The organism is Herpetosiphon geysericola (assembly GCF_001306135.1).
Lineage (GTDB): Bacteria > Chloroflexota > Chloroflexia > Chloroflexales > Herpetosiphonaceae > Herpetosiphon > Herpetosiphon geysericola.
In genome coordinates, this window is record NZ_LGKP01000025.1 from 1 (window position 1) to 230,686 (window position 230,686).

Annotated in this window: 198 protein-coding genes, 3 tRNA genes, 1 other RNA gene and 1 pseudogene (1 of these 203 cut by a window edge); 108 read left to right on the top strand and 95 right to left on the bottom strand. The window is 50.7% G+C overall.

Going from position 1 to position 230,686, the window contains the following annotated elements; genetic code table 11:
• Window positions 1–670: 670 nt before the first annotated feature.
• Both SE18_RS15655 and SE18_RS15660 read right to left on the bottom strand, forming a co-directional pair.
• Entirely contained in the window at window positions 671–1,069 is a 399-nt protein-coding gene (locus tag SE18_RS15655) for a LysM peptidoglycan-binding domain-containing protein (protein WP_054535411.1), read from the bottom strand.
• Window positions 1,070–1,078: 9 nt separating this feature from the next.
• Complete coding sequence (locus tag SE18_RS15660) at window positions 1,079–2,086, bottom strand: stage II sporulation protein M (RefSeq protein WP_054535412.1); 1,008 nt, start codon at window positions 2,084–2,086, stop codon at window positions 1,079–1,081.
• A gap of 40 nt (window positions 2,087–2,126) precedes the next feature.
• Between SE18_RS15660 and SE18_RS15665 the strand changes: the two genes are divergently transcribed.
• Window positions 2,127–2,942 (top strand): RDD family protein, encoded by an 816-nt coding sequence (locus tag SE18_RS15665; RefSeq protein WP_054535413.1) that lies wholly within the window; start codon window positions 2,127–2,129, stop codon window positions 2,940–2,942.
• Here the strand turns inward: SE18_RS15665 and miaA are convergent.
• On the bottom strand, window positions 2,869–3,819 hold the full coding sequence (gene miaA / locus SE18_RS15670) for a tRNA (adenosine(37)-N6)-dimethylallyltransferase MiaA (RefSeq protein ID WP_054535414.1): 951 nt from the start codon (window positions 3,817–3,819) through the stop codon (window positions 2,869–2,871). The genes SE18_RS15665 and miaA overlap by 74 nt on opposite strands.
• Window positions 3,820–3,934: 115 nt before the next feature.
• On the opposite strand from miaA, the gene SE18_RS15675 reads away from it, so the two are divergent.
• Window positions 3,935–4,144: a hypothetical protein gene (locus SE18_RS15675; protein WP_054535415.1), complete on the top strand. Its 210-nt coding sequence runs from the start codon at window positions 3,935–3,937 to the stop codon at window positions 4,142–4,144.
• Window positions 4,145–4,146: 2 nt separating this feature from the next.
• Window positions 4,147–5,337, top strand: coding sequence for a cysteine--tRNA ligase (gene cysS / locus SE18_RS15680; protein WP_054535416.1), 1,191 nt, complete (start codon window positions 4,147–4,149; stop codon window positions 5,335–5,337).
• 56 nt (window positions 5,338–5,393) lie between these two features.
• On the opposite strand, the gene SE18_RS15685 is transcribed toward cysS, so the two are convergent.
• Window positions 5,394–5,969, bottom strand: coding sequence for a DUF1499 domain-containing protein (locus tag SE18_RS15685; protein ID WP_054535417.1), 576 nt, complete (start codon window positions 5,967–5,969; stop codon window positions 5,394–5,396).
• A gap of 223 nt (window positions 5,970–6,192) precedes the next feature.
• Here SE18_RS15685 and SE18_RS15690 point away from each other — a divergent pair, with 223 nt between their 5' ends.
• The 5 genes from SE18_RS15690 to SE18_RS15705 all read left to right on the top strand — a co-directional run bounded on the left by SE18_RS15690 (window position 6,193) and on the right by SE18_RS15705 (window position 14,692).
• Entirely contained in the window at window positions 6,193–7,221 is a 1,029-nt protein-coding gene (locus tag SE18_RS15690) for a helix-turn-helix transcriptional regulator (RefSeq protein WP_083469940.1), read from the top strand.
• A gap of 63 nt (window positions 7,222–7,284) precedes the next feature.
• Window positions 7,285–7,452: non-coding RNA, 6S RNA (gene ssrS / locus SE18_RS26815), on the top strand.
• A gap of 6 nt (window positions 7,453–7,458) precedes the next feature.
• Window positions 7,459–8,430 carry a DNA polymerase III subunit delta gene (holA, locus tag SE18_RS15695; RefSeq protein WP_054535419.1) on the top strand — a complete coding sequence of 324 codons (972 nt, stop codon included), beginning with the start codon at window positions 7,459–7,461 and terminating at the stop codon, window positions 8,428–8,430.
• 117 nt (window positions 8,431–8,547) lie between these two features.
• Window positions 8,548–10,962, top strand: coding sequence for a hybrid sensor histidine kinase/response regulator (locus SE18_RS15700; protein ID WP_054535420.1), 2,415 nt, complete (start codon window positions 8,548–8,550; stop codon window positions 10,960–10,962).
• Between the two features lie 511 nt (window positions 10,963–11,473).
• A complete protein-coding gene (locus SE18_RS15705) occupies window positions 11,474–14,692 on the top strand; it encodes an N-acetylmuramoyl-L-alanine amidase (RefSeq protein WP_054535421.1) in 3,219 nt (1,072 codons plus the stop codon).
• Between the two features lie 42 nt (window positions 14,693–14,734).
• Here SE18_RS15705 and SE18_RS15710 read toward each other — a convergent pair whose 3' ends face one another.
• The 3 genes from SE18_RS15710 to carA all read right to left on the bottom strand — a co-directional run bounded on the left by SE18_RS15710 (window position 14,735) and on the right by carA (window position 18,073).
• On the bottom strand, window positions 14,735–16,282 hold the full coding sequence (locus SE18_RS15710; RefSeq protein ID WP_054535422.1) for a hypothetical protein: 1,548 nt from the start codon (window positions 16,280–16,282) through the stop codon (window positions 14,735–14,737).
• Window positions 16,279–16,806, bottom strand: coding sequence for an RNA polymerase sigma factor (locus tag SE18_RS15715; RefSeq protein WP_054535423.1), 528 nt, complete (start codon window positions 16,804–16,806; stop codon window positions 16,279–16,281). Before SE18_RS15715 ends, SE18_RS15710 begins: the two co-directional genes overlap by 4 nt.
• A 136-nt stretch (window positions 16,807–16,942) precedes the next feature.
• Complete coding sequence (gene carA, locus SE18_RS15720) at window positions 16,943–18,073, bottom strand: glutamine-hydrolyzing carbamoyl-phosphate synthase small subunit (RefSeq protein WP_054535424.1); 1,131 nt, start codon at window positions 18,071–18,073, stop codon at window positions 16,943–16,945.
• A 190-nt stretch (window positions 18,074–18,263) separates the two neighbouring features.
• On the opposite strand from carA, the gene SE18_RS15725 reads away from it, so the two are divergent.
• From SE18_RS15725 to aroF, 29 genes are all read left to right on the top strand, one after another.
• Window positions 18,264–19,049: an enoyl-CoA hydratase/isomerase family protein gene (locus SE18_RS15725; protein ID WP_054535425.1), complete on the top strand. Its 786-nt coding sequence runs from the start codon at window positions 18,264–18,266 to the stop codon at window positions 19,047–19,049.
• Window positions 19,050–19,052: 3 nt separating this feature from the next.
• The gene (locus SE18_RS15730; RefSeq protein WP_054535426.1) at window positions 19,053–22,247 is read left to right on the top strand and encodes a response regulator; all 3,195 of its coding nucleotides are present in this window, start codon (window positions 19,053–19,055) and stop codon (window positions 22,245–22,247) included.
• On the top strand, window positions 22,244–22,624 hold the full coding sequence (locus tag SE18_RS15735; protein WP_054535427.1) for a response regulator: 381 nt from the start codon (window positions 22,244–22,246) through the stop codon (window positions 22,622–22,624). Before SE18_RS15730 ends, SE18_RS15735 begins: the two co-directional genes overlap by 4 nt.
• 54 nt (window positions 22,625–22,678) lie before the next feature.
• A complete protein-coding gene (locus tag SE18_RS15740; RefSeq protein ID WP_054535428.1) occupies window positions 22,679–24,262 on the top strand; it encodes a long-chain-fatty-acid--CoA ligase in 1,584 nt (527 codons plus the stop codon).
• A gap of 449 nt (window positions 24,263–24,711) precedes the next feature.
• Entirely contained in the window at window positions 24,712–25,140 is a 429-nt protein-coding gene (locus SE18_RS15745; RefSeq protein ID WP_054535429.1) for a PEP/pyruvate-binding domain-containing protein, read from the top strand.
• Between the two features lie 139 nt (window positions 25,141–25,279).
• Window positions 25,280–25,753, top strand: a complete 474-nt coding sequence (locus SE18_RS15750) for a hypothetical protein (protein WP_054535430.1) — start codon at window positions 25,280–25,282, stop codon at window positions 25,751–25,753.
• Window positions 25,754–25,756: 3 nt separating this feature from the next.
• On the top strand, window positions 25,757–27,046 hold the full coding sequence (locus tag SE18_RS15755) for a cytochrome P450 (protein ID WP_083469941.1): 1,290 nt from the start codon (window positions 25,757–25,759) through the stop codon (window positions 27,044–27,046).
• A gap of 11 nt (window positions 27,047–27,057) precedes the next feature.
• On the top strand, window positions 27,058–29,916 hold the full coding sequence (gene uvrA / locus SE18_RS15760; RefSeq protein WP_083469942.1) for an excinuclease ABC subunit UvrA: 2,859 nt from the start codon (window positions 27,058–27,060) through the stop codon (window positions 29,914–29,916).
• A gap of 170 nt (window positions 29,917–30,086) precedes the next feature.
• A complete protein-coding gene (locus tag SE18_RS15765) occupies window positions 30,087–30,737 on the top strand; it encodes a hypothetical protein (protein ID WP_012191641.1) in 651 nt (216 codons plus the stop codon).
• 164 nt (window positions 30,738–30,901) lie between these two features.
• Window positions 30,902–32,200, top strand: a complete 1,299-nt coding sequence (locus SE18_RS15770) for a DapH/DapD/GlmU-related protein (protein WP_054535432.1) — start codon at window positions 30,902–30,904, stop codon at window positions 32,198–32,200.
• A gap of 38 nt (window positions 32,201–32,238) precedes the next feature.
• The gene (locus SE18_RS15775) at window positions 32,239–33,174 is read left to right on the top strand and encodes a response regulator (RefSeq protein ID WP_054535433.1); all 936 of its coding nucleotides are present in this window, start codon (window positions 32,239–32,241) and stop codon (window positions 33,172–33,174) included.
• A gap of 40 nt (window positions 33,175–33,214) precedes the next feature.
• A complete protein-coding gene (locus tag SE18_RS15780) occupies window positions 33,215–43,663 on the top strand; it encodes a GAF domain-containing protein (protein WP_054535434.1) in 10,449 nt (3,482 codons plus the stop codon).
• 24 nt (window positions 43,664–43,687) lie between these two features.
• On the top strand, window positions 43,688–44,068 hold the full coding sequence (locus SE18_RS15785) for a response regulator transcription factor (protein WP_054535435.1): 381 nt from the start codon (window positions 43,688–43,690) through the stop codon (window positions 44,066–44,068).
• Window positions 44,065–44,898 carry an alpha/beta fold hydrolase gene (locus tag SE18_RS15790; protein ID WP_054535436.1) on the top strand — a complete coding sequence of 278 codons (834 nt, stop codon included), beginning with the start codon at window positions 44,065–44,067 and terminating at the stop codon, window positions 44,896–44,898. The genes SE18_RS15785 and SE18_RS15790 overlap by 4 nt, the downstream gene beginning before the upstream one ends.
• Window positions 44,899–45,323: 425 nt before the next feature.
• The gene (locus tag SE18_RS15795) at window positions 45,324–46,583 is read left to right on the top strand and encodes an ArsB/NhaD family transporter (protein ID WP_054535437.1); all 1,260 of its coding nucleotides are present in this window, start codon (window positions 45,324–45,326) and stop codon (window positions 46,581–46,583) included.
• Window positions 46,580–47,089: a hypothetical protein gene (locus SE18_RS15800; protein WP_054535438.1), complete on the top strand. Its 510-nt coding sequence runs from the start codon at window positions 46,580–46,582 to the stop codon at window positions 47,087–47,089. The genes SE18_RS15795 and SE18_RS15800 overlap by 4 nt, the downstream gene beginning before the upstream one ends.
• A gap of 14 nt (window positions 47,090–47,103) precedes the next feature.
• Window positions 47,104–47,937, top strand: a complete 834-nt coding sequence (locus SE18_RS15805) for an alpha/beta hydrolase (protein ID WP_054535439.1) — start codon at window positions 47,104–47,106, stop codon at window positions 47,935–47,937.
• Entirely contained in the window at window positions 47,934–49,199 is a 1,266-nt protein-coding gene (locus SE18_RS15810; protein WP_054535440.1) for a glycosyltransferase, read from the top strand. Before SE18_RS15805 ends, SE18_RS15810 begins: the two co-directional genes overlap by 4 nt.
• Window positions 49,200–49,243: 44 nt before the next feature.
• Window positions 49,244–49,969, top strand: coding sequence for a pentapeptide repeat-containing protein (locus tag SE18_RS15815; RefSeq protein ID WP_054535441.1), 726 nt, complete (start codon window positions 49,244–49,246; stop codon window positions 49,967–49,969).
• Window positions 49,970–50,062: 93 nt separating this feature from the next.
• The gene (locus SE18_RS15820) at window positions 50,063–51,229 is read left to right on the top strand and encodes a WXG100 family type VII secretion target (RefSeq protein WP_054535442.1); all 1,167 of its coding nucleotides are present in this window, start codon (window positions 50,063–50,065) and stop codon (window positions 51,227–51,229) included.
• A gap of 38 nt (window positions 51,230–51,267) precedes the next feature.
• On the top strand, window positions 51,268–51,639 hold the full coding sequence (locus SE18_RS15825; RefSeq protein ID WP_054535443.1) for a hypothetical protein: 372 nt from the start codon (window positions 51,268–51,270) through the stop codon (window positions 51,637–51,639).
• A gap of 311 nt (window positions 51,640–51,950) precedes the next feature.
• Window positions 51,951–53,225 carry a WXG100 family type VII secretion target gene (locus tag SE18_RS15830; RefSeq protein ID WP_054535444.1) on the top strand — a complete coding sequence of 425 codons (1,275 nt, stop codon included), beginning with the start codon at window positions 51,951–51,953 and terminating at the stop codon, window positions 53,223–53,225.
• 42 nt (window positions 53,226–53,267) lie between these two features.
• The gene (locus SE18_RS15835) at window positions 53,268–53,873 is read left to right on the top strand and encodes a hypothetical protein (RefSeq protein WP_054535445.1); all 606 of its coding nucleotides are present in this window, start codon (window positions 53,268–53,270) and stop codon (window positions 53,871–53,873) included.
• A gap of 11 nt (window positions 53,874–53,884) precedes the next feature.
• Complete coding sequence (locus tag SE18_RS15840) at window positions 53,885–54,670, top strand: hypothetical protein (RefSeq protein WP_054535446.1); 786 nt, start codon at window positions 53,885–53,887, stop codon at window positions 54,668–54,670.
• 165 nt (window positions 54,671–54,835) lie between these two features.
• Entirely contained in the window at window positions 54,836–55,225 is a 390-nt protein-coding gene (locus tag SE18_RS15845) for a DUF2721 domain-containing protein (RefSeq protein ID WP_054535447.1), read from the top strand.
• A gap of 11 nt (window positions 55,226–55,236) precedes the next feature.
• Complete coding sequence (locus tag SE18_RS15850; RefSeq protein WP_054535448.1) at window positions 55,237–56,397, top strand: sensor histidine kinase; 1,161 nt, start codon at window positions 55,237–55,239, stop codon at window positions 56,395–56,397.
• A gap of 559 nt (window positions 56,398–56,956) precedes the next feature.
• Entirely contained in the window at window positions 56,957–58,561 is a 1,605-nt protein-coding gene (locus SE18_RS15855; RefSeq protein WP_201783505.1) for a type III PLP-dependent enzyme domain-containing protein, read from the top strand.
• A 421-nt stretch (window positions 58,562–58,982) separates the two neighbouring features.
• Complete coding sequence (gene aroH, locus SE18_RS15860) at window positions 58,983–59,387, top strand: chorismate mutase (RefSeq protein ID WP_054535450.1); 405 nt, start codon at window positions 58,983–58,985, stop codon at window positions 59,385–59,387.
• A gap of 72 nt (window positions 59,388–59,459) precedes the next feature.
• Complete coding sequence (aroF, locus tag SE18_RS15865) at window positions 59,460–60,485, top strand: 3-deoxy-7-phosphoheptulonate synthase (protein ID WP_054535451.1); 1,026 nt, start codon at window positions 59,460–59,462, stop codon at window positions 60,483–60,485.
• Between the two features lie 139 nt (window positions 60,486–60,624).
• Here aroF and SE18_RS15870 read toward each other — a convergent pair whose 3' ends face one another.
• The gene (locus tag SE18_RS15870) at window positions 60,625–62,640 is read right to left on the bottom strand and encodes an RICIN domain-containing protein (protein WP_054535452.1); all 2,016 of its coding nucleotides are present in this window, start codon (window positions 62,638–62,640) and stop codon (window positions 60,625–60,627) included.
• Between the two features lie 717 nt (window positions 62,641–63,357).
• Between SE18_RS15870 and SE18_RS15875 the strand changes: the two genes are divergently transcribed.
• Together SE18_RS15875 and SE18_RS15880 are read left to right on the top strand one after the other, a co-directional pair.
• The gene (locus SE18_RS15875) at window positions 63,358–63,978 is read left to right on the top strand and encodes an RNA polymerase sigma factor (protein WP_054535453.1); all 621 of its coding nucleotides are present in this window, start codon (window positions 63,358–63,360) and stop codon (window positions 63,976–63,978) included.
• On the top strand, window positions 63,971–64,750 hold the full coding sequence (locus SE18_RS15880) for an anti-sigma factor (protein ID WP_054535454.1): 780 nt from the start codon (window positions 63,971–63,973) through the stop codon (window positions 64,748–64,750). Before SE18_RS15875 ends, SE18_RS15880 begins: the two co-directional genes overlap by 8 nt.
• 48 nt (window positions 64,751–64,798) lie before the next feature.
• Here the strand turns inward: SE18_RS15880 and purF are convergent, their stop codons facing one another.
• On the bottom strand, window positions 64,799–66,205 hold the full coding sequence (gene purF, locus SE18_RS15885; protein ID WP_054535455.1) for an amidophosphoribosyltransferase: 1,407 nt from the start codon (window positions 66,203–66,205) through the stop codon (window positions 64,799–64,801).
• 136 nt (window positions 66,206–66,341) lie between these two features.
• Here purF and SE18_RS15890 point away from each other — a divergent pair, with 136 nt between their 5' ends.
• From SE18_RS15890 to rnhA, 5 genes are all read left to right on the top strand, one after another.
• Window positions 66,342–66,968, top strand: coding sequence for a YqiA/YcfP family alpha/beta fold hydrolase (locus SE18_RS15890; RefSeq protein ID WP_054535456.1), 627 nt, complete (start codon window positions 66,342–66,344; stop codon window positions 66,966–66,968).
• Window positions 66,969–67,291: 323 nt separating this feature from the next.
• Entirely contained in the window at window positions 67,292–67,756 is a 465-nt protein-coding gene (gene bcp / locus SE18_RS15895; protein WP_054535457.1) for a thioredoxin-dependent thiol peroxidase, read from the top strand.
• A gap of 295 nt (window positions 67,757–68,051) precedes the next feature.
• On the top strand, window positions 68,052–70,196 hold the full coding sequence (locus SE18_RS15900; protein WP_054535458.1) for a tetratricopeptide repeat protein: 2,145 nt from the start codon (window positions 68,052–68,054) through the stop codon (window positions 70,194–70,196).
• Between the two features lie 20 nt (window positions 70,197–70,216).
• The gene (locus SE18_RS15905) at window positions 70,217–71,029 is read left to right on the top strand and encodes an ATP-grasp domain-containing protein (protein ID WP_054535459.1); all 813 of its coding nucleotides are present in this window, start codon (window positions 70,217–70,219) and stop codon (window positions 71,027–71,029) included.
• Window positions 71,030–71,036: 7 nt separating this feature from the next.
• On the top strand, window positions 71,037–71,747 hold the full coding sequence (gene rnhA / locus SE18_RS15910) for a ribonuclease HI (protein WP_083469946.1): 711 nt from the start codon (window positions 71,037–71,039) through the stop codon (window positions 71,745–71,747).
• On the opposite strand, the gene SE18_RS15915 is transcribed toward rnhA, so the two are convergent.
• The 3 genes from SE18_RS15915 to SE18_RS15925 all read right to left on the bottom strand — a co-directional run bounded on the left by SE18_RS15915 (window position 71,744) and on the right by SE18_RS15925 (window position 75,458).
• Complete coding sequence (locus SE18_RS15915; RefSeq protein WP_054535944.1) at window positions 71,744–73,315, bottom strand: ATP-binding cassette domain-containing protein; 1,572 nt, start codon at window positions 73,313–73,315, stop codon at window positions 71,744–71,746. The two genes, rnhA and SE18_RS15915, sit on opposite strands and share 4 nt — an antisense overlap.
• A gap of 71 nt (window positions 73,316–73,386) precedes the next feature.
• Window positions 73,387–74,574 carry a cyclic dehypoxanthinyl futalosine synthase gene (gene mqnC / locus SE18_RS15920; protein ID WP_201783506.1) on the bottom strand — a complete coding sequence of 396 codons (1,188 nt, stop codon included), beginning with the start codon at window positions 74,572–74,574 and terminating at the stop codon, window positions 73,387–73,389.
• A gap of 179 nt (window positions 74,575–74,753) precedes the next feature.
• Complete coding sequence (locus tag SE18_RS15925) at window positions 74,754–75,458, bottom strand: class I SAM-dependent methyltransferase (protein ID WP_054535460.1); 705 nt, start codon at window positions 75,456–75,458, stop codon at window positions 74,754–74,756.
• A 149-nt stretch (window positions 75,459–75,607) separates the two neighbouring features.
• Here SE18_RS15925 and SE18_RS15930 point away from each other — a divergent pair, with 149 nt between their 5' ends.
• Window positions 75,608–76,522 (top strand): ABC transporter ATP-binding protein, encoded by a 915-nt coding sequence (locus tag SE18_RS15930; RefSeq protein WP_054535461.1) that lies wholly within the window; start codon window positions 75,608–75,610, stop codon window positions 76,520–76,522.
• A gap of 19 nt (window positions 76,523–76,541) precedes the next feature.
• Window positions 76,542–77,669: an ABC transporter permease gene (locus tag SE18_RS15935; protein WP_054535462.1), complete on the top strand. Its 1,128-nt coding sequence runs from the start codon at window positions 76,542–76,544 to the stop codon at window positions 77,667–77,669.
• A gap of 153 nt (window positions 77,670–77,822) precedes the next feature.
• On the opposite strand, the gene SE18_RS15940 is transcribed toward SE18_RS15935, so the two are convergent.
• The 5 genes from SE18_RS15940 to SE18_RS15960 all read right to left on the bottom strand — a co-directional run bounded on the left by SE18_RS15940 (window position 77,823) and on the right by SE18_RS15960 (window position 84,109).
• A complete protein-coding gene (locus SE18_RS15940) occupies window positions 77,823–79,076 on the bottom strand; it encodes a phospholipase D-like domain-containing protein (protein ID WP_054535463.1) in 1,254 nt (417 codons plus the stop codon).
• Window positions 79,077–79,246: 170 nt separating this feature from the next.
• Entirely contained in the window at window positions 79,247–80,749 is a 1,503-nt protein-coding gene (locus tag SE18_RS15945) for a sugar transferase (RefSeq protein WP_083469948.1), read from the bottom strand.
• Window positions 80,725–82,038, bottom strand: a complete 1,314-nt coding sequence (gene obgE / locus SE18_RS15950; RefSeq protein WP_054535465.1) for a GTPase ObgE — start codon at window positions 82,036–82,038, stop codon at window positions 80,725–80,727. Before obgE ends, SE18_RS15945 begins: the two co-directional genes overlap by 25 nt.
• Before the next feature lie 146 nt (window positions 82,039–82,184).
• Complete coding sequence (locus SE18_RS15955) at window positions 82,185–82,370, bottom strand: hypothetical protein (protein ID WP_054535466.1); 186 nt, start codon at window positions 82,368–82,370, stop codon at window positions 82,185–82,187.
• Between the two features lie 227 nt (window positions 82,371–82,597).
• On the bottom strand, window positions 82,598–84,109 hold the full coding sequence (locus SE18_RS15960; RefSeq protein ID WP_054535467.1) for an integrin alpha: 1,512 nt from the start codon (window positions 84,107–84,109) through the stop codon (window positions 82,598–82,600).
• A 164-nt stretch (window positions 84,110–84,273) separates the two neighbouring features.
• Between SE18_RS15960 and SE18_RS15965 the strand changes: the two genes are divergently transcribed.
• On the top strand, window positions 84,274–84,744 hold the full coding sequence (locus SE18_RS15965) for a low molecular weight protein-tyrosine-phosphatase (protein ID WP_054535468.1): 471 nt from the start codon (window positions 84,274–84,276) through the stop codon (window positions 84,742–84,744).
• Between the two features lie 58 nt (window positions 84,745–84,802).
• On the opposite strand, the gene uvrA (SE18_RS15970) is transcribed toward SE18_RS15965, so the two are convergent.
• On the bottom strand, window positions 84,803–87,838 hold the full coding sequence (gene uvrA / locus SE18_RS15970; protein WP_054535469.1) for an excinuclease ABC subunit UvrA: 3,036 nt from the start codon (window positions 87,836–87,838) through the stop codon (window positions 84,803–84,805).
• Between the two features lie 431 nt (window positions 87,839–88,269).
• Between uvrA (SE18_RS15970) and SE18_RS15975 the strand changes: the two genes are divergently transcribed.
• Together SE18_RS15975 and SE18_RS15980 are read left to right on the top strand one after the other, a co-directional pair.
• Window positions 88,270–90,756, top strand: coding sequence for a VWA domain-containing protein (locus SE18_RS15975; protein ID WP_054535470.1), 2,487 nt, complete (start codon window positions 88,270–88,272; stop codon window positions 90,754–90,756).
• Between the two features lie 62 nt (window positions 90,757–90,818).
• Window positions 90,819–91,826, top strand: a complete 1,008-nt coding sequence (locus SE18_RS15980; RefSeq protein WP_054535471.1) for a hypothetical protein — start codon at window positions 90,819–90,821, stop codon at window positions 91,824–91,826.
• Here the strand turns inward: SE18_RS15980 and SE18_RS15985 are convergent.
• Both SE18_RS15985 and SE18_RS15990 read right to left on the bottom strand, forming a co-directional pair.
• Window positions 91,823–92,089: a hypothetical protein gene (locus tag SE18_RS15985; protein ID WP_054535472.1), complete on the bottom strand. Its 267-nt coding sequence runs from the start codon at window positions 92,087–92,089 to the stop codon at window positions 91,823–91,825. The two genes, SE18_RS15980 and SE18_RS15985, sit on opposite strands and share 4 nt — an antisense overlap.
• Window positions 92,090–92,130: 41 nt before the next feature.
• Window positions 92,131–92,967: a ComEC/Rec2 family competence protein gene (locus SE18_RS15990; RefSeq protein WP_054535473.1), complete on the bottom strand. Its 837-nt coding sequence runs from the start codon at window positions 92,965–92,967 to the stop codon at window positions 92,131–92,133.
• A gap of 119 nt (window positions 92,968–93,086) precedes the next feature.
• Here SE18_RS15990 and SE18_RS15995 point away from each other — a divergent pair, with 119 nt between their 5' ends.
• The 4 genes from SE18_RS15995 (at window position 93,087) to SE18_RS16010 (ending at window position 100,009) form a co-directional block, all read left to right on the top strand.
• On the top strand, window positions 93,087–96,815 hold the full coding sequence (locus SE18_RS15995) for a CHAT domain-containing protein (protein ID WP_054535474.1): 3,729 nt from the start codon (window positions 93,087–93,089) through the stop codon (window positions 96,813–96,815).
• An 11-nt stretch (window positions 96,816–96,826) separates the two neighbouring features.
• Window positions 96,827–97,624, top strand: a complete 798-nt coding sequence (locus tag SE18_RS16000; RefSeq protein WP_054535475.1) for a caspase family protein — start codon at window positions 96,827–96,829, stop codon at window positions 97,622–97,624.
• Window positions 97,625–97,732: 108 nt separating this feature from the next.
• Window positions 97,733–98,851: an STAS domain-containing protein gene (locus SE18_RS16005; RefSeq protein ID WP_054535476.1), complete on the top strand. Its 1,119-nt coding sequence runs from the start codon at window positions 97,733–97,735 to the stop codon at window positions 98,849–98,851.
• A 15-nt stretch (window positions 98,852–98,866) separates the two neighbouring features.
• On the top strand, window positions 98,867–100,009 hold the full coding sequence (locus SE18_RS16010) for an STAS domain-containing protein (RefSeq protein WP_054535477.1): 1,143 nt from the start codon (window positions 98,867–98,869) through the stop codon (window positions 100,007–100,009).
• Here SE18_RS16010 and SE18_RS16015 read toward each other — a convergent pair.
• Entirely contained in the window at window positions 100,006–100,677 is a 672-nt protein-coding gene (locus tag SE18_RS16015) for a RecX family transcriptional regulator (RefSeq protein WP_054535478.1), read from the bottom strand. The genes SE18_RS16010 and SE18_RS16015 overlap by 4 nt on opposite strands.
• Window positions 100,678–100,747: 70 nt before the next feature.
• Window positions 100,748–101,827 carry a recombinase RecA gene (recA, locus tag SE18_RS16020; protein WP_054535479.1) on the bottom strand — a complete coding sequence of 360 codons (1,080 nt, stop codon included), beginning with the start codon at window positions 101,825–101,827 and terminating at the stop codon, window positions 100,748–100,750.
• A gap of 324 nt (window positions 101,828–102,151) precedes the next feature.
• Here recA and SE18_RS16025 point away from each other — a divergent pair, with 324 nt between their 5' ends.
• Window positions 102,152–102,934 (top strand): tyrosine-protein phosphatase, encoded by a 783-nt coding sequence (locus tag SE18_RS16025; RefSeq protein WP_054535480.1) that lies wholly within the window; start codon window positions 102,152–102,154, stop codon window positions 102,932–102,934.
• 250 nt (window positions 102,935–103,184) lie between these two features.
• A complete protein-coding gene (locus tag SE18_RS16030) occupies window positions 103,185–103,385 on the top strand; it encodes a hypothetical protein (RefSeq protein WP_054535481.1) in 201 nt (66 codons plus the stop codon).
• A gap of 49 nt (window positions 103,386–103,434) precedes the next feature.
• Here the strand turns inward: SE18_RS16030 and asd are convergent, their stop codons facing one another.
• Window positions 103,435–104,490 carry an aspartate-semialdehyde dehydrogenase gene (asd, locus tag SE18_RS16035; protein WP_054535482.1) on the bottom strand — a complete coding sequence of 352 codons (1,056 nt, stop codon included), beginning with the start codon at window positions 104,488–104,490 and terminating at the stop codon, window positions 103,435–103,437.
• A 134-nt stretch (window positions 104,491–104,624) separates the two neighbouring features.
• Here asd and SE18_RS16040 point away from each other — a divergent pair, with 134 nt between their 5' ends.
• Entirely contained in the window at window positions 104,625–105,062 is a 438-nt protein-coding gene (locus SE18_RS16040; RefSeq protein WP_054535483.1) for a hypothetical protein, read from the top strand.
• On the opposite strand, the gene SE18_RS16045 is transcribed toward SE18_RS16040, so the two are convergent.
• From SE18_RS16045 to SE18_RS16065, 5 genes are all read right to left on the bottom strand, one after another.
• On the bottom strand, window positions 105,059–105,634 hold the full coding sequence (locus tag SE18_RS16045; RefSeq protein WP_054535484.1) for a TetR/AcrR family transcriptional regulator: 576 nt from the start codon (window positions 105,632–105,634) through the stop codon (window positions 105,059–105,061). The two genes, SE18_RS16040 and SE18_RS16045, sit on opposite strands and share 4 nt — an antisense overlap.
• Before the next feature lie 11 nt (window positions 105,635–105,645).
• Window positions 105,646–106,008: a DUF4260 domain-containing protein gene (locus tag SE18_RS16050; protein ID WP_054535485.1), complete on the bottom strand. Its 363-nt coding sequence runs from the start codon at window positions 106,006–106,008 to the stop codon at window positions 105,646–105,648.
• A gap of 90 nt (window positions 106,009–106,098) precedes the next feature.
• The gene (locus SE18_RS16055; RefSeq protein WP_054535486.1) at window positions 106,099–107,115 is read right to left on the bottom strand and encodes a CobW family GTP-binding protein; all 1,017 of its coding nucleotides are present in this window, start codon (window positions 107,113–107,115) and stop codon (window positions 106,099–106,101) included.
• 140 nt (window positions 107,116–107,255) lie between these two features.
• Window positions 107,256–107,702: a peptidylprolyl isomerase gene (locus SE18_RS16060; protein WP_269083557.1), complete on the bottom strand. Its 447-nt coding sequence runs from the start codon at window positions 107,700–107,702 to the stop codon at window positions 107,256–107,258.
• A gap of 149 nt (window positions 107,703–107,851) precedes the next feature.
• Window positions 107,852–108,139: an HU family DNA-binding protein gene (locus SE18_RS16065; protein WP_054535488.1), complete on the bottom strand. Its 288-nt coding sequence runs from the start codon at window positions 108,137–108,139 to the stop codon at window positions 107,852–107,854.
• Between the two features lie 198 nt (window positions 108,140–108,337).
• Here SE18_RS16065 and SE18_RS16070 point away from each other — a divergent pair, with 198 nt between their 5' ends.
• The 4 genes from SE18_RS16070 (at window position 108,338) to SE18_RS16085 (ending at window position 112,249) form a co-directional block, all read left to right on the top strand.
• The gene (locus SE18_RS16070; RefSeq protein WP_012191727.1) at window positions 108,338–108,925 is read left to right on the top strand and encodes an ANTAR domain-containing response regulator; all 588 of its coding nucleotides are present in this window, start codon (window positions 108,338–108,340) and stop codon (window positions 108,923–108,925) included.
• A gap of 3 nt (window positions 108,926–108,928) precedes the next feature.
• Entirely contained in the window at window positions 108,929–109,507 is a 579-nt protein-coding gene (locus tag SE18_RS16075) for a hypothetical protein (protein ID WP_054535489.1), read from the top strand.
• 161 nt (window positions 109,508–109,668) lie between these two features.
• Window positions 109,669–111,561 carry a peptidoglycan DD-metalloendopeptidase family protein gene (locus SE18_RS16080; RefSeq protein ID WP_054535490.1) on the top strand — a complete coding sequence of 631 codons (1,893 nt, stop codon included), beginning with the start codon at window positions 109,669–109,671 and terminating at the stop codon, window positions 111,559–111,561.
• 106 nt (window positions 111,562–111,667) lie between these two features.
• A complete protein-coding gene (locus SE18_RS16085) occupies window positions 111,668–112,249 on the top strand; it encodes a hypothetical protein (protein ID WP_054535491.1) in 582 nt (193 codons plus the stop codon).
• On the opposite strand, the gene SE18_RS16090 is transcribed toward SE18_RS16085, so the two are convergent.
• From SE18_RS16090 to mltG, 5 genes are all read right to left on the bottom strand, one after another.
• On the bottom strand, window positions 112,246–113,106 hold the full coding sequence (locus tag SE18_RS16090) for a bifunctional 5,10-methylenetetrahydrofolate dehydrogenase/5,10-methenyltetrahydrofolate cyclohydrolase (protein WP_054535492.1): 861 nt from the start codon (window positions 113,104–113,106) through the stop codon (window positions 112,246–112,248). The two genes, SE18_RS16085 and SE18_RS16090, sit on opposite strands and share 4 nt — an antisense overlap.
• Window positions 113,107–113,163: 57 nt before the next feature.
• Window positions 113,164–113,796 carry a cyclodeaminase/cyclohydrolase family protein gene (locus SE18_RS16095; RefSeq protein WP_054535493.1) on the bottom strand — a complete coding sequence of 211 codons (633 nt, stop codon included), beginning with the start codon at window positions 113,794–113,796 and terminating at the stop codon, window positions 113,164–113,166.
• A gap of 89 nt (window positions 113,797–113,885) precedes the next feature.
• Window positions 113,886–114,557 (bottom strand): A24 family peptidase, encoded by a 672-nt coding sequence (locus SE18_RS16100; RefSeq protein WP_054535494.1) that lies wholly within the window; start codon window positions 114,555–114,557, stop codon window positions 113,886–113,888.
• A gap of 7 nt (window positions 114,558–114,564) precedes the next feature.
• Window positions 114,565–115,386 (bottom strand): shikimate dehydrogenase, encoded by an 822-nt coding sequence (aroE, locus tag SE18_RS16105; RefSeq protein WP_201783507.1) that lies wholly within the window; start codon window positions 115,384–115,386, stop codon window positions 114,565–114,567.
• On the bottom strand, window positions 115,374–116,447 hold the full coding sequence (mltG, locus tag SE18_RS16110; RefSeq protein ID WP_054535496.1) for an endolytic transglycosylase MltG: 1,074 nt from the start codon (window positions 116,445–116,447) through the stop codon (window positions 115,374–115,376). The genes aroE and mltG overlap by 13 nt, the downstream gene beginning before the upstream one ends.
• Before the next feature lie 507 nt (window positions 116,448–116,954).
• On the opposite strand from mltG, the gene SE18_RS16115 reads away from it, so the two are divergent.
• Complete coding sequence (locus SE18_RS16115; RefSeq protein WP_054535497.1) at window positions 116,955–118,193, top strand: DUF11 domain-containing protein; 1,239 nt, start codon at window positions 116,955–116,957, stop codon at window positions 118,191–118,193.
• Window positions 118,194–118,542: 349 nt separating this feature from the next.
• Here SE18_RS16115 and SE18_RS16120 read toward each other — a convergent pair whose 3' ends face one another.
• From SE18_RS16120 to SE18_RS16130, 3 genes are all read right to left on the bottom strand, one after another.
• Window positions 118,543–119,976 carry an O-antigen ligase family protein gene (locus tag SE18_RS16120; protein WP_054535498.1) on the bottom strand — a complete coding sequence of 478 codons (1,434 nt, stop codon included), beginning with the start codon at window positions 119,974–119,976 and terminating at the stop codon, window positions 118,543–118,545.
• Between the two features lie 455 nt (window positions 119,977–120,431).
• Window positions 120,432–120,800: a roadblock/LC7 domain-containing protein gene (locus tag SE18_RS16125; protein WP_054535499.1), complete on the bottom strand. Its 369-nt coding sequence runs from the start codon at window positions 120,798–120,800 to the stop codon at window positions 120,432–120,434.
• Between the two features lie 193 nt (window positions 120,801–120,993).
• Complete coding sequence (locus SE18_RS16130; RefSeq protein WP_054535500.1) at window positions 120,994–122,226, bottom strand: sugar ABC transporter substrate-binding protein; 1,233 nt, start codon at window positions 122,224–122,226, stop codon at window positions 120,994–120,996.
• Window positions 122,227–122,434: 208 nt separating this feature from the next.
• Here SE18_RS16130 and SE18_RS16135 point away from each other — a divergent pair, with 208 nt between their 5' ends.
• The 6 genes from SE18_RS16135 (at window position 122,435) to SE18_RS16160 (ending at window position 129,085) form a co-directional block, all read left to right on the top strand.
• Window positions 122,435–123,388: an aldo/keto reductase gene (locus tag SE18_RS16135; RefSeq protein WP_054535501.1), complete on the top strand. Its 954-nt coding sequence runs from the start codon at window positions 122,435–122,437 to the stop codon at window positions 123,386–123,388.
• Between the two features lie 187 nt (window positions 123,389–123,575).
• Entirely contained in the window at window positions 123,576–125,546 is a 1,971-nt protein-coding gene (locus tag SE18_RS16140) for a 1,4-alpha-glucan branching protein domain-containing protein (protein WP_054535502.1), read from the top strand.
• A 107-nt stretch (window positions 125,547–125,653) separates the two neighbouring features.
• Window positions 125,654–127,015 (top strand): phosphoribosylamine--glycine ligase, encoded by a 1,362-nt coding sequence (locus SE18_RS16145; protein WP_160319518.1) that lies wholly within the window; start codon window positions 125,654–125,656, stop codon window positions 127,013–127,015.
• Between the two features lie 79 nt (window positions 127,016–127,094).
• Window positions 127,095–127,736 carry a hypothetical protein gene (locus tag SE18_RS16150; RefSeq protein ID WP_054535504.1) on the top strand — a complete coding sequence of 214 codons (642 nt, stop codon included), beginning with the start codon at window positions 127,095–127,097 and terminating at the stop codon, window positions 127,734–127,736.
• Between the two features lie 30 nt (window positions 127,737–127,766).
• Complete coding sequence (locus tag SE18_RS16155; protein ID WP_054535505.1) at window positions 127,767–128,417, top strand: hypothetical protein; 651 nt, start codon at window positions 127,767–127,769, stop codon at window positions 128,415–128,417.
• Between the two features lie 17 nt (window positions 128,418–128,434).
• A complete protein-coding gene (locus tag SE18_RS16160; RefSeq protein ID WP_054535506.1) occupies window positions 128,435–129,085 on the top strand; it encodes a hypothetical protein in 651 nt (216 codons plus the stop codon).
• 55 nt (window positions 129,086–129,140) lie between these two features.
• Here the strand turns inward: SE18_RS16160 and SE18_RS16165 are convergent, their stop codons facing one another.
• The gene (locus SE18_RS16165; protein ID WP_054535507.1) at window positions 129,141–131,399 is read right to left on the bottom strand and encodes a (Fe-S)-binding protein; all 2,259 of its coding nucleotides are present in this window, start codon (window positions 131,397–131,399) and stop codon (window positions 129,141–129,143) included.
• A 285-nt stretch (window positions 131,400–131,684) separates the two neighbouring features.
• Here SE18_RS16165 and SE18_RS16170 point away from each other — a divergent pair, with 285 nt between their 5' ends.
• The 5 genes from SE18_RS16170 to acnA all read left to right on the top strand — a co-directional run bounded on the left by SE18_RS16170 (window position 131,685) and on the right by acnA (window position 140,005).
• Window positions 131,685–132,653: an ABC transporter permease subunit gene (locus SE18_RS16170; protein WP_054535508.1), complete on the top strand. Its 969-nt coding sequence runs from the start codon at window positions 131,685–131,687 to the stop codon at window positions 132,651–132,653.
• Window positions 132,654–133,679 (top strand): ABC transporter permease, encoded by a 1,026-nt coding sequence (locus SE18_RS16175; RefSeq protein WP_054535509.1) that lies wholly within the window; start codon window positions 132,654–132,656, stop codon window positions 133,677–133,679.
• Between the two features lie 128 nt (window positions 133,680–133,807).
• Window positions 133,808–136,084 (top strand): ATP-dependent helicase, encoded by a 2,277-nt coding sequence (locus SE18_RS16180; RefSeq protein WP_054535510.1) that lies wholly within the window; start codon window positions 133,808–133,810, stop codon window positions 136,082–136,084.
• Window positions 136,085–136,092: 8 nt separating this feature from the next.
• Window positions 136,093–136,764, top strand: a complete 672-nt coding sequence (locus SE18_RS16185) for an O-methyltransferase (protein ID WP_054535511.1) — start codon at window positions 136,093–136,095, stop codon at window positions 136,762–136,764.
• Between the two features lie 523 nt (window positions 136,765–137,287).
• Window positions 137,288–140,005: an aconitate hydratase AcnA gene (acnA, locus tag SE18_RS16190; RefSeq protein WP_054535512.1), complete on the top strand. Its 2,718-nt coding sequence runs from the start codon at window positions 137,288–137,290 to the stop codon at window positions 140,003–140,005.
• 234 nt (window positions 140,006–140,239) lie between these two features.
• Here acnA and ppc read toward each other — a convergent pair whose 3' ends face one another.
• On the bottom strand, window positions 140,240–143,029 hold the full coding sequence (gene ppc, locus SE18_RS16195; RefSeq protein WP_054535513.1) for a phosphoenolpyruvate carboxylase: 2,790 nt from the start codon (window positions 143,027–143,029) through the stop codon (window positions 140,240–140,242).
• Between the two features lie 38 nt (window positions 143,030–143,067).
• Entirely contained in the window at window positions 143,068–143,445 is a 378-nt protein-coding gene (locus SE18_RS16200; RefSeq protein WP_054535514.1) for a response regulator, read from the bottom strand.
• Between the two features lie 306 nt (window positions 143,446–143,751).
• Between SE18_RS16200 and SE18_RS16205 the strand changes: the two genes are divergently transcribed.
• Window positions 143,752–145,362 carry a YifB family Mg chelatase-like AAA ATPase gene (locus tag SE18_RS16205; protein ID WP_054535515.1) on the top strand — a complete coding sequence of 537 codons (1,611 nt, stop codon included), beginning with the start codon at window positions 143,752–143,754 and terminating at the stop codon, window positions 145,360–145,362.
• A gap of 259 nt (window positions 145,363–145,621) precedes the next feature.
• Complete coding sequence (locus tag SE18_RS16210; RefSeq protein WP_054535516.1) at window positions 145,622–147,787, top strand: hypothetical protein; 2,166 nt, start codon at window positions 145,622–145,624, stop codon at window positions 147,785–147,787.
• 58 nt (window positions 147,788–147,845) lie between these two features.
• Here SE18_RS16210 and SE18_RS16215 read toward each other — a convergent pair whose 3' ends face one another.
• The 3 genes from SE18_RS16215 to SE18_RS16225 form a co-directional block, all read right to left on the bottom strand.
• Entirely contained in the window at window positions 147,846–148,391 is a 546-nt protein-coding gene (locus SE18_RS16215) for a PadR family transcriptional regulator (protein WP_054535517.1), read from the bottom strand.
• Window positions 148,392–148,725: 334 nt separating this feature from the next.
• A complete protein-coding gene (locus SE18_RS16220) occupies window positions 148,726–149,202 on the bottom strand; it encodes an aldo/keto reductase (RefSeq protein ID WP_236706887.1) in 477 nt (158 codons plus the stop codon).
• Window positions 149,193–150,350: an RNA-guided endonuclease InsQ/TnpB family protein gene (locus SE18_RS16225; RefSeq protein WP_054535518.1), complete on the bottom strand. Its 1,158-nt coding sequence runs from the start codon at window positions 150,348–150,350 to the stop codon at window positions 149,193–149,195. The genes SE18_RS16220 and SE18_RS16225 overlap by 10 nt, the downstream gene beginning before the upstream one ends.
• A gap of 343 nt (window positions 150,351–150,693) precedes the next feature.
• On the opposite strand from SE18_RS16225, the gene SE18_RS16230 reads away from it, so the two are divergent.
• A complete protein-coding gene (locus tag SE18_RS16230) occupies window positions 150,694–150,939 on the top strand; it encodes a helix-turn-helix domain-containing protein (protein WP_054535519.1) in 246 nt (81 codons plus the stop codon).
• A gap of 277 nt (window positions 150,940–151,216) precedes the next feature.
• Here SE18_RS16230 and SE18_RS16235 read toward each other — a convergent pair whose 3' ends face one another.
• The 3 genes from SE18_RS16235 to SE18_RS16245 form a co-directional block, all read right to left on the bottom strand.
• Window positions 151,217–151,792 carry an aldo/keto reductase gene (locus SE18_RS16235; RefSeq protein WP_236706889.1) on the bottom strand — a complete coding sequence of 192 codons (576 nt, stop codon included), beginning with the start codon at window positions 151,790–151,792 and terminating at the stop codon, window positions 151,217–151,219.
• A 146-nt stretch (window positions 151,793–151,938) separates the two neighbouring features.
• Window positions 151,939–152,346, bottom strand: coding sequence for a cytidine deaminase (gene cdd / locus SE18_RS16240; RefSeq protein WP_083469954.1), 408 nt, complete (start codon window positions 152,344–152,346; stop codon window positions 151,939–151,941).
• Window positions 152,336–153,619, bottom strand: a complete 1,284-nt coding sequence (locus SE18_RS16245) for a hemolysin family protein (RefSeq protein ID WP_083469955.1) — start codon at window positions 153,617–153,619, stop codon at window positions 152,336–152,338. Before SE18_RS16245 ends, cdd begins: the two co-directional genes overlap by 11 nt.
• A gap of 637 nt (window positions 153,620–154,256) precedes the next feature.
• On the opposite strand from SE18_RS16245, the gene SE18_RS16250 reads away from it, so the two are divergent.
• From SE18_RS16250 to SE18_RS16275, 6 genes are all read left to right on the top strand, one after another.
• Window positions 154,257–154,676, top strand: coding sequence for a hypothetical protein (locus tag SE18_RS16250; RefSeq protein WP_054535521.1), 420 nt, complete (start codon window positions 154,257–154,259; stop codon window positions 154,674–154,676).
• 273 nt (window positions 154,677–154,949) lie between these two features.
• Window positions 154,950–155,948: a hypothetical protein gene (locus SE18_RS16255; protein ID WP_054535522.1), complete on the top strand. Its 999-nt coding sequence runs from the start codon at window positions 154,950–154,952 to the stop codon at window positions 155,946–155,948.
• 126 nt (window positions 155,949–156,074) lie between these two features.
• The gene (locus SE18_RS16260) at window positions 156,075–157,235 is read left to right on the top strand and encodes an aminotransferase class I/II-fold pyridoxal phosphate-dependent enzyme (protein WP_054535523.1); all 1,161 of its coding nucleotides are present in this window, start codon (window positions 156,075–156,077) and stop codon (window positions 157,233–157,235) included.
• Between the two features lie 17 nt (window positions 157,236–157,252).
• Window positions 157,253–157,528, top strand: coding sequence for a hypothetical protein (locus tag SE18_RS16265; RefSeq protein WP_054535524.1), 276 nt, complete (start codon window positions 157,253–157,255; stop codon window positions 157,526–157,528).
• Between the two features lie 32 nt (window positions 157,529–157,560).
• On the top strand, window positions 157,561–158,253 hold the full coding sequence (locus tag SE18_RS16270; RefSeq protein WP_083469956.1) for a glycosyltransferase family 2 protein: 693 nt from the start codon (window positions 157,561–157,563) through the stop codon (window positions 158,251–158,253).
• Between the two features lie 38 nt (window positions 158,254–158,291).
• Window positions 158,292–159,578 (top strand): adenylosuccinate synthase, encoded by a 1,287-nt coding sequence (locus SE18_RS16275; protein ID WP_054535526.1) that lies wholly within the window; start codon window positions 158,292–158,294, stop codon window positions 159,576–159,578.
• 48 nt (window positions 159,579–159,626) lie between these two features.
• Here SE18_RS16275 and SE18_RS16280 read toward each other — a convergent pair whose 3' ends face one another.
• The 3 genes from SE18_RS16280 to SE18_RS16290 form a co-directional block, all read right to left on the bottom strand.
• Complete coding sequence (locus SE18_RS16280; protein ID WP_054535527.1) at window positions 159,627–160,841, bottom strand: aspartate aminotransferase family protein; 1,215 nt, start codon at window positions 160,839–160,841, stop codon at window positions 159,627–159,629.
• 211 nt (window positions 160,842–161,052) lie between these two features.
• Window positions 161,053–161,625: a hypothetical protein gene (locus SE18_RS16285; RefSeq protein ID WP_054535528.1), complete on the bottom strand. Its 573-nt coding sequence runs from the start codon at window positions 161,623–161,625 to the stop codon at window positions 161,053–161,055.
• 15 nt (window positions 161,626–161,640) lie between these two features.
• Window positions 161,641–162,222: a hypothetical protein gene (locus SE18_RS16290; protein ID WP_054535529.1), complete on the bottom strand. Its 582-nt coding sequence runs from the start codon at window positions 162,220–162,222 to the stop codon at window positions 161,641–161,643.
• Window positions 162,223–162,402: 180 nt separating this feature from the next.
• On the opposite strand from SE18_RS16290, the gene SE18_RS16295 reads away from it, so the two are divergent.
• From SE18_RS16295 to SE18_RS16305, 3 genes are read left to right on the top strand one after another with little or no spacing between them, the layout of a single operon-like run.
• Window positions 162,403–163,350 (top strand): alpha/beta hydrolase, encoded by a 948-nt coding sequence (locus tag SE18_RS16295; RefSeq protein WP_054535530.1) that lies wholly within the window; start codon window positions 162,403–162,405, stop codon window positions 163,348–163,350.
• The gene (locus tag SE18_RS16300) at window positions 163,350–164,015 is read left to right on the top strand and encodes a metallophosphoesterase family protein (RefSeq protein ID WP_054535531.1); all 666 of its coding nucleotides are present in this window, start codon (window positions 163,350–163,352) and stop codon (window positions 164,013–164,015) included. The genes SE18_RS16295 and SE18_RS16300 overlap by 1 nt, the downstream gene beginning before the upstream one ends.
• 33 nt (window positions 164,016–164,048) lie before the next feature.
• The gene (locus SE18_RS16305) at window positions 164,049–164,357 is read left to right on the top strand and encodes a hypothetical protein (protein ID WP_054535532.1); all 309 of its coding nucleotides are present in this window, start codon (window positions 164,049–164,051) and stop codon (window positions 164,355–164,357) included.
• Window positions 164,358–164,421: 64 nt separating this feature from the next.
• Here the strand turns inward: SE18_RS16305 and SE18_RS16310 are convergent, their stop codons facing one another.
• Window positions 164,422–165,315: an alpha/beta hydrolase gene (locus SE18_RS16310; RefSeq protein ID WP_054535533.1), complete on the bottom strand. Its 894-nt coding sequence runs from the start codon at window positions 165,313–165,315 to the stop codon at window positions 164,422–164,424.
• Window positions 165,316–165,466: 151 nt separating this feature from the next.
• On the opposite strand from SE18_RS16310, the gene SE18_RS16315 reads away from it, so the two are divergent.
• Window positions 165,467–165,542: transfer RNA gene (locus SE18_RS16315), tRNA-Arg, on the top strand.
• A gap of 50 nt (window positions 165,543–165,592) precedes the next feature.
• On the opposite strand, the gene SE18_RS16320 is transcribed toward SE18_RS16315, so the two are convergent.
• The 7 genes from SE18_RS16320 to SE18_RS16350 all read right to left on the bottom strand — a co-directional run bounded on the left by SE18_RS16320 (window position 165,593) and on the right by SE18_RS16350 (window position 173,032).
• The gene (locus SE18_RS16320) at window positions 165,593–166,243 is read right to left on the bottom strand and encodes a CDP-alcohol phosphatidyltransferase family protein (RefSeq protein ID WP_083469957.1); all 651 of its coding nucleotides are present in this window, start codon (window positions 166,241–166,243) and stop codon (window positions 165,593–165,595) included.
• Window positions 166,244–166,261: 18 nt separating this feature from the next.
• Window positions 166,262–167,380 (bottom strand): glycosyltransferase family 4 protein, encoded by a 1,119-nt coding sequence (locus SE18_RS16325; RefSeq protein ID WP_160319519.1) that lies wholly within the window; start codon window positions 167,378–167,380, stop codon window positions 166,262–166,264.
• Between the two features lie 10 nt (window positions 167,381–167,390).
• Window positions 167,391–168,359, bottom strand: a complete 969-nt coding sequence (locus SE18_RS16330) for a ParB/RepB/Spo0J family partition protein (protein WP_054535534.1) — start codon at window positions 168,357–168,359, stop codon at window positions 167,391–167,393.
• The gene (locus SE18_RS16335; RefSeq protein ID WP_054535535.1) at window positions 168,356–169,129 is read right to left on the bottom strand and encodes a ParA family protein; all 774 of its coding nucleotides are present in this window, start codon (window positions 169,127–169,129) and stop codon (window positions 168,356–168,358) included. The genes SE18_RS16330 and SE18_RS16335 overlap by 4 nt, the downstream gene beginning before the upstream one ends.
• 161 nt (window positions 169,130–169,290) lie before the next feature.
• The gene (locus SE18_RS16340) at window positions 169,291–170,244 is read right to left on the bottom strand and encodes a PfkB family carbohydrate kinase (RefSeq protein ID WP_054535536.1); all 954 of its coding nucleotides are present in this window, start codon (window positions 170,242–170,244) and stop codon (window positions 169,291–169,293) included.
• Between the two features lie 11 nt (window positions 170,245–170,255).
• Window positions 170,256–171,266, bottom strand: coding sequence for a LacI family DNA-binding transcriptional regulator (locus SE18_RS16345; RefSeq protein WP_054535537.1), 1,011 nt, complete (start codon window positions 171,264–171,266; stop codon window positions 170,256–170,258).
• 107 nt (window positions 171,267–171,373) lie between these two features.
• Complete coding sequence (locus SE18_RS16350) at window positions 171,374–173,032, bottom strand: protein kinase domain-containing protein (RefSeq protein WP_054535538.1); 1,659 nt, start codon at window positions 173,030–173,032, stop codon at window positions 171,374–171,376.
• Between the two features lie 186 nt (window positions 173,033–173,218).
• On the opposite strand from SE18_RS16350, the gene SE18_RS16355 reads away from it, so the two are divergent.
• Entirely contained in the window at window positions 173,219–173,515 is a 297-nt protein-coding gene (locus SE18_RS16355) for a hypothetical protein (RefSeq protein WP_054535539.1), read from the top strand.
• A gap of 94 nt (window positions 173,516–173,609) precedes the next feature.
• Here SE18_RS16355 and SE18_RS28010 read toward each other — a convergent pair whose 3' ends face one another.
• The 13 genes from SE18_RS28010 to SE18_RS16420 all read right to left on the bottom strand — a co-directional run bounded on the left by SE18_RS28010 (window position 173,610) and on the right by SE18_RS16420 (window position 186,103).
• Window positions 173,610–173,960: a stage V sporulation protein S gene (locus SE18_RS28010; protein ID WP_012192314.1), complete on the bottom strand. Its 351-nt coding sequence runs from the start codon at window positions 173,958–173,960 to the stop codon at window positions 173,610–173,612.
• Between the two features lie 159 nt (window positions 173,961–174,119).
• A complete protein-coding gene (gene rny, locus SE18_RS16365; RefSeq protein WP_152976672.1) occupies window positions 174,120–175,649 on the bottom strand; it encodes a ribonuclease Y in 1,530 nt (509 codons plus the stop codon).
• A 1,075-nt stretch (window positions 175,650–176,724) separates the two neighbouring features.
• Entirely contained in the window at window positions 176,725–177,171 is a 447-nt protein-coding gene (locus SE18_RS16375; protein ID WP_054535542.1) for a hypothetical protein, read from the bottom strand.
• Window positions 177,172–177,439: 268 nt separating this feature from the next.
• A complete protein-coding gene (locus SE18_RS27540; protein WP_160319520.1) occupies window positions 177,440–177,616 on the bottom strand; it encodes a hypothetical protein in 177 nt (58 codons plus the stop codon).
• A 247-nt stretch (window positions 177,617–177,863) separates the two neighbouring features.
• A complete protein-coding gene (locus tag SE18_RS16380; RefSeq protein WP_054535543.1) occupies window positions 177,864–179,075 on the bottom strand; it encodes a hypothetical protein in 1,212 nt (403 codons plus the stop codon).
• Window positions 179,076–179,126: 51 nt separating this feature from the next.
• A complete protein-coding gene (locus SE18_RS16385; protein ID WP_054535544.1) occupies window positions 179,127–180,164 on the bottom strand; it encodes a phosphotransferase enzyme family protein in 1,038 nt (345 codons plus the stop codon).
• Between the two features lie 29 nt (window positions 180,165–180,193).
• Window positions 180,194–180,526 carry a hypothetical protein gene (locus SE18_RS16390; RefSeq protein ID WP_054535545.1) on the bottom strand — a complete coding sequence of 111 codons (333 nt, stop codon included), beginning with the start codon at window positions 180,524–180,526 and terminating at the stop codon, window positions 180,194–180,196.
• Complete coding sequence (locus SE18_RS16395) at window positions 180,510–181,316, bottom strand: hypothetical protein (RefSeq protein WP_054535546.1); 807 nt, start codon at window positions 181,314–181,316, stop codon at window positions 180,510–180,512. The genes SE18_RS16390 and SE18_RS16395 overlap by 17 nt, the downstream gene beginning before the upstream one ends.
• Before the next feature lie 84 nt (window positions 181,317–181,400).
• Window positions 181,401–181,931, bottom strand: coding sequence for a barstar family protein (locus SE18_RS16400; RefSeq protein ID WP_054535547.1), 531 nt, complete (start codon window positions 181,929–181,931; stop codon window positions 181,401–181,403).
• A gap of 47 nt (window positions 181,932–181,978) precedes the next feature.
• The gene (locus SE18_RS16405; RefSeq protein ID WP_152976673.1) at window positions 181,979–182,644 is read right to left on the bottom strand and encodes a HEAT repeat domain-containing protein; all 666 of its coding nucleotides are present in this window, start codon (window positions 182,642–182,644) and stop codon (window positions 181,979–181,981) included.
• Between the two features lie 18 nt (window positions 182,645–182,662).
• The gene (locus SE18_RS16410) at window positions 182,663–183,097 is read right to left on the bottom strand and encodes a hypothetical protein (protein WP_054535549.1); all 435 of its coding nucleotides are present in this window, start codon (window positions 183,095–183,097) and stop codon (window positions 182,663–182,665) included.
• A 516-nt stretch (window positions 183,098–183,613) separates the two neighbouring features.
• Entirely contained in the window at window positions 183,614–184,837 is a 1,224-nt protein-coding gene (locus SE18_RS16415; protein WP_054535550.1) for a glucose-1-phosphate adenylyltransferase family protein, read from the bottom strand.
• An 18-nt stretch (window positions 184,838–184,855) separates the two neighbouring features.
• Window positions 184,856–186,103, bottom strand: a complete 1,248-nt coding sequence (locus SE18_RS16420) for a glucose-1-phosphate adenylyltransferase (RefSeq protein ID WP_054535551.1) — start codon at window positions 186,101–186,103, stop codon at window positions 184,856–184,858.
• Window positions 186,104–186,265: 162 nt separating this feature from the next.
• Between SE18_RS16420 and SE18_RS16425 the strand changes: the two genes are divergently transcribed.
• Window positions 186,266–186,763 carry a DinB family protein gene (locus SE18_RS16425; RefSeq protein ID WP_054535552.1) on the top strand — a complete coding sequence of 166 codons (498 nt, stop codon included), beginning with the start codon at window positions 186,266–186,268 and terminating at the stop codon, window positions 186,761–186,763.
• 2 nt (window positions 186,764–186,765) lie between these two features.
• Window positions 186,766–187,257 (top strand): DinB family protein, encoded by a 492-nt coding sequence (locus SE18_RS16430; protein WP_054535553.1) that lies wholly within the window; start codon window positions 186,766–186,768, stop codon window positions 187,255–187,257.
• Between the two features lie 271 nt (window positions 187,258–187,528).
• Here SE18_RS16430 and SE18_RS16435 read toward each other — a convergent pair whose 3' ends face one another.
• The 3 genes from SE18_RS16435 to murJ all read right to left on the bottom strand — a co-directional run bounded on the left by SE18_RS16435 (window position 187,529) and on the right by murJ (window position 190,767).
• The gene (locus SE18_RS16435) at window positions 187,529–188,704 is read right to left on the bottom strand and encodes an ArsA family ATPase (protein ID WP_054535554.1); all 1,176 of its coding nucleotides are present in this window, start codon (window positions 188,702–188,704) and stop codon (window positions 187,529–187,531) included.
• A 144-nt stretch (window positions 188,705–188,848) separates the two neighbouring features.
• Complete coding sequence (locus SE18_RS16440; protein ID WP_054535555.1) at window positions 188,849–189,271, bottom strand: YqaA family protein; 423 nt, start codon at window positions 189,269–189,271, stop codon at window positions 188,849–188,851.
• Window positions 189,271–190,767, bottom strand: coding sequence for a murein biosynthesis integral membrane protein MurJ (gene murJ, locus SE18_RS16445; RefSeq protein ID WP_054535556.1), 1,497 nt, complete (start codon window positions 190,765–190,767; stop codon window positions 189,271–189,273). The genes SE18_RS16440 and murJ overlap by 1 nt, the downstream gene beginning before the upstream one ends.
• 39 nt (window positions 190,768–190,806) lie before the next feature.
• On the opposite strand from murJ, the gene SE18_RS16450 reads away from it, so the two are divergent.
• The 6 genes from SE18_RS16450 to SE18_RS16475 all read left to right on the top strand — a co-directional run bounded on the left by SE18_RS16450 (window position 190,807) and on the right by SE18_RS16475 (window position 195,045).
• Window positions 190,807–191,304 carry a pyridoxamine 5'-phosphate oxidase family protein gene (locus SE18_RS16450; protein WP_054535557.1) on the top strand — a complete coding sequence of 166 codons (498 nt, stop codon included), beginning with the start codon at window positions 190,807–190,809 and terminating at the stop codon, window positions 191,302–191,304.
• Entirely contained in the window at window positions 191,301–191,708 is a 408-nt protein-coding gene (locus tag SE18_RS16455; RefSeq protein WP_054535558.1) for a pyridoxamine 5'-phosphate oxidase family protein, read from the top strand. Before SE18_RS16450 ends, SE18_RS16455 begins: the two co-directional genes overlap by 4 nt.
• Before the next feature lie 9 nt (window positions 191,709–191,717).
• Window positions 191,718–192,158 carry an SRPBCC family protein gene (locus SE18_RS16460; RefSeq protein WP_054535559.1) on the top strand — a complete coding sequence of 147 codons (441 nt, stop codon included), beginning with the start codon at window positions 191,718–191,720 and terminating at the stop codon, window positions 192,156–192,158.
• A gap of 9 nt (window positions 192,159–192,167) precedes the next feature.
• The gene (locus tag SE18_RS16465; protein WP_054535560.1) at window positions 192,168–192,776 is read left to right on the top strand and encodes a sugar transferase; all 609 of its coding nucleotides are present in this window, start codon (window positions 192,168–192,170) and stop codon (window positions 192,774–192,776) included.
• 8 nt (window positions 192,777–192,784) lie between these two features.
• Window positions 192,785–193,417, top strand: coding sequence for an acetyltransferase (locus SE18_RS16470; RefSeq protein WP_083469960.1), 633 nt, complete (start codon window positions 192,785–192,787; stop codon window positions 193,415–193,417).
• A 494-nt stretch (window positions 193,418–193,911) separates the two neighbouring features.
• Window positions 193,912–195,045, top strand: a complete 1,134-nt coding sequence (locus SE18_RS16475; RefSeq protein ID WP_152976674.1) for a hypothetical protein — start codon at window positions 193,912–193,914, stop codon at window positions 195,043–195,045.
• A 12-nt stretch (window positions 195,046–195,057) separates the two neighbouring features.
• Here SE18_RS16475 and SE18_RS16480 read toward each other — a convergent pair whose 3' ends face one another.
• From SE18_RS16480 to SE18_RS16490, 3 genes are all read right to left on the bottom strand, one after another.
• A complete protein-coding gene (locus SE18_RS16480; protein WP_054535562.1) occupies window positions 195,058–196,509 on the bottom strand; it encodes a PepSY-associated TM helix domain-containing protein in 1,452 nt (483 codons plus the stop codon).
• Window positions 196,510–196,622: 113 nt separating this feature from the next.
• Window positions 196,623–197,090 carry a c-type cytochrome gene (locus SE18_RS16485; protein WP_054535563.1) on the bottom strand — a complete coding sequence of 156 codons (468 nt, stop codon included), beginning with the start codon at window positions 197,088–197,090 and terminating at the stop codon, window positions 196,623–196,625.
• An 82-nt stretch (window positions 197,091–197,172) separates the two neighbouring features.
• Window positions 197,173–197,562 (bottom strand): hypothetical protein, encoded by a 390-nt coding sequence (locus tag SE18_RS16490; protein ID WP_054535564.1) that lies wholly within the window; start codon window positions 197,560–197,562, stop codon window positions 197,173–197,175.
• A 167-nt stretch (window positions 197,563–197,729) separates the two neighbouring features.
• On the opposite strand from SE18_RS16490, the gene SE18_RS16495 reads away from it, so the two are divergent.
• Together SE18_RS16495 and fmt are read left to right on the top strand one after the other, a co-directional pair.
• Window positions 197,730–198,188: a GNAT family N-acetyltransferase gene (locus SE18_RS16495; protein ID WP_054535948.1), complete on the top strand. Its 459-nt coding sequence runs from the start codon at window positions 197,730–197,732 to the stop codon at window positions 198,186–198,188.
• 70 nt (window positions 198,189–198,258) lie between these two features.
• A complete protein-coding gene (gene fmt, locus SE18_RS16500) occupies window positions 198,259–199,179 on the top strand; it encodes a methionyl-tRNA formyltransferase (protein ID WP_054535565.1) in 921 nt (306 codons plus the stop codon).
• A gap of 159 nt (window positions 199,180–199,338) precedes the next feature.
• On the opposite strand, the gene hutH is transcribed toward fmt, so the two are convergent.
• From hutH to gyrA, 4 genes are all read right to left on the bottom strand, one after another.
• Window positions 199,339–200,925, bottom strand: a complete 1,587-nt coding sequence (gene hutH, locus SE18_RS16505; RefSeq protein ID WP_054535566.1) for a histidine ammonia-lyase — start codon at window positions 200,923–200,925, stop codon at window positions 199,339–199,341.
• 128 nt (window positions 200,926–201,053) lie between these two features.
• Entirely contained in the window at window positions 201,054–201,590 is a 537-nt protein-coding gene (locus tag SE18_RS16510) for a hypothetical protein (RefSeq protein ID WP_054535567.1), read from the bottom strand.
• A 406-nt stretch (window positions 201,591–201,996) separates the two neighbouring features.
• On the bottom strand, window positions 201,997–202,374 hold the full coding sequence (locus tag SE18_RS16515; RefSeq protein WP_054535568.1) for a hypothetical protein: 378 nt from the start codon (window positions 202,372–202,374) through the stop codon (window positions 201,997–201,999).
• 350 nt (window positions 202,375–202,724) lie between these two features.
• Window positions 202,725–205,208: a DNA gyrase subunit A gene (gene gyrA / locus SE18_RS16520; RefSeq protein WP_054535569.1), complete on the bottom strand. Its 2,484-nt coding sequence runs from the start codon at window positions 205,206–205,208 to the stop codon at window positions 202,725–202,727.
• Between the two features lie 191 nt (window positions 205,209–205,399).
• Here gyrA and SE18_RS16525 point away from each other — a divergent pair, with 191 nt between their 5' ends.
• Both SE18_RS16525 and SE18_RS16530 read left to right on the top strand, forming a co-directional pair.
• Entirely contained in the window at window positions 205,400–206,224 is an 825-nt protein-coding gene (locus tag SE18_RS16525; protein ID WP_152976675.1) for a hypothetical protein, read from the top strand.
• Complete coding sequence (locus SE18_RS16530; RefSeq protein WP_054535571.1) at window positions 206,214–207,101, top strand: hypothetical protein; 888 nt, start codon at window positions 206,214–206,216, stop codon at window positions 207,099–207,101. The genes SE18_RS16525 and SE18_RS16530 overlap by 11 nt, the downstream gene beginning before the upstream one ends.
• A 1-nt stretch (window position 207,102) precedes the next feature.
• On the opposite strand, the gene SE18_RS16535 is transcribed toward SE18_RS16530, so the two are convergent.
• Window positions 207,103–207,678: a metal-binding protein gene (locus SE18_RS16535; protein WP_054535572.1), complete on the bottom strand. Its 576-nt coding sequence runs from the start codon at window positions 207,676–207,678 to the stop codon at window positions 207,103–207,105.
• 80 nt (window positions 207,679–207,758) lie between these two features.
• Complete coding sequence (locus tag SE18_RS16540) at window positions 207,759–208,178, bottom strand: DoxX family protein (RefSeq protein ID WP_054535573.1); 420 nt, start codon at window positions 208,176–208,178, stop codon at window positions 207,759–207,761.
• 223 nt (window positions 208,179–208,401) lie between these two features.
• On the opposite strand from SE18_RS16540, the gene ffh reads away from it, so the two are divergent.
• The 7 genes and pseudogenes from ffh (at window position 208,402) to SE18_RS16570 (ending at window position 214,012) form a co-directional block, all read left to right on the top strand.
• Window positions 208,402–209,751, top strand: a complete 1,350-nt coding sequence (ffh, locus tag SE18_RS16545) for a signal recognition particle protein (protein ID WP_054535574.1) — start codon at window positions 208,402–208,404, stop codon at window positions 209,749–209,751.
• Between the two features lie 100 nt (window positions 209,752–209,851).
• A pseudogene (gene rpsP, locus SE18_RS28360) lies at window positions 209,852–210,118 on the top strand (30S ribosomal protein S16); the annotation flags it as partial.
• Window positions 210,119–210,244: 126 nt separating this feature from the next.
• A complete protein-coding gene (locus SE18_RS28425; protein WP_456237438.1) occupies window positions 210,245–210,430 on the top strand; it encodes a sunset domain-containing protein in 186 nt (61 codons plus the stop codon).
• A 61-nt stretch (window positions 210,431–210,491) separates the two neighbouring features.
• Window positions 210,492–210,719 (top strand): KH domain-containing protein, encoded by a 228-nt coding sequence (locus SE18_RS16555; RefSeq protein WP_054535575.1) that lies wholly within the window; start codon window positions 210,492–210,494, stop codon window positions 210,717–210,719.
• Window positions 210,716–211,240 carry a ribosome maturation factor RimM gene (rimM, locus tag SE18_RS16560; protein WP_054535576.1) on the top strand — a complete coding sequence of 175 codons (525 nt, stop codon included), beginning with the start codon at window positions 210,716–210,718 and terminating at the stop codon, window positions 211,238–211,240. The genes SE18_RS16555 and rimM overlap by 4 nt, the downstream gene beginning before the upstream one ends.
• 106 nt (window positions 211,241–211,346) lie before the next feature.
• Window positions 211,347–212,459: a L,D-transpeptidase family protein gene (locus tag SE18_RS16565; RefSeq protein WP_054535577.1), complete on the top strand. Its 1,113-nt coding sequence runs from the start codon at window positions 211,347–211,349 to the stop codon at window positions 212,457–212,459.
• A 44-nt stretch (window positions 212,460–212,503) separates the two neighbouring features.
• A complete protein-coding gene (locus SE18_RS16570; RefSeq protein WP_054535578.1) occupies window positions 212,504–214,012 on the top strand; it encodes a Ppx/GppA phosphatase family protein in 1,509 nt (502 codons plus the stop codon).
• 35 nt (window positions 214,013–214,047) lie between these two features.
• Here SE18_RS16570 and SE18_RS16575 read toward each other — a convergent pair whose 3' ends face one another.
• The 13 genes from SE18_RS16575 to SE18_RS16635 form a co-directional block, all read right to left on the bottom strand.
• Window positions 214,048–214,410 (bottom strand): DUF192 domain-containing protein, encoded by a 363-nt coding sequence (locus SE18_RS16575; RefSeq protein ID WP_054535579.1) that lies wholly within the window; start codon window positions 214,408–214,410, stop codon window positions 214,048–214,050.
• Window positions 214,410–215,315 (bottom strand): type II secretion system F family protein, encoded by a 906-nt coding sequence (locus SE18_RS16580; RefSeq protein ID WP_054535580.1) that lies wholly within the window; start codon window positions 215,313–215,315, stop codon window positions 214,410–214,412. Before SE18_RS16580 ends, SE18_RS16575 begins: the two co-directional genes overlap by 1 nt.
• Window positions 215,316–215,329: 14 nt before the next feature.
• Entirely contained in the window at window positions 215,330–216,319 is a 990-nt protein-coding gene (locus SE18_RS16585) for a type II secretion system F family protein (RefSeq protein WP_054535581.1), read from the bottom strand.
• 32 nt (window positions 216,320–216,351) lie between these two features.
• Window positions 216,352–217,755 carry a CpaF family protein gene (locus SE18_RS16590; RefSeq protein ID WP_054535582.1) on the bottom strand — a complete coding sequence of 468 codons (1,404 nt, stop codon included), beginning with the start codon at window positions 217,753–217,755 and terminating at the stop codon, window positions 216,352–216,354.
• 18 nt (window positions 217,756–217,773) lie between these two features.
• Window positions 217,774–219,027 (bottom strand): AAA family ATPase, encoded by a 1,254-nt coding sequence (locus SE18_RS16595; protein WP_054535583.1) that lies wholly within the window; start codon window positions 219,025–219,027, stop codon window positions 217,774–217,776.
• Between the two features lie 19 nt (window positions 219,028–219,046).
• The gene (locus SE18_RS16600) at window positions 219,047–220,126 is read right to left on the bottom strand and encodes a CpaB family protein (protein ID WP_054535584.1); all 1,080 of its coding nucleotides are present in this window, start codon (window positions 220,124–220,126) and stop codon (window positions 219,047–219,049) included.
• A gap of 195 nt (window positions 220,127–220,321) precedes the next feature.
• Complete coding sequence (locus SE18_RS16605) at window positions 220,322–221,461, bottom strand: acyl-CoA dehydrogenase (RefSeq protein ID WP_054535585.1); 1,140 nt, start codon at window positions 221,459–221,461, stop codon at window positions 220,322–220,324.
• A gap of 35 nt (window positions 221,462–221,496) precedes the next feature.
• Window positions 221,497–222,891, bottom strand: coding sequence for an acyl-CoA reductase (locus tag SE18_RS16610; RefSeq protein WP_054535586.1), 1,395 nt, complete (start codon window positions 222,889–222,891; stop codon window positions 221,497–221,499).
• On the bottom strand, window positions 222,881–223,447 hold the full coding sequence (locus SE18_RS16615; RefSeq protein ID WP_054535587.1) for a hypothetical protein: 567 nt from the start codon (window positions 223,445–223,447) through the stop codon (window positions 222,881–222,883). The genes SE18_RS16610 and SE18_RS16615 overlap by 11 nt, the downstream gene beginning before the upstream one ends.
• The gene (locus SE18_RS16620) at window positions 223,444–223,980 is read right to left on the bottom strand and encodes a methylated-DNA--[protein]-cysteine S-methyltransferase (RefSeq protein ID WP_054535588.1); all 537 of its coding nucleotides are present in this window, start codon (window positions 223,978–223,980) and stop codon (window positions 223,444–223,446) included. Before SE18_RS16620 ends, SE18_RS16615 begins: the two co-directional genes overlap by 4 nt.
• A gap of 5 nt (window positions 223,981–223,985) precedes the next feature.
• Window positions 223,986–225,761 (bottom strand): BACON domain-containing protein, encoded by a 1,776-nt coding sequence (locus SE18_RS16625; protein ID WP_054535589.1) that lies wholly within the window; start codon window positions 225,759–225,761, stop codon window positions 223,986–223,988.
• A 41-nt stretch (window positions 225,762–225,802) separates the two neighbouring features.
• Window positions 225,803–225,888, bottom strand: a tRNA-Leu gene (locus SE18_RS16630).
• Window positions 225,889–225,905: 17 nt separating this feature from the next.
• A tRNA-Pro gene (locus tag SE18_RS16635) sits at window positions 225,906–225,982 on the bottom strand.
• Between the two features lie 1,278 nt (window positions 225,983–227,260).
• Between SE18_RS16635 and queD the strand changes: the two genes are divergently transcribed.
• From queD to SE18_RS16650, 3 genes are read left to right on the top strand one after another with little or no spacing between them, the layout of a single operon-like run.
• Window positions 227,261–227,662 carry a 6-carboxytetrahydropterin synthase QueD gene (queD, locus tag SE18_RS16640; RefSeq protein WP_054535590.1) on the top strand — a complete coding sequence of 134 codons (402 nt, stop codon included), beginning with the start codon at window positions 227,261–227,263 and terminating at the stop codon, window positions 227,660–227,662.
• Window positions 227,659–228,351, top strand: coding sequence for a 7-carboxy-7-deazaguanine synthase QueE (locus SE18_RS16645; protein ID WP_054535591.1), 693 nt, complete (start codon window positions 227,659–227,661; stop codon window positions 228,349–228,351). Before queD ends, SE18_RS16645 begins: the two co-directional genes overlap by 4 nt.
• A 21-nt stretch (window positions 228,352–228,372) precedes the next feature.
• The gene (locus SE18_RS16650) at window positions 228,373–230,001 is read left to right on the top strand and encodes a flippase (RefSeq protein WP_054535592.1); all 1,629 of its coding nucleotides are present in this window, start codon (window positions 228,373–228,375) and stop codon (window positions 229,999–230,001) included.
• 150 nt (window positions 230,002–230,151) lie between these two features.
• On the opposite strand, the gene SE18_RS16655 is transcribed toward SE18_RS16650, so the two are convergent.
• Window positions 230,152–230,686 carry the 3' end of a peptidase MA family metallohydrolase gene (locus SE18_RS16655; protein WP_054535593.1) on the bottom strand. 836 nt of this gene lie beyond the right edge of the window, so the window shows 535 of its 1,371 coding nt (coding positions 837–1,371); its start codon lies beyond the right edge, outside the window — the gene reads right to left on this strand; the stop codon is at window positions 230,152–230,154.

The following is a 230,686-nucleotide window of genomic DNA, read 5'->3' on the forward strand; positions in this document are numbered from 1 at the left end:
GTGTACAGGAATGTATGAGAGGCACCGTCGAGACGAGGCGGACAACTGGGGTGCTGTGGAGGCCGTGTGAACGGTAGAGCAGACACCCGCAGAAAGCCAAGCGATCATCGGTTGCCGCGCGTCGGCAAGAATGAAATCTGTAATTTATAAACTGCAATTTTCAAAACTATAGTTGTCAAGCTTATCTGTTGTTAGGTTTACCATTGGTACGTGTCGAGGTGGTTGTGCCCCACGCTGCTCCATCCCGAACCAGGCCGTGAACGCGACACACACCGAGGCTACTGCAGCACCCGCTGTGGGAACGTAGGGGGATGCGTACCATCCAAACAAATGCGCTAGCTGTTTCAAACAGCTAGCGCATTTTTGTGTCTCTATATTTTTTCGCTTGGATCAAATCGACTTGTTACCTCATGAATGCTTTGCCCGCACTGCGCTTAATCCAGACAACTATTAATTGTAATCGTGCTAATAGGCAAGCAGCCTAAAATGCAAAACCACCAGTTCATCGAACTGGTGGTTTGCTTTCGTCTTTTTGCTTCACGATAGGACTAGAGAAGTCCCCCCGTGATGCTACAATGACTACTATCACTCATTAGCATCACCTCCTTTATCCCTTGCGGTAGGTATCAATAAAGGTTATGTACGAAGTATAGCACGCAGAAAATGATTGTCAAGGTGTTGGAGTTAGGTCTTTAGACTGATTTAATGGCATCGTGATTGTCAGATTATTGGTGCCGCTAATCAGCGATGGAATAATCAACGCTTGGCCAATTGAAATAACATTAATATCTTCGAGCTTATTAGTTGCTGAAATTTCTTCTACGCTGGTGTTGAACGCTAAGGCTATCGATTCGAGCGTATCGCCGTCGCGCACAATATATAAGCCCAATGGTTGGGCAGTTGGCTGTAATTCATTTTTATAGGCTTCACGGGTTGCATCTAAATCGATAGTTGGAGCTGCGGTTAGATTAACAATTGGTTTTGGCGTTGGGCGACTCGCAACAGGCGTGCCACAGCCAACTAAAGCTGCCAATATCAAACCAACTGCTACTTGATCTCGTCGTTTCATCATGATCCTCTAGAGTGCTGGGATTTCAAGCTTCAAGGCGCTTGTTTCAGCAGATTCTTGTTTTTGGACGTTGCGTCCAGCTAATAAAAGATAGGCATACATGCTACCAGCACTGATAATACCAACTGCAATCTTAAACCACAATGGGAGATATTGGGGTGAGATAAACCCTTCAATCAAGCCCGCTAGAATGAGAAACATCACGATTGCGCCAGAAACTCTGAAGGCCCGTTGGGCAGCCATTGCTAAAGCAGCCCGCCGCGAAACCATACCTGGCCGTAAGATTGCCCAAGCAAGTTGTAAGCCAGCACCCCCAGCCAGAAAAATGATGCTTAATTCGACTGGCCCATGGGCGGAAATAAAGCCCCAAAGGTTTTCTGAAAAGCCCATATTTTGCGCTGCACCAGAAATAATGCCAAGCATTAAGCCATTGTAGTACATGGCATAGAGGGTCAAAATTCCTAGTGATAAGCCACCAACAAAGGCTTGAAATGCAACAAAAATATTATTTGAGAGAATCATGGCTGCACCTTGAGCGTTATTATTGTTTAAGTTGCGCCACCATTCAGTCTTGGCTTGAATATCTTCAATGACTGGCTGAAATTCTGGGGCAAGCGCTACACCCCGCGCTGGATCTTGATAGCTGATGATCCAGGCAACAAGCGCTGGTAGAAAAAACGCCAGAAATGCGATCCCAGTAAACGGCAGTAGCTCGCGAAACGCTTGCGGTAGTTGATATAAAAAGTAGTTTTTTATCCCAGTTATTGGCGAACTGCGCTCACGATAAATGCTACTATGGCCCCGCGCAACCAGATCGTTTAAATAGATTGTCAGCGGATGGCCAGGAAAATCGCGCCGTGCTTGGGCCAAGTCGGAAGTTGCTTGGCGATATAAGCGGCCTAGCTCTTGCAATTCGCTAGCATTCATGGCAATAATATTACTCTGAGCACGGCTGGTTAGCTGGGTTAATCGCTCCCAAGCATGATGTTTGGCATTGATAAAATCTTCTGCTACCATAAAGCAACTCCTCTACTGATTATATTGTTTGGAGATAGAGATGATTGATAATCGGATGAACGATCGCTATATTATTGATACGCCGGAAAGTATTGAATTTGGGTATGATGTGGCTGGAATCGGGGTGCGCTTCGTGGCTGCATTAATCGATACTGCCCTCTTCTCAATTATTCTCTTTATTGCCTTTCGTTTATATATCGGCGATCTGAGTATGATCATGTTCGTTAATCCGATAGCCATCCAAATTTTCTTTCTGTTCTCTATCTTTACGGTCGTGATTTATTATATCGCCTTTGAACGCTTTTGGAATGGTCAAACCCCAGGCAAGCGGCTTTTGGGTATTCGGGTGGTGCAAGATGCTGGTAAGCCACTTACTTTCAATGGTAGCTTGATTCGTAATTTGCTCCGTTTGATTGATTTTGTGCCAGCCTATTACGCAATTGGCGTATTGTCCATGTTGATCGATAAACGCACGCGCCGTTTGGGCGACTTAGCTGCAAGTACCTTTGTGGTGCGCGATCGCCAACGAGTTACGCTTGAGATGCTGTTGCAATCGACGCGCGACGATAAAGTTGCGAGTGCATTAAAAGATAGTGGCGCAACGCTGCCAAATATTACAGCCTTGCGCCCAGTCGATATGGATTTGGTTCAAAATTTTTTGCTGCGCCGCGGCACCTTAGCGCCTGATCGACGCTTACGGATTGCAACCCAATTGGCGTATGCGCTCTTTGGGCGGCTTGGTTATAGCGTGCCTGGCGATCCTGAGCAGTTTTTGCAACAGGCTAATGATCAATATGTATTGCTTCGGGCGCAGGCATTGCAGCAAGCAACATCTGCACCTGTTGCAATAGATTAGGATGCCGAGCGTCGAGGCTAACCCGATTGGGCAAGCGCCGAAACCATGCGCCTTGTTTGCGCGCAAAGCGATGGGTATTGAATTTGAGTTGGCTGATGCAGGCAGTGGCACTCTGTTGGCCCTGCCACAATGGCCGAAATTCTGCATAGCCCAACCCCGACATCGCTGGCAGTTCCCAGCCATACCCTTGACGAATTAAACCCCAAACCTCAGCAATCAGCCCTTGCTGAACCATGATCTCAACTCGTTGATCGATCCGTGCATAGAGTTCGTCGCGGGGTCGCTCCAAATCGAGCGTGAGGATGCGATAAGCTGGCGGCTGGCGACGTTGCAGCTGGCTAATTTGCTGCCCTGTTACTGCGAAAACTTCGAGCGCCCGAATAACCCGCCGCACATTGGTGGCATCAATCGTCGCCGCAGCCTCGGGATCAATCGCTTGTAGTTGTTGATGCAGCGCTGCATGGCCTTCGAGCGCTGCCTGTTGCTCATAGCGTGCGCGCAATTCGTAATTGGGTGCAACCTCAGGAATGCTCCAGCCCTCTAATAAGGCTGCCATATATTGGCCAGTGCCGCCAACCAGAATTGGCAGTTTGGCCCGCTGAACAATGCTCGCAATCGCTGCATAGGCGGCTGCTTGGTAGGTCGCTAAGCTATAATCCTGATCTGGTTTGACCACATCGATTAAATGATGTTTGACTAGCGCTTGTTCTGCAGGCGTTGGTTTGGCTGTGCCCAAATCCATACCACGATAGACTAAGCGCGAATCGACTGAGACGATTTCGCCGTTCAAGGCTTGGGCTAAATCAAGTGAAAAAGCGGTTTTGCCAACCGCAGTTGCGCCAACAATGGCGATAATTAAAGGTTGTGATGCTTGCATGGGCGCTATGATACAAGTCTCAATCGATTGTTGCAATATTAATTAGGCTCTGATGCTATTTTAGCCATTTTTGAGGTACAGTACTACAGAACTCTTTTGTGTTAGAGGATCAATCATGACTGAACAACCACCCAAACGTGATGATGATCAAGGCTTTGAAGGCCAGGCTGGCTACGATAGTGGCTTCCAAGATGGCAAATATACCAATCCTGAAATTGCTGAATCGGGCGATGTAGAGGATCGGGCTGGCTCATATGAAGATGGGTTACGGATTGAGCGTGATGATGCCATCGATCAAACCCTCGACGAGCAAGGGGAGGCCTAGGCGTGTTGCTTTATGATACCCTGCGCCAAACCCCGGTTGCCATGGAGCCAATCGATGGCTTTGTGCGCATGTATGTGTGTGGCGTGACTCCCTACGATACTACACATATGGGTCATGCTCGCACCTATGTGGTTTATGATACAATTCGGCGCTATTTGGAATGGCAAGGCTTGCCAGTGATCTATGTGCAAAATGTGACTGATATTGATGACGATATTTTGCGCAAAAGTGCCGAACTTGGCCTGACATGGGATGAGCTGGGCCGCCAAGAAACAGAGCGTTTCTTACGTGATATGGATTCGCTGAATGTGCGTATGCCCAATCACTATGTCAAAGCTACCGATGCAATCGCTAAAATTATCGAAGTGACCAGCGGCTTGATTGAGCGGGGCGTGGCCTACGAAAATCAAGGCAATGTTTATTTCAATGTGCATGCCGACCCTGATTTTGGCAGTTTGGCGCATAGCGATTATGCCACTATGCTGGAGATTGCCAACCAGCGCGGCAATTTTCCCGATGATCCCCACAAGCGTGACCCATTGGATTTTGTTTTGTGGCAAGCAACCAAGCCTGGCGAGCCATGGTGGGATAGCCCATGGGGTCGCGGTCGGCCAGGTTGGCATATTGAATGCACTGCTATGGTGCTGGAGTACCTTGGGCCACACATTAATATTCATGGTGGCGGCAGCGATTTGCAATTTCCGCATCATGCCTGTGAATTAGCCCAAGCAGAGAATTTTACTGGCCAAAGCCCGCATGTTGAAGCTTGGTCGCATATTGGTATGGTTTTTTACGAAGGCGAGAAGATGAGTAAATCGCTGGGCAATTTGGTGTTGGCCAGCAAAACCCTCGAACACTACAGCGCCGATGCGATTCGGCTGGGCTTGCTCAAATATTATTATCGCGATCAATTTGAGTATAGCGATGACGATGTAGCCTGGGGCGAGCGCACCGTTGAGCGCTTTAAGCTGGCGGTTAATAGTGGCGTAGCTGGTGGCGCACTTCATGCTGAAGAGTTGCGCAATGAGGCAATCGCAGCACTTGATGCCGATTTTCAAACACCAGCATGTTTGCAAGCATTGATAACGTTGGCCGAAGCCAGCATCAATGGTGAAATTGACGACGCTGATCTCGCCGCCAGCACCCTGCGTGAGTTGGGCGCTGTGCTTGGTTTACGCAGCGAATTGTGGTAATTGCGCTAAATTCAACAAGGGTAGCCTCTACGACTACCCTTGTTGGCTCGAAATGCTTACTGACTTGGTGTGCCTAAATCTTCCTCAAGTGCATGCACCAATTGGCGAATATGCCGCCGATTTGCCCCAAGATCTGCACCGCCAACCTTGGATGCCGATTGGATATCCACGCGAGTTTGCCCGCCTTCATCGTTAAAGGCCACAGTTAACTCATCGGTGAAGATTCCAAACATCACATCAATATCGACTTTGAGCGACATTTGGCTATCGGAACGATTCGTAATTGTCCAACCACGTTGGGCTTGAATCGCCCGAATTCCTGCTTCATAGAGCGTCTTTTGATCTTGGCTGAAGCGTGGAGTCATGAGTTCAGGAATAAGCGGGGTATCGCTGGTTGCAGCGCGATTGGTGGTTAGCCCACGTTCAAATTTATCGCGAAAGTTTGGCACAAAACGGAAGGCATAAAACACCAAGCCAAGACAAACCACAAACAGGACGATCCGTTTGCCTGGGAACATTTTAGGTTGTGGCCGAAAAATCCAACGAACTGTTGAGAAGAGTGCCATCGAAGCTAAAAGAATCGAGCTTGCGACCACTACTTCCCATGGGAACACATCCTGATAGTAATTCATGCATCCTCCTAGGCAAAAAGAACGAATGGTACAAACATTGCCTTGGTCTTTGGTCGATACGTGCTATGCTACCACATTCAGTGCAAGCTGTTGACGAGCCGCAATCGTTGCATCCACGAGTGGCTATCGTTGCGCTTACCTAGGTTGTTTGTAGTCCCATATGTGCCCCATATTCCACCCTACATTGTGTTAAAAGGGCCTCTTTTGGAATAGTGAGGAAACCGTGAATACAAAACGACAAGCACGCGGGATCAAGCGTTCATCGGTGATGAAGGTTCAGCGCCAGATGTTATTGCTGCGTTGTTTGGGGAGTGGCCCTAAAACGAGCGATGCTTTGATCGATGAAGTTAATAGCCAGATGCTCGAAGCCTATCCTAAGGCTGCTCGCGAAGCACTGCGCCACGATTTGCGGGCCTTGCGCGAGGTTTTCGGCTGTGTGATCGAGTATACCGCTTCGGTGGGCTATCGCTTGGTCAGCGTTGGCGATTTGGCCTTGCTCAATTTATCAAATGATGAAATTGCCGCCTTGCGCTTTCTCGATGCCAGTTATCCTGCCAATAGCAGCTTGCCCGACCATCAACAGGTGCGGCGTTTGGTCGAGCGGATTATCGATTTTTTGCCGATCGAGCGGCGCGGGGCCTTGAATGCTGGTGAGCCAATTTTATACCAAGCTGGCCCCGTTGCTCCCTACGACCACGATGCCCAAATTATGCGTAGTTTGCGTAAAGCGCTGGCCCAACGCCGCGAAATTCGCTTTCGCTATAGCTCAAGTCAGCGTGAAGGCGAGGAGAATCATCGGGTTGGGCCAGTTAATATTTTTACTCGTGATGGCCATGCCTATTTGTTGGGCTATTGCTTCGAAGGCCCACAACAGATGGCCGAGCGCATTGGCCGCTATGTTGATTATCGGATTGACTATATCAGCAAAAATAGCTTGACGATTTTGCCGCGTGTGTTGCCGCCAGCCTTGCCCAAACGCCCAACATGGACGGTAAAATATGAGCTGCGCGATGTTGTGGCTCGCAATAAAAAGGTCGCTCACTGGTTCGATAATACCGAGATTGACTATCGGCCTGATGGCTCGGCGTTGGTAACAGCCACGGTGCATAATCTTTGGCAAACCCGCCAAATTCTCTTGCGCTACTTAGACAATTGCCGTGTGCTAGAGCCGCCAGAGCTCATTGATATGATGCGGGCAACTGCCCAAGGCTTGCGCGATTTGTACCCGCCGAGTAGCAACGAAATTGGCTAAGCATAGGTTAGGGTTAGAGTACAGCTATTTTTGCAGATCTCAGTAGGCTATAGTACAATAAGGCGCACCCTTCGCTGTACGTGCGGTGGGAATTAGTTTTGAGCCAACACTTTATGAAGGGGAGCTGGGTTCCGCGACTAGTGCGGCTGGTGTTGCACGACTCAAGGGCTGGCACCCACCTGCGAAAGCAGGTTCAAAACTACCCCGCTCACGGCTGATTGAAGGGTGTTTTCTTTTATGTTATATCTCTTTTTTGGCCCCGACGATTATACCCGCCAAGCGACGATTAACGCGCTGAAGGCGGCCTTCCCACCTGATGCCGCTGCATTCAATGTGGTGGTTCTCCATGGCAAATCTGCCAAACTCAACGATGTGCGTACTGCCTGCGAAGCCTATCCCGTGTTCCATGATCGCCGCTTGGTGATTGTGCATGATCTGCTGAAGAACGCTAAATCTGCTGACGTGCGTGATGGCCTTAAAGCCTTGGTCCAACGTTTGCCTAATACAACCGACTTGGTGCTGAACGAAAGCGATGCGCCTGATAGTCGTTTGAGCGTGGTCAAGGATATTCAGAACTTGGCCAAAAGCAAACAAGCAGAGCTACGTGAATTTAAATTACGTGAAGGCAATGCGCTGATTGGCTGGATGCAGCAAGAAGCTCAAGCCAATGGCGTGCAACTGCGCCCAGATGCAGCCCAACATTTGGTTGATTATGTGGGCAGCGACGGCTGGATGCTGCACAACGAAATTGCTAAACTCGCTGCCTATGTTGGCGAACCAGGCACTATTGGCGTGCACGAAGTTGATTTGCTGGTGGCCGACGAAACCGAAACCAATTTATTTAACTTTATCGATGCGCTGTGTGCGCGCCGTGGTGCGGCGGCGGTGCAAGGCCTGAATGGCTTATTGGCCGATGATGCTGCGCCGCTGTATATTTTGACCATGATCGCCCGTCAGGCGCGCTTGATGTTGGCCGCCCAGAGTGCAGGCAAGGTTGCGCCCGATGAGTTGGCCAAGCTCTTGGGCCAAAAGCCGTTTGTTGCGCGCAAAGCAGCAGAACAAGCGCGCAACTTTAGCCCAACCGAGCTGCGGTTGCTCCACGAACGCGTGGTGCAGATTGACCACAGCATTAAAACAGGTAAAATCGACGCAGAAGGCGCACTAGCAAGCCTCGTTGGCGATTTTGGCTTTGCGCCAAGCAGAAAATAACGATTAAGGCCTTAGATTGCGGTTAACCCTATTGCGTAGAGCGATGCGACTCGTTAGAATAGCTATGAGTCCATCAATCTGCCCATGCAACACGCAACCACACGCGAAGGATGTCCCATGGAAGAAATCCTCATCATCGACGATAGCCGTCAGATAGCCGATTTTTTGGCTGAGACGGTGCTGCCATACTATGGCTATCGTTCGCGCGTCGTACCCACAGGCTGGGAAGGTCTGGCTTTTTTGAAACAACGCCAGCCCGACCTGATTTTGCTTGATCTCCAACTTCCTGATACGTCGGGGCTTGATGTGCTTCGCCAAATGGGCGAACTTGGCTACGATATTCCGGTGATTTTGATGACCGCCCATGGTACCGAGCAAACCGCTGTCGAGGCCTTTCGACTTGGTGCCAAAAATTATTTGATCAAGCCGTTTGAGGCTTCAGAAGCAGGCGCAGCAATTGAGCGCGCCTTGCGCGAACGCCGTTTGCAGCGCGAAAAAGAGGTGCTAACCCGCACTTTACAACAACGCTTGCAGGAGTTAACGATTCTCTCAAGCGTCGGCAAATCGGTCACTTCGCTGCTCGATCTTGAAGAATTGCTCGAACGAATCGTCGATGCTGGGGTCTATCTGACGCACGCCGAAGAGGGCTATTTGCTACTGCGCGATGGCGACGAGTTGTATCTGCGGGCGGCCAAAAATCTTGGCGAGGAGCGCGTGCAGCGCTTTCGGGTCAAGATGGATGATAATGTGGCGGGCCAGGTTATTCGCACCGTCAAGCCAATTCGCCTCGATCGCTCGCAGCACCAAGATTTAAAGATGCGCACTGGCCTTTTAGTGCAGGCCATGCTGCAAGTGCCACTCATTGTTGGCCGCCACGCAATTGGCGTGTTGGCGGTTGATAATCGGGTGCAGCAACGCACATTTAGCGAAAATGACCAATATTTGCTTTCAGCAATTGCCGATTATGCAGCGATTGCGATTGAAAATTCACGCCTGTTTAAATCTACCCGCGATTCTGAGCAACGCTACCGCGAATTGTTCGATAACGCCAACGATATGATCTTTACGCTTGATCCACAGCTACGAATTGCCTCGATCAATCGGCAAGGGGTGAAATTATTGGGCATGGCCTTGCCCGAATTGATGCGACGCACGCTGATTTCGCTCTGCGTGCCCGACGATCAAGCAGCGATTGAACATCAATTGCAACGTCAATTGGCCAAAGCTGCTGGTGATGGTGGGGCGTTTCCATTAACCTTGCGCCGCGCCAATGGCGAAGATTTGCATATTGAAGTTAGCGCCCAACTGATGCAGCGTGGCGATCAGGTGATTGGCTTACACTGTATTGCGCGGGATGTAACCGACCGCCGCCGCTTGGAATTGCAACTATTACAGGCCGAAAAGCTCTCAGCGATTGGCCAATTGGTGGCTGGGGTTGCCCACGAGTTGAACAATCCGATGACTAGCATCAAAGGTTTTGCTGAACTACTGCTGCGCCGCAAAGATTTGGATGATGATGCGCGGACTGACCTCAATTACATCAATAACCAAGCTGAGCGCGCAGCGCGAATTGTGACCAACCTATTGACCTTTGCACGTGAGCACCAGCCGCAGCGAGTTGCCGTTGATGTGAATAAGGTTATCGACGACACGCTGAGCTTGCATAGCTATCACTTGCGGGTTGATAACATCAAAGTGCAACGTCAGTTCGAGCCAAATCTCCCGAATACGGTGGCCGACCCATACCAATTGCAACAGGTTTTTCTCAACCTGATTGGCAATGCCCACCAAGCGATGGCCGAAAAAGGTAGCGGCGGCTTCCTAACCGTCAAAACCGAGCGGGTTGACGATGAAATTCGGATCAACATTGGCGATACAGGGCCTGGCATTCCTCAGCACTTGGTTGGCCGGATCTTCGATCCATTTTTTACCACCAAGCCAGTTGGCAAGGGTACAGGGCTTGGGTTATCGATCTGCTACAACATTTTGCATGATCATGGTGGCAATATTTGGGTCGATAGCGTAGCCAACGAAGGCACAACCTTCCATTTGGCCTTGCCAGTGGTCGAGGGCGAGAATCCTGAATTGCTGAACGATGATGATCGTGAAACCACCGTCAAGCCCGACCAAGCCTACAAGATTTTGGTCGTTGACGATGAAGAAGGCGTAGCGCAGGTCATTCAACGCTTGGTGCGCGATTTGGGCCATCAGCCGATGGTTGTGGCTAGCGGCGAGGCCGCCTTGCAAGCAGTCGATCAAGCTCAGTTCGATTTGATTCTGAGCGATGTCAAAATGCCTGGCATGAACGGCTTCCAGCTGTATCGAGCCTTGCAGCAAAAATCGCCAGATTTGGCCAAGCATTTTATCTTCATCACAGGCGATACGATGAGTCCGGCGACGCTGACCGCAATGCGTCAAATTGGCACGCCGATGATTGCCAAGCCTTTCTCGGCCAAGAAGCTCGAACGCACGATTAATGAGTTTATGGCCCGTGAAGCAGCGGTTGAACGCGAGGCTGAAATTCAGCAATAGCGAAATTGGAGGGATTGAGGATTGGTTGTTGGGGATTGGGCTGTCATGGCCTGATCCTCTTTTTTGATCCACGAAGCACACGAAGGGGCTGAAACCGCGAAGAGAGCGAAGAGCACGAAGAATTTTTTAAAGCCACAGATTATTGAGATTATGTTTTTTCAGCCGATAGCCGATAGCCCATAGCTATGATTCCTCTGCGCCTCTGCGTTAAATGCTGATCCACGAAGCACACGAAGGGGCTGAAACCGCGAAGAGCGCGAAGAACACGAAGGTTGAGGCGATAGGCTATGGGCTATCGGCTCATTTGCTGATCGCTGGCCCTGACCTCGCTTCTACCTTTTGATTTCTGATTTCTGACTTTCATTCTTCATAATTCCCCTATGTTCTATGTTCGATGCTCTTTGTTCTACGGTCTGTCATCCGATTGTCATTTAAAAGCCTGCTTTTGCTGTCAGGCTCGTGCTACTGTGTGTAGCAACGGCTACGATTTAACCTAGTTCTGGGGGTTGCGATGAAACAAGTAGCATTTTGGTTGGTTGCGCAAGTGCGAAGCATTCGTCAGCCATTGCGGTGGTTGGCTTGGCCTGTGGCCATTATTGCGGCCTTGTTTGTGGTGGCGGCTTCGGCTCAAACTGGCGAACGCCGTTCGAGTTCATTCGAGCCAGTTGAAGTTGTGCTTGATACAAGTGCCTTAGGTCGCGGTAATGGTCAGCGCACGCGGGTCACGCCCGAGGGTATTCAGCCAGAGCCTGCTGGCGGTATGTTGATTACGGTGCCGCAAGAGGTCAATCAATTTAGCGATTTGCTGGCTTCATGGCGCGCCGATGAGCCGCTTTCTTCGACCTTGCAGATTTCCATGCGGGTTTCGAGCGATGGCAGCAATTGGTCGCGCTGGGCGCTGATTGAAGAATCGCATGATTTTTTGGATGAACGCGATGCAGCCGATATGCATTGGGGTTCGCCGATGTTTGTTGGCTTGGCAACATGGTGGCAAGCTAAAATTGAATTTGGGCCTGCGCCCGATGGCAGTTTGCCAATCCTGCGTGAACTGCGGGTGAGCACGGTTGATGTTGGCGCACTAACCCCAACTGAGCCACAGGCCAATGCCGAACGCTCAACCGATGTCGCTAAGCCGCCTGTGGTAAGCCGCACTGGTTGGGGCAGCCCCGACGGTCAAGGCAGCCGCGTGGCTCCAGCCTACTATCCAGTAACCCATTTGGTTGTGCACCATACCGCCGATGCCAATAGCTTGGGCGGCAGCGAAGGCTGGTGGGGCGATCGGATTCGCGCAATTTGGTCGTTTCATACCTTTACCCGTGGTTGGGGCGATATTGGCTACAACTACCTGATTGCGCCAGATGGCACGATTTTCGAAGGCCGCGCTGGCGGCGATAATGCAGTCGCCTTTCACGATACTGGCAATTATGGTTCGATGGGCGTTTCAATGGTTGGCACCTATGCCAGCGTGCCGCCAACCAGCAACGCCCAAAATAGCTTGGTTGAGTTATTGGCTTGGAAAGCTGAACAACGCGGCATTGATCCGCTTGGTCGAGCCTATTATTATGGGTGCGATATTTCCCGCTATTGTGGAAATCCTGGCTCGATTACCCCGAATATTGGAGGCCATCGCGATGTGGCCAATAATCCAGTGGGCTATACGTCCTGTCCTGGCGATAATTTGTTTGGTTTATTGCCAACCATTCGTTCGCGGGTGCAATCGCGCTTGAGCAGTACGCCCGATAACGGCGATATGACGATCGATGATTTGGAATCGAGCTTTACGCGCTCGGCTGCTCAATGGTACGAAGCTGCTTGTGGCGATGGTGGGCATATTTTCTACACCTATTCGACGAACGACCCGCTGGAAAGCAGCAATAGAGGGCGCTGGCGCAATCAGAATATTGTTGCTGGCAATTATCGAATTTTTGCCCATGTGCCGCAAAATTGTGGTGCGCTGAATGCGACCCAAAGCGCGCGCTACACGGTTTGGCAAAATGGGGTCCAAATTGGCGAACGGGTGTTGAGCCAAGATACCACCACCGAGTGGATTGAAATTACGACGAGTCCATTGGCACTTTCTGGAGTGCCTGTCGAAGTCCACTTAACCGATTTGACCAACGAGCCGTTGAGCGCTGAGCGCAAGGTCATTTTCGATACTGTGCGCTGGGTCAAGCAAGATACCCAAGTCGATGTTGCGCTTGAATCAGTCAATTATGATCGCACAACCTTGGCTGGCGGCGAGTTACTCAAAGTCACCTTTCGGGTGCGCAACACTGGCAATGTGACGCTGGAAACCCAAGCGCCCGACGCTGGCAGCCCTAGCGATAGCACAACTGGCTACACCTACGATGAGGGCGAATGTTTCCTTGGCAATGGCAACAACGGCTACCCAAGCTATCCCAAAGAATCTGGTCGTTTTCGGCTGGTGCTGGGCGGCGATGGCCTGACCTTGGCCTGTGCCGGCGATACTGGCGGCTATCCATGGCGCTGGAGCATTGGCGGCGATCTTGCGCCAGGCGAGGCTCGCGATTTGGTTGGCTATGTCCGTTTTCGCAATCACACCACTAGCCCGCGCCAAGTAACCTTGCGTGCTGGGTTGGTGCAAGAATATGTGCGTTACTTTAGCCAAAACCAAGCCAGCCAAACCATCACGATCAATCCTGAAAATGACGCACCACAATCGTTGATTTATAACGATTGGCAACCGCAGGCCTTGGTCTATGAGTTGGGCGCGATTCCCGATGATTTTCTGGCCCGCACCGCCAACCCACTTTCGATTCCTGAAGGCGCTTTGTTGGGCAGTTTTGGTTGGAGCGGCACGCGTTTAGATTTAGGCGATGGTGGCTTGTTTGGCCAAAATGATCGCTTTATCGTGCGCCAAACTAGGAGTTTTGTTGCTCCGGTTACTGGCAACTATCGCTTTCGCCTAACCTCGGATGATGGCGCTTGGCTCTGGATTGATGAGGAATTGGTCGCCGAGGCTCATGGCTTACACCCTGAGCGCGAGGTGATTGGCGAGCGTTGGCTGAGCGCTGGCGAGCATCAGCTAGGCTTCAAATATTTTGAGCGTACCTCGCAAGCAGTGCTGAGTTACGATTGGCAAACGCCTGGGAGTAACGATTTCAGCCCAATTCCGGTTAATATCGGAGCTGGAGCCACTCGCTATGGCAACTATTTTGCCCCAAATGCCCAAATGACCATCGTTGCTGATGATCATGGTGGTTCGGGCGTTGCTAGCATTCGTTGGCGCTGGAATGGCAGCGCTTGGGAAGAAGATGCAGGCAGTATGCTGACCTTTACGCCTGGCGGTGGCAACTTCACCTTGGAATATGCCGCCCGTGATGCTGCTGGCAATTTGGAAGCCACCCGCAGCCTGAGTTGGCAAGTTGATGCTAGCCCGCCTAGCTCAACCGTAAGTAGTGCCACCGTTGAGCCAACGGGCGTAATTCGGCTAAATTTAAATAGCAATGACGTTGGCAGCGGTGTGCGCCAAATTGAAATAAGCGTGCGCGAGCAAGCTGATGGCGAATGGACTATTTGGACTGTTGTGCCAGCCAATAGCTCGCCAGTTTTTATTGGCCAGCCCGATCATCGCTACGATTTTCGCAGCCGCGCCATCGATAACGTTAACAATCGCGAAGCTGAGCATAATGGGGTTGATGCTAGCGCCACTGTGCCAAGTGACGCTAGTTTCTACTACGTTCATACGCCGCTGGTGATGAAAAACTAAGCAACGATGCAAGACCCGCTGCTCATATCAAGCAGCGGGTCTTCAAAAATCGTAGATCATGTGAATTTCCTCTAGCTGTTGCTGTTCATAGTTGGTCAATTTTATATCGGTTGCGTTGATTGTATAAAGTGTGCTATGGCCTTGGAATCGACTTTGGCTGGCAGCGATTGCATACACCGTTGAGCCATCCCAATTGGTGGTAAAGCTATTAATTGGCTTCAAGAGCGAGTTTTGCCATAGTTGCTTGCCGCTCTGGCGATCGAAGGCATAGAAGGTTGTGCTATATACATCGCTATCACGAATGATGATTGTTTGTTGATTGCCACTTATCTGAACATCGGTCATTGTGACAAGGCTTGGTTTAGCCGAACTACCGAGACCAAGCATCCCAAATTGCATTGAGCGGTACAGATTTTGGTTGAGTTGTTGCTCCACTTCCAGCTTGGTTGAATTGAGGGTTGTGCGCTGCTCAAGGTCATAGGTCAGCACCTGTTGATCAGCAGTTAAAAGCGTGAGCAGATTGGGGTTGGTTGGGGAGATTGCGTAATCGAGATACTCGCTAAACGGTAATTCTTGATCGTAACGATACAAGCTGCGATTGCTCTCAAGATAACGACATGGGCATTCAGGAGTTGCTGGTTTTATCGCGCCGCTGCTGGCGTCAATAACGAGGTATTGTTTACTCATTGGGGCTATATCTGGGCTTTGGCCCGCCGCTGGTTGCGGATTTTCGATTTGGCGTAAATCGACTGTACCAGTTATTGGACTGATGATTATTGCACCACTGGCGCCTGCGACCGAATTTGGTAAGATCGGATCGGGATTGCTTTCGATGGGGACAGCATAGGCTAATGGTTCCTGCTCTGAGCTAAGTTGCTGTTTTGGAATGATATTGAAACTTTGATCGCTACTGCTTGGTTGATCTGGTTGGCTTGGAGCATAGGCGGTGAGATATAGTTCAGCGTGATCGGGACTAGCATACAAGCCAAGAATTGTGCTTGAATCTGGTGCATATGGCAGCGATTGTTGCCAAATTGGTTGTTCGTCGCTGCTTTTACGGCTAAGCAGATAGTGTGATTGCTGCCTGCTCAGCTCAACGCGATCGCCATTCTCGGCGATAATTAATGCCTCGACATTATTTGCTTGCCACATTTGCTGATCAGCATGCATGGCGCGCACAAAATGATTTTGCTCGTGATCTACGCCTTTAATCAACAGTAATTGCTGCTCTGGCGTATCTGGTGCGTGATCGGCCATAGCTAAAGCAAGCACATCGTGATTGAGCGGTGGAGAAACGTTGGTACGTTTGGCCAAATACATGCCGCCCAATAACACGACGACAATCAACAAGGCGTTGAGCGTATGTTTGTAGGTGCTTAATGTAGTTAGACGCTTGATGTTATGGCTTGGCGTAGCCAAACGCTCGCTCTGGCCAAAGATCGAGCGGAGATTACGTTGCATGGTTTTGGTTTTTTCAAGTAATTCGCGCAGTTGTGGCTCTTGATCAAGGCGTTGTTCAAAGGCTTGGCGATCGCTTGTGCCAAACCGCTGATCAAGATAATCAAGCACTGCCGCTAGATCATGGTTCATACATCCTCCAAGTGGTTGCGTAGTTGGGTATGGGCAGTGTGTAAACGCGACCGCACTGTGCCAATTGGGCATTCTAAAATGGCTGCAATTTGTTCGTAACTTAGGTCGTGAAAGTAGCGCAACACAATGACGCTGCGCAATTTCAAGGATAAGTTGCTAATGGCGTTCCAGATAACTTGCTCCTCCTCGCTGCGTAACAAATTATCAAGGGTCGTCGCTTGCGGTTGTTCTGTCTCAGGTCGCAATTGTTCGCCCAGCCAGCGGCTTAGCCGTTTGCGGGTGCTTAAACAACAATTTACCGTGATATGGTGCAGCCAGGTTGACCATGCTCCTCGTTCAGGGTCAAAGCGCACCAAAGCCCGATTAACCCGCATCCAGACCTCTTGGGCGACATCTTCAGCATGACCCCAATCTGCCAAAATTAAATAGGCAGTTCGGAGCACCATTGCGTGATAACGACTATGCAATGATTCGAGTGTTTCGCTGTGCAATTGCTGAAATTCTGTCATAACAGATGAATTCATCGGAGCTTTCCCTCATGCATGCTTGCTCAACTATACTGAGGGCTGGGCCAAAAGGTTCAGTTTCAAGCACGAATTAAAAATAAACCGCGCTGATCAGCTACAATCAGCGCGAGGTTGGCGTTAAGCTGATAGTTTTTTAGTTACGTTGTTGATCAACAAGCGCGATAAAGCGCCGGAAGTGCTCATCGCCATCGTGCGGGCCAGGCCCAGCTTCAGGGTGATATTGCACGCTAAAAACAGGCAAGCTCTGGTGTTGCAAGCCTTCGCAGGTTTGATCATTGCCGCTGACTTCGGTCACCTGAACATCATTGGGTAAGCTGGCAGGATCGAGCGCAAAGCCATGATTTTGGGCCGTGATGCGTACCTTGCCTGTGCTCGTATCGAACACTGGGTGATTGCCTGCGTGATGCCCAAATGGCAGCTTGAAGGTTGTGCCACCAAGCGCTTGACCAATCAATTGGTGGCCCAAGCAAATGCCAAACACGGGCACTTGGCCAATCAGACTGCGAATCGTATCCACTGCATAATCCAAGGTGGCTGGGTCGCCTGGGCCATTGGAAATCAACACGCCATCGGGCTTTAATGCTAAGCTTTCTTCTGCAGAGGTACGATTTGGCACAACCGTCACTTTACAGCCAAAGTCGACCAAGCGGCGCAGGGTGTTGCGTTTGACACCAAAATCGTAAACCACGACATGGCGGTTATGGATTTCTTCAGGCAGCGCCAGTTGCAAGGTGGTGAAATCGGTTGGCGTGCCTTCGTGCCACTCGTAGCTTGTTTGGGTGCCAACATCGCTGGCCAAATCGCGGCCTTCCATTACTGGGATAGCTTGCGCTTTGGCGACCAAACTTGCTGGATCAAGGTCTTCGGTTGAGAGCACAGCGCGCATTGCGCCTGCCGCCCGAATATGCCGCGTCAAAGCCCGCGTATCGAGATCAGCCACAGCCATAACACCGCGCCGTGCTAGCAGCTCGCTGAGCGATTCGCTGGAACGCCAATTGGAAGGACGCTCGGTAAAAGACCGCACGATCAGCGCTTCAGCCCAAGGCGTGGCTGCCTCAAGATCAAGCTGATCAATGCCATAATTGCCAATATGCGAGGCCGTTAAGGTTACTAACTGACCGCGATACGACGGATCGGTTAAAATTTCAGCGTAGCCAGTCATGCTGGTATTGAACACAACTTCACCTGCACGTTCGCCGCGTGCGCCGACAGCCCGCCCCCAGAAGGTGCGTCCATCTTCCAATGCCAGTAATGCGCGTGTCATGGCAACTCCAAGCTAGAAGCAATCGGGTGGTTCAGCCAAAACTGAGTACCAACCGAGTATTATAACGGAATCGCCATTTTTTGTGGTGGCTGGTTGCGTTGACGCTCTGCGTAAGATGGCCTATGATTAGGCCAAACTACAGCCGTCCCTCGCTGGCACCACCGTTCTTTAGCACAAAGGAAGATCGTCAATGACTGACACGCTTCTGATTAGCAAAGCCGATAATGTAACGACCCTCACGCTGAATCGCCCAGCAGTCCGCAATGCTGTCGACCAACCAACCATGGACGCGCTGCGGGCAGCGATTGAGGCTTGCGAACATGATGGCACTCGTTGTATTGTGATTGCTGGCGCTGGTGGCGCATTTTCATCAGGGGCCGATATTATGGCGGCCTTACAATCTGGTGGCACGCCAAATGATGTATATCGGGTGTTGACCGAATCGTATGGCCCAACCTTGTTGAGCATTCGCCAATCGTCGTGGCCAGTCATTGCCGCTGTCGATGGGGTTGCCGCAGGCATTGGCTCGGATTTGGCCTTGGCCTGCGATTTGCGCTTGGTATCAAGTCGTGGCCGCTTCTCAGAAATCTTTATCAAAGTTGGCTTAATTCCCGATGGTGGCGGAACCTATAGTTTGCCACGGTTAATTGGGCTTGGTCGCGCCATGGAACTCATGTTGACTGGGGCGATGGTTGAGGCCGAACGGGCCTTGGCTTGGGGTATGGCCAATGCGGTCTTTGATGAAGCAAATTTTGCCAACGATGTGCAAGCTTATGCTGCAACGATTGCAGCACAAGCTCCTTTGGCGTTAACCAGAGGCAAACAGGCGATGCTGGCGGCCCAAAATGATCAAAGCTTTGCCGATGCGCTACGCCGTGAAGCTGAATTCCAGCGAGAAATTTTTAATAGCGAGGATGGCTTTGAAGGCTTTCAGGCCTTTTTGCAAAAACGCCCACCTGTGTGGAAAGGACGATAACTCGTGATTGCAACCCCGTATAGCTCAGCTCAACAGCGCTCACGCTTTGTGTGGTTAATGAGTATCCAAGCGGTCTTGGTCGTTGTATTGCTGATTGCATCAACGCTTTTGACGTTTGGCATGAACCGTCTGAGCGCTCGTGATGCAGCTTTGCTGAGCTATCGGGTGCGTTTAAACGATGTCCATATCGCCTTGTTGGCGCTCCATAACAACTTGCGCGGTTATACCACTACCGGCTCGGCTATTTTCTACGACGAGATTCAAAAACAGCACGCGATTGTGGCCGAGGGTTTAGACGTTCTAGCGCTCAACCCGCCCGATCCCAGTTTGCCGCAGGTTGTGCAGCAAATTCGCGAATGGCTGAACAATACCTATCAACCAGTGCTTGATTCGGTAGCCAAGCAAGACCTGCTTTTGGCCGAATTGACTCTTGAGCAAGGCCGCCCACAAATCGAAGCGGTAATTGATACAACCAATACGTTACGCACCCAGTTGCGCGAACGCTCCGATGGCTATCGCGCCCAAATCGATACCTACAACTGGATCAAATTCGCCTCGATTGGCTTGCTTTCGGCTTTGATTGTGGTCTCGATGCTTGTGACGCTGCGGTTTTGGCGTACCCAACAGCACTTAATTCATGAGATTGAGGATAAAGGCAGCCAATTGCTGCAAAGTAATCATGAGTTGAGTTTCAATACCAATCAATTATCAATTATTAACAGTATTTTGGGCGTGCGGATCAACGAGTCGCGGGTGTTGCGCGAAATTAGCGATTATTTGGTGACTAATCCGACTCCCGCTGAAGCTTATACATTTGTGGCCCAAACGGTGGGTAATGTTTTGAATACGTGGTGTAGCATTGCCCTGCGTTTTCAGCCGCCACGCGAAGAGTTTCTTGATGTCATGGCCTCGTATCATTCATTGCCAAGTCGCCAAGCCTACATCGACCAAATGGTACAAAGCGTTCAGTTTCGAATTGATAATGGCCTCTACTCGCCACTCTTTATGCAACGTGCCCAGGTGGTCGAGCTTTTCAATGTGCCAGTTGAGCAACGCCATCCCAACTATCTCACCAGCGAAGTGCGCGAACATTTAGAGCCGTTTACGCTGTATTCGTATCTTGCAGTGCCGATTAAAATTCAAGATGAAGTCGTTGGCATGATTTCGGCGGCCTCTGATTCGCCCGAACGCTTGCTCGACCACGACCAAACCTTGTTTGTGCGTCAAGTGGCTGATCGCTTAGCAGCATGGCTCGAAAATATTCAACTGTTTTATTTGCTCAAGCAACAAGCTAATGAGTTACAAACCAGTTTCGACAGCATCGACGATATTGTGGTTGCCTACGATAGCCATGGTCATCAAACTAGGATTAACGAGGCTGGCTTGCAATTCTTTGCTGGTCGTCACTTCGATTTTCTTTCGACGAACTTGGTTTGGCGCACCGCCAAGGGCAATGTGCTTGGCTTCGATGAACATCCGGTGCAGCAAGCCTTGGCTGGCACAACTGTACGCGATATTGAGGTTGCCTTGGCGCGCGCCGATGGCGTGCCGATTATTCACGAGGTCAGCGTCTCGCCATTGCGTTCTGGCGATGGCATCATCGAGGGGATTGTGCTGGTCGCCCGCGATTTGACCGCCCGCAAAGAGCTTGATCGGCTTAAAGAGGAATTGGTCGCCAACATGAGCCACGAGTTGCGCACGCCGCTGACCGCAATCTTGGGCTATAGCGAGCTGTTGCTCAAACGCCGCACCGAAGTGCTCACGCCATGGCATACCACCAAAATTGATGGCATTCGCACCGGCGGCCAGCGTTTGCTGAGTTTGGTCAATGACCTGTTGGATATTGCCAAACTTGATGCTGGCCGAATTGAGTTGCAACGCCAAACGACGCTCATCAATAGCCTGTTGGAAGAGCAAGTGTCCATGTTGCAAACGATGATTCGTGAGAAAAATCAAACTCTGATTTTGCAATTGAGCGATGATTTGCCCTTGCTGATGATCGATCCTGAGCGGATTGGTCAAGCAGTGACCAACCTTTTGAGCAATGCAATTAAATTTACGCCGGAGCACGGCACAATTACCTTGGCTTCAGCGGCCTTGAATATCAACGAACAAGGCCAAGTTGAATGGTTGACCCAAGCCTTAGATACCGAAGTGCCGCCGATGTTGGCTGGCCAATATGTGCTGATTCAGGTCAACGATAACGGGGTTGGCGTGCCTACCGAAGCCCTGCTCAAACTGTGGGATCGTTTTTATCAAGTCGAAGGTGGCTCGACGCGCCGCTTTGGTGGCACAGGCTTAGGTTTATCCATTGTTCAGCAATTGGTCGAGTTGCATGGTGGTCGCACATGGGCCTCCAGCGCTGGCGAAAATCAAGGCAGCAGCTTTACAATTATGCTGCCAGCCAGCCGTGGCACGCAGCTGGCGCGGCTCAACCAAGGCGTGCGGCGCACAATTTTGGTCATCGAAAACGATCAACATTTAGCACTGCAACTTGAAGAACAATTAAATTCTGCTGGTTTCGAGGTGATTGTTGCTGCCGATCGCCATAGTGCTTTGGCCTGGGCCAAACAGCATTCACCAGCGGCAATTACCCTCGATTTGGTGATGCCCAATAGCGACAGCTGGGAAACGCTGGCAGCGTTGCGCGAAATTGACCATTTAGCCCAAGTTCCCGTCTTGATCGCAAGTGACGCTTCGTTATACAATGAACTACCAGGGGTTGGGGTTTCTACCTATGTTGTCAAGCCAATCGATAGCAACATTCTGATTCGGATTATTCGTCAGTTGCTTGGGGTGCAAACCCAATCGGGCTTTATTCTGGTTGTTGATGATGATTATGATATGGCCGAATTGCTGTGTGCAACTTTGCAGGAGCATGGCTATCTGACCCAAGCTTCGTATGATGGCGCTGCGGCGCTTGATCTGATTCAACAGGGCAATTATCCCCAACTGATTTTGCTTGATCTGATGATGCCTGTGGTTGATGGTTTTCAACTACTCGAACGACTGCGTGCCAATCCTGAAACGCGCAATATTCCGGTGATTATTGTGACAGCACGCGACTTAACCAACGATGAAATTCGCCAATTGCGCCAAGCTGCGCAAGCCATTCAGACGAAACATACCCTCAGTATGCGTAAGCTGGTTGCTGAAGTCCAACGGTTTGCCCCGTTGAAGGAATCGGATACTCCATGAACAAACCAGTTTTTCTGCTGGTCGAAGACGATCCATACAACCGCGATATTTTGCGCGAAATTCTCGAGGATTATGCCGATTGCGAGATTGTGGAAACCACCAATGGGCGGGAAGCGCTTAATTGGCTTTTAGATCAATCCAAACTTCCAAACCTCATTTTGCTCGATATGATGATGCCCGAGATGGATGGCTTTGAATTTTTGCGCCACTTGGGTAAGCATCCTCAGCATAACCAACTGCGGGTAGCTGGCGTGAGCGCCCGGGCACATAACCACGACCGCGATCGGGCGCTCCAAGCGGGCTGCTGGCGCTATCTCACCAAACCCTTTGATATTCACGAAATTGAATCAACAATTGCTGCGGCTCTGACAAACTAAGGTTTCGGCAGTGCGGTGGTAGATTTTTCTATGGCTTTTTAGGAGGTTTCATTGATGATTCCCCAGACGGCTACGACGCTCAATTTGGCCACAATGCTCGATGATCACGCCCGCAAGCGCCCCAACCGCACTGCCCTCATTTTCAACGATATGCGTTTCAATTATGCCCAGCTGAATGCCATGACCAACCAAATTGCCAATGGCATGCTGGCACTCGGCATCAAGCCAGGCGATCATGTGGCGCTGTCGTGCCCCAACTTGCCCTATTTTCCAATGGTCTACTACGCTGCGCTCAAAGTTGGCGCAGTGATCGTCTGTTTGAATATTATGTTGAAACCACGCGAAATCGCCTATCACCTCAACGATTGCGATGCGAAGGCCTTCTTCTGTTTCGAGGGCACTGCCGAATTGCCATTGGGTCAAATGGGCAAAGCTGGCTTTGATCAAGCTGAAAACTGCGAGCACATGATCGTGCTGACCGTCAATCCTGCTGCACCATCGCCCATCGAAGAGGTCAAAACCTTGGGCCAATTGATGTACAATCAAGCCCCAACATTTACGACCCACCCCACCAAGGCCGACGATACGGCGGTAATTTTCTATACTTCGGGCACGACTGGCCAGCCCAAAGGCGCAGAACTCAGCCACGCCAATATGTTTTTCAATGCTATGGTTGCCCGCGATTTGGCATGGCCAATTCTTGATAATAGCCTCGATGGCTCGAATGTGGTGTTGATTACGCTGCCGCTCTTCCACTCAACGGGCCAAACCGCGCAGATGAATGCCAATATTTTTGCTGGCGCAACCCTGACTTTGCTGCCCCGTTTCGAGCCAGCTACAGTTCTGGCTGTGATGGAGCGCGATAAAGTCAATCTCTGGACGGGCGTGCCAACCATGTTTTGGGCGCTCTTGCAATATATCGCCGCCAATAAGATCGATCCCACACCGATTGCTGCCAACTTGCGCCTGACCTCATCGGGCGGTGCGCCGATGCCCGTTGAAGTTATGCGCCAATTCGAAGAAGTGTTCGGGGTGCGGGTGCTCGAAGGCTATGGGCTTTCTGAATGTTCGCCGATTGCCACCTTCAATCATATCGATCTGCCCTCGAAGCCAGGCACGGTTGGCCAACCAGTCTGGGGCGTTGAAGTGCGCTGCGTCGATGACGCTGGCAATCCAGTTGCCGCAGGCGAAAAAGGCGAAATTCTGATTCGCGGCCATAACGTGATGAAGGGCTACTACAAACGCCCCGATGCAACTGCCGCCGCCATTCAAGATGGCTGGCTCTATACTGGCGACGTTGGCACGATTGACGAAGATGGCTATCTCTCAATCGTCGATCGCAAGAAAGATATGATTTTGCGTGGTGGCTACAATGTCTATCCCCGTGAGATCGAAGAAGTGCTGATGACCCACCCAGCGGTTTCGTTGGTGGCCGTGCTCGGCGTGCCCGACGAAAAACTGGGCGAAGAAGTCAAGGCCTTTATCGTCAAAAAACCTGGCGCTGAAGCCAGCGAAGAAGAAATTGTGGCTTGGTGTCGCGATCAATTTGCCGCCTACAAATACCCACGCATCGTCGAATTCCACGACCAATTGCCAATTAGCGCCACTGGCAAGATTCTCAAACGCGAATTGCGCTAGGCGTTTGTAAAGGATGAAGGATGAAGGACGAGGAATGAATGCCGAAAGGCAAAAGCCCACAGCCTATAGCCCAATCCCAAGAATCTGTGCCAATCTGTGGCGAAAGAGGGATTAGGCTATAGGCTGTGAGCTATCGGCGATTGATTGAAACCCAAAGCCCATAGCCATTTCCCCTTCGTGATCTTCGCGTTCTTCGTGGTTAAACGTGGATCACGATTTTAACGCAGAGCCGCAGAGGAATTATGTTGTGGGCTGTGGGCTATTTGGAAACCTAATCAAGAAAATCTGGGCCAAGCTGTGGCGAAAAAATGTGCTTCGTGTCCTTCGCGTTCTTCGCGGTTTCAACGCTTCGCGCGCTTCGTGACCTTCATGCATCATAACTCCTGAGTCCAACGATTGTTATAATACTGAATAACTATCGTTGTTTTATCCGCTGATGGAGGCGTGTTGTGAAGTTTCTGATTGCTCTTGATCAAGCTGGGGCTGCCGATCCAGCGTTGGTTGGTTTAACCGCGCTCAATTTAGCCGGGACAACTCCTGGTTTTGTCTTGAATACAACGGTCTATCATACAGCGCCGCATGGTGAAATTACCCCCGATGTTGAGGCCGAAATTGCCCAAGCTTACGCCGAGTTGGGCGTAGAAGCAGTTGATGTGCTTGCTTCACCAGCGATCGTTGGTGGTGCACCGAGCAATGCTCCAATGGCCTTTGCTAGCTTTACCGCAGTTCAAGGAGTCGATAAAATTGTCTTAGCAACCGAACGCTGCTGGCAATCGGCAACTAGCGAGACAGCCCGTAAATTCTATAGCGAGCAGGCAATTAATCCCGACGATGTCCAACTGGCAGTGGTGATTATTCCAAGTAGTAGCCAAGCCTAGTGCAAGAATTCGCCGTGGCTAGGCTCTTTGCAAAACAGCCCAATTAAGCTTGATGGTTTTCGGCATGCTGCTATAATGGGGCTATGCCCGCCGAAACGTTCAATTGAATCATCAAATCAGTTTTGTCGAGAGGTTGCTTATGTTTCGTCGTTTCTCTGGCTTGCTTGCTGTCGTTATGCTCGGAGTGCTCAGTTTGGTCTTGCTCCAGCCAGTAGCTGCAAGTAGCTTGGCTCAACCACCTCGTCCAACCTTAACGCCTACGCCGCTGCCGACAGAAACACCCGTACCCACGGCAACTCGTTTACCTGCAACCGCAGTTCCGGTGGTTACTGCTGAACCAACCGCAATTGCGCCAACGCTTGAGCCAACTGCAACGCTTGAACCAACCGCGATTGCGCCAACTGCAACCGCCTTGCCAAGCGCAACACTCGTTCCGGCTACCACCACCCCAATGCCGCCAGTAACCTTACCTGATACCGGTGTAGTGAAACCCGCTCCGGTTGCTTTGCCGGTCACCAGCAGCCCATCAACCTCGACTGGGTGGTTATGGCTCGCTGTGGCCTTGATTGGCTTGGGTTTGGTTGGGCGCTTTGGGTTGAAGTTTATGCGCTAAACTGTGAAACGACACATAGCTCCTCCTGCTGGCTGTCCGCCTGGTTCGTTTGGGTTGCCGCTTATTGGCGAGATTCGTGAATGGGCCGCTGACCCATTGCAATTTGCCCAAGAACGTGCTCAACGCTATGGCCCGATTTGGTCGACCCATCTTTTGGGTCGGCCTTGTGTTGTTTTATTGGAGCCTGCGGGCAATCGTTTTATGCTCAGCCAAGCAACCCAGCATTTTTCGTGGCGCGCTGGTTGGGGTCGCGCCATGCTGCGCCTAATTGGCGGCGGCTTATCACTCACTGATGGCCAACAGCACGATCAGCAACGCCATATTCTCAAGCCTGCTTTTGCTCATGCAGCGCTGCAACAGTTGCAACCGCAGATTCAGCAGTTGATTCAAGCGCAAATTCAAACATGGCTCGCTACCGATCAGGTCTGTTTATTGCAGCGTTTGCAGGCCTTGGCCTTTGATGTGGCCTTGTTGGTGGTTTGTGGACGCACGCCAGCCCCGATTGCCGAGGCTTTGCACCACGATTTTGCGGCTTTTACCGCTGGTTTGTTTACCCCAGTGCCCTACCCAATTCCGGCCACGCCCTATTATCGGGCGCAACAGGCTGGGCGTCGCTTGCGCCAAAATTTGGGCTATCTCATCGAGTTGCGGCGTTTGAGCTTGCAACCTGATGCGCTGGATAGTTTAAGCTTGCTCTTGCACGCCGACCCGCATCAAACTGACGATCAATTAATTAGTGAATTATTGCTCTTGCTGTGGGCTGGCCACGATACAGTTGCTTCGTTGCTAACTTGGATTTGTATTGAATTGGCGCAGCAGCCTGAAATTCTGCAACGTTTGCGCCAAGAAATGAATACTAATCACCATAGTTTGCTTGATCATGTGTTGCGTGAGGCCGAGCGTTTACACCCGCCCGCGCCTGGTGGTTTTCGCGGTGTGGTTGAAGCCTTTGAGTATGCTGGCTATCATGTGCCGCAGGGCTGGCTGGCAATGTACTCATCGGTTTATACTCATCAGATGCCAAGTTTGTGGCATAATCCAACCCAATTCAACCCCGATCGCTTTGCAGCACCAAGCAACGAGGGCAAACAAGCCTATAGTTTGGTTGGTTTTGGTGGCGGGCCACGAATTTGTATTGGTTTGGCGTTGGCCCAAATCGAAATGCGCTTGGTCATCCGCGAATTGCTCGCCAATTACGATTGGCAACTTGTGCCCAATCAAGATTTGCGGCCAGTTTGGTTGCCAACCAACCAACCCCGTTCAGGCGGTCTAATCACAATCCAGCGGATTTAGAGGAAGCGGTTATGGCTGAAATTGACCAAATTCAGATTGTTGGCGCACGCCAGCATAATCTTAAAAATATCGATTTAGCCATTCCCAAAGGCAAATTGGTGGTTTTTACCGGGCCATCGGGCGCTGGCAAATCGAGCTTGGCGTTTGATACGATTTATGCTGAAGGCCAGCGCCGCTATGTTGAATCGCTTTCGAGCTATGCCCGCCAATTTTTGGGCCAATTGCCAAGACCCGAAGTCGATAGCATTCGCGGTTTAGCGCCAGCGATTGCGGTTGCTCAGCAGACGATCAATCGTTCGCCGCGCTCAACTGTTGGCACAATCACCGAAATTTATGATCATTTGCGCTTACTGTATGCGCGGATTGGCAAGCCACATTGCCCAATTTGTGGCCGCTCGATTGAGCAGCAAACCGCCAGCCAAATTGTCGATCAGATTTTGAGCTATCCCGATGGCACGCGCTTGATGATTTTAGCGCCGTTGGTCAACGAGGAAATTGGCTCGCATGCGACAGTTTTGGAGCAAACACGGCGGGCGGGTTTTGTGCGGGTGCGAGTCGATGGGGCAATTCTGGATCTTGATGATCAGATCGATTTGGATCATCATGTGGCGCATAGCATCGAGGTGGTGATTGATCGTTTGATTATTCGCCACAGTGAAGCCAGCAGCTTGAACGATCATCCTGATCGGGTGCGAGTGAGCGATTCGGTTGAAACTGCGCTCAAAACAGGCGTTGGCGTCTTGCTCGTTCAGCCGATCGACGGCCAGCAGATGCGTTATAGCGAGCATGCTGCTTGCCCAGAACACGGGCCATTGGCCAGCGGGGCCTTGGAGCCACGCATTTTTTCATTTAACAGCCCGCATGGGGCTTGCCCTGTTTGCGATGGTTTAGGCACAGTTGATGATTTTGACCGGAACCTGTTACAATCTTACGCAGCGCAAACTCTTGGCGAGTTGCTTTTGAACCCACTGCGCACAAGCGCATCGACCAACCAACAATATTGGGAAGAAACAATTCAGGCTGTAGCTGATGCTTTGGCCGTCGATCTCGAACAGCCTGTTGACACAATGGCAAGCTGGGCCTTAGATTTATGGCTCGAAGGCAGGCTGCCAAGCGCTGAGCAATTGCCTTTAAGCAAAACCTTGCGCCGCCAATTGGAGGCTTGGCCTGGCTTGCTTGGTTGGTTACGCCAACATTGGCAGCAGGCAAGCGAACAAGAGCGCGAAGGCCTAAGCCACTATCGCCAAGGGACTGTTTGCTCTGCATGCGAAGGTTCGCGTTTGCGACCAGAGGCGCGGGCAGTTACACTACAAGGGCTGGCAATTGATCAAATTACTGGGTTATCGATTGAGGCTTGTTTTGCTTGGCTCAGTGCGTTGCCCAACAAATTGCGCCGCGAGCGTGATCAGCAGATTGCAGCGCCGATTGTACGTGAAATGGTTTTGCGTTTACAGTTCTTGCGTGATGTTGGTTTAGAATATTTGAGTTTGGCGCGCACTGCTGATAGCTTATCTGGTGGTGAAGCGCAACGGATTCAGTTAGCCACCCATATTGGAGCAGGCTTATCAGGGGTCTTGTATGTGCTGGATGAGCCGTCGATTGGCTTGCATCCACGCGATACAGCGCGGTTATTACAAACATTGTTGCAACTCCGCGACCTTGGTAACTCAGTTTTGGTGGTTGAGCATGATTCAGCGATTATTGCGGCGGCAGATTGGGTCGTTGAAGTTGGGCCGACGGCGGGTGTACAAGGTGGGCATATTATTGCGAGTGGGACAGTTGAACAACTGATGGCTCAGCCCAATTCGCAAACTGGTCACTATTTGGTTGGCCAACGCCAGCTTAGTTTGCCTCAAACCCGACGAAAGCCAACCCATGCTACACTACTGCTACGGGGAGCCAAGCAGCACAATCTCAAAGATCTTGATATAACAATACCTTTAGGCTGTTTGGTGGCGATTACTGGCGTTTCTGGCTCGGGAAAATCGACCTTTATCCATGAGATTCTCTACCCACGGCTGGCCAACGAATTGCATGGTAGCCGGCTAGCAGTGGGTCGGCATCGCAGCCTTGAAGGCTATGAGCAACTTGATAAAGTAATTGCGGTTGATCAAACGCCGCTTGGGCGTTCAGCGCGTTCCAATCCTGCGACCTACACTGGTATTTTCGACGCATTGCGTCAATTGTTTGCTGGGACAGCTGAAGCCAAAGTGCGGGGCTATGGAGCCAGTCGATTTTCGTTTAATGTTAAGGGCGGGCGCTGCGAGCAATGTCGCGGTGAAGGTGTGGTAACGATTGCTATGCAATTTTTACCAGATTTAGCGGTGACCTGCGACGCATGCGCTGGGTTGCGTTATAATCGGGAAACCCTTGATATTCGCTATCGTGGGTATACCATTGCTGATGTACTCGCCATGACAGTTGGCCAAGCCTTAAGCGTTTTCGAACGCATTCCGGCCTTGGCGCGGAAACTTGAGAGTTTGGTTGAGGTTGGGTTAAGCTATTTGACCCTAGGCCAGCCAGCGGCGACTCTTTCGGGGGGCGAAGCGCAGCGGGTAAAACTAGCGGCAGAGCTAGCACGTCGCGGGACAGGCCGAACCCTGTATATTCTTGATGAACCAACAACAGGGCTCTATTGGACAGATGTTGAACGGTTAATTGCGATCGTGCAACGCTTGGTTGATACAGGAAACAGCGTTGTGGTGATTGAACATCACCTTGACGTGATCAAGACCGCCGATTGGGTGATCGATTTAGGGCCTGAAGGTGGAGACACTGGTGGCCAGCTGGTTGTGGCTGGGCCGCCGGAAGTAGTCGCTATGAATCAAGCTTCATGGACTGGCCGTTTCCTTCAAACCGTGTTAGCTTGACGGTATGCCCAAAGCGTGAACAGCAACTGTGAATTTGGGGCATTATAAAGGCACATTGTGTTGACGAAGGTATAGCCTTAATGTACAATGTGCGTGCTGGCCGGGCCACGTTCCGAACCACGCCGTGTTGCCCCACTGCGAAGCTCACAGCATAGTGCAAGGAGTTACTCATGGCAGAAGAGCGCACCAATACGTCTGACGAGCTTGAGCGCCTGTTCTACCCCAATAAAATCGCACGATTGTATCTTCTCAGTTTGGAAGATGTTATGGGCCGCACGGGGGTCAATGCGCTGCTAAATATGGCAGGGATGAAACACCTCGTCAATAACTATCCGCCCAACGACTTAAAACGCGAATTTTCGTTCTTTGATCTCGCAACGATCAGCGAAGCCACCGAAACAATGTTCGGTCCACGGGGTGCGCGTGGGATGGAACTGCGGGCCGGACGGTATGCGTTTAGTCTTGGGTTGAAAGAATTTGGCCCACTATTGGGGATGGCCGACCTTGCGCTCAAACTGATGCCCATGACCATGAAAATGAAGATCGTCTTGAATGCGGTAGCACAAACGTTTGACCGCTTCAGCGATCAGCCGAGTCGGGTAGAAGACCAAAAGGGTCGTTTCCTTTATTACATTGATAAATCACCAGTGTTCTGGGGACGCGGCAATAGCACCCCGATCTTCTATTTGGCGCAAGGGATTATCGAAGAAGCCTTGACGTGGGTGACCGGCGGTCATAACTTCAAGGTCGAACAAGTTGCAAGTCCACGCAATGGCGACCCATATTGTGCGTTTGCCATTGACAAGGAGCCAATAGATTAGGACGATGTAAGTCTGCCAATCTGTGCGCTGGCGACGAGCAGGACGCTCACAGACATCCAACTGTAATCTGCTAGATTCCCATATTCGTGTAAATGCGAGTATAGTACATGGTAGATACCAGTTGGTTTCGGTGGTCGAAACGTCTTGAGCTGCAGGGACTCGTTATGAAACGGATTGTTCTCCGCGATCCTACGCTTATCGCTCCCTTTGGAGAACCAGCGCGTGATTTGCGGATTCTCAATAAGCCGCTGTGGCTGCTACACCGTGATCTGCTTGCACGCCACTGCCAAAGTGTTGCGGAAGTAGACGATTGGTCTGAAATTTCACCAAGTAGTGATGAGCTCTTGGTGCATAAAGATAATCTCTATTTCAACCGCGATTTCATTGAGACGTTTATCGCTGAGGCACGCGCCACTGGGCAACCTTGCCAAGTGGCTTTTGCTGCTGATGATGCGATGATTACGGCCCATGCTTTGCGATTACAAGAGGGTATTCGCAAGCATGGCAACCATTATATTGCCGACCTCTACTATTTCCCTCGCGGCGTTGTCCCGAATCCACAACCGCTGGTAATCGATACCAATGCCATGGAGATGGGCTACTACCATATTCCAAGCTATATGGCGCCCAACCAAGGGGATTTGGTATTCCAGGTGCCAATTCGTGCGTTTTGTTCAATCGAAAGCTGGGTTCATATTTTCATGACAAACTCTCCGCTCGGGGTGTTTGCATGGGGTCGGAAGCTGGAGCAAGAGGTTGCCAACAGTTGGCGTTTGAAGTTGAAAATTGGCTTTCGCTCGTTTATAGAACGTAAGCACTTTCTTTCATCATCACCTGTGGTCAAGATTGGCAAGAACTGCTCAATCGACCCATCGGCGATTATTCAAGGGCCAACTGAGATCGGTAACAACGTGAATATTGGCGCTGGAGTGGTGATTACGAATAGCTTGATCGGTAATAACGTGACGATTATGCAAGGCTCCCAAGTGATGCTAAGCGTGGTCAGTGACCGTTGTTATTTACCATTCCGGGCCGCCTTGTTCATGACTGTCTTGATGGAAAATTCGATGGTGGCGCAAAATACCTGTTTGCAGTTATGCGTCGTTGGCCGTAATACCTTTATCGGGGCTGGCAATACCTGTACCGATTTCGATTTGCTGGGCAAGCCAATCAAGACGCTCCATCGCGGGCGCTTGGAAGAAGTTGGCCTGCCAGTCATCGGCTCGGCAATTGGCCATAATTGTAAAATTGGCTCAGGCTTTGTCATTTATCCAGCCCGCAACATTGAATCAGGCACAGTCTTGATTTATGGCGATGATCATTCTGTCATTCCTAAAAATGTTTCGAGTGGTATTTACACCCGCCCACCAGTTTTCTATCCCGACCGCGATCCCCGCGTTCAACGCATTCCTGTGGGCGATCGCGTCGCCGATGAGTACCCAGCAGAACAATTCCGTGATTAACGCTGCATCGCACGCGGCGTGCGATGATGGAGGATACTGTGAGCAAAGAACGCATCTTAGTCGTCGAAGACCAAGCCGATATCTCTGGCTTGCTCAAAATTTACTTCACCTCGCAAGGTTATGAAGTGATGACCGCGATGCGCGGGCAGGTAGCGCTCGATCTTGTGAAACGCACGCCGCCGCATTTGGCCTTGCTTGATGTGAATTTGCCCGATATGACCGGGTATGATATTGGAAAAGCACTGCGCGCCAATGCCCGTACAAAGCATATTCCAATCATTTTCTTGACTGCCCGGGGCGAACGCGGCGATAAAGCAGAAGGGCTTGGGGTCGTCCAAGCCAATGATTATATTGTCAAGCCGTTCGATATTGAAGAAGTCCATATGCGGGTGCGCAACAACTTGGCCTTGGCCCGCGAAAAAAGTCGCACCCACCCAGTCACTGGCTTGCCAACCGCCGAATTGATTAATGAAGAGCTGCGGCGCTTGCTCTCCGCCGAAGTCTGGACGCTCGCAACTGTCCATATCAATGGCTTCGATACGTTCACCCAAGTCTATGGCTCGGTCGTCGGCGAAGATGTGCTCAAATTTGGCGCATTGTTGATCAACGAAGTCGTCAGCGAGTTGGGTGGCCAAGAGGAATTTATCGGCCAGTTAGTCACTGGGCCGGATTTCTTGATTACCTCGATGCCTGAGCGGGCTAAAGCAATTATGGAGCGGATTGCCGAACGCTTTGACCAAGAAATTGGCTTGCACTACAGCTATCCCGACCGCAAACGTGGCTATATTTTGGCCAAAAACGCCGATGGTACTGAACGCCAAGAGCCACTCATGACGGTTTCAATTGGGGTGCTCGATAGCAACGATGGGCCATTCTACGATATTCGTGAACTCAGCGAAACTGCTGAAAGTGTGCGCCCATTGCCCAACCTGCAAGAAGGTTCAGTTCGTAGCGCTGTGAAATTTGGCCGCTAAGCCAGGAGTTACTGCCTGTGCCTAAAGAACACAAACGCCCATGAAAATCTCTCCTCCTTCCACCGCAATTTGGCACGTGTTAACAGGCATTGCTCACCTCGCCCGTGAGCAATTGCCTGATTTGCCAACGTTCGCGCAGCGCTGTGCCGATTTGCTCAAACAAAGCGGCTTGTTTGCTCAAGGGGCGATCCTCCGCTTAGGCCAGCAACGTTCGTTGTTGACCGCATGGGGCATGAATAAACGCGCAACCAATCGGTTGTTGCCTGCTCGGGTTTTAAATGGTGGAAGTGAGGTTCGGCTGCCAGAAGGGTGGCAGATGTTTGCAATCGGCACCGCCGAAGTGCCAGGCGTTTTGGTCGCACCCGTCACGCTTGATCCAGAGCCATTAACCGTTCTGTTGGCCCAATTAACGACCTTGTGGCAGGGCGTGGCCTTACAAGAGGAGTTTGCCCGCCGCGAGCGTACCGTTGCCGCAATGACTGAATCGTTGCAGGGTTTGGCGCAACAGCTGAATGCAGACGAATTTTTGCAAACCTTGGTTACTCAAGCCACTGAATTGCTGGGCGCTGCTGGTGGCGGGGTCTACATGATCGATTCCAACCAGCAATACCTGGAGCTACGCCAAGTTGTGCAGTTTCCCGCCAATTGGAATGGTGCCCGAATTCAGGTTGGCAAAGGCGTGGCTGGCATGGTGGCCCAAAGTGGCAAGCCTATGCTGGTCAATAATTATGGCCAAGCCAAAGAACAATACGATAATCTGCCCGAAGGGATTAACTTCTCTGCGGTGATGGCCGCGCCATTACGTGCCGACGAGGCGATTATTGGGGTTTTGGTGCTGGTGCATATCGAGCCTGATCGCGGCTTTCAAAATGCCGATTTGGCCTTGCTTGAATCGTTTGCGGCCCAAGCATCGCTGGCAATGCGCACCGCCAAGCTCTTCGATGCCCAACGTCAACGCCAACGCGAATTGTATTTGCTGTATGAAAATAGCTTAACCGTTGGCTCCTCGCTCGATCTGACCCATATTCTCAATCGCTTGACTGAAAATGTATTGCTGGCCCTTGGGGTCGAGCAATGTTTGTTATTGCTCTGGGACGATCGGCGCAAAATCTGTGAATTGGTGGCCCAAGCGACTGATGATGATGCAGCAAACTCGCTTGATTTGTCGATTGGGGCAACCTACGAGTTGCGGCCAGAATCGATTTTGAAAATTGCCTTCGATACCCAACAACCAGTCGCGGTTGTTGATGTTGGCACCGATCCACGGATTAATGCCCAACGTTCATGGCTCAAAGCGCGGGGAATTCGTAGCGCCTTGGGGTTGCCAATGCTGCTCAAGGAGCGGGTAATTGGCGTTCTCTTGTGTACGACCACCAGCCGCGTGCGTAGCTTCAACCCCGGCGAAATTACTTTGGCCCAAACCTTGGCCGCCCAAGCAGCTACGGCAATTGGCAATACCCGCTTGTTAAATGATGAGCGGCGCCGCAACTCCGAACTTTCAGTGCTGCAATCTTTGAGCGCCAAATTGACCTCCGGCGTAAGCCTGCAAGTTGCCCTCGAAAGCATCGGCGACAGCGTTGCCCAGCTTTTCGATAATATCGATCTTGAAATTTGCGTCTACGATCCGCAAACCCAAGTGCTCAATAGCCAATACGCCACGCCCCGCACGCGTCAGCATTACGCCAGCGAAGGTGGCTCATATGGCATCGATCAGGGCTTGACTGGCTGGTTGGCCCGTCATCGCTCAACCTTGCGCATCGACGATTTGCAACGCCAAAAGATTGTTAAGCCAATTCGACCACACGAAACCGCAAGTGGTTTGGCTTTCCGCTCATTCTTGGGCGTACCAATGCTGATCGGCGATCAGTTGATCGGTACGTTAGAGCTTGGTTCTGGCACGATCGGGCGTTTTGATGCTGAAGATGAGCGTTTGCTGAATATTATTGCTTCTCAAGCAGCCCAAGCCTTGCGCAATGTTCAACGCTACGAGGCGACCGACGAAGTGCTGCGCGAACGGGTGCGCGAACTTTTGGCGCTGCAACGGATTAGCCGCGAGCTAACCTCGACCTTGCAGCTTGAGCAATTGTTGCCAGCAATGTTGACCGAAATTAGCCAAGCAACTGGTTGTGGCTATGGGATTGTCGTGCTCTACAACGACGATGAATCGCTGCATGTGATTGCCCAAAATGGCTATGGCTCTGCTGAAGAAGCTGGCTTTTTGGCCTTGCCATTGCTGAATAATGGCTTGCTGAGCGACCCAATGCAACGCGCCGAGGCCTTAATTTATGACGATGTGACCGCGCTTGACGATACTGTCGAGTGGGGCGAAGTTCGTTCGTTGCTCATGGCGCCAATTTTGTATGAAAATCGGGTAGCTGGGGCAATTATCGCTGGCGATACCAAAGGCTATGCCTTTGATCACGCGGCCCTCGATTTTGTCCGCGCTGTTTCCGACCAAGCTGCCTTGGCCATTGGCAATGCCCAACACTACGAAGAGCAAGTCAAGCAACGTGAATTGTTGCAACAACGGGCTAGCCTTTTGAATGAAGTGTTGGAGATTGGCAACGCGCTGCGAGCAGATATGGAGCTTGGCAATCTGCTTGAGCAAATTGCATTTAGCGTTACCGAAGCCGCTGGCTATCGCATGGTCTTGTTCAATCTGATTGATCAAGCTCATCCAACGATTATGCGCACGGTAGCTGGCGCCGGGATTGCGCTCTCCGATTTGGAGCAGTTGCGCAATGAAGATATTGCGATTGAAACTCTTCACCCATTGCTCGACTCGCAATATCGGATTGGGCGCGCCTACTACATTACTCGGGGCAACGATTCGAATGCTTGGCACGATGGCGACCAACTGTTGGTACCATTGTACTCAACCGAGCGCGAATTAATTGGGATTATGACGGTCGATGATCCGTTTACCCATGAAGCGCCAACCCGCCGTACCGTCGAAACGCTGGAAATTTTTGCTAACCAAGCGGCAATTGCAATTGAAAACGCGCGCTTGTTTGATCAGCGTTCGCGCCAAATTGCTGAGCTAGCAATTATCAACCGCATTAGCCGTGCTGCCACCACCAGCCTCAAATTCAATGATCTGGCGCGTGAAGTCTATAACGTGCTACGGGAAAATCTGCCAATTCGGGCCTATTATTTGGCAGTATTCGACACCAAACGCAATAGTGTGGTCGAATCGTTGGCGATTGATGACGAACACTTTATGCCCGATGTCGTCAATGGGCCAATTAATGAAAACTCGTTGATGGCCAGAATTATCAAGCAACGCGAAACCTTGTTCTTCAACGACATGACCGCCGAGTTGCTCTCCAACGATGGCAATAGCCCACCGCGCAACGATGACGGCAATAAAACCGACGTGCCACGTTCGTGGATTGGCGTGCCGCTCCTCTTGGGCGATGGCACGGTGCGCGGGGTGCTTTCACTCCAACATAACGAAGCTGGGCGCTATGGCGAACGCGATGCAGCCTTGCTTGATACAATTGCCAATCAATTGGCGGTGGCGATTGAAAATTCGCGCTTGTATGGCGATAGTCAATCGCGCTTGGCTGAATTGGCGCTGATCAATAAAATCGGTAGCCTAACCAACTCAACCCTCGACTTTGTGGAAATTCTCAAGGGTGTCTACGAGTCGTTGCGCTCAATCTTAGATTTAAACGTTTTCTATAGCTTCGTCTATGATCCAATCCTGGGCGATATTGTGCTGCGGGTGAATGTTGAAGAAGGTAAGTTCTTTATTGAAGAACAACGCGAAAAGCTCTTGCCGAATTCGCCTTCTGCCCACGTTGTCAATACCCTTGAGCCTTTGGTCTTCCGTGATATGCCCCAAGAAATTCAGGGCAAATATACGATCAAGCGCTTTGGCAACCCCGATAAATGGGTGCGTTCGTGGATTGGCGTGCCGCTAAAAATTCGTGATGATACTGCTGTGGGGATGCTCTCAGTTCAGCATTACGAGCCAAACGTCTATAGCGAGCGCGAAGCTGAGTTGCTGCAAACGATCGCGAGCCAAGTAGCCTTGGCCGTGCAAAACGCGCGCCTGTTCGGCGACCGCGAACGCCAAATTCGCGAGTTGGATGCAATTAGCCAAATTGGTCAGTTGATGAGCGCCTCGCTTGATCTGAATGAAATGCTGGGCCTGACTGCTGAATACTTGCAAGAAGTTACTTCAGCTCCAGTTTTTTATACGATGATCTACGATGCAGAGCACGACCAAATTACCGATGGCTATGCAGTGCAAGAAGGTGTGCCAGCAGAACGCACGCCGCGCGGCAAGCCCCGGGTTGGCAGCCCGAGCGCCTGGGTGGTGCAACATCGTGCGCCATTAATTTTGGCCGATGTAACCAATAAGGCTGAGTTGGAGCAAAAGGGCGTTCAGCCCATGGCCAACCCAATTCAGGGCAAGAACAAATCGCCGCGTTCGTGGGTTGGCGTGCCGATTATTGCTCGCGACGGCGCACCGATTGGGATGCTCTCGTTGCAGGATTATCAGCCAAACGCTTTTGATCAACGCACAGTGGCCTTCTTGACCAACGTGGTTTCGCACATTAGCTTGGGTATTCAAAAGGTTCAGCTGTTCAACGAACGCGATCGCCAAATCAAAGAGCTTGATGTGATTCGACGGGTTGGCCAAGTAACTAGCTCGACCTTGAACGCCGATGAATTGATGCAGGGCGTGTATAACGTGCTGCGCGAATTCTTGCCGATTGATATTTTCAATCTCAGCGTTTTCGATAGCGAGCTGACGGTACGGATTCATAGCTTTGTGATTGATCGTGGCATGATTATCAATTATCCCAAAGCTACGCCGATTACGCCGCACTCGCTGACCGCGTGGATTCTGGAGCATCGCCAGCCGTTGCTGTTCAAGTCGGTTGACGAGGAAATGAAAGCCTACCCGGATATTCATCCACGGGTCGCCTCAGCAGACACGGTGCTTTCGCAATCGTTGATGGGCGTGCCATTGCTCACCAACAACGACGAACCGCTTGGGATTTTGTTGCTTCAACACTACAAGCAAGCAATGTTCGACGAACGCGATTTGCAATTGCTGATCAACGTGGCCTATCAGGTGACTTTGGGGATGCAAAACGTGCTGTTGTATAGCCAAACCCAAGATGGTTTGGATCAACTAGCAACTGAAGCTGAGCGTTTGGCGCTGATCAATCACGTTTCTGATTTGACTGCCTCAACCCTTGATACCCAAGTCCTCTACGATTTGGCCGTCGAAGAAATGGCCCAAGTGACCGATGCTTCGCAAGCGCGCTTGGTAATTTTCGATTACGAGGCGCAAGTTGGCTACACGCGAGCTGAGTTTCCCAAAGGCGATCTAAGCATCGAAGTTCCGGTTGCTAACAACGGCACGATTCCTTGGATGCAGCGCCATCGCCGCCCATTGGTGATCAACAACCCGCTTGAGCATGAAATGACCGAATCGTTCCGCGAAACGACGAAGCAACTAGGCATTCAATCGTTGATGTTGGTGCCGTTGATCGTCAAGGGCGAAGTGGTTGGCTCGATTGGGCTTGATCATATGGTCGAAGGTCGCAACTTCAGCCAACGCGATGCTGAAACCTGCCAAACGATCGCCAATCAAATTTCGCAAGGTTTGGAAAACGCTCGTCTGTTTGCTGAAACTGAGCGCCAAGCCCAAGTGCTGAGCCGCAAAGTTGGCGAATTGTCGGTGCTTTTGGAAGCAGGTCAAGCACTTAGCTCGATTCACGAGCCAACCCAAGTGTTGGATACCTTGGTGCGCTTGGTGGCTCGCCAACTCAAAATCGAAACCGTGATTCTGTTTACTGGCGATGAAGAGCTTCAGCCAGCAGCATCGTTGGGCTTGCCAACCGATTTTGTTCAAAGCCTGCGGGTCAAACGCGGCGAGGGCTTGGTTGGAACGGTCGCCGAATTGCGCAAGCCACTGACGACCAGCGCAACCGATGGCCAATCGCCAATCATCTCGCAACATGTCGAATTCAATCGCGACCATGGCCTCTCGGTCTTTATGGGTGTGCCAATTGTCTATCGTAATGAATTGTTGGGTGTGCTCAGCGTGATGTCTGGCGAGGGCGCTGCCTTCAACGAGGACGATACCGCGCTCTTGAGCGCTTTGGCCGACCAAGCGGCAATTGCGATTGAAAATACCCGCCTGTTTGTTGAGCGCGAACGCCAAATTACGGTGCTGCAAGCATTAAATGATGTGACCCAAGCGATCACCTCGACGCTTGATCCACAAACCTTGCTACGCCAATTGCACCTGCGCTTGAGCAGCGTGGTCGATACCCGCCACTCATTCATTGTGCTCTACGACAGCGATCATAACATCTTGACCTTCCCAGTGGTGATGAATGGTGGCCGCGAGGAACGGCTCGAACCTCAGGCCTTGGCCGAAGGTGTGCTGAGTCGGGTTATTCGTGGGCGCCGCACGATTGTGTTGAACTCGATTGAAGAAACCGCCAACGCCTCGCGCTTCTTGCTGGGCCACGATACGCCGATGGCTTCGTGGGTCGGGATTCCGATTATGCTTGGCGATATGGTTTTGGGTGTTATCACCATTCAAAGCCCACTGCCACGGGCATTCAGCACCGAAACCATTCAATTCTTGCAGGCAGTTGCCAGCCAAACCGCCATCGCCTTGGAAAATGCACGCTTGTTTGCTGAGCGCGAACGCCAAGTAACCGAAGCGGCAATTTTGTCATCGATCAGCCAATCGATGACGGCAACGCTCTCGCCAGAAGAATTGGCTAGCTCGATTCTGAAGGGCTTGACCGAAATCTACAATACTGATAACGCCTATATCGTGTTCTACGATGCGCCAACCAATATGATCTCGACCACGGTTGGGTTTAGCAATGGCCAACAGTATTCGTTGATTTCGCATGTGCTAAGCAACAGCTTCCTCAAAACGATGTTGTTTGAGCAACGCCCATTGATGTTCAACAGCAAGCACGATTTGCAGAACGAACGCTATTCGCCTCGGCTGGAAGGCATTCCTGAGGCAATCGAGCCAGAATCGGTGATTGCAGCGTCGATCACGATGGGCAGCCAAACCTATGGCATGAATATCAATCAGCCATTGGGTGTGATTGTGATTCAAAGCCCGCAGGCCAACGCATTTAGTCGTGGTCAGCTTCAATTCCTTGAATCATTGGCCAACCAATCGTCGGCAGCAGTCCAAAAAGCAATGCTGTTTACCGAACGCGAACGCCGGATTCGTGAGCTGGATACGCTCAACCGCATCAGCCAAGGGATTACATCAACCATTAGTTTGGATGAAATCTTAGAGCGCTTGTATGCTGGCTTGGGCGAAATTGTCGATGTCAGCACGGCCTTTATTGGCTTGTACGATCCGCAAACCCACTCGATGGAGTTCCGCGAGGCCCACGACCGTGGCGAGCCAGTCACGATCGGCACGCGCCGCTTGTCGGTTGGGGTGCCAGCCTGGGTAATTGAACATCGCCAGCCGCTGTTGCTGAACACATCGGAAGAAGCCAACGAATATCGCGATGCCCAAACCCAATTAACGACTGAAGCAAGCGCCATGCGGATTGGCGACCGCGGCGAACTTGAACAATCGTATTTGGTTGTGCCAATTGTGGTTGGGGTCGATGTGATTGGGATTATCAATATTCAGAGCTACGAGGAATATGCCTTCTCTGAATATGATATGAGCTTTGTGACCACAGTTGCGGCCCAAGCTGGCGCGGCGATTGCCAATGCCCGCTTGTTCTCCGAGCGCGAACAATCGATTCAACGCTTGAACACCTTGAACAACATCGGTCAAGCCTTGAGTTCGACGGTGCGCTTTGACGACTTGCTGCGCGTGATTTACGAACAAACTGGCAAGTTGGTCAATACTGAAAACTTCTACTTGGCGCTATACGACGAGCGCAATAAAGAAGTGACCTTCCCGCTTTACTACGAGCATGGCACTTCGGGCAACGTCTTGCCTCAGCGCGGCATGAACGGCCTCACCGAATATGTAATTCGCAAACGTCAACCGCTGTTGCTGCAAGGCCCACACATCGCCGAACGGATGGCCGAAATGAAGGTCGATCAAGTTGGCGATATGGCACGCTCGTGGTTGGGTATTCCGCTGATTGCAGCAGATAAAGTCGTGGGGGTTATGACGGTTCAGAGCTATGAGCAAGATAATGCTTATAGCGACGAATTGGTGCAATTGTTGCTAACGATTGCCTCGCAAGCAGCCCAAGCCTTGGAAAATGCCCGCCTGTTCTCGGAATCACGCCAAAGCGTGCGCGAACTCTCGACGCTTTCAGAAACCAGCGTTTCCTTGGCTAGCACCTTGGAAATCGACGAATTGATGGCAATTAGCTCGTCAAGCGCAATCGAAATGTCGCGGGCCGATTTCGGCGGGATTATCGTGGTTTCGGGCGATGGCTACACCATCACCAACTCGTTGGCGCTCAACCGCGACCATATGGAGTTGGAGTTGCCAAACGCCAACGAGCTTGATGTTGGCAGCATGGAAATTTTGCGCCCATTACGTTCAGGTCATCCGTTGGCGTTGTTTGATGCCAGCACCGATGCAACTTTAGCGCCATTTGTCAATAGCATTGGCATGCGTGGCTCGATCTTCTTGCCAATGTTGCGTGAAGGCTTGCGTGGCGTGGTCTTTGTGGGGATGGACGAACCATTTACCTTCAACGAACGCACCATTTCGAGCTTGATGATTTTGGCAACCCAAATTGGCCAAGCGATCAACAATGCTCAATTGTTCGATCAAATTCGCCGCTTCAACCTTGAGCTTGAAGAAATCGTTGATCAACGTACCTTGGAACTCAAGGGCGAAAAAGAACGGGTCGAAGCGCTCTACAACATTGCGACCGAGCTTGGTACGACTCTCGACCGCGATGAACTGTTGCTGCGAACCCTCGATTTGGCGGCTTCGGCCTTGATGGTTCGGCGTGGAGCAGTCTTCTTGCTCGACCGCGAATCCAAAGATTTGGTCTGTCATGCGGTGCTCAACGAAGAATTGGGCTTGAAATCGATTGAAACGCGGGTACGCTTCCAGCACCCTGGCCTCGCCAACTGGATCATCGAGCACAACGAAGGCGTGGTAATCTCCGATGTGTGGCTGGATGATCGCTGGACGAATGCCCAAAGCGGGCGCGGCGACGATGTGCGCTCGGTAATTGCCGTGCCATTGCTTTCGAGCGACGCACCTCAAGGGGTGCTGATGCTCTATAGCAACGAAATTGGCTTCTTTACCCAAGACCACTTGCGCTTCCTCTCGACGATTGGTGGCGAAGTTTCTTCGGCCTTGCACAACGCCGACCTTTACACCTTGGTTTATGATTCTGCTGACCGGCTCTCCGACGCGATGTGGCAACAACGCGAAGAAGCTAGCAAGACCGCTGCTATTCTCCAGAGTGTTTCGGAAGGGGTTATGGTGCTCGACCACCAAACCGAGAAGATCATTCTGTATAATCCAGCTGCCGAAGATGTGCTACGGATTCCGCGCTCGGAAGTGATGCATAACAGCTTGCAAGTGATTGCCGCGCCGCGCAACGAAGAAGAATTGCACGAAGAAGGTCGGGCCTTGCTGCTCTATACTGGTTTGCACGAAGGCATTCAAATTGTGCAACGCTCAGAGGGCGTGCATCGCAGCATGATCGAATTGCCTGGCCAATCGATTGCAGCCAACTTCGCGCCAGTGGTTGGCGAAGAAAGCTCGCGCTTCGGGGTTGTGGTGGTTTTGCGCGATATTACCCGTGAAGTTGAAGCCGACCGCGCCAAACGCGACTTTATCGCGACCGTTTCGCACGAGTTGCGCACGCCGCTGACGCCAATTCGCGGCTTCGTCGATTTGCTCTTGCTTGGTGCAGTTGGCCAAATGTCCGACCCGCAGCGCGAAATGCTCACTACCGTCAAGACCAACGCCATGCGCATGGTCGGCTTGGTCGAAGACTTGCTCGAAATTGGGCGCTTGGAAGCAGGCAAGATTGTCTTGAACACTGCGCCAAGCAATATCAACCAATTAGTCCGCGATATTGTGGCAACCTGGGACCTTGAACTCAAGAAGAAGAACATGACCTTACAGCTTGAACTTGACGACACATTGCCATTAATCGAGTATGATAGTAAGCGGATTGGACAGGTCTTAACGAACATGGTTTCGAATGCGATCAAGTATACCTACGCTGATGGCGATGTGATTATCCGTACCTTCATCAACGAGGACAACATGATCCAGCTTGATGTCAAAGATACCGGGGTCGGTTTGACACCAGAGCAACAAAAGAGCCTGTTCAAACGATTCTATCGAGCCGATAGTCCCCTACGTGATGAGGTTGGCGGCACAGGCTTAGGGCTTTCAATCGCTAAGTCGTTTATCGAATTGCATAATGGCGATATGTGGGTGCAAAGCGTTTATGGCGAAGGCAGTACATTTAGCTTCTCGCTGCCAGAAATGCAGCCCCGCCCCGACTTAGGCGAACGTGATGAGGTCTAGCATCGGCAGAACACAGGAGCTTCGATGGGCATGATCAAAATTCTCGTTGCAGACGATGAGCCAGATGTGCTGTTTATGACCAGCTTCAGCCTGCGGAGCCTTGGCGGGTTTGAGGTGATCGAAGCACATAATGGAGCTGAAGCGGTTGAGCTAGCCCTTCAGGTTGAGCCAGAGTTGCTGGTTCTTGATATTAAAATGCCAAAGATGACTGGCTATGAAGCATGTCGCGAGTTGCGCACGTATCCGCAATTTGCTTCTACGCCGATTATTTTGCTGTCGGCCAAAGGGCAAAAAACCGAAATTGATGAAGGCTGGGAATCAGGCGCAACCGAGTATATGCTCAAGCCCTATGCTCCAGCAACCCTCATTGGTCGGGTACGCGAATTGTTGAGTACGCAGGCATGAGTGCAATTTTTATCGAAAATCGGGTTGTGCATTATGAAGTTTTTGGCCGTGGTCAGCCAATTATCTTCTTGCATAGCTGGCTTGGCTCGTGGCGCTATTGGGTTCCATCCATGGAGATGGTCTCGGATCGCTTTCGAACCTACGCGCTCGATTTTTGGGGGTTTGGCGATTCGGATCGCGCGATTGGTACCTACAATATTGATGCCTATGTTGAGCAATTGTTGGCCTTTATGCGCGAATTGGGGATGGTTCGCACCAACCTCGTTGGCCATGGCCTTGGCGGCATGGTCGCAATTCGGGCAGCAGCGCAGGCTCCGAATAGTTTTATCAAAGTCATCACATCGAATATGCCGGTGTATGGCGAGCCATTGAGCGGCTTGGTTAAGCCGAGCACGCTTTCGCGCTTGATGGGCAAGGCCAACCCAACTGAAACTTGGAACAAGCTGCTCAAAAACATCAAAATCGATGATGATACCTATCGCGAAGTGCTCGAAGATACCAACGCCACCGCTGGCGAGGTGATTCAGCGAGTTTTTGATTCGGTGCTGGCTGCTGATTTGCGTTCAACCCTGGAAACGCTCAAAACGCCAACCTTGGGTATTTATAGCGGCAACGACCAAATTGTGGCCCGCGATCATGCCCAATTGTTTGAAACTGCGGCGATTGAGCACCAAGTCTTGACCTTGGAAAACAGTACCCACTTTCCATTTTTGGAAACTAATTCGCAGTTCAATCGCTTAATTCTCGATTTCTTCACCAGTCGCGGCGCAAACACTGTCCAAATTAAGGAAGAGTGGCGGCGCCGGATGAGCCAATTCGAGTATTTGTAGGCACTTAAAAACGATCATTCGTAGCAACCGTCACCACGCTGTGGTTGGCGGTTTTTCTCTGTTTAAAGGCTGGGAAAAGAACATAGAGCATAGAACATAGAACATATGGCGTTGGGGATCGGTTGTTGGGGATTGGGGATCGGAAATTCAACGCTGCGCCTCTGCGTTAAATATCTGTTCGTTTAACGCAGAGGCGCAGAGAAAACGTGGCTGTGGGCTATTGGCTTTCGGGCAGCAGAAACCTAATCATAGAAATCGGTGCCAATCTGTGGCTAAAAACCTGCTTCATACGCTTCGTGTCCTTCGTTGATCAACAATCAATCTGGGCTAAAACGGCCTTCGAGTTTGGTGTGCTTAAAAACTCTGCGCCTCTGCGTTTAAAGAGTGCGCTTGATGCTTAAACCCTCGTTTAATGTAGGAAGATCATGCAACTGCTGCTTGGTGGAACAATTTTTGGGGCCACGCTCTTGGGCGTGATGGTTCGTCCGCGTCAGATTTCGGAAGCATGGGTGGCTTTACTTGGCGCATTGGCCATGCTTTTGGTAGGCATTTTGCCGCTCAACGAGCTTGTACCAACCTTAGCTCGCGAATGGAATGTCTATGGTTTTTTTGTGGGCTTAATGTTGATTGCCTTTTTTGCCGAGCAAGCAGGGGTGTTTCAAGCGTTGGCCTTGTATGCTGCGCGTTGGGCCAATGGCTCAGCCCAGCGTTTATACGTGGCGGTCTTTCTGGTTGGTACATTAATCACAGCGGTGCTTTCCAACGATGCAACGGCCTTGATTCTTACGCCAGTGGTTTGGACGCTGACCAGCCGTTTGCGTTTGCGGGCCTTGCCATTTATGTTTGCTTGTACCTTTATCGCTGATACTGCTTCGGCCTTATTGCCAGTTTCCAATCCAATCAATATTCTGGTGCTGACCCGCTTTAATCGCGAGTTGTTGGAATATTGGGCCTATTTGTTGGTGCCTTCGCTGCTGTGTATTGGCTGGAACATTGGGCTATTTGCTTGGTTGTTTCGGCGCGATTTGCAGGGTAGCTATGATTTAGCGCTGCTTGATGATTTCACGATCGCCAACCCCAAACTCTATCGTGCAACATTGATTGGTCTAGGGTTAATTGCGCTTGCTTATGTTGGTGGTTCGCTTTGGCAAGTGCCATTGGCATTTGTGGCCTTGGCGGGCGCGGCGCTTTTGGCTGTGCTAAGTTGGTGGGCTGGTAGCTTCAAGCCCAAGCAAGCCTTGCACGAACTCTCGCCAGCCTTGTTTGGCTTTATTAGCGGCATGTTTTTGGTGGTGCGGGCAATCGAACACCTGGGTTGGACTGAGCGCTTTGGCGCAAGTTTGTTACAGGGTAGCAGCGCTAGCTTGGGCAACATTGCGCGGGTGATTTTTGGTAGTGCGCTTGGCTCGAATATGATCAACAACGTGCCTATGACCTTGGTGATGACCTCGACGCTTGAGCATTTGCCCAATCAGCCTGCGCCAGCGTTGATCTATGCCACAATTTTCGGCGCCGACCTTGGCCCGAATTTAACGATTGTTGGCTCGTTGGCAACCATGCTCTGGCTCGTGATTCTACGGCGCAAAGGCATAGAAATCAATCCTAAACAATACTTAAAATTAGGCTTGATCTTTGTGCTACCATCATTATTAATTGGTACGCTTTGGATGTGGCTTATTGCATGAATTATTATTTCTTTGACCAATTAGGCAGGTGGTTGGCGCAGCATGGTTATGAATACAGCTGCCCAATTCAGCGCAACCCTCAAGCAGCCGATGTGCATGTGTGTTGGGTTGAAGCCCTGCCATTGATTGGCAAAGTGACCAGCGATCTCGCATTTTGGGATTTTGATCGGCTGGCGGTTCCGCTGGAACAGCAGGCGTATGTTTTAGAGCAAGCAAATCTTGCTCAATTAAACGTCGTCGAGGCCAATTTTCCGCGTAAGCGCTGGCTGCGGCTGCATATTCCCAATGCAATGACGATTGCAGTTAGTGCCCGTCCATTTAGCGCCGAGTGCATGAAGTTGGTTCAATTGCCGTTTTCTACGCCGAGCAATGGCTATTATCGCTCGCTGGTTTTGCTCAATCCACGGAGCTATAGCAGCATCCAACAAGTAGTTTGGCCTGGTTGGAGGCTGCCATCAAAGCCAGCAATTAAGTTTATCAAAACAATGCTCAAGAGTTTCGATTAGTTAATGAGGTATCTATGCAAACGATTGAATTATCTGATGCAACTGGATTTTTAGAACGCTATGCTGATGTAGCGATTACTGGCCTCTTGCCGCGCCACGTTGATGTTTGGTTGCCAGCCAACTACCATAGCTCCGCCGAAAGCTTTCCCGTAGTTTATATGCACGACGGTCAGAACTTGTTTGACCCAGCGCTAGCCTACATCGGGATTGATATGGGCGTTGATGAGGCGATTGAAAACCTGATTGCCAGCCAAACGATTAATGGCGCGATTGTGGTTGGCATTTGGAATAGCGAGCAGCGCATTCGCGATTATCTGCCAGCGAAGCCGTTTTACAGCAGCAGCCAAGCAATGCAAGCCCAATTTATGGCTGCGGTTGGCGGCGAGCCACTTTCCGACCAATATTTGGCTTGGATTGTGAACGAACTCAAGCCACAAATCGATGCAACCTATCGCACTGACCCTGAGCCTGAGCACACCAGCATTATGGGGGCAAGCATGGGCGGCTTGATCTCGCTCTATGCCTTGGTAGAGTATCCTGAGGTTTTTGGTAATGCTGGCTGTCTTTCGACCCACTGGCCAATTGGCGGTAGTCCATTGGTTGAGTGGTTTAGCAAGCGCTTACCAGAGCCTGGCGAGCATCGGATCTATTTTGATTTTGGCACCGAGGATCTCGATGCAGAATACGAGCCATTTCAACGCGAGATGGATGGCTTTATGCACGCGGCGGGCTATCGTCAAGGCGACGATTGGCTGACCAAAAAATTTATTGGGGCTGGTCACTCCGAGCAAGCTTGGCGCGAACGAATCGATTTACCATTGGCCTTTGCCTTAGGAGCCAGCGTGTGAGAATCTTAATCATCGCGTTGGGCACGCGCGGCGATGTGCAGCCGATGCTTGCCTTGGGCCTAGCCTTGCAACAGCGCGGGCATCCGGTGACGCTCTTGGTCAGCAGTAATTTTCAGGCTTGGGTCGAATCGTTTGGCTTACAGGTGGCAATTGCTCGGGTCGATATTCAGCAACTTATGCTGAGCGACCAAGGCAACGATTGGGTCAAACATGGTGCGAATCCAGCCAAACAAATGCAAGCAATGCGCCGCTTGTTGGAGCACCATGCGCTAACCATGATCGAGGATGCCTGGCAGGCTGCCCAACATTGCGATGTATTAATCAGCAGCTTTACATCGGATACCTTTGCGGTGACCTTGGCCGAGGTTTTGGGCTTGGTGCATATCAGTGCGCCGTTACAACCAGCAATGTTAGCCACTCGTTCTGGGCCTTCGAGCGTTGCGCCGCTGCTCGAAAACCGCGATACTTGGCTTAACTATTGGTTTGGGCGCTTGGTAATCGAGCCGTTTCCTTGGCTCATTGGCGGCAAATTTCTGAATCAATTTCGGCAGCAGCAGCTCAAATTGCCAGCCCAAACCAGGGCCGAATATTTGCAACGCTTGCGCCAAACCACAATTATTCAAGGTTTTAGCCCTGCACTTATTCCGCATCCCCACGATTGGCCCGCCAATATTCAAACCGTAGGCTTTTGGCGCTTGCCGCCTGATGAAACGTGGCAAATGCCAGCTGAGCTTGAGCAGTTTTTGGCCGCTGGGCCAACCCCAATCTACATTGGCTTTGGCAGCATGACCGGAGCCAATCCTGATGCATTTAGCGAACTATTGCTCAAGGCTGTGGCCCATAGCGGACAGCGCGCCATTATCCAAACTGGTTGGGCAGGCTTGGGCCAAATCGAGCTGCCAAAAACCGTCTTGCGCATTGGCGCTGCGCCGCATGAAATGCTCTTTCGCCATGTCAAAGCGGCTGTGCATCATGGTGGGGCAGGCACAACTGGCGCCAGCCTCGCAGCCGGCTTGCCAACAGTAATCGTTCCGCATTTGGGCGATCAACTGCGTTGGGGCCAGCGCGTAGCAGCCTTAGGCTTAGGGCCAAAAGCTATTCCACGCAACAAATTGACCGTGGAGCGCTTAGCGTGGGCGATTGCCCAAGCAGCAAATACGCCGAGCATGCAACACAAGGCCCAAGCCATGGTCAACATCCTCCAAGCAGAGCAAGGGATTAGCCGCGCAGTCGAGATTATCGAACAGCGCATGCAAACCTGAAATATATAGTTGTGGAGTCTTAGATAGGCAGTGAGGGATTGGTGATGCGCTATTTTTCGCAACAAAAACTTGATCAACTGCTCGCAGCCCATACCGAATGGTTACATGAGCAGCTTGGCGAAGCCATAACTTTACGCAATTGTGATTTGCGCAGCATGGATTTGCATGGCCGTTCGTTGATGCGCATGCAGTTGGAAAATGTGGTTTTGGCAGGCTGCGATTTGCGCGGTTGTAATTTTTTTGGGGCAACGCTGCAACAGGTTGATTTGTACGCTGCTGACTTACGCAAAGCCTGCTTTGCATCGAGCTTTTGCAAGCAGGTTGATGCGCGCCACAGTAATTGGCAGCAGGCTGATTTGAGCAGTGCGATTATTAAAATGAGCGATTTTAGCCAAGCCAACCTTGCTTATGCCGACCTCAACAAAACAGATTTTGAAACCAGTATTTTAGATCAAGCAACTCTTAGCTATACCACTGCGATTCGACTGAATATTAGCCGCAGTTCACTGCGGCGAGTGCAGCTTGATCATGCCATCCTTGATTTCGCGACGCTTTATAACAGCGACTTGCGGGGCGCAAACTTGAACGCAGCAAGTTTGCGCAAGCTCAAAAACTTTGAAAATTTAGCGGTAGCTGGTTTACAGGCCAACGCTGTGGTGCTTGAAGCTGGGCGGTTTAATGGCTGGTTTGATGCTAGCCCCGAAGCCGATGGCAGCCAACGCCACGATGCAGATTGGATGCGTGCACAATTGGTTGAAGCTTATTTGTGACCTATTTTTCATAAAAAATCATCCTCTCAATGGTATAATCCGCAAGATCTTTTTTTATGCCTTATAGGTATAGCAATCTTGAGGGAATAACTGATGGCTTCAGAATTTATCCAGATTGAGTACGAGACGATTGCCAATGTAGCGCAACGTTTTGGCAAGCTGGTAGCGAACGTGCAACAGTTGCAACAACAATTGCAAAAAACTGCTGCTCTGTTGGCAACCAATTGGCAGGGCGACGCTGCAACGGCCTTTGCCCAAGAGATGCAAGCAAGCATTGTACCAACCCTGAAACGGTTATCAGTGGCCTTTGAAACCGCCCAACAAGTTACGCTCAATGTGAGCAAGATTTTTGCCCAAGCAGAACAAGAGGCTGCTGGCTTGATCAAATTCGATAACAATCCCAATGCTGCCAAACCTGCAACCAACGCCGATGGGCCAACGGTTATGGGTGTGGTTCACGAGGTACTTGATTGGGCTGGCTTTATTCCAGGTTTGGGGGCTGTGCCCGACGCAATCAATGCAGGCCTGTATGCGATCGAAGGCGATTGGGGCAATGCAGCGTTATCGGGTGCTGCGGCGATTCCAATTGTTGGGGATATTGCCAAAGGGGTTGATAAGGCGGCTGATATTGCCAAAGTTGTCGATAAAGTCAGTGATGCTAGCCGAGCTATTGATAAAGCCGACGATGCTGCTGATGCAGCCAAAGGCATTGATAAGGCTACCGATGCAACCAAAGCTGCCGATGAAGCTGCTGCTGCGGCCAAAGCGGCAGAGGATGCCGCGAAAGCCCGTGCATTGGCCTTGGAATCAGCCGATGGTGGCCATAGTATTGCCCGTCATGGTCCAGAGGTCAGTGATCAACAATTAAAGGATCGTTTGACGACCGGCTATGCGCCTGATGGCAAACTTAGCCCAACTTCGGCCTCAACCAAGTTTAATAGCTATCAAGATTGGGAGCGCACGCGCCAATCGGCGCTTGATGATATTGCCCAACGTGATGGCGTTGATTTTAGTAAGCCGCCAGCAGCTGGCGAACCAACCCGCTATATGACTACCGTCGATCATGGGCATCCGCCGATTGGCAATGGCTTTGAAGGCGTTGATGCTAAGCGCATCCCTCGTCCCAATGCAGATTCTGGGACTATTCGAGTCTACGATAATACCCGACCACTTGGCGATATTAGTCAAACCAAAACCACGGTTGAGTGGAACCCAGCAACCAACAATTGGGATGTGGTTCAACACTTTCCCACAAAATAATTAAACTATTGAGGCCTATCACTTTTCAAGGAAGTATTATGCAATTCAGTCAACAGGTTTTTGATTACTATCTGCAATATGTAACCGCTGCATGGTTTGGTCGCAACGATCTACCACCAGAAGACTTAAGCGGCTATAAAGCCTATGTCGAAGAACTTAAACTGCACCTAGCCAAACATCACGATGAGCAGATCTTTAAGGCTGCCTTAGAATCAGCTTTGACGAGTGCTGAGCTTGATTATGAGCGCTATAGCGGTGGTGCCTATCCATTTGAGCCTGAGGAAGTGCAAGCGATTATGCACTATATTTACCAATCCTTGTGGCCTGAAGCCGAGTTGCCTGCGGTTGCGCCAGCAATCGAATGGCTTGATTTGAACGTTAATCAATGGTTTGCCCGTAAAAAAGCCTAGCAGCGCATCCGCCAGCTAGCACAAATACCAAGCCCCATGATCATGTGATCACGGGGCTTTTGGTTGTTGCATGGTCTTGTTCTTGCAACGCTTTTGGCAGCCTAATTTAGGCAAATTGTACGAAGCTACCAATAAAAATTAACAATAACTAACTAGCTAGGTGCTAGATTCAGACTTTTTATTAAGAAAGATCTTGACGTAAGTCTGTTTTTATACGATGATACTGCTACATTTCGGTTTTTTACCCCACATTCGGTCAACGAGAGTAAGAATATTCCAGGGGTTGAAGCGCACTTTTAAGGAGTATTGGCATGGGAGCTGAAATCGTTCAAGCTCAGTATGACCAACTCACTCAAGTTGCAAGTCGGTTTGGCAAGCAATCGGAGGTAGTTGATCAGATCAACAGCCAGATTCGCCAGAGCTATGATAGCTTAGCAAATGGCGGATGGATGGGTGATGCGGCCAAGGCATTTTTTAACGAAATGCAGTCGGAAATTTTTCCCGTTATGCAACGTCTAACCAGTGTATTGCGGGAAGCTCAAACGGTGACCCAACAAATTAGCAGCGTGTTTCAGCAAGCTGAACAAGAAGCTTCGAAGGTCATGACGTTTGGCGATGGTGGCGCGAGTGCAGGCAATGGGTCAACGTCGTTTAGTGCTGCGGCGCAAGGCTTTGCAGCAGGGGCGGCGGCTGGCAACCAATTGCCACCACCACGGATGTACATTGTCAATGGGATTAATGCTAAAGATGGAGATGGCGTACCCCACACCGATAGTGCAGCATTTCGGCAATTTTTGGCTGACCGTGGCTATGACCCAAATCAAATTGTCGCGATGCCAGCAATTTACAATACCAACTATGTGACCGATCTGAAAGGAACCGACCTCAAAGGAACCAATCACGGTGGCTGGTTATCGCCAGTCGATTGGCTGACTGGTGCTGGTGCTGGGATTGTCAACAAGGTTACTGGTGCTGGTGCTGGAATTGTCAATGGTGGTTCGCAACTGTTCAATACGGTTGTGGGGGTTAGCGAAGTTGTGCAAGAGTATACAATGCAAGATCAAGGCAAGTATACGCGCGAAACCTATGCCAATATTGTCAATGACCTTAAGCAAAACCCACTTTTACCTGGCCAAACAGTTATGATGATTGGCCATAGTGGCGGCGGTGCGGTTGTTAGCAATCTTGCGCCAATGCTTGAGAACAACTTAGGTGTTGATGTCTCTGGGGTGGTCACAATGGGGTCGCCAGTCGCGAACGCTGATAGGGCAATGCAATATGCCAAGTTCCTCAGCATTAGCGATAAGGGCGATTACATTGGCCAGCCATGGATTCGCTCCGACGAAGGTCGCAATTTTATCACGCCTGGGTTGATGACTGGGATTCTTGCGCCCAAGTCATTGCCATTCGTTGTGCCTGGCGTGCTTGGTGCTGATCAAGCATCACGTGATGCTGGGATTAACTACTTTACGACCAATGCGAATGCAGGTAATCCAATTAGCAATCATAACTCCTATTGGTCAAGCAATGAGGTGGTTAGCATCCTTAAAAATAGCTATCCCCAAGTTGCACCATACTTAAAATAATCCATGAATGTTGTGTGTAGAGTATGGTGGAGGGTGCTTGCAATGGGTTTGTTGGCATCGCTCTTTGGATGTGGATCAAGTGCTGTTCCCGAGGCCGTGCGTAGCGGCCTCGACGAACAGTCGATTCAAACAATTGGCACATTGGATATCAGCCCGTGGTTGGGTGACAACCCACGGTATCGGCGTTTAAGCTTGATTCAAGCGCAAACCTTGGCTGGTCAACCTACAATATTGGCGTATCTTGAGCCAAACGAAGGCGCGGCGGTTTTTTCGCTTGCGTTGAGCCAGCAGTTTCCCGAAGCACCGTTGCAAACGGCTTTATTCGACATTGATGGCTATCGGCTGATTGTAGGTTTAGTCGATGCCGATGTTCAAGGCGAACTTACCACAATCGAATTTGAACGGGAAGAACCAAATCGCGCCCGTTGGTTAGATGCATTAAAAGTAAGCAACTTAAAAAAACGAACCTTTGTGATTCCCATCGCCCCGAATGAACAAGCGCAATGGTCAACGATCCAACGGATTGCGGTGAACACGAGCCAATCACGTCAACGGATAGTCGATGATCGCAATGCTTCAGGTCACGAATGGGAACAGCAATATTCCAATCCTATTGCAATTGACAGTACCTTTGCGGTTGTACCGTAGGAGATTAGGGCATGACAACCCCCCAACCCTTGGTCGCAGTGACACTTTCACGGAGTGAACTGCTGTTAATTAGTGCACTCCTAAAAGCTCCAGCTTTGATGGGTGTCGAAGCGACCACCGCCGATGAGAATCAACGCGCTTTGGAGTTGTTGCAGGCTGAACATTCGCTCCGTGCTCGCAACGCTGCGGCGGTCGATGAAAATGGTCAACTATTAATTGTCCGAGATTTACTTGGAGTTGTGGCAAGTTGCGCGTATCCACAACGCTCACTGGTGGTTTATCATACTCGTGCAGATGGGGTGGTGCTTCAAGGTTTTGGCCATGTACGCGATGAATTTTTGGTCGTGCATACGGTGATTAACCCCGAAGTTCACAATCTCGCGCAGATGCCCAATCTTGACCGCTTGATCGAAACGGTGTTTCAATTGAGCGATTATGCAGCCAATACTGCAGCAGTTAATTTACACGTTGATATTAGCCGCGAAAAACTGGTGCTGGCTCGCCAATTGGCCGAACAAGGCCAAACTGCCCAATCAGCAGATACCTTGGTGCGCAGCGGTGTAACCCCAACCGAAGCCGAGTTGTTGGTGCGCATGTTTAGCTTGCCCTCGACAACCACGGTTTTTGTGACAATTCAGTATAGTGGCAGCCATGCTATGGCTCGTGAATATACCTTGTTCAAAAATGAACTTGGCTCGTTCTTAATGACCCAAACCGACCTTGAGGTTGAACGCTATCAACTTAAAGGTATCGATTATATGGGGCTTGGCGGCCTCTTATATGAGTCACTTTCATAAGCTCGCTCGCCTGTACCAAGCCGCTCATTCGCCCGAATGGGCGGTTTTGGCGTTAATTGTAATTAAGCGCGCGCCCTAAGGTGTACTGCTTTTTCCAATTGCTTACGCTAAAAGTGCTAAACTGACTGGTTATGAGGTTCGATTTAGCATCAAAGCAGGCTCATTATGGAATTAACCTTCACCACTCCGGCGCTGTTGTTTCCAGCAATCTCGTTGCTGTTTTTGGCCTATACCAATCGCTTTCTTTCAATTGCATCGTTAATGCGCGAACTCAAAGGCCGCTATAAAATCGATCGCGACCCACGGATTCGTGGCCAACTGGAAAATTTGCGCTATCGAATTGGGATTATTCGTAGCATGCAAATTTGTGGGGTGGCAGCATTTTTCTTCTGTGTGCTGTGTATGTTTGTGTTGTTTGCAGGCCAAGCCTTTTTGGGCAAATTAACTTTTGGCGGCAGTTTATTGCTGCTCTTGACCTCGCTAGGCTTGTCGTTACGCGAAATTCAGGTTTCGATCGATGCGCTAAGCCTTGAAATTGCCGATCTTGATGAGTAATTGGATTTGTTATGCCCAAACAAGCGCTTGAACAATCAATCCAGCAGTTACGCCAGATTATGCTGATCGCCCTCGCCTTCGTTGGCTACAGCCTAGGGTTTATGTTGTTCTACGATCAGATGGGGGCCGTGATTGGCTCGTTATTACTGCTCCCCGTTGGTTTAGCTGCCTGGTTTTTGGGTTGGCGTGGTGGTTTGATCGCGGCTTTGATTGGGATTTGCCTTAACATCGGCTTATTTTTGTTGAATAGGGCATCCTTTGTTGAGATTCTAGCGCTTGGGCCTGGCTTGATGATGGCATTTGTGGTCGGCGGCGCCATTGGCTGGTTGCGTTCGTTGCTCGATAAAATTCAGGCTCAAACGAGCCAGCTGGAGCGCGAGCGCGAATTATTGGCCAACGAAATTAGCCAACGCAAGCAAATCGAGCAATCGTTGCTGGCTGCCAAAGAAGATGCAGAGTTGGCAAACCACTCGAAAAGCCAATTTTTGGCCATGATGAGCCATGAGTTGCGCACGCCGCTGAACGCGATTATTGGCTATAGCGAGTTGCTGCAAGAAGATGCAGCCGCTGAGCAATTAACGACTTTTGAGCAAGACCTGAAGATCATTCACAATGCTGGCGTGCATTTGTTGGGCTTGATCAATAGCGTGCTTGATTTGGCGAAGATTGAGGCCGGACGCATGGAATTATTTGGCCAAGATTTCCAGGTACACGAGTTAATTGATGATTTGGTGTTATATTGCCAGCCGCAAATTGCCAAAAATAGCAATCGTTTGGTGTTGGATATTGCTGAGAACGTGGGTTTGATGCATAGCGATGTGCAAAAGCTGCGCCAAATCTTGCTTAACTTACTGAGCAATGCAGCCAAATTTACCCAACAAGGCACAATTACCTTGCGGGCGAAGCGCGATGGCGATTGGTTGCATTTTGAGGTTGCTGATAGCGGCATCGGCATGAGCAGCGAACAACTTGCTAACCTATTCCAGCCGTTTGTGCAGGCCGAGCAATCGACGGCGGCACGCTTTGGCGGCACTGGTTTGGGGTTGGCAATTAGTCGTTCGTTAGCTAAACTTTTAGGTGGCGATGTTATGGTTGAAAGTATTCAAGGTCAGGGGTCGTCTTTCCAATTAATTGTGCCAGCCTTTCAGTTGGCTCCGGTTACGGCAATGTAGGCAATGTTGGGTCATGGTTCTATCCCACATTTGGCGCAACGCATTCATACACATTGCTTATTTGACAAGCACCAAAAGTACGCTAAAATATGCAACGGTGATCAAAATTCACCAAACGGTTTCCGTGCCTTCTCGGCGCTCATCGGCAGCAGGTCGCTGCATCAATTGGAACGATGAGTGATGGTTGTTTTCTGGGGCGCATCACATTGTTTTGAGCGCTGGTTTTTGACTTCCGAGCGGGCTTTCAACGAGGCTATATGAACGGTAGACAGAATTTTTGCACGCTGCGACAGATTGCGCGGCGCTGTGCTGAACCTCCCTCAATTTAGGTTGGTGAGTGTTGAAATCATGCTAGCAGACTAGCAATGGTTCTCTGTCTATCTCCTCACCTGCCACAAATTGGGCAGGTTTTTTATGCCCAGTGCTTAAGCCAAATGTCGCCCTGACACGTGGTTTTTTTATGCCCAAAAAAGGGCAACGCACTTGGGAGTCTCCGTCAATAAACACACAAACGAACAGCGCTAATTTTGATTGTACTTTGTTCTCTCAGCACCATGTTGTGGCTGAGCACTATCGTCGTGGCTATCACGGCTTGGAGGGACACGTCCAGTTGATCGAGCAAACCTATGCTGGCTACCTGAATGATTCATTTGGCTTTTCGGGGGCTGGGGCTTTGACCGATTTTCTAACGCGCCGCAACGAGCGCTTGCTCTTAGGCGATACGGTCGATCTGGGTGCACTAGTTGAGCAATTTGGTGCGCCCCTTGAGGTTTCGTTCTGCCCGCAAATTACCACGCAGGTGCAGAATATGCTTGATTATGCGATGGCTGCACAGGTATCAGCAGGCTATACAGGCTCGTTCTTGTATGCCTATGCTACCAAGGCCAACTTTTCGGAAGAAGTGGTGCGTACAGCCTTGAATGCTGGTGCTCACTACGAAACCTCGGCTGCTGCCGATGTGGTGATTGCGCACCATCTCTGGCGCCAAGGCGTGCTTTCCGAAGATCGCTATATCTTCTGTAATGGCTCGAAAGAGCCGATGTATCTCGATGGGATCTTGGCGTTGCGCCACGCTGGCTACGAACGCGTCGTGGCAGTGCTCGACGATCTCGATGAGCTTGATTATATTTTGACGCACAGCCGTGAACCAATGTTGTTTGGTGTTCGTGAGCGCCACGCCCCTGAAGTCGTGGATCGCAATCATGCTGGAGCAGAACGCTTCGGCTTAACGCCCGCAGAAATGCAGCTTGTTGCTCAACGTTTGGCTGGGACTGCCCATGAATTGGTGGTCTATCACGCTATGGTTGGCTCGCAAATTGAGGATGCTGCTGCATGGGAAGCCCGTTTGGCACGTTCAGCCAACGCCTATGCTGCTTTGGCTAGCACCAGCCCAAGCTTGACGATGTTCAATTTTGGCGGCGGCATGCCAACCTCGGGCTACGATTTGAATTTCCAATTCGATTATGTTGGCTTTTTGACCAACTTGATGGCTAATACCCAGGCAATTTGTGCTGAGCATGGCGTGGCAGCGCCCATGATCATCGCCGAATGTGGCCGCTACACCGTTGCTAACCATAATGTGTATTTGATTGAAGTTGGCCGCGTGAAGGAAGCTGGCGCAATTGAGCCTTGGTATTTGTTGAATGGCTCGTTGATGGTTTCGGCCCCAGATACCTTGATTGTTGATCAAGAATTTGTGGTTGTGCCCTTGGATGGCTGGGATACCGCAGTGCAAGCAGTGCGCTTGGGTGGCCGCCGCACCTGCGATTCCGACGATCTGTATCCACGTTCGCATCGCCCAGCCTTGATGTTGCCTGAATTCCAAACTGGCATGGTGTTGGCAGTCTGTGGCGTTGGCGCATACCAAGCCATGATTGGCGGCAAAGGTGGCGCACATCACTGTTTGAACCCAGAAATGCGCCGCATTATCATCGAGCAAGATGGCGATCAATTGGTGATGCGCGAGATTGCCCCACAAAACTTGATGGCTCAAATGAGTGCTTTGGGCTATAGCATTGCCACGATCGAGCAACCAGCCCGCAAGCCTCTGCCAGTGCGCACTGCTGTGGTGAGCGAGCAATTGCCAGTGCGGCCATTACGCGCTGCCCGTCGGCGTCAAGCGCCCTCAACCTTGCGCACCAGCCGTTTTGCTGCAAGTGCCTAATTGTTGGGGGCTGGGGATTGGGGACTGGGGATCGGTAGGTTGGCCTGAAATCTCGAACAATACGAAAGGCACGAAGAATAATTTTCGTGCCTTTCGTGGTTAAATTTCATCCTTCATCCCTCATCCTTCATCCTTCACAAGATTGTTAAGTTTGTTGCTCAAAATTGATACTTGACGAAATGGCAAGCCATGTGGTATGCTCGCGCCAATCGTAATTGACACAAGGTTTGTCAGCCATGCAATCTTTCAACAGCTATAACTCATATGCATTCTTTAGCAGCTATTTTTATTACTTTAGCTGCCATATTGAGTTGTCGCTGCCTACGAAGGATTAGACACACCTTTACTGATTTTTGGAAGAACCCTTCGGCGCGGAGCGACAAGCTCCGCGCTTTTTGTTGTGCTTCAATTGGAGGATGCTATGCTCGTTTGTCGTGGAGTTCGCGGTGCGACGGTGGCAGTGGAAAATACGTCAGAGGCTGTGCTCGCCGCAACCAGTGAGTTGTTGTTGGCCATGGTTCAAGCCAACGAGATCGATCTTGACGATGTTGCATGTGTCTTTTTTACCACATCCTCCAATCTTAACGCGCAATTCCCTGCCTTGGCCGCTCGCCAACTTGGTTGGACCGATTTGGCGATGCTCTGCGCCCACGAAATGGATGTGCCTGGCAGTTTATCGATGTGTATTCGGGTGCTGATGTTGTGGAATACCAGCCGCAAACCCAGCGAAATTATTCATTGTTATCTTGGCGATGCCGCCAAATTGCGCCCTGAGCGCGCGCAATCAACAGCGTTGTTGAACATGCCCACCTGGCAACCAGCCTAAATTTGGCTGCCAGCCGTCCACCTTGGTACTTGGTATTGGTATTTGGGTTTGTCAATTTGGAGGCATTTGACCATGATCGTTGTAATGAAATCGCACGCTGATCTGACCGACCGTGACGCTGTTTTGACCCGCTTAGCTGAAAATAATCTTAAAGGCCATTTATCTGAAGGCGAAGAGCGGATTGTAATTGGGGTGGTTGGCGCAAAAATCCCAGCTGGCTTGGAAGAACAATTGCAATCAATGAGCGGCGTGCAAACCACGTTGCGCATCACCCGCCCCTACAAACTGGCTGGCCGCGAGTTCCAACAACACAACACGGTGATTCGGGTTGGCGATTTGGAAATTGGCGGCGGTACGCCAGTCGTGATGGCTGGCCCTTGTTCAGTTGAAAGCGCCGAGCAATTGTTGAGCACGGCCCACGCGGTCAAAGCAGCAGGAGCCAACATCCTACGCGGTGGCGCATTCAAACCACGCACCTCGCCGTACGCCTTCCGTGGTTTGGGCGAAGAAGGCTTGAAGATTTTGGCTCAAGCCCGCGAAGAAACAGGCCTGCCAATTATCACCGAAGCCCTGAATACTCGTGATGTTGAATTGGTTGCTCGCTACACCGATATCATTCAGCTTGGCGCTCGCAATATGCAAAATTTCGCCCTCTTGGAAGAAGCAGGCCAAACTGGCAAGCCCATCATGGTCAAGCGCGGACCTTCAGCTACGGTCGAAGAATGGTTGTTGGCTGCTGAATACATCCTCGCAACTGGCAATCGCAACGTAATTCTCTGCGAACGTGGCATTCGCACCTATGAAACCGCCACCCGCAACACCCTCGATTTGAATGCTGTGGCGGTTGCCAAGCGCCGCACCCACCTGCCAGTAATTGCCGACCCCAGCCATGGCACTGGCAAATGGTACTTGGTTGCGCCCATGGCCTTGGCTGGCTTGGCCGCTGGTGCAGATGGCTTGATGATCGAAGTGCACCACGACCCCGACCGCGCCTCATCTGACGGCCCTCAATCACTCAACCACCTCAACTTTGCCCAATTGATGCAGCAAGTTCGCCGCTTGATCGCCGCCTTGGAGCCAGAATTAGCGGTTGCATAACGAAGGGAGAAATTTAACCGCGAAGAGCACGAAGAGCACGAATGTTGGGTTCGTTGAATACTTTGGGTTTTGTAAAAGCACAATAATCCAATTAATCGATCTTCGTGTTCTTCGCGGCCTTCGTGGTTAAAAAAGCTCATTAATTCGTCAGTTTGAAGCGTTGGGCGGCGCTGCTGTTCCATATCCATTGCTGGATATTGGCATTATCGGCGCTGCTGCCATCAGCCACATCAACTACTTTGCCAGTTGCTCGATTAACAAAACGCAGAAAACCATCGTCGAGCAGTTCAAGCCGCCATTGTTGGCTTTGGTTGCTGACCGCCGCCCATAGATGAATATTGGCTCCATCGGCGCTCGAATCGCCAGCAACTGAGAGCATTTTACCGCTGCTCTGGTGACGCAATTTGTAGTAGCCATTATCGGTGTGCTGAAATTGCCATTGTTGGGCAGCCCCAGCATAACACGGCCATTGCAAAATGTTCGTGCCATCGGCGCTATTGTTATTGGCAACATCAATACATTTATTGCTATGTTTGTTGGCAATTTGCAGCGTGCCAACTGGCTGAAGCCGCCATTGTTGGTCTGGGTTGCCCAGCCACGGCCATTGATGGGTTGCCGCACCAGGCTCGACCGAACCATAGACGATTGAGAGATATTTGCTACTGTTGCGATTGGCAATTCGCACCCAGCCATCGCTGACCGTTTGCAGATTCCACTGCTGATTGGCTTGATTGCTGCCACAGGCCCATTGATGGGCGCTGCCACCATCGGCAGTGCTCCACGCAGCCAGATCCAAACATTTGCCAGTTGCCCGCGAAACCATTTGATAATAGCCGCTTTCTGCAAGCCGTAGTTGCCATTGCTGAGCATTCGAGTTGTTGCACGTCCATTGCTGCACTTTGGCTCCATCAGCGCTATTCGCATTGTCAACATCCAAACACAGCCTGCTACTGCGATTGATCAGGTTGAAATAGGCGGTGTTGCTTGGTGGCGGCGGTGGCGGGGTTGGAGTTGGCGGATTATCGCCGCCAGGCAAGGCGCGATAGACCAGCAAGATCCGTTCGTTGCGGTTGCGATAGGCAGTTGCCACCAAGCCAAACGTGCCATTGCCCCAATTAGTCACGTGGCTGCCATCACCAAACGCGCGCCATTTGCCATCAGCGCCTTGCTGATAACTCAGGCCGCCCCAATATTCCATGCCCGTTGGCCGTTGAATCCAAAGCTCAACTTTGTAGAGTTGTTGGGCGCTGACGCTGGGCTGCAAATTGAGATCGACAAATTCGTTGCCATGCGAAATGCCAGCCCAAACTTGGCCGTTATCGCTTTCGTCGATTTTGAAGCCGCCAGTGTAGATTTTGCGTTTGCTGCCGCCAGGTGCATCTGCTTCCCAATCTTCTACGTCGCGCACATGCTGGCCCTTCAAGCCCCAATAAATGTGTGTATTGCGATTGTCATAATGTTTGTATTTGGCAGTTAGGACGCCTGCTGATCGGGGCAAATAGGTGTTGCCAGCGTAATAATCCTCATCACCTGGAAATAGCACATCGGTGACGGCAATACTTTCGTTGGTGGTATTGATTGCGGTCAGGCTTTGGTTGGCATCCCAGGTTTGTTGGGCGGCGGCTGGAGTTTTGGGCACGCGCACCTTGCCATCTGCTTGGATATAAAAACCAGTTGTATTGCGCTGCAATGTCCAGCCACAGCAGGGCGTGCTGGCATTCCAAGGCCCCAACTGATAGCCAGGCATGGTCTGATATGGCGCGTATAAACCACCATTGGCTTGCACTAAAGCCCGAATATCGTACTCGCTATTGATTGCCCAGCCACGGTTTTTGTTGCCTGTCGACCACAATATGCCAGTTGTGATATTGGGCACGTTGGGCAAGCTGTAATCGCTACTGACCAAATAATAGCTACCCAGATCGCTGTACGAATGGATGGTGCTGGGAATATATTCGTTGGCGACATTGCTTTGGACGGGATAGCTGATGCCTTCAAAACTGACGTTGCCATAGCTGCGAGTGGTGTAGCCCTCGGCGTTGAGCGCAAGTGGCTCGGCGGCGGATACTACTTGGCTCAGCAAGCTCGCCAACAACATGCTTCCAAGGCAACTGATCAGCAGACCCAAGTGCCAATGCCGATACTTCAGATCCATCAGCATAACTCCTAAATTAATTAAATAATTTTAATTAATCATAGCGATGCTAAGCAACTTATTTCAATGACTAAAAGAAGCTAGATTTTGCGAAGTTAGCAAAAGAAGTATTGGAATGCTGAAAGTGTGCCAAGCGTTGGCCGAAAGTGGCACTTGCAGAATTTGCGAGGAATCGCTAGAATTGCGGCGGATAGATTGGAAATTCATCAAGCCTTAGTGGGCAATCACGCCTGATCACTCCTTGCAACGCCCACCAATTATATCCTTCCTGGTAGCAACATCCGAGTTCAACCAGATTAATGTAGATCCTTGCATATTTGTGGATTTGGTGGCGTAGCTTTTGCTTAACGACCAGCATTCTACAAGCCTATTAATCTGCTCGATCATTAAGCATTATTACTTATTGTTTGCGATGAATCATCAATAGTTGCTATGATTAAACTACTGTTGATTAATTGTTGCATACGAGCGTTCTCATTTGTAAAAAGATTCATTTAATCACAAATGTTAACGCTAAATAATTAAACTAGGCTAATGATTAACAAAATTAGAACTTATTTAATTATTGAAGGCAGCTAAAAAGGTTGTGCAAGCACAAATGGTTTGGATGATCGCTATACGTCAGAATCAATTAGTCTGGATGCATACTGATTATCTTTATGACCCATCGCATCCATTGTTTGTTGGATGACGAACATAAGATAAGAAAGGATTTCAGTGGCAAATCAACCAGCTTCTCAGACGGCACGGGCCGTGGCATCAGGTGATCAGGCTGATTTAGTGTTGGCTGCGCAGCTAGCCGCAGGCAACACGCAAGCCTTAGAAACATTGTATGAGCGTTATGCACGACCAATTTTTTCGTTGGCACTCCGGATTTTAGGCAATGAAGCCGATGCCGAAGAAGTAATGCAAGATGTTCTCGAACGAGTTTGGCGCTATTCAGGGAGCTTCGACGCACAACGAGGCCGTTTTGGCTCATGGGTTTTAGGGATGACCCATCACGTCGCAATTGATGCAGTTCGCAAACGCAGCCGACGGCCTCAAGCTGTCGATGCTGAAGCCAGCGAACTCATGCTCGGCCTCATTTCCGACCCAAACCAACCTGATATGACCGATCAAGCCATCCAGCATGAACAAGCTGGACAGGTTCGTGATGCCTTGCGTAGTTTGCCCGAATCCCAACAACAAGCAATTGAATTGGCATTTTTTCGTGGTTTGAGCCACTTGGAGATTGCCGCAACAACAGGTGAACCTTTAGGGACGGTCAAAACCCGCATTCGTCGGGGCATGGAGCGGCTACGCGCCGTTCTCTCCAAAACAGGGGTATTCAATGACTGACCATCGTGATGAACTTATCGAATTGTATGCACTTGGTGCTCTGCCTGCTGATGAAGCAGCAGAGGTTGAGGATTATTTGGCCTCAGATAGCCAAGCGCAACAACGTTATTATGAATATCAACAAGTTGCCCAGGCCTTGCGCTGGAGCGTCGAGCAGCACGAGCCGCCTGAAGGGGCGTATGAGCGTTTTCGCGAGCGTTTAGCCAAGCCCTCAAATGTGGTGGCAAGCAAGCCAACAGCCAAGCCTGTCAAGCGTCAATCGTGGTTGGCTAGCCTCTTTGGCCGCCGCTACTATTTAATTGCAACCGCGCTTACTATTTTTCTTGTACTGTTAGCCGGGTTGGGTGGGCGCATCTGGCAATTGCAAAATGAAGTTGCCAGCTTGCAGCCATTGATTGCCCAAAATCAACAATTAACTGAGCTGCTTGCCAAATCGGGCACGCAATTGGTGCCCTTGGCCGATACTGGCACGGGCATGGCTGGCGGCTCAATCAATATTATCGTTAATCCCCAAACTGGCCAAAGCTATCTCAGCGCCAGCCATCTGCCGCCCTTGGCTGCCAACCAAAGCTACCAACTTTGGCTGATTGCTGATGGCACGCCGCAAAGTATGGAGGTGTTTGATGTCAATACCAGTGGCGATGCCTTGATTTGGATTGAGCGTTTGCCTTCGACTGGCGCCGAAAACTTGCTGGGGATTACGGTCGAGCCAGCTGGCGGCAGTCAGCAACCAACCTCAAATCCGCTCGCGGTTGGCACTATCGATGCCTAAAATAGCGAGCAGCCAGCCATTAACTATGGCTGGCTGCTTTTGTTTAAGCTAAACGCTGGTCAGTTCGAAAATTTCCTTGCCTGCTTCGAGAATTGGGAAGGGATACTTGCCAGTGAAGCATGCACCGCAAAAGCCGTTGGCATCGCGGCTGGTGGCGCGAATCAAGCCTTCCATTGAAAGGTAGGCCAACGAATCAGCACCGATGCTTTCGCAAATTTCGGCCTCGGTTTTGTTGAAGGCAATCAATTCTGGCTGAGTCGCCATATCAACGCCCATAAAACATGGGTGGCGAATTGGCGGCGCTGAGACTCGCATATGGACTTCGGTGGCGCCAGCTTTGCGCAACAGCTTGATAATTGGCCCGCTGGTTGTGCCACGTACAATCGTATCATCAATTAAAATCACGCGCTTGCCCGCCAGTACATTGGGCAATGGATTGAGCTTGAGCGCAACCCCTTGCTGGCGCAACCGTTGGTCGGGTTGAATAAAGGTGCGGCCAATATAGCGATTTTTGATCAAGCCATCGCCATAGGGAATGCCGCTCGCTTGCGAAAAGCCTAGCGCAGCGGGTAAGGCCGAGTCGGGCACACCGATAACGACATCTGCATCGGCTGGAGCTTCGCGGGCCAACTCGTGGCCCAAACGCATGCGCACTTCGTGAATCAATTGGCCTTGCAAAAAGCTATCTGGACGCGAGAAATAAATATATTCAAACAAACAAAACGCTTGTTGCGGCGCAGGATGTTTGGCAATTGTACGTGGGCCATCGCGATCGATTTGCACAACTTCGCCTGGATCGATCTCGCGGATAAATTCAGCGCCAATCGTATCGAAGGCGCACGACTCAGAGGCAACGACCCAGCCAGCATCGCCAAAACGGCCAAGGCACAAAGGCCGCAAGCCCCAAGGGTCGCGCACGGCGTAGAGCGCATCGCGGGTTAAGACGGTCAGACAATACGCACCTTCAACACAATTAGTAAAGGCATCGATGCGTTGCGACCAGGTATTGCCTTCAAGGCCAGCAAGTAGCATCGTTGCAACTTCACTATCGGAAGATGTCATAAGCCCGACCCCACGTTCCATCAGTTGACGGCGCAGCGAACCGGCATTGGTCAGGTTGCCGTTGTGGCCAACTGCCAGTGGGCCAAGCAACGTATGCATCGTAAATGGTTGGGCATTAATTACTTGTGATGAACCAGTGGTTGAGTAACGGGTATGGCCAATCGCAATGTGACCTTTGAGGTGGCGCAGTGAACGCTCATCGAAAATCTGCGATACCAAGCCCATTTCTTTGTGGGTATTGATGGTCTTGCCATCGGAAACCGCAATCCCTGCGCTTTCCTGACCACGGTGCTGCAAAGCGTATAAACTGAAAAATGTGATACGTGCTACATCTTCGTTGGGAGCGTAAATCCCAAAAACGCCGCATTCCTCGTGGGGCGAATCACTGAACATGGTTAGCCCTTCCTTGATTCCAAGCTACGGTTGTCGCCGCGTCGTGCGACGGATCGTGTAAGCATTATACAACTGTTCGGCGCTATTCCTCACATGATTTACAATGCCAACGAGCTGAAGCTTCAAAGGATTGAGCATGCGCTATTTGTATTGTCATGGCTTTGCGTCGGGGCCGAATTCGCAAAAAGCCCGTTGGTTTGCCCAGCAATTTGCCGCCCAAGGCCACGAATTAGTGGTTCCCGATTTGAACCGACCTTCGTTTGAACGCTTAACCATTAGTGCCCAAATTGAGTATTTACAGCAAATAATTGGCACTTATACTGAGCCATGGTGCTTGCTTGGCTCAAGTTTAGGTGGCTTGGTAGCTTTGCATTCCGCCGCGCGCATGCCCCAAATCGAACGCTTGATATTGCTGGCTCCAGCGCTCTATTTTGCCCAAAATCGGCGTTTGATGCTCGGCGAGGCAACGATCGAACAATGGCAAACGAGTGGCTGGCTTGAATATTACAATTATCGTGATCAGGCTATGCGCTCTGTGCATTATGGCTTGTTGGAAGATGCTGCGGCCTACAACAGCGATAATTTTGAGCGCAGTATGCCGATTTTGATTGTGCATGGTACGCAGGACGAAAGCGTAAGCCACGAACAAAGCCAGCGCTTTGCTCAAGCGCGCAGCTATGTAACCCTCCACACGCCAGCGTGGGATCACGGCATGCTTGGGCATTTGGCCGAGTTGTGGGCTTTGATAGAACAGAGAGCATAGAGCATAGAACATAGAGCTTTTTTAACCACGAAGCGCACGAAGATAAGGCTATTGGCTATGGGCTGGCAGAACATAATCAAATCAATCTGTGCAATCTGTGGCAAAAAATAATCATCATTCGTGCAATTCGTGGAATTCGTGGCTAAAAAATAAGCCAAAAGCCTATAGCCATACTTCCCTCTGCGCCTCTGCGTTAAATTCCAATCCTGTTTTACCTTTTACTTTCATCCATCATAATTCATCCATCATAATTCATCCCTCATCCTTGCTTAAAACAGGCTACAATAATCTTAATCGACTCTTTTTGTGTGAGGCTTTAGCTGATGACAACCTTGAACGTTGGTGATCTTGCGCCCGAATTTGAACTGCCCGCCGATAATGGCGAAACCATTCGTTTGAGCGATTTTCGCGGTAAGCGGGTGGTGCTCTATTTTTATCCCAAAGATGATACTCCAGGCTGCACAACCCAAGCCTGTGGTTTTCGCGATGCCTATCCCCAAATCGAAGAGCGGAATGCGGTGGTGATTGGGGTCAGCCCTGATTCGGTGGCCTCGCACCAAAAATTCAAAACCAAGTTTGATCTGCCGTTTTTATTGGTTGCCGACGAAAACCATAGCTTGGCCGAAGCCTATGGCGTTTGGGGCGAAAAATCGATGTATGGCAAAAAATATATGGGCGTAACGCGTTCGCACTTTATCATCGACGAAAACGGCTATTTACTCGATGTGCAAGGCAAAATCAGCCCCGCCGATAGCGTCAGCGGCGCGTTAAAGTTGCTCAATAAATAGGTTGTGATGGTGGTTTTTTTGCTCCTAACCACAGCATGGTAGGCTCATCAAATGCTGTTTGACTGCCACCAAATGTCATTTAGGGGGGGCAGGGGGCTGAAAACCCCCTGCGTTTCCCGCCTTGAGGCGGGACGGAAGGGTAGTGACTACTACTAGATTCCGAGCTTCAACCCATTGTTGAAAACCCACCTTGAGAAGTAATGGGTTCATTGCAGCATCACTTAGTCATCATTGTTAAGGCGCTTCTGGCCTGCTAGAGTACAATCTGAGACCTCAGCAACTACGAGGAGATTGGATGCTACTGATTGTTCGGCTGAGCCTATGTGTATGCTTGATTCTAGGATTAACCGCTTGCACTGCAACCAACTCAAACCCAACTCCACCAATTTTAGCCCCTAGTGCCACCCCAACTCCGCTAACAACCGCTGAATTACTGCTGAGCGCTGAGCCAAGCGATTTTTGTCCTAAGCCAGCAACTCGTGGTTGTGGCAAGCCCTTGGCTGTATTGATCGCCGATTATCTCCAGCGTAATCCAACCGATCCTCAAGCATTGGCACTTTGGCGCCGCATTATCAGCTTGGGCCAGCCCACCATGGAGCTTGGCGCCGACGATCCGCAGGCTTTCGACGTTACGTGGGCCTTTGATGGCTGGGCACAAGCAGAATTTTTGGCCCTCGATCTACCTCATGAGCTTGCACCAACCCCGCCAGCAGCTTTGGAAATTGGCAAACTCATGATTATATCCACCAATTTGGATGGTGATTCAAACCAAGATTATCTGCTTAGCGGATCAATTTCTGGTTCGCCAAACTCTATCGGTCAACTCCGCTGGGTGCACTGGCAGCAAGATTCATGGCTCGGCGAACATGTGCTGAGCTACGCCAATGATTACGGCGCGCAAATTCAGCTTGGCGATGTAACTGGCGATGCTGAGCCAGAGTTATTCGTTCGCTCAAGCCATTGTGGCTCGGCTTGTTCAGGTCAGTTGTACGGCTGGACATGGCAAGCTGGCAGGCCACAAGCCTTATTTCCAGTTGGGGCCAATACCAGTGATCTGAGCATCACGCCCATTGATGGCAAACTAAGCATCAGCAGCGCGGATGTACGCTATGCGTTTGATGGGCAATATTTGGCGCCTACTGAGCTTGCTGCACCATCCGGCCCTTTTTCAAACACAATTGGCGCCCAGCTACGCTATGCTCACGGCTTGACCTTGCTTGGGCGCTTTGATCAAGCAATCGCGCAGCTTGAACAGGCAGCAGCCCTATCCGATGGCAGCGCTGAGTATGGTCATAATCAAACCTTGAAGGATGCACGGCCAATTGTGCTATTTCGAATTGGGATTATTCAGCTGCTCAAGCACGATCACGTGGCGGCGCAAGCAGCTTGGCATAGACTTTTAGCGCGTTTTCCTCAATCCTTCGCGGCAACGGTGGTGCAGGATTTTAAGCTTACGCGCTTCAACGGCTCGATCAGCCAATGGTGCGAATTGCTGGCCGCCGAACGCCCATCGATTATGCAAGGCTATCAACGCGAAATGCTTGATCGCTCTCCTTTCAACGAATTCGATTGGCTGCCACTTTGCCACCCACGGACGTTGCTACCGCTCCAAATCTGGAATCATGCCGTGCCGTTGGCCGAGCAGTTTACGGCGCTCGGCTTACCATGGCAATCACTCAGTGAAAACTACGATTTAAATGGCGATGGCCGCAACGATCCACTGGGAGTTGTTGATTGGCTTGGGATCTATACGCCGTGGGTTTTTATGACGACTGAGGCTGGCTATCAGCCGTTGTATGCCAACCAACCGTGGCCCAATGCCAAAGCTCTGTCCAGTTTGAGCGATCCTGATTATTTTTTCAGCCGCCCAAATACGGTATCGATCACCGATTTGGATGCTGATGGTGCACCAGAATGGCTGTTTGAGTATCGTGATCATTTTTCATTGCTCGCATGGTCTCATGGACGTTTTTGGCAGAACAAAGTTGCACTGTATCAAGGAACGAGCTTCTACACAGCTACATTGAGGTTAGCCCCACAACCTGATGGAACGCAGCGACTCAGCGCTGAGTATTTGCCGAATGCTGCTGGTCAGCAGCCAGAACTCAACCACGTTGAATATGATTTGCGCGCTGGAACGCTGATTCAGCAGGTTCCAGTACCAATCAATCTCAATAATGGTTTTAGTTATGAGCGCTACGATCCATCGATCTCCACATTGTATGCGGCTTTGTTTGGCAACAATGATCCAGCACTTGCACTCGAAATAGTGGTGTTGCTTGAGCCACAAAACATCTGGTCACAGCACGAACAACTGGTTTTACACGCGTTGGCGTTGGAGTACAATGGTCAAGCTGCCGAAGCCCAGCGCTTGCTGCAGAGCGTTGCCAACGCCAGTGAAACGACTGGCTGGTCGCGCTTTGCTCAGCAACGCCGCTAAACAAGTTCAGGAGCATTGCTGTGTCGATTGTGGTGATTCACGGCGAAAGCGATTGGTCAGATTATTTGACTGGCTACGACGTTGTTCAATGTCGCTTAAACCAAACTAAATGGCTAGTTCAGGATAATCAGGTTTGGGCATTTAGCGAAAAGCGGCGAATTCAGGTTGAGGCTGTATTGTGGCGTTTAGGTGCAGTTCGCCCAGAACCACACCAGCAAAGGCTTTTGGCGCTGCTCGATTTTGCTGCGATTCCATGCGTCAATCCAACCAATGTTCTGCTAGCGTGTTATGATCGTTTGGCGATGCTCGCCATGCTCAAACGCTTGGGCTTGCCAGTCTTGCCCCAAACCATTAGCTTAGGCGATGGCTTGATTGAGCGAATTCAGCCAGCTTTGCCTGTTGTCGCCAAGATTGGCAGTTATCATGCTGGCTACGGCAAAATGCGGATTCAAACTGCTGAACAATGGGCCGAATTTTGTGATTTAAGTTTTGTTAGCCCCGATTATTGCAGCACCGAGCCGTATATTGAATATGTGCGTGATATTCGCTGTTTGTTGATTGGTGACCAATATTGGGTTATGCAACGGCGGAGCAGTGGTTGGCGGGCCAATGTCGCAACCAATGCCTACCAATTGATCGAGCCGCCAGCCGAAATTTTGGAATATAGTCAACGGGTGATGCTGCAACTCAAGGCTGACATTCTTGGCATTGATTTCATTAAAGATCAACAGGGCAAGTTTTGGGTGTTAGAATGCAATGAAATCCCCGGCTTGGCTGGATTTCCCGAGGCTGCCCGTGCATTGTTGGCAGCTCGTTTGCTCAATAAATTATGAGGATTGTGTGGCAAAACGTAAATTTTATGCAGTCGTAAAGGGTCGCCAACCAGGCATTTATACTGAATGGTTTGGCAATGCTGGGGCCGAAGCCCAAGTTAAAGGTATCGATCAGGCAGTGTTTAAGGGTTTTGCCAGCTTTGCTGATGCAGAAGCGTGGTATCGTGAGCGGGCTGGCCGCGCGCCGCAACACATTCCCCAAAACGTCGATCTCACGCCCGTGAGCTTGGCGATCGATCCGCAAACGGCCTTGGCTGATGGCAAGGTTGTGATCTTCAGCGATGGCGGCAGCAATGGTAATCCTGGGCCTGGTGGCTATGGCGTGGTGCTGCGTTCTGGCGTGACAGTCCGCGAATTAACAGGCGGTTTTGCTCGCACAACCAACAATCGCATGGAGTTGATGGGCGTAATTACTGGCTTGCAAGCAGTGCCCAAGCCTAGCAAGATCGTGGTTTTTAGCGATTCGTCGTATGTAATAAATGGCATGCAAAAGGGTTGGGCCGAGCGCTGGAGCAAAAATGGCTGGCGCACAACCACTGGCGCGGTCAAAAATCCTGATCTGTGGCAAACCTTGCTTGAGCTAGCCCAAGGCCATGCAATTGAATGGGTGCAAGTGCCAGGTCACGCAGGCATCAAGGATAACGAGCGCTGCGATCGTTTGGCGGTGCAGGCTTCGCGCCAGCCCAATTTGCCAATTGATGAAGGCTACAAGGATTAAAGCGGCTGATAGGGAATTTCAATTTCGAGGATGAGGCCGCCGCCAGCCCGATTATGCACCCGAAACCGCCCTCCAACCAGTGCCACCCGTTCGCTCATGCCCAATAAACCATAGTGCCCTGCATTGGCAAGCGCCGCCAAATTGATTTCTGCTTGCAAGCCGCGCCCGTTGTCGGCAATTGTCAGCAAAAGGGTGCGGCGAGCGGTTGCGCGCAGGCTAATGCCAACTTTGCTGGCTTGGGCATGCTTGCGTACATTGCTCAAGCCCTCTTGAATCATGCGAAAAGCCGAAATTTCGAGCATTTCTGGCAAGCGCTCCAATTCATCGTCAAGGTCAAGCTGTACTTCGATGCCGCTGCGGCTGCTCCAATCGCGCACAAACGATTGAATCGCGGCGTTCACTCCAAGGCTATCGATGGTTGGTGGGCGCAAGTTGCCACAAATTGCCCGCACTGTGCTGACCAGTTGGCGAATGTTATCGCGCAAATCATCAAGCCCAAGGCTAGCTTGCTCAGGGTCGTCAATTTGGCTGCGCAAATTATCAATATCATAATTCAGGCTCACCAAATCTTGAATCACTTGGTCGTGTAGTTCGCGGGCCAGCACTTTGCGCTCGCCTTCGCGCTCGGAAAGCAAACGCCGTTGGGCTTCTTGCAAGGCTGCATTGGCGCGGTCGAGGTTGCTCACTTGTTGATCAAGCTGGCCAATCAATTGGCGATTAAGCTGATTCTGGCTGGCTAAATCGTGCTCTAGGCTGGATTGGCTTTGGCGCAAGGCCTCTGCTTGTTGGCTGGCGCGATGGTAATTTTCTAAAGCCCAAATAATTGGCGTAAGATGCTGCTGATCGCGCGCGCCAATCTGGGCGCGCACAACTTCCTCGCGGCTGGTTTTTTCGGTTGCGGCCTCAAACACAAAGCGCCCACGCCGCAACACCAAAATGCGATTACTGACCGCAAACAGATGATCGAGGTTTTGGCTGCTAAACAGCACCGCCACGCCTTGCGCCTGCCATTCGCGAATCAATTCGAGTAATTTTTGTTGATATTCGTAGCGTAGCAGCGCGGTTGGCTCATCGATAATCACCACTTGCGGTTTGCGAATCAGCACTTGGGCGATTGCCACCATTTGGCGTTGCTCGCTGGATAAATTGCCAACATGGGTGCGCAACGATGGCAATTCCATGCCAAGTTGGGCGAGAATTTGGCGCGCCATGTGGGTGTGTTGGCGTTGATTGGGCAATGATAACCAGCCGAGCCAACTGCGGCCAACCTCGTGGCCCAAAAAAATTGCACTTGCCACATCCAAATGATCAACCAACACCGGCTGTTGATGGATCACAGCAAGGCCAGCGCGAAAGGCAGTTTGGGTTGAGTTGATTAAGTGACCACGAGTGGAAATCACGCCAGTATCGGGTTTTTCCAAGCCTGCCAACAAGCGTACCAGCACCGATTTGCCAGCGCCGCTTTGGCCAGTTAGGCCCACCACTTCGCCGGGCGCAAGATCAAAGCTCACCTCATCGATGACGGGCAGCGTACCAAATTGCTTGGAAACATGGCGACAGGTAAGCATACGATTCAGCCAATCAGTGCTTAAATACAAACGCCATGGATGCCCAAGCATCCATGGCGTTGGCTTAAAGGTTATTTCACCGCTAAGGGAATTTCGACCTGCTTGGCTTGACGTGGCTGTTTGATGCCCATTGATGGCACGCTTTCGCTATCTTTGGGGTCTTCATAGGCTTTAATCAAGTTGTAGTGGGTATCGCGTTTGGCAGGAATAAAGCCAGCATCGCGAATAAAGCCATGGATTTCGCGCTCGCCCATACATTGGTAGGTGTCGTGAGCGGCGTTTGAAACCACATTTTCTTCGAGCATGGTCGAGCCAAAATCGTCGATGCCAAATTTCAGCGACACTTGGCCAATCTTCGGCCCTTGGGTGACCCACGAAGCCTGAATGTGCTTGAAGTTGTCGAGCATAATTCGCGCCATAGCGGTGTGGCGCAAATATTCGGCAGCGGTTGCCCCGTAGTCATCCGAGAACTTCGAGCGACCAAGCGAGGTCAACTCCGATTTCTGGACAGTCCACGAGATAAAGGCAATAAAGCCATTGTTGTATTCGCGCAACGAAACATCCTGCAAATCGCGCAATTTCATAAAGTGATTCATGCGTTGTTCGAGGGTTTCGCCAAAGCCAATCACCATCGTGGCGGTTGTGGCCATGCCAAGTGATTGGGCAGTGCCTTCGACCTCGAGCCAGCCAGCAGCGCTTTGCTTGAGCGGGCTAACCCGTTGGCGCACTTCATCATCGAGAATTTCGGCGCCACCGCCAGGAACCCCGGCCAAACCGGCTTCCTTGAGCGTAATCAGCACATCGCGAATGCTCATGTTTTCAACTTGGGCCAGATTATCGATCTCTGAAGGCGAGAAACAATCAAGCTCGATGCTGGGATAGTGCTCGCGCAAATAGCGCAGCAGGCCGGTATACCACGAAAGCCGTAACTCAGGATGGTGGCCACCCTGCATCAAAACCCGTGTACCGCCATATTCGACAAGCTCGGCTAAGCGAGCACCAATTTGTTCGTAGGTTTGCACATACGCTTCTGGGTGGCCCAATGGGCGATAAAAACCACAGAATTGGCAATTGGTCGTACAAACATTACTATAATTTACGTTGCGATCAACGAGATACGTAACTAAATTGCCGGGCACAAGCCGTTGGCGAATCGCATCAGCAGCCATGCCTAAATCCAGCAGGTCAGCTTCACGATACAAAAACAGGCCTTCCTCAGCCGAAAGACGCTCACCATTGACTGCTTTTTCAAGAAGCACGTGTACATTCATAATTAAAAAAGCCCCCCGTTGGTTTTGCTGGCGGGCTGACTCACGCAGTCCGTCACGTCAATTGTATCATATTTCACACGGCGATTTCAGGCCCGTTCGCGATTGTACTTTTTGAACTATCCCAGCCCTCACTGCGCTTCATCCTTCATCCCTCATCCTTCATCCTTTCAACGGCGTACCCCAGTAATTGTGCCAGCCCAAAACCACTGCTGCACATCATCAAGGCTGAAGCCATGCTGGCGGAGCGCGCTGTTGAGAATCGTTTGGCGCTCAGCTGGTAGCGTGTCGAGCCACATCTCTTCTTTATCGAGCCGCAGGCGGCTTAAGCCACATTCGCGCAGCAACTCGGTTAAATTGCGTTCGCTATAAAAGCGAATTGAATAGTTGATCCATTGGCGGACGACCTGCTCGACAAACGAGCGCCCAGGCTCTTCCTCGGGCAACAAAACGCTGCGCAACAGCAATTGGCCATCGAGGGCTAGCGCATCGGCCAAATATTCCACGAAGGCATGTTCATCGGGCATAAATTGAATAACTTGAGTCGCCAAAATAATATCGATGCCGCTGCGTGGCAAATCGAAATCGCGCCAATTGGCTACGCCAAACTGAATCGAGTTGATGCCTGCTTGGGCTGCGGCCTGGCGCGCTTTGGCAATTTGCTCAGGCGAAATATCAATCGCAATAATTTCTGCATCAGGCCAGGCTTGGGCTAAGGCAATAACTAATTGACCTTGGCCACAACCAACGTCAAAAACACGCGGCTTGGCAGCAATCGGCTGGCTTTGCAGCAAGTGTAATACATCAACGGGGCGCACAAAACTAGTTCCAACCGGAATCGTGGCATAATGGCGAACGAGATCCTGTTCATGCATTGCTGCTGCTCCTTCTAATGCTTAAGGGCGATGTGCAACGAACTGTTATCATATATCGTATTAGCACCTAGAATTATCACATGAAGATGGCGAATGCAATGCCAACTTGCAAAGAGTTGGCTAACTAGGTGTGTGTGGAGCGACTGTTTATGACCGCAATTCAGGTTGAGAACCTCGTTAAAATCTATGGCCCGTTACGAGCCGTCGATGGAATTAGCTTCGACGTAGCGAAGGGCGAGGTCTTTGGGATGCTTGGGCCAAACGGCGCGGGCAAAAGTACAACGACCGAGATGATCGAAGGCCTACGCAAGCCCGATGGTGGCAGCATTCATGTTTTGGGCCACGATGTTTTAAAGAATGTCGAGCCAATCAAGCAACGAATTGGGATTCAACTGCAAACAACCTCGTTGTTTCAAAAACTTACAACCCGCGAATTGGTTAAATTGTTTGCCTCGTTTTATAAAAATACCTTGCCTGTTGACGAAGTGATTGGCTTGGTGAACTTAGAAGAAAAAGTTAACACCGCCTCGAAAGATCTCTCTGGTGGTCAACGCCAGCGCTTGGCAGTGGCAATTGCCTTGATCAACGACCCCGATATTATTTTCCTTGATGAGCCAACAACTGGGCTTGACCCGCAGGCGCGGCGCTCGATGTGGGATGTTGTATCCAACTTACAAAAACGCGGCAAAACCGTCTTTTTGACCACCCACTATATGGAAGAAGCTGAGCGGTTGTGCGATCGGGTGGCGGTGGTTGATCACGGCAAAATTATCGCCTTGGGCAAACCGCAAGCGCTCATCCACGATAACTTCGATGAAACTGCCTTGGAATTTTCCAATGACGAGCAATTGCCCGAAAGCTTGCTGGCAACTTTGCCAGGCGTGGAGCGGGTGCAAAACGAAAATGGCATCACCACGATTTATTCAAAGGGTGTTGCGCGCACGACCAACGCCTTGATGGCCTTGGTTGAGCAACAGCAAACCGAGTTGCGCGGCTTTACGATTCGCGCCGCAACCTTAGAAGATGTGTTTTTGAAATTGACTGGTCGACGGATTCGCGACTAAGTGTGGGAGCAACCAACTCATGTTTGTGCAATTATATCTATCACAATGGCGCGAATTTGCCCGCGACCGTATGGCGCTGTTCTTCACCATCTTGTTTCCGCTGATTTTTATTAGCATTTTCGGCTTGCTCTATGGTGGCGGCAGCAAATTTGACGAAAAAGTCGGGATTGTCTTGGAAGATCAAGGCCCAATCGGCCCGCAACTTGCCAGCGCAATCGAAGGCTTGACCCAAACCCCAGAAGGCCAAGACGCTGATAAAAACGTCTTTTCGGATATGAAGTTCAGCCGTGGTAATGCCAGCGATTTGGAAAGCCAATTGCAAAAAGGCGATCTCCAAGCCTTGGTGATTATTCCAGCTGGGCTGAGCGAGAGCATCACCAGTGGCCAACCAGCCAGCGTCACGGTGAAGGTTGATCAATCGAGCCAAGTGTTTGCGCCCTTCTTCCAAGGCGTGGTTGATAGTATCGTTCAAAAGGTTGATCAAGGCATTACCCAATCCAAGCCAATGTTGACGATGCAAGTGCAATCGGTGCTTTCAAGCCAAATCCGTGGGATTGATCTCTTGATTCCTGGGATTTTGGCCATGTCGATTATGCAACTTGGCTTGTTTGCCACCGCCCAACCAATGATCGCTATGCGTACTCAAGGCGTGTTGAAGCGCTTCAACGCAACGCCATTGCCACGCTGGATGCTCTTAGTGAGCTATGTGGCCATGCGTTTGACGATTGGTTTGCTGCAAACAATCATCATCATCGCAGTTGGCAAGCTGATGTTTGATGTGGCAATTTTGGGTAGTATCGTGGCCTTGCTGGGCTGGCTATTGCTGAGCATTTTGATGTTTATTGCAATTGGCTTCTTCGTGGCGGCGATTGCCAAAACCGAAGAAAGCGGCAATGCCATCACCCAATTAATCAACTTCCCAATGCTGTTTCTCTCAGGGGTTTTCTTCCCTGTGACGGGCTTGCCCGATTGGCTGCAAGTGGTGGTTAAGGCCTTCCCATTGACCTACACGGTCGATTCGCTGAAGCAAGTGATGATCAACGCCCCGCCAATTAATACGCCGATGATTAACTTCGTTGTGCAACTTGGTTGGCTGGTGGTGATGACCGTGCTCTCAATCCGCTTCTTCAAGTGGGAAGCACGCTAGCAAGTCAAAGGGCAGAAGTCAAAAGTCAAAATGATTGCTGCTTCGCCCATTTGATGTTTGATAGTCCCAAAAAATAACACCCTGTAGCAAAGGGGAAATCCTTCGCGACAGGGTGTTTTGACCTTTGACCTTTGACTTTTGACTTCTGACTTGCTAAAACAGTCCTCGTGCTGGTTGGAGCACTTGCTCGCCGATATGGATGAAGATTGAGCGACTGCGCCAAGCTTGATAATTGATTTCGCGTGATTGGGCGCGATCGTTCAAAAACATAGCTTCCATTTGGCGCGCAAAGGCTGGATGTTTGATCGTGGCGTTGATTTCGTAATTGGCTGCTAAGCTCCGCGTATCTAAGTTGGCACTGCCGACGGTTGACCACAGGCCATCGACGGTCATGGTTTTGGCGTGAATCATCGTGCCACGATAGAGCAACACGCGGGCGCCATGCTCCATCAATTCGCCCAATAAGCCGCGACAAATCCAATCGACCACGATATTATCCGAAATTTCGGGCACCATAATTTGAATGTCGATCCCGCGTTTGGCTGCATCAATCAAGGTTGCGCGAATCAGCGGATCGGGCAAGAAATAGGCGTTCGAAATATAAATATGATGCTTAGCATCATTAATCGCATCAAGATAGGTTTGGCGAATTGGTAATTGATATTCGATTGGATCGTTCGCACATATCCCAACATGCTCATTGCTAGTAGTTGGATAGCTTAATTTAATTTTGTGCTTCTTATTATATTTATTCCAAAGTGCGATAAATTCTTCTGCAATGTTGGCGGCCATTGGGCCTTCGATTTTTAAATGGGTATCACGCCAAGTGCGAGCATAGTTGCGGCCAATATTCATACCGCCCAAATAGCCAATTTTGCCATCGATGACCAAAATCTTGCGATGGGTACGAATCCACATATTGGTATCGACGAATGAGCGAATCGATTTGAGCCGCCCAAATTCAAAAACCCGAATGTTGCGGCGTTTGCCAAACAGCTTAAAGCGCTCGGGAACGTGCAACGTGCCAATCCCATCGAAGGTGACGTAAATTTTAACCCCTTCGCGAGCTTTGCGAATTAAGGCCCGTTTGAAGGCAAAACCAACCTCATCGCGCTCGAAAATATAGCTTTCAAGCAAGATTGATTCTTTGGCTAGGGAAATATCAAATAGCATTTGGCGAAAGACTGAGCCACCATCATCAAACAGTTGCACGGTATGCTCGCCCAAATCAATTGGTGGCAAATCAAGCTGTGGAAAGGTATTTTCAACACTTCGATTGCGCAACTTGGCATAGGCCATCAGCGCTCCCATCAAGCCCAATTGAGCCACAATGCTGGCAAGCAGCAAGCGTGGCAGCGAAACTACCCACTCGGTCAGAAACCACAACCCAGCCTTAAGCCAACGCATAGCGATCCTTTCGCAGCTTCGACCTCGTATCGATGAGGCCAAGCCTGCTTGTCGCAATTCCAATGCCACCACTATAGCACGGCCACGCTTAACCAAAACAGGCCATCACTTACTGATAGCCTGTGATTGCTGTTTTCTAGACCCCGATCCCCAACAACCAAGCCCCAGCTTTAGTATGCGCCGCGCCCGAAGAGCACCGCCGGAATTGTCATGATCATAATGCGCACATCGAGCCAAAGCGACCAGTGCTCGGTGTAGTAAATATCCAAGCGCACCATATCGTCGAAGGTGGTGTTAGAGCGGCCAGAGGCTTGCCACAAACCAGTCAAACCGGGCGTAACTTCTAAGCGCCGGTAGTGCCACTCTTGATATTGGGCTACTTCATCGGGCACTTGTGGGCGTGGGCCGACCAAGCTCATCTCGCCACGCAGCACATTATAGAGTTGCGGCAATTCATCGATGCTCAGTTTGCGCAAGACACGGCCAATTTTGGTAACGCGTGGATCGTCTTTGATTTTGAAGAGCGCGCCTTCGGCCTCGTTTTGCGCCATCAAGGTCTTTTTGAGCGCTTCTGCATTGGGAACCATCGTGCGCAGCTTGTAGACCATAAACGGCTTGCCATGCTTGCCGATGCGTGGTTGGCGAAACACAACTGGCGCTTGGGGCGCAGAAAGCTTAATCATCAAGGCGGCTATGCCCCAAATTGTGGCCCAAATTGGCGCGGTTAGGCCGATGAGCAACAGATCAGTAGTACGCTTGAACACATAATTCCAGCCGCGAATAACATTTTTCTTCAAGCGCAACAAGGGAATTGTGCTCAAACGCTGAATGCTGACCCGATCAAAACTGAGTTCATATAAATCGGGAGCAACCCGAAATTCAACATTGAACTTGCGACAGATGCGCACAACTTCGGGCAGGCTGGTATGCGCCCAAAATGGTAGGGCAATAATCACCTGATCAACGTGGCGCTGACGCATAATTTGTTCAAATTGGCTGAGTGCACCAAGCCAACGAAATTGCTCACCTGGGGCAGCGACATCATCGCGATCATCGGGCGGGCCTTCGACGTAGCCCAACAAATGATGGCCATGATCGAGCGTATATTGCAGCTCTTCCATCACCTGTTTGGCGAGGCCGCGATTGCCAACGACCACCACTTGCTCTAAACCAACGCCGCGGCGCCAAGCCCAACGCCGCAGCATGCGCAAGCCAATTCGGCCAATCGTCAGGGCTACAATCACACAAAACCACACAAAGACCATAATCAAGCGCGACCATAAATCGGCACGATTGATAAATAGCCACATGACGGTGAGGGCGAGCGCAATCGTAGTGCTGGTAACGATAATGCTGAATGAATCGAAGGCCGAAGCAGAGCGGGGTAAGCGATAGAACCCGCGCCAGTGAAGGGTTGTGCTGAGGGTCAGCATAAACACCAGCATCATCGGGTAGAAGGCCGATAACTGGCGATACGAAGCAGGGTCGTAAATATCGCGGCCTAAGCGGACATCATAGCGCAGCCAGTGCGCAAGGGCAAAGGCTGCGAGAATCAAACATCCATCGAGCATGGTCAGAGCCAGCCGCGATGTGGTTTGACGCACATCGCGACGCGAAAAGATCGGTTGGCTGGTAGACCAATCGCTCATCATCCAATCGACTCGTCTTGCCATAACAACTCAGCTTTTTCAATCCGCACAGGATCGCCATGGCGTACACCAGCGGCAAACAAGGCTGCTGAAACGCCCATCGCTTCCAACACTCGTTGGAGCCGATCAAGCGATTCGCTTTGGGCAAAGTTCGTCATTGAAACAAGCCGTTCAATTTTCTCGCCGTGGACACGCAACACGCCATCTTCTTCAGTTTCGAGCCAGAAGTCATTCGGGTCGATATTGCTGAAGCGGAAGGTCAGAATTTCCTCACTGTACGGGAGGCGGGTGATCCGTTCGGGCATTTCGAGCAGAATATCGACAATTCGGCGTTGCAACGGCTGAAGGCCTTGATTGGTTGCTGCCGAAATCGGGAAGATATTCTCAGGCTCAATGCCCCAAGCGATAATTTGTGGACGCATCAATTCGTCAAAAGCTTGGGCATCGGGTAAGTCGGTTTTGTTCAAGGCCACAATTTGTGGGCGCTGGGCCAATTCGCTCGAATAGGCTTTGAGTTCGGCGTTGATCGTTTGAAAATCTTCAAATGGATCACGGCCTTCGGTGCCAGCTGCATCGACCACGTGCACCAGAATGCGCGTGCGCTCGATGTGGCGCAAGAAATCGTGACCCAAGCCAACCCCACGGCTCGCACCTTCGATCAAGCCAGGAATATCGGCGACAACGAAGGTGAAATCGTTGTATTCGGCTACGCCTAAGTTTGGCGAAAGGGTCGTAAACGGATAGTTAGCAATTTTCGGGCGCGCAGCACTGACCATTGAAAGCAACGTCGATTTGCCAGCATTTGGAAACCCAACCAAGCCAACGTCAGCAATTACTTTTAATTCAAGCTGAAGCTCGCGCTCTTCGCCTGGCTGGCCAAGCTCGGCAATCCGCGGCACTTGATTCGAGGCGGTGGCAAAGTGGGTATTGCCCAAGCCGCCCTTGCCGCCTCGGGCCACCAACAACTTTTGGCCAGGAAACAACAAATCGACCGTTTGCAGCTCGCCTTCGATTTCGGCGCTGACGGTTGTGCCCGGGGGAACTCGAATAAACATATCTTCGCCAGTGCGACCCCGTTTGCGTTGCCGCCCAGCATTCAAGCCCTTATCGGCTTCATAATGGGTTTCAAAGCGAAATGGCAATAACGTATTTAAGTGAGGGCTTACTTCAAGATAAATACTGCCGCCACGGCCACCATCGCCACCATCGGGGCCGCCACGCGGAACATATTTTTCACGGCGAAAGGTAGCCATCCCATCGCCACCATCACCAGCTTTTACTGTAATTAGCGCACGATCTATAAAATCTGACATATACATTCACCCATTTCGTGTGGTTAATTATTCAATTGCTATCGTCACGCAGGATACATGAAGAATCGCATGCTGTCCAATGCGTTTAGACACAAAAACGACGCTCTTGCGAGCGCCGAATAGCTATAACTATACCATAATTTGGCCTAGCCTGGGGTGATTTCGTCTGCTGGTTCGATCCCCATCTCATCAGTTCCATCGCTTGAATTCGGGTCTGACATTGGGCCATCGACTGGCACATATTGCTCTTCGGTTGCGCCATGGGTGCTATCAACAGCATTTTCATCTGGGCGAATCGTGTTATCTTCACCAGTAACTTGTGGGTCGGTCATTGCAATCACTCCAACTAATCAAAAGAATATCTGCCTAAGCTTAATTGCAACCTCTATGCCACGAAAGCAAAAGTCAGAAGTCAGAAGTCAAGAATCAAAAGCCCATAGCCCATAGCCAAGTTTGTGCTCTTCGTGTCCTTCGTGGATCAAAAACGTATTCTAAAACACCAACAGCAGCGACACCGGAGAACCAGTGATGCCGCTGCTGTTGCTGAAACAACCGCCGACTACTTCGTGATCATCGGCAGATAAACTGTTGTTGGCAGGCGACCAACGATATAGGCTTGGCCTTCGGTCTGGCTGCCAGCAAGGTCGGCCCCCAGAAGCAAATCGCCATGCCCATCGCCAGTAGCATCGCCTAAGCCCGCTACCGCCCGCCCAAGGCGGCCACCGCCAACAACGCCATCAAGGCTATAGCCCTGTTCAGCTGTCAATTGAGCCAAGTTAATCGTGTTGCTGACTGGTGGTGTATTGATCACATACACTCGACCAGTATCGTTGCCAAGGCTGCTATCAACCCCATAGGCCCCGATAATCAGCTGTTGATCTCTGTAGCCCACCGAGAACCCTGCCTCGTCAGCTGGTTGCTCTCCCACAAAGCGCACCGTGTTGCTCAATGGCTGAGCCAAATCGAGCGTGCCGCTCAAGGCTGCACCATAAACCAAATCGACGCGGCCAGCACCACCAGCAGGAAATTGGTCGCTGCCAACTGCCAAATCGCCACGTTGGTCGCCGTTGACATCGTCAGTGCCAACCACGCTAATCCCAGCGCGATTGCTTGCGCCAGCGCCTGCAATGACAAATCCATTGTGGGCTAATGCGCCAATGTGGAATGCGCTATTGGTATTTGCGCCCCAAACTACGGCCACGCTGCCAGCAGCGCTACGACCCAAGGGATCGGCAACATACGAGCCAACCAAAATCTCAGGCTTGCCATCGCCATTCATGTCGCTGGTACTACCCACGGCGCTACCAGCGCGATCGGCAGCGGTTGCGCCGTCGATGCGATAGCCATAGTTCGTGGCGGTTGCCAAATCGATGGTGCTGGTGGTGGCTTTGCCCCAAACCACATAGGCCGCGCCAGCATTATCGGCGCTGCCATCAACGCCAATCGCGCCGATTACAACTTCGTTCAAGCCATCGCCGTTGAGATCGTCCACCCCAGCCAGCGAGTAGCCTACGCGATCGCCGCCAACTGCGCCATCGATGCGATAGCCATGATTGCCAAGCGCCGCCAAGTCGAGAGTTGTGGTTAGCGAGCCGCCCCAAACCACAAATACGCTGCCAGCGGTCGAGCGATCATTGGGCGATTCGCCCCACGCTCCAATTGCAAAGTCGTCGATTTGGTCGCCGTTGACATCGCCAAGGCCAGTCACGCTCCAGCCAGATGAAGCACCCTGACTGGCCCCATAAATTGCTACGCCCCGCTCTGCCAGATCAGGAGCTTGCAAGGTTGCAGTCATAGCCTGACCCCAAATTAAGTAGGTGGTGCCAGCACTTGGTCGGCCTAAAGGTGCAGCGACCCACGCGCCGACCAAGCTATCGCTCAGGCCATCATTATTAATATCCCCAGCGTCGGCAACCGCATAGCCAGCATGCTCGCTTGCGCCGCCAGTAAACGCCATAATCGTTTCTTGATTCAGATTTGCAGTGATGTGCTGGGATTCAGCATATGCCCAGCCACTAAAACCTAGGGCAATGCCACAGCCGCATAACCCCACCATTTGGCGTAATTTCAAAACCAGACCCTCCAAGAATGTGTGCTACGATGTTTACTTTAGACAGTTATTTCCGACTAAATTGTTTTTATCTCGCGAGACTATACTCGATCTTCAAATTCACGTCAAACTGGTATACTAGAGGCTGTTTTTGGCTTGCTTAGCGGTATTTTGAAGGAGTGCGCATGGTTAGGGTCTTATTCGTTTGTTTAGGCAATATCTGTCGTTCGCCGATGGCCGAGGGGATTATGCGTCACTTGGTCGAGCAACGAAAGCTAAGTCATGCGATTGAAGTCGATTCGGCTGGTACCAGTCACTATCATATTGGCGATGAGCCACATCATGGCACTATGCGCATTCTGCGCCACAATGGGATTAGCCTTAGCCACCGTGGCCGCCAATTTGGCAAAATCGATCAACAGAACTTTGATTATTTAATTGCCATGGATAGCCAAAATCGCCGCGATATGCAAGCGGTTTTGGGTGCAAACGAGGCCGAAGTGCGCTTAATGCTCGATTATATTCCCAACGGATTTAAAGGCCGCGACGTGCCCGACCCCTGGTACACTGGCAATTTCGAAGAGGTCTATGCAATGTTGTATGCTGCTTGCAATGCCTTGCTCGATGAAATTGTGGCAACCAAACTTTCTGCTTAAAGCCAAATGCCCGCTAGCTATTCGGTTTGAACAGCTAGCGGGCATTTTTTAGTTAATTTTAGCCAACGTTCAGCAAATCGCGCAAGAAGACCGCAGTATGCGAGGTTGGGTGCTGGGCAACCTCTTCGGGCGTGCCTTGGGCAATAATATAGCCGCCGCCAGTGCCACCCTCAGGTCCAAGGTCGATGATCCAGTCGGCAGTTTTGATCACATCAAGACTATGTTCAATCACCAACACGGTGTTACCAGCATTGACCAAGCGCTGAATCACCCGCAAGAGATTTTGCACGTCGGCAAAGTGCAAGCCAGTGGTCGGCTCATCGAGAATATAGATCGTGCGGCCTGTGGCCACCCGCGCTAATTCTTTGGCCAATTTGACCCGTTGAGCCTCGCCACCAGAGAGCGTCGTCGCCGATTGACCAAGCTTGATGTAATCCAAGCCGACATCGTGCAAGGTTTGCAGCACCCGCTTGAGCTTGGGATGGTTCTCGAAGAACTCAAGCGCGGTATGCACATCCATATCTAGCACATCCGAGATCGTTTTGCCTTTGTAGCGCACTTGCAAGGTTTCGCGATTGTAGCGCTTGCCTTTACACTCGTCGCAGCGCACCCAAACATCGGCCAAGAAGTGCATTTCGATCTTTTGCTCGCCGTTGCCTTGGCAGGCTTCACAGCGCCCACCTTTGACATTGAACGAGAAACGACCTGGCTCATAGCCACGCAACTTGGCATCAGGGGTGTTCGAAAACACCTCACGAATTTGATCAAACAACTTAACATAGGTTGCTGGATTCGAGCGTGGTGTGCGGCCAATCGGCTGCTGATCGATGTCGATCACTTTATCAAGTTGCTCTAAACCCTCGAGCGTATCGTATTTGCCAACCCGCAGTTGAGCGCGATTGAGCAAATTGGCCAGCGCTGGATAGAGCGTTTCAGTGATGAGCGATGACTTGCCTGATCCAGAAACCCCAGTTACCGCAATCAACGTGCCCAACGGAATCGTGATGTCGAGGTTGTTGAGGTTATTGTGGGTCGCGCCGCGCAAGCTGATGTGGCCTTTGGCTGGGCGACGGGTTGGCGGCACTTCAATTTTCAAACGCCCAGACAAATAGCTGCCAGTCAACGAACCATTGCTGCTGATATATTCTGGCTTACCTTCGGCTACGACTTTACCACCATTGACCCCAGCCCCAGGCCCGAAGTCAACCAGCCAATCGGCGGCTTTCATGGTATCTTCGTCGTGCTCAACCACAATCACGGTGTTGCCTAGGTCACGCAGTTTGGTCAAGGTGTCGATCAACTTGCGATTATCACGTTGGTGCAAGCCAATCGATGGCTCGTCGAGAATATACATCACGCCCATCAAACCTGCGCCAATTTGTGAAGCCAAGCGAATGCGTTGGGCCTCGCCACCAGAGAGCGATGGCGCCGAGCGATCAAGGGTCAGATAGTGCAAGCCTACGTTGAGCAAAAAGCCCAAGCGCTCGCGAATTTCTTTGAGCACTTCGCCAGCAATTTCCAGCTGTCGACCATCAAGCTTGGTTGGGGTTGGCGCTGAAGCCAGCAATGGCAGCACCGTGGTATCGAGGCCATCGCGGCTGACCCAGTGAGCATCGCTGCCAGTTAGGCCACAAGCCCATGCATAGCCTTGAGCCACGGTTTTGGCACAAATTTGCTGAATATTTTCATCGCCAACCGTCACTGCCAAACTTTCTGGCCGTAACTTCGCGCCATGACAAGCATGACATGGCTGATCGCTCATCCATTGTTGATAATGCTCGCGCATATTTTCCACGCCAGTTTGCTGGAAGCGGCGCATAATCTCGGCCCCCAAGCCCTCCCAGCGGCGATAATATTCGCCCTTGGATTGACCTTCGCTCCAAACATGCTTAACTTTTTCGCTGCCTGAGCCTTGAGTCAAAACCTCGCGCACCCGTGGCGAGAGATCTTTCCACGGTGTATCAAGGTCAAATTTATAGTGAGCGGCGATTGCTTGCAGAGCGCGATAGCCCCAGCTGCCAACTTTTTTGCGCAACTCGCCCCAATAAGTCACCGCACCATCGTGCAATGATAAATTAGAATTTGGCACTAGCAGTTCTGGGTCAACTTCCAAGCGCGTGCCTAAACCAGCGCAGGAAGGGCAAGCACCTTGGGGCGCATTGAAGGAGAACATTTGCGGGTTGAGTTCAAGGAACGAAATGCCACAATCAACACAGGCATAATCTTCGCTCATCACAATATCGCCAGCGGCGTTCAAGCCAGTAATGCTAGTTTCTTCTTCTGGCAACAGTTCTTCTTCAACCTCGGCTACCGCTTTGGCCTTGGCTTTTTTGGTTTTTGATTTTTCAGTTTGTTGCGCAAACTCTGGTAGGGCAATGATGATCGTGCCATTGGCGGTACGCAGCGCGGTTTCAACGCTATCGTTGAGTCGCGAACTGAAGGTTTCATCATCTTCGGTGGGCACAACCAAGCGATCAACCACAATATCAATGGTATGTTTAACTTTTTTGTTGAGTTTAATGTCGTCTTGCAGATCGCGAATTTCGCCATCGACCCGTACCCGCGAAAACCCTTGAGCGCGAGCATCGTCGAAAATATCTTTGTATTCGCCTTTGCGAGCGGCAACCATCGGCGCTAAAATCATAAAGCGCGTACCTTTGGGCAACTCGTTGACCCGATTGACCATCTGTTCGGCAGTTTGTGAGCCGATTGGTTTGCCACAATTATGGCAATGCGGCACGCCAATCCGCGCAAACAATACCCGCAGATAATCATAAACTTCGGTGACTGTGCCCACGGTTGAGCGCGGGTTTTTCGAGGCAGATTTTTGTTCGATTGCGATTGCTGGCGATAGCCCGCCGATAAAATCGACCTTGGGCTTTTCGAGTTGGCCCAAAAACTGGCGCGCATACGATGAGAGCGATTCAACATAGCGGCGCTGGCCTTCAGCATACAACGTATCAAAGGCTAACGATGATTTGCCAGAACCAGAAACACCGGTCAACACAACCAATTGATCGCGTGGAAGTTCGATGTCGATGTTTTTAAGATTGTGCTCACGAGCGCCCTTGATGACAATTTTATCCTGCGCCATACACCCGCCTTTATCGTAAAATCTATGTGTTTAAGCACTTTTTTGGTGCTTGAACAGGAAAAAGCCCCTCGCGTTACTCCTGCGGCAGCGCTTGGGGAGCTGAATAATCGAACAGACGTGTTCATTATAACAGAGTTTGCCCGCCACGATCCGCGACTTTTGAATGAAATTCGTTAATGGTAAGGATGAAGTTTTAGTTGAATGCAATAAGGCTCTCTGCTGAAGGCTATGAGCTATGGAAATCCACAGTGAAGGGTCAAAAACCATATTTCGTGGTCTTCGCGTTCTTTGTGGTTAAATTTCATAATTCATCCCTCATAATTCATCCTTTCTGAAACAGTGCTTCATAATTCATCCCTCATAATTCATCCTTCTATTTATGGTATGCTTCAAACGATGATTTGTTGTGACAACCTCATGATGGCGCTTGCATGATATTTTTGGGCTTATTCCTGATTATAGTTTTGGTTGGCTGGTGGATTGCGCGGCGATCAACGCTCGATTGGCGCATAATTGGGCTGCGCTTGGCGATCCTCTGCTGTATTGTGCTAGCACTGGCCTTGCCCCGCAGTCAAGCCAATCAACAAGCTAGCCCATTAATTTTGCTTGTCGATCAATCGGCCAATTTGCCAAACGATGTGCGTGATGCCGCTTGGAACGAGGCCATTGCTTTTTACGAGCAACAAATTGAGCAACGCCCAGTGCGCTTGTTGGCCTTTGGGGCCGATGTGCAGGTGAGCCAAACCAACCAACGCCCAGCAATTGACCCAAATGGCAGCGATTTGGCTGGAGCATTGCAATTTGCTAGTGGTTTGTTGCCGCAAGGTGGCGATATTATTTTGCTTAGCGATGGAGCCAGCACAACAAGCAGCGGGCAGAATCAAGTTAGCAGTTTTGTCCAGCGCTCAATTCGTTTGCATAGCGTGCCAATGAGCTATCCAGAAACCGATATTCGAGTTGAATCGCTGATTGTGCCGCCTGCCTTGCGTGAAGGCGAACGATTTAGCGCCGATGTTGTGCTCTATTCGAGCGTTAGCGGCCAAGTGCGACTTGAATTAAGTAGCGATGGCGTTGGGCTGGCTGCTCGAACGATCGACATTAGCGAAGGTCGTAATCTGGTTTCGTTTCAATCAACTGCTGGCGCACGTGGCTTTCATCGTTTTCAAGCCAGCTTGCTTGCCACCAACGATCAACAACCAGCTAACAATCAACTTGCCGCATGGACAGTCGTTGGCCCGCCGCCACGGGTGCTGATTATTGAGCGTTCGCCAGATAGCTCGGCCAATTTGCGCGATGCCTTAGAAGATGCCAATTTGGTGACTGAAGCCTTACGGCCAGCGGCCTTGCCCACTAACTTAAGCCAACTGCGGGTGTATGATTCAATTGTGTTGCAAGATATTTCGGCCAATGATTTAAGCCTTGATCAGCAATTGTCGTTGCGCGAATTTGTGCGCAGCCTTGGCCATGGTGTGGTCGTGCTTGGCGGGACAAATAGCTACAACTTGGGCAGCTACGCGGGAACCCCGCTCGAAGAATTATTGCCAGTTTCGATGGAGCCGCCGCCACGCCGTGAGCGCCCAACCGTCACGTTGCTGCTAATTCTCGATCGCTCGGCCAGTATGCTCGGCGAGTATGGTAAAGATAAATTTAGCCTTGCCAAGGCCGCCGCGATTGCTGCCACCGATTCTTTGGGCGCCGATGATACGATTGGCGTGTTGGCCTTTGACGATACCAATGATTGGACAGTCAATTTCACCAAGGTTGGCCAAGGCTTGCAGCTCAGCGAAATTCAAAATAGCATTGCTGGCTTGAGTGCTGGTGGTGGCACCAATATTTATGCAGCCCTAGATGTTGGTTTAGGCGGTTTAGCCCAGCAAACTGGCAAAGTTCGTCATGCTGTGCTGTTGACCGACGGTCGTTCTGGCGGCGAAAGCTCGTATGAATCGTTAATTGCGCCATTGCGCGCGCAAGGCATCACGCTTTCGACGATTGCGATTGGTGGCGATGCAGATACCGTTTTGCTCGAATCATTGGCTAAGCTTGGCGCTGGGCGGTATCACTTTGCCTCAAGGCCCGATGATATTCCACGCTTAACCTTGCAAGAAGCAGAAATTGCCCGCGAAAATCCCTTGACTGAAGGTCAGTTTCAGCCAAATCTGGTTACGCCGCACCCAGCAATTCGCGGCCTTAACCTTGGCGAAATTCCACCATTTGGCGGCTATGTGGCGGTTACGCCGAAACCAGAGGCTGAGCAATTGCTCACCACCAGCGAGGGCGATATTCTGCTCGCAACGTGGCAATATGGGCTTGGGCGAGCGAGCGCCTTTACCTCCGATGGCGGCGAACGCTGGACTTCACCATGGCGGCTGTGGCCAAATTGGGGCAATACGATGGCCCAAATTATTGCTGCTACCTACCCCAATCCCGCCCGTGGCGATTTGCGCATCAGCAGCGAGCTACAACAAAACCAAGCAATTATTAGCCTCGATGCTCAAGCAGAAACTGGCGAACTCTACGATTTAGCCGATGTGGGCTTACGCGTGTTGGCTCCCGATGGCAGCGAACAAGTTTTGCGTGCTCCGCAGATTGCTCCAGGCCGCTATCAAGCTGTGGCCGAGGTTCCTCAAACGGGGGCATACCATATTTTGGCGGCCTTAGAGCAAAGCCAAAATCGGCTTGAAAGCCAAGCAGGCGTGATTCAGCCCTACAATCGCGAATGGGCGGTTTCGGCCAATCCAGCATTGTTGCAACAATTGACGAGCCTTGGTCGCGGTCAGCTTGGCACGTTGCAGCAAATTGCCCCAAGTATTCAAGTAGCCAGCCAAGCAAGCAGCATTCAATGGTGGCCGTGGCTCATCGTGTTGGCTTTAGGCTTGTGGTTGGTTGAAATTGCAATCCGGCGCGGTGTGATTCGTTAATTATTTAAACCGTGGTACTCTTGGACAAGCTTTTGGCTTGATTGAATATCCAAGGAGTGACCATGGCGCAGCCCATCGCTACTGCTCGCCCGCGCAACCATAGCATCGATGTGATGAAGGGCTTGCTCGTTTGGGGCATGATTCTGGCCCATGTGATTAAATTTAGTGCTGATCGCCAATGGAAACAAGTTCAATTAGGCGAATTTATTGGCGATGCTAGCTCGTTTGCTGGCTTTGTCTTTTGTTTTGGCTACGCTGCACGCTTTGCCTACCTCAACGATCAACCACGGTATCGCCAAATGATCAGCACGATTATTAAGTTAGTCGTTGCCTATTATGTTTCTGGTTTGATGTCGATGTTGTTGATTGAAAACCAACCGCTTACTTGGCCCCGCCTCGTTGATCTGATTACATTTCAAAAATTGCCAATGTATTGCGAGTTTTTGATTAGCTTTGCGATTTTGCTTAGCGTGGCAATGCTGGCGCGCACGCCATTACGTTGGCTGCTTCAACGCCCATGGCTGATGTTGGGCTTGATTGGGCTTTTAGTTGGTACAACGTTTTTTCCCTATGCCAAGGTCACTTCGGTGCCATTAAGTTTATTGGTTGGCACAAATCCACCGCTAGCTTATCCTTTTCCAGCCTTGCAATATAGCCCAATTTTCTTCTTAGGCATGCTCTTCGCTCAGCAACAATGGCGTGGCTCATGGCCAACGTGGCTCTTAGGCGGGCTTGGCTTTGCTTGGCTGGTGTGGCGTTCGCTTGAGCAACAACCGTTTACGCGCTTTCCGCCAAGTTGGCATTGGATTGTTGGCGGGTTGGCGGCGGCCTTGCTCTGGTTTAGCCTTGCTAGTTTGCTAGCGCGTAGCTCATGGTTTGTGCGTTTTTTGCAACCAATTGGGGCCAATACCTTAGTCTATTTACTGCTCAGCAATTTAATTATTTTCAAATCGATTCCCTTTGCTGAACCGTTGGGCTTGGTCTATTCAATTGCCTACACCGCAATTATTATTGGCGTGATTTGGTTTGTACTGAGCATAAGTCGGCCAACGCCCTCAGCTCAACGCTAGAGCGGCAGAATCTCATCATCACGAATTTGGGTCAAAATTCCGTTGATATAAGTGGGATCAAGCCCAAAGCGATGGCCGCAGAGAATGCCAAGCCCTTTGCTGCCGCGCCGATACTCGCAGCCTAAACATTGCTCGAATTTGGCGGGAGCATCATACAAACTACATTGATCGCTTTGGGTGCTACCAAAACGAATCAACTTGGGTGGGCTTGCTGGCTCATCCTGCTGATCGTTGAATAATGCACGGGCAACTTTTTTGCGCATACTGCCTCCTTGGGTGTGGCGATGGGACTTATTTTAGCATGTTAAGGTTGGGCATGGGTTTGCAACCACATCCGTTGGCCATCGCTGCGAATGTGAACTGAGCCATCGAGTTTTTCATGCAGCAAGCGCCGCTCTTGGCTGCCACGAGCAAAATAGCTGCGAGGATCTTGTTGTTCTGGCTGGCCTTGGCTATAAATCAGGGCTTGCGCGCCACAGCTATTGGCCAGCGAACGATCATCACCCCGCGACCATGGCCAGATCAATAATTGACATTGAAGCTGGGCGACAGGCAATTGCTTGGCAACCCGATCACTTGGATTGAGGCCAATGAGACTGTGCCATGAGCCAAAACTGAGTTTGATAATTGCCTGCGATTGGGCTTGGGGCGCAGCCAAAACTGTTACCTGCACATGGTCGATCGTTAATGTTTGGCCCGATTCGATAAAGATCACACGACTCCGTTGTTGCTTCAAGGCTTGGGCCAGCTCAGCAGCCACAGGATCGTGCTCAAACGCTGGGGCCAGCAAGATGCCAATTTGATAACTGCGCGCTAGGGCCAAAGCACCACTTAATTGCTCTGGCTCGCTGCTGGTCAAAACTAAAAGATCGATCTGGCGTTGCCAAAAAGGCAAGCGTTCGCCCATAAGCGCCATAATTACAACAGGATCGGTGCTACCATCGATCACAATTTGCTTGGCGTTGGGCGTTTGAACCAACACGCTATTGCCTGCAATGGCGGGCACAAACAGGTGCAAATTGCCATCGCCACGATAGAGCCATGCTTGCCAAGCCACGACGATGCCACTAAGGCCAATGATTCGCGCCAACCAGTGCTGCCAGCTTGCCAATTGCTGCCAACGTTGCCACAACTGTTTCATAGATTGCTCCTTGGAACATTGAACAGCTAGAGCCACAAAAATCCAAAAATTGGCATGGTTGCTCGTATTTTGCGTAGCAATTTGCTAAAATGCTGCCAACATCGCGCTTGGAGGCTGGGATGACGACAGTCTGGTTGAACGAATGGCTGGCAAAACAACGCTTAACCGCCCAATACCAACAAGGCGAAGCTCTGTATCAAGCGTTGCAACTGGTGGTATTCGATTGGATTCCGGCGGTATTTGCTGGGCTGCAGCAGCAAGCTGAGGTCAATTGTTGGCCTGATCAAGGGTTTAACCAACACATTAATGTCAGCGCCAAACAGCTCGCGTTGTGGCATGGCAATGTTCAGCTGTATTGCGAATTGAATCAGCAGCAAACCAACCTGCCCCTTCAATTGCCCAGCCTTTGGCAAGCCAACCACCCAATCCTCAGCGCCAAACAAATCCAAGCAATTCGCTCGTTTTGTAGCAGCGTTAGCAACGATTCGCGCTCTGCAAGCTGGACGATTTGCGTGGCTGATGAGGCCGAATTGTATAGTTGCGAGCTGCATGCGCACGCGCTTTTTGGTGCTATCGCAGCGCTCTGGCAGCCGATTATCCAAGCCTTAGCAAGCAATAACGAGCTTGAAGCGGCTATTAGCTTAATCTTGCTGCAACGCCAATTAGCCGATTACGCTGGGATAATTGAAACCTTCAATCGGGCGCGGGCAGCCCATCCTCAAGCTGGTCACGAGCTTGTGCCATGGCTCGACAATCAATTAAAACCAGCATTAATTGATGATTTACGTGCAATGCTTGAAGCTGTTTTGCTAGCCTACCAACTGCAAAACACTCCTGATCGTGCCTTACTCCAAGCGCTGCAACAGGCAATTATGGCTCTAACTCCTGCCGAATTTGAGCCTGATGATAGCGACATAGCGCCCAGCCCGCAGCGCGGCCTGCCCTTGCCAGCAGTCAATTTGCCAATGCCGAATATCTTGCGCTTTGCTACCTCCCCAACTCAGACCCTGAATGAACTTAAACTGGTTTGGCAAGCCTTGTTGGCAGGCCTTGTGGTTGATGCCGAGGTTGGTAAGCGCCAGCAAGCGGTGCTGCAATATTGGCTGGCCTGGACAGAACAGCAATTATTTCTGCCAACTCAAGCCCAACAGCTCTTGAGCCAAATTCCCGATTGCCCTGCCCCGTTGGGCTTGTTGCTTGAAGCGTTGCGCGGCGAATTAGCCTTTGGGCTGGGCCAGCCAGAATTTGCCCAACACTGCTTTAGTTCAAGCATTGCCGCTAGCCAAGCCTTGCTCGACAAGCAATTCTTTGCCAGCCATATGAGCCAAAATCGGGCTTTTGTTGGTTTGTTGGCGCAATGGCAAGGTAATAGTTTGATGATGCTTGGCGATTATGCTGCTGCCGAGCGTTGCTATGCGAGCATTGCCAATCTTTTGGCAGCCGACGACCACGAAGGCCAATGTTTGGCGGCAATCAATCGCGGCAATATTGCTTTTGTGCGTAATAATTTGCTCGATCATCGCGGCTACATCAGCTACGATAAAACTGAGCAAGTGCTGTTGCGCGGCGATCAACCGCCAGAAGCATGGTTGGGGCTGAAATATAGCAAGCATCGCCACGCCTTGGCCCAAGCAGAACAAGCCTATGCAGAAGCCTTGGCCTTGGCTGAGCAAGCACCAAATTTGGCTTCCTATCGCAGTTTGATTCTTGCCAATCAGGCTAATATCGCGTGGTTGCAAGCCAATTTAGTGCGTGAGGCTGGCTGGTTCTCGCCAGATTTAGCGGGAAGTTTGCACGATTTGGGCACAGCAGATCAGCTTTATCAACAAGCTCTGCAATTATTTCAAAAGGCGCTGGCGACGCTCAACCAAACAACTGCTGATCGGATGTTGCAAGCAGTATTATTTGCGAACATTAGCGAGGTGCAATTGTTGCTGGGCCAGCCCGCCGTTGCCTTGAGCACAGCCCAAAACTGCTTGCAAGCGCTCGGCCTTAGCGAGCTTAAGCCGCAAGCAGCGCTCAAACAAGCCCAAATGCGCGGGATCTTGATTCCTGAGGCTGGTTGGCGAGTTTGGTTGACGCTTGCCCGTGCTCACGAAGCGCTCAAAGACCTGCCCAAAGCCCAGCAAGCCTATGCCAATGCTTGCGAATTGGTGCAACTGCTGCGCGACAATGTGCAGCAAAGCGATTGGCAAATGGCAGCATTGCAAGATAAATTTCAGGTCTTCGAATGTGCTATGCATTTTCACTTCAAGCATTCAACCGACCGCAGCCTATTGCTGCACTTGAGCGAAAGCTTGCGCGCCCATGGTTTTGAACAATTGCTTGAGGCAAACCAGATTGAGCGTGAGCGTGAACTTAGCTCCGAGTTGAAACAACAACGAGCTGCCCTCGCCGCAGCGATTGCCGCCCGTAGCATGGCAATTCGCTTAGCGCTGCAACAGCCAGCCAACGCTGATCTTGTGGCATTATTGGCCGACCAACAAGCTGCTTTTGGCGCTTGGCAAGCCTTGCAAAGCAGCATTGCTCAAGCCTTGCATAACCAAGATAAATCACTTAATCCCCAATTGGTAACTTGGTCAAGTTTGCAATTCGCCTTGGCCCAACGCCCAAACACGGTCATTCTGAGCTTTACGATTGGCAGCGAATGGAGCTATCTGTTGTATGCAGATAGTCAGCAATTGCAGGCGTTTGAGCTAGCCTGCCGCGCCAAAATTGAATATGCTGTAGCCCGATTAATCTGGTATGTGCAGCGTGGCGCGGCTCGTTGGCCGGAGTTTGTGCGCGCCAATCGTGAGGTGGTTCAATTGTTGTTTGCGCCACTGTGGGCAGCGGGGTTGAAGGAGCAATTGCGGGGCAAGCAGTTAATTATCATTCCCGATGGGATTTTATATTACTTGCCCTTTGATCTGCTGTTTTTCGACGATCCACTTGATGCCAATCAGCAACCACTTGAGCCTGCGACCTATCGCCAAACTGCGCCTGATCAGGCCACGCCAGAGCAAATTTGCCACGATTTGCTGCCATTTTATTGGCTGAATCATGCCAGCATCTCCAGCGCTCAATCGATCAGCCTTTGGCTACAACTTCAGCAACAAACAACGCAGCAGGCGGAACATGTAGCCTTGGGAATTTACAACATCAACTATCAAACCAACGTGCCAAGCGTCTATCCTGGCCATGTGTATGCCCAAGAATTGATGCTGAGTTATAGCGATTTGAGCCAAACCAGCGTACTAAGCAATGTTTTGGCAGAATTAGCGCAGCATGGCCCCATCATGTACCTTACTGCGTGGCAAGCAGATCACACTCCAGCACAGGCCGAATTTCAATCAAACGAAGCTAATTTCAAACGTATTTTAAATGAGCAGGCCATCCGCTACATTATTTTTGCTGGCCATGGCGTCTTCAACGATAAATATCCGCAATTTTCGGGCTTGGTCTTTAATTTGGCTGCCCCTGATGGCAGCAGCGATCACAGCGGCCAAGACGGCTTTTTGGCGATTCATGATCTGTTTGAGTTAGAGTTGCCACAGACCGAATTGATTTTTTTGGCGGCATGCCAAGCTGGCTTGGGCTTAATTTCGCGTGGCGAGGGCATCAATAGCCTAACTCGGGCGCTAATGTATCGTGGCAGTCCCACGATTATCGCGAGCTTGTGGTCAGTCGATGTTTTGGCAACGATGGATTTGGTTACAGCCTATTTTGGCTTGCTCAGCCAGCAACCAAACGCTGATAAAGCCGCAATTTTGACTAAGGCTAAGCAACAAGTGATTGCCCAACCGAAGAAGCCGCATTTGGCCCATCCATTTTATTGGGCAGCTTTTATTCCAATTGGAAAACGTTGAAGGAGCAAATTATGCCAAAGCGTTTGCTAGTGGTGGCGGTTGGGATCAGTGTCTATGCCAATCCGGCGATTCCACCCTTGCCAACCTGTCGTGATGATGCCCAAGCGTTTTTGAATGCGCTGCGTCCCTTGAGCAATCAGCCGCTGCTTGAGCGAGTGCTGTTTGATCAGCAGGCAACCAAAGTCCAGCTTCAGACTGCGTTGGAATGGTTAGCAGCAACAGTAACAGCTGATGATCTGGCGATTTTTTATTATTCAGGCCATGGTGCGAGCTTCGACGACGATAGTGGTGATGAGCATGATGGCAAAGAAGAATTTTTGTGCCCCTATGAATGTGGCTTGGAGCAAGGCCGAAGCAGCTTCGTGCGCGATGATGAGTTGCGGGCATGGCTCACGCCAATTCGCGAAAAAGCCCCCTTGCTGGTGGTGCTTGATGCTTGTCATAGCGGCTCGGCGGCAATGGCTCCTGCTGGCTTGATCGCCAAAGAGTTGCCAAATGGCTTGGTGAAGCAGATTATTGGCGCGGCTGCGCTTCCGGTTCGCACTGCTCACGATCCAATTCCCAGCAATCAAATGCTTTTGGCTGGCTGTCATGATAGCGAGCAATCCTACATTTTGCCTGGCGAAGCCAATTCGTTGTTCACTGCCAAATTGGTCGAACAGCTTGCTGCTGGCCAAAGCGATGATGTTCAAACTATGTTTGAAGCTACCTATCGGGCGGTGCTTGATGCCTGCGATCTAGCTGGAATTCAGCAAAGCCCCAAGCTGACGAATGGCATGAATTCCTCACTACTGTTGCGAGTTGATTAACCAGAATATCCCCTCAACGGGGTAGGTTAAAACAGGACGATCAACAAGGCAAATAGTTGACATTGGGGGGATAATAAAGCGAATCTAGATAGCTAAGGAATCCCCCTTATGGTTATGCGATTGCGGGCATGGCTTGAGCGCTTGCCACAACAGCATGTGGTCGAACGTCGCCAAGCGCTGTTGCTTCAACATATGGTGCTGACGCTCATCCTCGTTTCAGCGATTGGGGTTGTGACTGCACCGCTGACCAGTGGCTCCACAAACCAATTGCTGTTAGCAGTTGTTTGTTATAGCGTGTTAGGCTTGAGTTCATTGTTGGTACTTTGGCGCATTCGTTGCGATGCCTTGCAACAAGCTATTTTGATTTTATTAAGCAATTTCCTCATTCAATTATTGATTTCGTTTTGGGCAATTGGGGTCTATACCCAAGCGGTGGGCTTTACGCTGGTTTCATTTTCGATGCCGATCGTTTTAGCTGGCCTGTTGAGTACTCGGCGGGTGGTTTTTGCCATGACTGGCCTCGTGCTGGCGATTTTTGGCCTGATTGGCTGGGCAGAATCACAGGGCTGGGCTGGCAAATTGCTGTTGCCAATCAATCTGCAAGCAATTATTGGGACATTTACCTTGCTCACGATTTTGCAATCAGTGATTGTTGATCGCTTTGGCAGCAACCTCCGCACGACCTTGCACGAAGCCTTAGATCGCGAAGCCAGCCTCAGTCAATTGCGCGATTCGCTTGAAACAACGGTCAACGAGCGCACCACCAGCCTGCGCCTAGCTTTGAGCGAGCTTGAACAGCGCGAACTCGCTTTACAGCATACCCTCGATACACTTCAGCATAGCAAACAGATTTTTACCCAACTTAGTGCACCAGCCTTGCCAATCTTGCCACGCATTTTGGTTATACCCTTAGTTGGCGAGGTTTCTGGCGAACGGGCTGAGGCCTTTGCCGAGAACATTTTTAATGCAATTGAAGCCAACAAAGCCCACACGATTATTCTTGATGTTACGGGCGTGACAACGATTGATACCTTTATAGGCAAAGCGCTGTTGCATATTGCTAGCACTGTGCGCTTTCTTGAGGTGCGGACAATTTTGGTTGGTTTGCGGCCTGAGGTGGCCGAAACCCTGATTGCATTGCACATTAAATTCCCATCAATTCAGACCTTCGCCAACCTCGAACAAGCAGTTTTATCGTTAATTAATCAACGACTTGTATTGAATTAGCAGAGGGGATGGCTTATGCTCAAGCGTTGGCGTGTATGGCTTGATCAATTACCGCAACAGAACCTGATAGAACGTCGTCAAGCCCGCGCGTTCCAAGCGATTGTGCTTGGCTTGTTTGTGATTGCGGTCTTTGGTGTGATCAGTTCAGCGCTTATTTTCGTTATTTTTCCTGCAACCGCTGATACTTTCAAGCAACTGTTAATGGCGATGGGTGCCTATTCAATTATGGGCATTGGCTCGGCGATTGCCCTGCACCAAGTGCGCCATGATGCGTTGCAACGGGCAGCAATTATTGTGAGTGGCAGCATTCAATTAATGTTGTTGCTTGGCTATGCAGTGGTTGGGATTTTACGTGAAAATAGCACCTATGGCTTTGTTTTCTTTACAATTCCGTTAATTATCAGTGCCTTATTGAATAATCGTAGAGTTTTGATTATTAATGCAGCAATTTCAATTGTAATTGTTATGTTAGTTGGCATACTTGAATATACTGATATATTAAAACCAATTGATATGCTGGAAAGTTTCTGGGTTGTTTTTGTAACGATTATTATTGGAATTAGCAGTCAAGCCTTATTAGTTGAGCGTTTTGGTAGCAGCTTGCATATGGAGATTTATACATTATTGCAACGCGAGGATGAAGCGCAACAACTGCATAATTTATTAGAACAAAAGGTTGCCAAGCGCAATCAGAGCTTACAAACAGCCCTCGATGAGCTTGCTCAACGTGAACATGGATTGCAACAAGCCCTCGAAGAATTACAAATTAGCCAAACAATTGTCGCTCAACTCAATATTCCGGTTATTCCCGTGCTACCACGAGTATTAATTGCTCCATTAATTGGCGAAATGGCTGCTGATCATGCCCAAAGCTTAAAAAACGATATTTTTGCTGCGATTGAGCGTGTGCATGCCCATACCATTATTTTGGATATTACTGGAGTTTCATTAATTGATCAGGTTGTTGCTGAAACAATTATCCAAATTGCTCAAGCTTCGCGTTTGCTAGGTACACAAACCATTTTGGTTGGTTTGCGCCCAGAAGTCGCAACTGCATTGGTCAACTTGAATCTGCAAGTCAACATGGTTAAGAATTATCTGACCCTCGAAAAAGCCATGCAACCGCTGCTCCAACCGCATATTCGGCGCGCAGCTTAATCAAATTCATCTGGTTCAGCATTGGTTTGAAGCTCTTGCCACAGCTGGTCTAGCACTGGCTTGATTGTATCGAAGCCAAAGCCACGGCGTTGCAACATGCCTGCCATTTTGCGGCTAAACGCCATTTTGCTTGGTTCGTTGGCATAGCGGCGTAATGCAGCGCGGGCGACGCTAAACGCTCGTTCTTGCTCTTCATCTTGGTCGGTTAGCTCGTTCAGCACTTCGCTAATTAAATCGCGCTTGACGCCTTTTTGGCTTAGCTCAGCTTGAATTGCCCGCGCGCCGCGAGGCCGATGTTGTTGGCGATTTTCAACCCAAAAACGTGCAAATGCCTCATCATTGACGAGGCCAATTTGGGCCAGTTTTTCAATTGCCAGCTCAATATGTTCATCGGGAAACTCGCGTTTACGCAAGCGAGTACGAATTTCTTGGCTTGAGCGTGGGCGTGCCGCAAGAAACACCAAGGCTGCATTATAGGCTTTATCGACCTCTTCTGCTTGGGCAATTGCTTGCCAATCGCTCTCGCTCAGCACTTTGCCTTTGTATAGCCCTTGTTGTTCGAGCGTGCGCAGGCTAATGCCCAAGGCAAAAACCGAATCAATATAGAGATTAATCCGTTCGCGATCGTGCTGTTGCAGTTCTAGTTGGGTAATTGTTCCGGTTGGCATGGCAATTCCTCAAATAAAAAGGCGTAGCAAACCAATGCTACGCCCCCTTAGTATTAATTGGCTAAGCCGATTATTCGTCGTCGAAAATGCCATCGCCATCGTCGGCTGGGGCAGCACCGCCATTGGCAGCAGCAGCACCGACAATTACTTTCGCGGTTGGCGCGCCTGGAGAGGCGGCCCGAATCATCTTTTCAACTTCATCGGCTAAGGCTGGATTATCTTTGAGAAACTGTTTGGCATTTTCGCGGCCTTGGCCCAAGCGATCGTCGCCAAGGTAGAACCAAGCCCCGCTTTTGCGCAGAATTTCCATAGTTACGCCAACGTCGACAATATTGCCTTCGCGCGAGATGCCTTCGTTGTACATAATATCGAATTCAGCTTGGCGGAATGGTGGAGCAACTTTATTTTTGACCACTTTGACCCGCGCGCGCGCGCCAATCACATCCTGGCCTTGCTTGATGCTCTCAATTTTACGAATATCTAAACGCACTGAGGCATAGAATTTCAAGGCATTCCCGCCAGTTGTCGTTTCGGGATTGCCAAACATCACCCCAATTTTCATCCGCAATTGGTTGATAAAGATCAAGGCTGTGCGTGATTTGGCAACTGCGCCAGAGAGCTTACGCAACGCTTGCGACATCAAACGGGCTTGCAAACCAACGTGTGAATCGCCCATATCGCCTTCAATTTCGGCGCGTGGCACGAGCGCTGCTACTGAGTCAACCACAATCACGTCGATCGCGCCTGAGCGCACCAAGGTTTCACAAATTTCGAGTGCTTGTTCGCCAGTGTCAGGTTGTGAGACCAACAGATCTTCAACATTGACACCACAATTGGCTGCATAAACGGGGTCAAAGGCGTGTTCTGCATCGATAAAGGCTGCAACGCCACCCATTTTTTGGGTTTCGGCAACAATATGTTGGGTCAGGGTTGTTTTACCTGAGCTTTCTGGGCCATAAATTTCAATCACCCGACCCCGTGGAATCCCGCCAACCCCAAGTGCTAAGTCGAGGGCGATCGACCCAGTTGGAATGGCTTCGATCGACAAGCGTTGATCGCTCATGCGCATAATTGCGCCTTTACCAAATTGACGGTCGATCTGACTGAGGGCGGCGGCGAGGGCCTTTTCTTTTTCGGGTGAAATTGCCATTACTCTGACTCCTTGTAGATACTCTTGCTTACGAAAAAGTGCGGCAGACTTCGCGTCGCCACTGCAAGGCAGTATAGCACACTTGTTCGTCATGTACAAGGCTTTTTTTCCTGGCTTGGCTAGTACTTTGTGTTAATCTGGGCGTAGGAAGCACGCATAATCCGTTGACTTTTAGGTCTATGGCGGTATAATCCATCACCTATAGAGATTAGTTAAATTTGTTAATTACTACTCCGTATCGTCCCCCCTAATTCACTCGTATGGGGCGATGGCATAGTGGTATACTTGCTTGGTCTAGTTTGAAACTAAAACAAGGCGCACTCTATGTACGATTTACACTGTCATATTCTGCCTGGAATTGATGATGGCCCTACCGATTGGAGTGGTTCGTTAGCAATTGCCCGCGCCTTAGTTGCCGAAGGTGTGACATGTGTGGCTGCTACGCCACACGGCCCTGGCTCGACCCAATCGCGGCTCTATTTGCCTTCGCGCTTACGCGATTTGGTGGTGCAGTTGCGCGAATATTTGCAACGCGCAAAATTAGGCTTGCAAGTTGTTTTAGGCACGGAAATTGTGGTTGCTAGCGATTTGAGCGAGCGTTTGCGCCAAGGCGATTTATTGGGCTATGGCACCAGTCGCGCTGTTTTGTTGGAAACGCCAGCCCATATTGTGATTGAACATTTGCAGCGCTCAATTTTTGATTTACAACTGGCAGGCCATCGGGTGATTTTAGCCCACCCTGAGCGCACCCGTGTCTTCCAAGATAATCCTAATCTCTTGATTCCATTAATTGAGCGTGGTGTTGTGGTGCAAATTACCGCTGCCAGCTTGGTTGGTTGGCATGGCCAACGCTTGCAAGATATTACAACCCAAATGGTTTATCATAATTTGGCCCAAATTATTGCCAGCGATGCCCATGCTCCAACTGGTGCACGCGCTCCCGCAATGCACGAGGCATTTACCGTTGCCAGCAAGTTAATTGGCGAGCAACGTGCCCGCCGCATGGTCGAAGAATTACCGCATTTGTTGCTTTCTGATGCGCAAATTCCCCAAGCTGAGCCATATTTTATTCAGCCGCAAAAGCAAAGTTGGTGGCGCCGACGTTAACTTAATCGCTAAACGGTTCTTGCTGGTTAAGGTCACCTACGGGTGGCTTTTTTGTATTTTAGGCTCTTGGAACACATGCTGCTAGGCTGCTATCCTAAGTAAGCTGTAGCCATGGTACTAGCGGCTTGATGACTAATGAGCTATAGATATTAATCAAATTCTTATCTTTTTAGCCTAAATACGTCAATGATTAACCAAGCTTGATATGATACGATACAGCTAGATATCCAGTTTTATGAGGGGTGTGTTGATGGTTCTCTTTGCACTGTTATTAATGCTCTTTGGTGGGATTTTATTGGTTTCGCGCCAATTTCGCGAGCAATGGTTTTATAGCGATGCGCGGCGTGGCACCGATCTGGTATTTACCCAGCGGTTACACCAGACTTTTCGCTCCGTTGGGGGCGTATTTATGCTGATTGGGCTGATCATTGTGGTGATCAATACTATTTAATTAAATCGCGCCCAGCATCGCTCACCTTCGATGCTGGGCGCGGTTTATTTTAGGCTTTGATTAGGCCTTTGGCGACCATTAATTCTGCATTCAGCAACGAACCCCCAGCGGCTCCGCGCAAGGTGTTGTGCCCCAACAAAACTAATTTATAATCGAGAATTGGGCAGCGGCGAACGCGGCCAACGGTTGTCGCCATGCCTCGTTCTGCATCGCGATCGCGGCGAGGTTGTGGGCCATCGGCCAATTCGGTGACCAAAATGGGGTGGGTGGGAGCACTCGGCAAATTGAGGGTTTGTGGCTCGGCCTTGAATTCACGCAAGGCAGCAATCAATTCTGCTTCGTCTGCTGGTGGGCGTTCGAAGGCCAATGATAAACATTCGGTATGGCCATCGATAACGGCCACCCGATTACAGTGGGCGCTGATGGTGATTTGGGCTTCTTCGATGCCCTGAGCGCCAAGCGTGCCCAGCAATTTGCGTGGCTCCCACTCGACTTTCTCTTCTTCACCTTTGATCAGCGGCACAACATTATCAATAATATCGAGGCTTGGTACGCCTGGGTAGCCAGCGCCTGAGATTGCTTGCATACTAACCAACAAGACTTTGGTTAGGCCAAAGGCATCGTGCAAAGCCCGCATTGGCAACACAGCGTGAGTGGTTGTGCAATTGGGGTTGGTCAAAATGCCGCCACTCCAGCCATAGTGTTGGCGTTGCAGCTCCAACAAATTAACATGGTCGGGGTTGACTTCGGGGACTAACAGCGGCACCAGCGGATCGCGGCGATGAGCGCCAGCGTTTGAGAAGACCAACGCCCCAGCCTTGGCCCAAGCAATTTCGGTCGGGCCAGCAGCATCACTAGGCAAGGCACTGAACACTAAGCCAACATCACCAACCTGATCAACTGGCTGGACGGTCATCTTGGCAAATTGGCTAGGCATTTCGCCACCGATCATCCAGCGGCCAGCTTCGGCCAAGGTCTTACCAGCCGAACGCTCCGAAGCTGCAACGACCGTTACTTCAAAATAGGGGTGATCGATCAACAAGCTCAAAAAGCGTTGTCCAACCATCCCTGTTGCGCCTAGCACACCAACAGGAATCTTCTTCATACCAAAAGCCTCCGCAGTGGGAATGTTAAATAGCATCATTGCTCATCAGCTTCGTTGCTGCGCGCATTATAGCAACTCCACGCCGCCATGCAACGTACCGTGGTCTGATGGTATTAGATAGAAAGGTTTTTTGTATGTTAGATGTTGAAGCCCGTAATCAAATTGTCCGTCTAGAAAAAGAAGTTCAGGCTTTACGCAGTGAAATTCGTTCGTTGCGCGCTGATTTGCATCCAATGATTAATCCACGCTCAAAGCCCACCCGTCACCCAACATTTGAGCGCAATTTAGCGCCTGAGCGTGAGCCAGAAGCGTTGGCCGATGTCGCCCAACAGCTTTCTGAGCAGGTTTCGATGGATGAAATCGGAGCCTATTTGAACCGTGATCGGATCAAGGCCAGCGATATTCAATTAACCGAGCAAGATATTAAACGCAATCGGCCTCGCAACCACTTGGCCCATGAGGGCTATCCCAACAGGGAGGCTAGGCTAGAGTTTTTATGGAACAACAGCTCATTATTTATTCTTTTATTTTTTTTGATTGGCATGTTGATCTTCTTTTTGGTTATTCTTTAGGAGCTTGCCACCGTGGCTACACCAGCCAAATAGCTGCGCACTGCCAAATCAAAGGCTGTGCTTAAATCGCCACCACGCTGGAGTTGTTGATTGAGTTCGAGCAAGACAAAGCCATGAATCAGCCCCAGCATGCCACGCAAAGCGGCCAACGAATGTTCTTGGCCACTAATTTGGGCCATGATCGCCTGTACTGGCAGTACCATTTCGACCAAGCTTGCCGAATCAGCTCGTTGTTCGGCGCTGGCAGCGGTAAAGGCCAAGGCATAATTTTTGGGCTGATCATGTGCAAATTGGCGATGGGCATGACAAATTGCTAGCATTTGGTTTTGTGGATCGCCTGCACTTGTATTCAAGGCCTCGCTATAGGTCGCAAACAATTGCTGAATTGTGATCGTCACAACACCTTTGAGCAACGCAGTTTTATTGGCAACATAGCGATATAACGATGGGGCTTTGATGCCCAACTCGCTTGCCAAGCTGGCTAATGCCAATTGCTCAACCCCATCGCGTTCAATCAACTGCTGCGCAATGCGAATAATTGTTGGATAATCGGTTTGGGCAGGATAGGCCATACAATTTCCTCTTAAACGCGCCCCAAATGGGTATCTTTAAACTGAGTTGGGTATTTTAGCCCATAGCCGAGCATACGATCAAGCCCAATATGCGCGAGCCAGATTAAGCCAATTTGCAGCCCCACGCGCCAATTGTTGACCACCCCAAGCGCCAAAAAGCTCAATGGCACAAGCGTAACATGAGCAAGATTGTAGCAAATGCTGCCGACCTTTGGCCCCCACAGATAGCCCAGCATCGCCAGATCGGGCGCAAATAAGGCTAAGGCAAATTGCCACCAAGCAAAGCCCTGCCACGCATAGCCCAATACCGCAATCAATAATAAACCCAAGCCTTCAGCATGTAATAATTGCTTTGCCAAACTTGCTGTTTTCATAACCCACCTCAAGACTAATTCAATTAGTTTATAAGCCTAATATTATTAGTTTTTGGTGCGATTGTCAAGACTAAATTGATTAGTTTTGAATTATTGGTTTTGATATTTGCGTCGCCATTCGGCCACAGTCAAAATTTCTTCGCGCAGTTCGTGGGTGGGCTGAGCCAAACAGGCATCGAATTGGGCGGTTAATTGAGCTGGATCAAAGCTCTGGCTGCGGCCAATAACCACAATTTTGCTGTGCGGCGGAGTTGCGCCCCATGGCTCGCCGAGCTGCAAACTAGCGCGTTTACCTGCTAATTGGACAATCGCTTGGCGCTCAGGTGCTTCGGCCAAATAGACGATGCCTTTGGCACGAAAAATTGAGTTTGGCAGCTGTTGAAAGGCATGTTGTAGGCTGCTCATGGTAAAGGGTTTGGCGGTTTGGTAATGCCAGGTTTGCCAATCTTCGTCGTGCTGCTGCGGGGCAAATTCATGGCGATCAACGAGTAAATCAATCTGATATTGGCCAATGCCAAGCAGCAGATCGATTGGCACACCGCCATATTCAGCAGTCAAGATGCGGGCGCGCGGTACGATTGCTTGAATCCAATTGATTACTCGTTGCTGTTGAGTAGGATCAACCAAATCGATTTTATTGACTACCACAATATCAGCGGCGGCAATTTGATCGCCGACTTGGACGATTTGCTGGCGCTGTTCCTGAATGCGTTCAGCATCGACAACCGCCACAATTGCAGCAAGGTTAATTAATGAGCGCAAGGCTGGCAAGCGGAAGGTTAAGGCAACTGAAACTGGGTCGGAAACCCCGCTCGCCTCGACGATAATATACTCTGGGCGATCTGGGCGTTCGAGCAATTCGAGGGTAGTGCTCAGCAAGTCCTCGCGAATTGTGCAACAAATACAGCCATTGGCCAAATTGACAATTTCGTTAGCTTCAACTCCAACGACCAACTGGGCATCGATGTTGATTGCGCCAAAATCGTTGACCAGCACCGCGATTTTGAGACCATGCTGGGCAGTGAGCAAACGGTTGAGCACGGTCGTTTTACCTGCGCCCAAAAAGCCAGTCAAAATCATCATCGGAATAGGTGTTGCTTCACTCATCAGGCACTCCTAATTGCTTGTTAACCGCGAAGATCGCAAAGAATCGCTAAATTGATCTTCGTGGTGCTTCGTGTTATTCGTGGTTAAAAAACAAAAACCCCTCGTTCTGCTGAGAACAAGGGGCTGAGCTAAAACGCATTTTAGCTGACAGTTACTTTGGTCATGCTATCGCCTTGGCGAATGGCGTTGACCACATCTTGACCTTCGGTGACCTTGCCAAACACGGTATGGCGTCCATCGAGGTGAGGTTGTGGGCCATGGGTGATGAAGAATTGTGAGCCATTGGTGCCTGGGCCTGCATTGGCCATTGAAAGCACGCCGGTTTCGTGCTTGAGCGGGTTGCCTTTGAACTCATCTTCGAAGCGATAGCCTGGGCCACCGGTGCCGGTGCCAGTTGGATCGCCACCTTGAACCATAAAGTTTGAGATCACGCGGTGAAAGACCACGCCATCATAGAACCCTTCGTTGATCAAAAACACAAAGTTATTGACCGTTTTGGGTGCATATTCTGGATACAACTCGATAGTGATAGTACCTTTGGTTGTTTCCATAGTGACGACATAGTGTTTCGTGGTGTCAATCGACATCGCTGGCGCTGACTTCCATTGTTTTGCGGCCACGTGAGACCCCTTTCGACTAAAGAATCGTGAAAACATTATCACCCTAGGGTTATAACACAAGAAAGCGACCGCAAGCAATTGGCGGTCGCTCAAAGCAACATCGGCTACGCTGTGAGCTACTCAGACTTGCCTTGGCGAACCAATAGTTTCAAGCTATTACTGGCCGAGAAACCAGGGGTTTTCGTAGCTTCGATTGTCATCCGTTCGCGCGTTTTTGGGTTGACCCCTTGGCGAGCTTGGCGCTCGCGAACTTCAAAGGTACCAAACCCAGTCAGGACAACTTTTTCGCCAGCTTGCAAGCGCTCGCTGACCACATCCAACATAGCATCGACAACGCGGCGTGCCTCTTTTTTAGAAATGCCGGTGCGTTCAGCGACCTCAGCAATGAACTCGATTTTTTGCATTGCACGCTCCTTAATCCTAGCGAAGCTACAATCGTTACCCCCGATTATACCATAAGCAGTATGCGCTGTGGAACATTTTAGCCCATTAGATAGGCCAATTTACTCATTATGGTTGCTTGCCCTGAATACCGCAGCATGCTATACTTGCGTACATTCATCGACGCTACGATGACCGATTATGCACCCGGAGGAAACCGTATGCCACAGACACGCATTGTCATCGCCGATGACGAATCGCTGATTCGCATGAATCTGCGTGAAACGTTAGTTGGCCTCGGCTATCTTGTCGTTGGGGAAGCTGGTGATGGCGTGAGCGTTATCAACCTTGCCCGCGAACTACGCCCAGACGTAGTGGTGATGGACATCAAAATGCCCAAACTGGATGGTATCCAGGCAGCCAAAGTGCTGACTGAAGAGAAAATTGCCCCGGTCTTGCTCTTGACCGCCCACAGCGACAAAGAGTTGGTCGAGCGCGCCCGCGACGCTGGTGTTGTGGGGTATCTCAGCAAGCCCTTTCGCGATAGCGATTTGATGCCAGCACTCGAAATTGCCCGCGCCCGTTTTGAAGAGTTCCTGACCCTCGAACAACAAGTCGGCGACCTGAAGGAAACGCTCGAAACTCGCAAGATTATCGAACGTGCCAAGGGCATGTTGATGGATTCTCAAGGGCTGAAAGAATCTGAGGCTTTCCGCAAGATTCAGCAATTGAGCATGAATACCCGCAAGTCGATGCGCGAAGTTGCCTCGGCCTTGCTGTTGGCCAACCAGATGGAGCAACAAAAGTAAGTTATGCTACGTCGCCCCTCTCAGCAACAACTTGTCGCTGTGTTGCGGGCGACGTTGCCTTTGCTACTGGCCGCCTTCCTAGGTGGTTTAGTTGCCCTCGCCCTGCAACCAGACCCTCCTGCCCAACAACCTGTCATCCAAGTTGTTACTCCAACGGTGCTCAAGGCCGCTGCTACCGAGGTGCTGCCCGCCCCCGCGCCTACTCCCATGCCTGCCACGCCAACGATTATCATTTTTCCCGAGGATACGATTTCTTTGGAGTTGGTAACGCTGCGCCGCGATTTGGAGTTTACTGCTGGGAGTTTGCATTTGCTGCGTGCCACTATCCGCATTCAAAATGCCCGCATCGCTCATAGCAACCTGCAAACTGGCAATGTCGAAGCGCAACTCGATTTGGCCCAAGCCGATTTGGATGCAGCCTTTCCGCTGGTTAGCGATGAAGTTCGCGCCGCCATCCAAGGCCTCAACGATCAAATTAATTATCTGCGCGACGATCTCAGCATTCGCCCAGAAACGATCGACTCGCGCCTTGCAGATTTGACCGAGCAGGTGTTGGTGTTGGCGAATCGCGATTTACCCTGAACATAGAACATAGAGCATTGGGGCTTTGCTTTTACTCAGCAACATACGAAGAACCACAAGCTTACCAGCCCCAACAACCAACCCCCGATCCCAGCGACCGCAGTTGCACCCCAATCATTCCACATCTGCTATACTGACAAGGCGAATGCTTGGTGAGGATTATGCAACGCTTTAACCCCAAACGCTATTTTGATTTACGCAATCGCCTGCAAAGCGATCAGCAACGCCTCTGGGCTTTGTTTAGCACATTAATTGTCAGTTTGTGCCTAACCACGCTGGTGCTGCGGATTGCTCCGTCGCCCACGAAAACCGGCCAGCTGATTTTTCGGCCTGTTGATTCGGTCTCCGAGGACGACCTAAACCAAGCAGAACAACCGCCACCAACCTTGCCTCCAGCGGTCGAGCCGCAAAATGCAGTCGAAGCTAGCTCGATTTTGCCGCGCGCCGCCGAGCCGCCAACATTAATCGATGATATTCGCTTTACATCCGAGCAAAATCTGACGGTTGAGAATATTCAGACCCTCTTAGATGCGCAGCCAGGCACGCTCAAAGCGGCCCTGCTGACGGTTGGCGATCGCAATTTATCCTTGGCTGAGGTTGTAGTTGGCCAAGCGTATCTGTACAGTTTGAATCCTAAATTGTTGTTGGCACTGCTCGAGTTTCAACAAGGCTTGTTGACCAACCCGACGCCCAATCCCGATCAACTCGATTGGGCCATGAAATATCAGGGCGAAGAAGAAAAGTGGCGTGGCTTGCATGGCCAAATTCGCTGGGCTGCGCGTGAGTTACGCCGTGGGGTGCGCGATTTTGCTTATGTGACCGAGTTGCAATATCGCGATAAAGATGTCAAAGGCCCAATTCCCGCTGGCTTAAACCCTAGTTCGTATGCAGTTGTGCGCTTGCTTGCCCAAACCATGACTCCTGAAGAATTGGCTAAAGTGCTTAGTGATGGCAGTTTTGTTGCAACCTACAGCAAGTTTTTTGAAGATCCACGCCAAACTTTAGGCCAAGTGCCTGCTCCAGCCACGCCATTTTTGCGCTGGCCATTGCGCAACGTCACCTACATCACCTCGTTTTTCGATCACGAGTATCCCTTTTTAACACCCAACCAATCGTTGGTTAGTTGGTGGGGTCGGCGTGAAACCCAAATTTCCTACGATGGTCATGATGGCTGGGATTATGGCGCTCGACCGCCAGAGGCTGTGGTTGCTGCCGCCGATGGCACAATTGTCTGGGCCAGCAACTCCGATGATGGCTGTGGCGTGCCCGCCAAAGGCGTGGTCATCGATCATGGCAATGGCTATCGCACGCTCTACTGGCATCTAAGCGAAATTTCGGTCGAAGTTGGGCAAGCAATTAAAAGTGGCGAACAATTGGGCATCGTTGGCTCAACAGGCTGTGCAATTGGCCCGCACTTGCACTTTCAAACCCAATATCTTGGCCGCAATACCGACCCGTATGGTTGGTGCTCAAACGAACCTGACCCATGGAGCAGCTATCCAGTTGGCACAGCTTCGCGCTGGCTGTGGGCCGATCGCCCGAATCCCTGCGATTTGGGCCAAACGATTGCGGTCAGGCCAACCGACCAAGGTTTTAGCCGCACTGAAGGCAATTGGCAAACTGCGCCAATTGGTGCTGGCGCTGAAACACTCTGGATTACCTCGCAGATTCCGGTGATCGAGACCGACACTTTGACCGACACGATTTCGGATTTAACTGGCGTTGCAACCCCGCAGCCCACGCCGAACCAGCCACCAAGCACCGCAACTTGGCAAACCAGCCTGCCGAGCGCTGGCCGCTACCGCGTGCTAACCTACATTCCCTACTACTACAACGGTCACGACGATGCAGTCACTGCGCGTTATGTGGTCGAGCATGCAGAGGGCCGCAGCGATGTGGTGATCAATCAGTATGTTTTTGCCAACGAATGGGCTGATCTTGGCACCTATACATTTGACCCAAGCAAGCCAGCCAAAGTCGAGCTGAGCAACGAAACCACTATGGCCGACCAAGGCATCTGGGTTGGCACGACGGTTTGGTTGCCAGCTGATTGACATTGCAATCAATTAATGATACTGTATATCAATAAATGGTCGTGCCTAGCGCGACCACTTTTTTGCTCATTTTATAATGATATATAGTATCAATATGCAAACAATAATGCCAAATTATGCTTTACCAAAGGCTGTTCAGCAGGCAGGCCGACCATTATTCGAGCAACAATGTTGGTGTTGGGGCCACGATGTGCGGCGCGGTGCAGGTAATTTGCTGCTGGAATATGGCGCTGAGCGCAGCCGCGTGCCTGCTGAGCAACGAGGGAGCAGCAATTATCGCTTTCAGCTTGGTAATGGGGCGACGCTCGATTTGTGGGGTTGGGGCTTGTGGTATGGCGATGGCTATCCCGCAAGTTTGTTTTTGCGCCGCGACAAGCTGCAAATTGGCTTGATCGATCGGGCTGCGCCGCTGTGCAATGTTTGGTCGCTGAGTGCGGTGCCGCCAGTCCGCATGCCTGGCAATTTGAACGAATGGTTGCGCATGACCAGTCTACTTTGTCATTGTTGTACGTGGATTGCAAGCTACGAGCAATGGGTTTTGAGCCATGCTGGATTAACGTATCGCCAAAATTGCCTTGCAGATTGGAACAAACGCGCCCTGCCAGCCCACGAGATGGCTGAGCGCTGGCAACAACTCCACGAGTTAATTGTTGCCAGCCAATTAACCTCAAACCTTGTGCTTGCTTAGGCTTGTTCGGCCAACCATTGGGCTGCTTGTAAGGTATTTTGCAGCAGCATCATATTGGTGACTGGGCCAGTACCGCCTGGCACTGGGGTGATTGCGCTGGCAACCTTGCTGGCGCTTTCCCAATCGACATCGCCAACCACTTGACCTTCAGCTACTTCGTTGATACCAAAATCGAGCACGACCGCACCTGGCTTGAGCATTGCGCCAGTTACCAAGCCAGCCTTGCCAACTGCTGCCGCCACAATATCGCCTTGGCCAATCACTTCGGCCAAATTGGCAGTGCGCGAGTGGCAAATTGTTAAGGTGGCATGGCGGGCCAGCAACAATTGGGCGAGCGGTTTGCCCACCACATTCGAGCGCCCCACCACGACGGCATGCTTGCCAGCCAAACTAATTTGATAGCGATCGAGCAAGGCCATGCCGCCAGCAGGTGTATTTGGTACCAAAGCAGGCAAGCCTTGGGCTAAGCGGCCAGCGTTGGTTGGGTGCAAGCCATCAACATCCTTTTGCGGATTCAGCGCGGCAACCGCTCCATCAGCAGAGAGCTGGCTGGGCAAGGGCATTTGAATAATGATGCCATGGATGCTGGGATCGTTGCTGGCTTGCTGAATTGCCGCTTCTAAGGTCGTTTGATCGCAGGTTTCGGGCAGAAGGTGTAGCGCAAAACCAAAGCCAACTCCTTCACACGAGCGGCGAATTGAACGCACATACCAATCGGAGGCAGCATTACCCGCCACTTGAACCACGACCAATTGGGGAACATAGCCAGTGCGAGCCTTGAATTCAGCTGCTTGTTGGCTGATCTGAGCCTTCAATTCCTTCGCTAATACGCGACCATCAAGCAAAAGCGCTGTCATAACATCCTTTACATAAAAAAGCGGAGCTTGTGCTCCGCCAGCGTTGGAAACCAATTTTTAGGCTTGTAGTTGTTGATTGACCAAGGCCATTATTGCCTCGGTATCGTCGTGCAGAGTAGCGGTGAGTTTAGCAACCTCGGCCCGCGTTTCGCGCACATAAAACTGATCTTCAAGCGAATTCAGGTTGATTTCGACATTGAGCAAGGCGCTACGTACAGCAGCTTGCGCTAAAAGTACTGCCACGCCAACATCGCTGACCGCAGCCGAATTACCTTTTTGGGCAGCTGGGCTACAGAGCGGCAAAATCGCAGCGGCAGCTTGGGCCGTGCGCAATGGCACATCGGTGGCAATTCTGGTTGCTGCTTGAATTGCATCGCGGCGAATTGCAATATCGGCGCTGGTTTCGCGCGGCAATTTATAGGCCACACTCAAGCGCCGAAATGCCTCAACATCAGCCTCGGCCAGCTCTTGCAACTCGCGACGCAACGATTCTGAGCGATCCATCAAGGCCCGTATTTCATCCTCGACCTCGGCGTATTTCTTCTTGCCAAGCGTCAGTGAACAAACCATTGAAATCAAGCCTGCGGCCATTGCCCCAGACACGGCTGCAACGCTCCCGCCGCCTGGTACTGGCTCTTTAGTTGCAAGCTGATCCAAAAATTCGGTGATTGGCACCTGTAATAGGGTCATAACGACCTCCTTGGTGTTGAATCAAGTTCATGCTGATCGTACCACATCTCGGCAGCTGTGCGGTTGTTTGCTAGGCCATGCGTAGCCGCCTAAAGTGGGCCAGACTTGATCATATACAACAAGACACCAAGGCATAAATAGGTGCCATAGGCGATATAGAGCGTGCCTTCGCCTCGAATTTGGCGAACCACTAAAATTCCAAGTGAGGCGATTCCTGCCAAGCCCATGCCATACATAAGCACAGCGCCAAGATGGCCCCAACCAACCGTTGCGCCCATCAAAAAGGCCAAATATACATCACCCAAACCAAACGGCGCATCGGTATCGGGGTAAAGCAGAATTGAACCAGCAAAAAAGAGCAAAAACAAAAGCCCTGCAATCAAGGCCCCAATCAGCGAAGCTTTGAAACTAATGGTTAAAAAAGCCGAGCCAATTAATGCGACAATCGTTGCAATCAGCACCAACAGCACATCAATCAGGCGCACTTTCCAATCGACGGCGCCAATCACAATAAAAACCAAGCTCATTGCATACCAATAAATGCCCCGCAGCGAAAGCCCATAATCGCGATAACAAATCCATGCCATCAACCCACTCGTGGCTGCAATCAGTAACCCAACCCATGTTGGCCCGCCAAGCAATGGGTGACGTGGCGTTGGCAAAGGGTTCGCAGCTTTCGGATCGGTGGCGATTTGGGTAATCCACGGGTTTAACCCAAAGCCAATCGCGATCCCAACTACAATCACAAGTGCTGACAACATAGGCTGATTATCCTTGTAGGGCCGCTAAAGCAGCGGTACGCATGACTGATAGCGGTGCAGGCTGATCAAACCAGAGGCTAAATGCTAAGCCAGCTTGGCGGACTAACATATCAAGCCCATCGGAATAGGCTGCGCCACAGGCCGCCGCCGCTTTAAGCAATGGCGTTTGGCGATAGACTGTATCGTACACCATAAGCTTGGCATGGAGTAGGCCTAAATCAAGCGGCGCAGGATCAGTATCCTTCCAACCAAGCGAGGTTACATTGATCAACAGGCTTGCATTGGCTAAACAATCAGCAACGTGAGAATCGGTGGCTACTAGCGCTTGTTCGTGGGGCAAAACCAAAGCTTGAGCACTGCTGAGCGTGCGGTTGATTAGGCTAATCTGCTGGCAACCAGCGTTGCGCAAGGCCCAAAGTGCTGCCCGTGCTGCGCCACCAGCTCCCAAAATCACCGCTCGTTGGCTGGCTAAATCGATTCCAGCTGCTTGGAGCGAGGCTTGGAGCGCGGGTGCATCGGTGTTGTGGCCAGTCAAACTACCATCGATTTCGCGCACGATGGTATTGACAGCTCCAAGCTCTTGGGCGATAGCTACCGTGCGATCAAGCAAGGGCGCGATTGCAACTTTATGCGGCAAGGTTACATTTGCGCCTAACACGCCCGCGGTGCGCAGACTTTGCACGCGGGCGGGCAACTCGGCGGCTAGTGTATGCCAACGTGCATAGTGCTGATTAATAGCAAGCGCCTGCAATGCAGCATTGTGCATTGCAGGCGAAAGGCTATGAGCGACCGGATCGCCAATGATGCCAAGGGCAGCTATTTGGGACACGCCAAAAACTCTTCTTGAAATTGCAAAAATTCGCTATAGTCATTAGTGAAATTGTGGGTTGGCCGTTCGCCAGCAGGCACACATTTGGTCACAAAATAGGTCACATCCTCATCTGCTGGCGCTGCGGCTGCTTGCAAAGCAAACAAGCCAGGCGTGCTGATTGGGCCTGGTGGTAGGCCAGGATTGACCCGCGTATTGTAAGGGCCTTCTGCGCTATTAATTTGCTGCACTGTTAGTTCGTCGAGCTTTGGCCACCAGTTGCCTGGCTCTCCCAAGATATATTGAACCGTTGGATCTGCGCCAAGTTGGTTGCCTGCAAACTCTGGCTTTAGGCGATTCCAGAAGGCAGCGGCAATGCGTGGCATTTCTTCGTTATTGCTTGCTTCGCGCTGTATAATTGAAGCCATTGTGACCACTTCGTGGACAGAGCGTCCGCTGGTGGCACTGCTCAACGGCGAATCGGCCCAGCGAAGTGCGAAGGTATCGAGCATTTTGCGCACAATATCTTCGCTACTAGCATCGGAGAAAATGTCATAGGTATCGGGGAAGAGATAGCCTTCTAAGCTGGCGCTATCGGGCAAACTGGCCAAAAAGCTATAGTCGGCCTTGAACTGCGAGCCATTGCGTGCAACGCTCAAGAAATCATCGGCGCTGACCACGCCAGTCGATTCAATAACGTTGGCAATTTCTTCGATTCGCAAGCCTTCGGGCACGGTAAAGCGCACAGCGGTGCGCACTTCAGGCGCAACCCGAAACATTTCCAAAATTTGATTGATGGTCATGTTGGGGCTGATTTTGTAGGTGCCCGGGTACAATTCTGTTTCAGCGTTGCGTATATCGGCAAAAACGCGGAAGACAATTGCACGGCGAACCAAGCCTTCAGATTCTAGATTGCTGCTAATGACAGCCAAACTTTCGTTTTGGGCAATCGTAAAATTTTTGGCGACATCGCTATCGCCAGCAGGCGTGGTTAACTCACGCAGAAACAATGTTGCAACACAAGCGACCACGAGTGCGCCAATGGTGGCAACAATCAACAAAGCTCGAATTAAACGTCTCACAAGCATCCCTTATTATCTATGGTAGCGTTGGCATATACCAACAATCGGTCGATCGCAAACGGCAAAACCTTGGCTATTATAGCCTTGCGTTATCTATTTGACAACAACTCCTCCTTTCTTAACAATTGTTTATCCTATCCTCATGAGCTAAAACCCTAGGCAAGCAATCTGCAATAATCTCACCTCTAGGGGTGAGATAGAAGTCGTCTTAACGAACGGGACTGACGCTCGTTTATAAGACTGCACAACAACTCTAAGTGTTGCTATACTAGCTAGTATTCTTTTTGGATTCGTTGCTGGCTTGTTGCCAGTTAGGTTGCGTTTGGCTGGTTGGTATGCCTTATCAAGATATATTCCATGATTGAGTTTAGGCTCAGATTAATGCTTGCTAGTGATTCGATCAGCTTGTGAGTTGCTTAAATAGCTAGCTACACATTGACATGACTTAAGGCCTGAGTCATAATAGTTCTACCGACATACCAACCAATCATCGCAGGATGGTGTTTTATGCAATGGAGCATGCGGCTACGTTCGCTCTGCATTCCTGCTCTATTGACGTTCATGATCGCTGGTTTATTTGCGCTCATGGCTCGTCAACCGCACGCTAGCTTCGCTCAGGATAGCGAAGGTTCGCCCCCCGATTGCCCTGGCTTGGGCGATCTTGGTGCTTGGTTCAGCGCCGACAACGAAGTTGTTATTATTAATCGTTCGAGTGTTTGTACCTATGAAGTTGGCACGGCTGTGTATCAAAAATTCGATGCCGTTACCGATCATCAGGTGCTATTTGCCTCGCAAAGCGATCAATTGCCCCCCAATACCCAACGCACGTATCGCCAAACTTTAACCACATGTGCTGGCCAAATGAGCGCCTTCTTCGGCCCAGTTTTGCCAAACTTGATGAACCAGCGTTACCAAGAGCGTTTGTTGGCGGCCAATCATTATGGCGGCACCAATTATTGTTTGCGCAACTGCGATTCGGGCCATTTGCTTGGTTGGGTTGGCGTGAGCCAAAACGCAGTCTTACAACATTCAGCCAGAATCGGCATGAAAATCACTGGCGCTCCACCATGGCAAATTGAATTTCGCCTGACTGGCCCCATGACCAAAACCCATATCGAGCAGATCGATCCGTATCTGTTTACTGGCAATACTTGGAATTTAAGCACGGTGCCTGCTGGCGATTACACGCTTAAAGCCTCGTATATTGCCAACCAAGGTATCCGCTGCGATAGCAAAACAATTCAATTTAAGGTCGCGAGCGCGCCGCTGCCAACGCCTACGCCATCACCAACACCTACGCCAGTGCCAGTCTATCGGGCGCGAATTGTGTTGAATTCATTGGTTATTTGGGATGTTAATCGTGGCGATCAGCTGAATAATTTTGATGGTTTTGTGCGGCCTGGTGATACAATTTCGTATACCCTCGCCATCCAAAATACTGGCAACATGCCCTTGAGCAATGTTCAAATCGTCGATCCCTTCTCAGCTGCGACGAGTTTTAATGGACTAAGTTGGCCAGCGCCACAAATTCAGCCAAGCCCCAATGGCTCTGGCCCGATTGGCTGGCAAATTCCGCTCTTGCAACCAAATCAACGGATTAATGTGACCTTCCAAGTGATCGTCAAAGAATCAATTCGCGGAACCTATACCCAAATTATCAATAATGCTAGCTTCTCAAGCAACGAAACTGGCCAGCAGTGGAGCAATACGACTGAACATATTTACAATCCAGATTTTGATCGATAAGTTGGGGATTGGGGATCGGAGATCGGAAACTGTAACCATGAAGGACGCAACACGAAGGTTGAAATAGCAGCATAACAACCCCTCTCCCATACTCAAGGTGGGAGAGGGGCTTTTTAATCGTGCGTTTTGCTTGTCAACGAACGCGGAAAGGTGATAGTTTGGCTATGATGAGGGCAAGCTTTGGGTCTGAGGAAATACAACAATCCACAAAATAAATATTTGGGGGTGCTGGGGGCTGAAAACCCCCGGCGTTTCCCGCCTGGGGAGGGACGGAAGGGTGGCGATCTCTGTATATAGTGTGATTCAAGCGCAAGCCAAAAAGCAAATCATTGATTCTTGCTGCTTTATATTAACGATCAAATGCCGGATCAGCTTTTGCCTCGCGCATAAAGACCATTGCCAAGCCTACCACACCCCAAAACAGCGTGCCCATATGTGGAAACTCGATATTGAAGAAATAGTGATCGAGCACGCCAACTGCGAGGGCTGCCAAAATTGCTGCCTGCAAGCCAATAATTGCATCGCCAACCGAGCGCTCGCTGCGGCGGATAGCTTGGGTTGTGAGCACCATAAAGGCGATTGCGGTCAAAATGTATAAGCCTAAACCAACCAAGCCCATGCGCGAGCCAAGCGCCAAATACACGCTGCTCACGCCAGTCGTCAGGTCGATATTCGGGGCACGGCCAAAGCCCACCCCAAACACCGGATACTCACGCATAATCGCGATTGCATTGCGAAACTCGGCCAAGCGCATTTGGTTGGCTTGATCTTTGAATTGAATGCCTTCAACAATTCGCTCGACAAAATCACCGCCTTTACCCAAGCCCAAAATCGCGATTGCCCCAGCGATGCCGCCAGCGCCAATCAGCCACCATAATTGGCGATAGCGCACAGTTGCCAGAAACAGCCCAGCAATGGCAAAACCGCCGAGTGCTGCTCGTGACGAGGTCAAAAAGACTGCCAAAGCAAAGCTTGCGGTGATGAGCCATAACCATTTGCGACCCAAAACAGGGCGCTGAGCCAAAGCTTGGCCCAAGGCAATCGCCCCCAGCAAGGCCATCATGCCGCCAAAACCGTTAGGGTCAATCGAGGTGCTAATCGCGCGCTCAAACCCATTCGGATCGTCTTCGACATAGCGCAAAACGCGGCCACTTGCAGGATAGCCAATTGGTGCGAGCGCGGTCAAAAAGCGCAGTGCTAGGCCATCGGGGGCGAAGCGCAGGCCAATCCCGAGCAGTGCCGCCGCCCAACCAGTCAGAATTAGCAAGCGCAGCCACCAACGAGCTTGTTCTAATGAATCGAGGGCATTTTGCACCCCCCAGAACAAACAAATGCCGAGCAGCAATTTGAAATAATTATGCAGCAGCAGGCTATCGGGCGCAGCATTCGAGCCAATGATAAACGAGAAAAACGAGCTTCCAAGGAGCAGAATAACCCATGGGGCGAGGCTACCCCAGCGCCAGCTACGTTCGGGATCAACTAAATTGCGCACGACCAGCATTGCATAGAGCGCCAATAAACCTAGCTCAAGCAAGGCTGGAGTTAGGCCAACTTTGAAGGGCAAGGTACCAAAGGGCAAAAGCGTGGCAACCAAAACAGTGGCCGTCAGAATCGAATGCACTGAACGGGCAAACCATGCGCCGACCAGCAAGCCCAGCACGCCTGCGACTACCAAAAAGCCTGGCACAAACGCGGCAATCGCGCCTAAGCCAACGCCAAGCAGCGTGCCGCCAAAAATCAAACCAAGCTCACGTCGTCGATGCTGATCGAATGCTGCAAACATGCCAATCTACCTTTTATAACTGGGGTACGTTTTGATCCACGAAGGACACGAAGAGCACGAAGGACGGAAACCGCAAAGAACATGAAGAACACAAAGAGCGCGAAGAACGAAAACCGCGAAGGACGCGAAGAGCACGAATGCTCACTATTCATCCCTCATAATTCATCCTTCATCCTTTCTTTCTCTGTGCCTCTGCGTTAATAGTTGCCCTTTGCCTTCATCCCTCATAATTCATCCTTCATCCTTTTCTATGCTCTTCTAGCCTAGCATAAACTGGCCTAGCCAGACAAGCCTCATGGCCAATTATTGCACAATTGTAACAGAGCGACAGGTGGCTAAAATAAAAAAAGCGCCAGCAGGCCATCTGGATATGGCACACTAGCGTTACCCAAGAGCAAAAAAAGGGGGCCAGAACCGATTCTGGCCCGCGAACGGTCGTTCGGAGGTCGGCAGCCTTATACGAAATGGGCCAACTCGTTAGCGGTACGCTTCATGTCTAAGAAGATCAGGCCAAGCTTTGCCCGGCTTTGCGCCAAGGCGGTTAGCACTGCATCTTCACCGATTGAAATCAGAATAACGTAGCCTTCTTCACCTTGTACGAAGACGAGGTTAAGTGCGCCACGCCGAAGCTCGCCAGCGATTCGTTCGCCCAGAGACAACATCGCGGCACTCATAGCAGACACACGATCTTCTTCCACATCGTTCGGAAGATTCGAGGCCATGATGAGACCATCAACGCTGACGACCGCCGAGGCTTCGATGTCAGGCGTATTCATCTGCAGTGCCTTGAGATGCCGCACCATCTCTTCGGTTCTGGTTGCCATGCAACTCCTCCTTAGGCCGTAGGCCGGCGTGGAATCTATAATGAATGACTTGCTTGGAACGATCAGCCTTCAGCGGGTTGGCCGTCTGCGCCATTCTACTACATCTTTTGCCAAATATCAACTACAGATCCCACTATAACGGGCTAATTTAGCCCTTGCTTGTCAAGCGGTTCGCTGTAATATGCTGGGTTGGCTACTCGCTCCGTAGCAGGCGATCGGCGTTCGCGATACTTTCTTCCAAGGGTGCGCCATTTAAGCTATTACGCACCAAAGCGATCAGGATGTCCCATCCGTTGTTGAAGCGGAGGGTGGTGGGCCAAGCGCTCGCCCGACTAACTGCCAGCTGAAGTTGTGGGTAGAGTGGGTCGCTACTGGCTAAGTCGTTACGCACACTTGGTATATCAGCGGCTTGAAAAGCCGTTTGCGCTTTCATCTCCACAAGAAACCGCATCACGTCAAGCGCGGCGTTTTGCTGTTGCTCGGTGCTGCGTGGGCTGATCACAAGCACACTGCTCCGAACAAAGGGTTGCGGTTCTTGGCCGGTTTGGCTCAGGCGTGGCAATGGTTGCACGCCAACGTTCTCCCCCCACAATTGACGATAGGTGCTGATTTGATCGGCCCAGTCAATCGTCATAATCGCACTGTTTTGGCTCACACTGCGAGCTATCAGTCGATGATCATCACGGGCTAACAAGCTTGGATCTTGGGCTAATGCGTCGACCCAGGTTAGCCACTGTAATGTTGGGGTATAGCTTTGAGTCCCCAGAACCACCGCACCAGTTTCATCGAAGATTGTGCCTCCGAAGGCTGGTAGGTAGGGTTGGGTAAAGTATAGCGATAAATTATACGCTAATCCGTACTGTCCTTGATCATCGCTAAACCCGCGAGCGATTTCAAGCCATTCAGCAGTGCTTTGTGGCGGTGTGCTTACAAAGTTTGCCCGATTATAGTACAGCACAGGTAGATTAAGCGTCAATGGCAAGCCATATAATTTGTCGCCATAACGGGCACCATCAAGCGCCGCTGGCACGATTGGCTCAAGGTTAACCTTACGCAGCCGTTCCGTCAGATCAATAATCAGTTGTTGATCTGCTAGCTCGCCTACCCAACGATTTTCATTAAGCCAGATTAGGTCTGGTGGTGTGCCTTCAAGCAGTGCCGCCCGATAATCGTGCAGCAGGTTTGGCCCACGATTGACAATTTGAATTACAACGTTTGGATGTGCACGTTGGTATTCTAACAGCAATCGCGTGAAAAGTTCACTGCGTTGGGCATCGGCTCCATGCCAAATTACCAGTTGCGTGCGGGTCAGAGGATTAGCGGTAGCCCCTGGGGTTAACAACGTGTTATCATAGCTTGTTGCGCTACAACCAACAATGAAAATCCCAATCATCAAAAGGCTAAAATACCGCCATACTGCCCTCATGGGTGTATCCCGTTCTTTCGTTAACTGCGTTTTATCTGATTATAAAGGCATAAAACGCCAACGAATCATCAAAAGTATACCATGCTCAGGCGTTACTGACAAGCTGAGGTAGCTGGCTAGGTTTGAGCACATTCCGCCACTTGACTTTGAGTGCACTCAAAGGTGTAGACTGCCTACATTGGTTTATGATCCATTGCTGGAGGCAGGAATGAAACAACGGTCATTAGGCAGCCAAGGGCTGACAGTTAATCCAATTGGCTTAGGCTGTATGGGCATGTCGGAGTTTTATGGCCCAACCGATGAGGCCGAATCGCTGGCAACCATCGATCGGGCCTTGGAATTAGGCGTCAATTTCTTCGATACCGCCGATATGTATGGGCCTTTTACCAATGAGCAATTGGTTGGCAAAGCGTTCAAAGGCCGCCGCGATCAGGTTATGCTCGCAACCAAATTTGGCATTCAACGCGGCCCCAATAATCAACGCTCAATCAATGGCCGCCCTGAATACGTTAAAGCTGCCTGCGATGCCTCGCTGCAACGCTTAGGCGTTGATCATATCGATCTGTATTATCAGCATCGGGTTGATGCGAATGTGCCAATTGAGGAAACAGTTGGGGCAATGGCCGAGTTGGTGCAGGCTGGCAAAGTGCGCTACCTCGGTCTATCCGAAGCCGATGCCCCAACAATTCGGCGCGCGCATCAAGTTCACCCCATTAGCGCCTTGCAAACCGAATATTCGCTCTGGTCGCGCGAGCCAGAAATTGAAATTTTGGCGACAACGCGCGAGTTGGGCATTGGCTTTGTGGCCTATAGCCCGCTTGGGCGTGGCTTTTTGACTGGCCAATTTCGCAGCGTCGATGATTTTGCCGCCGATGATTATCGTCGCTACTCACCACGCTTCCAAGGCGAAAATTTCCAGCACAACTTGACGTTGGTCAAGCATATTGAGCAACTGGCCAGCCAAAAAGGCATCACGCCAGCTCAATTGGCCTTGGCTTGGGTCTTGGCCAAAGGCGATGATATTGTGCCGATTCCAGGCACCAAGCGTCGCCGCTACCTCGAAGAAAACATGGCTGCCTTGAGTGTTGAACTTAGCGCCGCCGAGCTGGCCGCAATTGATGCAGTCTTGCCAATTGATGCTGCGGTTGGCACGCGCTACTAGGCCGCAAGATGTTCTCGCTCCCTCGCCCGCGTTCAGTGGCCGAGGGAGCATCCTCGTGGAATACGCGCCTATCCTTCAAAACCGCTCCAAACAAGCCTCGCGGCACACTTCTGGCTTGCGAACACCTGCTATAATGGGAACCGACCTCTGCAACATGTCCCGCATGTTCCGCTCAGAAGGAGCATCTATGCCAAAACAAGGTGCATTTACGTTTGTCTTACATAGCCACTTGCCCTATTGTCGCAAAGCTGGCCGCTGGCCTCACGGTGAAGAATGGCTTCACGAGGCCGCTTCCGAGACGTATATTCCACTGCTCAATGCGCTGACTGATCTGATCAACGATGGGGTTACTCCTCGCTTAACGATTGGGATTACGCCAATTCTGACCGAACAATTGGCCGACCCAACGATTTTGCACAATTTCGAAGAGTATCTCGACGAAAAGATTGTTGCAGCTCAAGCTGATATTGATCGGCTGGCTGATGTACAGGCTGTTTGGGAAGCCGCCCAACGTGCTGAAGCAGAGCCAGAGCCAGAGCCAACACCACTGCTTTCGAGTGAAGAGCTTGAAAGCTTAATTACCAAAAACGATGCCCTGCTTTCTTCAACTGCTGGTGATTCGCCAGCCCCGCTCCATGCAGGCTTGTTGAGCGCCACCACTGTTGCTAGCGCCGACGTTGCGGAAATTGATGAAGTTGTTGATGCTGCTGCCGAAGAAGAACTTGAGGTTGAGCCAGAGCTGGAAGAACCTGCTCCCCTAGAGCAACCAGATCCCCACAAAGCTTATTTGGCTCAGTGGTATCGCGATTGGTATAGCATGATCAAGCGCTCGTTTATCGAACGCTATAACCGCGATATTATCGGAGCTTTCCGCCAATTGCAGGATGCTGGCTATATCGAAATTATCACTTGTGGCGCAACCCATGGCTACTTGCCGTTGGTGAGCCGCGATTCAACGATTTATGCCCAAATTGCGGTGGCAGTGCAAAGCTACGAACGGCACTATGGCCGCAAGCCCAAAGCAATTTGGCTGCCAGAGTGCGCCTATCGCCCAGCCTACTACCCAGAAGATCGCAGCGAAACCGAGCGTAAACCAGGGGTCGAAGAATTTCTCGAAGCCCAAGGCATCGAGTGTTTCTTTGTCGAAACAACCACCATCGAAGGTGGTGCACCCTTGGATAAAGCCGAAGGCAAGATTCTTGGCCCCTATGGCGATACGCTGCGCAAATATGTTGTGCCAGTTACCCGCGAAGTTCCGCCAACTGGCAATAGCACGCTTCAGCCCTATTTGGTTGGCTTGAGCGATAAAGTTGCCGCAATTGGCCGCCACCACAAAACTGGCTTGCAGGTCTGGTCGGCAGAATGGGGCTACCCAGGCGATGCCAACTATCGCGAGTTCCATCGTAAAGATAGCGAAAGCGGCATGCAATATTGGCGCATCACTGGGCCAAAAGTCGATCTTGGCTTTAAAGATTACTATCATCCCGATTGGATTAACGACAAAATTCATGCCCACGCCGATCACTTCACCAATTTGGTGCATCAAGTCATCAGCGAATATCGCGGCCAAACTGGGCGCTATGGCCTGATTTCATCAAACTACGACACCGAATTGTTCGGCCACTGGTGGTTTGAAGGGGTCGATTGGATGCGCGAAGTGCTCCGGCGCTTGGCTGCCAATCCCGATATTGACCTGACGACGGCTTCAGAATATATTGCCAATAATCCACCGCGTGAATCGTTGAACCTGCCCGAAAGCTCGTGGGGTTCGAATGGCACGCACCAAACCTGGCTCAACCCTGAAACCGAGTGGATGTGGCCAATTATTCATGGGGCAGAAAAACGCATGGAGGGTTTAGTCGCAGCCTATCCCCAAACTGATGGCGATTTGGCTGAGGCTTTGGCCCAAACAGCCCGCGAATTGCTGCTGTTGCAATCGAGCGATTGGCCCTTCTTGGTAACGACAGGTCAAGCCCAAGATTATGCCACCAAGCGCTTTAATGAGCATGTCGAGCGGTTTAGCCAGTTGGCTGATGCAATCGAGGCCAATGACCTTGGCTTGATGCGCGAACTAACCGCCAGCTTCAACGACCTTGATAATCCATTCCCAACGATTGATTATCATGTGTTTGCTGCTCGCGAGGGTTTGGTCGCCTAAATACGCGAACCCATGGCGGGGTTTAATCGCTACGCCATGGGTTTTTCAACTCTTTAAGAATCGCTGAATCAACATTGATTTGGCGATTCTATTAGTAACTAATGCTTATGAAAGTACTTGTGCTTGGCAACAATGGCGCAGCCCATGCCTACGTTTGGAAGTTGTTTAATAGCCAGCGAATTGATAGCTTAGCCACCGTGCCTGGCAATGGTGGCACAAGTTTGCTTGTGCCAAATGCAGAGCCATTTGAAAGCATGGCCGAGCTAGCGAAGTGGGCCTACGATGAGCATTTTCAGGTGATTGTGCCAGCAGAGGGCAGTTATCTGAGCAATGGCTTGGCCGATGCTGCGCTCATGTATAAAATTCCGGTCTGTGGGCCGCCCAAACAAGCGGCAGTGCTTGAACGCTCGCGTTTGTGGCTCAAAGAATTTCTCAATCGGCACCAAATTCCAACCTCAACTGGTCGCGCTTTGGGTGATTTGGCAACTGCTGAGCGTTACGTTGCCTCGCAGCCACTGCCAATTATGCTCTGGGGCGATTATCCTTCAGAATACGATGGCGCATATACTGATCGCGCTGAAGCACTGGCTGCCTTGGCTGGGATTTTTGCCTTACCGCCACGCCCAGGTCATTATCGCGGCGTGGTGATTGAGCAACCTGCACTTGGCCCAACCGTCGCGCTTTCAGCCCTTACCGATGGCACAACCTTGATTCCAATGCAAGCTGTGCGAATGTACGATCGGCTTGAGGATAACGATCAAGGCTGGGCTGCTGAAGGCATGGGCGCGCATACCACCCCAAGCGGTCTTCTCAAGCAAATAGGCGATTATCTGAGTGCAACCATTTTGGAGCCAATTCGGGCGGCCCTGCTGCGTGATAAACTGCCGTGGTGGGGCATTCTGGGCGTTGATTGTGCAATTACTGCGCGCGGGCCGCAAGTCTTGCGCATTCGCACAACGCTCAGCGATCCTGAGGCCCAGGTGATCTTGCCTTTGCTCGAAGATGATTTATTTCCGCTACTGGTTGCGGCCAACAATCGCAGCTTGCTCAATGTGCCAGCTCTGCGTTGGCGAGCAGAAGCCAGCGTAGGCGTGACCATGGTGGCAACTGGCTATCCGCATAGTTTTAGCACTGGCATGGCAATCGATGGCATCGCCGAGCTGGAGCCTGGGGTTGTGGCGTTTCAAAATGAGACCTCTAATCCCAATGGCTTGCGCTATGTTTCCGAAGAAATGCATATGCCCGAAAAGCGCAGCTTATTTAGCGGGGTCAGTAGTGCGCTCAGCGATGCAATTTTAGTTCGTTCAATGGGTAGCAATCACCTCGCTTCACAGGCTGGCCGAATTGTGACTGTGACGGCGCAAGCGGCTACGTTGGCTGAGGCGCATGCAAAAGCCTATCGCAATCTCAAACGCCTGCGAATTGGATCATCAACCTATCGCAACGATATTGGCCTGCGCGAACTTTAGAAGATCGGTCTTTGGTCGCTAGGCGCGGCTCAACAGCTCGCGTATGCTGCATTTAATCTACAGTTGAGGGAAGTTGAATATGGATCTGCTACGCACCATTGGGCTTGGGCTATTATTGATCGTGCTTACTGGCTGTTCGCTAAAGGCCGAACCATTGTCAATTCAAGAAGCCTCTGATCAAGGCTTAATCGATTTAGAATTTAAAACCGCTGGGACTGCTGGTGGCGTGCTGACAATGATCGTCACTGGCAAAACTGAGCGCTCGATTCAAATCACCATTCCTGCTGGCCAAATTTTGGATAATCAAACCGATTATCACGAAGATATGGTCTTGATTCGTTATGAAGGTCTGGTGGAAAGCCTCGAGGCTGACGTTATTCAATCAAACTTGCCGCTGATTACCAAACAAGCCACCGCTCGTTACGGCGTTATTGAAGCCTACAGCCTTGAATTGTATGCAGAGCCAGGCGCTGAAGCTGATGCGTATGCGTTTGATGGCTTTGTTGACCCAGAATTGCAACGCCTCGTTGACCATTTGGCCCTGCAAAGCAGCGAAGAATTTGTGGGCAAACAATTGGCAATTTGGGCTTTGACCGATAACCCTGATTATGATACTACTTCAGAGATTATCGAATTTAGTGAGCATGATTTGGCTCAGGCCCGCACATTTTTGCTCGCTGCAAAATTAGATCCTGCCGATTATCTCATGTTTGAACAATAAGCAAAACCACCACATTGAGAGAAGATCACTATGCAAAAACTCACTAAAAGTTGGCTTGGTTTGAGCCTCTGTTTGCTGCTTACCGGTTGTATGCTTAGCTACGAAAAACTTACGCTGCAAGAAACGATTGCCCAAGAACGAATTGACGTGCGCTTTCTTGCTAAAGGATTCACTGGCGATTCAATGATCGTTACTATGCGCGGAAAAGTTAATAAACCAACCAATGTAACAATTCCGCACGGTATCTTATTAAGTAATCGTAATAAGCGTCAAGATTTGGTAGCGGTTCGCTATAAAGGGAAAACACAATCAATTGATGCAGCGAAATATAGAGCCGTTGAAGAACAATTTCTAAACGCTGAAAAGAAACAAACTGTCCATTTTGTTTTAGAAGTTTATAGCATAAACTTTGACCGAGATTATATTCAAGCTCATGATCAATTTGTGATCAATGGGATGGCAGAAGGCGATTTGAAACAATTTGTTGATTTTTTAGCCGCGCAAAAAGATGGCAATGATACTGCAAAACAGTTAGCAATTTGGGCTATCACCTATAATCCCACTCAGGAAGAGGTCTTAGAATATTATTCAAATATTCGTTCTGAGCATTTTACAATAGCAGAAGAATTAATGATCGATTCGGGCTTGAATGCAGAAGATTATTTGCTGTTTGACGAATAATAGCTAAGGATTTTTTTATGATTAGTGGGATTAAATATCGATTAGCACAGTTGCTGTTTGTAACAACGTTGCTTGGCGGATGTTCCTTTACTAATAACCCTAAACCATTAAATCAAGCACTTGATCAAGGTTTGGTTGATGTTGAATTGACGAATGTTGGGACATTTGGCGATGTCATGATCGCCACAATTTATGGCAAAGCACCCGATTCGGTTGAGTTGGCAATTCCTAGCGGATTAATCGTTAAGAACGAACAATCAGATGAGGATTTTGTCTTGGTGCGCTATCAAGGTATGCTTAGCGCCCTCGATGCAATCGATCCGCAGCTTGAAGAGCCACTAACTGCCCACAAGGATCAGCCGAGCTATGGCTTGATCGAGGCCTATAGTATTGAGGCCTATACCAATTCGCCAACAATCAGCGATACATTTCGGCTTGATGGCTTTGCTGAAGCAGATTTGAAAACGCTGATCGATCTGTTTGCGCAAAAACCGCACGATCAATTTACGGCCAAACAAATTGCAATTTGGGCAATTACCGATGATGCTGATCGCGAGGTTGTCTATTGGGCGAGTTCACTGTTTAAAGAAGCAGATTTTGAACAAGCTAAAGCCTTATTAATCGAAGCCAAATTAGATCCAACTAACTATTTGATGTTTCAAGAGTAAACAAAACCCCCGCCATTGTTACGCTGGCGGGGGTTTTTGGTTATGTTAGCGACATTTAGGCAGTTGGTGGTTGCTCGCCCACCGATTGCAAGAGAATTTCGGCTACGTCTTTGCGGCCAAGGGTTTCTGATTGGTTGGTGTTCTTGGCAGCATCCTCGAACATCACCATACAGAATGGACAGCCCATTGCAACGGTATCTGGCTTTTCGGTTTGCAATTGTTCAAGCCGAATCACATTGACATGTTTATCGCCCCACCCTTCGAGCCAAGCGTTACCGCCGCCACCACCACAGCACATAGCTTTTTCACGATTACGTGGCCCAGCTTCGACCAACTCCAAGCCAGGAATGCTGCTAAGCACATTGCGTGGCTCTTCGTAAATATCGTTGTAGCGGCCAATGTAACATGGGTCGTGATAGACGACTTTTTCGTTGACTGGCACAGTTGGATTGAGCTTGCCAGCTTCGACCAAATCGTTCAAGAATTCGGTATGGTGCACCACTTCGTAATCCACGCCAGCTTTGCCGCCAAATTGAGGATACTCATTTTTGACGGTGTTGTAGCAGTGGGCGCAGGTTGTGACGATCTTCTTGAATTTGTATTGGCCCATGGTTTCGATGTTGGTATTGGCTTGTTGTTCGTACAACAATTCCTCGCCCATGCGGCGGGCTGGGTCGCCAGTACAAGTTTCTTCGTCGCCAAGGATGGCAAAATCAACGCCTGCTTTTTGCATCAACTGCACCATTGCACGGGCGGTTTTCTTCGAGCGATCATCATACGATGGCGCACAACCGACCCAATACAGCACCTCGGCTTCTTCTTTTTCGGCCAAGGTTGGCACGTCGAGGCCATCGGCCCAGGCGGTACGCTGGCGTTGTGGCAACTTCCATGGGTTGCCGTTGCGCTCGATGCCTTGCAACACCGTCTTGACCCCTGATGGAATTTCGCCCATCACCATGGTCAAGTTGCGGCGGAAATCGATAATGTCATCGACATGTTCAATCGTCGCAGGACACTCGGTCATACACGCGCGGCAGGTGGTACAAGCCCATAACTCGTTTTCGGTAACGATGCCTTGCTCATATAAATGCAAGGTTTCGGGGGTGCCTTCGAGCAATTCGATTTTTGCCCCGTTGCTGACGGTTGTTGGGGCAGCGGTTGCGCCAGCAGGCTGGAGCATCATCACGGTGCCATCGCGCTTGAGCACAGGGCCGCCGTGCATCAAATCGCTCATCTTGGTAATCAGCCATTTGGGCGAAAGATCAGAGCCAGAGGCAAAGGCCGGACAATTATCTTGGCAGCGGCCACAACGCATACAGGCATCGAAGTCCATGCGGCGCTTCCATGAGAAATCGCTGAGGCTGGTAACGCCCAATTTTGGCTCATCTTTTTCCAGTTCCTCTTCCATATTTGGAATGCGGTCGAGCGCACCTTTGGGGTCGCGATCACGGAACAAGGTGTTGAGCGGAGTATAGAAAATGTGGCGGAATTTGGTAAAGGGAATCGAGCCAACGAAGGCAAAGACTACCGCCATATGGCTCAGCCAGAGCACGCGGTGAATCCACAAGGCAACTTGGCTATGAATGATCGTGCCATCGGCAGCGCGTTCGACCCCAAGTCCGATAGCGCGGGCAACTGATGCGCCAGGATAGCCGAAGATCGCCCATTTGGCCCAACCTTGCTCGTAAACAATTGCGGTAACGGCGTTTGCACCCTCGCCAACGGTCATGGTTTGGTTGGCCAAGCGCAAAATTTCAATCAAGTAGCCACCAACCACAATGAAAATCATCGACCAAAGCACCCATGCATCGGTACCGCGATTATCCAAGCGGGTTGGTTTGGTTTTATAGCGGCGCCACAACGCCCAGAGCAAACCAGCGAAAAAGACCACACCCATAACATCAAGAATCAGCTCGTAATACTGATAAAAGCCACCAGTTAAAATCTTGCCTTGCTCTTCACCAGCAATCGGAATGGTGAAGTCGGCTTCAGCGGCAATAATATCGGTGCCGATAAACAGCGCCAAAAAGCCGTAGAAGATAAAGGTGTGCATAATGCCTGGCGTGCGATCGCGTAAGACGCGCTTCTGCCCAAAAACCTCGGTTGTCGTTGACCACAAGCGACTGGCAAAATTGGTCGAGCGCACTGTTGCATGGCCGCGGCGCCACAACAGAATGTCTTGATACATCTTGTAGAACATCGTGCCAATGGCAGCGATGGCAAACAAGTACAACACATACTCAACCGCATGCGGTAAGTTCCAGTAAATCTCGCGAACGGCGATAACTTGGCTGTTAAATAAAATTTCGTGCATGGGCGTTCCTCATCGAACTGGTTGAACACGGTGTGGGTCTATTGTATTACAAAAGAGGATATGCCGAGTTTAGCACGCATGACATCATGCGTCAAACGTTTTAGTGGGGATCGGTGGTTGAGGATCGGGGATCGGGAATGCAGTTTTTAGGCGTATCAATGAGCTAGCTAGATTATTGGTTAATTGCGGCCAATTTGGTCAGAAGGCTGAACCTTTTGTTAAGTGGATGAGTAATATACATAATACCTCAACGCTCATCCTCAGGGCCAATTGGAGACTAGACCTATGAGCCGACTTATCCTACGCAAACTTGGGTTGTTGATCGTGTTAGTGCCGTTATTGCATTTGTTCGGGGCATGGTATGTCTATAAGTATAATGGCTATTTTTACCCACCTAAACCAATTGTTATCATGACTGAGAATGGTAGAACTGACGGTGTACAGTTTGATACGCAACCATTTATGACCAGTTATCGCGAAACTATTAGCGCGATGGCCAATGGCGACCTTGGCCGAATTAATGAAGATCGCACGAAAGTCAACGAATACATTGATGATTTTATCATTCGTTCGGCCAAATTGTTGGGTGTAGCGTTTCTGACGACGATTGTTTTGGGCTTGGGGATGTGTTTGCTAGCAATTTCGCCACGCACTGGGCGTATCTCACCGGTTATGGTCAGCATGTTTACACTGGGCAATGCAATTCCTGGTTTTTTCTTAGGCTCGCTCTTGATTCTAGCCTTGTTGTATGCCAAACGTATGGGCTGGACGAATCAATTATTGCTGCCAGTGCAGGGCTACAGCACAGCGAAACATATGATTTTACCAGCGCTCATTTTGGCGTTGCGGCCTGCCTTTTATATTGCCTCAATTGGTGCTGGCTTGCTCGAAAACGAATTTCAACAAGATTATGTGCGCTTTGCCAAAAGCAAAGGCCTGCGTTGGCGCACAATTGTCCGTCGCCATGCGATTCCAAATGTGGCGCCTGCGGTTTTTGCGAGTTTAGGCCGGGGCTTGCAAATGGTGGTCGGCAGTTTGGTATTGGTCGAAGCCTTGTTCGATTGGCGTGGTGTTGGCTGGATGTTGTTCAATACGCTGACCAATGAAAAAGCAATAACCTTCTTTAATCCGCTGATTTTGAGCTTGTTATTGGCGTTGCTGGGCGCTGTATTAATTGCAGTTGATTTGTTGGCCTCGGTGTTGAGCCTTTGGATCAATCCGCTTGGGCGGCATGCTAGCGCGGGGAGAGGCTAAATGAAAAATCTGCCATTAACCTTGGGTTTGTTAATTACTGGATTTATGCTGTTGATTGCGATTTTTGGCCCCAGCCTTGCGCCGCATGATCCGCTGGTCGAAAATCGTTCGTTTCGCTATCAAGGCAAGTTTTATGGTGGCCCGCCACGCGAAACCTTGCCGCCGTTTGTGCACCCTGAACACCCCTTAGGCTTCGATGATATTAGCCGCGATTTGCTGAGCCGCTTATTGTGGGCGGTGCGGCCAACCTTGATTTTATGTGTGATTATTGCGACTGTGCGCTTGGTGCTGGGGATGGCAATTGGCGGCATTACAGGGTTATTGGGCCAACGGGTCGCATGGTTGCTCGATACGCTTATGAGCATTACCAGCGCCATTCCAATTTTGATTATTGCCTTGGGCTATTTGATTTGGACAAACGGCACGGCGCTGGTGATTTATCAAGGTACTACGCCAATGGTTGCCAATAAAGCTGGCATGAGCGCCTTTCTGATCGCCTTATGTTTAACTGGTTGGGTCAATAGCGCAAGCGTGATTCAAGGGCAAGTCCAGAAGGTGTTGCAGGCCCAGTATTTAGAAAGCGCCCATGCAATTGGCCTCAACCGCTGGCAAATTGCCTATCGCTATATTCTGCCTCAAATGCTGCCACTGTTGCCAATGTTGCTAGCCAGCGAATTAACCGCCGTTACCTTGATTGTGGCCGAGCTTGGCTATTTAGGCTATTTTATTGGCGGCAGCTATGTCTATAGCGATTTTACCAAAGATGTTCCCTTGCCCGATATTGTCAAACAAAAAGCCAGCCAGCCGGAGCTAGGCCAGATGCTTTCGGATTTCTTTGGTCAATATAGCCGCTCGCCATGGGTCTCGGTGTTTGCTGGCATCTTGATGGTGTTGCTCTTAATTGGTTTTACGCTCACCAGCGAAGGCCTACGCCGCCAGTTAGATATTACGCGGCCTCGGCGTTGGAATTGGCGCGGCCTGTTTCAGCGCCAAGCTAGCAAAACCAAGCTGAAGCAAACAGCCTAGGGCTTTGCTATCGCCAATCATTTTTTGCTGTCGCTCACCTGTTCCAACACAGCGCCGGAACGGGTACAATAGAACCAGCAAGATTGACATAGATCACGGTTTTTGACCGTCATGTAAGGACTAGATCAATGACTCACCCGCTGCTGATTGGGCTGAATGCTCAACAACAACGCGCAGTCCAAGCGATTCATGGGCCAGTGTTGGTGCTGGCTGGCCCAGGCTCAGGCAAGACCCGCGTGCTCACTCATCGTATTGCCTATTTGATTAATGAAGTTGGCGTGCGCCCTTATAACATTTTGGCGGTGACCTTTACCAACAAGGCTGCCCGCGAAATGCGCGAACGGCTTAGCAATTTAATTGGCGAAAGCCGCGCCCACGATGTGATGATGGGCACCTTCCACTCGATTTGTGCCCGTTGGCTGCGGCGCGATATTCAGCACTTGCAACGCGCCAATGATTTCGTGGTCTACGATGCAGACGATCAGCAGCGGGTAATGAAGCAAATTTTGCGCGAATTGGATTTAAGCGAGAAGCAATATAACCCGCGTTCGATCCACGCCCGCATTTCTGCCGCCAAAAACGAATTAATTGGGGTAGCCGAATTTGCCCGTAGCGTCAGTAGCTATTTCGATGAAATTGTGTTGCGCTGTTATGAGCGCTACGAGAAGCAATTATTTGCCAATAACGCGCTTGATTTTGATGATTTGCTGCTCAAAACTGTTAATTTGTTTGAATATCATTCCGAGGTGTTGGCCCGTTATGCTGAGCGCTACGTCCATGTGATGGTCGATGAAGTGCAAGATACCAATCGGGTACAATTTTCATTGGTCAATCATGTTGGCGCTGGCCACAACAACTACTTTTTAATTGGCGATATTCAGCAATCAATTTATGCTTGGCGCGGCGCGCGCTTGGCCAATGTGCGCGAATTTGAAGAAGCGCATCCCGATGTGCAAATTATTCCCCTCGAACAAAATTACCGCTCAACCCAACCAATTCTCGATGTGGCCCAATCGATCATCGATGCAGCCCACGATCGCCGCCATACCACCAAAATCTGGACTGATCAGCAGGATGGTGATTTGGTTTCGCTGGTCGAAGCCTACGATCACAACGAGGAAGCCCGCTGGGTTGCCGACGAAATTATGCGCATTCGCGGGCGTGATGGTCGTTCGCTCGACGATTTTGCCGTGATGTATCGCACCAACGCCCAATCGCGGGCCTTTGAAGAAGCGATGATTAGCCGCGGCCTACGCTACAAATTGGTCGGCGGCACGCGCTTCTACGAGCGCAAAGAAATTAAAGATATTGTGGCCTATCTGCGCATAATTCATAATCCACACGACGAAGTTAGTTTGTTGCGGGTGATCAACGTGCCAGGCCGGAGCATTGGCGATCGCACTCAGCAAGAGTTGCTGCAATGGGCTCGCAATCTTGATATTTCAATTTGGGATGCGTTAGAACTGTTAGTTACCAACGAGGCCCAAAATCCCCCAATCGGTGGCCGGGCGCGCAACGCCGTCGAGCAATTTCAAAAGTTGGTGGCTGGGCTACGCGATCTGCGCCACGATTTAATGCTTGGCGAATTAATTCAACGCTTGCTTGAGCGCGTGCCATTCCAAGAGCTGTTGGTGGCCGAGTATGGCGAGGAAGAAGGCGCTGAGCGCTGGGAAAATATTCTCGAATTGCAAAACGTCAGTATGGAATATTTGGCCTTGCCAACCGAAGATCAACTGCCGCGCTTTTTAGAAGAAGTGGCCTTGGTCAGCGATGTTGATAGCCTTGACACCACCAAAGCTCGCGAACCAGGCGTAACTTTAATTACCTTGCACCAAGCCAAAGGCCTTGAGTATCCGGTGGTCTTTTTGGCTGGGCTAGAAGAAGGCTTGTTGCCCCACGGGCGCTCGATTGACGACCCTGAGAGCATCGAAGAAGAACGGCGCTTGTTGTATGTTGGCACGACTCGCGCCAAACAACGGCTGTATATGCTCTATGCCTTCAAACGCGCCACGTGGGGCCGCACCGATCTGACCATTCCTTCGCGCTTTTTGGGCGATATTCCCAAAGATTTGCTGCAACGTACGCCAACCCGTGAAGTTAAACAAATGCCAGTGCATGCGGCAACTCAATGGCAAAGCAGCACGCCGCAACGCACTCGTGGAGCGCAACCAAGCAGCAGCAGCATGTGGAGTGGCGCAAGTGGGTCAGCCCGCCCCAAACGCCCAGAACGCGAGCCAAGCGCCGCCAGTTATAGCGCAGGCGATAAAGTGCGCCATGCCAATTTTGGCGAGGGCGTGGTTGTGAGCAGTAAAATGGTTGGCGACGACGAAGAAGTGACGGTAGCGTTTCCTGGCAAAGGCGTGAAAAAACTGCTCGCTGCCTTTGCCAAACTCGAACGAGTTTAGGAGGAGCGATGAATCAAGCAACGTGGGATGCAGTTGATCACTATATTTCCGATTCATTAGTTCAGGCTGATCCGGTTTTGGAATCAGCCTTGCAATCAAGTGCGGATGCAGGCTTGCCGCCAATTAATGTCGCACCCAATCAAGGCAAGTTGCTACACATGTTTGCCCTGATGTGTGGGGCGAAACGCATTTTAGAAATTGGCACTTTGGGTGGCTATAGCTCTATTTGGTTGGCACGGGCATTGCCTGCAGATGGCACATTGATCACGCTGGAATATGAGCCACATCATGCCGAGGTTGCCAAGGCCAATCTGGCCAAGGCTGGCTTGAGCGATAAGGTCGAGGTGCGGGTTGGCGCGGCCTTAGCTAGCTTGGCCCAATTGGCCGATGAAGCTATTGAGCCATTCGATCTGATTTTTATTGATGCAGACAAGCCGAATAATCCCCATTATTTGGCTTGGGCGCTCAAATTTGCCCGCGTTGGCACGGTGATTATTGGCGATAACGTGGTGCGTGGTGGAGCCGTGACTGATGCCAACAACCCTGATCCAGCGATTCAAGGCACACGCCAATTGTTTGCTGATTTGGCCGCGAACCCCAAGCTCACTGCTACTGCACTGCAAACCGTTGGTAGCAAAGGCTACGATGGTTTTGCAATTGCGATTGTGCAGCAGCTCTAAGCAAATTTTTGATCAATTGCTGAATGCAAAAGCAGTAGAGCTTCGCTAGCTCAATCATAGCTCTACACTTAGAACCTCGCCCAGATAGGGCGATTGGTAGACAAATACAATCCAACTAATACCATTTTGGGGGTGCAGGGGGATGAAAAACCCCTGCGTCTCCCGCCTGGAGGCGGGACGGAAGGGTGGTGATCACAGAAGTAGCCACTATTACTTTGAATAATGCTCCGTTAAAAGCTATGAGTAATCATTAACCCTAGCTCTTTTCTACCTCATCAAAACCTACCTTTATAAGCGTGCCAAAGACAAGAAATATCTTCTCAATACTTAAAAGCTACAAGAAATATCTATCACAAGCTTGAGTAAGCATAGGCAAAGCCTATGTTAAGCCAAGGGTCTCTCTAGTTGCAGGAACGGCAGGCGGCGAGTACCATAGTAGGTAGAGCTAGAAACGAGAAATTGTTCTAGACCCAGCATGTTCTGATGCTTGGGAAGTAACGAATTAGTGCCTAGAGAGGTTGCGATGACGCACAAACGCCAAGATGATTTCGGAGCCAAAGCCACATTGACCGTCGGTGATCGGTCGTTGGTCTACTATCGGCTCGACAAACTCGAAGAAGATGGAATTGCCGCCGTCTCCAAACTGCCATTCTCAATTAAAGTGTTGTTGGAAGCTATGCTGCGCAACAACGATGGTTTTGCCGTAACCAAACAAGATGTTGAGAATATGGCGCGCTGGAATGCCGCCAGCCCTGAAAAAATTGAAGTTCCGTTTAAGCCAGCGCGCGTAATTTTGCAAGACTTCACTGGCGTTCCTGCCGTGGTCGATTTGGCTGCAATGCGCGCTGCAATGGCGCAACAAGGTGGCGATCCGCAACGGATTAATCCACTGGTGCCAGTCGATTTAGTCATCGACCACTCAGTGCAAATCGATCAATTCGGCTCAAAAATGGCCTTGTTCTTCAATGCAGAGCGCGAATTTGAACGTAACGCCGAACGCTATGAGTTTTTGAAATGGGGCCAACAAGCCTTCGATAACTTCAGCGTCGTGCCACCAGAAACTGGAATTGTCCACCAAGTGAACCTTGAATATTTGGCAAAAGTTGTGCAAGTCTTCACCGAAGAAGGCGAATTGGTCGCCTTGCCCGATTCATTGGTCGGGACTGACTCGCACACCACGATGATCAACGGCCTTGGCGTAGTTGGTTGGGGTGTTGGTGGGATCGAAGCTGAAGCAGTTATGCTTGGCCAGCCAATCTACATGTTGTTGCCTGAAGTAATTGGCTTCAAAGTAACTGGCCAATTGCCCGAAGGCGCTACCGCCACCGACTTGGCCTTGACCGTGACTGAATTGCTGCGCAAAAAAGGCGTGGTTGGCAAATTCGTTGAATTCTACGGCCCTGGCGTGGCAAATATGGCCTTGTCAGACCGCGCAACGATTGCCAACATGGCTCCAGAATATGGCGCAACCATGGGCTTCTTCCCAGTTGACCAAGAAACAATTCACTTCTTGCGCAACACTGGCCGCTCTGATGAATTGGCCGATTTGGTCGAAGCCTACAGCAAAGCCCAAGGCTTGTTCCTTGATGCCAACTCGCCAGAAGCAGAATATACCGACACCGTGCATTTAGATCTTTCGACGATTGTGCCAAGCGTTGCTGGCCCCAAGCGCCCGCAAGATCGGGTCGAATTGCCAAATACCAAGGCTTCGTTCCAAAAATCGTTGACCGCGCCGATTGCCGAGCGTGGTTTTGCCTTATCAACTGAAAAGGCCGAAAGCACCGCTACCGTGCAAAACAACGGCCACTCAGCAACAATTGGTCACGGCGCAGTCGTGATTGCTTCGATTACTAGCTGTACCAACACCTCGAACCCATCGGTGATGTTGGGTGCTGGCTTGTTGGCAAAAAAAGCTGTTGAAAAAGGCTTGACCGTTGCCCCATACGTCAAAACCAGTTTGGCTCCTGGCTCACGCGTAGTTTCAAGCTACCTCGAACAAGCAGAATTGATCGAGCCGCTTGAAGCACTTGGTTTCCACATTGTTGGCTACGGCTGTACAACCTGTATCGGGAACAGCGGGCCGCTGCCAGAGCCAGTTGCCGCCGCCGTCCAAGAAGGCGAATTAGTTGCAGCCGCCGTGTTGAGCGGTAACCGCAACTTCGAAGGCCGGATCAATCCATTGGTCAAGGCTGCCTACTTGGCCTCGCCACCATTGGTTGTCGCCTATGCCTTGGCTGGCACAATGAACCTCGATTTAGCCACCGAGCCATTGGGCAACGACAAAGAAGGCAATCCGGTCTACTTGCGAGATATTTGGCCAAGCCAAAGCGAAATTCAAGAAACTGTGCGCAAAGCAATCAAGCCAGAAATGTTTACCCAACAATATGGCAATGTGTTTGCTGGCAGCGATGCTTGGAAACGGGTGCAAGCGCCAACCGGCAACATCTATGCTTGGAACAACGACTCGACCTATATCCAACATCCACCATTCTTCCAAGATTTGCAGCCTGAGCCAGCCCCAATCGGCGACATCAAGGGCGCACGGGTTTTGGCCTTGTTGGGCGATTCGGTAACTACCGACCACATCTCGCCAGCAGGTTCAATTGCCAAAAATAGCCCAGCTGCTAAATATTTGATTGATAATGGCGTTGATCCCCAAGATTTCAACTCGTATGGCGCACGCCGTGGCAACCACGAAGTGATGATGCGGGGCACATTTGCCAACATCCGCCTGAAAAACTTGTTGTTGAATGGAGTTGAAGGCGGCTATACGCTCTACTTCCCAACCGGCGAACAACAATCAATCTACGATGCCTCGATGGCCTATCAAGCCAGCGGCACGCCGTTGGTGATTTTGGCTGGCAAGGAATATGGCACTGGTAGCTCACGCGACTGGGCTGCTAAAGGCACGTATTTGTTGGGCGTGAAAGTCGTTATCGCCGAAAGCTACGAACGGATTCACCGCTCGAACTTGGTGGGCATGGGCGTGTTGCCATTGCAATATCGCGCTGGCGAATCGGCTGCGAGCCTTGGCTTGAAGGGCGATGAAACCTTCTCCGTCGAAGGTATCAACGACGATTTGCAAGCTCGCTCAGAGTTGACCGTGCGCGCCGTTCGCCCAGATGGCAGCGAGTTTAGCTTCCAAGCGGTCGTGCGGATCGACACGCCAGTTGAAGTTGAATACTACAAGAATGGTGGGATTCTCCACACCGTTCTGCGCCAATTGGCCAAAACTGCCTAATAGCTAAAATCAACAATCCCCATGCTGTTTTCGGGCGGCATGGGGATTGTTGTATCGAATTGGCTATAGGCTTTTGATCCACGAAGGACACGAAGCGCACGAAGGCTTGGAACCGCGAAGAACGTTTTAGCCACAGATTGCCACAGATTGGCTCAGATTATTAATTTCTCAAAGCCCAAACTCCGATCCCCAACCTCTGATCCCTACTCCTATGCTCTATGTTCTATGTTCTTCCTAGCCCGTATTTTTCAAGCCCGCCGCAATCCCATTGATGCTGAGCAAAATTGCATCCTCAAGGTCGCCATGTTCAAGCCCATCGGGATCGGTGCGCAAACGCCGCAGCAGTTCAATTTGCACAAAACTTAATGGATCAACATACGGGTTGCGCTGCTTAATCGAGTGTTGCAAGATGGGGTTGGTATCCAGCAGTTCGTTAATCTGGGCAACCTCGCAAATCCACTTAACCGTGCGATCATACTCGGCTTTGATCAGCCCAAAGATTTCGTTGGCTAGGGCTTGGTCGGGCACAAGCAAGGCATATTGGGCTGCAATATCCATATCTGCCTTGGATAAAATCATTTGGGCATTATCAAGCATCGTGCGAAAAAATGGCCAATCGTTGTACATGCCTTGTAATGTGGTTAAGCCGTTGCTATCAGCTTGAATTAAATGCTCTAAGGCACTGCCCAAGCCGTACCAACCAGGCAAGGTATGCCGACTTTGCATCCAACTGAAAACCCACGGAATCGCCCGCAAATCTTCAATTCGGTCGCTGGCTTTGCGGCTGGCTGGCCGTGAGCCAATATTCAAGCGGCTAATTTCGGTAATCGGCGTAGCATTACGAAAATATTCCAAGAAATGCGGATGATCGTAAACCAAGCCGCGATAGACTTTGCGCGATACTTGGGCCAAGCTGCTCATTGCCGCCTGCCATTCTGGGCTGATATGAGCAATGCTCACGCCCAGCGACGAGCGCAAAACGGCGTTGATAATCTGCTCCTGATGGCGATAGGCGGTTTCTGGCTCGGCGTAGCGGTCGCTAATGACCTCACCTTGTTCAGTGATTTTGATCCGCCCGCCGACGGTGCCTGGTGGTTGGCCCAAAATTGCCCGATTGGCTGGGCCGCCGCCGCGCCCAACCGCGCCGCCTCGACCATGGAACAGGCGCATCGCTACCCGATGGCGGAAACAGGTTTCGGCCAAGGCAACTTGGGCTAAATACAACGCCCAGTGCGCATCGGCAAAGCCGCCATCTTTGTTGGAATCGCTGTAGCCCAACATGATTTCTTGCACATCGTTGCGCAACACCAAATGTTGGCGATAGGCTTCGCTCGAAAGCAGTGTATGCATAATCTCCGGCGCGGCGATCAAATCGGCTCCGGTTTCAAATAAGGGCACGATATTCAACCAACTATGCTCGCCTGGCTGATAAATGCCAGCTTCGCGGGCCAGCAACAGCACTGCCAAAATATCGCTTGGGCCTTCAGTCATCGAAATAATGTAGGTTTCGATCGCCTCTGCATTCAAATCGGAGAGCACAGCCCGAATTGTGCGGAAGGTTTCGATAATTTCCACCGTTTCGGGGCTGTAATACAAGTGCGTTGGAATCAAAGGCCGATTATTGGCTAGCTCACGTTCCAAAATGGCAGTGCGTTCAGCTTGGCTGAGGCTGGCGTAATCGTCGCAGATGCCTGCATATTCAAAAATTTCGCTCAAGGCGCTGGTGTGGCGGCTGCTGTGTTGGCGAATATCGAGGGTTGCAGTGTGTAAACCAAATACTTTGGCCGAGCATTGCACATCGCGCAAGAAGCCTTCGGCCACCGAGGCTGCGCCATTAGTGCGCAAACTATATTCCATGGTCGCCAAATCGCTCAGATATTCGTTGGCGTTTGCATACCACGTGCCTGCTGCTGGGCGATGGCCGCCGCGCGCCCAATCTGGCTCGTAGCGCTCAACATAGGCCAGCGTTGCGTGCAGTTTGGCGTGAATATAGGAGCATTTTTGGCGATATGGCTCGTGCGGATTGCGCCGCTCCAGCACTTGGGCCAATTCGGGAAACAACGGCGCATCGTGAACTAACGATTGAGCCAGTTCTTCGCTAATTGGCACTTGGCGCGACGATTGGCTTAAACGATGGCTCAAGCGCTCGACCGCGTGAATATGCTCGCGCAACGAACGGCCCATCAACAACTTGAGCGTTTCAACCGTAACCGATGGAATCACAAACGGGTTGCCATCGCGATCGCCGCCAACCCACGAGCCAAAACGCAAGAAGGCTGGTAAATGCCAATCGTGCTCAGGGTAGATGCGGCGTAACGATGCTTCGGTGTCACGGTAGAGCTGCGGAATCATGTCGAACAATGATTCTTCAAAGTAATAGAGATTATTCTTCACTTCGTCAATTACAGTTGGCTTGATAATTCGCACTTCATCGCTTTGCCACAGCGCCACAATCTCCTCGCGAATCGATTCGAGCAAGCGTTCGCGTTGGCGTTGAAACGTAGTTTCAGCAGTTAATTGGCGCGCTGCTTCGGCGATGCGATGATGCTTTTTCAGCGTCGTGCGGCGTTTGGCTTCGGTTGGGTGCGCCGTAAAGACTGGCCGAATCTCGGCATGATCAAGCAAATCTTGGACTTGCTGAGCGGTAATGCCACGATCACGCAGCTCTTGCAAAGCCAATTCGACCGATTCTGAGCGCGGCATATCGCCGTTTTGGCGGTCGCGTTCAGCCAGCACGCGCAAGCGTTCGACACTTTCGGCCAAGTTTACTAAGCCAAAATAATGGGTAAAGGCTTTGATTAGCCCCATGAGTTGGGCGACTGGCAATTGGCCAACCAACTCGGTGAGCGCATGAGTCTCCTGCAGTTTGCCATCGCTTCGGCGTTGCTTGGTGCGTTGGCGCACATCTTCTTCAAGCTCAAACGCTGAGACCCCATCTTGGGCCACAATCACATCGCCAAGCACATTCCCCAAGGAATGGATTAGCATAGAAAGCGGCGTGCGGTCGGTTTCAGGTGTATACATCGCCACACTCCAAACCATAGCGGCACGCTGGCCGCAGCCTAATCACAATAGCGCCGCACCACCTGCATCAAATCGTCGATGGCGATTGGCTTTTCGAGATAGCCAACCGTATAGGGGAGCGGCGCAACTTCGTCGTATAAATAGGTCGAAATCACCACCACCGGAATTGCGCTGAGGCTTGGCTCTGCTTGCAATGCTTGCAGAAATTCATCTGACGACATATAGGGCAACACACGATCAAGCAATATCAGGCGCGGCGCTGGGCTGGACTGTAGGTATTTTAACCCATCCACGGCAGTTGTATAGGTTGCCACATGGTAGCCTTCATCGCGAATGATATGCGCAAGCATATCGCGCACCGTCGCACTATCTTCAATGATTACGATTTGGGCGCTCTGAGGCGTTGCTTTTAACATATTGGCGCTCCTTGCCATCCTACCCGAGTTTGCATCAACTCAGAATTTCTACTTAATACGATATGATGTAGTAGTACAATATTGGCTATACGATAGCATATTGCGGCGAGCGGATTGTTGGCGGGAATAGCTGATGCGATTGGTATCAGCCATAGTAGGCAGCTTAGAGGGGATTAAGGTACGTTAACCATTTCCCCCCAAAGTCGTGCTTGCATGGGGTGATTTTTGACCCCTATAATTAACCTAGCTAATTTTGCGAATTGAGCAATGCTTGTTGCAACGGCAATCTACGAAGGGATGTGAGGCATGCGATTTTTACTGGATGCGCGTTCATATGACGAAATGAAAGCTCGCAATGATCATACACCCGACTGCTACGTGCGTCCGGGCGAATATTTGCATCATATGTATGTCGATGGGATTAAGTATGCCGTCGCGCGAGCACTCTACGATTGCTTGAAGGAAGCGCGCGAGCAAAACGATTACGAAGCAACCCGCCACTTAAATATGCACAAACAACAGCTCGATGCCTTGGTTGCCGAAGCCCAAGCCAATGGCAAATTGAGCGGCGCGCGCGTTTTAGGGGGGGATGTGCCTAGCGATGATGGCTCAGCCCCATCGGGGAATAGCTATCACCCCAAAGTACCAACCACGATCGAAGAAACTGGCCTCAATCGAACCCAAATTCAGGACCAATTGCTGCGGGTGATTTATAATCGCTCACGGGTAACTGGCATGGAGTTGGCGCAAGAAGTGCGCTTATTCTATAGCGTGCTCGATCCGGTCATTACCCAAATGCGCAACTCGGAATATATCGATATTGCTGGCCAACGCGGCTTTGGCGATACCAACTATGAATATATTTTGACTCCGCGTGGCTCGCAGGCTGCTGAAGATGCCATGAAGAAAAGCAATTATAGCGGCCCTGCCCCCGTGCCATTTGATCAGTTTCTCGAATCGGTCAAAGCTCAAACGATCAAAAATATGATTATCACGCGGCGCAACATTCGTAAAGCCTTCAGCGATTTGATTATCACCGACCAAGTGTTGAATGAAGTTGGGCCTGCGGTCAACTCTGGCGCGTCGATCTTCTTGTTTGGCTACCCTGGCAATGGCAAAACCAGTATCGCCGAGCGCATTACGCGCCTGATGGGCGATGATATTTTTGTGCCCTATGCGATTGATGCAGATGGCCAAATTATCAAGGTTTACGATAGCATTGTGCATACCTTGGTCGATAAAGAGGTCAACGTTGGCACATCCGATTATGATTTACGCTGGGCCAAAATTAAACGCCCGGTGGTGGTGGTCGGGGGCGAATTGACCCTCGAAGCGCTCGATTTGACTTTCAACGAAACTGGGCGCTTTTATGAAGCACCATTCCAAATGAAGGCCAATGGCGGCATTTTCTTGATCGACGACTTTGGCCGCCAACAATGTCGCCCGATGGACTTGCTGAACCGCTGGATTGTGCCACTCGAAAAACGCTATGATTATTTGACCACGATCACAGGCCAAAAAATTGAAGTTCCATTTGATCAGTTGCTGATCTTCTCGACCAACCTCGACCCTAGCCAAGTTGCTGACGAAGCCTTCTTGCGCCGGATTAAATTCAAAATCGAGGTCCGCGACCCCGATGAATCACAATGGCGCCAAATTTGGTCGTTGGTTTGTAAAGGCCGTAAAATCAACCTTGATCCCAAGGGCTTAGATTATTTGGTCGAAAAATGGTACAAACCTGAAGAACGACCGTTCCGTATGTGCCAACCGCGCGATATCCTCGATCAGATGATTAGCATCGCCAAATATAATATGGAACAAGTGACCTTCAATCCCGATTTGATCGATGCTGCCTGTGGAACCTACTTTGTGAGCAAAGAAGCCAAAAACTTCGGTGCCAAAGTACGGCTCGATTAATTATCTTCAGCGAAGCATATACAAACAGCCTGTTCGTGCAACAGGCTGTTTGTATTTAAATCAACCAAACATAATCAATTTAGGCGCGAGCTATTTTATTCGGAATTATGTCAAAAAAATTGAGCGCCTTTAATAAATTCATTGACAAGCTTTTTATACTGGTTTACGAGGCGAGGTAGTAGTAGTAGTTTATGTTATAGCCCGCTACACCTGGCTAGCAATAGCTAGTGGCATTGATTAATGCCTATTGGAGTTCACAATGGTACGCAAACGGATCGTCAGCAGAAGAATCGGGTTTTGCTTAATCTTAATTGGGTTGTTACTCAATCTTACAACCGCGCAAGCCCAACGCCCACACCAAGCAAGCAGCAGATTGAGTTCCACCAATCTTCCACTCAAGCATCATGGAGCCACGTTGGATACAGCCCCATTAACTCCCAGCAGCGTCATCACTGGCACATGGAATCCGACGCTCCAGAACAATCTTGAGATTCCAGGGACGATCAGCAAATTATACGTCGATGAACATGATCGGCTGTATGTGACTGGTGGTTTCAAGTATCTGAATGGCCAGCAATTCAATGGCCTAGCCTCGTGGAATGGTACGGCATGGCAAGGCTATGGCTTACAGCCAAATGATGCTGGGGTCATTCGTGCCATGACGACCTACCACGATCAATTAATTGTTGGTGGTGGATTTCGCCAATTTAGCGGCCAGACCATGAATGGCATTGCGCGCTGGAATGGTAGTGCCTTTGAAGCGTTTGGCACTGGTTTTAGTGGCACTAGCGATTTCTATGATTATTCGAATATCGCCAAAGTGCATGATCTTGATGTAGTCAGCGATACGTTGTATGTTAGCGGCAATTTTTCAGGCTTTAACGATTTAGTAGTTAATTCGTTGCTGGCATGGCAACCAACTGGCTATCGCAACGTTGCCAATATCGATAGCTCGCTCTATCAATTTGCGGCGACTGATGAGGCAGTTGTGGTTTCTGGCGAAGTGCTATCGATTGATAACACGGCAATTGATTATTTTGCCCGCTGGCAACAAGGGGTTTGGCACAATCTCCCAATGCCTCAGTATATTTATCCCGGCCAAGAAACCCATGTTTTGAGCAATACCTTCTATATTCGCCAACCAATTTATGATCAAGGCCTCAAAACCAAAATCTACCACTGGGCAGCCAACAATTGGCTTGCTGATCCATCATTGATCACTGGTTCGGCGATTGATTTAGTGGAATGGAATAGCCAAGCCTATGCAGCAACTAATAGCCAACTTTGGCAACGCAGCAATGCTGGCTGGAACAGTATCAATCTGCCAATGGAAATTGCCGCTATTAATGCGATTGAAGCCAGCAGCAACGGCCTATACCTTGCTGGCGATTTCACGCTCAACGGCCAACCAAGCCAATTGGTCTTTTGGGATGGCACGAATCTCACCAATTTAGCCACCACCACGAGCCATCGCTGGGTTTATGATCTTGGCAATCTTCAAGGCTCGCCGTTGGTGGGTTTTGGGCAAATAACCAAAACCAATCTGCAATTCTGGAATGGAAGTGCTTGGCAAGACTTGGGCAATGCCCCCTATGATGCCCGCTTGTTAACCACCGATGCCCAACATACCTACTTGGTTGGCAGCAGTCCATTTACCACGACTTCTAGCATTGCCAGTGCGATTTGGCAATATGCCCCAAATGGCAGCCTAAGTGCGCCCGTTATCCTCAACCCGCAATCAGTTACCTGGTCGATCTCAGGCACGCAAGTTTTGGCCAGCATGTACTCAGGCACGATCAATAGCCAACCAATTACTGGCGCGATTGCGATTGATGGCAACCATTGGCAGCAACTTACCGATCAGTATAATTTTGGCCCAATCTATCCTGCCAATCAAAAATTGTATACTGTACGCTCTGAAGCAGATCGCGGCTCGTGGCTGGTATCTATTTCCGAGTGGAATGGTACGAATTGGCAAGAAGTGACTACCTGGCAGCAATTCGATAATCGCCCTAGCTTTGAAATTGTGGCTTGGCGTGATGGTCTGTATTTGCTCTACAAAAACGAATTGCGTCGCTTCGATTTTGCCAGCCAAGAGCTGGTTACGCTGGCAACCTTCAATGATGTACCCAGAGTTTTGCGCAGCGTTGATGACGATTATCTGTATGTTGCTGGTGAATTTAGCCAGGTCAATGCGCAAACGGTCGGCCCGATTGCCCGCTGGGATGGCACCAACTGGCAAGGCTTTGAGCATGTACCGAATGGCTCAATCTATGAACTAGCGGCAACCGCTGAGCGTGTGCATATTGCAGGCAGCTTTACCCATGTTGGCTCAACGCCATCATTGGGCATCGCCAGCTTCGCAATTAATCAGCTTCCTGCTGGCCCAAGCTATCGCCAATTTATTCCCCAAGCAAGCAGATAAGCCCTGTTAACTGCAATCCACGCCCGTTTAATCACAAATGGGCGTGGAATAGCTTCGATCAAGCCTCGTTAAGCTGTTGGCGAATGTGCAGCAGATACTTGGTGAGCCAATCGTGTTCAGCCCGAATCATGGTTTCACTATAATCAAACAGGCCTTGGATATGCCAAACTTCGGTTGGCGCTTCGGCGCGGCGTTGCTGCACCAGCTCAATTTGGGCCCGTAATTCAGCGCAATAGTGCTCTAAGGCTTTGATAATATCGTTGAGATCAAGCAATGGAAAATTGGCCATGGCTAAGAGCAACGATGAATAGCGTTGTTGGGGCACACTCAACATTGCTTGCAAACTCTCTTGCAATGCAGCCCTGCCACTTGGTAGAATGTTATAGACCATCCGTGAAGGCCGCCCATCGCCTTGCGAGGTTTCGCCCGCCACCAATTGGGCTTGCTCAAGCTTTTTGAGCAAATAATAAATCGACGAAAACGCTATTTCCGTCCATAAGCGCATCCCCCGCGCCTGAATAATTTGTTCGAGCTCATAGCCATAGCGTGGCTGCTCTGCCAACAAGCTTAAAATTGCCGCTTCAGCCTGAGTCAACTTTTTCATAGCACATATATCCTAGTGGTAGAATAATCTACTTCTAGAGTATTAAACTATCATGGTCTTGTCAAGGTGAATTCATGGGGGAAGCTTTGGAAGGATGCAGGATGAGCGATGAAATCAAAAGTCAGAAGGCAAAAATCAAAATGAGAGCAAGGATGCAGGATGAGGGATGAAGTAAAATCAGAAGTCAAAAGGCAAAAATCAAAAAAGGATCAGGCTCTGGGCTAGTGGCTATCGGAACAATTGGCGGTATGTCAATAATTCCGATAGCCAAGAGTAGCCTACTCCCATCGCTGATCCCTGACCCCTCATACCTTCGTGCTCTTGTGGATCGGAGTTAGCGTTGCACAATGCTATCGATTTGCTGCATTTGGCTGGCGGTTAATGGGCCAAATTGCAATGCTTTGGCGTTTTCGCTCGCTTGGGCTACGGTGCGGAAGCCTGGAATTGGCAAGGTTTGGCTGCTACGACCCCATAACCATGCCAACGCGCCTTGGGTTAGGCTGCGGCCTTCGCTGGTGAGCACTTCGCGCAAGGCTTCGAGCTTTTTGAGCCATTCTGGGTTAGGTTTGCCGGCCTGAAAACCTTCGAACCACTCAACTTTGCTGCGCACATCGTCGCTGCTAAAGCTGGTGCTTGGGGTAAATTTGCCAGTCAACAAGCCCATGGCCAATGGTGCACGATTGATGCTGGCCAAATTGTGGGCTTCGCAAAAAGCAATAATCGCATCGCTCTCGCCAGTGCTATGGCCATGTAGTGAACTACCACGCCCACGAGGGGCGTGGCTTCTGCCTTCAACGACGGTTACCAGCATTTCGCTGGGTTTACACCATCTCCAGCAGCGTTTTGGCTTTCCGTCGTCCCAACGGCAAGCAGGCGTATTCCTTCATGCACGATGTTAATCGCAGCATTGACATCGCGATCATGAGTCATGCCACAGGTGGGACATGTCCACACCCGATCCGCCAGCGTCAAGGTCGTTTTGGTTTTGCAGTGATGGCAGGTCTTTGATGAGGCGTAGAACCGCCCAACCTTAACAACCCGTCGTCCATGCCATTCTGTCTTATCCATTAAAATCTGCATGAAGGTACTGAGGGCGGCATCGCTGAATGATTTGGCCAGCTTGGTTTTCGCAAGGCCTTTGATATTCAGATCTTCGATGCACACCACATCGAATTGTCGAACGATCCCTAACACATGCTTATGCAGCCAATCGGCGCGTTGGTTACTGATTTTCTTATGAAGTCGGGCAACGCGCTTCTTTGCTTTCAGGCGGTTGTTACTACCCTTTTGGGCGCGTGAGAGTTTCCGCTGAGCGCGGGCAAGGTTCTTCTGGCTGCGGCGGTAGAACTTCGGTGGTGCGGTCTTCTCCCCCGTTGACAGCGTGGTGAAGGATTCAAGCCCCACATCAATGCCCACAGGCCGATCAGCCGTTGGTTGCACATCAGGGCGGTCAATGTGGCAGACAAACACCACCCACCATGCGCCTGTGGCATCCTGTTTGATCGTTGTGCTTTTGGTCACACCCATCACTGGTCGATGAATGATCGCTCGCATCAGCCCGATTTTCGGCACGCTGATCGTGCATTCATCGATTACCGTCGCGCCTTGCGGGAAGCGGAGGCTGTGTGGCGTGATTTTGCGTGCTTTGAAGCGCGGGTATTTGGCGCGTTTGGCGAAAAAGTTGCTGAAAGCGGTTTCCAAATCCATCAGCGCTTGTTGCAAGGGTTGCGAATGGCAATCACGCAAAAAGGCCATTTTGGGTTGACGTTTCAGATCAACCAACATCGCCGCAAGCCGTTGATAGCTCAGCCGTTGACCCGTTGCTTGATAGTGCGATTGCTTGCAATGCAACGCCCAATTCCAGACAAAGCGTCGGCTGCCAGCCCACTGGACCAAGGTTTCGACTTGGGCAGGCGTGGGTTGCAGACGATATTTGTAACAACGGGTCAGCGTTCGCATGATCAGGCTTCCTTTTGATAGGCGCTATCCATGGCAATGGTTTGGGCGGAAACCGTTCCCGCCGAACCGACAACGGGTATCCGTCACCCATCTGTCCAAAGCCCACGACCCCAAAAATGGCGGTGCAGAGAGAAACACATGAACATGAATGATTGGACATCACTTCTTTTGGGAGTTATTGAAAGCTCGTAACAATTAATAACAAATCAACTTTTATATGCTTATTATATATCTTTTGTATCTTTATATCAATACTATATAACCTATATTTCAATACAATATTAACTATAATCCCAAAGACTGCTATAGTAGCGTCGGTATTGACTTAAGCGAGGATCTTGTTATGGCTGTTCGCAGTCGATTAAAAGTGCTTATTGCACAGTACAATGTGAAGAGGTTAAAAGCCAACCAGCCAACCCTAACCCTACGTCGGCTTGCAGAAGAAACAGGTTTGGCATTATCAACCATAAATGGGCTTACTACGCCGAGGGCGAGTCGAGTGGACTTCAAAACGCTCAACGCATTGTGTGAGTATTTCGACGTACAACCAGGGGAGATATTGGAATACCTTAAGGATAATATGGCATGAAAATGCCTCTGCATGGTTATGCGCAACCAGAGGCGCGGCTCCACCAAACCAAGGAAGGCAGAGCGACGGTCATTATACCCGATAATGGCCGATTTTTTGACTGTATGGGATAGCGTCTGTGGTACGCAGCCAAAATAACCGCACCTAATTGCTATTCACAAGAGAGCCTGCTATTGCGCTCTTTAAACTGCTCTTCGTCAGAACTGGCACGCATGCATCGCATCCTGCGCGGGGAACCCACACCGTGGGTCTTGGGGCGGGGTGTTCTGCGGCAAGCCTATAAATTCAATTGCTGCTGCACAGCGATACAATTTGGGCCTTCGGCAAAAAGCTGAATCGCCTCAAGCCGATCTGTGCTCCAGCAATAGCCGCGAATTTTGCCCTCGCTCACGAGGTTTTCGAGCGTATCTCGGACTGCGGTAGCATCCTCAATCGGGTAGCCCCACAAGTGAAATTGCAATAAGTCGACATAATCGGTATTAAGCTGTTTGAGGCTTGCTTCAAGTTGGCGGCGAATTTCGGCGGGGCTAATGGGAATTTGCTCAAAGGCATCGTTGCCGCCCTCGGCCCAGCTATTGCCAAACTTGGTTGCCAGAACAAGCTGATCGCGGCGGCCTGCAATTGCTTGGGCGATCACTTTCTCGCTGTGGCCACAGCCATAAACGTTTGCTGTGTCGAGAAAATTAACCCCCAGTTCAAGCGCTGCATGAATTGCTCGAATCGATTCTGCATCGTCAACTTGGCCCCAGCCAGAAGGATTGCCATTGTGGTTGAAGGGGCCGCCGATTGCCCAACAGCCCAAGCCCAAGGCGCTCACTTCGATGCCACTTTTGCCGATAGTTCGCTTTAACATGCGCGTAGCTCCTAGCTAAATATTCTCGTTGCCAGCATTCTAAACATTTGCGCGCGCTCTAAGTCAATACCCAATCTTGAGCCATGCAAAAGCCCCTGTTTATGGATTAAACAGGGGCTAGCGCAAGCGTTATTTTTGAAAATGAGCTAATCGTTGGCAGTTAAACTTTCGCGCGCAAAGCCACCGGGCAACAACTCGCGTGGCGTGGTTGGCTGGGTTTGATCGGCCAAGTTTGCCAACAGCACGGGCATGTCGGGCGCAAGCTCGAACATAAATTGGCGGCACATGCCACAGGGTGCGACTGGCCCAGGCGTATCTGCCACTACAGCGATGGCCACAAATTCAGTTTCGCCAGCGCTCCAAGCGGCAGCAAGTGCCGAGCGTTCAGCACACAAACACACAGGATAAGCAGCATTTTCGATATTACAGCCATGGAAAATGCGTCCGCTGGCTGTCAGCACTGCCGCGCCAACTTTGAAACGTGAGTATGGAGTATAAGCTCGTTCGCGGGCGCTCTTGGCGTTCTCCAAGAGCATTTGGTAGTCAACCATCATCGGTATTACTCCCAACCTCGGCGACTTCTGGTTCGGCAGTGGCTAAGCTTAAATGCAGGCGTTGCGGGCGCAAACCTTGAATGGTCACAACTTCAATCGTTGTGTCATCGACGTGCACCACATCGCCGACGTTGGGCATCGAGCCAAGCAGGGCCAAAACGAAGCCACCGAGGCTATCTACATCGTCATTGATTAGGGTTAAGCCTGTGGCATCGTTGACTTCATCAATCGAGACCCGACTATCAAACAGCCATTCGTTGGGGCTAAGCTGTTGAATTGGCGCTTCTTCGCTATCGAACTCATCCTGAATTTCGCCAACGATCTCTTCCAGCAAATCCTCAATTGTGACCAAGCCCGCTGTGCTGCCATATTCATCGACAATAATGGCCATATGCACTTTGCGACTTTGCAAGGCCCGCATCAAATCGTCAACCTTCAGTGATTCGGGCACAAAATAGGGCTGGCGTACTAATGAGCGTAAGGGCACATCACGTTGCCCATCGCGCAACAGCGGGAACAGATCTTTAGCGTACAACACTCCGAGCACTTGGTCAATTGAATCATCGTAGATTGGCAAGCGCGAATGGCCAGCACTAATAAACAAATTGAGCGCTTCTTCCATGCTGGCGCTGGCGGCCAAGCCCACAATATCGATCCGTGGCACCATCACTTCGCGCACCGAGGTATCGCTAAATTCAAAAATACCCGCAATCATATCGCGTTCTTCAGCTTCGATCACGCCTTCTTCTTCGCCGACGTTGACCATTAATCTAAGTTCTTCTTCGGTGACGAGGTTGGCATTTTGGCCAGTGACGAGGCCAATTGGGCGGGCAATTTGGCGCAGCAGCCATTGCATGGGCGCTACTAACCAGAGCAAAATTCGCAATGGACGAACCGTCCAAAGCACCATGCTATCGGGGTAGGCAGTGGCGAGGGTTTTGGGCAAGGTTGTGCCAATTGTGAGCCACACCAACAGAAAGCCCAAGAGCAATGTGGCTTGCTGCCAGCCAGTGCGATTGGCAACAAACGTCAAGAGCAACGCGGTTGCGCCAATCGTGCCAACCGTGCTGAGCAAGAGTGTGCCGATGCGTAGATGATAGGGGTCTTCCAACAGGCGCATGGCCACGTTGGCCCGGCGTTCGCCATTTTCCAACAGCGTATTCATTCGATGGCGTGAGATAGTAGAGAGCGCTGCTTCGGCTGCTGAGGCGACACTCACAATAATGAGACACATCGCCAGCCCAAGCAGCTCCAAACTAGATGCAGGGTCCATGGGTTCTATCGGCTTCAATCGGGCCTTGCGGCGCTATTATTGCAGGCTGGTGATCGACGCAGCAGCAATAATCCAAATTGTCGCCTTCGTCCTCCTCGAACTAGAGTAGAGTAGATTTCGGTACTATGCAGTATGCGGCATATCGCAGGTGAATGCAAGAGGTCAAGCGTTAACGTTTTTAGGCTTTTAATTACAAAGCATGCCAACCTTTGATCCACGAAGGACACGAAGCGCACGAAGGACAGGAACCGCGAAGAACACGAAGATCACGAAGTTAGGTTATGGGCTTTTGATTTCTGCCTTATGACTTTTGGCTTCATCCCTCATCCTTCATCCTTCATAATTTCGTTATGCTCTGCGCCGCTGCGTTAAAGCCTGATCCACGTAAGGTTAAGTTTTTAGCCACAGATTTTTTGGCTAGTGGCTTTTGCCCTTTGACTTTTGCCTTCTGACTTTACTTCAGGGGTTGACAAGGCGTGTATGATGCGTTCGTCAACTTTGCACCAATAGCGCAATTGATGTGCCTTAACAACCAAAAACAGTGTGCCAAGCAATTGGACTAACTTTTAAGGAACGGTTTGCAAAATTGATACGTCATGAAGGCGTAACAATAAACACTTACTAGGAGGATGGTCGAATGCAACGGTTTTTTGGGTATGTATTACTCGTCGTATTGATGGTTGGTTTAGTTGGCTGTGGCGGTGGCGTCAGCGATACCACCATTCCTGCACCACCAAGCAGTAGCGAATATCAAAAGGGCCAAGATCCAACGCTTGATATTATGGTTGATAGCTTCAGCCAAAGCATGGCAAGCAACGGGACGAGCACAACCAACAAATTCTATATGTCAACCGCAAGCGCGGAAGAAATCAAGAATTTCTATACGACTGAAATGACCAAGCGTGGTTGGAAAACCATCGAATCACCATCGATTCCCGATACAACCTCAGTCAATTTTCAAGCAGATAACAATGTAGCTGCGATTAATATGATTGATATGAGTATGGCAGGCGGCACTGGGATTCTGGTTATCACGACTGGCACGACCGTCAAATAAGCTTCCAAATCTGCTAGGTGTAGGCTGGCCCTCAGTGTTGAGCAATTGCTTAGGCTGAGGGCTTTGTGTCGCAGATTGCCAGATTTTGGCTTGGTTGTAACCTTTGTAGTAATATCAGCGTATCAAAGCTTGTGATTATTACCACACAGTTTTTGGTAGAGCACGTTTGTGATTTGAGAGTTTGGAGAATGGGTGGCGCGATCATTGCTAAGTAGGAACCCTCTTGGCAGTAGGAATGCCGACAACAGATTTTATTTAGGAGGATTGACCCTCATGTCAAAACGGACGATTAGCGCAATTTTAATTGCCCTAGCATTAAGCGCTTGTGGCAGCACTGCCGCTCCAACCGCAACCACGGCTCCAACTGCGACCACCGTTCCAACCGAAGCAGCAGTTCCAACAGCAACAGCTGAAGCTATGGTTGAGCCAACCCGCGATACTGGCAGCCCTTCAATGGATGCAGCTGAAATTCCAGCTCCACCCCAAAGCAAGCCATACGTCAAGGGTGAAAACACCATTATTGACGCAGCTATTGGTGGCATGGAAGGTGAATTCGAAAACCAAGAAAAACAAACTGGCTTGGATCTCGAACCATTGACCTACTACATCACCGAAGAAACTCCTCAAACCATGGTAGATTTCTACGAAGGTGAAATGAGCAACTACGGTTGGGGCACGGGCCAAGTGCAAGACCAAAACTTCGGTAAAGTCTTGGTTTACCCAAGCGCAAGCTCACCAACCACGGTTGCGATGATTGGCGTGTTGGATCTTTCAACCGTCGATACCAGCATGAACCAATCGATCATTTTCACGACTGTTGGTCGTTTGGGTGGCGGTGGTAGCACCATGCCTGACGCTACTGCTGAAACCGGCGGCAGCGATCCACTTCCAGCTGGCGACTTGAGCGATATTCCAGCTCCACCAAGCAGCGAAGAATACAAAGCTGGTGACGATGCTTTGACCGATACCTTCATGGAAAGCTTTGAAAAAGGTTTTGCTGGCAGCGCTGGCGATACCACTGTCTTGGGCAAAGCAGCCTACATTTCAACTGCTACCCCTGCAGAAATCAAAACCTTCTATGACAGCGAATTGGAAGCAGCTGGCTGGACGGCTATGCCTGCGGGCGATAGCACCGGCATGGCTGGCTCACAAACCTTGACCTACACCAACATGAGCGCTGGCGAAGCCTTGGTTGTGATGACCCTCGACCGCGCTAGCATGAGCATGGGCGATGGCATTTTGGTCATCGTGATCAAAGCCGCTGCGCAATAAGCATTTGATTGGCTAGCCCAATCGCATCCCCCTGGATTGCTTTGGCGATTCAGGGGGATGTTTTTTTGCAAAATGGCTGTGGTATCATAGACCAGCAAGCCAAATCAAGCAGCCAAGGAGGCAGCCATGACGCGTGAGCGACTTTCTGCAAGGGTGCAGAGCGTTCCACCATCAGGGATACGGCGGTTTTTTGATATTGCTGCCACAATGGAGAATGTGATTTCGCTCGGTATCGGCGAGCCAGATTTTGTTACACCCTACACGATTACTCAAGCAGGCATTCGTTCGTTGCAACAAGGCAAAACTGCCTATACCTCAAACTCGGGGACGATCGAGCTGCGCCAGGAATTGCAAAAACATCTCAATCAGCTCTATGGAATCAATTATGATCCTGAGAATGAGTTGTTGATTACGGTTGGGGTTAGCGAAGCCTTGCAAAACGCCATGTTGGCCACCATCGATCCTGGCGATGAAGTAATTATTCCTGAGCCATGTTTTGTGGCCTATGGCCCAAGTGTGGTCTTTGCTGGCGGGGTTCCGGTGTATGTCAGCACCTCGGTTGAGCAAGAGTTTCAAGTAACTCGCGCGGCAATCGAGGCGGCAATTACGCCCAAAACCAAAGCGATTTTAATTGGCTATCCTAATAATCCAACTGGTGCGGTGATGAGCCGTGAGCGTTTGTTAGATATTGCAGCCCTCGCTGAGCAATATGATCTCTTGGTGTTTTCCGATGAGATTTACGATCGCTTGGTGTATGGCGTTGAGCACACCAGTTTTGCCCAATTGCCTGGCATGCGCGAACGCACAATTTTGCTTGGCGGCTTCTCGAAGGCCTATGCGATGACTGGTTGGCGGTTGGGTTGGTTGGCGGCCTCAGCAGAGATTGCCAATGCTGTGCGCAAAATTCATCAATACGCTATTATGTCTGCGCCAACAGTTGCCCAATATGCTGGTTTGGCAGCTTTACAAACTGGCGCAGAAGATGTGCAACGGATGGTCAGCGAATACGATCGGCGGCGCCAAGTGATTGTGGCTGGGTTGCGCCAAATTGGCCTGCCAACCTTTGAGCCACAAGGCGCGTTTTACGTTTTCCCCCAAGTTAGCAGCCTTGGGCTAACCAGTGAAGCCTTTGTTGAAGGCTTACTTTATAATGAAAAGGTTGCGGTTGTGCCAGGCGATGCCTTTGGGCCAAGCGGCGCGGGCTTCGTGCGTATGTGCTATGCAACCAGCATGGATAATATTGAAACCGCCTTAGAACGAATTGAGCGCTACGTTCGTTCATTGTAAATTGTAAAGGATGCGCCATGAGTGCCGAATCACCTGTTGTATGTACGCGCTGTCAACGACAGCTTACGCCCGATGATGTGCGCATGGCGCAGCCTTTGATCACCTTCAAAGAGCTGGTGCAAGCAGCTTTTAAAACCCCTTCCCTGTTAAGCGCAACCTTACCCGATGTACCCTACTGCCCAGAATGTCGCGTGATTATTGCCAAACAACGCCAAACAGAACAACTTAAATTCTTGGGCGTGGCGATTGCCATTCTGGCTATTTTGATTGTGATTGTCTTGTTTGTGCTCTAGCTGCATTGATGCTTGGGGATGTTTAGGAAAAAATGATGCTTTTATCTGTGTTAATTCCTTGCTACAATGAAGCAGCAACGATTGCAAAAATGCTAGAGCGCTTGGCGCAAATTACCATTCCAATGCAATGGATCGCCGTCGATGATTGTTCGAAAGACGCTACCTATGAAGTCTTACAACAATTAACGACAACCTACCCACACATGCAGGTTGTGCGGCATAGCCACAATAGCGGTAAAGGCGCCGCGATTCGCACGGCGCTTACCTACGCAACTGGCGAGATTGTTGTAATTCAAGATGCCGACCTCGAATATGACCCCCAAGATTTTTATGAATTGATCAAACCAATTGAAGCTGGGTTGGTTAATGTTGCGTTTGGTTCGCGCTTTATGGGTCGGCATACAGGCATGTATTTTTGGAATGCTATTGGCAACAAAGGTCTCACCTTTTTAACCAATTTGCTGTTTAACTGTTGGATCTCCGATATGGAAACCTGCTACAAGGTGATGCGCACCGATATTATGCGCTCGATGAACTTGGTTTCTAATGATTTTCGGATTGAGGCAGAAATAACGGCGAAGGTTCTGATGCAGGGTGAGCGAATTTTTGAAGTGCCAATTACATACTTGGGGCGTACCTATGAAGAGGGTAAGAAAATGCACCCCAAATATGGCTTTTTGACGGTTTGGGCGTTATTCCGTTTGCGTTTGCTCGGTCGCCCATAACCACGGTATTTGCTCCTCTTACAGAAAAGGTGATACATATGCCAGTCGTTGCAGTTCTTGGCGCTCAATGGGGCGACGAGGGCAAAGGTCGTGTTGTCGATTTATTGGCAACCAAAGCCAAAATGGTTATTCGCGCTGCCGGTGGCTCGAACGCCGGCCATACCGTGATCAACCCTCTCGGCACATTTAAATTGCACCTCACGCCCGCCGGAATTTTCGATGCCAATGTGGTTAATATTATCGGCGCAGGCACGGTGATCGATCCTGCGGTCTTGCTGAAGGAACTGCAAGCCTTGCGCGAGGCCAATGTTTCGCTCGACCAATTGTATATCAGCGATCGCGCCCATGTTGTGATGCCCTATCACGTTTCGCTCGATGCGCTCGAAGAAAAAGATCGTGGCGCAAACGAAATTGGCACCACCAAACGCGGTATTGGCCCAGCCTATGTTGATAAAGCATCACGCATGGGCATTCGGATGGGCGATTTGTTGCACGAAGAAACGTTGCTCAGCCGCCTAACCAGCGTCTTAGAATACAAAGGCCGCGTGCTCAACAAAATGTATAGTGCTCAGCCAGGCGCTTCATTGCACGATATGTATTTGCAATATTTGGAGTTTGGCCGCCAACTCGAAGCGCATATCGTGCCAATTCATGGCATGGTGCAAGATGCCTTGCGCCGCGATATTCCAATTTTAATCGAAGGCAATCAAGGGGCCTTGTTGGATGTTGATTATGGCACCTTCCCCTATGTGACTTCAACCGCAACTGGCTCAGCAGGCGCTTGCCAAGGCGCTGGAATTTCACCGATGCGCTTGAATGGCGTGGTGGGGATTTACAAAGCCTATACAACTCGGGTTGGTGGCGGCCCCTTCCCAACCGAATTAACCGATGACCTTGGCGAGCATATTCGCCAAGCTGGCCACGAATTTGGCACAACCACTGGTCGGCCTCGGCGGGTTGGTTGGTTCGATGCAGTCGCGGCCCGCTACGCTGCCGAAATCAACGGCATTAGCTCAATCGCGCTAACCAAGCTCGATGTGCTTGATGATGTTGAGACGCTGAAGATTTGTATTGGCTATCGCTGGAACGACACCGAGCTTGATTCGTTCCCATCGTCGATTTCGGTGCTGAGCCAAGTCGAGCCAATTTACGAAGAATATCCAGGTTGGAAGAGCAGCACCAGCCATGCCCGCACCTTAGATGAGTTGCCCGAAGCTGCCCAACGCTATGTGCGCCGCTTAAGCCAATTGGTTGGTGTGCGCTTGGGCATGATTTCGGTCGGCCCTTCACGCGAGCAAATGGTGGGATTACAGGAAATTTTCTAGCTTTAACGCTACGATGCGCAACGCTTAATCACGTTGCGCATCGCATTTTTAGCTTACAACTTGGCTAATTGCATCGCCCAAGCGGGTAACTAATTCCTCTGCATCGTTGTGGCCGAGCACCAACGGCGGAATAACCCGCACCACATCGTTGCCAGAACCAACCAGCAACAAGCCTTGGTCGAAGGCTGCATCGGTAATTTGGGCAGCGGTTGGGCCTTTGAATTCTACACCCCAAATCAAGCCCCGCCCACGTACAGCGCTAATTACATCGAAACGCTCGCCCAAATCGCGTAGGCCAGCGCCCAATTCGGCCCCAACCGAGCGCACATGAGCAAGCATGGTGGGATGAGTCAGCTTTTGCAAAACCACATTGGCAACTGCACAAATAAAGGGATTGCCACCAAAGGTTGTGCCATGATCACCATAATTCAAGGCTTTGGCGACCCGTTCGTTGACCAAAACTGCACCAATTGGCAAGCCCCCACCAAGCGGCTTGGCCAGCGCCATAATATCGGGAACCATGCCCAAGGCTGAGTGCGCCCAAACATCGCCAGTGCGGCCCATGCCACATTGAATCTCATCGAAAATCAAAATGGCATCGACCTGATCGCAGCGGCGACGCAGGGCTTGGGCAAACTCAGGGCTGATTGGCCGAATGCCACCCTCGCCTTGAATTGGCTCAACAATCACCGCTGCAACGCTGCGATCAATCGTTGCTTCGAGGGTTGCTTGGTCGCATTCAAGGCTGATAAAACGCACGCCTGGAATCAAGGGATTAAACGGTGTGCGGTAGGCCTCGCGCGAGGTAACCGACAAGGCGCCCATCGAACGTCCGTGAAATGAATCGTGAAAGGCCACAAAACCAGTTTGTTGCTCAGGCCGTTGATTGTGGGTATAGCGGCGGGCAAACTTCAGGCTAGCTTCGATCGCCTCGGTGCCAGAATTACAGAAAAAAGCCTTGCTGGCCCACGGCGTCAGATCGATCAAGCGTTGGGCTAATTCGGCGACCGAGGCAGTGTAATAGAGATTCGATGTGTGCAACAAGCCAGTTGCTGCTTGCTGAATCGCCGCGATAACCTCTGGATCGCCATAACCTAAGGCATTGACCGCAATTCCAGCGGTGCCATCCAACAAACGCCGTCCATCGGCGGCATGCAACCATGCGCCTTCGCCACCGACTAAAGCGAGTTTGGCTCGTTTGTAGAGCGGCAACAAAAATGTATCACTCTGCGCAATAATCGCTTCTTGTTCGCTTTGTGTCATGGCCTCGATTCCATCCCTGTTAGCAAAAGATCAATTGGCGTGCATTGTAGCACTTTCCAGAAACGATGAGGCATGGATCAGATTGATGTTTTAATGGAAGGCCCAGCGAACGAAGATTAGAGACTTTGAAGTGGCTATTTTGGAAGATTGGACTGGTATTTATAGAGGCTCCCCTCGCCCAGTGAATGTGAGCGAGGGGAGGCGAGAACTTCTATTCGGCGCTCACGAGGCTGCCGCCACGGGCCATGCCCTTGGCAATCTTGACTGGATCACCGTTGTAGAGCACGGTTAATGGGCCAGCCATGGCGCTAAAGCGGTCGCTCGTAACTTGCCATTCGTGCATGCGGCTGCCACCAAGATAAATTGGCGAGCCAGCCCGTAGCCAGCTAAATAAGTCGCGCATCAAATCGAGCACGGTTTTAGCCCCAAGCTGAAACGGCACCAGCATCACCGCCAACGACCATGGCTCGGTCGGAAAGCCATCAGGGTCGCGCAATTCGGCTAGCTCTTGCAAGACGGTTGCATTGGCAAATTTTGCTAAGGCTTCGCTGGCAGCTTGCCAACGATCATATTCACTGGTGATGAGCACCAACTGCCCATCAGGAATTTGGGGTGCTAGCTGCAATGCCAAATCAACCAGTTCATCACCAAATAAAATAATGCGGTCGGCTGGCGATTCGGGCACAACCAAACCTTTGAAATGGGGCGCAACCAAGGTTGCATATTCGTTGCGCCGATCAGCCCGATTCTGTTCGCGCGCACCACGTCCCTTTTGACGGGCCATGAAAACTCCTTAAACTTATTGTTGTTGAGCGAGTAAATTAACTTCCAGCCGAATATCCTCGGCAGGAATTTCGACAACCATGGTTAATGCAGTCGGATTCTTGATCGGCAAGGTCAGATCAAGCGTCGTATTGGCATTGGGTGGCAAGTTGGCCGCCGCATCGCCTTGGGCAGCAAAGACGGTGCCCGATTGATCGGTAAAGCGAAATGCCGACAAGGGCACGCGCAATTCTTGCTTGCTAATATTGGTGACAACACCTTTAATTTGTAAGCCATCGCCCACCTGTTGGAGGGTTTGAATATCGACTTTGAGCTTATCGTTGGTTACGACAGGCGTAATCGGCACAACTGCTTCGCCGCCTTGCAAACGAGCAATTGCTGTCGAACTCCATTCCTGGACTGGAGCAGGCAAAGGTAAAATCGGCGTCCCAAGATCTTGGCTGGCAACCTGGGTTGCGTTGGCTTCTGCAAAGCGGCTACGCAGCGTTTGCTCGCTATCAGGGTTACAAGAACGAGTTGAAACCAAAAAAATCAGCACCAGTGCGATAATCACCCCGATCAGCGCCGGTGGTGGGCTATTGAGTCGCTGTGAAAACATTATCAACCTCCAGCACAATCGTACCAAGTATTGTACCGTGCTTTTGCAAACTGACGTTAATCAACGATGGTCATACCCGCAGCATAGGACAAAAATCCATGTTTTCGTGACGCCCGATTAACGCTACAATACGCGCATCGCTCCCTGCACTCGACTTTTGCCAGAAGGAGTTCCACACTAATGAGCTTCGAAACATATGACGACCTCTTTGAAGCGGTATCGGAGCTATATGCGGCTCAGAAATATCGCGAAACGCTCGATTTACTTGATGCAGAGGGAGCGAAATTTCCCGAACATGCATCGATGATTTCCTACCTGCGCTCGTGTATGGCAGCCCGCATCGGCTTGCCCGAACATGCAATTCAGATTCTTAGCGAGGCGGTTGCCCGTGGTTTTTGGTATGGCGCCGAAACGATTCGCCAAACTCCATCGTGGATTAGCCTCCAAGGCGACCCCGAGTTTGAGCGCTTGGCGGCGGTCTGTTTTCAACGCCAAATGGAAGCAGTCAAAGATCCCAAGATGTATATTTTGGGGCCAGATGAGCTAGGGCCGTATCCGCTGTTTTTTGCCTTGCACGGCAATGGCGATAATAGCATGCACACGTTATATGGCTGGAACAATTTGATCGATATTGATTGGATTTTGGCCGCGCCTCAATCGGCACAAGCAGAATCATCTGATGGCTATGTTTGGAACAATCAAGCGGCGGCGTTGCGGCAGTTGGTGCAGCAATTCGCCGATGTTTCAAATGAATACCAAGTTGACCCAGCACGCATTATTTTGGCGGGCTTTTCAATGGGCGGCGAAACGGCCTTGCGCTTGGCCTTGATTGGGCCAATTGAAGCCCGTGGCTTTGTCTTGCTTGGCCCAGGCGGCCCCACCATCGACGATCCCGAGGAATGGTTGCCCGAAATTCGCGAGGCCAAAGGTCGCAATCTGCGCGGCTATGTTTTGGTCGGCGAGCACGATCGCACCATTCCCCACGACCAAATCAAACGCATGGTCAAACTATTGAACGACAATGGGATTCCCTGTGAGCTGGAAATTATCCCAGGCTTGCGCCACGCTTACCCCAGCAATAGCTTGGAATATCTGCAACGAGCCTTTAACTTTATTGGTGTTGCCTAATGCGTTTAGGGTTGCTAGCCGATATTCATGGCGATGGTATCGGCTTTCAACGGGCCTTGGATTGGTTTGCCAGCCAAGCAACCGATCATATTCTGTGCGCTGGCGATGTGGTTGATCGCGGGCCTGATGCAGATGCAATTGTCCAAGAATTGATCAAGCGAGCAATTCCCTGCATCAAAGGCAACCACGAGTTCACCTTGTTGCGCGAGCATAGCCGTTGGAGCCAAAGTAGCCAGCGCGAGCGCTTAGCCAGTCGAGGCCGGATTGTTACCCAAGCGACTTTAGAGTATGTTGCTGCGCTGCCAACCAGCCTCCGTTTGCAGTTTGATGATCAGCGTTTGGTGCTGGCTCATGGTGCGCCATGGAGCGATGTAGTTGATATGTTGCCCGAAGCGCGCAGCAGCAAATGGCAACGCCTGCTCAACGAACATCCGCATGATCAGATTATTGTGCTTGGCCATACCCATCGCCCGATGCATGTGCGCTGTGGCCATTTGCGCGTGCTCAATCCAGGCTCAGTGTATGGCGTAACCATCCGCGATAGCCACAGTTGCGCCATCTACGACACTATCAGTGCAAGCCTCACCCTCTACGATCTCAAAACTCAACAAACCAGGCTGTGTCCAGTGGTTGAGGCTGAATCTAGGCCAAGAGATCACATTTAAAAAGATAGGTTAGTTGATTTTTTGGAGAGTCAGTTGGCCACAACAAAGCGTAAAATATTCGCCCATTCCAACACCTATTTGATTGGCAATTTGCTGCTTATCTTTAGCTTTTGGCTTGGCCCTGCCTGGCTCGTCTGGATACATATTCCCTGGATATGGCTTCGAGTTGTGGGTTGGGTCGTTATCTATCTTGTTATTGCGACGCTTGAACACAATTATTGTACAGGCTTTGTTAGCCGCATTGCCGAGCGGTTTTTTCCGAATGAGGCTGAAACGCAGGCTTATGAGCGAGCCAAAGCTGCAATGGATGCACGTCGTGGCATAGGTAATTTTGAAGTTTAATAATCATCAAGCATGCGAAGCAACCAATAATCGCCTACTCAGCACATTTAACCATACAAATATTTTAACCATACAAATATTTTTGCAAAAAAGCCAGCATGTTGGCCAGCGCAGCGCTGGTGTCAGCTGAAGCTTTGTAGGTAAAGCCATGGGGCGCCTCAGGGTAGCTGTAGCATTCGGTGGCAACTCCCGCTTGTTTGAGCAGTGCCTCGTAGCGCAAACCCTCGGCGTGCAGCGAATCGCGCCCCGCCAGAATAAACAAGGCTGGCGGCAAGCCCACCAAATCAGCAGGCTCTGCATAGATTGGCGAAACATAGGGATCTTTGGCTTGGTGCTCCTCGCGATAGCTCGCATCAAACATCGCCGCAATGTGTGGCGGAATCGCGCCTTTGGGATTTGGCTTCGCAAACGGACTGGTCGCAAGATCCAGCGGTGGATAATCGAGCACTTGGCAGACAAATTGAAATTGGCCTGCATGCTTAGCTTTGAGGCAGGTTACGGCGCTTAAATTGCCGCCAGCGCTATGCCCACCAATCGCCATTTTATTGCGATCAATTGCATACCGCTCAGCATGAGCATAGAAATGCTTGACCACCGCATAAACCTGATTGACAGCCATGGGATAGGGATATTTGGGCGCTTTGGCATAATCGATGCTGATGACTTTGCAACCAAGCTGCTGCTGAAACTGCACATTCATGGCTTCGTCCATATCGGCGCTACCGAGAATAAACCCACCGCCATGCAAATCGAACAAAATTGGCGTGCGCTTGGGATTCTCCAAGCCATAGCCTAACACCCGCACCGTGCCAAATTCGGTCTCGATCATGAGTTCTTGGCGGCCAACCGAGCGCTTGAAACGGTAGAAAAAGCCTTGGATGTTGCTTGTAAAGCGTTGAATAGTGGCAAGGCGTTGGGCTTTTTTGATCTGTTGTTCGCGGCTTGGTTCAGTTGCCATTGCAGGCCCACCTTCCAGCTAAATTGCTTATTTCGGCGCTATTTTAGCATTGGAAGAAGAGTTTTGTTATTGTCTCCTCGTCCCAAGCCTAAAATAGCTGCTCAACTTGACAATTAGCTAGCTTGGCCGTATTCTACACAGCGATAGATTCGACTCCGTAGCTCAGTGGATAGAGCGTTTGCCTCCGGAGCAAAAGGTCGCGCGTTCGAGTCGCGCCGGAGTCGCCAAAAAAACGCCGTGATCAGCATTCCTGATCACGGCGTTTACTTTTTAGCATTTAGGGCTGTTTGCGGCTAATATTCCAGCGGCTGGTTTTAACTGGCTTTGGTTGCGGGTTGGCTGCTTGTTCAGTGCGCCACACGTGATAAATGCGTTGAATCGCAGTAATATTGGTGAAAATCGCCAAAATCCATAGCCCAGCAATCAACCAATTCAGAATTAAGCAGGTGCACAAAATTGTGATCCGTTCTGGCCGCCCAAGCCAACCAGTTTCACATGGAATGTCTAAGCCTTCAGCGCGGGCACGAGCATAGCTAACCATGATCGAGCCGATAATTGAAGCATAGACCAAGCCGAGGGCCAAGGTTGTGTTGCCGATCATGGTGGTGTGAATAAACATCAATAAGCCGAAGAAAACAACCGCCTCGCTATAGCGATCCATAATTGAATCGAAGAACGCGCCAAAGCGGCTACTCTGATTGGTGGCTCGTGCTAAGGCACCATCAAAGAGATCAAAAATACTGGCCAAAATGAGTAAAACGCCACCGACCTGCAAATTGCCATTGGCCAACACAGCAGCAACACCTGCGGTCAGCAAAACGCCAATTAAGGTCACCATATTGGGCGTGATTCCCAATCGACCAAGCACTGGAGCTACAAAGTCTTCCATCAAGCGACGGGCCCAGCGTTTAATGCCGGTGCTGTACATAGAGCCTCCTTGAACATCCTAACCAGAGAGAATGCCACGGTAGAAGGCAATCACACGTTGGGCAACTCGCTCCCAAGCATAGAGTTGCGCTTTGATTGTACCCGCTTCTGCCATTGCAGCCCGTAAGGATTGATCCTCGATCAGTTGCAAGATCGCAACCGCCAATGCTTGGGCATTGCGCGCTGGCACCAGCAACCCTTGCACGCGATGCTCTAAAACATCACGATAGCCTGGGTTATCAGCAGCTACCACTGCTGCCCCAGCGGCCATGGCTTCAAGCAAGACGATGCCAAAGCTTTCACCACCAGTCGAAGGTGCACAAAAGAGGGTGGTTTGTTGGTAAAGAGCAGCAAGTTGGGTCTTGCTCACATAGCCCAGCCATTCAACATTGCGAATTTGCCATTGGCGAATGGCGGCCAGAAATGGCGTGGGATCGCCGCTGCCAGCAACAACTAAACGAGCATCAGGCCGGGTTCGTTGCACATAGCTCATGGCTTCAAGCAAATAGCGAAAGCCTTTGCGCTCCTCATTGAAGCGCCCAACAAACAAAATTGTGGGGCTAGTAGTGCTCAGGCCATAGCTTGGTTGCTGCGTACCATAGGTGGCAACATCAACCCCATTTGGGATAATTGTATACTCTGCTGGAAAATAGCGATGGGCAAATTCTTGGGCTGCTGCCGAAACTGCAATTCGTCCATGCAATTTTGGTTCCAAGCGTCGCAGCAGGGCTTGAATGGTGGTGTAGCCAAGCGAGCGTGTGCCCGCAGCGTGAAACGTACCCACGTTTGGTACGCTCGAACGGCTGAGGAAAGTCGTTGGAAGGGTTGGCGAAAATGGTTCGTGAATATGCGCCAAATCAAAATGTTGCTTTTGCAGAATCTGGCGAATTTTGGGGCCAAGCGTCAGCGAGAGGCTAACCCGCGCGACTGAGCCATTAACTGCTACTGGCGTGACATGGCCCAGCGGAATAAAATCGGGATCAGCGGGCTTGCCCTTGGAATACGGGGCGATCAGGCTTACCCGATGGCCCCAAGCCCGAAAATAGTGGGTTAGTTGATTGACATGCTCGGTAACGCCGCCAGCATAGGCAGCATCGTATGGCCACACGAGGGCAATATGCAATGAATCGCTGGCCATAGGTTGCTCCTCACAAGCTTTCTCCATTGAGCAATGACTCAATCAAGGCAATTAGTTGCTCGTCGGAGTAAAAATCGATGCGGACATAGCCGCCGTTGCCTTGGCGTTTAACCTCAACTTTGGTTCCAAGCTGACGGGTCAGTTGATCAACCGCATCAGTATCATCAACACTGGGCACAACTGGCTCAGCTGGCGCAACATTGCGCGTGCTCGGGGTTGGCGTTGGCACCCCATTGCGCCGCGATGCACGCGGAGCTGCCCCGCGTTGCTGAATCGCAATCCGCGCTTGAGCTGGCGTTTGATCTTCATGCTTGATCAACTGGGCCATTTTTTCGGCCTCACGCACTGAAAGCCGAAACTCCAAAATTTGCTCCATAGCCAAAATTTGGATGCGCTCATCGTCAATTGTGATCAGCTGCTTGAGATGCCCCGCAGTCAGTTGCTGCTCCATCACTGCTTGTTGTAAGGCCGAAGGCATTGTGAGCAAACGTAAGGCATTCGCAATTGCCGGGCGACTTTTGCCCACCCGCTCGGCAATCGCTTGCTGGGTCAGGCCAAACTCATCGCGCAACAACTGGTAGGCTTGGGCTTCTTCCAAGGGGTTCAAATCGGCGCGCTGAATATTTTCGACCAAGGCCAATTCAAGCCGCTCTTGGGGCGTAACCTCTTTGATAATGACCGGAACTTCGCTTAACCCAGCTTGTTGCGCTGCCCGCCAGCGGCGTTCGCCAGCGATCAACTCATAGCCTGTGGCGGTGCGGGTCACCACCAAAGGCTGCAAAATGCCATGGGTCGCAATAGAAGCGCTCAATTCCTCAAGCGCTTCGGGAGTGAAAATTTGGCGGGGCTGATGCGGATTGGCTTCGATTGACTCAATCGGCACGGTCTGCAATGCGCCCACAATTGGAGCCTGTGTGCTTGGATCAGGGCGAATTAACGCACCTAAGCCTTGACCCAAACCGCGTTTTTTGGGGTTCATGCTGCCTCCAGCCTGCGACTTAGTTCATCGACCAACATGCTATAGGCAAGCGCGCCTTTGCTGGCTTGGTCATACTCGCGAATCGTTTGGCCATGGCTGGGGGCTTCACTCAAGCGAATCGAGCGCGGAACTAAGGTATTGAAAATGCGTTGCGGGAAATATTGGCGCACTTCGGCCACAACCTGTTGCGCCAAGTTCGTCCGCCCATCATACATCGTCATCACCACCCCTAAAATATTCAAATCTGGGTTGAGTGATGTGCGCACCAAATCAATGGTGTTTTTGAGTTGAGCCAAGCCTTCCAAGGCCAAATATTCGCATTGCAATGGAATAATAACGCCATGCGCTGCACATAAGGCATTCAAGGTCAACAAGCCCAACGAGGGCGGGCAATCGATCATAATGGTGTCGAAAGTTGCGGCAATTGGCGCCAAGGCATCACGCAAACGATGCTCGCGTCGATGCTCATCGACTAATTCAACTTCAGCGCCAGCCAATTCAACCGTTGCTGGCAACATCTGCAATTGCTCACGCCCAGTTGTGGTGATAACAATTTCGGTCGGTGCATTGCCCAAAAGCACATCATAGATCGTGGCTTTAAGCGTTTTTTTATTAATTCCCAAACTGGTCGTGGCATTGCCCTGGGGATCAAGATCGATCACCAACACCCGTTGGCCACGGGCTACAAGCTCCGCAGCGATATTCACGGTCGAGGTGGTTTTGCCAACGCCGCCTTTTTGATTTGCTACTGCAATAATTCGTGGTGTCATACACTTATTTCACAACATATATCTCGCGCCGAATTGTACCATACCATCAGCGTTTGGTCTTGTCTATCACGAACGGATTTTTGCTTAATTGGGGTTAATTGGAAGCCAGCAACCGCTTTTTGGTTGCTGGCACTACGATTTGGCTTAGCAAAGCTAATGGGCTATGCGCGCAGAAATTGCTCGATTTGCTCGGCTGTCGGTAGCCCAGGAATCGCGCCGCGCACCAAGGTGGCTAACGCTCCTGCAATCGATGCCCGCTGTAACGCATGTTCAAAATCTGCTTGATCGTTGGCCAAGGCGGGCTGCTGAATCAATTGGGCTAACAAGCAGGCCACAAAACTATCGCCCGCCCCGGTTGCATCAATCGCCTGCACGGTGGGTGCGGCAATCCGCCCTGAGCCAACTGCTGTCTGATACCAACAGCCTGCGCTGCCATCGGTCACTACAATTACTTGGCTACGGGCATGCCATAAACTTTGCGCTGCCGCCAACGGGTCCGCCAACTCCGTCAAAAATTCGGCTTCTTCGCGGCTCAGTTTCATAATCTGGGCATACGGTAGCAGTTTCAGCATGACGCTGCGGGCTGCTGCCAATGATGGCCAGAGGGCCGCCCGCAAATTGGGATCAAACGAAAGCAGCATGTTATTCGTTTGGGCCAACTCAATTGCGCGCAAGGTGGTTTGATAGCCCAACTCGTTGCTGGCGCTCAGCGAGCCAAAGTGCAACAACTTGGCCGTGGCAAATTGTTGTGGGTCGAGATCGCTGGGGGCAAACAACATATCAGCGCTTGGATGGCGATAGAACATAAAATCCCGCTCACCATCTGCTTGCAAGGCCACAAATGCCAAGGCTGTGCGGGCCTGCTCAGTGCGCCGCAGGCCTTGGATATCAACGTGGTGCGTTGCCAAGGTCTCAGCCAGAAAATCGCCAAAAGCATCGGCCCCAACCATGCCCAAAAAACCACTACTAACGCCCAAGCGAGCCAAGCCTACCGCAACATTGGCTGGCGCGCCACCAGCTGCTCGTTGCCATAATGGCGTATTTGCCACGCCCAAACCAGCTTCGGTTGGCACAAAATCAACCAATAATTCCCCAAGACATAACGCCTGTGTCATACGATCTCCTCTTATACCTTGCTTGGCTTGGTGCTGCTGGTGCGTTCAATTAAGTTGACCGGCAAGGTGTGCAAGGTTGGGCGGCGCGTGCCCTCGTTGAGCGCTGCGAGCAGCACCTCTGCTCCTTTGCGCCCCATCTGCTCCATTGGCTGATGAATCGTGGTTAACCCAATCAGCTGTGCCATTTCAAGATCGTCATAGCCAACCACTGCCAGATCATCGCCAGCTTTCAAGCCACGTTCGCGCAGGGCATCAATGATGCCAAACGCTAGATCGTCGTTGGCAGCAAAGATCGCGCTTGGCGGTTCGGCCAAATCGAGCAGTTCAAGCGCTGCCTGATGGCCCCAATCGCGGCGGTCAAAGCCAGCCCGCACATATTCGGCCTGGATTGGCAGATGATGAGCGGTTAAGGCAGCCTCGTAGCCACGCTGTCGATCACGGTTGACCGTAAAGCCCAAATCTGGCTCCAACTGCCCAGAGACAAAGCCAATTCGTTGATGGCCTTGGCTAATCAGATGTTCGACCGCCTTGAATGCACCGCCCACGTTATCGACGACCACCGAAGGCAAATTGCTGGCTTGGGTATCGATCATTACAGCGGGCAAGTTGGCTGCTTGGAGGCGTTTGATTTCTGGGGGTGCTAAGGGCAGCGAAACAATCAATAGCCCGTCGGTGCGGCCCAAAAATGGCAGCGTGTTGAAGTAGCGTGTGCGTTGCTCAGGCGAATCAACATTGAAGATAATCAGCTGATACTCGGAATTGGCTACAACCGCTTCGATGCCGCGCAGAACTTCAATAAAAAATGGCCGCGTGAGGAAGGGCAGAATAATGGCAATCGCATTGGTTTTGGCAGTTACTAATTGCCGCGCAGCATGATTTGGCCGATAACCAAGCTCGTCAATGACCGCCAAAACTCTGGCCCGAGTTTCCGGCAGGACGTTCGGCGATTCGTTGAGCACCCGCGAAACTGTCGCAATGCCAACTCCCGCCCGTTTTGCCACATCTTTAATCGTATATGCCATGGGGGTGTCCTCTCGAATGAGCCATGGAAACGTTTTCAAGGCATCTTAGCCTGAATGTAGTAGGCTTGTCAAGCGATCATACCATGGTCATGCAAAAGGGCAATAATTTAGGGTTGACTATAGACAACGACCCAATAATGGCCGTAGGTTGCTTGGGCATTTTGGGCATGGCCAATGCCAAACTCGCTAATGTTGGGGCTAAGCAAATCGGCCTGCAAGCCCGGGTCGTTGATCAGCGCGTCGAAGGCTGCTTGGGCATTGCTATGGCCCGCGCTAATATGCACATTCCAGAAACTGCTAATATGATTGGCTTGGCGCAGCAAATCGCCAATTGTTTGGCCAGCAGAGGTCGTGTTGCTAAAATAGTTGTTGTTGGCCATATCGTTGCTATGAGCTTGAGCCACGCTTTGCACTTGCGCTTGCAAGAGTAAGGATGGCAGCCCATTTTGGCTCCGAAATTGATTGATCAAATCGGCCAATTGGCTAATTTCTGGGGCTAAGGCTTGGGTTGGCTCGATCGTTGGTTCAGCAGTTGGTGGCACTTGGGTTGGCTCGGCGGTTGGTTCAGCAGTTGGTGGCGCTTCGAGCGTTGGCACTGTGCTTGGAGTTGGCTCGCTGGTAGCGGGAACGCTGCTGGCGGTTGGTTCAGTTGAGGGCAAATTAATAATCGCGATAACTTGGGCCGTGGCGGTCGAATTGGCTGCACCCGCCGAGCGCATGCTCAACATAACTTGGGTGCCAATTAAGCCAACCACAATTAACAAGCCAAGAATGCCGATATACCAGCGGGCTTTGCTTTTGGCTACTGGTATATCGGCGAGGCTTGGTGTGTTGAGCGCAATCGTCGCCTTGCCTGCACTCGAAACCAGTTGTGGCCCGCGAATTGTATTGTTTTCGTTGATGCTTGGACTGGCTTTGCTTGGGTTTTTGAGCAATTGCAAGGCTTTTTCGGCTGTATCAGGCCGTTTATTGGGATCAAGCTCCAGCAATTGCACCATGATTGCATCTAACCCTGTTGGCACATTATCGGCCAACTCGCTTGGGCGCCGCAGCCGAATATGGCCAGAAATGCGCGATTCTGCTGGAACTGGCGCATGGCCGGTTAGCATGTGGTAGGCAGTTGCGCCAAGGCTATACAAATCGGAGCGGGCATCGGTAGCGCGTCCGCGCGATTGCTCAGGCGAGGCATAAAAGAGCGAAAACGCTTTGGCGGCGGTTTCGGTGCTTTGACTGCGTTTGGCAATGCCAAAATCGAGCAGTACCAAGCGATCGTCGGCGGTGCGCTTAATATTTTCGGGCTTAATATCGCGATGGATAATATTGAGTGCATGCAATTGGGCCAATTGGCCAAGCATCACGCTCAGAAAATGCTCGACTATGCTTGGAGCTAAGCGTTCGTGGGCCTCGATTAATGAGCCAACGGTTGTGCCGCTGACAAACTCCATCACCAACGCGATGACGTTGCCCTCGCTCCAAATATCATAAACTTCGGGAATGAAGGGCAAATGGCGGGCATGTTGAGCCAGAATTTGGGCCTCGACCGTGACCTGTTCGCGCATAGCTGGCGAATTGGCGGTAATCAGTTTAATCGCATAATGGCGAGCTAAATCGATATCGAATGCTTCGTAAACCACGCCAAAACCGCCTTGGCCAAGCAGGCTTTTGACCCGATAGCGATTGCGCAGCAGCAAGGGTTGATGGCATTGTGGGCAACGAACATCCGTTGCAGCCACAACGGTTTGACATGCATAGCAGTTGATCGACATAGAGCCACCTGTCGTAAACCAAGTGAACCAATAACCCTAGCCTACACCAAGCAACTGGCCCAATGCAATGGATAATCAGGCCTATATTGCGACCCACGACCCTCGGCCATTTGGCGAGTTAAAGTGAGGCCAAATGCTGCCGCTGGGTGTGAATTCTGCTACAATAGAACTATGATAAAACTACTGATGAGTTGGAATATAGCAGAAGGCCGCGAGCAAGCTCATCTTGAGTATGTCACGAGTGAGTTTGTTCCTGCTCTGATGAAGCATGGCGCAATTAGCGATGCTTGGCTTTCGCTGGGCGGAACGCCTGAGGCCCCAGAGATGATCCTGGGGATTACCTCGGATGAAGAGATTGAACTACGCTCATTTCTCCAAAGCAACGAATGGCAAGAACTAAGCGCCAAGCTCAGCCGCCATGTTGCTGATTTTCGCTACTGGTTTACCAACAAAATTCAGAACCCTGGTGGGTTTCAGATGTAGCCTAAAAAGCATCAAGGCGATCAAGCATCAGCCCAATCGCCTTGATTAATCGTGCCAACAGCAATTGCTTGGCATGCAACCGCCCCAACCTGCTTTAGCCTTTTTTGATCAACAAGCGAATTGCCGTGCGTTCCTCTTCATCGATGGCAACATCGATAAACGAGGGGACGCAAACAATATCGATGCCTTCTTCTTGAAGGTATGAACGTGCGATTGCAACCGCTTTAATCGCTTGATTGGTTGCGCCAGCGCCGATCGATTGAACCTCGGCATGGCCAGCTTCGCGAATAACTCCGGCAATGGCCCCGGCTACCGCCGATGGGCGTGAACGTGTTGAGACCTTTAAAACTTCTGCATCGTTGTGTACTGCGCCAGCATTGCTGGGCGCATCGGCGGAAGTGGTCCGTTGGTCGTCGTTGCTAAAGCGATCAAGTTGATACGCCATTGCTGCCTCCTTGAAAAGGAACGGTAGAGATTGCTGTCATGCACGCATCGCGCCTTCTCAGGTTGAGGGAAGGGCGCTGAACAGCCGCTTGCCAAGCGGATATGTCCACGCTGGTTGGGCCAGCGTTGCCCTTTCCCTCAGACACAGAGCCTCGCCTACTTACCGTGCATAATCAACCGCACGGGTTTCGCGGATGACGGTAACTTTGATTTGACCTGGATATTGCAGGGTACTCTCGATCTTTTTGGCCACTTCGCGGGCCAAATGGATACTTTCGAGATCATCAAGCGCATCGGGTTGCACCATAACCCGGACCTCCCGACCTGCTTGAATTGCGAATGCCCGTTGAACACCAGGAAACGATGTGGCGACATGTTCAAGAGCTTCGAGCCGCTTGATGTAGAGATCGATGGTCTCGCGGCGGGCACCTGGGCGACCACCAGAGATGGCATCGGCGGCTTGAACAAGAAAGGCCTCAACAGTTTGAGGTTCCTCATCGTTATGATGGGCAGCAATTGCATGAACTACCGCCGCGTTGCGGCCAAGCCGTCGGGCAATATCTGCGCCGATTAACGCGTGCGGCCCTTGTACATCGTGGTCAATGGCTTTTCCAATATCATGGAGCAGGGCTGCGGTCTTGGCAACCTGCACATTCGCGCCCAGTTCTGCTGCCATCGCTCCTGCCAAAAAGGCACATTCTAACGAATGTTGCAACACATTTTGGCCGTAGCTGGTACGATATTTCAACCGCCCCAGAATCTTCATCAGATCTGGATGAAGGCCTTGGACGTTGGCTTCGTAGGCCACGCGTTCGCCTTCTTCGCGGATTATTTGCTCAAGGTCTTGGCGAGTTTTATCAGCGACTTCCTCAATCCGGGCGGGGTGAATCCGACCGTCTTTCAATAGGCGGTTCAGGGTTAGGCGAGCCACTTCACGACGTACTGGGTCGTGACATGAGAGCGTGACCGCTTCGGGCGTGTCGTCGACGATAATATCGACCCCGGTAATTTGTTCGAAGGCCCGAATATTGCGGCCTTCGCGCCCGATAATCCGTCCTTTGAGTTCCTCGCTGGGCAGTTGTACCGTGCTTACAGTAATTTCGGCGACATAATCCGATGCACAGCGTTGGATCGCCAACCCAACGATTTTGCGTGCAATTCGGTCACCATCGAGCTTTGCTGCCGCTTCGATTTCGTGGATGCGGCGAGCAGCCTCGGCACGGGTTTCTTGTTCAACACGAGTCAGAATGATTTCACGTGCTTGTTCGTTAGTGAGACCTGCGACCCGCTCCAGCTCAGCTTGTTGGGCTGTGCGGAGGCGTTCGGCTTCGCTGTGTAAGTTTTCGACCGCTCGCTCGCGCTGGCCTAACTGCCGATCGCGCTTTTCGGTTTGGTCGAGCTTACGTTCGAGGGTTTCTTCTTTGCGATTGACCCGTTCTTCTTGTTTTTGCAAGCGTAAACGGGCTTCGCGGAGTTCGTTTTCACCAACTTCCCGCAGTTGTTGTTGTTCTTCGCGGGCTTTTAATTGCAATTGTTTGTACTCAGTCTTGGCTTGTTCTAATTGTAGTTGTGCTGCTGCTTCAGCTTGGGCGAGTGCTACACCAGATTTTTTTGTTAACCAAACATAGGCACCGCCTGCGCCTGCAGCTAGGCCAATGAGTAAAGCCAGAGCTGGAAGGATAAAGTCCACAGGGTTTCCTCCTGGCTCAATTGTTAAGGTTCACCGACGAAATGGCACGATGATAAGCTGTGTTAAGAGATTGCTAAGAATTCCGTTTCCTGCCGTATCATAGACGTTTTGCTAGGTAGTGTCAAGCTGATACGTGATACAGATTAATCCCTTGGTGTTATCCCTCTGATCCTACACCATAAGCAGTTTTGTATCCCCTTTACGTGGGATGATTAATGGGGGATATTTTCTCCAAGTTTCTCTATATTCTCTCCATTTAGGCGCATTTTTCTCTAAACTTGGCTCAGTTGTGGGGATGATTATGATCATTATGCTAAATTGAACATAGCGCTACAAGTAAAAATTTTCCTAACATTCCTATGCACTCATCAGGATAAATGCTCGTTGATGGGCATTAGTTGGTCCTAGTTTGGCGTATCAAACCGCAGCATGATCGCTCGCCAGCACCACATTTGTTCGTAGCGCTGGCAGTTTTAGCCTAGAATTGTTACAAAATTTTAATAAAAGCTTGTTTAGAGGCTGGTCGATCAATTGATCTTGCTGCTTGTTCATCCCTGCTTTGCTCGCTTGCATCCGCCGCACGGAGCTATTGTGCTTGCCTGCATGGGCACGTTGATCACCATTATGCACCTTAGATACATAGCATTGTTTTGGGCAGCGAGTAGAGTTATGCCATCGCAATCTCGGATGAAGGGAGTTAATCATGCAGCCAACATATCATATTCCAGCCTATCAAATACCAATTTGGCAGCTATTGAAACGGAATATTCTCTTGTTTTTCATTGCTGGACTATCTACGGCTGGAATATTTGGATCGTTGTATTCCTTTTATCAAAAATACGGTTTTAATTTCGGTCATTAATATTTTATCGAGAGGACTACGACCCTTAGCAATAATTCCTTATATTGCACTAGTTTTGATCGTTTTAGGATTGATTGGAATTGATTGGCAGCGCTTTATGTATACCGGATCTGTATTAAATCGTGGATACCGATGGGGAATTACTAGTGTAATAATACTAACGCTTCATGTATTGGGAATGTGGTATCTTATTTTACATTTGCTTCATAACGCCTAATTTCGGCTTTGTTGATAGCGCTCATACACCCATTTTCGCGAACTAGGTTCTTCATACAAGTTGGCTAGATAGCTACAGAAGTTCTGGTCTTCATCATCAATATGATCGTAGACGGGATCGATTGCAGCAACAATCGCTGAACGTGATTTCCAATAACGCGTTTGCAGAATGCTGGTTGCATCAGTTTTGATGCTCAGCTTGCCAATAAACATTCCCGATACGTGGCTGATCTGCAAGTCGGGTGTAAAAGGGAGCACTATTTGATCAACGAGTAGATAAAGCTGATCAAACGCGAGCAAACCGATTAACACCTGCCCACCCTTAATTTTGCGTAAGACAGTGCCCATGCCAACGACCGCGCGCTGATCGCTTGGGTCGATAGGTAGTGCAAGTGCTGGAAGTTCGATGCTTGGCTCTAAACTGGGGTACTGCTCAAGTTGCATTAAATAGCTCCTTGCTTGGAATGTTCGTTTTAGCATAATTTTTTATAGTTCGGCCTAAACATTGATACTTGTAGATAGACCTTGGTCGAACAGATTGGGCAAATTCCACGTTTGAGATTGTATGGAAGCTGGGTTCCACAGGTTGAACAGATTGCCCACTCACAAAACCCATAATCAAAGCCAGCCCAATCAGGATCTTGCCTGGTCGGGATAGGCGATTGCGTGGATTTCCCACGGTTCCCACGCTTGATTCCCATCGGGTGTGTTCTCATAAAAAGCGGGTGGCATTACCCAAGAAAAAATGCGACTCGACAATTGGAACTTCGGTTCCGGGTAATGTCTGCCCAGCAAATACTCGTTGTAACACAGCTAATAATTCCTCATCGGGTAGTTCTTTTAATACCTTGATCAACGAATTGCGATCGGCTGGATTCAAAATCGACATATTAATCCTTCTTTATTCAGAAATAGCTCTCTGCATTTGGGCATAACGCTCCAGTTTTAGCTCCAAAAAGCTTAATAAAAGCTAGCTTAGAGGTAGGATACTGAGAATTTCGAAGCCAAGCATATCCAACTATCTGGCCGATGTGCATACAGCGGGAGCTACCAACCCTTGAGGCTGCTGCCCTCGACGTGTTTGTGCTTTCCCCACAGGATGCATATTTTCGAGGCAATCCTTCCCTCATCATCCTTCAAACAGGCTTTTCCAGCTCTAGGAGCATCGCTTTGTTGACATAGCTCTGCGCGCTCAAATGATTGCAATAATCATCCAGCGTATCAGCAAAGCTCTGCCAGAGCAGCGCCCGCGTCACGGGGTCGCCAACGAGCGCGTCAAACTGCTGCTTTTTGGTTCGCTTGGCATGCGAGAGTCCTCCATAGACCCACAGATCAAACACCTGCCGCCGGGTTAGCGGCTTGTCGATCCTGTCGATCACGTTCCCTTTGGTATCGACGACCGGATACCGATCAACCAGCTCCGTAACTCCATCCAATACCATAGCGAATACGTTTTGATTTCCGAGATAAAGGCGGGCAGGCTCAGTGCCAATCGTTGCAGCTTTGTAGTATTGCGCGAGGTTTTCCAGCGAACATTCTTCGGTGTCGTCGATGAAGCAGCGCATGGTCAGCACAAACGCAGCGGTTGCTTCGGAGCTTGGTCCTTTCGCTATCGCATTGAACAGATACTGGTCGTTGGCTGCGCGCGCTGACCGTATTTTGGCTTTGTTCCGATGGTTTACTAGGGACTGGACAAAGGACAATTTCCATTGAGATCGCTTCTGATGGTTGTCGATGCGATCTTCCCATTGTTTGGCGTCGTTCTCGCGCTCCCTGATGTGTTGGACAAAGGATAAGCCCAACAGCGTATCCACCGTCTCATTAAAGCGCCGCAGGATAGCGATAAAGTGTTCAATGTTCGATGGCGTGGCGCGAGGGAACAGCGCACCGTGGACTACGAACCGATCGCGAATCGCCGCGATACGCTGAAATTGAAGATCCTCGGCATGGGCTTTCAGCGATTGCTTGAACGCAAGAAGCTCCGTTCTTGAGTCGCCCTCAATCCGAATCGTCAACATGGGGTCTATGCCGCTCCGATATTGCTCTGCGTTCGGCGGTGGCCCTGTGGTGGTGTGTACGAGCGCCATCCCTTGGTTGAGGAGCGCACCTTGGTCATAGTGAAGGGTTAACGTTGCCATCATCCCATAATCGATTTTGGTCATGCTCCGGTTATATGCGGTAATCGCGATCACCACGAATGTGCCTTCGTCTCCCATGGATGGGATGTAGGGACGGCGAATTTCGAGCGTATCCCCGATACAAATATCTGTGAGTGCTCGTCCACCGACATGCCAATCGGTTGGACCACGCTGCTCAACATGGACTATGTCAAAGGCTAAATTGTTCATGGTATCTCCCTAGTCCCTGTTAGATATGGTTACGATTTACTGGACAAGCGTTCATGAGGCAAACATCGTCTGCAACAGCACGATAAATTGGCCTTGCTGCTGATACATCCATGCTTTGCTCGCTTGCATCCGCCGAATTGCCTGCTCTAAACTCGTGTGGCTCGGTAGGTCGGGCTTGCTGATGGCCCAAATCAGCGGGATGGCGGTGCGCAAGCCAATTAACTGGGGCATGGCGGCAATTTCCTGCGGGGTGAGCTTAATCCATTCTGCATAGCCACGGCAAAACTGCTCAGCCACCGCCCACGGGTTTGCCGGATTGCTATCAAGTTGCATGATCATCCGCAAAGCCATAGCCACATCGAGCGCGCGTGCTGCTGAGCAGGCAAATTCAAAATCGAGAATCGCGGCTACACGCCCGTAGCGCATGAGGATGTTGGGTGGAGCAAAGTCGTTATGGCAAACCTGTTGCGGCAAACTGGGATATTCATTCGCCACAAACGCCATGAGGCTGGCTGCTTCGCTGCGCCACCACGCCCAGAGTTCAGCGTCGCTGGCCGAGCCGCCAAACTGTGCCGCCGAGAGTTGCAGCGGATCGTAGCGCGGCTGGGCATAGTTCAGCAATGCTTGAAACAGCGCATAGGGGCGACGCTCGCGCATTGGGCATGTTTGGAGCAGCGTTTGCAATTCACCAAGCGCCGTCCCCATTACATAGGCCCATTGGTTAATGGTTGGGTGCTGTTGGCCGTTGGGTAGCAGCCGAAATTCTGGGGCTTCGCCAGTAATATACGGCGTTAGGGTGAATAATCCCTGCACTACCGAGCCTAGGTAAGAGATGCTACGAATCATTATCATTGGTACGGGCAAGGCAAATGAGCTGGGATGGCGGGCAAGCCACATTACCAGCTGATGCTCATAGAAAAGCCAATCTTGACGCTCATACGGATAGCATTTCAAGACAAAATCGCCATTGGAGGCGCGAAGATGCAGACTAAGGTTATTGGCACTTGCGAGCTGGGCAACTACCTGAACAGGCTCGATTAAATCAAATGCCTGAATTGCCGCAGCAACGAATGGATTAATCTCGTGCATGGTTGTTTGCGCTCCAAATATAGCGTTACTCAGCCCAGCGTGTTCGGTAGATTCCGAAGTTGTAAAAATTCGATGCAGTTTGGCTTAAGTTCCGGCCAGCGACTGACAATCTGCGCAACAGCCGTTTGACATGCCTCATCGGAGTCAAGCAGGGCAGCTTGAGTGATGGCGAGCGCAGCTCTGACTTTTTCGATCTGATCTGCATAAAGCCATTCGCGCATAACTCGATAGATATCTGCGCCTCCCTGTTCATCCATCAGCCAGATTAAGCCTTCTACTTCTGCGGCAAAATGTTCTGGGGAGACTTTTTTCGTCAGCCTAATAAAGAGGTATTCAATGGCTCGATCAATCGTCATATTCATTTTTTGACTCTCCCTTACCGTAGTTTTTATGCCCCTCCCATATTTGTTGAAATGCGTAACACATTGGCTCAAGCTCGGGCCAGCGCCCAACAATTCGCGCGACAGTTGTTTGATAGGCCTCATCGGATGTAAGTAACAGAACTTCTTCGATCGAGAGCGCAACTTTAACTTTTTCCTTATCATCGGATTTAAGCCATTCGCGCATAATCCGATAGATATCTGAGCCATCATCATCCATAATCCAACTAAGGCATTGTAATGTTTCTGAAAAAAGGCTTGGCGGAGTATGCGGCGATAGGCGGCTCAATAGGTACTCTAAAACCTCATCAAGAGTGGTCGCTATGGGTTCTTTGGCTGGTTGATAGCGCTCATAGATCCATTTTCGCCAATTTGGGTTTTGATAGCGGGAGGCTAGATAGCTGCAAAAGCTTTGTTCAGCATCATCAATCTGATCGTAAACGGGCTCGAGGTCGGCTACGGTTAATGGGCGCGATTTCCAATAGCGCGTTTGGATGAGGTTGGTTGCGCCAGCGTTGATACTCAGATTGCCCATAACTTTGCCCGATTCGTGGCGAATGGACAAGGCAGGTGTGAAAGGCATAACTTTGTTATCAACGAGTAAGTAGAGCTGATCAAACGCGAGCACGCCGATTAGTGCTTTGCCGCCATCAAGCTTGCGCAAGACTGTGCCCATGCCAACGACCGAGCGCTGATCGCCTGGAGCTGTAAGGAGCGCAAGTGCTGGAAGTTCGATGGTGGCTTCTCGACTGGGGTACTGCTCAAGCTGCATGTTGCTGCTCCTCTGGTTTTCCACAGACTCAGGATTTGCATATTTTCAGGCTCATCTTGGTTCGCTTAATAAGGTTTTTAGCTGCTACTCTTCATTATTGCTATCAAGTAACAAGGTAAAGCGATGTTTGACGAGAATTTTTTCTGGATGAATTGTCATATCGCTAATAAATTGCTCGACAACTAAAGGAAATAATTCATACTCTAAAGGCATAAATACATAGAGCCAATAAGGGCCTTCTCCTGTATTTCCTCTGTTGATTGAGCCAAGCATTGATGATGCAATACTGACCATAAGCTCTTGAATAGATGGTTCGATTAAATCAAAATTTATCAATATAATGATAGTTAGATAATTTGGATAATCTATAAGCGCATAATCTGAAAAACAATCATTAAACGAATCCCAGGAATTCCAAAAATAATCTGGGAAATTAAATTTTTCTCTGGCTAAATCAAAAAAATCATTTTTACTTTGGATCGAAGCACCATCAATAGTTAAAATATTAACAAAATCTTTAAGGCTATCTTGTGCAGCAAGAATATCATCAATATTTGGTACAAAATACCAGTCTGGCTCCAATTTATTGAGTTGATCAACTGTTCCTGACAACATACTCCGTTCCTTATAACGAATGGCTAATTTATGCTCCAGTAGTTTGCTTATGATTGTCTATGCAAAAAATCACGCCAGGCACTAATTGTTCTTTGAACATCGCTATGTGATTCGCCAGCCATAGAATCGAGATAGCGGCCTAGGTTAACGAAATCAACCTCTTTCAATGAATCGATTGCGACACTTCGACAAAGATAATAAGGATCACGTAACGCGGTGATAAAAAATGGAATATAGAATGGGTCACAACATTGCATAAATGATCTTAATACGGCCACCCGAATATGTGATTCATGACCCATGACCAGTTTATAGAAAATCGGATCGACGAGTGTTGAAGGTTTATCATCTTTGAACTTAACTAAGCTATTCACGGCAAAACGGCGAACATCTTCATCGGGATCATCAAGTAAGCTGATAATTAATGGTAAGGCCTGATGATCACGAACTATCCCAACATATTGACACGCAAATCCACGGCGTTTTGGTGAAGGATCATTGAGCATCGGATAAATCCACGGGCCACCTGGATCATGCAATTCTTCCAATGCACCTAAAATCTCAACGTCAAGGCCATCAATATTGGAATCACGACCCAAGGCCTTACGCAAAACTGGAATTGATACTGGGTCACCAAGGATTCCAACCAGTTCACAGGCTTCCAACGCCGCCCAAGTCGTTCCATCCTCAATGAGGGGCAAGAGATAAGGCAAACTCGCTGAGCCAGCAGCCTAAAAAGCGTCTTTTGCTGTCTGCATATCGGGGTGTTGATACACTGCAAGAATCGGTAGCCAGTTGGCTAATGATTGAATTGGTAGCCCTTTTCTGTTGCTATGTTTGGGAACTTTTTTATTCAGATCCCAAAGCAGCTGAAATTTATGACACATTGGTGCAAGTTCGGGCCAGCGTTCAACAATCCTTCTAATGGTTGCTTGGTATTCTTCATCTGAATCAAGTAAAAAAACCTCGTCAAGCGAGAGCGCAATTTTGACTTTTTCAATCTCATCAGAGTCGAGCCAGTTGCGCATGATTCGATGCATATCAGCACCATTATCATCAATAAGCCAGACTAACTCTTCTACTATGTGCGCAAAAAGTTCTGGCGAGGCGTTTTTGTCCAGCCGCAACACGAGATATTCCAAAGCCTGATCAAGTGTGATAGTCATACGCGCCCCTGTCGATTAGCTTCAGATTGCTATACTCGCTCCAGCGAGGATTAGTTCACCCGAAGGATGGCTTTGGGCTATTGGCTTTTGGACAGGAATAATCTGTGGAATCTGTGGCAAAAAACTTAACCTTCGCGATCTTCGCGGTTTCCATTCTTCGTGCTCTTCGTGTCCTTCGTGGATCGGAATGTTAACGCAGAGGCGCAGAGGAATATGGCTATGGGCTATTAGTTTGAGGAATTTCAATCCTAATCATCTGTGGAAATCTGTGGCTTAAAAAACTGATCATTCGTGCAATTTGTGCAATTCGTGGCTAAAAAATAAATCTTTGTGGTTTCCGAACTGCAAAGCCTATTTCGTTGCTAACGGGAGACGCAGGGGGGTTATATCCCTGCGTCTGCTAATAGTTATGAGTTGGAATGTTGGTGCTTTCTCTATTGGCTCAAGATTTTGTGAATTGGCAATACCGCACCTTCGTGCTCTTCGTGTTCTTCGTGGTTTCAGCCTACTCTAGCCTTAGAATGTTTCGCCGCTGGCCAAATCTTGATCAACGAAGCTACGGGCGCTTACCACAACATTGCGGCCAATCGTATGGCCGGCGCTAACTCGCGCTGCCTTGCCAATCACGGTTAAACCAGTGTTCAACAATTGCGGTTGGGCAGCATTGGGCATGCCAATTGGGCCTTCGCCCACTTTGCAATCGCGGCCAATTACCACCTGTTTGTCAACCACACAGTTATCAAGCACCACACCTGGCTCAATCACGCTATCGGGCATAATGACCGAATCGCGGATAATTGCGCCTGCGCCAACCACAACTCCGGTGCCAATTACCGAGCCAGAAACATGGCCATCAACCCGACAACCATCGCAAAGCAAGCTGCGTTCGATCCGCGCTGAAGAGCCAAGCTGGGCGGCTGGGCGTTCAAACGAGCGCGTGCGCACCACCCACTCAGGATCATACAAATCGAGCGCTGGGGTTTCGGCCAGCAAGGCAATATTCGATTCGTAATAGGCTTGCACCGTGCCAACATCAGCCCAATAGCCATTGAAGGTATAGGCGCTAACATTGGCTTCGCTGACGATGCGCGGCAACATTTCGCTGCCAAAATCAACCGATTGATCACGATAGAGCAGATCGACCAAATATTCTTTGCGGAAGGCATATACGCCCATCGAGGCCAAGGCGCTGCTGGTACGGCGCGGCTTTTCTTCGAAGTTCGTCACCCGACCTTCGCCATCGACCGTGACCATGCCATAACGATAGGCTTCGTGCGGCGGCACGCTATGCACCGCCAAGGTAACATCAGCGCCGCGCTGCATATGCAAATCGAGCAAAGGCCGATAATCCATCTTGTAGACGTGATCGCCAGCCAAAACCATCACATAATCAACGGGCCGTTCTTCGATCACATCGAGATGATAGCGAATGGCATCGGCAGTACCACGTTGCCAACCGCCGCCATCGGGCGTTGGAAAGGGGTGCAAGACCCGCACGCCGCCTTGCAAACGGTCGAGATCCCATGGCTTGCCTACACCAATATGCTCGTGCAACGAACGTGGCTGATGCTGCGAAAGCACGCCAACATCGTAAATACCCGAATTAACACAATTCGAAAGCGTAAAATCGATAATTCGATATTTGCCAGCAAACGGTGTTGCCGCTGCTGCTCGGCCAGCGGTTAGCACGCTTAACGAAGGGCTTGCCCCACCAGCCATAATCAAAGCTAAAACACGCATACTACACACTCCCCAGCACTAGATCGATTCGCCGCTGGCGACATCGCCGTTGAAGCGGTCTTCATCGCAATCGGATGGAATCACAACATTGCGGCCAATGCTAATGCCTGCGGGAATATGCGCACCCTTGCCAACAATGCTAATGCCCGTGGTCAGTTTATCGGGCTGTAAACGGTTGGGAACGTTCTCAGTGCCAACCCCAAGTTGCACATTCGCCCCAATCACCACATCTTTATCAACAATCACCCGATCAAGCACCGCGCCGGGGCCAATCCAGGTATCGGTCATCACGATCGAATCGCGCACCACCGCCCCGGGCGAAACGTACACCCCAGGCGAAAGCACCGAATGCTCAACCGTGCCGCGCACCACACAACCATTGCAAATCATCGATCCTTCGACTTTGCTTTGCGGGCCAAATTTAGCTGGCGGGCGTTCCTCGGAGCGGGTGTGAATCCGCCACTCTGCATCAAACAAATCGAGCGTGCAATCGGGATCAAGCAATTCCATGCTGGTTTCCCAATACGATTGTACCGTGCCCACATCGACCCAATAGCCTGAGAAGGGGTGAGCATACACATTGTCGTTGGCGATCATGGTCGGGATGACATGCTTGCCAAAATCAAGATTTGGATATTGGCTACTGGTTTCGCGCAACCGTTCGACCAAACGCTTTGCATCAAACACATAAATGCCCATCGATGCCAAGGTACCCTTATCGCGGGCCTTGGGTTTTTCGCTAAACTCGACAACCTGATCGCTATCGTTAACCGTCATAATCCCAAAGCGATCAGTTTCTTCGAGCGAAACGTGCATGACTGCCACCGTCAGATCGGCGTTTTTGGCCAAGTGGGTGGCGATCAAATCGCGGTAATCCATCTTATAAATATGGTCGCCGGAGAGAATCAGCACGAGGTCAGCTCGTTGTTCACGGATGTAATTGATATTTTGCAGAATGGCATCAGCGGTGCCGCTATACCAACTCTGATCATCGCGACCTTGATAGGGTTGCAGCAAGCGCACCCCGCCGCGATTGCGGTCGAGATCCCAGGGCTTGCCGATGCCGATATGGTCGTTGAGCGAATGAGGCCGATATTGAGTGAGCACCGCAACATCGAAAATATTGGAGTTAACACAGTTGGAAAGCGTAAAGTCGATAATGCGATACTTGCCAGCAAATGGAACCGAGGGCTTGGCGCGTTTTTCGGATAGCACGCTTAAGCGTGTCCCCTCACCGCCAGCCATAATCATCGCGACTACGCGCATAGAACCTCCTTTGGTACCGGGGATTCGCGCACCATTATACTCAATTTCGCCTGTCCTCACGCCAAAATCAAGCAACGCATTTCAGCCAAATTATCTAGCCCCAAAACTGGCAGAGTTTGCTATGCTTAGGAGTATTGATTGGTGTGTTACGAGGAAACCCCTATGAGCAATCACGATCAATTAGCATTAGTGCGCCAAAAGCATATCGAACTGATGCGATTGACCCTCGATACGCTGGGCCATGTGCTCAGCAACGTCAGCCAAGATCAAGCCACTAGCTTGCGCGATGGCCCCGACGGCTGGACTGTGGTCGAAGTGCTGTGCCATTTACGCGATTACGACCAGATTTTTCTCGAACGAGCGCTGATGATGCGCGATCAGGATTTTCCGTTGTTGCCAAGCTACGATCACGAAGCTATGGCGATCGAGCGCAACTACAACGGCAACGATCTCGGTACCGTCTACGCAGCCTTGCAGGAATCACGCCCCCGCTTTATCGCCTTTTTCCAAGCGCTCACCCCTGAACAATGGGCCAAAGCTGGCACGCACCCAGAACGCGGCTACTTTTCGCTCACCGATGCAGCCATGCAAGTTGGCATTCACGATGTGATTCACCTTGAACAAATCAGCCGGATTTTATTGCAAGCAAAGGGGCAATAGCCATGTCTGATTCCAGTTTAATTAATTCGATGTTGCGCTGGCATGTGCCACTGATGAGCCGCACGCTCGAAACTTTGGGTCATATTTTGGCTCGCGTTAGCCAACAACAAGCCACAACCTTGCGCGATGGCGCTGCTGGCTGGACGGTGCTCGAAGTTGTCTGCCATTTGCGCGATTACGACCAGATTTTTCAAGAGCGTGCGACCAGCATCATTGAGCAAGATAATCCGCTGTTTCAAAGCTACAGCCCTGATGAACTGGCTCGCGAGCGCAACTATAACGCCAGCGATTTACACGCCGTCTATGCTGAATTATGTGTTTCGCGCACCCGCTACGTGGAGTTTTTCCAAAGCCTCAACCCTGATCAATGGCAACGCCAAGGAACCCACGCCAAGCTGGGCGCATTCTCACTGGCCGATGCCTTGATGCAGGTAACTGGCCACGATTTGATTCACTTGGAGCAAATTACGCGGATTTTGTTGCAAGCTGAATAGCGCACGAGGGATCAGGGGCCAGGCGTTAGAGATCAGGTGACAGCAACCACGAAGATCACGAAGAACATGAAGTTTTGATCCACGAAGGACACGAAGATGATAAGGCTCTAGGCTGTTGTCCCAGAACGACCAACCGATCCCCAGCCCCTGACTTCAGACCCCTCGTCCAAAAACCCCTGCGTCTCCCGCCTTGAGGCGGGACGGAAGGGTGGTGATCACACCCAATTATGTGAAAAAACCACCCTTTTAACTTTTAAGCAATCACTTACCGCTAGGCAGTTTCAAGCGGCGCTGGCGCACCAAATTGCACCACCAACTCGCCATTACGAAACACCGCGCGCAAGGCTGGCCGATCAGCCAACATCGTCGGCAAAATCATCTCGCGGCGGAAATTGCCAATTTCAATAAACAGCTGATCGCCACGTTTGGTCATATTAACTTTATTAACTTCGACGTGGGGCAAGGGCAAGCGTAATTCATATTGATCGCCTTGCTTAGTAATGTCCATGGTTTTGCCCACGTAAAAAACATCAAGCGGATTGCGATCGCCAAACAACGCTGCGCCCACATCAGCCAAATCATCAAGGCCTTTAATTTCACGCGAGTACATTGGCGCTTCCCAAATTGGCAACGGCGTGAAAATATCGTGCACTTGAGCGCGATAGCTGGCCTGCACTTCTTGCATTTGCTCAATAAAACTATGGCCACGCACATCGCTTGGCATGACCCGATTGAGCACCACGCCATCGACCGGATAGCCATACAAGGCCAAGTAGGTGGCTGCGCGCTGGGCCTCTTTGATGACCATGCGCTCTGGGTTGACTACCAAGCGATAGGAACTAATCTTGGGATCGGCCAAGGTTGCGCGGAGCGCTTCGACCTGTTCAACAAAGCGTGGCAAGGTGTCGAACATATCCGAGGCTGGCACCAAAGCCCGAATCAAGGGCTTGGCCACTTTCATGGTGCTGGTTTCCCATTGCATCACCCGCGAAGCATACCAGGTGAAGGTTTCGGGCATGGTCAGCAAGCGCACGGTTTCGCCAGTTGGCGCTGCATCAACAATGACTGCATCGTAGTTGCCTTCTTTGGCCTGCTTGCGAATATGCAACAAGCTGACAACTTCTTCCATGCCTGGAATCACGGCTAATTCTTCGGCGGCAACTTCGTTTACACCCTTGCGCTTGAGCAAATTGGAAACAAAGCCTTGCAACTCGCCCCAGTGTTGGCGCACTTCTTCGAGCACATTAATTTCTTGCGCCCAGAGGTTATCGCTCAGTTGGGTTGGGTTAGCACCAACTTGGCAATCGAGGGCATCGGCCAAGGAGTGGGCCACATCGGTGCTGACGACCAAGGTTCGATAGCCCATGCGCGCTGCCCGCACGGCGGTTGCTGCTGCGGTTGTGGTTTTGCCAACGCCACCCTTGCCAAGATATAAAATCAAACGCATTGTATGTTCCTTTCGCTGCATTGCGAGAATAGATGAATCGCTCGCTGCACTGCTACATTGGACGTTATGGTCAACTGGGTAGTTGCAGCCTCATGGTATTATCGCATATCGTTACTACGCAAAGAGGCTGGGTTGGGTTTTGGATTAAACCCACAGCACTGCCGCACCAATTGCTGCATAACGCAACGCTTTGCCAAGCGTAATCCACGCCATACTTGGCAACCATGGCAGATCCAAGGCCCCAGCCACGCCCACCAAGACATCGCCAATCACTGGCAACCACGCCAAAATCAAGGCTGGCGTGCCCCAACGCCCAAGCCAACGCTCAGCCCGTTGCATGCGCTCAGCAATTTTGCGATTGCGCTGATCGATGACTGTCCGTGCTCGTTGCCCAAGCCAAAAGGTCGTAGCCGAGCCAAGCACATTGCCCAACGTAGCAATAAATAACGGCAACCATAACGATTCAGCATGAACGACCATTGCGGCCAAGGCTGCCTCTGAACCAAGAGGCAAGACTGTTGCCGCCAAAAAACTAACCCCAAATAAACTTAAATACAACCAAATCATTAAATTTTTCCTTGTTGCCAACGCTGCCAGAGCACGCCAATTTCCGCATTTCGGCCCAAGGCCAAAATCAGGATAAAGCCAAGCAAACCGACCAGCGAGGCACTCGATAAACTCAGTAATAAGCTGCTGGTGCTGGTTGGTTGCCATGCCCGCATCACCAGCCATGCCGCCACGCCAGCCAAGCAGCTGGCAAGGCCAACCTGCCAAGTAAAACGCCAATTCAAGCGCATTGGTTGCTGCACAGTTTTTTGAGCCAACCAAGCCAAGGCCAAAGTTTCGGCCCATAATGAAACGGTTGTGGCCCAACCAAGCCCAGCCAAGCCCCAGCGCCGCCACCACAAGGCCAAGCCAATTTGCAGCAACGCGCCCAGCACCCGCATCACGCTGGGCCAGCGCGTATCGCCCATTGCATAGCTGAAACGAATTAACAAACTGCTGAGCGCTAAGGCTGGCAAACCAGGCAAAGCCGCCCACAAGGCTGTGCTGGTCATCTGCACCGATTGTTGGTCGAATGCACCGCGTTGCAGCAACAAGGCCACAATCTGCTGGCACAAGACCATGCCCAACACCATTAGCGGCACAGTTAGCAGCAGTGACCAACGCCAACAACGAGCCAACCAAGCTTGCAAAGCCTGATAATTACGTTCCAACACCAAGCTCGTCAAAATGGGAAACAGCACCCGCCCAAGCACTTGCGGCAACAAAATAATCGGTACTTCGACAATTCGCCGCGCATAGGTTTGGGCCGCAACTGCGCCAGCGCCAACCGTCGAAGCAATTGCATTCTCAATCACGCTAATCAAATGCACCGACACCAGCGAGGTTAATAATAATGGATAAGCATGCTGCAAAACCGTGGTTAATCGCGCTCCCCGCCAGCGCCAGCTTGGCAACCACGGCACATCTGCTTGCAACAAGGGAATTAATCGCAACACCGCGCCAACCACCAAGCCCCAGGCCAAGCCATAGACGCTGCCTGTTGCCAACAAGGCAATTACTGGCACCAATTTCAACATCAAATCGGCCAAGGCTGGGCGCGTAAATTGCTCAAAGGCTTGATACCAAGCGCCGAGCACCGCCGAAAAACACATTACCGGAAAGGCCAACAAGCCAATCCGAATAATTTTAGCGGTCATCAGCAAGGTTGGTTGGTCGAAGCCAGGCCCAAATAAGCGTGCTAATTGCGCGGCGTAAAGCCAGCCCAAGCAGGTTAATGGCACTGCCGCCAAGCCAACCAAGCCCAAACTGGCGCGCAATGTGCGTGGGCTAGCAGCGCGATCATGCAAAATCATCGGCACTAAGCTTGGGCCAGCAATATCGCCCAACAAAAAGCCCATCAGCAACACAACCGCCGCACCAGCCAAATAGGCATCAGCGGTGGTGCTCGTGCCAAAAAAGTGGGCTAAAGCAAGCTTTTCAGCAAAACCTAGCATTTTATAAGCAGCAGTAGCAGCGATCAACATCAGTGAGGTTCGAACGATGGTTGCAGGCTTCATAGATACTCATTTAATCAAATTGCTCGTATAATTGACATTATGCAACACCAAACCGAACAATTAAGCGATGGGCAACGCCTCAATGCGGCCCAAATTTGGGCATTTTTAGCCAAAGTCTCGGTCGGACGCTTGGCAACCCACGATCATGCCCGTAATCAAAGCAATCTCGCGCCGCTGTTTTTTGTCTGCGAAGCGCCGCATATTTATTTTGCAACTCAGCCAGGCCATAAGCTTAATTTGTTGCGCCGCTATCCACAAGGGGTTGGTTTGCAAGCAGATGCCTTTGAGCCAACTGGCTCAACCAGCGTTTTTGTGTGGGGCCGTTACCGCGATGTGCCACTTGGCGCAGAATATGCCCATGCCATTCGCTTGCTAGCCTTCAAATATGGTACTGGCTTCTGGCAACAAATTCTCGATCAAGCAACTAAGGCATTGAAAGCTGGGCCACGTGCAGTCATCAACACGATTAGCCAAGCAACCACTGGCTGTATTCAGATCGAACGCATCGGCGGGCGGCACTGGGAGCATGGCCTATGATGCGTATTTTAGCGCCAGCAGAAGCTTTGGCCTTGCTCGATGAACTGCAAGTGCTGCGCATTGCTGGCTTTGACCAAGCGCGCGCGGCAAGTTATGCAGTTCCCTTGGCTTTTGTGCGCCACGATCAAACCTTGTTGATTGCGGTGCGTGCAGCAGGCCGCTTGGCGCAACTGTTGCAACAACAACCCACTGGTTGGTGCATCGAAGCTGATAAAATCAACCCCGATTGGACGTTTCGCTCAGTTGTGGCCGAAGCCAGCGCCAAGCCCTTGGCCGATGGCAGCCTTGCGCTGGTGGCCTTGGCCGAACGCTATGGCCGCAATTGGCCGCAATGGCGACCAAACGCCCCAATCCAAGCCTTTTCATTAGAGCTAGCGGCGATCCAAGGCCGCCATAAAAGCTAAGGAGCGCCGATGATCACCGTGACCCGCGAACGCCAGCTACGCCGCCCAATCAGCGAATTATGGCAATTGTTGACCAATCCGCATAATTTACCGCGAATTTTGCCACGGATTGCGCGAGTTGACGTGAGCGAGCCAACCAGCGATGCACAGCCACTCACTGCCTATTTCGATTTTGGCGCATACCTTGGCACACAGGCGGCCCAAGGCACATTTAGCACCATTGAGCAACAATCGATTCGCTTTGAAGCTGAACAACCCTTGCCGATTGTGGCCCATTGGCAACTTCAGCCCCAAGCCAATAGCACCAAAGTTCATGCCAGCCTAAGCTTTGATCTCAAGCCAATTTTAGGCCCAATCGCCAAAGTTGTGCCGATCAGCTTGGTTAAAAGTGAAATTAGCCGTGAGCTAGAGCAAGCCTTGCGCCGCATCGAACGCTTGGCATTGAGCTAAAGGAACGCTATGCAAGCAACGCCACTTGCTCCAAGTAAACGCTGGTTTGATCTGATTGTGGCTGGATTGGGGCTATTGCTGCTTAGCCCATTGTTGCTGCTGATCGCTGGCGCAATTAAATTGACTTCGCGTGGCCCAATTTTCTATAATCGCCCCCGAGTTGGGCTGGCTGGGCGTGAATTTCCTTTCTATAAATTTCGCACCATGGTGGTTAATGCAGAACGCCAAGGCTTAGGTATCGAAATCGCCCATAATGATCAGCGCATTACCCGCGTTGGCCAATGGCTGCGGCGTTGGAGCTTCGACGAATTGCCCCAATTATTGAATGTACTACGCGGTGAGATGAGCTTAATCGGCCCGCGCCCCAGCTTGCCTGAACAAGTAGCGCGCTATACGCCCGCACAGCGCCAACGCCTCGCGGTTCGGCCAGGTATTACTGGCTGGGCGCAAGTTAATGGTCGCAACGATATCACTTGGGAAGCCCGAATTGAGCTTGATTGTTGGTATATTGCGCATTGGAGTTGGCGGCTCGATCTGCTGATTCTCTGGCGCACAATCGGCGCAATCGTGCGGCCTGTTGGCATTTATGGTCGCGATGGCGTGGCCAAAGATTTGTGAGGCAAATAATGCGCCCAGTGATTATCGTTGGCACTGGCGGCCATGCTCGCGAAGTTGCCGAAATTGTGCAGGCCCAACATGCGGCAGGCCAAGGCGGCCCATTGCATGGCATGCTGACCGATGATCAAACTCAACATGGCACAACCAGCCTTGGGATTCAAATTTTAGGCCCAATTGCTTGGTTGACCAGCCGTTTAAGCCAATTTAGCGTCATTATCGCGATTGGTGATAATGCCACCCGCCAGCGAATTGCCCACCAATTTGGCTCAGAGTTGCACGCTGCTAGTGCAATCTCGCCGTATGCAATCATCTCGCCGCATGCCACAATTGGCGCAGGTGCAATGCTTTTTCCCAACGCGGTTGTTGGCCCTTTAGCCAGCATTGGCCCCCATAGCATTATGAATGTTGGCGCCAGCGTCAGCCACGATAGCACTGTTGGCGCATTTTCCAATCTCAACCCAGGCTCGCATGTAGCAGGCAATTGCCAGCTTGGCGAAGGTGTTGCGCTCGGTATGGGCGCGAATGTTATCCAAGGCCGCAGCATTGGCGCGTGGACGGTGGTGGGGGCAGGAGCAGTGGTTATTCGCGATCTGCCAAGCCAGGTCAAGGCAGTTGGCGTGCCAACTCGTTTGTTAATCTGATCCACGAAGGACACGAAGGGCACGAAGGACGGAAACCGCGAAGAGCGCGAAGAACGCGAAGGTTTCGTTTTTGCCACAGATTGACTCAGATTAGCTCAGATGATTGTTCCCATAGCCACACATCCTCTGCTGCAATGTGTTTAATGTTTAGCCACTGAACCTCCGACCCCTGGCCCCTAGACCCCGACCCCCATTTTTATTTTTGACTTCTGCCTTTTGATTTTAGCCCTTCATCCCTCATTCTTCACCTTCATCCTTTCTGTTAGCCAATAGCCCAAAGCCCAAAAGATAGGAGCATTGGCGCTTGCTAAATTTCACGAATAGTACGATTATGTGTAGAATAGAACCTTGCCCCCAGCCTGTGGGTTGACCAGAGAAGCGAAGGCTGTAATCAATTATTGACGATTTTGCCTGTGGGGGTTGCGATGGCAACTCAGAAAAAATTGCTCGCTTCACGGGCTCAAATAGCCTTAGTTAAAATGAGCGAACAATCTGTGCAACAACGAATTACCGGCACGCTTGCCGACGAAATTGGCGAGCGGCCTGCAACCTCAACTGCCGAAGCGCGCGCCTCAGCAGTTATTGCGGCCCAAATGCGCCAAGTTGGCCTCGAAGTTGGGGTGCAAACCTTCTCGGCTGCTGCTGCTCCCAGCGCGGGCTTAGGCCTGCTGGCTGGGGTGGGGTTGGTGGCGCTTGGCTTGGGCTGGTGGTTGCCCTATCCTTCAATTGCCTTGATGGTATTGCTGCTGTTGCTCGCTGTGCGCGAACTGCATGGCCCGCCAGTTTTGGCCAGTTTATTGCGCCAACGCCCCAGCCAAAATGTGATTGGCACTCGGGCTGCCACTCGTACTCCCCGCGCACGGATTGTGCTGTTGTGCCACCTTGATTCGCCGCGCATGCTTTCGCCCAGTCGTGCTAGTTGGCTGCGAGTTTGGCTGCTGAGTATCCCTTTTGGTTTCAGTTTGGGCTTAGTCGCGCTTGGGATTGCTATTTTCCTGCCTGCTTGGCACAGTGTGTTATTAATTCCTGGCTTGTTGCTCTTGGTATGTTTGCTGGTTGTGCTACGCCGCGAATCGCGGGCAGAATGGACTGTTGGCGCTGTTGATGCTGCCGCCGTCGGAACCGCAATTGCACTCGCCGCCGATTGGCCCCAACGCGATGATGTTGAGTTGTGGGTTGTGGCCCTCGGTGCGGGAGCCGCCGCAGGCTCTGGCATTCAAGCTCTACTCAACAGCTATCCCTTTCCCAAAGAAGAAACGTGGTTCATCAATTTGCCATGGCTTGGGCGCGGCAATTTGACGATTGTGGCTGGCGAAGGCTTGTGGCGCGAGCGTAAGCCCGATCAGCAACTAGCCAAGATGTTCCACGAACTGCAATCCGCCAGCGCGCCGCTCATTCGCTCGGCTTATCGCGGCGAACGGCTTGATAGCGCTCGCCTTTTGGCCTTGGGCTATCATGCCATCAGTGTGGTTGGGCTTAAATCTGATGGCACGGCAGCGGGCTTCCGCCAGCCAGATGACGAAACCCGCTTGCTTTCTGTGCCCCAAATGGAATTGGCTTTGCGCGTGTTGCGGCGCGTGCTCGATCGTTTTGCTCGCAATCAAAGCAACGAGCCGCAACGGCCCTAACCCTGTTTGCAATTAGGCAAAACGCTGCTTCAAGCCTGGCGCAAACCGAAACAGCGTTAGATCCAACACCAACATAAACAACAGCGATGCACCAACCAACGGAAAGGCTAAACTCGCTAACGCCACCAGCAACAGCACAGGCTTCCAATGTGGGAAATTCGCTGGTAAATTTGGCGCACCCAAGCGCCCAGCAGGTCGGCGCTTCCACCACAACACCACGCCCGAAACCGAAAGCAGCAACACGGTCAACGCGCCAAATAAGGCCAAAAGTTGGTTGGGCAAGCCAAAATATTTGCCTTCGTGCAGCGAAATCCCCATACTGACTGCTTTGGGAACCAAGGCATAATCACGCCAACGAATATCAGCCAAAATTGCCCCGCTATATTGATCGACGTGAATTGTGGCTTCGTCAGCAGGATCGTTGGCGACCGCTGCGATGGTGTACACGCCTTTTGCGCTGCTTGGTGGCGTAACCGTAAAGCTGGCAATCACGCCCCGCGCTTTGGCCACCGCAATCACCGAATCCAGTGTAACTGGCGTGGCAGCTTGCGGCCCTTCGCTGGCGCTGCTTGGCACTGGTGCACTGGTTCCGTTGCCGCGATGCTCAGCATGATCGCTATTCGATTGCGGCAATGGCGCTTGCTCAACCGCCCATGGCACAACTTTATCGGTCGTAGTGTTGAGGCTGCCAGTTAAGGCTGTCGATTCCGGAATATTGCTCCACAGCTGGTTGGGGTATTTGCTCGAAATATTGGCAAAGTTTTCGCCCCAATAGCCCGTCCAAGGCAAGCCCGTAATCAGCAAAAACAACACAATCAACGAGGCGTACATGCCTGGTACAGCGTGCAAATCGCGCCAGAAAATACGTTTATTTTTGCTGCGCAAACGAGGCAACCATGTGCCCCAAATGCCGCTTTTCGAGCGTGGCCACCAGAGGTAAATGCCCGAAAGCGTAAGCAAAATCGCCCAGCAGGCAGCCAATTCAATAATTCGATCGCCAACTGTGCCAATTAGCAACTCGCCGTGCAATTTCAAAGCAACCGTTTGCAAGTTCCAATCTTCATCGCGCTCACCAAGCACTTGGCTGGTATAAGGATTGACAAAAACCGTCAGGTTGCGCCCATCGCTGGTACTCATGCTTATTTCAGTACTGCGATCATGGGCATCGCTTGGGCGAATTTTGCCAACACTAGCCGCAGGATAGGCAGCTTGGGCCGCAGCAACTTGGCTGGTGTAGCTTTGGGCCGAGCCGCTGGTATGGACAACGTTCATCAAATCGCCATACATCAACCGATCAAGTTGCGGCTTGAACAGATAAATGCTGCCAGTTACCGCCAACACAATCATCAAGGGCACAACAAATAGACCTGCATAAAAGTGCCAACGCCAAATTGCCCGATAAAAAACCGACTGTGCCCGCCGTTCGTCGCTGGTTATGCCATCGTTGGTAGTTGTAATTGTCATTTAAAAACCTCGTTCGTTCTGCAAGAAGGATGGAGTTGCTACGCTTATCCCAATTACTGCTGCACCAAAGCCGTGACGTGCAACGTGAGATAAACGCAGCAACTAGCTCGGATTTACTGCAAACTTAATAAATAGGCCACTACGTCATCGACCTGTTGGGGTGTAAGCGCATCGTCATAGCCCGCAAACATCAAGCCTTGGGCAAAGCCATCGACCACATAACTATTGGGATCGACAATTGAGCTGTGTAAATAGGCGTTGGCGGTTTGGCCTGCAACCCGCGTTGCGGCACGCTGGCTAATTCCGGCCAGATTTGGCCCGACGGTTTGCGGTTTGGCGGCATCGACCACATGGCAACTCAGGCAGGGTGGCGCACCAGCAATCGCGGTCGTGCCATCGAAAATTGCCTTGCCAGCAGCAGCGTCGCCAGTGCTTGCAGCAGTATTGCCAGCTCCAGGAACCGTCGTTGGAACGCCAGTAAAGCGCCCTATATTGCTATCGGTTGTGGCTGAACCACAGGCGGCCAAGCCCACAAGCGCCAATCCAGCAATGGCAGAGCGCAAACGCAAAACAATTGGCATTGGAGAAAACTCCCAAACTCAAACATTCTCAGCGTAAAGCCACGCTGAGATCACAAAGGCGTATTTGTGGATTGAGTTGGGTTTAACGGGGAGGGGGTGTGGTTAATCGCTGTTGATACGAAATTAAGGGGTGTTGAATCAGCCAATTTACCCGCCGCAAGCTGCGCAAGCCAAACCCAAGGCTTGGCCAAAAACCAAGCAGCGCAAACATTGCCACCAAACCGCTGCCCATGCCATTTGAGGCTAGGCCGCTCGGGGTTCCATTGGGCAATGAATCTGCTTGGTTCATCAGTTCGCAGACAAACATGCTTGCTGGCTGAGCCTCAGCATTTAACAGCATTGGTTGGTGTTGTAGCCAACAATGAATCACACAGCCCAATGGACACACCAAAGCCAGCTGAACAACCATTGCCCAACCAAAAAGTGTGCGCCATGTAAGCATTTTGGATTGTTGCTGGAGCCATCCAAGCATACTGGGTTGTTTCCGCCTGCTATTGCCGCTGAACTGCGCGTTATCTTAACACAGTTTCAGTTTGCTGCGATCAGGCATTAACTTGATTGTGCTCCCTCTCAGGGCGGATGTGGGCTGAGCCACAAGTTGGTATGCTCGCCATCTTTACCATTGCAGGAGTTTCAATTATGCAAAATCCAACCCTTGGGCAGATTCGCCCCTATACAGCAGCCGATTGGGCTGTCGTTAGCCAAATTCACGATGCAGCCCGCCCCGACGAACTGCGCGGCGCGTGCGACCCACGAGCATTTATCCCGCTTGCAGACGATCAAGTCTCGCTCAGCGATTTTGAGCAATCACAAAAATTTGTCATCAGCATTGATGATCAGGTGGTGGGCTTTGTTGGGATTAATGGCAAATATCTTGGCTGGTTGTATATCGCGCCAAGCCATTATGGCCGTGGCTTGGGCGGCCAATTGCTCAATTTTGCCCTTGAGCAGATTGGGGCTGGCGCTTGGACGATTGCCCTTGCTGAAAACCGCCGAGCCGTTGAACTCTATCAACGGGCTGGCTTTATCAGCAGCAAAACCTTTGAAAGCGATAATGCTGGCTATCCTTGCACCTGTGCCCGTTTAGAGCGCGCCTAGCTGCTTTCGATTTTCCAGCAAGCACGGTATCATGCGTGCTGGAAAACTTTCTCAGTCTGAGGTATCGCCAATGCGAATTTTATATTTAGGCACGCCCGAAATTGCGGTTGCGCCACTTGAGTTATTGCACGCCAGCGGCCATGAGATTGTCGGTGTCGTGACCCAACCAGATCGACCTGCTGGGCGCAAAAATGTGCTCACCGCGCCGCCAGTCAAACTTGCCGCCGAACGGCTTGGGATTCCGGTGTTTCAGCCAGAAACCCTCAAAGATCCAGCGGCGGTCGAGCGCTTGCAGGCTTTTGCGCCAGAAGTTGGGGTTGTTGCGGCCTATGGCGAGATTTTGCGCAAAAATGTTTTACAAATTCCCGCCTTGGGTTATTTGAATATTCACCCATCGATTTTGCCGCTCTACCGTGGGCCAGCACCAATTACGGGGGCAATTTTGGCAGGCGATGATTTAGTTGGCGTGTCGATCATCAAGCTCACTGCCAAAATGGATGCTGGGCCAATCTTGGGTCAAGTGGTCATGCCCTTGGCCAAGGATGCGCGGGCTGGTGAATGGACGGCCCAACTGATGCGCCAAGGTGGCGAGTTGCTCGCTCAGCTCTTGCCAGCCTATACTGCTGGTCAAATTCAAGCCCAAATTCAAGATGATAGCCAAGCAACCTACACCCAAATGATTAGCAAAAACGATGGCTTGATCGATTGGAGTTTGCCAGCAATTGTGATCGAACGCATGACCCGCGCCTATGATCCATGGCCTGGAACTGCGGTAAAACTCAACGATCAGCCATTTAAAATTCTGCGATCCAAAGCGCATAGTAGTTGGAGCGGCAACGCTCAGCCAGGCACGCTGATTGAACAAGAAGGCCAAATTTTAGTCGCGACGGGCAGCGGCGCACTCGAATTGCTTGAAGTTCAGCCAGCAGGCAAACGCCCAATGGCCGCCAGCGATTGGCGACGCGGAGCCAAAGATCTAGAACGCTTGTAAAGGCTGGGAATCGGTGGTTGGGGATTGGGAAGTTAAAACCGATCCCCAACCCTAACGACCATGGTCTGCTCCCCTTGCCTGTCTTCAGTGAGCGAGAGGTTGGAATAAAGGAACTTTAGAACCGATCCCCAGTCCCCGATCCCCAATAGCCGATTCCTATTACTCTGCCAAAGCCAAGTTGCCAGCAACAATCAACTGCTTCAAGCGCTCGATATGTGGATACATTACGGTATCTTCGGCCAAAAATGGCACAACCTGCCGAATTGCCTGCTGCGCCAACGCCGTGCCTTGCCCAAGCTGCAAATGCTGATGCTTTTGCCAACGTAAATCAATCGCTTGGGCAGCACACAACGCTTCGCAAGCCAAAATGCCCACCACGTTATCGTGCATCTCAACCGCTTGACGGGCGGCGGTCGGCCCCATGCTGACGTGATCTTCTTGATTGCCCGAGGTGGGAATCGTATCGGCAGCAGCGGGATGCACCAGCACTTTATTTTCACTCGCCAACGCCACAGCCGTATATTGAATCAACATCATGCCCGAGTGCAAGCCGCCTTGCTCGGTTAAAAATGGCGGCAGCAAATTTCCATTCAAGCCTGCATCAACCAAGCGCGCCGTGCGGCGCTCGCTAATGTTGCCCAGCTCGCTCAAGGCCACTTTAAGAAAATCCATCGCCAAGGCCAATGGCTCGCCATGGAAGTTACCGCCCGAAATCGCCTCGTATTCGCCAGCAAGCTGCTCAGGATCAACCGGCACAATTAAGGGATTATCGGTGGCGCTGTTGAGTTCGATTTCGGTGGCCCAGCGCCCATAACAGGCTGCATCGCGAATTGCGCCATGCACTTGGGGTACGCAACGCAACGAGTAGGCATCTTGCACTTTATGTGGCCCATACAGCGCCGGATCAGCTTCGCCGTTGGGATACACAAAGCTGCTGCCCTGCAACAGGTGGCGAATACTGCGCGCGCTATCGATTTGGCGCGGATGCGGACGAATCGCATGCAGCCGTTGATCAAAGGCCGAGGGTAAGGCCGCCAAGGCTTCCATCGACAAGGCGGCGATAGTTTCTGCAGTGCGACACAATTGCTCTGCATCGTAAATTGCTAAGGCTGCCAGCCCGCTCAACAAGGCGGTGCCATTGGTCAAGGCGAGGCCTTCTTTGGCCTCTAAAACCAAAGGTTTTTGATTCAAGCGGGCCAAAACTTCGGCTCCGCTCATGCGTTGACCATAGACTGGCGATTGGCCAGCCTCAACCGCCTCGCCCAAACCAAGCAAAATCAAGCTGGCATGCGCAAGCGGCGCAAGATCGCCACTGGCACCAAGCGAGCCTTGGCAGGGAATAATTGGCAATATATCGGCGTTGAGCAGATCGAGCAGGGCTTGGGCAACCAAGGGGCGAATGCCCGAAAAGCCTTTGGCCAAGGTATTGACCCGCACAATCAACATTGCCCGCACTTGGTCGCGGCGCAATGGTGTGCCTGTGCCAGTGGCATGGCTCATAATAATATTGCGTTGCAATTCGCGCACATGGTCGCTATCAATCGTGCGATTCTGAAAATGGCCAAAGCCCGTGGTGATGCCATAGACCACCTGACCTTCGGCCACAAAGCGCTCGACAGCAGCGCGCGAATAGTGCATTCGTTCAATTGCTTCAGGAGCTAATTCAACCTTAATTGCTGGATTCCGAGCGGCAGCCACCAAACCATCGACAGTTAACTGCTCGCCATTGAGCACTAAACGTTCCACAATGCTACCTCGCTAGCTTAATTCGCTTTCGGCGTTAGTATACCAGCCGCCAGCAATGGTTCCTGCTTGCGAATCGAGTGTAGGTGCGAGATGCTATGGCACATTCAGCTTGGATTTAGGTTTATCTGCTACTCACACACAGGGCCATTGGTTGTTGATTTTGGTTCGATGGTTGCCAATAAATCCAACAACGCCTGTGGATCGCCAAGTTGGTATTGACCCTGCAAATCGATTGGCCAATTGGGCGTTGATAGATTGTTAAACGCAGCGGTGGCTTGAACAGGATCAAGATTAAGCGCAATCAGACGGGTATCTGCTGGCTGATCAAGGCTGTTGGTCTCGAAGATGAGCAAGGTTGCTTCGCTGGCACTGATCGGAGTTGTGCTTTGGGGCATAAGCATCGTATCGACAAACTGCTGAATAAAGGCTTGATCACGAATCGTAATACAACTTTGCGTGGTAGGGTTATGCCATTCAATTTCGAGCGCTTCGCGCAAGTTGCTCACGCGCAGAAATTCTTCTAAAGTTGTTGGCTCAACAACTTCGCCTGGCGCAAATGGGCTTGCTTCGGGTATGTTGGTAGGTAGCTGGGTTGAATCACAGCCAAAAAAGAGCAAACTAAATAACAAGCATCCCAATCCACGTTGATAGAACAAACGAGACATAACGAATCCTTCTTGGAAATTAAAATACTTGCAATATTATTGTTCACTTGATCAAGCATAGATAGTACTGAGCAATGAAGGTTAATCAATGCTTATTATTTATCGCTAGCTAAAATAAAATTCTAAATCAATTGTAGATTTAAGTGCTACATAACCTATTGCTGGAAATTAAGCAAAGAGGATGTGGAATGGAGTATGTTGGGAGTGAAGTGTGGTAATTGATGATCTTTCTCGAAAAAGAGAATAGCAAAAAAAACTATACCTGTCAAGCAATATCCACATCGCAGATCTGCTTGAATTGGTATAATCGATATATTCTAAAGCATTGAAGAAAAATTAAGCCTAGGAGAAATAAATAAAAACCTGCGTCACTCTCTCTTCTCAGGAGCTACGAGCCAACGCAGATTTAGATTGTGAGCATGGTATGGAAGTGGGCACGATAGGGTGCATAGCTGGCTAGCTCACGCACATAATCGCATACTTCGCTGCGCAAAATCGGGTCGTTGTAGGTTTGGATTAACAGCTCCAAGGCATTGACCACATACGCCCGCGGTTGATAGTGGTAACACGATGACTTGCCTTCACCGGCGATGGAAAGAATCCCTGCTTCACTGAGCTCTTTGAGCGCGCGCTCAATGCTCCATATATCACGCCCGAGCTGGCGGGCGATGTGAGCAGCCGTGCCTTGATTGACTGTTCGTTGTGCAAATAGTATGACACAATGCAGCTTTTCGGGAGTATCGATCGCTTGCTCAAGCAACATATAAACGCTTGAAGAGATCATGCTCGCCTCCTTGCAATCCTCTTTGACTGCGCGGAAAAGAGACCCCGCTATCATGGCGGTTCACAGGCTCCTCGGCCTGTTGGTGTATCTTCCGTTCCTTCGCTTTCTGGGTCAATAGGTCAGCCGACAGCGGACAGTGGTGATGGTAAGTAGATGGGATATAGAGGTGGAAAATTGCTGGTATTATGTTATGTCTCCCCGATTATATCACAGTTTCCATGAATAGCTAGATTAAAACAGGGTAAAAAAAGTGTGATCTAGGTATATAGCTGAATTTGAGTTTAACCCGCAAAAACCCGTTGCACATCAGGCATGCAACGGGTTTTTCGCAAATGAATTGCTTAAAAAGCTTAAGCAGTGAGGGTTACTGTGCCGGGGCTATCGTTGGCATCCGAATCGTCGCTTTTGTCGTCAACTGGAGTTTCAGCCGAGACTGCGGCAACTGTATCTTTCTTATCAAGATTGATTACATTAACGCCTTGGGTTGATCGCCCATATTTGGAGATCTTATCAGCACGGGTGCGCATCACTACGCCATTGCGCGTAATTGTGGTAACAATATCGCTATCAGTCAGCACTAATGCGGCGGCAATAATATCGCCTGGCTTAAGCCGCATGGTAATTACCCCTTGGGTTGCCCGCCCCTTGACTGGATATTCTTCAAGGTCGGTACGCTTGCCCATACCATGTGAGGTAATCACCAGAAGTTGTGAATCTGGTCGAACCAAATCCATCCCCACCACTTGATCTTTGGCCGACATTTTGATCCCAATCACGCCACTGGCTGGCCGACCCATCGGGCGTACTTCGTCTTGGCCGAAGCGGATGGTTTGACCATGTTGGGTTGTCATCAAAATATCTTCATCGCCATTGCTGGTTTTGACCCAGCGTAGTTCATCGCCAGCATCAAGCCCAATCGCAATCAGCCCATTCGAACGCACCGAGCTATATTCGCTCAATTTGGTACGCTTGATTCGGCCTTTGACGGTGGTCATCACCAAATATTCGCCATCGTCGAAATCGGGAACGGCGATTAATGATGTGACCAATTCGCCTGGCTCTAGCGAGATCAAGTTGACCAACGGCAGGCCTTTGGCCGTGCGGCTGGCATCGGGTACTTCGTGTACTTTGAGTTGATAGACTTTCCCACGGTTGGTAAAGAACAGTAAGTCGTTCAGCGTATTACACATCAAGAGATGTGCCACCACATCATCTTCTTTGGTGGTCATGCCTTTAATGCCCCGCCCACCGCGATTTTGCACCCGATAGGTATCGCCAGGCAGTTTCTTGATGTAGCCGCGATCGGTCACCGTTACCAACACATTCATGTCGGGAATCAGGTCTTCGGTGCTGATATCGCCAGTTGCATCGGCAATAATTCGCGAGCGGCGCACATCGCCATATTTTTCCTTCAGCTCGGCCACATCATCTTTGATGATGCTGAAAACCCGTTCTGGCTTGGACAAAATATCTTCGAAATCGGCGATTGAGCGCAACACTTCTTTATATTCATCCTCGATCTTTTTGCGTTCGAGGCCAGCCAAACGCCGCAATTGCATTTCCAAAATCGCTTGCGATTGCAATTCGCTGAGTTTGAAGTTTTTCATCAAGTTGCTGCGCGCTGTTTCCGCAGTGCGGCTAGCGCGAATCGTCGCAATCACTTCGTCAAGCTGATCAAGCGCAATCTTCAAGCCTTCGAGAATGTGCGCCCGTGCTTTGGCTTTGGCCAAATCAAACTCAGTGCGTCGGCGAATAACGATTTGGCGATGCTCGATATATTCTTGCAGTGCTTTTTTGAGCGAAAGCGTGCGTGGCTGCTTGCCATCTTCGACCAAGGCCAACATATTGGCGCCGAAGGTCGTTTGCATACTGGTGTATTTGAAGAGATGATTGAGCACCTTTTTGGGCTGGGCATCTTGCTTCAAAATAATCACCATTCGAATCCCAGAGCGGTCGGATTCGTCGCGCACGTCGCGAATGCCTTCGATCCGTTTATCCTTGACCAACTCGGCAATCCGTTCGATCAAGCGTGATTTATTGACCTGATAGGGCAATTCGGTCACGACGATATGATACGCACCACGGGCAGCTTCTTCGATATGGGCTTTGGCACGAATGAGAATTCGGCCACGGCCACTGGTGTAAGCACTAACAATCCCTTCAGTGCCCAAAATCGAGCCGCCGGTTGGGAAGTCGGGGCCAGGAATGAACTTAATCAAATCTTCAACCGTCGCATCGGGATTATCGACCAAGTAGCTAATGCCATCGCAAATCTCGCCGAGGTTATGCGGCGGAATATTGGTGGCCATGCCGACTGCAATCCCCGATGAGCCATTGAGCAGCAAATTGGGCAAGCGGGCTGGCAACACCAGCGGTTCTTGATAACCACCATCAAAGTTGGGGCCAAAATTCACCGTGTCGCGGTCGATGTCGCGCAACAATTCTTCGGCAATTTCCTTGAGTCGCGCCTCAGTATATCGGTAGGCGGCAGCTGCGTCGCCATCGACACTGCCGAAGTTGCCTTGGCCATCGACCAGCGGATAGCGCATATTCCATGGTTGGGCGAGCCGCACGAGCGCATCGTACACCGAAGAATCGCCGTGAGGGTGATACTTCTTGAGCACTTCGCCGACAACACCTGCACATTTGGAATAGCGAACGTTGTGCAACAGCCCTTCGCGGAACATTGCATATAAAATCCGCCGTTGCACTGGTTTGAGGCCATCGCGAGCATCAGGTAACGCCCGCGAGACAATCACACTCATTGCATAATCGAGATAGGCAGTGCGCATCTCATCGACAATTGCAACTGGCTTGACAATCCCTATTTCCATGAATTTTATCCCTTACGTAAGCGCTAAATCCCTAAAGTTAATCTCCTTGTATTATACCGTTAAATAGCCATAATGTCGAATATTTTTAGCACAAATATGCTATATTTCGTTAATCTGCTCAGCAATCAGCAGATCGTTGCTATACTAGGCTGAACAAGCAAACAATGGCTGAGGCCAAGAAATTGAGCGCTATGCTAGCACTGTTTTTATTCGAACAACACGACAGCGTTTTGCGGCGGGCGGAGCTTGCGCAAGTGCTTGAACAAGCAGACCACATGCGCCAAGCCTTGCGTTTACAGGGCTATACGGCGCTTGGTCCAGCGCTGCAAACTTGGAATCCAGCAGCCCAGCGCATGCTCTATCAGCCGATTGCCCATGTGTTTGATCCGAAGTTAAGCGCCGAATATAGCGTGCAACAAATCGAGGCCCGCTTGGTGGCTGAAATCTGGCTGACGCTTGATGCTCAGCAACGCTACAACCTTGCAGGCATCTATGATCAATTGAGCGAGCAAGGCTTGGAGCCATTGAGTGCACCGTTGATTCCAGTCTTGCCGTTGGTTGGGGTCGAGCCTCGGGTGCAGGCCTATATTCCGGTCGTGCCGCTAGGGGCGCGGGCGTTATGGCCACGTCATAGCTGGTGGGTGCGCAAGCTTGGCTGGCAACGGCCTGTGCCTGAGCTTGGTCAACAATTGACCTGGCGCGATCAATGGCAGCATACATGGCCACCTTTTTTACGTTTACAATTGGCCGCAATCATCAGCATTTTGCTCTTGAGCATGCCTTGGGCTTTGGTTCAATGGTGGCTGGGGGCTGAGCCACAGGTGCTTTTTTTGCAAAGCGTTGCGATCTTCACAGCCCTGCGTTGGTTTGGTATCATTGGAAGCATGCTATTGGGAGTGGTGATTTGGCGCCAGCGCCGCAGTGCAATTCAGGCATGGAACCGTTTTTGGGCAACGACCCCAACACCACCCCTCTTGATCATTGAGCTAGAGTCGGAGAAACAGCGTGAGCAATGACTTTCCCATCGAACACCTAATTGCCCAACATCTGCCTGAGGCGATGGCGCTCCAACTGCATGTTTTGCCAGCCCACCAAGAGCTGATTGCCCCGCTGCCAACAGGCTATGTTGGGCCAGTTATGGCCGCAGCAGAACAGTGGCTCAAAGTCCATGGCTATCGTACCTTGGGGCCATGGATGATTGCCTGGGGTCCAACCGGCCAGCCCCAATTACGCCGCCCAGTTAGTGGCGCACTCAAGGCAATTCGCGAAAAAGATTTTCAAACGGTTGAAGTGCCAGAGCAATTGCTTTTGGCGGTGCCATTCGTTGGCTGGCCGGTCTTGCCGCATAATTTTACCCAACCAGTTAATAGCGTTGGGCTGAATATTATGGGGTCGCCCATGTTGCTTGCCTTGACCGATTCACCGCCAACCATGGCTTGGGTTCCGGTCGTGCCACGTGGCACAAATACCCTTTTTTCCATTGAGCGCAGCAAAATTGGCCTCTTGCCAACCCATCCCAAACCAGGCAAGCAAATGCCGATGCTTGATGCATGGCTCCGAGCAAGCTATACCCTAGGCCGATTTTTGACGATCCTCGTGATTGGCTTTGCCTTTTTGATGTCGGTTAGCGTGATTTTTTCCCTGCTGATTGGCGACATCGACCTTGGCTCCGTTCAATCGCAGTCATTTGTTATTGCGTTTCAATCTGGCATCCTCGCGATCTTAGGAAGCCAATTTATTATTATTTCGCTCTTGATCATCTTTGCGATCATTGGTGCCTATAAAATGAATGCGATTGCCAATTGGAACCGTTTTTGGCAGCAACGCCCAACCCCACCAGAGCTGCTGCTTGGCAGTCGCGGCGATGGCAAAGTTGGCACCTGGTTGGGCTAAATTACCAACCCCAATCATCGCGGCGGCGTTTGCGGCGCCGCTTGCGCCATGGCATTAACAGCGAGCGGTGGTAAGGCTCGCGGCCCTCAATCAGCCAATCGGCAATTGAATGCACCGCGCCACCAGTAATGAAGCCAATCAAGCCATAGATAATTAATTGGCGATCGCTATACCAAAGCTGTTTGAGGTCGGCAATAAAGGCAGTGCTGATGGTGGCAGTATCAACTGGTGTAAAACTATTAATCAGGGTCATGCCCAGATAAAACGAAAGCCAGACCATCACCAAGAAATAGGCTAACCGAAAGAGTGGGCCAAACACCAAGCTATGCGAAATTCCGGCGCGATGCGGCACCAGCTCGCGATAGGGCCACCAAATAAAGCGCAGTGGCCCCCAGCGGTTATACGGTTCTGAGGCCAAATCGAGGTCGGGCGAGAAGGCCATGCCAGAGACCATATGGGTTCCGGCCCAAACAAAAGCCGCTAATAAATCACTGTTTGGTACCAACCGCCAAATCACTGGAATTCCAACAATGCCCGTAAAAACTGTTAGCATATCATGGGTTTTACCATCAGGCATTGGGCAACGCTCCTAGAAATAGCAGAATGGATAGTTCAGCTGTGCTATTATCTTTGATCGTTGGGTGCAATGCAAGCAGGTTAGGCAGGTTTTTTGGCTGGGGGCTTGTTCAAAACCAGTTCATCAACTGAATAGGGGCCGCCGCCATTTAAGCCAATGACTAGACAAACCGTGAGCAAGACTAAATCGTATTCCATGCCCTCTGCATAATAAAAAAATTTGCCCCAATGAACCTTAATCGCCCCAAGCATGACACAACCAAGCAATAAAGCCGCCCACCGACTATACACCCCGACCGTTAATGCCAAGCCACCCAAAAATTCGATAGTTGCAACCAACCACGCCAAAACAGCTGGAATTGGTAACTGATATTGGTTGCCAAAGGTTGCGGCAATCTCACCAATCATTGTCACCTTCGACCAGCCATGAATCACGAACACAATGCCGACAACGACTCGTAATAGCGTCCAAGCGATAGCACTCAGTTGTGCGCTTTTCATCGCGAACTCCTTGCGACAAATCGTAGTAAATGCCGCTATGATACACGCTAATAGGCTTTTTGTGTGCTACACTAGAGGCAGCGACGCCAAAAATCTCCCCAAAGAAAGCAGTTTGACAGGCCGTGTGTAATCAACTACAATGCGACAAAATGCTGACAGGAAACTTTCCGCGCTAGGGCGTGCCGAGTTTCTGCCAGTTTTTTCTGTTGCGGTGAGGTGTATGATGTTTGAGAATCTATCCGACCGCTTAACCGATGTTTTCAACCGGTTGGGCAGCAAAGGCCGCCTAACTGAATCTGATGTTGATGCGGGCTTGCGCGAAGTGCGCTTGGCCTTGTTGGAAGCAGATGTTAACTTCAAAGTCGTCAAAGATTTTGTGGCGCGGGTCCGCGAACAAGCGATTGGCGAAGAAGTCACCAAGAGTTTGACTCCTGGTCAACAAGTGATCAAAATCGTTCACGACGAATTGGTGCACTTGCTTGGTGATGCCAATGTGCCAATCAATGAATCGAAAAACCGCGAGCAGCCGACGATTGTGATGTTGGTCGGGTTACAAGGTGCTGGTAAAACAACCATGGCCGCCAAATTGGCGCTGTATATGCGCAAAAAAGGTAAAACGCCATTGTTGGTTGCCGCCGACATCTACCGACCAGCCGCAATTAAGCAGTTGGAAACGCTCGGCAAGCAATTGAATATTCCGGTTTTTAGCGAAGGTACCGAGGTTGCGCCACCTGATATTGCTGAGCACGCTTTGCGCCAAGCTCGGATCAATGGCAACAACTTTGTGATCGTCGATACCGCCGGACGCTTGCAGATCGACGAACGCTTGATGGGTGAGTTACAACAAGTCGTCGAGCGGATCGGGCCAACCGAAATTATGTTGGTCGTCGATGCCATGATCGGTCAAGAATCGGTCAAAGTTGCCGAGGCCTTCCACGCCAAAGTGCCATTGACTGGTTTGATTATGACCAAAATCGATGGCGATGCCCGTGGTGGGGCCGCGCTCTCGATGCGCGAAGTTACTGGGGTGCCAATCAAGTTCCTTGGGACGGGCGAAAAAACCGATGCCATCGAACCATTCCACCCCGATCGCTTAGCCCAACGAATTTTGGGCATGGGCGACGTGATGACTTTGATCGAGCGCGCCGAGCAAGTGTACGACAAAGACGAAGCCAAGAAAATGCAAAAGAAGATGCGCAAAGGCACCTTCGACTTTGAAGATTTCCTTGGCGCTATGAATTCGATGCGTAAACTTGGCCCATTACAACAAATCTTGGGCATGATTCCTGGGATTGGCAAACAACTGCGCCAAATGAAAGACCTTGACGAAGCGCTTGATGATCGCGAGATGAAACGAATCGAAGCGATTATTCAATCGATGACTATCAAAGAGCGCCGCAACCCCGACTTGCTGAAAGATCCTAGCCGCAAACGCCGGATCTCAGTTGGCAGCGGTACGCGGATCGAAGATGTCAACGCCTTGGTCAAACAGTTCCGTGAAATGCAACGCATGATGAAACGCTTCGGCAAAGGCGGCCAAAACCCGCGCGACCTGATGCGCATGTTCAAATAATTATTCAGAGAACAGAGAGCATAGAGCATAGAACAGCATATGTTTATGGCCTATAAAGTATGTTCTCGCTTTACTTTTCACTTTTGGAGGAAACACTCGAATGGTTCGTATTCGTCTTCGCCGGATGGGCATGAAGCACAAGCCCGCATATCGTGTTGTTATTGCAGATTCGCATGCGCCACGCGATGGCAAGTTTATTGAAACGATTGGCCACTACAATCCCCAAGCCCAACCAAAAGTTGTGTTTATCAAGGAAGATCGCGCTCGCTACTGGCTGAGCGTTGGTGCCCAACCATCAGATACCGTAGTGCGCTTGTTGAAAAACTTGGGTGTGGTTGATGCTGAAGGCAAATTGATCGGCGAAGCTCCAGCTAAGGTTGAAGCTCCAGTCAAGAAGGCTAAGAAAGCTGTAACCAAAGCCGCTGCTGCACCAGCCGCCGCCGTTGCTGCTCCTGTCAAGGCCGCAGCCGAAGCTGGCGAATTTGCTGGCAGCGTGCGCCCATTGGCCGATGGTAGCGCCCCAGAAGGCTATGCCATCAAAGGCAACCAAAACTCAATGTTGTACCACGTTCCTGGGAGCCGCTACTACAATTCAACCGTGGCTGAATTGTGGTTCGACACCGTGGAAAGTGCCGAAGCCGCTGGCTTCCGCGCTCCTGGTCAAAAAAGCGCTGAGTAAGCTCGCAAATCGGGTGTGAGGCACTGGCTTCACACCCATTTCTATGCGCAAGGATGCAGCTATGGAAGATTTATTGAACTACATCGTCGAAGGCTTGATCGATACCGACGACATTAAAATTAGCAAACGCACTGGTCACCACAGCATTACCCTCGATCTGCGCATTCCCCAAAGCGAAGCAGGGAAAGTCATCGGGCGCAATGGGCGCGTGGTCAAAGCCATTCGCGACGTATTGGGCATCGTTGGCGCTCGCCAAAACAAACGGGTCCACCTAGAGGTTAATTCGTGACAGCTCGAAATATTGATGATTTCTTGTTAGTTGGCCGCATTTCTGCGGCATTTGGCGTGCGCGGCGAGTTAAAAATCTCGATGATCTCATCGCACCCAGAACATATTCAAAAGCTCAAACACTTGTTTGTTGGCGACCTCTCAAAACCGTTCACGATTGGCCGCTTGCACCAACACAAAGGCAGCCTGTATTTGTTGCGGCTTGCCGAAGTTGATAGCCGCGAGGCTGCCGAAGCAATGCAAGGCCTCGAAGTCTATATTCATCGCAGCGATGCAGCGCCTTTGGCCAATGATGAATATTTCTTGCACGATTTGGTTGGCTTGCAGGTGCAAACCGAGGCTGGCGAGGTGATTGGCCAAGCAGCCGAAATTATTGAAACTGGTGCAAATGATGTTTTAGTGGTGCGCAAATTAGGCCAAGCAGATATTTTGGTGCCAATGGTGCGCGCGGTCGTTCGCTCGATTGATATTGCTGGTGGCACGATTACCGTAACCTCGCTGGCCGATATTGTGCCCGAATAATTACCCCAAATATTCCACCAATCTGAATTGACAGCGGCTCATTGCACTGCTACGATGAAGCCGCAACGTACTTTTAAGCCTCAGGCAGCACGCGGAGAATACAGCTATGCGGCGGATCATTTGGTTGAGCCTCGTTCTTGGTTTATGTTTTTGGGCCTTTCGCACTTCCCAAGCAGTGACCCCTGCCCTCACCGATACTTATGGGTTTGCTTCGTTTTGGCAAATCAACGGCGGCGAGCAGATTTTTGGCCAACCAATTACCGATCCCCTCGAGCAAGATACGCTGATTGTGCAATATTTCGAAAACGCGCGCTTTGAATATGATCCGCAAACTGATAGTGTTGGCTTGGGCTTGGTTGGCCGCGAACGCACCCAATGGCGCGATTTCGGCCCACAACCACGGCTCGCTGGCGCAAGCCTGCGCCCAGAAGGCTCCAACTACGATCTCGCTGGCAGTTTCCGCAGGTTTTGGGAAACCAATGGCGGGGTCGAAATTTTTGGCCTGCCCATTAGTCCAGCCCAATTCGAAGCCCGCCCAACTGGTCGTTTCAAAGTGCAATACTTTGAACGCGCCTTGTTGATCGAGCATCCCTTGTTGGCAGGCACGCCCGAAGAAATTGAGCTAGCACCGCTTGGCCAAGAAGTTGCTGCCGCTCGGGGCTTGATCGAAGGTATGAGCTACGAGCAACCCTATTTATTTGAATTTGATCCCGTCGCGCCAGCTCCGGTGCAAACTGCTGCCCCGCAACCAGTTGCCGAGCCAACCCAAGTGCCACCAACCGCTGCGCCTGCTCAACCAACCAATGAGCCAGTGCCAACTGCCACGCCCAAGCCTGCCAACCCCAACCTTGGCAAGCGCATCGAAGTCGATATTAGCAAACAATGGCTGTATGCCTACGAAAATGGCACAATCGTGTTTGATGCGCCAGTTGCCACGGGCAAAGATGGCTTTAACACGCCAACTGGCAGCTATGAAATTTATGCCAAAGTGCCGTTGCAAACCATGCGTGGCTCGCTTGGCGGCGAAACCTGGGTTGTGCCGAATGTGCCACATGCCATGTATTTCAATGGTAGCGTTGCCCTCCACGGCACCTATTGGCACGATTTATTTGGCAGTGGCACTCGGATTAGCCATGGCTGTGTTAACTTACCGCTCGATGCTGCCGCTTGGCTCTACGATTGGGCAAGCGTGGGTACAACCGTCCAAGTTTATTATTAGCAAAACCTAAAATAGCATGCTAGGCGTTGTCGAGGAGAACTGTAATGACCCAACATGTCGGGATTATTGACCTTGGCTCCAACACCGCTCGCATGATTGTGGTGCAATATCAGCCGCATCATTCCTTCAAATTGGTTGAAGAAGTGAAGGAAAATGTGCGGCTGGCGCATAATGTTGGCCCCGATAATCAACTGCAAGCCCAACCTATTGCCAAAGCGCTTGAAACTTTGCGCATGTTTGGCAATTTCTGCCGCGCCATGGGCGTGAATGAGGTTGTGGCGGTGGCAACCAGCGCCGTCCGCGATGCCGCCAATCAAACCAGCTTTTTAGCTCAAGTTAAAGAAGAAACCGGCCTCGATTTACGGGTGCTCAGCGGCGATGAAGAAGCCTACTACAGCTACCTTGGTATGATCAATACGCTTGGTGTAAGCAATGGCTTTATGTTTGATATCGGCGGCGGCAGCGTCGAATTGGCCTTGGTGCGCGGGCGCGGGCTAGCCAATACCACATCGTTGCCACTTGGCACAGTGCGTCTGACCGAGCAAATTTTGCGCAGCGACACTCCCAGCAAAGCAGAACTCAAAGCCCTCGACCGCCACGTCGATGAAGCCTTGGCAGGGTTGGATTGGTTTCGCCCCCAAGGTAGTAAATTGCCATTAATTGGGGTTGGCGGCACGGTGCGCAACCTCGCCAAGCTTGAGCAACGAGCGCAGCGCTATCCACTTGATATTGTTCATGGCTACACGATGTCGCTGCAACGAGTCGACGAATGGGCCAGCCGTTTGAGCAAGCTCAATCGTAACGAGCGCGAGCAACTCGAAGGGCTGAATAATGATCGCGCCGATGTGATTACCGCTGGCGTGCTGCTCATTCAAGCTTTGATGCAGCGCTGTGGCGCTGATAGCTTGTGGATTTGTGGCCATGGCTTGCGTGATGGCATTTTCTACGAGCATTTTTTGCGTGGCTCACAGCCACCCCTGCTGAGCGATGTGCGCCAATTTTCGGTGGCAAATTTAGCCCGCATTTATGGCTATAACGTGCTGCATGTGGCCAAAGTCCGCGAATTAAGCCTGTCATTGTTTGATCAGCTACAAAGTTTGCATGGCTATGGCGCGTGGGAGCGCGAATTGCTCGAAGCAACAAGCATGGTGCATGATATTGGCGTGGCGGTCAATTTCTACGATCATCATAAACATGGCCTGTATTTGATTCTAAACTCGATGTTGAATGGCTATACCCATCGCGAAATGGCCATGATTGGGCTATTAACGAGGCATCATCGCAAAGGTGGAGTAACCGATGCTGGGTTAGGCGGCGTATTGGCCGAGGGCGATCTTGAGCGGCTGGGCAAATTAAGTGCGCTCTTACGAATTGCCGAATATCTTGAGCGCTCCAAGAGCCAAGTGGTTCAGGGCGTGGATTGCAAAATCGAGAAGCAGCAGGTGCGAATTAGCGTGCAAGCGGTTGGCGATGCCTCGATTGAAATTTGGGATGCAAACCGCAAGACCAATTTATTTCGCAAAGCCTATGGGGTTGAAGTGGTGATTGAATAGCCCTAGCAATAAGCGTGCATTGCTAGGGCTATGCGCTAGAAAATAGCAGGAATAACTGCTAATTGATCGCCGAGTTGGGTCTGCGATTGTTGAATAACCCCAACCGGCAATTCGAGGGTATAGCGGGCTTTGGCAGCGCCAGCAAATGGTCGCCAGGGCTTGAAGTTCTCGCGCAGCCCGACCACCTGATGTTGGCGATCAACAAAAATCACATCGATGGCAAAGCGCATAAAGAACATATGAATATTGTTGTTGGGATACAGAATTAAGCCAGTGTTGGCTGGCAAATTCTTACGCCCCATCAAGCCCATGCCACGGCTCAAAAAGCTATTCGCAAACTCAGCGTATTCCACCAAGTTGCTATTACGAGTTAGATTGCGAATGGCGTGTTGCGACACTAGAGACCACCACCAAGCAAACGTGGCACTGCTGGCCCCAAGATAACCACAAACATTGAAGGGAAGATCAAGAATACCAACGGAAAGAGCATTTTAATTGGTGCTTTTTGAGCTTCTTCTTCGGCACGTTGGCGACGGCGCAAGCGCAATTGGTCGGATTGAATTTTGAGCATTTTACCCATGCTCACCCCAAGTTGGTCTGCTTGAATCACCGCCGAAACAAACGAGGTCAAGTCATCAACCCCCGTCCGAACCGTCATGGCGCGGAAGGCTTCGTGGCGTTGGGTGCCTAAGCGAATGTCGGAAAGCGCGCGGCGAAATTCGCGACATAGCTCGTTATCCCATTTTTCAGCAACTCGCTGGAGTGCAGCATCGAAGCCCAAACCAGCGGTAACGCTAATTGAAAGCAAATCGAGCGCATCGGGCAAGGCTTTGAGAATGGTTTTTTGGCGCTTTTTGATTTGACGACCAAGCCATGAGGCTGGTAGCAAAAAGCCTAATGCGCCGCCGACTCCCGACCATTGAATTGTGCTGAGCGTATCAGCCTTGGCCAACATACAGACCACGAAGATAATCCCAAACAAGGCGAGAGCTAGAAAAATCCGCATCCCGGTAAACATTGCTGGGGTCAGATTACCAGGGTTGCCTGCGAGCATTAAGTTCGTTCGCAGTTTATCGTTACCCTTACCAGATTGACCAAGCTTTACAAAAACACCGTTCAGCATAGGCGTGACAATCCGTTGCATAAAGGGCAACTGCAACTCCAGATCTTCAAGATTCATGGAGCGTTCAGTAAATTGAGCAAGTCGGCTTGAAACAGTATCAGTTTGGCGGCGCTGGTTGAGCACCATAAACCCAACTGCACAGATGATTACCAGAATAACTAAGCCAATAATTAAGGCCATAGCAAGCTCCCGCTTTAGACTTCAATATTAACAATGCTTTTGATCGCAAAGAAACCTGCAATCATCATCATTGCGCTACAGACTGGCATACAGCACCAGTTCTCTGGTGGCAGCCCAATTGACATCAATGGGGCCATATAATCAGGGTTAAGCATGGTAATAATAATTGCAATCGAAATTGGCAACAACGTAACCACATAGCCTGAATAGCGAGCCTGTGAGGTAAGCACCCGAATTTGGCCTTTGATCCGGACCCGTTCACGAATTGTGTGGGCAATCGTATCGAGGATCTCAGCCAAGTTACCCCCAACCTCAGCTTGAATATTGATTGCCGAAACCATCAAATCAAGGTCATCGCTGGGAACCCGGCGCAGAAGGTTATTCATGCCATCTTCGAGTGAGAGGCCTAAACCGACCTCTTGCACCACCCGTCGAAACTCAACTGAGATTGGTGGTGGCGCTTCGCGCGAGACCAAATCCATCGACTGGAGCAGACTATAGCCAGAGCGTAGCGAGTTGGCCAACAAACCAACCGTATCGCCTAATTGATTGTTAAAGGCTTTGAGCCGTGAAGCTTGCTTAAAGCTCACAACTTTATCGGGAACGATAAAGCCGATGATTGCGCCAACCACCCCACAAGCCACAACTGCCAAGAAATTGGCCCGGCCAAGGAACACCCCAAACAAAGCAAACAGAATCACCGAGGCGAATTTCATCATAATGAATTCGGTCACGGTGAGCTTAAGGTCAGCTTGGGCTAAATCGCGGGCCAAATCTGAGCCTTTTTGGCCGCGGTTGACCATCGAATCAACTCTGCTTGCCAAGGCACTCATGCCGCGTTCGTTGGTATCGTTTTGGTTGCGGCTGCGCTCGGCAAAGGTTGCGAGTCGGCCATCAACTGAATTGGCTTTTGTTTCCCTTAGTTTGCGATAGATAACGGCCCCAGCCACAAAGAGGACGATCGCAATTAGGGCGGGAATACTCCATGGTGGTAAATTTTCCATGGCCCTAGTTCCTTTCTAGCGAGTAATGCCGGTTAGTAAAAGCGCTCTGAACTATTGCCAAAGACGTTGGGTGGTAGGTAAATATTCAAGGCTTCAAAGCGATCGAGGAAGCGTGGGCGAACGCCAGTTGGCCTTAACGACCCTACAATCTTACCACGTTCATCGAGACCAGTTTGCTCAAAGACAAAAATATCTTGGAGCACCACCAGATCGCCTTCCATGCCCGTTACTTCCGAAATAGCCATAACCCGCCGCGAACCATCTTTAAGCCGCGCTTGTTGCACAATCAACTCAATTGCCGAAGCAACCTGTTCGCGAATAGCTTTCAGCGGCAAGTCCATCCCCGACATCAAACACATGGTTTCGATACGCGCAATTGCGTCACGGGGCGTATTGGCGTGCAAGGTCGTCATTGAACCTTCGTGGCCAGTGTTCATTGCTTGCAACATTGCCAAGGTCTCACCGCCGCGACATTCGCCGACGATAATCCGCTCAGGCCGCATCCGCAAGCAGTTGATAATCAAATCGTTGATTGAGATTTCGCCCTTGCCTTCAATATTGGCAGTGCGCGATTCGAGCGAGATAACGTGATCTTGCTGAAGTTGCAATTCGGCAGCGTTTTCAACCGTAATCAAGCGCTCGTCTTCAGGGATAAACGAAGAAAGCACGTTTAACAAGGTTGTTTTGCCCGAACCGGTACCCCCAGAGACCACAACATTAATCCGAGCGCGCACACTTGCCGAAAGAAAATCCATCATCTCACGGCTAATCGCGCCAAACCGCACAAGGTCGTCGGGCCCAAGCGGTTTTTTGGAGAATTTACGAATGGTAATAACTGGCCCAATCAAGGAAATTGGCCGAATAACGGCGTTAACCCGCGAGCCATCTTTGAGCCGAGCATCGACCATGGGCGAGCTTTCGTCGACCCGCCGCCCAAGCGGCGCAACAATCCGATACAAAACCCGCATCGCATGTTCATCATCGATGAAGGTTGTGCCCGAAAGCGTCAGCTTGCCCCGTTGTTCGATGTAGATCTTATTTGGCCCGTTGACCATAATTTCCGAAATGCTATCGTCTTTGAGCAGTGAATCGAGCGGCCCCAAGCCAACGATATCCGACATTAACGATTCGACCAGTTGGAGGCGTTCAACCCGACTAAGCACGATATTTTCACTATCGAGAACGGCGCTTAAAAGATCTTCGACTGTTTGGCGGATTTTAGTTTCATTCGTGCTGTTGACATCACGAACTTCTTCGGTCAAGCGGCGCTGGACCCGATGGCGAACGTCAAGCAGGCGATCGTGAGAAGAAACTGCAGCAGAGCGCGGAATAGCTCCATCAGGGCGTGTGGCAGCAGCACTTGGTTGTGCTGCTGCTGTAGGTTCGGAAGCCGAGGATGGGGACGTATTTCCTGCAATACGCTTTAGGAGCGACATAAGCCACCCTCCATGCGTCTAACGTTTGGTTAATCGAGCGAAGAGACCCTTGGGTTCTTCTTTTTTCGGTTGCTGTGGACGGGCGCCTTCGCGACTTGTGCGGGTTGTGCCTGAGATTAGATAGGCAAGGTTGGCAACATCAATTGAAATTTGATGGCGTGGTTGATCGATAATTAATGGCACCCCGCGGTTAATCGCGTTGACCATTTCAAAGGGTGCGTTGCCAATTTGGGCCGCAACCTTGTGTTGAATATTCGCCTCGACTTGATCAACCCGAATGCCAAATTTCGCATCAGCTTTGTTCAAGACCAAGACCAGTTTTTCGTCGTTGTAGCCAAGCAACTCGGCAACTTCCAGAAACTGGCGAATATTCTTAATCGATGAGAGTTCCATCGTCATCAGCAAGACAATCCGATGGGCTGCATCAAGCACGGCCATGGTTTGGTCTTGAAATGATGATTGGGTGTCGACGACCACATAATCGTATTCGCGGCGCAAGGCCTCGAGCACTGTTCGCACATGATCAGCGGTCACCAACTCGCCCATTTGTGGGTTTGCAGGCGCCAACAGAATCTTAATTTGCGAAGCGTGGGTAGTCATCACATCATTCATCAAATCTTTATCAAGATCATCAATCCGTGAGGTGAGATCGTTGATCGTTTTGTTGCTATTGATGTTGAACATCACCGCAATATCGCCAAACAGCAAACTTGCGTCAACCAAACAAATTTTACGGTTACCAGGCAACAGCTTTAGGGCAACCGCTAAGTTGGCAGCGATTGCACTTTTGCCGGTGCCGCCTTTGGGGCTATAGACAGCAATAATTTGACCGGTTGATTGATCAGATTCCTCGACCTGTTGGGCCGCGACCACAAAGCGGCGTTGGGTTTGTTGTAAACGATAAACTTCGCGGATACTGCCAGCAAGTTCATCGCCGCCAACAGGCTTGGTAAGAAACTGACGCGCACCAGCCAACATTGCACGGCGCAGGTAATCGGTTTCGCCTTGCACGCTCATCATAATAACTTGCGTGTTTGGCACCTGCGCCATGATGGCCTCAGTTGCTGCAATGCCATCCATATCGGGCATGTTAATGTCCATCAAGACAACATCGGGTTGAATTTGCTTGGCCTGCGTCACGGCCTCGCGCCCTGTTGCCGCTTTGCCAACAACTTGCATATCCTTCTCAAAAAACAATAATTTTTCGAGGTTATCACGAGTATCTGCAATATCGTCAACAATTAGTACGCGAATTTTATCGGACTCAGCCATGCAATTCTCCTTGGTTGTATTAAGGCGTTTGAGTTGGCACTGCTGTTGGCAATGGTTGTTGTTGTGGTGCGTTAGGTAATGGGAATGGAATCACAACTGGTGGTTGTTGTGGTGGCTGTGGTGGTGCAGGTGCATCCAACAGTTTCACAATCATGTTTGGTTGGGCATAGACTTGTGGTACGCCATATAAGCGCATCAATAAGTCCATCGTGACCCCAGTTGTGACAATTTGATCATCTTGATCATCAGCGCGCCGCACGACTACATTTAGTGTACTACCAGTTTTAGCTTTTGTATATTCCAAAAGCTCAACTTGTTGTGCCGTTAAGGCTACCACAATTTGCCATTGCGAGCCTTGGTTGAAGACTGGCTCTGGAGTTGGTTGTTGTTCAACTGGAGTACCATCAATCACAACCTCAACCGTTGGTTGGGCTGGCGCCGGAGCCGCACCAGTTTGTTGGCCATCAGGCGAAACCAGTGGTGGAGCCACAACTTTTAATACCCGAACGTTCTGGGCAAGCATGTGCGTGCTGATGTCAAGATATTTTTCATCAACTAGGGTAATGCCTTGCTCGGTAACGCCAGTAAAGCGCAAGTATGGTTGCTCAAGGCTGTAGCTGCCAACAATATCAACGCTGTTGCCTTCAGCAACAATCCCACCAATATCGCTGACAAATAAGTTATAAGCTTTGGGCGATTCGGCACCTGGTTCTGGGGTTGGTAGTTTTTCGGCAATCCCTGCGTTACGGAAGGCCGATTTTTTGATCCGCTCGCCACCAAGAATGCTGGTGGTCGTTACCTTGCCTTGAATCGCACTGAAAAATTCTGTTTCAAGCACATCATCGGGGGTAACTTCGGTGGGCTGAACTTCAACAACATTAAAATATTGCTCAAGATCGCTGCCAATTAACTTGTTAGCATCAATATCCGTCGCCGCTTCTAAAACCCGAACGTTGGGAATAGGCAAAGCGGTTGGCTCAAGTGAAGGATCACCTGGTTGGTTGGTCTGTTGCTTGGTTAGATACACATAACCACCAGCAAGAGCTGCAATCAAAACAACGACGGCAATAATCATGCCCAGAGCTGAGTTTTGGCGCATAAAAATACGTCCTCCGAAACAATATTGGGAGCTCGTGAGGCAAGCGTGCCCCCGTTTTATGGTGAGGTTCGCGGCTATTATACACGATCGATCAACTGTCCATCACAGCTTTGCAATCAGATCAAGCACTCAAATGATTAAAGAGCGGTTAAATAATGAACCAGCATTACCAATGCTGGTTCATCAATCAGAAGCTTATTTGGCAATCTCACGCGAAATGACCAAGCGCTGAATTTCGCTGGTGCCTTCGTAGATTTCGGTAATCTTGGCATCGCGGAAGTAGCGCTCAACTGGATATTCTTTCGAGTAGCCATTCGAACCAAAGATTTGCACAGCTTTGGTGGCAGTCCACATGGCAGTTTCTGAGGCATTGACTTTGGCCATCGCCGCCGCCGCAATGTAGTTTTCACCTTGATCTTTGAGCCAAGCAGCATGATAGGTCAACATGCGTGCTGCTTTGATTCTGGTCGCCATATCAGCCAAGGTAAAACCCACCGCTTGGAAGTTGATAATCGATTGGCCAAATTGCTCGCGGACTTTGGCATACTCCAAGGCTGCTTCATAGGCACCTTGGGCGATCCCCAAGGCCTGCGAGGCAATCCCAATCCGCCCACCATTCAAAATGGTCATGGCGATTTTGAAGCCTTCGCCTGGCTGGCCAAGCATACGGCTTTTATGCACTCGTAACTCGTCATACGACATTTGGGCCGATTGGGCTGAGCGAATGCCCAATTTATCTTCCACTTTGAGCACCGAAACCCCAGGCTCGCTGGTGTCGACTAAAAAGGCACTGATACCTTTAACGCCTTTTTCTGGCGCAGTCATGGCCATCAACAAAATGGTGTTGGCCTTCGAGCCATTAGTAACCCAGTTTTTGGTGCCAGTAATGACATAATAATCGCCATCTTCAACCGCCCGAGTTTTTTGAGCTGCTGCATCCGAGCCAGCGCCAGGCTCCGAGAGCGAGAACGCCCCAAGCTGTTGGCCGCTGGCCAATGGGGTCAGAATCTCGCGCTTTTGTTCTTCAGTGCCAAATTTTTCAATCCCAGCACACACCAGCGAATTATTGACCGAGGCAATGACCCCAACTGAGGCATCGACCCGCGAAAGTTCCTCGATCATAATTGCATAGGAGATGTAATCGAGGCCCGCCCCACCATAGGCTTCATCGATTGCAACGCCCATAAAGCCCAACTTGCCCATCTTCTGTACAATGTCGGTCGGCCAAATTTTATGCTCATCACGCTCAGCAACCGTTGGGCGAATTTCACCTTCGGCAAATTCGCGAGCTGCCTTGCGCATAAATTCCTGATCTTCCGAGAGCTTGAAATCCACGTTGATTCCTCCAAATGTGTCGAATTACTGCTTAATTATAGGTGAAGATGGCTGGATCGTTCTACATCGACCCAGCGGACTAAACTGCGTAATGGGTCGCGTCCATCGTGATGCCACGCTGCCTGCGGAAAGGCCTGTTGCCCAGCATGACAAATTCGCACGACGCCAAGGAGCGCCAGCGCTTCGGCCAATTCGGCCCGCTGCTCAGAACTACATACCAGCGTAGCACTTTGCAGATGCTGACGCAATGGGCTTACTCGCTGCGCAAGCTCCGCGAAATCGGCTACTGGCATAAGCTTGATCAGCCGCCCAGTCGTTGTTGGCAAGTTTTCGCCTTGATCAACTACCACCAGCCATGGCTGCTCAGGCTGGCTCAAAAGCTGAATTGGTTGGCCGCTCAGCGCTTGCCACTCATATTCATCAGCACTCCGCCGCGTTGCAGCCAGCATTGCGCTACTCGCCGGATAACGCTGGCTGAGATCGGCCATGGCTTGGTTCAATAGCGCTGCAAGCTGGCTCAATTGGGCAGCACTTGGTGCTTCAATAAACAATGCTTGCGGCGAGACACAGCCTTGTTGCTCAAGCATCACACTATCTGCCGCCAAGTTAGCGGCAATTTCAGCCAAATTTGGTGCAGCAAGCATGCGCTGGCTAAGATAACCAAATGAGTAGCGCGAGCCATAATCTAGCCAACGAATATGAGCGGGGCTACGCTGCCGCACCGCCGCAATCGCTTGATCACTGGCATTGGCAATAATTGCCTCAGCAGTGGCCAAAATTGGCGTTTCGAGCGCTTGCTCACCGCCGCTCCACCAAAGCACCGCAATACTTTCAGCAAGCTCTGGCAATTGTTCGATCAGGCTGCTGGCAAATGCTGCTGCCCATAATGGCTCGCCGCGCGCTACTTTTAGCAGGCTTGGCGACTTGACCAACAGGGCATCGATTAAGCTTTGAATCGCAACTCCAGGTACATTGCCAGCGCAAATATGCCAGGTTAGGCGTGGCCCAAGCACGCGACTTTCGCCAACCACGCTTGGCCGCCAGCCATCAAGCAGCAACGGATCGCCAAATTGCTCATTGAGCCGTTGCCAAAGCTGCGGCGCTCGCCAATCGGCCAGCATGCGGTCAAGCACAGCATTCAACATAGCTTGGTTATAGCCATTAATCTGGGGCAGTTGATTCAGTAATTGCACTCGTGGCGCATAATCTGGCGCAAACCATTGCGTTGCTGCCCGATCAATCGCCGCAACAATTCGAGCGATTGGCAGTCGTTGCATGGTTGTGGCACTAGCGCGCAAACGCTCGGCGAGGTGCAACATTTGGGCGGGACTTGGCGCAAGAATTGGCACATGCAACGAGCCAAATTGCTGGCTAGCTTGGGGCCAAGCAAGCGTTGGCGGCAAGCACCAAGTTGGCAATTCAACGCTCATTGGTTAATGCAGCCATACATGCTTCGCGAATCGCCCATGCTTTGGTGAGGCTTAGGCCTTGGCTGGTAGCCCATTTCAACAGAAAATTGCGATGGACTGTGCGTTTGTAATCGCCAATTTGAGCGGGCGTAATTTGTTGTTCTTCAAAAAATTGCAAAATTGGCTCGGCGTTCGCAGAACGAGTTACATCGATATTCCAACGGCCATAGCGCAAAAAACAATGAGCTTCGGGAATCGCGCTGAGTTTATTTGACTCTAAGGTTGCGCCAACCCCGGGCGTATTCTTACCATCCATCAAATAAATGCCAAAATACAAATTAATTGGCAGCGCCAATTCGCGGGCCAACTCGGCCAAGAAGGCATGTTTGGTGCTGCTCGTGCCCCGTTTTTCGCTAACCACCAAGCGCCAATCGAGCGGGTTGGTGTTACGGCCAAAGGGCAGAGTCGCAATCCAGCGGGCAACTGCTTGATAATGTTCTAATCCTTGGGAGATTAGGCTCGCGCTTATTGGCAAATCGCCATCGAGCGGCACATCAGGCAAGCGTCCAACAATCATGACATCATCTCCATAGAATATTTGGCAGTAACCGGAATTGCTTCACGCGCGAGCAGTTGTTGTTGGCGGCTGCGGCCCCAACGATAGTAGCCAAGTCCATGCGGCGAACTTTTTAGCCGATGACAAGGAATAATCAAGGCCAAAGGATTGCTGCGCAGCGCTTGATTAATTGCATACGCTGCATGGTAGGGCCGTGGCAATAGCTCAGCCAATTGTTGATACGACCATTGTTGGCCATAGGGAATTTGGATTAACTGTTGCCAAATTGCTTGCTGTTGCGCCGAGCCTTGCCAGGCAATCGGCACGCTAAATTGGCTACGCTGGCCAGCACAATAGGCTTGATATTGTTCAACCGCCTGTTCAAGCATGGGATTTGAGCGATAGATCAGCAAGCAATCGGGGTAGGCTTCGGTTACTTCAGCCAACAACTCGCTATCGTCGTCGCCAAAACTGGCCAACAACAAGCCTTCGGGCGCTGCTGCGAGGAGCAAACGCCCAAATGGAGTAGTTTGAATACAGTAATCGATCGCCATAGCTGCTATTTTCTAACCAGTGGCAAATAGACAGGTTCAAGTTGATTTACGACCCGCAGCGTTACTTGAACCGTGCGTGAAATGCCATTATTGCCATTAACCCGAAATTGATAGGTATAGGTTCCGCTGCTTAGGCTACCAACTTGTGCCCTGATCGTCAAATTAGTTGTGCCAACGAGGCTGCCGCTGCTTGGCGTAACGCTCAGGCCAGCAGAGATATTGCTAATTGTCCAATTGAGCGCAGTTTCGCTATCGCCGTTGCTCAGCGGAATAAGCGCCGCTGCCTCGCCGCCACCAACTTCAGCCAACAAATTCAGCGATGGCTGAATATTAATACTCGCAGGCGTTTTTTGCACAATAAAAATTGGATCGTTGGTAAGCACAATGCTGGCGGTTGTACCATTAATTGTTGGCGAAAATGTTTGGTTATTGCGAGTGCGGAAAATCCACTGTTTGCCAGCAGTCAGCGGAAATTGAATCGCGGTATTCGCCCCAGGCGTCCAGAGCACATCAATCTCGGTGCTGCCACGGCTATAGCGATAGGCATACACCCCACCAGTGTTATTGCCATTGCCAACATAGGAGTGGGTATGCACGCCAGCGCGTGTCCCCAGTGGTGTGGCGGTGGTCAAAAGATAGGCCATGGTTTGAAACGCAGTATAAGCAGATTTCGGCGTGTAATTATTATTCGCCAAATTACCAAGCAACTCTGAGCCGCTGAAAGGATGGCCGCCATTGAAAGCATCTTCTAGTTGCAGCCAATTAATATGTTGCACGCCCATTTGTTGGGCAATCACAAAACTGCGAATCAGGTAGCGAGCTTGATTTTCGGCACTTACCACGGGGCAACTAGCCGAGCCAGGGCTGGTGCACCAGCCAATCTCAGTAATCCAAATTGGGGCGTTGGGGCGGCCAAGATCATTGCTCAGCCAATTGCGCGAGTTGAGCAAACGGCCTTCTAAAGTGACGGTTGCAAACGTGCCAATCGAATCGGGAGCGATGGTTGGCATATAGGGGTGAATCCCCAGCACATCGAAGCTATTTTTGGCCGCAGGCACTTGACGAAACGCGCCATTATTGCCATTCAGAAACTCAAGCCCATCGCTAAAACCATCGAACACATAGACCCCGCCAGCCACTACAATCGCGGTTGGGTCAGCTTGCTTAATTGCATTATATGAAGCGACCAAAATTTCGCCATAGCGGCGGCGGCGCAAGGCCTCGTTATTATTGATTGAACTCCATGTTTCGAGAAAGTTCGGCTCGTTCCAAATTTGCCAAGCGGCGATGCGCGGTGAGCCTGGAGCATCGTTAATTCCATCGCCATCGTAGCGTTCGACCATCCAAGCTGCAAACTCTGCATACTGCGCAGGATCGCTTGGTGGACACCAATAGTTATTGTTGCCAGCGCACGAAGTTTCGCGCGCCCAAGCTGGCGTGGTCAGGAGCATGCCAATAATGCCAAGGTTGGCATCGGCGACAGTTTTGATGCGGCTATCGTAGCTGGTGCGAAAATTACCATTGCTTGGCTCGATTTCGGCCCATGGTAATTCTTCAAGCGACCAATTGGCCCCCGCTTGGGCCATCTTTTGGGCTAGCAGCGGCACATTATCGCCAGTGGTGATGCGCTCGTTTTTGGTGAGGTAGCCGTTAATGCCCCACGGCGTGATCACGCTTGGCTGCGCGGTCGGAGCATCGGGAGTAGCAGGCGCAGGGGTAACAAACCCAAATAAAAATACAAGCACTAAACCTAATTTACGCAAATTAACAACCTCGTGCACAAAAAAAATCAACTGTGTACATTATACACAGTTGATCGAGTTGGTGCCGAAGGTGGGAGTCGAACCCACATGAGGTCGCCCTCAATGGTTTTTGAGACCATCGCGTCTGCCATTCCGCCACTTCGGCTTCTTGATGTTGTTAACTGGTCGGGGCGCCGCGATTCGAACGCGGGACCTCTTGAACCCCATTCAAGTGCGCTACCGGGCTGCGCCACGCCCCGTCAAGTTCTTTGGCTCTCAGTCACGACAGCCGCATTAGATTACCACGAAAGCTGATCCTTGTCAAATTGGAGGATCGGGGGCTAGAAGAATACACTTTTGATCCACGAAGAGCACAAAGCGCACGAAGGACGAAACCGCGAAGATCACGAAGATCGCGAAGGACATAGAACATAGAACAGAGAGCATAGGAATTTAACCACGAAGCGGATGTGGCTATGGGCTTTTGGCTATCGGAATTTCATCCCTCATAATTCATTTCTCATCCTTTTGTTTTAGCCACAGATTAAGATGATTATTCTGCTATGCTATTGGTTAATCATAGATATTCAAGCTTAGCGTTTTCTATGCGCTCATTTAGAGGTATGGATGAGCTATCACGTGCCCAATAATCCCCGAGGTACTACCCGAATCAGAAAGATTATTCTGGTTGTTTACCTATGTTTATGTATAATCTCAATACCAATAATTTTCTTTAGTTATCAAACATCGAAAATTATTGATGATTTTTATGTTGGAGCAAACTCAAATGCTGTTGATATTAGCTGGCAGATTTTCAGTCTAGGTGGTCTGGTTGGTTTAGCCTTAGCAGCATTTTTCTGGTCAGGCTCAATTAAACGCAAGTGGTCGGAATCGAAACGCAAATATAATCTGATATTCTTTTTACACCTAGTAAGTTTAAGTTGTCTAACTCTGAGTATCTGGAATTTGCTCTATCTTAGTATCTTTTTTTAACCGCGAAGGACAGATTTTTTGGCCACGAATTCCACGAAGAATGGTTTAGCCACAGATTGACACAGATTATTTGGATTGAATTCCCAAAAGCCCATAGCCATAAACATTTTTAGCCACTAAATCCACGAATTGCACAAATAATGTTCCGATAGCCTAGAGCCAACAGCCATCTGTTCTCTGCGCCGCTGCGTTAAAAATCCACAAAGATTACTTTTAGTCACGAATTCCACGAATTGCACGAATGATTATTTTTAGCCACAGATTGCACAGATTATTTTGATGATGTTTGTACTTGCCCATAGCCCCAGCCATCATTATTTTCCTGCTGACTTCTGACTTTTGTTTTCATCCCTCATAATTCATCCTTCATCCTTCGGTTCCTCTGCGCCGCTGCGTTAAAAATCTCGCCCCTGAATCCTGAATCCCAGCCCCTCTGTTCTATGCTCTATGTTCTATGTTCTACTTGCCCCATCCCCATGGTACAATAGCCATGTGCGTCAATCGTTGGCGCTTTTTTTGCCATTTAAACACCTAGTAGATCTTTTATGCACGCGATTCTAACCAAACAATTTCGCTTTGAAGCAGCCCATCAACTTCCCAACCATCGCGGCAAATGTGCGCGGCTCCATGGCCATTCCTATTTGCTTGAGGTCAGCGTGCGTGGGCCGATTCAGCCTGCCCGTGGCCAAAGCGACGATGGCATGGTGATCGATTTAGAACAGATTAAAGAGGTGGTCAACGAAATTCTGATTGCCCGCGTTGATCACTATAATCTCAACGATGTGTTAAGCGTGCCAAGCACCGCCGAAAATATCATTCATTGGATGTGGGATGAGCTTGAACAGCAAGCGCCAGAATTTGGCGCGCTGCTGTGGCGCATGCGCCTGTGGGAAACCGCCAGCGGCTACGTCGAAATTAGCCGCGCCGAACGCGAGGCCCAGCCATGAATGTGATGGAAGTCTATCGCTCGGTTCAAGGCGAAGGCACCTTGATGGGCGTGCCAACCACCTTTGTCCGCTTTTTTGCCTGCAATTTGCGCTGTAGCTGGTGTGATACCAAATATTCGTGGAGCGTCAAAGAGGGCGGCAAATGGGAAAATTTGCCAATTGCCACGCTGGCCCAACGCATCGCCGAGCAAGGCGCACGCCACGTTGTGCTAACTGGTGGCGAGCCAATGTTGCAACGCGAATTGCCTGCGCTCGCCCAAACCTTGCGTGCAGCAGGCCATCACCTAACTGTCGAAACTAACAGCACTATCTTCCGCCCCGAACTGATCGAGCAGATCAATCTTTGGAGCTTATCGCCAAAATTGGCTGGAGCTAACACTGGCATGTTGCGGCTCGAACCGCTACGCCAATTTATGCAATTGCCAGCAGAACGCCAACAATGGAAATTTGTCATCACTGGCGAGAGCGATTTAGCCCAACTGCATCAATTTGTTGGCGAACATCAAGCGTTTACCGAGGCCCAATTGCCAATTATTTGGCAGCCAGAAGGCCGTTGGGCTGAGCGCGATTATAGCCACGCCCTCGAATGGCTGGCCGAACGCGCCCAATTACCCGAATGGCGCGCCTTCAACGTGCGTGTGCTGCCTCAAATGCATGTGCTGATCTGGGGCCAAAAACGGCTTGTCTAAGTTCTTCCAAGGGAGTTGTCTGTGGCAATACGATTGCTAAGCCAGCCAACAGTTTCAGTTAACGGTTGGATTGGAGTAGGCTTATTTAGCGTGGGTCTGATTGGCTTATTGGGCTTGACCTTGGCAGCAATTCGCCGTTGGAGCAAGCCGCGCCAAGCTACTGATGATCATTTAAGCACCATTGGCCGCAATGCCAGCATTCCCTTTGCCCTGCAACTGACCAGTCGCATGCTCGATTTGGTCTTTGCGATGATTCTGTATCGCTTTTTGGCGATTGAAACCGTGGGAGCCTACGACTTTGCGGCGGTGATCGTCGTAAGTTATTTTGGCACGATTGCCGATTGGGGCTTAACTGTCCTCGCAACCCACGAGATCGTGCGCCAACCAAGCCAAGCCCCCCAAACCTTTCGCACCACCCTTTGGCTACGCTTGCGCTTTGCAGTTCTAGCGCTGCCCATCGCCGTCGTTTTTGTGCTGATTTATAACGGCTTAGCAGAAGCCAAAATCACAGCGGTTGGCCTGACACGCGAACAAATGACGGTTGTGGCAATTTTGATGCTGACCTTGTTTCCAGCAGCAATTTCGGCCAGCGTCACTGCTTGGCTACAAGGCCACGAGCGCTTGGTCGCTGCGGCGGTCGTTAATTTGCTGACCAATATTGGTAGCGCTGCTTTTCGCTTAATTGGCTTGGTTTTGGGTTTTGGCATTATTGGGATTGCCAGTGGAGCCTTGGCTGGAGCGATGCTCAGCGCCCTGTTATTTTGGCTGGCGATGCGCCGTTTCTTTCCTGATGTGGCTTGGCGTGGCCCAACCTTACCAGCCAAACCGCTGCTCAAAGAAGGCTATCCGCTGTTGCTCAACAGTTTGTTGATGACGATCTTTTTTCGTTTTGATACGATTTTGTTGAGTGCCTTTCATGGGTTTGTCGTTACGGCAACCTATGGCGTGGCCTACAAACTGATTAATTTTACTCAAATTGTGCCGCCAATCGTGGTCAATGCAATTTTTCCCACCTTAATTCGGCGTTCTGGCGATGATCGAGCTGGTATGAGCCGCGCCTATGCTGGCACCTTGCGCATGTTACTTAATTTGGCTTTTGGCATTGCCATCATTGCAACAATTGTGGCCGTGCCGCTCACCACATGGCTCGCCGATAAACCTGAATATTTGCCAGGTAGCGTCTATGCCTTGATGATTACGATTTGGTATTTGCCATGCAGCTATCTGAATGGTCTGACGCAGTATGTCATCATTGCCTTGGGTAAGAAGCAAGCAATTACCAAGGCCTTTGGCTTGACCGCAGTGGTCAATTTGGGCTTGAATATCTGGCTCATTCCACGTTATAGCTATTTTGCTGCTGCCACAATCACCATTATTTCTGAGCTGGTGTTGTTTGTGCCGCTGTGGTTGGTATTGCGCCGCGAGAAAATTAGGCTTAATTTGGCTGGGCTGCTGTGGCGGCCTGCGCTTTCGGCCCTCATGGCAGGTGGAGTTGGCTGGTTATTGCTAGCAATCAATGTCTATTTAGCTGGCTTGGTAACCGGATTAATCTATGCTGCTGGCTTATGGTTTAGTGGCAGCATTGGCCAAACCGAACGCGAGCTAGCAGCGCGTATGCTCAAAAAATTACGCCCCCAAGCATCAAATTAATCCACAGAACAACTATTAGGGAGCAGGTAGGTGGAACCGCGAAGGCAGGGAGTACTTATATATTGAGGAAACAGAGAAAGCTCAAACACTCCACAATGTGAGATTTAGGGAGTGCAGGGTGGTGATAACGCATTACGGTATTTATCAGGCCTACAACGGCAACATTCGTTTGCGCATTGCCCGCCGCCGATCAATATTCCACGCCAAGCCAAGCCCAACCAAGACAATCAGTCCAATGCCAACAATTTTTAGCCGCAGATTGAGCGATTTGAGCAATTCCTCTGCTTGGCTGCGGCCATTACTATCGCCAAGTTGGCTAAATAAATTGGCAGCTTGCTCAATATTCTTGCGGGCGGCAACAATCCGAATGCCGTTCAAATCGCGGCGGGCGGTTTCGAGCAACTGTTGTGCTTTTAAGCCTTGTTCGGCGCGTTGCAAATAATCGTTGAGCACTTTTTGGCGCTCAATTTGGGCCAAATCGGCAAACAACGGCAAGGCTTGCTCAATTGAAGTTTTGGCTTCTGCATAGCGGCCTTCCAACAGCGCTACTCGCGCGGCGGCAGCTGCATCTTCAGCTTGCACACCTTTGCGCGCCTGTTCGCGCAAGGCCGCAATCGCTGGATCATCCTTGATTGTCAGGGCAGTTTCGGCGGCAGCCAAGGCTTCGCTATATTGGCCAGCGGCG

What these genes read in the sequence shown, in the direction of transcription:
- SE18_RS16480 (WP_054535562.1), bottom strand. Translation starts at nt 196,509, where the DNA reads ATGACAATTACAACTACCAACGATGGCATAACCAGCGACGAACGGCGG.
- carA (WP_054535424.1), bottom strand. Translation starts at nt 18,073, where the DNA reads ATGACACGCGCATTACTGGCATTGGAAGATGGACGCACCTTCTGGGGG.
- SE18_RS15785 (WP_054535435.1), top strand. Translation starts at nt 43,688, where the DNA reads ATGGGCATGATCAAAATTCTCGTTGCAGACGATGAGCCAGATGTGCTG.
- SE18_RS15985 (WP_054535472.1), bottom strand. Translation starts at nt 92,089, where the DNA reads ATGCGCAAAAAAGTTGCCCGTGCATTATTCAACGATCAGCAGGATGAG.
- SE18_RS16000 (WP_054535475.1), top strand. Translation starts at nt 96,827, where the DNA reads ATGCCAAAGCGTTTGCTAGTGGTGGCGGTTGGGATCAGTGTCTATGCC.
- SE18_RS16415 (WP_054535550.1), bottom strand. Translation starts at nt 184,837, where the DNA reads ATGCGTGTTTTAGCTTTGATTATGGCTGGTGGGGCAAGCCCTTCGTTA.
- SE18_RS15710 (WP_054535422.1), bottom strand. Translation starts at nt 16,282, where the DNA reads ATGAACCATGATCTAGCGGCAGTGCTTGATTATCTTGATCAGCGGTTT.
- SE18_RS16090 (WP_054535492.1), bottom strand. Translation starts at nt 113,106, where the DNA reads ATGACAGCGCTTTTGCTTGATGGTCGCGTATTAGCGAAGGAATTGAAG.
- SE18_RS15820 (WP_054535442.1), top strand. Translation starts at nt 50,063, where the DNA reads ATGGCTTCAGAATTTATCCAGATTGAGTACGAGACGATTGCCAATGTA.
- cdd (WP_083469954.1), bottom strand. Translation starts at nt 152,346, where the DNA reads ATGATGGTTGACTACCAAATGCTCTTGGAGAACGCCAAGAGCGCCCGC.
- SE18_RS16070 (WP_012191727.1), top strand. Translation starts at nt 108,338, where the DNA reads ATGCCACAGACACGCATTGTCATCGCCGATGACGAATCGCTGATTCGC.
- SE18_RS16585 (WP_054535581.1), bottom strand. Translation starts at nt 216,319, where the DNA reads ATGGAAAATTTACCACCATGGAGTATTCCCGCCCTAATTGCGATCGTC.
- ffh (WP_054535574.1), top strand. Translation starts at nt 208,402, where the DNA reads ATGTTTGAGAATCTATCCGACCGCTTAACCGATGTTTTCAACCGGTTG.
- SE18_RS16540 (WP_054535573.1), bottom strand. Translation starts at nt 208,178, where the DNA reads ATGAAAAGCGCACAACTGAGTGCTATCGCTTGGACGCTATTACGAGTC.
- SE18_RS16580 (WP_054535580.1), bottom strand. Translation starts at nt 215,315, where the DNA reads ATGGCCTTAATTATTGGCTTAGTTATTCTGGTAATCATCTGTGCAGTT.
- SE18_RS15660 (WP_054535412.1), bottom strand. Translation starts at nt 2,086, where the DNA reads ATGGTAGCAGAAGATTTTATCAATGCCAAACATCATGCTTGGGAGCGA.
- SE18_RS15750 (WP_054535430.1), top strand. Translation starts at nt 25,280, where the DNA reads ATGTTTCGTCGTTTCTCTGGCTTGCTTGCTGTCGTTATGCTCGGAGTG.
- SE18_RS16340 (WP_054535536.1), bottom strand. Translation starts at nt 170,244, where the DNA reads ATGACACAGGCGTTATGTCTTGGGGAATTATTGGTTGATTTTGTGCCA.
- SE18_RS16380 (WP_054535543.1), bottom strand. Translation starts at nt 179,075, where the DNA reads ATGAACAATTTAGCCTTTGACATAGTCCATGTTGAGCAGCGTGGTCCA.
- SE18_RS16275 (WP_054535526.1), top strand. Translation starts at nt 158,292, where the DNA reads ATGCCAGTCGTTGCAGTTCTTGGCGCTCAATGGGGCGACGAGGGCAAA.
- SE18_RS15740 (WP_054535428.1), top strand. Translation starts at nt 22,679, where the DNA reads ATGATTCCCCAGACGGCTACGACGCTCAATTTGGCCACAATGCTCGAT.
- miaA (WP_054535414.1), bottom strand. Translation starts at nt 3,819, where the DNA reads ATGCAAGCATCACAACCTTTAATTATCGCCATTGTTGGCGCAACTGCG.
- SE18_RS16565 (WP_054535577.1), top strand. Translation starts at nt 211,347, where the DNA reads ATGCGGCGGATCATTTGGTTGAGCCTCGTTCTTGGTTTATGTTTTTGG.
- SE18_RS16295 (WP_054535530.1), top strand. Translation starts at nt 162,403, where the DNA reads ATGAGCTTCGAAACATATGACGACCTCTTTGAAGCGGTATCGGAGCTA.
- SE18_RS15870 (WP_054535452.1), bottom strand. Translation starts at nt 62,640, where the DNA reads ATGGATCTGAAGTATCGGCATTGGCACTTGGGTCTGCTGATCAGTTGC.
- SE18_RS16065 (WP_054535488.1), bottom strand. Translation starts at nt 108,139, where the DNA reads ATGCAAAAAATCGAGTTCATTGCTGAGGTCGCTGAACGCACCGGCATT.
- obgE (WP_054535465.1), bottom strand. Translation starts at nt 82,038, where the DNA reads ATGTCAGATTTTATAGATCGTGCGCTAATTACAGTAAAAGCTGGTGAT.
- recA (WP_054535479.1), bottom strand. Translation starts at nt 101,827, where the DNA reads ATGGCAATTTCACCCGAAAAAGAAAAGGCCCTCGCCGCCGCCCTCAGT.
- SE18_RS16385 (WP_054535544.1), bottom strand. Translation starts at nt 180,164, where the DNA reads ATGCACGAGATTAATCCATTCGTTGCTGCGGCAATTCAGGCATTTGAT.
- SE18_RS16250 (WP_054535521.1), top strand. Translation starts at nt 154,257, where the DNA reads ATGCAACGGTTTTTTGGGTATGTATTACTCGTCGTATTGATGGTTGGT.
- SE18_RS15835 (WP_054535445.1), top strand. Translation starts at nt 53,268, where the DNA reads ATGGGTTTGTTGGCATCGCTCTTTGGATGTGGATCAAGTGCTGTTCCC.
- SE18_RS15900 (WP_054535458.1), top strand. Translation starts at nt 68,052, where the DNA reads ATGCTACTGATTGTTCGGCTGAGCCTATGTGTATGCTTGATTCTAGGA.
- SE18_RS16330 (WP_054535534.1), bottom strand. Translation starts at nt 168,359, where the DNA reads ATGAACCCCAAAAAACGCGGTTTGGGTCAAGGCTTAGGTGCGTTAATT.
- SE18_RS15685 (WP_054535417.1), bottom strand. Translation starts at nt 5,969, where the DNA reads ATGAATTACTATCAGGATGTGTTCCCATGGGAAGTAGTGGTCGCAAGC.
- SE18_RS16245 (WP_083469955.1), bottom strand. Translation starts at nt 153,619, where the DNA reads ATGGACCCTGCATCTAGTTTGGAGCTGCTTGGGCTGGCGATGTGTCTC.
- SE18_RS16465 (WP_054535560.1), top strand. Translation starts at nt 192,168, where the DNA reads ATGCAAGCAACGCCACTTGCTCCAAGTAAACGCTGGTTTGATCTGATT.
- SE18_RS16150 (WP_054535504.1), top strand. Translation starts at nt 127,095, where the DNA reads ATGGATCTGCTACGCACCATTGGGCTTGGGCTATTATTGATCGTGCTT.
- SE18_RS16395 (WP_054535546.1), bottom strand. Translation starts at nt 181,316, where the DNA reads ATGCAGCTTGAGCAGTACCCCAGTCGAGAAGCCACCATCGAACTTCCA.
- SE18_RS16205 (WP_054535515.1), top strand. Translation starts at nt 143,752, where the DNA reads ATGCGATTTTTACTGGATGCGCGTTCATATGACGAAATGAAAGCTCGC.
- SE18_RS15705 (WP_054535421.1), top strand. Translation starts at nt 11,474, where the DNA reads ATGAAACAAGTAGCATTTTGGTTGGTTGCGCAAGTGCGAAGCATTCGT.
- SE18_RS16270 (WP_083469956.1), top strand. Translation starts at nt 157,561, where the DNA reads ATGATGCTTTTATCTGTGTTAATTCCTTGCTACAATGAAGCAGCAACG.
- SE18_RS15735 (WP_054535427.1), top strand. Translation starts at nt 22,244, where the DNA reads ATGAACAAACCAGTTTTTCTGCTGGTCGAAGACGATCCATACAACCGC.
- SE18_RS16510 (WP_054535567.1), bottom strand. Translation starts at nt 201,590, where the DNA reads ATGTCTCGTTTGTTCTATCAACGTGGATTGGGATGCTTGTTATTTAGT.
- SE18_RS16210 (WP_054535516.1), top strand. Translation starts at nt 145,622, where the DNA reads ATGGTACGCAAACGGATCGTCAGCAGAAGAATCGGGTTTTGCTTAATC.
- SE18_RS16220 (WP_236706887.1), bottom strand. Translation starts at nt 149,202, where the DNA reads ATGCTGGTAACCGTCGTTGAAGGCAGAAGCCACGCCCCTCGTGGGCGT.
- SE18_RS16055 (WP_054535486.1), bottom strand. Translation starts at nt 107,115, where the DNA reads ATGAGTGAAGCAACACCTATTCCGATGATGATTTTGACTGGCTTTTTG.
- SE18_RS16425 (WP_054535552.1), top strand. Translation starts at nt 186,266, where the DNA reads ATGAGCAATCACGATCAATTAGCATTAGTGCGCCAAAAGCATATCGAA.
- SE18_RS16260 (WP_054535523.1), top strand. Translation starts at nt 156,075, where the DNA reads ATGACGCGTGAGCGACTTTCTGCAAGGGTGCAGAGCGTTCCACCATCA.
- SE18_RS16515 (WP_054535568.1), bottom strand. Translation starts at nt 202,374, where the DNA reads ATGATCTCTTCAAGCGTTTATATGTTGCTTGAGCAAGCGATCGATACT.
- SE18_RS15925 (WP_054535460.1), bottom strand. Translation starts at nt 75,458, where the DNA reads ATGCATGAACAGGATCTCGTTCGCCATTATGCCACGATTCCGGTTGGA.
- SE18_RS15800 (WP_054535438.1), top strand. Translation starts at nt 46,580, where the DNA reads ATGAATTATTATTTCTTTGACCAATTAGGCAGGTGGTTGGCGCAGCAT.
- SE18_RS16160 (WP_054535506.1), top strand. Translation starts at nt 128,435, where the DNA reads ATGATTAGTGGGATTAAATATCGATTAGCACAGTTGCTGTTTGTAACA.
- uvrA (WP_054535469.1), bottom strand. Translation starts at nt 87,838, where the DNA reads ATGGCGCAGGATAAAATTGTCATCAAGGGCGCTCGTGAGCACAATCTT.
- queD (WP_054535590.1), top strand. Translation starts at nt 227,261, where the DNA reads ATGCACGCGATTCTAACCAAACAATTTCGCTTTGAAGCAGCCCATCAA.
- SE18_RS16100 (WP_054535494.1), bottom strand. Translation starts at nt 114,557, where the DNA reads ATGTTGTCAGCACTTGTGATTGTAGTTGGGATCGCGATTGGCTTTGGG.
- SE18_RS15815 (WP_054535441.1), top strand. Translation starts at nt 49,244, where the DNA reads ATGCGCTATTTTTCGCAACAAAAACTTGATCAACTGCTCGCAGCCCAT.
- SE18_RS16095 (WP_054535493.1), bottom strand. Translation starts at nt 113,796, where the DNA reads ATGACCCTATTACAGGTGCCAATCACCGAATTTTTGGATCAGCTTGCA.
- SE18_RS16180 (WP_054535510.1), top strand. Translation starts at nt 133,808, where the DNA reads ATGACTCACCCGCTGCTGATTGGGCTGAATGCTCAACAACAACGCGCA.
- asd (WP_054535482.1), bottom strand. Translation starts at nt 104,490, where the DNA reads ATGAAGAAGATTCCTGTTGGTGTGCTAGGCGCAACAGGGATGGTTGGA.
- SE18_RS16080 (WP_054535490.1), top strand. Translation starts at nt 109,669, where the DNA reads ATGCAACGCTTTAACCCCAAACGCTATTTTGATTTACGCAATCGCCTG.
- SE18_RS16170 (WP_054535508.1), top strand. Translation starts at nt 131,685, where the DNA reads ATGAGCCGACTTATCCTACGCAAACTTGGGTTGTTGATCGTGTTAGTG.
- SE18_RS16235 (WP_236706889.1), bottom strand. Translation starts at nt 151,792, where the DNA reads ATGTTAAAGCGAACTATCGGCAAAAGTGGCATCGAAGTGAGCGCCTTG.
- SE18_RS16570 (WP_054535578.1), top strand. Translation starts at nt 212,504, where the DNA reads ATGACCCAACATGTCGGGATTATTGACCTTGGCTCCAACACCGCTCGC.
- SE18_RS16495 (WP_054535948.1), top strand. Translation starts at nt 197,730, where the DNA reads ATGCAAAATCCAACCCTTGGGCAGATTCGCCCCTATACAGCAGCCGAT.
- SE18_RS15655 (WP_054535411.1), bottom strand. Translation starts at nt 1,069, where the DNA reads ATGAAACGACGAGATCAAGTAGCAGTTGGTTTGATATTGGCAGCTTTA.
- SE18_RS15845 (WP_054535447.1), top strand. Translation starts at nt 54,836, where the DNA reads ATGGAATTAACCTTCACCACTCCGGCGCTGTTGTTTCCAGCAATCTCG.
- SE18_RS15765 (WP_012191641.1), top strand. Translation starts at nt 30,087, where the DNA reads ATGGCAGAAGAGCGCACCAATACGTCTGACGAGCTTGAGCGCCTGTTC.
- aroH (WP_054535450.1), top strand. Translation starts at nt 58,983, where the DNA reads ATGCTCGTTTGTCGTGGAGTTCGCGGTGCGACGGTGGCAGTGGAAAAT.
- SE18_RS16460 (WP_054535559.1), top strand. Translation starts at nt 191,718, where the DNA reads ATGATCACCGTGACCCGCGAACGCCAGCTACGCCGCCCAATCAGCGAA.
- SE18_RS16590 (WP_054535582.1), bottom strand. Translation starts at nt 217,755, where the DNA reads ATGTCGCTCCTAAAGCGTATTGCAGGAAATACGTCCCCATCCTCGGCT.
- SE18_RS16130 (WP_054535500.1), bottom strand. Translation starts at nt 122,226, where the DNA reads ATGAGGGCAGTATGGCGGTATTTTAGCCTTTTGATGATTGGGATTTTC.
- SE18_RS16265 (WP_054535524.1), top strand. Translation starts at nt 157,253, where the DNA reads ATGAGTGCCGAATCACCTGTTGTATGTACGCGCTGTCAACGACAGCTT.
- SE18_RS16525 (WP_152976675.1), top strand. Translation starts at nt 205,400, where the DNA reads ATGCTAGCACTGTTTTTATTCGAACAACACGACAGCGTTTTGCGGCGG.
- SE18_RS16410 (WP_054535549.1), bottom strand. Translation starts at nt 183,097, where the DNA reads ATGACTATCACACTTGATCAGGCTTTGGAATATCTCGTGTTGCGGCTG.
- SE18_RS16430 (WP_054535553.1), top strand. Translation starts at nt 186,766, where the DNA reads ATGTCTGATTCCAGTTTAATTAATTCGATGTTGCGCTGGCATGTGCCA.
- SE18_RS16420 (WP_054535551.1), bottom strand. Translation starts at nt 186,103, where the DNA reads ATGCGCGTAGTCGCGATGATTATGGCTGGCGGTGAGGGGACACGCTTA.
- SE18_RS16045 (WP_054535484.1), bottom strand. Translation starts at nt 105,634, where the DNA reads ATGGCCTATCCTGCCCAAACCGATTATCCAACAATTATTCGCATTGCG.
- SE18_RS16355 (WP_054535539.1), top strand. Translation starts at nt 173,219, where the DNA reads ATGAGTTGGAATATAGCAGAAGGCCGCGAGCAAGCTCATCTTGAGTAT.
- purF (WP_054535455.1), bottom strand. Translation starts at nt 66,205, where the DNA reads ATGTTCAGTGATTCGCCCCACGAGGAATGCGGCGTTTTTGGGATTTAC.
- SE18_RS16120 (WP_054535498.1), bottom strand. Translation starts at nt 119,976, where the DNA reads ATGTTTGCAGCATTCGATCAGCATCGACGACGTGAGCTTGGTTTGATT.
- SE18_RS16050 (WP_054535485.1), bottom strand. Translation starts at nt 106,008, where the DNA reads ATGAAAACAGCAAGTTTGGCAAAGCAATTATTACATGCTGAAGGCTTG.
- SE18_RS16215 (WP_054535517.1), bottom strand. Translation starts at nt 148,391, where the DNA reads ATGAAAAAGTTGACTCAGGCTGAAGCGGCAATTTTAAGCTTGTTGGCA.
- SE18_RS16325 (WP_160319519.1), bottom strand. Translation starts at nt 167,380, where the DNA reads ATGGCCAGCGATTCATTGCATATTGCCCTCGTGTGGCCATACGATGCT.
- SE18_RS16155 (WP_054535505.1), top strand. Translation starts at nt 127,767, where the DNA reads ATGCAAAAACTCACTAAAAGTTGGCTTGGTTTGAGCCTCTGTTTGCTG.
- ppc (WP_054535513.1), bottom strand. Translation starts at nt 143,029, where the DNA reads ATGTATACACCTGAAACCGACCGCACGCCGCTTTCTATGCTAATCCAT.
- SE18_RS16225 (WP_054535518.1), bottom strand. Translation starts at nt 150,350, where the DNA reads ATGCGAACGCTGACCCGTTGTTACAAATATCGTCTGCAACCCACGCCT.
- SE18_RS16535 (WP_054535572.1), bottom strand. Translation starts at nt 207,678, where the DNA reads ATGCCTGATGGTAAAACCCATGATATGCTAACAGTTTTTACGGGCATT.
- SE18_RS27540 (WP_160319520.1), bottom strand. Translation starts at nt 177,616, where the DNA reads ATGTCGATTTTGAATCCAGCCGATCGCAATTCGTTGATCAAGGTATTA.
- SE18_RS16300 (WP_054535531.1), top strand. Translation starts at nt 163,350, where the DNA reads ATGCGTTTAGGGTTGCTAGCCGATATTCATGGCGATGGTATCGGCTTT.
- SE18_RS16450 (WP_054535557.1), top strand. Translation starts at nt 190,807, where the DNA reads ATGCAACACCAAACCGAACAATTAAGCGATGGGCAACGCCTCAATGCG.
- SE18_RS16615 (WP_054535587.1), bottom strand. Translation starts at nt 223,447, where the DNA reads ATGATTGTTGGACGCTTGCCTGATGTGCCGCTCGATGGCGATTTGCCA.
- SE18_RS15940 (WP_054535463.1), bottom strand. Translation starts at nt 79,076, where the DNA reads ATGCGTTGGCTTAAGGCTGGGTTGTGGTTTCTGACCGAGTGGGTAGTT.
- SE18_RS15725 (WP_054535425.1), top strand. Translation starts at nt 18,264, where the DNA reads ATGACTGACACGCTTCTGATTAGCAAAGCCGATAATGTAACGACCCTC.
- SE18_RS15665 (WP_054535413.1), top strand. Translation starts at nt 2,127, where the DNA reads ATGATTGATAATCGGATGAACGATCGCTATATTATTGATACGCCGGAA.
- SE18_RS15840 (WP_054535446.1), top strand. Translation starts at nt 53,885, where the DNA reads ATGACAACCCCCCAACCCTTGGTCGCAGTGACACTTTCACGGAGTGAA.
- SE18_RS16005 (WP_054535476.1), top strand. Translation starts at nt 97,733, where the DNA reads ATGGTTATGCGATTGCGGGCATGGCTTGAGCGCTTGCCACAACAGCAT.
- SE18_RS15825 (WP_054535443.1), top strand. Translation starts at nt 51,268, where the DNA reads ATGCAATTCAGTCAACAGGTTTTTGATTACTATCTGCAATATGTAACC.
- SE18_RS15790 (WP_054535436.1), top strand. Translation starts at nt 44,065, where the DNA reads ATGAGTGCAATTTTTATCGAAAATCGGGTTGTGCATTATGAAGTTTTT.
- SE18_RS15965 (WP_054535468.1), top strand. Translation starts at nt 84,274, where the DNA reads ATGGTTAGGGTCTTATTCGTTTGTTTAGGCAATATCTGTCGTTCGCCG.
- SE18_RS15935 (WP_054535462.1), top strand. Translation starts at nt 76,542, where the DNA reads ATGTTTGTGCAATTATATCTATCACAATGGCGCGAATTTGCCCGCGAC.
- SE18_RS15955 (WP_054535466.1), bottom strand. Translation starts at nt 82,370, where the DNA reads ATGACCGACCCACAAGTTACTGGTGAAGATAACACGATTCGCCCAGAT.
- SE18_RS15930 (WP_054535461.1), top strand. Translation starts at nt 75,608, where the DNA reads ATGACCGCAATTCAGGTTGAGAACCTCGTTAAAATCTATGGCCCGTTA.
- SE18_RS16185 (WP_054535511.1), top strand. Translation starts at nt 136,093, where the DNA reads ATGAATCAAGCAACGTGGGATGCAGTTGATCACTATATTTCCGATTCA.
- SE18_RS16010 (WP_054535477.1), top strand. Translation starts at nt 98,867, where the DNA reads ATGCTCAAGCGTTGGCGTGTATGGCTTGATCAATTACCGCAACAGAAC.
- SE18_RS15795 (WP_054535437.1), top strand. Translation starts at nt 45,324, where the DNA reads ATGCAACTGCTGCTTGGTGGAACAATTTTTGGGGCCACGCTCTTGGGC.
- SE18_RS16015 (WP_054535478.1), bottom strand. Translation starts at nt 100,677, where the DNA reads ATGCCAACCGGAACAATTACCCAACTAGAACTGCAACAGCACGATCGC.
- SE18_RS15715 (WP_054535423.1), bottom strand. Translation starts at nt 16,806, where the DNA reads ATGAATTCATCTGTTATGACAGAATTTCAGCAATTGCACAGCGAAACA.
- SE18_RS16320 (WP_083469957.1), bottom strand. Translation starts at nt 166,243, where the DNA reads ATGTACAGCACCGGCATTAAACGCTGGGCCCGTCGCTTGATGGAAGAC.
- SE18_RS16290 (WP_054535529.1), bottom strand. Translation starts at nt 162,222, where the DNA reads ATGTTTTCACAGCGACTCAATAGCCCACCACCGGCGCTGATCGGGGTG.
- SE18_RS16610 (WP_054535586.1), bottom strand. Translation starts at nt 222,891, where the DNA reads ATGAGCGTTGAATTGCCAACTTGGTGCTTGCCGCCAACGCTTGCTTGG.
- SE18_RS16040 (WP_054535483.1), top strand. Translation starts at nt 104,625, where the DNA reads ATGTTAGATGTTGAAGCCCGTAATCAAATTGTCCGTCTAGAAAAAGAA.
- SE18_RS16165 (WP_054535507.1), bottom strand. Translation starts at nt 131,399, where the DNA reads ATGCACGAAATTTTATTTAACAGCCAAGTTATCGCCGTTCGCGAGATT.
- fmt (WP_054535565.1), top strand. Translation starts at nt 198,259, where the DNA reads ATGCGAATTTTATATTTAGGCACGCCCGAAATTGCGGTTGCGCCACTT.
- SE18_RS16335 (WP_054535535.1), bottom strand. Translation starts at nt 169,129, where the DNA reads ATGACACCACGAATTATTGCAGTAGCAAATCAAAAAGGCGGCGTTGGC.
- SE18_RS15805 (WP_054535439.1), top strand. Translation starts at nt 47,104, where the DNA reads ATGCAAACGATTGAATTATCTGATGCAACTGGATTTTTAGAACGCTAT.
- SE18_RS16030 (WP_054535481.1), top strand. Translation starts at nt 103,185, where the DNA reads ATGGTTCTCTTTGCACTGTTATTAATGCTCTTTGGTGGGATTTTATTG.
- aroF (WP_054535451.1), top strand. Translation starts at nt 59,460, where the DNA reads ATGATCGTTGTAATGAAATCGCACGCTGATCTGACCGACCGTGACGCT.
- SE18_RS16025 (WP_054535480.1), top strand. Translation starts at nt 102,152, where the DNA reads ATGTACGATTTACACTGTCATATTCTGCCTGGAATTGATGATGGCCCT.
- SE18_RS16115 (WP_054535497.1), top strand. Translation starts at nt 116,955, where the DNA reads ATGCAATGGAGCATGCGGCTACGTTCGCTCTGCATTCCTGCTCTATTG.
- murJ (WP_054535556.1), bottom strand. Translation starts at nt 190,767, where the DNA reads ATGAAGCCTGCAACCATCGTTCGAACCTCACTGATGTTGATCGCTGCT.
- SE18_RS16310 (WP_054535533.1), bottom strand. Translation starts at nt 165,315, where the DNA reads ATGGCAACTGAACCAAGCCGCGAACAACAGATCAAAAAAGCCCAACGC.
- SE18_RS16060 (WP_269083557.1), bottom strand. Translation starts at nt 107,702, where the DNA reads ATGTCGATTGACACCACGAAACACTATGTCGTCACTATGGAAACAACC.
- SE18_RS16085 (WP_054535491.1), top strand. Translation starts at nt 111,668, where the DNA reads ATGCCAAATTATGCTTTACCAAAGGCTGTTCAGCAGGCAGGCCGACCA.
- SE18_RS15995 (WP_054535474.1), top strand. Translation starts at nt 93,087, where the DNA reads ATGACGACAGTCTGGTTGAACGAATGGCTGGCAAAACAACGCTTAACC.
- SE18_RS16285 (WP_054535528.1), bottom strand. Translation starts at nt 161,625, where the DNA reads ATGGCCCGTCAAAAGGGACGTGGTGCGCGCGAACAGAATCGGGCTGAT.
- SE18_RS16375 (WP_054535542.1), bottom strand. Translation starts at nt 177,171, where the DNA reads ATGCAACTTGAGCAGTACCCCAGTTTAGAGCCAAGCATCGAACTTCCA.
- SE18_RS16455 (WP_054535558.1), top strand. Translation starts at nt 191,301, where the DNA reads ATGATGCGTATTTTAGCGCCAGCAGAAGCTTTGGCCTTGCTCGATGAA.
- bcp (WP_054535457.1), top strand. Translation starts at nt 67,292, where the DNA reads ATGACAACCTTGAACGTTGGTGATCTTGCGCCCGAATTTGAACTGCCC.
- SE18_RS16280 (WP_054535527.1), bottom strand. Translation starts at nt 160,841, where the DNA reads ATGACACAAAGCGAACAAGAAGCGATTATTGCGCAGAGTGATACATTT.
- SE18_RS15880 (WP_054535454.1), top strand. Translation starts at nt 63,971, where the DNA reads ATGACTGACCATCGTGATGAACTTATCGAATTGTATGCACTTGGTGCT.
- SE18_RS16595 (WP_054535583.1), bottom strand. Translation starts at nt 219,027, where the DNA reads ATGGCTGAGTCCGATAAAATTCGCGTACTAATTGTTGACGATATTGCA.
- SE18_RS16230 (WP_054535519.1), top strand. Translation starts at nt 150,694, where the DNA reads ATGGCTGTTCGCAGTCGATTAAAAGTGCTTATTGCACAGTACAATGTG.
- SE18_RS16600 (WP_054535584.1), bottom strand. Translation starts at nt 220,126, where the DNA reads ATGCGCCAAAACTCAGCTCTGGGCATGATTATTGCCGTCGTTGTTTTG.
- SE18_RS16135 (WP_054535501.1), top strand. Translation starts at nt 122,435, where the DNA reads ATGAAACAACGGTCATTAGGCAGCCAAGGGCTGACAGTTAATCCAATT.
- SE18_RS16645 (WP_054535591.1), top strand. Translation starts at nt 227,659, where the DNA reads ATGAATGTGATGGAAGTCTATCGCTCGGTTCAAGGCGAAGGCACCTTG.
- SE18_RS16485 (WP_054535563.1), bottom strand. Translation starts at nt 197,090, where the DNA reads ATGCCAATTGTTTTGCGTTTGCGCTCTGCCATTGCTGGATTGGCGCTT.
- SE18_RS15980 (WP_054535471.1), top strand. Translation starts at nt 90,819, where the DNA reads ATGGCGCAGCCCATCGCTACTGCTCGCCCGCGCAACCATAGCATCGAT.
- SE18_RS15700 (WP_054535420.1), top strand. Translation starts at nt 8,548, where the DNA reads ATGGAAGAAATCCTCATCATCGACGATAGCCGTCAGATAGCCGATTTT.
- SE18_RS15780 (WP_054535434.1), top strand. Translation starts at nt 33,215, where the DNA reads ATGAAAATCTCTCCTCCTTCCACCGCAATTTGGCACGTGTTAACAGGC.
- SE18_RS16140 (WP_054535502.1), top strand. Translation starts at nt 123,576, where the DNA reads ATGCCAAAACAAGGTGCATTTACGTTTGTCTTACATAGCCACTTGCCC.
- SE18_RS16490 (WP_054535564.1), bottom strand. Translation starts at nt 197,562, where the DNA reads ATGCTTGGATGGCTCCAGCAACAATCCAAAATGCTTACATGGCGCACA.
- SE18_RS16125 (WP_054535499.1), bottom strand. Translation starts at nt 120,800, where the DNA reads ATGGCAACCAGAACCGAAGAGATGGTGCGGCATCTCAAGGCACTGCAG.
- uvrA (WP_083469942.1), top strand. Translation starts at nt 27,058, where the DNA reads ATGGCTGAAATTGACCAAATTCAGATTGTTGGCGCACGCCAGCATAAT.
- SE18_RS15850 (WP_054535448.1), top strand. Translation starts at nt 55,237, where the DNA reads ATGCCCAAACAAGCGCTTGAACAATCAATCCAGCAGTTACGCCAGATT.
- SE18_RS15915 (WP_054535944.1), bottom strand. Translation starts at nt 73,315, where the DNA reads ATGCTTACCTGTCGCCATGTTTCCAAGCAATTTGGTACGCTGCCCGTC.
- SE18_RS16350 (WP_054535538.1), bottom strand. Translation starts at nt 173,032, where the DNA reads ATGTCGATCAACTGCTATGCATGTCAAACCGTTGTGGCTGCAACGGAT.
- SE18_RS28010 (WP_012192314.1), bottom strand. Translation starts at nt 173,960, where the DNA reads ATGGCGTATCAACTTGATCGCTTTAGCAACGACGACCAACGGACCACT.
- SE18_RS16390 (WP_054535545.1), bottom strand. Translation starts at nt 180,526, where the DNA reads ATGAATATGACGATTGATCGAGCCATTGAATACCTCTTTATTAGGCTG.
- SE18_RS16435 (WP_054535554.1), bottom strand. Translation starts at nt 188,704, where the DNA reads ATGCGTTTGATTTTATATCTTGGCAAGGGTGGCGTTGGCAAAACCACA.
- acnA (WP_054535512.1), top strand. Translation starts at nt 137,288, where the DNA reads ATGACGCACAAACGCCAAGATGATTTCGGAGCCAAAGCCACATTGACC.
- SE18_RS16200 (WP_054535514.1), bottom strand. Translation starts at nt 143,445, where the DNA reads ATGTTAAAAGCAACGCCTCAGAGCGCCCAAATCGTAATCATTGAAGAT.
- gyrA (WP_054535569.1), bottom strand. Translation starts at nt 205,208, where the DNA reads ATGGAAATAGGGATTGTCAAGCCAGTTGCAATTGTCGATGAGATGCGC.
- SE18_RS15945 (WP_083469948.1), bottom strand. Translation starts at nt 80,749, where the DNA reads ATGGCAAGACGAGTCGATTGGATGATGAGCGATTGGTCTACCAGCCAA.
- SE18_RS16175 (WP_054535509.1), top strand. Translation starts at nt 132,654, where the DNA reads ATGAAAAATCTGCCATTAACCTTGGGTTTGTTAATTACTGGATTTATG.
- SE18_RS16470 (WP_083469960.1), top strand. Translation starts at nt 192,785, where the DNA reads ATGCGCCCAGTGATTATCGTTGGCACTGGCGGCCATGCTCGCGAAGTT.
- SE18_RS15675 (WP_054535415.1), top strand. Translation starts at nt 3,935, where the DNA reads ATGACTGAACAACCACCCAAACGTGATGATGATCAAGGCTTTGAAGGC.
- SE18_RS16440 (WP_054535555.1), bottom strand. Translation starts at nt 189,271, where the DNA reads ATGATTTGGTTGTATTTAAGTTTATTTGGGGTTAGTTTTTTGGCGGCA.
- SE18_RS16400 (WP_054535547.1), bottom strand. Translation starts at nt 181,931, where the DNA reads ATGTTGTCAGGAACAGTTGATCAACTCAATAAATTGGAGCCAGACTGG.
- SE18_RS16345 (WP_054535537.1), bottom strand. Translation starts at nt 171,266, where the DNA reads ATGGCATATACGATTAAAGATGTGGCAAAACGGGCGGGAGTTGGCATT.
- SE18_RS15770 (WP_054535432.1), top strand. Translation starts at nt 30,902, where the DNA reads ATGAAACGGATTGTTCTCCGCGATCCTACGCTTATCGCTCCCTTTGGA.
- SE18_RS16620 (WP_054535588.1), bottom strand. Translation starts at nt 223,980, where the DNA reads ATGGCGATCGATTACTGTATTCAAACTACTCCATTTGGGCGTTTGCTC.
- holA (WP_054535419.1), top strand. Translation starts at nt 7,459, where the DNA reads ATGTTATATCTCTTTTTTGGCCCCGACGATTATACCCGCCAAGCGACG.
- SE18_RS15830 (WP_054535444.1), top strand. Translation starts at nt 51,951, where the DNA reads ATGGGAGCTGAAATCGTTCAAGCTCAGTATGACCAACTCACTCAAGTT.
- SE18_RS15890 (WP_054535456.1), top strand. Translation starts at nt 66,342, where the DNA reads ATGCGCTATTTGTATTGTCATGGCTTTGCGTCGGGGCCGAATTCGCAA.
- SE18_RS16255 (WP_054535522.1), top strand. Translation starts at nt 154,950, where the DNA reads ATGTCAAAACGGACGATTAGCGCAATTTTAATTGCCCTAGCATTAAGC.
- SE18_RS15975 (WP_054535470.1), top strand. Translation starts at nt 88,270, where the DNA reads ATGATATTTTTGGGCTTATTCCTGATTATAGTTTTGGTTGGCTGGTGG.
- SE18_RS15990 (WP_054535473.1), bottom strand. Translation starts at nt 92,967, where the DNA reads ATGAAACAGTTGTGGCAACGTTGGCAGCAATTGGCAAGCTGGCAGCAC.
- SE18_RS16145 (WP_160319518.1), top strand. Translation starts at nt 125,654, where the DNA reads ATGAAAGTACTTGTGCTTGGCAACAATGGCGCAGCCCATGCCTACGTT.
- SE18_RS16075 (WP_054535489.1), top strand. Translation starts at nt 108,929, where the DNA reads ATGCTACGTCGCCCCTCTCAGCAACAACTTGTCGCTGTGTTGCGGGCG.
- SE18_RS16555 (WP_054535575.1), top strand. Translation starts at nt 210,492, where the DNA reads ATGGAAGATTTATTGAACTACATCGTCGAAGGCTTGATCGATACCGAC.